Origin of the sequence: Streptomyces sp. NPDC001843, assembly GCF_042891955.1 — a bacterium.
GTDB lineage: Bacteria > Actinomycetota > Actinomycetes > Streptomycetales > Streptomycetaceae > Streptomyces.
The window spans coordinates 221,545-396,197 of sequence record NZ_JBIATQ010000008.1 but is presented as its reverse complement, the minus strand read 5'-3'; the positions used below and the strand labels follow the sequence as shown (position 1 = coordinate 396,197).

The 174,653-nt window shown below is 70.5% G+C and carries 172 protein-coding genes, 3 tRNA genes, 2 pseudogenes and 1 riboswitch (1 of these 178 running past the window's edge); of the genes and pseudogenes, 117 read left to right on the top strand and 60 right to left on the bottom strand.

Translation table 11 applies throughout. From position 1 onward, the window contains the following. From ACFYZQ_RS22525 to ACFYZQ_RS22480, 10 genes and pseudogenes are all read right to left on the bottom strand, one after another. Positions 1–605 (bottom strand): annotated as a pseudogene (locus tag ACFYZQ_RS22525) (ATP-binding protein); the annotation flags it as partial. Positions 606–607: 2 nt separating this feature from the next. Then, positions 608–1,456: a bifunctional DNA primase/polymerase gene (locus ACFYZQ_RS22520; protein ID WP_389150381.1), complete on the bottom strand. Its 849-nt coding sequence runs from the start codon at positions 1,454–1,456 to the stop codon at positions 608–610. Beyond that, positions 1,453–2,010, bottom strand: a complete 558-nt coding sequence (locus ACFYZQ_RS22515) for a DNA methylase (RefSeq protein ID WP_389150378.1) — start codon at positions 2,008–2,010, stop codon at positions 1,453–1,455. Before ACFYZQ_RS22515 ends, ACFYZQ_RS22520 begins: the two co-directional genes overlap by 4 nt. A gap of 89 nt (positions 2,011–2,099) precedes the next feature. Beyond that, positions 2,100–2,576, bottom strand: coding sequence for a hypothetical protein (locus tag ACFYZQ_RS22510; protein WP_389150375.1), 477 nt, complete (start codon positions 2,574–2,576; stop codon positions 2,100–2,102). Between the two features lie 208 nt (positions 2,577–2,784). After that, entirely contained in the window at positions 2,785–4,911 is a 2,127-nt protein-coding gene (locus ACFYZQ_RS22505) for an FtsK/SpoIIIE domain-containing protein (protein ID WP_389150372.1), read from the bottom strand. Positions 4,912–5,007: 96 nt separating this feature from the next. After that, the gene (locus ACFYZQ_RS22500) at positions 5,008–5,199 is read right to left on the bottom strand and encodes a hypothetical protein (protein ID WP_389150369.1); all 192 of its coding nucleotides are present in this window, start codon (positions 5,197–5,199) and stop codon (positions 5,008–5,010) included. A 2-nt stretch (positions 5,200–5,201) separates the two neighbouring features. After that, a complete protein-coding gene (locus ACFYZQ_RS22495; protein WP_389150366.1) occupies positions 5,202–5,372 on the bottom strand; it encodes a pRL2-8 in 171 nt (56 codons plus the stop codon). 2 nt (positions 5,373–5,374) lie between these two features. Beyond that, positions 5,375–5,692: a hypothetical protein gene (locus tag ACFYZQ_RS22490; protein WP_389150363.1), complete on the bottom strand. Its 318-nt coding sequence runs from the start codon at positions 5,690–5,692 to the stop codon at positions 5,375–5,377. A gap of 2 nt (positions 5,693–5,694) precedes the next feature. Further along, positions 5,695–6,042, bottom strand: a complete 348-nt coding sequence (locus ACFYZQ_RS22485; RefSeq protein WP_389150360.1) for an RRQRL motif-containing zinc-binding protein — start codon at positions 6,040–6,042, stop codon at positions 5,695–5,697. Further along, positions 6,042–6,392 (bottom strand): annotated as a pseudogene (locus ACFYZQ_RS22480) (protein spdB); the annotation flags it as partial. The pseudogene ACFYZQ_RS22480 and the gene ACFYZQ_RS22485, both read right to left, overlap by 1 nt. 274 nt (positions 6,393–6,666) lie before the next feature. Here ACFYZQ_RS22480 and ACFYZQ_RS22475 point away from each other — a divergent pair. Beyond that, a complete protein-coding gene (locus ACFYZQ_RS22475; RefSeq protein WP_389150357.1) occupies positions 6,667–7,134 on the top strand; it encodes a hypothetical protein in 468 nt (155 codons plus the stop codon). A 496-nt stretch (positions 7,135–7,630) separates the two neighbouring features. Then, positions 7,631–7,990, top strand: a complete 360-nt coding sequence (locus tag ACFYZQ_RS22470; RefSeq protein ID WP_389150354.1) for a hypothetical protein — start codon at positions 7,631–7,633, stop codon at positions 7,988–7,990. Between the two features lie 338 nt (positions 7,991–8,328). On the opposite strand, the gene ACFYZQ_RS22465 is transcribed toward ACFYZQ_RS22470, so the two are convergent. From ACFYZQ_RS22465 to ACFYZQ_RS22455, 3 genes are all read right to left on the bottom strand, one after another. Further along, positions 8,329–8,811 carry a hypothetical protein gene (locus ACFYZQ_RS22465; RefSeq protein ID WP_389150351.1) on the bottom strand — a complete coding sequence of 161 codons (483 nt, stop codon included), beginning with the start codon at positions 8,809–8,811 and terminating at the stop codon, positions 8,329–8,331. A 284-nt stretch (positions 8,812–9,095) separates the two neighbouring features. Then, a complete protein-coding gene (locus ACFYZQ_RS22460; RefSeq protein WP_389150348.1) occupies positions 9,096–9,653 on the bottom strand; it encodes a SigE family RNA polymerase sigma factor in 558 nt (185 codons plus the stop codon). A 31-nt stretch (positions 9,654–9,684) separates the two neighbouring features. Further along, positions 9,685–10,332, bottom strand: coding sequence for a hypothetical protein (locus ACFYZQ_RS22455; RefSeq protein WP_389150345.1), 648 nt, complete (start codon positions 10,330–10,332; stop codon positions 9,685–9,687). A 549-nt stretch (positions 10,333–10,881) separates the two neighbouring features. Between ACFYZQ_RS22455 and ACFYZQ_RS22450 the strand changes: the two genes are divergently transcribed. Then, positions 10,882–11,094 carry a hypothetical protein gene (locus ACFYZQ_RS22450; protein WP_388798412.1) on the top strand — a complete coding sequence of 71 codons (213 nt, stop codon included), beginning with the start codon at positions 10,882–10,884 and terminating at the stop codon, positions 11,092–11,094. 42 nt (positions 11,095–11,136) lie between these two features. On the opposite strand, the gene ACFYZQ_RS22445 is transcribed toward ACFYZQ_RS22450, so the two are convergent. Together ACFYZQ_RS22445 and ACFYZQ_RS22440 are read right to left on the bottom strand one after the other, a co-directional pair. After that, positions 11,137–11,793, bottom strand: a complete 657-nt coding sequence (locus ACFYZQ_RS22445; protein WP_389150342.1) for an NAD(P)H-binding protein — start codon at positions 11,791–11,793, stop codon at positions 11,137–11,139. Positions 11,794–11,915: 122 nt separating this feature from the next. Beyond that, positions 11,916–13,196 carry an amidohydrolase family protein gene (locus ACFYZQ_RS22440; protein ID WP_389150427.1) on the bottom strand — a complete coding sequence of 427 codons (1,281 nt, stop codon included), beginning with the start codon at positions 13,194–13,196 and terminating at the stop codon, positions 11,916–11,918. A gap of 252 nt (positions 13,197–13,448) precedes the next feature. Here ACFYZQ_RS22440 and ACFYZQ_RS22435 point away from each other — a divergent pair. The 5 genes from ACFYZQ_RS22435 to ACFYZQ_RS22415 all read left to right on the top strand — a co-directional run bounded on the left by ACFYZQ_RS22435 (position 13,449) and on the right by ACFYZQ_RS22415 (position 14,885). After that, positions 13,449–13,521 (top strand) — tRNA-Thr (locus ACFYZQ_RS22435). A 46-nt stretch (positions 13,522–13,567) separates the two neighbouring features. Further along, positions 13,568–13,640, top strand: a tRNA-Met gene (locus ACFYZQ_RS22430). Between the two features lie 88 nt (positions 13,641–13,728). Then, entirely contained in the window at positions 13,729–13,893 is a 165-nt protein-coding gene (gene rpmG, locus ACFYZQ_RS22425; RefSeq protein WP_003948671.1) for a 50S ribosomal protein L33, read from the top strand. Positions 13,894–13,993: 100 nt separating this feature from the next. Further along, positions 13,994–14,449 carry a MaoC family dehydratase N-terminal domain-containing protein gene (locus tag ACFYZQ_RS22420; protein ID WP_389150339.1) on the top strand — a complete coding sequence of 152 codons (456 nt, stop codon included), beginning with the start codon at positions 13,994–13,996 and terminating at the stop codon, positions 14,447–14,449. Between the two features lie 7 nt (positions 14,450–14,456). After that, positions 14,457–14,885, top strand: coding sequence for a MaoC family dehydratase (locus ACFYZQ_RS22415; protein WP_389150336.1), 429 nt, complete (start codon positions 14,457–14,459; stop codon positions 14,883–14,885). Positions 14,886–15,020: 135 nt separating this feature from the next. Here the strand turns inward: ACFYZQ_RS22415 and ACFYZQ_RS22410 are convergent, their stop codons facing one another. Further along, positions 15,021–16,505, bottom strand: a complete 1,485-nt coding sequence (locus ACFYZQ_RS22410) for an MFS transporter (RefSeq protein ID WP_389150333.1) — start codon at positions 16,503–16,505, stop codon at positions 15,021–15,023. A 38-nt stretch (positions 16,506–16,543) separates the two neighbouring features. Between ACFYZQ_RS22410 and ACFYZQ_RS22405 the strand changes: the two genes are divergently transcribed. From ACFYZQ_RS22405 to ACFYZQ_RS22390, 4 genes are all read left to right on the top strand, one after another. After that, positions 16,544–17,134: a CGNR zinc finger domain-containing protein gene (locus ACFYZQ_RS22405; RefSeq protein WP_389150331.1), complete on the top strand. Its 591-nt coding sequence runs from the start codon at positions 16,544–16,546 to the stop codon at positions 17,132–17,134. 32 nt (positions 17,135–17,166) lie between these two features. Next, a complete protein-coding gene (locus ACFYZQ_RS22400; protein ID WP_389150328.1) occupies positions 17,167–17,736 on the top strand; it encodes a TetR/AcrR family transcriptional regulator in 570 nt (189 codons plus the stop codon). A gap of 93 nt (positions 17,737–17,829) precedes the next feature. Continuing rightward, on the top strand, positions 17,830–19,323 hold the full coding sequence (locus ACFYZQ_RS22395; RefSeq protein ID WP_389150325.1) for a DHA2 family efflux MFS transporter permease subunit: 1,494 nt from the start codon (positions 17,830–17,832) through the stop codon (positions 19,321–19,323). A 141-nt stretch (positions 19,324–19,464) separates the two neighbouring features. Beyond that, positions 19,465–20,520 (top strand): UDP-N-acetylmuramate dehydrogenase, encoded by a 1,056-nt coding sequence (locus tag ACFYZQ_RS22390; protein ID WP_389150322.1) that lies wholly within the window; start codon positions 19,465–19,467, stop codon positions 20,518–20,520. A gap of 15 nt (positions 20,521–20,535) precedes the next feature. Here the strand turns inward: ACFYZQ_RS22390 and ACFYZQ_RS22385 are convergent, their stop codons facing one another. Next, positions 20,536–21,168 (bottom strand): NAD(P)-dependent oxidoreductase, encoded by a 633-nt coding sequence (locus ACFYZQ_RS22385; protein WP_389150319.1) that lies wholly within the window; start codon positions 21,166–21,168, stop codon positions 20,536–20,538. 134 nt (positions 21,169–21,302) lie between these two features. Here ACFYZQ_RS22385 and ACFYZQ_RS22380 point away from each other — a divergent pair, with 134 nt between their 5' ends. Beyond that, the gene (locus ACFYZQ_RS22380) at positions 21,303–21,899 is read left to right on the top strand and encodes a TetR/AcrR family transcriptional regulator (protein ID WP_389150425.1); all 597 of its coding nucleotides are present in this window, start codon (positions 21,303–21,305) and stop codon (positions 21,897–21,899) included. After that, positions 21,896–22,609: a hypothetical protein gene (locus tag ACFYZQ_RS22375; protein WP_389150316.1), complete on the top strand. Its 714-nt coding sequence runs from the start codon at positions 21,896–21,898 to the stop codon at positions 22,607–22,609. The genes ACFYZQ_RS22380 and ACFYZQ_RS22375 overlap by 4 nt, the downstream gene beginning before the upstream one ends. Here the strand turns inward: ACFYZQ_RS22375 and ACFYZQ_RS22370 are convergent. Together ACFYZQ_RS22370 and ACFYZQ_RS22365 are read right to left on the bottom strand one after the other, a co-directional pair. Next, complete coding sequence (locus tag ACFYZQ_RS22370) at positions 22,554–23,594, bottom strand: adenosine deaminase (RefSeq protein WP_389150315.1); 1,041 nt, start codon at positions 23,592–23,594, stop codon at positions 22,554–22,556. The two genes, ACFYZQ_RS22375 and ACFYZQ_RS22370, sit on opposite strands and share 56 nt — an antisense overlap. A gap of 129 nt (positions 23,595–23,723) precedes the next feature. After that, positions 23,724–24,950: a pyridoxal phosphate-dependent aminotransferase gene (locus ACFYZQ_RS22365; protein WP_389150313.1), complete on the bottom strand. Its 1,227-nt coding sequence runs from the start codon at positions 24,948–24,950 to the stop codon at positions 23,724–23,726. Positions 24,951–25,210: 260 nt separating this feature from the next. Here ACFYZQ_RS22365 and ACFYZQ_RS22360 point away from each other — a divergent pair. The 10 genes from ACFYZQ_RS22360 to ACFYZQ_RS22315 all read left to right on the top strand — a co-directional run bounded on the left by ACFYZQ_RS22360 (position 25,211) and on the right by ACFYZQ_RS22315 (position 38,525). Continuing rightward, positions 25,211–25,283, top strand: a tRNA-Trp gene (locus tag ACFYZQ_RS22360). Between the two features lie 107 nt (positions 25,284–25,390). Then, positions 25,391–25,675: a preprotein translocase subunit SecE gene (secE, locus tag ACFYZQ_RS22355; protein WP_388798452.1), complete on the top strand. Its 285-nt coding sequence runs from the start codon at positions 25,391–25,393 to the stop codon at positions 25,673–25,675. Between the two features lie 80 nt (positions 25,676–25,755). Further along, positions 25,756–26,607, top strand: coding sequence for a transcription termination/antitermination protein NusG (gene nusG, locus ACFYZQ_RS22350; RefSeq protein ID WP_389150311.1), 852 nt, complete (start codon positions 25,756–25,758; stop codon positions 26,605–26,607). A 168-nt stretch (positions 26,608–26,775) separates the two neighbouring features. Beyond that, positions 26,776–27,210: a 50S ribosomal protein L11 gene (rplK, locus tag ACFYZQ_RS22345; RefSeq protein ID WP_316750050.1), complete on the top strand. Its 435-nt coding sequence runs from the start codon at positions 26,776–26,778 to the stop codon at positions 27,208–27,210. 99 nt (positions 27,211–27,309) lie between these two features. Then, complete coding sequence (gene rplA / locus ACFYZQ_RS22340) at positions 27,310–28,035, top strand: 50S ribosomal protein L1 (protein WP_388798459.1); 726 nt, start codon at positions 27,310–27,312, stop codon at positions 28,033–28,035. A gap of 165 nt (positions 28,036–28,200) precedes the next feature. After that, the gene (locus tag ACFYZQ_RS22335; RefSeq protein WP_389150309.1) at positions 28,201–29,127 is read left to right on the top strand and encodes a hypothetical protein; all 927 of its coding nucleotides are present in this window, start codon (positions 28,201–28,203) and stop codon (positions 29,125–29,127) included. Between the two features lie 314 nt (positions 29,128–29,441). Further along, positions 29,442–29,972, top strand: a complete 531-nt coding sequence (gene rplJ / locus ACFYZQ_RS22330; RefSeq protein ID WP_388798465.1) for a 50S ribosomal protein L10 — start codon at positions 29,442–29,444, stop codon at positions 29,970–29,972. A 116-nt stretch (positions 29,973–30,088) separates the two neighbouring features. Further along, positions 30,089–30,472, top strand: a complete 384-nt coding sequence (gene rplL, locus ACFYZQ_RS22325; RefSeq protein ID WP_358656822.1) for a 50S ribosomal protein L7/L12 — start codon at positions 30,089–30,091, stop codon at positions 30,470–30,472. 569 nt (positions 30,473–31,041) lie between these two features. Continuing rightward, positions 31,042–34,527, top strand: coding sequence for a DNA-directed RNA polymerase subunit beta (rpoB, locus tag ACFYZQ_RS22320; protein WP_389150306.1), 3,486 nt, complete (start codon positions 31,042–31,044; stop codon positions 34,525–34,527). 98 nt (positions 34,528–34,625) lie between these two features. Continuing rightward, a complete protein-coding gene (locus tag ACFYZQ_RS22315; protein ID WP_389150304.1) occupies positions 34,626–38,525 on the top strand; it encodes a DNA-directed RNA polymerase subunit beta' in 3,900 nt (1,299 codons plus the stop codon). Between the two features lie 75 nt (positions 38,526–38,600). Here ACFYZQ_RS22315 and ACFYZQ_RS22310 read toward each other — a convergent pair whose 3' ends face one another. The 6 genes from ACFYZQ_RS22310 to ACFYZQ_RS22285 all read right to left on the bottom strand — a co-directional run bounded on the left by ACFYZQ_RS22310 (position 38,601) and on the right by ACFYZQ_RS22285 (position 46,370). Next, positions 38,601–40,103, bottom strand: coding sequence for a M48 family metalloprotease (locus ACFYZQ_RS22310; protein WP_389150301.1), 1,503 nt, complete (start codon positions 40,101–40,103; stop codon positions 38,601–38,603). 79 nt (positions 40,104–40,182) lie between these two features. Continuing rightward, the gene (locus ACFYZQ_RS22305; protein ID WP_389150298.1) at positions 40,183–40,728 is read right to left on the bottom strand and encodes a Pycsar system effector family protein; all 546 of its coding nucleotides are present in this window, start codon (positions 40,726–40,728) and stop codon (positions 40,183–40,185) included. Then, the gene (locus tag ACFYZQ_RS22300; RefSeq protein WP_389150295.1) at positions 40,725–42,149 is read right to left on the bottom strand and encodes a hypothetical protein; all 1,425 of its coding nucleotides are present in this window, start codon (positions 42,147–42,149) and stop codon (positions 40,725–40,727) included. Before ACFYZQ_RS22300 ends, ACFYZQ_RS22305 begins: the two co-directional genes overlap by 4 nt. A gap of 3 nt (positions 42,150–42,152) precedes the next feature. Next, the gene (locus tag ACFYZQ_RS22295) at positions 42,153–44,468 is read right to left on the bottom strand and encodes a hypothetical protein (RefSeq protein WP_389150292.1); all 2,316 of its coding nucleotides are present in this window, start codon (positions 44,466–44,468) and stop codon (positions 42,153–42,155) included. Then, positions 44,465–45,316 (bottom strand): hypothetical protein, encoded by an 852-nt coding sequence (locus ACFYZQ_RS22290; protein WP_389150289.1) that lies wholly within the window; start codon positions 45,314–45,316, stop codon positions 44,465–44,467. Before ACFYZQ_RS22290 ends, ACFYZQ_RS22295 begins: the two co-directional genes overlap by 4 nt. A gap of 283 nt (positions 45,317–45,599) precedes the next feature. Then, on the bottom strand, positions 45,600–46,370 hold the full coding sequence (locus ACFYZQ_RS22285) for a Crp/Fnr family transcriptional regulator (RefSeq protein ID WP_389150286.1): 771 nt from the start codon (positions 46,368–46,370) through the stop codon (positions 45,600–45,602). Positions 46,371–46,748: 378 nt separating this feature from the next. On the opposite strand from ACFYZQ_RS22285, the gene rpsL reads away from it, so the two are divergent. The 5 genes from rpsL to ACFYZQ_RS22260 all read left to right on the top strand — a co-directional run bounded on the left by rpsL (position 46,749) and on the right by ACFYZQ_RS22260 (position 54,368). Further along, on the top strand, positions 46,749–47,120 hold the full coding sequence (gene rpsL / locus ACFYZQ_RS22280) for a 30S ribosomal protein S12 (RefSeq protein WP_003948652.1): 372 nt from the start codon (positions 46,749–46,751) through the stop codon (positions 47,118–47,120). Between the two features lie 2 nt (positions 47,121–47,122). Beyond that, positions 47,123–47,593: a 30S ribosomal protein S7 gene (gene rpsG / locus ACFYZQ_RS22275; RefSeq protein WP_003992340.1), complete on the top strand. Its 471-nt coding sequence runs from the start codon at positions 47,123–47,125 to the stop codon at positions 47,591–47,593. A 39-nt stretch (positions 47,594–47,632) separates the two neighbouring features. Then, positions 47,633–49,759 (top strand): elongation factor G, encoded by a 2,127-nt coding sequence (fusA, locus tag ACFYZQ_RS22270; RefSeq protein ID WP_389150283.1) that lies wholly within the window; start codon positions 47,633–47,635, stop codon positions 49,757–49,759. Between the two features lie 156 nt (positions 49,760–49,915). Next, entirely contained in the window at positions 49,916–51,109 is a 1,194-nt protein-coding gene (gene tuf, locus ACFYZQ_RS22265; RefSeq protein ID WP_389150280.1) for an elongation factor Tu, read from the top strand. A 223-nt stretch (positions 51,110–51,332) separates the two neighbouring features. After that, positions 51,333–54,368 (top strand): glycosyl hydrolase 115 family protein, encoded by a 3,036-nt coding sequence (locus ACFYZQ_RS22260; protein WP_389150279.1) that lies wholly within the window; start codon positions 51,333–51,335, stop codon positions 54,366–54,368. Positions 54,369–54,375: 7 nt separating this feature from the next. Here the strand turns inward: ACFYZQ_RS22260 and ACFYZQ_RS22255 are convergent, their stop codons facing one another. Further along, entirely contained in the window at positions 54,376–54,969 is a 594-nt protein-coding gene (locus ACFYZQ_RS22255) for a hypothetical protein (RefSeq protein ID WP_389150276.1), read from the bottom strand. Between the two features lie 547 nt (positions 54,970–55,516). Between ACFYZQ_RS22255 and rpsJ the strand changes: the two genes are divergently transcribed. The 32 genes from rpsJ (at position 55,517) to ACFYZQ_RS22095 (ending at position 74,263) form a co-directional block, all read left to right on the top strand. Then, positions 55,517–55,825, top strand: coding sequence for a 30S ribosomal protein S10 (gene rpsJ / locus ACFYZQ_RS22250; protein WP_003948644.1), 309 nt, complete (start codon positions 55,517–55,519; stop codon positions 55,823–55,825). A gap of 16 nt (positions 55,826–55,841) precedes the next feature. Continuing rightward, on the top strand, positions 55,842–56,486 hold the full coding sequence (gene rplC, locus ACFYZQ_RS22245; RefSeq protein WP_005481233.1) for a 50S ribosomal protein L3: 645 nt from the start codon (positions 55,842–55,844) through the stop codon (positions 56,484–56,486). Positions 56,487–56,494: 8 nt separating this feature from the next. After that, positions 56,495–57,148, top strand: a complete 654-nt coding sequence (rplD, locus tag ACFYZQ_RS22240) for a 50S ribosomal protein L4 (protein WP_389150273.1) — start codon at positions 56,495–56,497, stop codon at positions 57,146–57,148. Then, positions 57,148–57,567, top strand: coding sequence for a 50S ribosomal protein L23 (rplW, locus tag ACFYZQ_RS22235; RefSeq protein WP_145886671.1), 420 nt, complete (start codon positions 57,148–57,150; stop codon positions 57,565–57,567). Before rplD ends, rplW begins: the two co-directional genes overlap by 1 nt. Positions 57,568–57,607: 40 nt before the next feature. Then, entirely contained in the window at positions 57,608–58,444 is an 837-nt protein-coding gene (rplB, locus tag ACFYZQ_RS22230; protein WP_388798514.1) for a 50S ribosomal protein L2, read from the top strand. A 12-nt stretch (positions 58,445–58,456) separates the two neighbouring features. Beyond that, on the top strand, positions 58,457–58,738 hold the full coding sequence (gene rpsS, locus ACFYZQ_RS22225) for a 30S ribosomal protein S19 (protein WP_009190133.1): 282 nt from the start codon (positions 58,457–58,459) through the stop codon (positions 58,736–58,738). Between the two features lie 43 nt (positions 58,739–58,781). Further along, positions 58,782–59,129, top strand: coding sequence for a 50S ribosomal protein L22 (gene rplV / locus ACFYZQ_RS22220; RefSeq protein ID WP_019329637.1), 348 nt, complete (start codon positions 58,782–58,784; stop codon positions 59,127–59,129). Beyond that, positions 59,129–59,953 (top strand): 30S ribosomal protein S3, encoded by an 825-nt coding sequence (gene rpsC / locus ACFYZQ_RS22215; protein WP_094215512.1) that lies wholly within the window; start codon positions 59,129–59,131, stop codon positions 59,951–59,953. The genes rplV and rpsC overlap by 1 nt, the downstream gene beginning before the upstream one ends. Positions 59,954–59,958: 5 nt before the next feature. Further along, positions 59,959–60,378: a 50S ribosomal protein L16 gene (gene rplP, locus ACFYZQ_RS22210; protein ID WP_132857211.1), complete on the top strand. Its 420-nt coding sequence runs from the start codon at positions 59,959–59,961 to the stop codon at positions 60,376–60,378. Continuing rightward, positions 60,378–60,602, top strand: a complete 225-nt coding sequence (rpmC, locus tag ACFYZQ_RS22205) for a 50S ribosomal protein L29 (RefSeq protein WP_007494763.1) — start codon at positions 60,378–60,380, stop codon at positions 60,600–60,602. Before rplP ends, rpmC begins: the two co-directional genes overlap by 1 nt. Next, the gene (gene rpsQ, locus ACFYZQ_RS22200) at positions 60,602–60,886 is read left to right on the top strand and encodes a 30S ribosomal protein S17 (RefSeq protein WP_018543912.1); all 285 of its coding nucleotides are present in this window, start codon (positions 60,602–60,604) and stop codon (positions 60,884–60,886) included. Before rpmC ends, rpsQ begins: the two co-directional genes overlap by 1 nt. Before the next feature lie 313 nt (positions 60,887–61,199). Beyond that, positions 61,200–61,568, top strand: coding sequence for a 50S ribosomal protein L14 (gene rplN / locus ACFYZQ_RS22195; RefSeq protein WP_003998823.1), 369 nt, complete (start codon positions 61,200–61,202; stop codon positions 61,566–61,568). A 2-nt stretch (positions 61,569–61,570) separates the two neighbouring features. Further along, positions 61,571–61,894 carry a 50S ribosomal protein L24 gene (rplX, locus tag ACFYZQ_RS22190; protein WP_003992365.1) on the top strand — a complete coding sequence of 108 codons (324 nt, stop codon included), beginning with the start codon at positions 61,571–61,573 and terminating at the stop codon, positions 61,892–61,894. Continuing rightward, positions 61,894–62,451, top strand: coding sequence for a 50S ribosomal protein L5 (gene rplE, locus ACFYZQ_RS22185; protein ID WP_015658460.1), 558 nt, complete (start codon positions 61,894–61,896; stop codon positions 62,449–62,451). Before rplX ends, rplE begins: the two co-directional genes overlap by 1 nt. Before the next feature lie 5 nt (positions 62,452–62,456). After that, the gene (locus ACFYZQ_RS22180) at positions 62,457–62,642 is read left to right on the top strand and encodes a type Z 30S ribosomal protein S14 (RefSeq protein ID WP_003948630.1); all 186 of its coding nucleotides are present in this window, start codon (positions 62,457–62,459) and stop codon (positions 62,640–62,642) included. A 213-nt stretch (positions 62,643–62,855) separates the two neighbouring features. Continuing rightward, positions 62,856–63,254, top strand: coding sequence for a 30S ribosomal protein S8 (rpsH, locus tag ACFYZQ_RS22175; RefSeq protein WP_007494756.1), 399 nt, complete (start codon positions 62,856–62,858; stop codon positions 63,252–63,254). Between the two features lie 24 nt (positions 63,255–63,278). Then, entirely contained in the window at positions 63,279–63,818 is a 540-nt protein-coding gene (rplF, locus tag ACFYZQ_RS22170) for a 50S ribosomal protein L6 (RefSeq protein WP_389150270.1), read from the top strand. 3 nt (positions 63,819–63,821) lie between these two features. Continuing rightward, positions 63,822–64,205: a 50S ribosomal protein L18 gene (gene rplR, locus ACFYZQ_RS22165; protein WP_030174556.1), complete on the top strand. Its 384-nt coding sequence runs from the start codon at positions 63,822–63,824 to the stop codon at positions 64,203–64,205. Positions 64,206–64,241: 36 nt separating this feature from the next. Beyond that, positions 64,242–64,847 carry a 30S ribosomal protein S5 gene (rpsE, locus tag ACFYZQ_RS22160; RefSeq protein WP_009190144.1) on the top strand — a complete coding sequence of 202 codons (606 nt, stop codon included), beginning with the start codon at positions 64,242–64,244 and terminating at the stop codon, positions 64,845–64,847. Positions 64,848–64,849: 2 nt separating this feature from the next. Further along, positions 64,850–65,032 (top strand): 50S ribosomal protein L30, encoded by a 183-nt coding sequence (gene rpmD / locus ACFYZQ_RS22155; RefSeq protein ID WP_003974250.1) that lies wholly within the window; start codon positions 64,850–64,852, stop codon positions 65,030–65,032. Positions 65,033–65,034: 2 nt separating this feature from the next. Further along, complete coding sequence (gene rplO / locus ACFYZQ_RS22150) at positions 65,035–65,490, top strand: 50S ribosomal protein L15 (RefSeq protein ID WP_030745257.1); 456 nt, start codon at positions 65,035–65,037, stop codon at positions 65,488–65,490. Between the two features lie 231 nt (positions 65,491–65,721). Further along, positions 65,722–67,035, top strand: a complete 1,314-nt coding sequence (gene secY / locus ACFYZQ_RS22145) for a preprotein translocase subunit SecY (RefSeq protein WP_389150267.1) — start codon at positions 65,722–65,724, stop codon at positions 67,033–67,035. Next, positions 67,035–67,697 carry an adenylate kinase gene (locus tag ACFYZQ_RS22140; RefSeq protein WP_389150264.1) on the top strand — a complete coding sequence of 221 codons (663 nt, stop codon included), beginning with the start codon at positions 67,035–67,037 and terminating at the stop codon, positions 67,695–67,697. The genes secY and ACFYZQ_RS22140 overlap by 1 nt, the downstream gene beginning before the upstream one ends. A gap of 121 nt (positions 67,698–67,818) precedes the next feature. Next, entirely contained in the window at positions 67,819–68,655 is an 837-nt protein-coding gene (map, locus tag ACFYZQ_RS22135; protein ID WP_389150261.1) for a type I methionyl aminopeptidase, read from the top strand. A 230-nt stretch (positions 68,656–68,885) separates the two neighbouring features. Then, the gene (gene infA / locus ACFYZQ_RS22130; RefSeq protein WP_003948620.1) at positions 68,886–69,107 is read left to right on the top strand and encodes a translation initiation factor IF-1; all 222 of its coding nucleotides are present in this window, start codon (positions 68,886–68,888) and stop codon (positions 69,105–69,107) included. 60 nt (positions 69,108–69,167) lie between these two features. After that, positions 69,168–69,281, top strand: coding sequence for a 50S ribosomal protein L36 (gene rpmJ / locus ACFYZQ_RS22125; RefSeq protein WP_003998809.1), 114 nt, complete (start codon positions 69,168–69,170; stop codon positions 69,279–69,281). Between the two features lie 190 nt (positions 69,282–69,471). Beyond that, positions 69,472–69,852 carry a 30S ribosomal protein S13 gene (gene rpsM, locus ACFYZQ_RS22120; protein ID WP_004984507.1) on the top strand — a complete coding sequence of 127 codons (381 nt, stop codon included), beginning with the start codon at positions 69,472–69,474 and terminating at the stop codon, positions 69,850–69,852. A gap of 66 nt (positions 69,853–69,918) precedes the next feature. Then, a complete protein-coding gene (rpsK, locus tag ACFYZQ_RS22115; RefSeq protein WP_003956432.1) occupies positions 69,919–70,323 on the top strand; it encodes a 30S ribosomal protein S11 in 405 nt (134 codons plus the stop codon). A gap of 255 nt (positions 70,324–70,578) precedes the next feature. After that, on the top strand, positions 70,579–71,601 hold the full coding sequence (locus ACFYZQ_RS22110; protein WP_003966937.1) for a DNA-directed RNA polymerase subunit alpha: 1,023 nt from the start codon (positions 70,579–70,581) through the stop codon (positions 71,599–71,601). A gap of 184 nt (positions 71,602–71,785) precedes the next feature. Beyond that, positions 71,786–72,280 (top strand): 50S ribosomal protein L17, encoded by a 495-nt coding sequence (gene rplQ, locus ACFYZQ_RS22105; RefSeq protein WP_388798536.1) that lies wholly within the window; start codon positions 71,786–71,788, stop codon positions 72,278–72,280. Positions 72,281–72,353: 73 nt separating this feature from the next. Next, positions 72,354–73,217: a tRNA pseudouridine(38-40) synthase TruA gene (gene truA, locus ACFYZQ_RS22100; RefSeq protein ID WP_389150258.1), complete on the top strand. Its 864-nt coding sequence runs from the start codon at positions 72,354–72,356 to the stop codon at positions 73,215–73,217. Positions 73,218–73,507: 290 nt separating this feature from the next. After that, complete coding sequence (locus ACFYZQ_RS22095) at positions 73,508–74,263, top strand: polyprenol monophosphomannose synthase (protein ID WP_389150256.1); 756 nt, start codon at positions 73,508–73,510, stop codon at positions 74,261–74,263. A 10-nt stretch (positions 74,264–74,273) separates the two neighbouring features. Here ACFYZQ_RS22095 and ACFYZQ_RS22090 read toward each other — a convergent pair whose 3' ends face one another. Further along, complete coding sequence (locus ACFYZQ_RS22090) at positions 74,274–75,152, bottom strand: hypothetical protein (protein WP_389150253.1); 879 nt, start codon at positions 75,150–75,152, stop codon at positions 74,274–74,276. Between the two features lie 482 nt (positions 75,153–75,634). On the opposite strand from ACFYZQ_RS22090, the gene rplM reads away from it, so the two are divergent. The 3 genes from rplM to glmM all read left to right on the top strand — a co-directional run bounded on the left by rplM (position 75,635) and on the right by glmM (position 78,159). Next, positions 75,635–76,078: a 50S ribosomal protein L13 gene (rplM, locus tag ACFYZQ_RS22085; protein WP_389150250.1), complete on the top strand. Its 444-nt coding sequence runs from the start codon at positions 75,635–75,637 to the stop codon at positions 76,076–76,078. Positions 76,079–76,120: 42 nt separating this feature from the next. Further along, entirely contained in the window at positions 76,121–76,633 is a 513-nt protein-coding gene (gene rpsI, locus ACFYZQ_RS22080) for a 30S ribosomal protein S9 (RefSeq protein ID WP_004927169.1), read from the top strand. Positions 76,634–76,800: 167 nt separating this feature from the next. Next, positions 76,801–78,159, top strand: a complete 1,359-nt coding sequence (glmM, locus tag ACFYZQ_RS22075) for a phosphoglucosamine mutase (protein ID WP_389150247.1) — start codon at positions 76,801–76,803, stop codon at positions 78,157–78,159. Here the strand turns inward: glmM and ACFYZQ_RS22070 are convergent. Together ACFYZQ_RS22070 and coaA are read right to left on the bottom strand one after the other, a co-directional pair. Next, positions 78,156–79,097, bottom strand: coding sequence for a DUF389 domain-containing protein (locus ACFYZQ_RS22070; RefSeq protein ID WP_389150244.1), 942 nt, complete (start codon positions 79,095–79,097; stop codon positions 78,156–78,158). The two genes, glmM and ACFYZQ_RS22070, sit on opposite strands and share 4 nt — an antisense overlap. Before the next feature lie 16 nt (positions 79,098–79,113). Beyond that, positions 79,114–80,082, bottom strand: a complete 969-nt coding sequence (coaA, locus tag ACFYZQ_RS22065; RefSeq protein ID WP_389150422.1) for a type I pantothenate kinase — start codon at positions 80,080–80,082, stop codon at positions 79,114–79,116. Between the two features lie 660 nt (positions 80,083–80,742). On the opposite strand from coaA, the gene glmS reads away from it, so the two are divergent. Further along, positions 80,743–82,590, top strand: a complete 1,848-nt coding sequence (gene glmS / locus ACFYZQ_RS22060) for a glutamine--fructose-6-phosphate transaminase (isomerizing) (protein ID WP_389150241.1) — start codon at positions 80,743–80,745, stop codon at positions 82,588–82,590. Between the two features lie 43 nt (positions 82,591–82,633). On the opposite strand, the gene ACFYZQ_RS22055 is transcribed toward glmS, so the two are convergent. Next, positions 82,634–82,987 (bottom strand): VOC family protein, encoded by a 354-nt coding sequence (locus ACFYZQ_RS22055; RefSeq protein WP_389150238.1) that lies wholly within the window; start codon positions 82,985–82,987, stop codon positions 82,634–82,636. Between the two features lie 35 nt (positions 82,988–83,022). Between ACFYZQ_RS22055 and ACFYZQ_RS22050 the strand changes: the two genes are divergently transcribed. After that, positions 83,023–83,394, top strand: coding sequence for a holo-ACP synthase (locus ACFYZQ_RS22050; protein WP_389150235.1), 372 nt, complete (start codon positions 83,023–83,025; stop codon positions 83,392–83,394). On the opposite strand, the gene ACFYZQ_RS22045 is transcribed toward ACFYZQ_RS22050, so the two are convergent. After that, the gene (locus ACFYZQ_RS22045) at positions 83,349–84,338 is read right to left on the bottom strand and encodes an LLM class flavin-dependent oxidoreductase (RefSeq protein ID WP_389150232.1); all 990 of its coding nucleotides are present in this window, start codon (positions 84,336–84,338) and stop codon (positions 83,349–83,351) included. The two genes, ACFYZQ_RS22050 and ACFYZQ_RS22045, sit on opposite strands and share 46 nt — an antisense overlap. Positions 84,339–84,426: 88 nt before the next feature. On the opposite strand from ACFYZQ_RS22045, the gene ACFYZQ_RS22040 reads away from it, so the two are divergent. After that, positions 84,427–85,185: a helix-turn-helix domain-containing protein gene (locus ACFYZQ_RS22040; protein ID WP_389150229.1), complete on the top strand. Its 759-nt coding sequence runs from the start codon at positions 84,427–84,429 to the stop codon at positions 85,183–85,185. Here ACFYZQ_RS22040 and ACFYZQ_RS22035 read toward each other — a convergent pair. After that, entirely contained in the window at positions 85,154–85,576 is a 423-nt protein-coding gene (locus ACFYZQ_RS22035; RefSeq protein ID WP_389150226.1) for a hypothetical protein, read from the bottom strand. The two genes, ACFYZQ_RS22040 and ACFYZQ_RS22035, sit on opposite strands and share 32 nt — an antisense overlap. Positions 85,577–85,713: 137 nt before the next feature. On the opposite strand from ACFYZQ_RS22035, the gene ACFYZQ_RS22030 reads away from it, so the two are divergent. The 5 genes from ACFYZQ_RS22030 (at position 85,714) to ACFYZQ_RS22010 (ending at position 91,307) form a co-directional block, all read left to right on the top strand. Then, complete coding sequence (locus ACFYZQ_RS22030) at positions 85,714–87,147, top strand: NAD(P)H-hydrate dehydratase (RefSeq protein WP_389150223.1); 1,434 nt, start codon at positions 85,714–85,716, stop codon at positions 87,145–87,147. 854 nt (positions 87,148–88,001) lie between these two features. Then, positions 88,002–89,180: an alanine racemase gene (gene alr, locus ACFYZQ_RS22025; protein WP_389150220.1), complete on the top strand. Its 1,179-nt coding sequence runs from the start codon at positions 88,002–88,004 to the stop codon at positions 89,178–89,180. 79 nt (positions 89,181–89,259) lie between these two features. Then, positions 89,260–90,531, top strand: coding sequence for an alpha/beta fold hydrolase (locus ACFYZQ_RS22020; protein WP_389150217.1), 1,272 nt, complete (start codon positions 89,260–89,262; stop codon positions 90,529–90,531). Then, a complete protein-coding gene (gene tsaE, locus ACFYZQ_RS22015) occupies positions 90,497–91,009 on the top strand; it encodes a tRNA (adenosine(37)-N6)-threonylcarbamoyltransferase complex ATPase subunit type 1 TsaE (RefSeq protein ID WP_389150214.1) in 513 nt (170 codons plus the stop codon). The genes ACFYZQ_RS22020 and tsaE overlap by 35 nt, the downstream gene beginning before the upstream one ends. Before the next feature lie 130 nt (positions 91,010–91,139). Further along, positions 91,140–91,307 carry a hypothetical protein gene (locus ACFYZQ_RS22010; RefSeq protein WP_389150211.1) on the top strand — a complete coding sequence of 56 codons (168 nt, stop codon included), beginning with the start codon at positions 91,140–91,142 and terminating at the stop codon, positions 91,305–91,307. A 298-nt stretch (positions 91,308–91,605) separates the two neighbouring features. Here the strand turns inward: ACFYZQ_RS22010 and ACFYZQ_RS22005 are convergent, their stop codons facing one another. Next, a complete protein-coding gene (locus ACFYZQ_RS22005; protein ID WP_389150208.1) occupies positions 91,606–92,154 on the bottom strand; it encodes a hypothetical protein in 549 nt (182 codons plus the stop codon). 126 nt (positions 92,155–92,280) lie between these two features. Between ACFYZQ_RS22005 and tsaB the strand changes: the two genes are divergently transcribed. The 4 genes from tsaB to ACFYZQ_RS21985 are packed head-to-tail and all read left to right on the top strand — an operon-like array spanning position 92,281 to position 94,829. Further along, the gene (gene tsaB / locus ACFYZQ_RS22000; protein ID WP_388798585.1) at positions 92,281–92,937 is read left to right on the top strand and encodes a tRNA (adenosine(37)-N6)-threonylcarbamoyltransferase complex dimerization subunit type 1 TsaB; all 657 of its coding nucleotides are present in this window, start codon (positions 92,281–92,283) and stop codon (positions 92,935–92,937) included. A 29-nt stretch (positions 92,938–92,966) separates the two neighbouring features. Continuing rightward, positions 92,967–93,488 (top strand): ribosomal protein S18-alanine N-acetyltransferase, encoded by a 522-nt coding sequence (gene rimI, locus ACFYZQ_RS21995; RefSeq protein ID WP_389150419.1) that lies wholly within the window; start codon positions 92,967–92,969, stop codon positions 93,486–93,488. Then, the gene (gene tsaD / locus ACFYZQ_RS21990) at positions 93,481–94,566 is read left to right on the top strand and encodes a tRNA (adenosine(37)-N6)-threonylcarbamoyltransferase complex transferase subunit TsaD (RefSeq protein WP_389150205.1); all 1,086 of its coding nucleotides are present in this window, start codon (positions 93,481–93,483) and stop codon (positions 94,564–94,566) included. Before rimI ends, tsaD begins: the two co-directional genes overlap by 8 nt. Further along, on the top strand, positions 94,563–94,829 hold the full coding sequence (locus ACFYZQ_RS21985; RefSeq protein ID WP_389150202.1) for a hypothetical protein: 267 nt from the start codon (positions 94,563–94,565) through the stop codon (positions 94,827–94,829). The genes tsaD and ACFYZQ_RS21985 overlap by 4 nt, the downstream gene beginning before the upstream one ends. Before the next feature lie 188 nt (positions 94,830–95,017). Here ACFYZQ_RS21985 and ACFYZQ_RS21980 read toward each other — a convergent pair whose 3' ends face one another. After that, complete coding sequence (locus ACFYZQ_RS21980; RefSeq protein WP_389150199.1) at positions 95,018–97,324, bottom strand: glycoside hydrolase family 3 N-terminal domain-containing protein; 2,307 nt, start codon at positions 97,322–97,324, stop codon at positions 95,018–95,020. Positions 97,325–97,435: 111 nt separating this feature from the next. On the opposite strand from ACFYZQ_RS21980, the gene ACFYZQ_RS21975 reads away from it, so the two are divergent. The 7 genes from ACFYZQ_RS21975 to ACFYZQ_RS21945 all read left to right on the top strand — a co-directional run bounded on the left by ACFYZQ_RS21975 (position 97,436) and on the right by ACFYZQ_RS21945 (position 106,541). After that, positions 97,436–98,467 carry a LacI family DNA-binding transcriptional regulator gene (locus ACFYZQ_RS21975; protein ID WP_389150197.1) on the top strand — a complete coding sequence of 344 codons (1,032 nt, stop codon included), beginning with the start codon at positions 97,436–97,438 and terminating at the stop codon, positions 98,465–98,467. Positions 98,468–98,568: 101 nt separating this feature from the next. Further along, positions 98,569–99,948, top strand: coding sequence for an endo-1,4-beta-xylanase (locus ACFYZQ_RS21970; protein WP_389150194.1), 1,380 nt, complete (start codon positions 98,569–98,571; stop codon positions 99,946–99,948). 74 nt (positions 99,949–100,022) lie between these two features. Then, positions 100,023–101,087, top strand: a complete 1,065-nt coding sequence (locus ACFYZQ_RS21965; RefSeq protein ID WP_389150191.1) for an LCP family protein — start codon at positions 100,023–100,025, stop codon at positions 101,085–101,087. 68 nt (positions 101,088–101,155) lie between these two features. After that, a complete protein-coding gene (locus ACFYZQ_RS21960) occupies positions 101,156–102,523 on the top strand; it encodes a VCBS repeat-containing protein (RefSeq protein WP_389150188.1) in 1,368 nt (455 codons plus the stop codon). 150 nt (positions 102,524–102,673) lie between these two features. Next, positions 102,674–103,030: a YciI family protein gene (locus ACFYZQ_RS21955; RefSeq protein WP_389150185.1), complete on the top strand. Its 357-nt coding sequence runs from the start codon at positions 102,674–102,676 to the stop codon at positions 103,028–103,030. 45 nt (positions 103,031–103,075) lie between these two features. Beyond that, positions 103,076–104,350 (top strand): RNA polymerase sigma factor, encoded by a 1,275-nt coding sequence (locus ACFYZQ_RS21950; protein WP_389150182.1) that lies wholly within the window; start codon positions 103,076–103,078, stop codon positions 104,348–104,350. Positions 104,351–104,516: 166 nt separating this feature from the next. Next, positions 104,517–106,541 (top strand): cell wall-binding repeat-containing protein, encoded by a 2,025-nt coding sequence (locus tag ACFYZQ_RS21945; protein WP_389150179.1) that lies wholly within the window; start codon positions 104,517–104,519, stop codon positions 106,539–106,541. A gap of 4 nt (positions 106,542–106,545) precedes the next feature. Here ACFYZQ_RS21945 and ACFYZQ_RS21940 read toward each other — a convergent pair whose 3' ends face one another. Further along, the gene (locus tag ACFYZQ_RS21940; RefSeq protein WP_389150176.1) at positions 106,546–107,724 is read right to left on the bottom strand and encodes a methyltransferase domain-containing protein; all 1,179 of its coding nucleotides are present in this window, start codon (positions 107,722–107,724) and stop codon (positions 106,546–106,548) included. A 90-nt stretch (positions 107,725–107,814) separates the two neighbouring features. Here ACFYZQ_RS21940 and ACFYZQ_RS21935 point away from each other — a divergent pair, with 90 nt between their 5' ends. The 5 genes from ACFYZQ_RS21935 to ACFYZQ_RS21915 all read left to right on the top strand — a co-directional run bounded on the left by ACFYZQ_RS21935 (position 107,815) and on the right by ACFYZQ_RS21915 (position 112,749). Next, complete coding sequence (locus ACFYZQ_RS21935; protein WP_389150173.1) at positions 107,815–108,819, top strand: polysaccharide deacetylase family protein; 1,005 nt, start codon at positions 107,815–107,817, stop codon at positions 108,817–108,819. Positions 108,820–109,078: 259 nt separating this feature from the next. Next, on the top strand, positions 109,079–109,387 hold the full coding sequence (gene groES / locus ACFYZQ_RS21930) for a co-chaperone GroES (RefSeq protein ID WP_029382138.1): 309 nt from the start codon (positions 109,079–109,081) through the stop codon (positions 109,385–109,387). Between the two features lie 134 nt (positions 109,388–109,521). Further along, complete coding sequence (gene groL, locus ACFYZQ_RS21925; RefSeq protein ID WP_389150171.1) at positions 109,522–111,147, top strand: chaperonin GroEL; 1,626 nt, start codon at positions 109,522–109,524, stop codon at positions 111,145–111,147. Between the two features lie 166 nt (positions 111,148–111,313). Then, positions 111,314–112,108 carry a tetratricopeptide repeat protein gene (locus ACFYZQ_RS21920; protein WP_389150168.1) on the top strand — a complete coding sequence of 265 codons (795 nt, stop codon included), beginning with the start codon at positions 111,314–111,316 and terminating at the stop codon, positions 112,106–112,108. A 71-nt stretch (positions 112,109–112,179) separates the two neighbouring features. Beyond that, on the top strand, positions 112,180–112,749 hold the full coding sequence (locus ACFYZQ_RS21915; protein WP_389150165.1) for a membrane lipoprotein: 570 nt from the start codon (positions 112,180–112,182) through the stop codon (positions 112,747–112,749). A 53-nt stretch (positions 112,750–112,802) separates the two neighbouring features. On the opposite strand, the gene ACFYZQ_RS21910 is transcribed toward ACFYZQ_RS21915, so the two are convergent. The 3 genes from ACFYZQ_RS21910 to ACFYZQ_RS21900 form a co-directional block, all read right to left on the bottom strand. Further along, entirely contained in the window at positions 112,803–113,510 is a 708-nt protein-coding gene (locus ACFYZQ_RS21910) for an ester cyclase (protein WP_389150162.1), read from the bottom strand. Positions 113,511–113,586: 76 nt separating this feature from the next. Beyond that, positions 113,587–114,360 (bottom strand): SDR family NAD(P)-dependent oxidoreductase, encoded by a 774-nt coding sequence (locus ACFYZQ_RS21905; protein ID WP_389150160.1) that lies wholly within the window; start codon positions 114,358–114,360, stop codon positions 113,587–113,589. Between the two features lie 96 nt (positions 114,361–114,456). Next, a complete protein-coding gene (locus tag ACFYZQ_RS21900; protein ID WP_389150157.1) occupies positions 114,457–115,137 on the bottom strand; it encodes an MOSC domain-containing protein in 681 nt (226 codons plus the stop codon). A gap of 80 nt (positions 115,138–115,217) precedes the next feature. On the opposite strand from ACFYZQ_RS21900, the gene ACFYZQ_RS21895 reads away from it, so the two are divergent. Continuing rightward, positions 115,218–116,114 (top strand): LysR family transcriptional regulator, encoded by an 897-nt coding sequence (locus ACFYZQ_RS21895; RefSeq protein WP_389150154.1) that lies wholly within the window; start codon positions 115,218–115,220, stop codon positions 116,112–116,114. 93 nt (positions 116,115–116,207) lie between these two features. Here the strand turns inward: ACFYZQ_RS21895 and ACFYZQ_RS21890 are convergent, their stop codons facing one another. After that, positions 116,208–116,537, bottom strand: coding sequence for a WhiB family transcriptional regulator (locus tag ACFYZQ_RS21890; protein WP_389150152.1), 330 nt, complete (start codon positions 116,535–116,537; stop codon positions 116,208–116,210). Positions 116,538–116,918: 381 nt separating this feature from the next. Here ACFYZQ_RS21890 and ACFYZQ_RS21885 point away from each other — a divergent pair, with 381 nt between their 5' ends. The 4 genes from ACFYZQ_RS21885 to ACFYZQ_RS21870 all read left to right on the top strand — a co-directional run bounded on the left by ACFYZQ_RS21885 (position 116,919) and on the right by ACFYZQ_RS21870 (position 121,306). Further along, positions 116,919–117,530: a response regulator transcription factor gene (locus ACFYZQ_RS21885; protein ID WP_003948568.1), complete on the top strand. Its 612-nt coding sequence runs from the start codon at positions 116,919–116,921 to the stop codon at positions 117,528–117,530. Positions 117,531–117,821: 291 nt separating this feature from the next. Next, positions 117,822–118,409, top strand: coding sequence for a sigma-70 family RNA polymerase sigma factor (locus tag ACFYZQ_RS21880; RefSeq protein ID WP_388791634.1), 588 nt, complete (start codon positions 117,822–117,824; stop codon positions 118,407–118,409). Positions 118,410–118,574: 165 nt separating this feature from the next. Then, positions 118,575–120,077, top strand: a complete 1,503-nt coding sequence (guaB, locus tag ACFYZQ_RS21875) for an IMP dehydrogenase (RefSeq protein ID WP_389150149.1) — start codon at positions 118,575–118,577, stop codon at positions 120,075–120,077. A gap of 104 nt (positions 120,078–120,181) precedes the next feature. Beyond that, entirely contained in the window at positions 120,182–121,306 is a 1,125-nt protein-coding gene (locus tag ACFYZQ_RS21870) for a GuaB3 family IMP dehydrogenase-related protein (protein WP_388791638.1), read from the top strand. Positions 121,307–121,467: 161 nt separating this feature from the next. Here ACFYZQ_RS21870 and ACFYZQ_RS21865 read toward each other — a convergent pair whose 3' ends face one another. Both ACFYZQ_RS21865 and ACFYZQ_RS21860 read right to left on the bottom strand, forming a co-directional pair. Further along, entirely contained in the window at positions 121,468–121,992 is a 525-nt protein-coding gene (locus tag ACFYZQ_RS21865) for a hypothetical protein (protein ID WP_389150146.1), read from the bottom strand. 107 nt (positions 121,993–122,099) lie between these two features. Next, positions 122,100–123,308 (bottom strand): nucleotide sugar dehydrogenase, encoded by a 1,209-nt coding sequence (locus tag ACFYZQ_RS21860; RefSeq protein ID WP_388791642.1) that lies wholly within the window; start codon positions 123,306–123,308, stop codon positions 122,100–122,102. Positions 123,309–123,588: 280 nt separating this feature from the next. Here ACFYZQ_RS21860 and ACFYZQ_RS21855 point away from each other — a divergent pair, with 280 nt between their 5' ends. From ACFYZQ_RS21855 to ACFYZQ_RS21835, 5 genes are all read left to right on the top strand, one after another. Beyond that, positions 123,589–125,295, top strand: a complete 1,707-nt coding sequence (locus tag ACFYZQ_RS21855; protein ID WP_389150143.1) for a glycerol-3-phosphate dehydrogenase/oxidase — start codon at positions 123,589–123,591, stop codon at positions 125,293–125,295. 198 nt (positions 125,296–125,493) lie between these two features. Continuing rightward, entirely contained in the window at positions 125,494–127,548 is a 2,055-nt protein-coding gene (locus ACFYZQ_RS21850; RefSeq protein WP_389150140.1) for a serine/threonine-protein kinase, read from the top strand. A 164-nt stretch (positions 127,549–127,712) separates the two neighbouring features. Next, complete coding sequence (locus ACFYZQ_RS21845; RefSeq protein WP_389150137.1) at positions 127,713–130,274, top strand: protein kinase; 2,562 nt, start codon at positions 127,713–127,715, stop codon at positions 130,272–130,274. A 147-nt stretch (positions 130,275–130,421) separates the two neighbouring features. Further along, positions 130,422–132,038 (top strand): serine/threonine-protein kinase, encoded by a 1,617-nt coding sequence (locus ACFYZQ_RS21840; protein WP_389150134.1) that lies wholly within the window; start codon positions 130,422–130,424, stop codon positions 132,036–132,038. 76 nt (positions 132,039–132,114) lie between these two features. After that, on the top strand, positions 132,115–133,707 hold the full coding sequence (locus ACFYZQ_RS21835) for a serine/threonine-protein kinase (RefSeq protein ID WP_389150132.1): 1,593 nt from the start codon (positions 132,115–132,117) through the stop codon (positions 133,705–133,707). Here the strand turns inward: ACFYZQ_RS21835 and ACFYZQ_RS21830 are convergent. Further along, positions 133,700–135,667, bottom strand: a complete 1,968-nt coding sequence (locus ACFYZQ_RS21830; RefSeq protein WP_389150130.1) for a glycosyltransferase — start codon at positions 135,665–135,667, stop codon at positions 133,700–133,702. The two genes, ACFYZQ_RS21835 and ACFYZQ_RS21830, sit on opposite strands and share 8 nt — an antisense overlap. A gap of 450 nt (positions 135,668–136,117) precedes the next feature. Continuing rightward, complete coding sequence (locus tag ACFYZQ_RS21825; protein ID WP_389150128.1) at positions 136,118–137,035, bottom strand: AraC family transcriptional regulator; 918 nt, start codon at positions 137,033–137,035, stop codon at positions 136,118–136,120. A 71-nt stretch (positions 137,036–137,106) separates the two neighbouring features. Here ACFYZQ_RS21825 and ACFYZQ_RS21820 point away from each other — a divergent pair, with 71 nt between their 5' ends. From ACFYZQ_RS21820 to ACFYZQ_RS21805, 4 genes are all read left to right on the top strand, one after another. Then, positions 137,107–138,009, top strand: coding sequence for an MBL fold metallo-hydrolase (locus tag ACFYZQ_RS21820; RefSeq protein WP_389150126.1), 903 nt, complete (start codon positions 137,107–137,109; stop codon positions 138,007–138,009). Between the two features lie 45 nt (positions 138,010–138,054). After that, positions 138,055–138,948 carry a serine/threonine-protein kinase gene (locus ACFYZQ_RS21815; RefSeq protein ID WP_389150124.1) on the top strand — a complete coding sequence of 298 codons (894 nt, stop codon included), beginning with the start codon at positions 138,055–138,057 and terminating at the stop codon, positions 138,946–138,948. Between the two features lie 105 nt (positions 138,949–139,053). After that, the gene (locus tag ACFYZQ_RS21810; RefSeq protein ID WP_389150121.1) at positions 139,054–140,682 is read left to right on the top strand and encodes a succinic semialdehyde dehydrogenase; all 1,629 of its coding nucleotides are present in this window, start codon (positions 139,054–139,056) and stop codon (positions 140,680–140,682) included. A 50-nt stretch (positions 140,683–140,732) separates the two neighbouring features. Continuing rightward, positions 140,733–142,535, top strand: a complete 1,803-nt coding sequence (locus tag ACFYZQ_RS21805) for a GMC family oxidoreductase N-terminal domain-containing protein (RefSeq protein ID WP_389150119.1) — start codon at positions 140,733–140,735, stop codon at positions 142,533–142,535. A gap of 77 nt (positions 142,536–142,612) precedes the next feature. Here ACFYZQ_RS21805 and ACFYZQ_RS21800 read toward each other — a convergent pair whose 3' ends face one another. After that, the gene (locus tag ACFYZQ_RS21800; RefSeq protein ID WP_389150116.1) at positions 142,613–143,659 is read right to left on the bottom strand and encodes an LPXTG cell wall anchor domain-containing protein; all 1,047 of its coding nucleotides are present in this window, start codon (positions 143,657–143,659) and stop codon (positions 142,613–142,615) included. 374 nt (positions 143,660–144,033) lie between these two features. Beyond that, positions 144,034–144,360 (bottom strand): chorismate mutase, encoded by a 327-nt coding sequence (locus ACFYZQ_RS21795; protein ID WP_389150113.1) that lies wholly within the window; start codon positions 144,358–144,360, stop codon positions 144,034–144,036. A 279-nt stretch (positions 144,361–144,639) separates the two neighbouring features. Here ACFYZQ_RS21795 and guaA point away from each other — a divergent pair, with 279 nt between their 5' ends. Continuing rightward, positions 144,640–146,217: a glutamine-hydrolyzing GMP synthase gene (gene guaA / locus ACFYZQ_RS21790; protein ID WP_389150110.1), complete on the top strand. Its 1,578-nt coding sequence runs from the start codon at positions 144,640–144,642 to the stop codon at positions 146,215–146,217. Here guaA and ACFYZQ_RS21785 read toward each other — a convergent pair whose 3' ends face one another. Both ACFYZQ_RS21785 and ACFYZQ_RS21780 read right to left on the bottom strand, forming a co-directional pair. After that, positions 146,218–146,691 carry a pyridoxamine 5'-phosphate oxidase family protein gene (locus ACFYZQ_RS21785; protein WP_389150107.1) on the bottom strand — a complete coding sequence of 158 codons (474 nt, stop codon included), beginning with the start codon at positions 146,689–146,691 and terminating at the stop codon, positions 146,218–146,220. Positions 146,692–146,768: 77 nt separating this feature from the next. Continuing rightward, positions 146,769–147,395: a hypothetical protein gene (locus ACFYZQ_RS21780; protein WP_389150105.1), complete on the bottom strand. Its 627-nt coding sequence runs from the start codon at positions 147,393–147,395 to the stop codon at positions 146,769–146,771. 179 nt (positions 147,396–147,574) lie between these two features. Here ACFYZQ_RS21780 and ACFYZQ_RS21775 point away from each other — a divergent pair, with 179 nt between their 5' ends. From ACFYZQ_RS21775 to ACFYZQ_RS21765, 3 genes are all read left to right on the top strand, one after another. After that, positions 147,575–148,369, top strand: coding sequence for a class II aldolase/adducin family protein (locus tag ACFYZQ_RS21775; protein WP_389150102.1), 795 nt, complete (start codon positions 147,575–147,577; stop codon positions 148,367–148,369). Positions 148,370–148,560: 191 nt separating this feature from the next. After that, positions 148,561–149,838 (top strand): IPT/TIG domain-containing protein, encoded by a 1,278-nt coding sequence (locus tag ACFYZQ_RS21770; protein WP_389150099.1) that lies wholly within the window; start codon positions 148,561–148,563, stop codon positions 149,836–149,838. Between the two features lie 128 nt (positions 149,839–149,966). After that, entirely contained in the window at positions 149,967–150,500 is a 534-nt protein-coding gene (locus ACFYZQ_RS21765; RefSeq protein WP_389150096.1) for a DoxX family protein, read from the top strand. On the opposite strand, the gene ACFYZQ_RS21760 is transcribed toward ACFYZQ_RS21765, so the two are convergent. Both ACFYZQ_RS21760 and ACFYZQ_RS21755 read right to left on the bottom strand, forming a co-directional pair. Continuing rightward, a complete protein-coding gene (locus tag ACFYZQ_RS21760; RefSeq protein ID WP_389150093.1) occupies positions 150,497–150,751 on the bottom strand; it encodes a hypothetical protein in 255 nt (84 codons plus the stop codon). The genes ACFYZQ_RS21765 and ACFYZQ_RS21760 overlap by 4 nt on opposite strands. Beyond that, positions 150,738–152,111 (bottom strand): PspC domain-containing protein, encoded by a 1,374-nt coding sequence (locus ACFYZQ_RS21755; RefSeq protein ID WP_389150091.1) that lies wholly within the window; start codon positions 152,109–152,111, stop codon positions 150,738–150,740. Before ACFYZQ_RS21755 ends, ACFYZQ_RS21760 begins: the two co-directional genes overlap by 14 nt. Before the next feature lie 178 nt (positions 152,112–152,289). On the opposite strand from ACFYZQ_RS21755, the gene ACFYZQ_RS21750 reads away from it, so the two are divergent. Both ACFYZQ_RS21750 and ACFYZQ_RS21745 read left to right on the top strand, forming a co-directional pair. After that, the gene (locus tag ACFYZQ_RS21750) at positions 152,290–153,582 is read left to right on the top strand and encodes a PspC domain-containing protein (RefSeq protein ID WP_389150088.1); all 1,293 of its coding nucleotides are present in this window, start codon (positions 152,290–152,292) and stop codon (positions 153,580–153,582) included. Next, a complete protein-coding gene (locus ACFYZQ_RS21745) occupies positions 153,579–154,289 on the top strand; it encodes a LuxR C-terminal-related transcriptional regulator (protein ID WP_388791684.1) in 711 nt (236 codons plus the stop codon). Before ACFYZQ_RS21750 ends, ACFYZQ_RS21745 begins: the two co-directional genes overlap by 4 nt. 45 nt (positions 154,290–154,334) lie before the next feature. Here ACFYZQ_RS21745 and ACFYZQ_RS21740 read toward each other — a convergent pair whose 3' ends face one another. Continuing rightward, positions 154,335–154,910 (bottom strand): CGNR zinc finger domain-containing protein, encoded by a 576-nt coding sequence (locus ACFYZQ_RS21740; RefSeq protein ID WP_389150086.1) that lies wholly within the window; start codon positions 154,908–154,910, stop codon positions 154,335–154,337. A 142-nt stretch (positions 154,911–155,052) separates the two neighbouring features. Here ACFYZQ_RS21740 and ACFYZQ_RS21735 point away from each other — a divergent pair, with 142 nt between their 5' ends. Then, positions 155,053–156,219, top strand: a complete 1,167-nt coding sequence (locus tag ACFYZQ_RS21735; protein ID WP_389150083.1) for an epoxide hydrolase family protein — start codon at positions 155,053–155,055, stop codon at positions 156,217–156,219. Positions 156,220–156,277: 58 nt separating this feature from the next. Here ACFYZQ_RS21735 and ACFYZQ_RS21730 read toward each other — a convergent pair whose 3' ends face one another. Continuing rightward, complete coding sequence (locus ACFYZQ_RS21730) at positions 156,278–156,625, bottom strand: hypothetical protein (RefSeq protein WP_389150080.1); 348 nt, start codon at positions 156,623–156,625, stop codon at positions 156,278–156,280. After that, positions 156,622–157,092: a hypothetical protein gene (locus ACFYZQ_RS21725; RefSeq protein ID WP_389150077.1), complete on the bottom strand. Its 471-nt coding sequence runs from the start codon at positions 157,090–157,092 to the stop codon at positions 156,622–156,624. The genes ACFYZQ_RS21730 and ACFYZQ_RS21725 overlap by 4 nt, the downstream gene beginning before the upstream one ends. A 268-nt stretch (positions 157,093–157,360) precedes the next feature. On the opposite strand from ACFYZQ_RS21725, the gene ACFYZQ_RS21720 reads away from it, so the two are divergent. Both ACFYZQ_RS21720 and ACFYZQ_RS21715 read left to right on the top strand, forming a co-directional pair. Beyond that, a complete protein-coding gene (locus ACFYZQ_RS21720) occupies positions 157,361–158,587 on the top strand; it encodes a histidine kinase (RefSeq protein WP_389150074.1) in 1,227 nt (408 codons plus the stop codon). Further along, a complete protein-coding gene (locus tag ACFYZQ_RS21715) occupies positions 158,575–159,225 on the top strand; it encodes a LuxR C-terminal-related transcriptional regulator (RefSeq protein ID WP_389150072.1) in 651 nt (216 codons plus the stop codon). The genes ACFYZQ_RS21720 and ACFYZQ_RS21715 overlap by 13 nt, the downstream gene beginning before the upstream one ends. Positions 159,226–159,229: 4 nt before the next feature. Here the strand turns inward: ACFYZQ_RS21715 and ACFYZQ_RS21710 are convergent, their stop codons facing one another. After that, entirely contained in the window at positions 159,230–159,667 is a 438-nt protein-coding gene (locus ACFYZQ_RS21710; protein WP_389150069.1) for an ATP-binding protein, read from the bottom strand. 130 nt (positions 159,668–159,797) lie between these two features. On the opposite strand from ACFYZQ_RS21710, the gene ACFYZQ_RS21705 reads away from it, so the two are divergent. Both ACFYZQ_RS21705 and ACFYZQ_RS21700 read left to right on the top strand, forming a co-directional pair. Then, positions 159,798–160,616: a helix-turn-helix domain-containing protein gene (locus tag ACFYZQ_RS21705; RefSeq protein WP_389150066.1), complete on the top strand. Its 819-nt coding sequence runs from the start codon at positions 159,798–159,800 to the stop codon at positions 160,614–160,616. Then, on the top strand, positions 160,613–160,867 hold the full coding sequence (locus tag ACFYZQ_RS21700; RefSeq protein ID WP_389150064.1) for a DUF397 domain-containing protein: 255 nt from the start codon (positions 160,613–160,615) through the stop codon (positions 160,865–160,867). Before ACFYZQ_RS21705 ends, ACFYZQ_RS21700 begins: the two co-directional genes overlap by 4 nt. On the opposite strand, the gene ACFYZQ_RS21695 is transcribed toward ACFYZQ_RS21700, so the two are convergent. Next, positions 160,851–161,870 (bottom strand): NlpC/P60 family protein, encoded by a 1,020-nt coding sequence (locus ACFYZQ_RS21695; protein ID WP_389150062.1) that lies wholly within the window; start codon positions 161,868–161,870, stop codon positions 160,851–160,853. The genes ACFYZQ_RS21700 and ACFYZQ_RS21695 overlap by 17 nt on opposite strands. Before the next feature lie 369 nt (positions 161,871–162,239). Between ACFYZQ_RS21695 and ACFYZQ_RS21690 the strand changes: the two genes are divergently transcribed. After that, positions 162,240–162,593 carry a hypothetical protein gene (locus ACFYZQ_RS21690; RefSeq protein ID WP_389150059.1) on the top strand — a complete coding sequence of 118 codons (354 nt, stop codon included), beginning with the start codon at positions 162,240–162,242 and terminating at the stop codon, positions 162,591–162,593. On the opposite strand, the gene ACFYZQ_RS21685 is transcribed toward ACFYZQ_RS21690, so the two are convergent. Both ACFYZQ_RS21685 and ACFYZQ_RS21680 read right to left on the bottom strand, forming a co-directional pair. Then, the gene (locus ACFYZQ_RS21685) at positions 162,571–163,527 is read right to left on the bottom strand and encodes a tellurite resistance/C4-dicarboxylate transporter family protein (RefSeq protein ID WP_389150057.1); all 957 of its coding nucleotides are present in this window, start codon (positions 163,525–163,527) and stop codon (positions 162,571–162,573) included. The two genes, ACFYZQ_RS21690 and ACFYZQ_RS21685, sit on opposite strands and share 23 nt — an antisense overlap. A gap of 25 nt (positions 163,528–163,552) precedes the next feature. After that, a complete protein-coding gene (locus ACFYZQ_RS21680) occupies positions 163,553–164,734 on the bottom strand; it encodes an NlpC/P60 family protein (RefSeq protein ID WP_389150054.1) in 1,182 nt (393 codons plus the stop codon). 7 nt (positions 164,735–164,741) lie between these two features. Next, a riboswitch (cyclic di-AMP (ydaO/yuaA leader) is annotated at positions 164,742–164,895 on the bottom strand. Positions 164,896–165,147: 252 nt separating this feature from the next. On the opposite strand from ACFYZQ_RS21680, the gene pcrA reads away from it, so the two are divergent. Further along, complete coding sequence (gene pcrA / locus ACFYZQ_RS21675) at positions 165,148–167,664, top strand: DNA helicase PcrA (protein ID WP_389150051.1); 2,517 nt, start codon at positions 165,148–165,150, stop codon at positions 167,662–167,664. A 36-nt stretch (positions 167,665–167,700) separates the two neighbouring features. On the opposite strand, the gene ACFYZQ_RS21670 is transcribed toward pcrA, so the two are convergent. Then, complete coding sequence (locus ACFYZQ_RS21670; protein WP_389150048.1) at positions 167,701–169,203, bottom strand: peptidoglycan DD-metalloendopeptidase family protein; 1,503 nt, start codon at positions 169,201–169,203, stop codon at positions 167,701–167,703. Between the two features lie 274 nt (positions 169,204–169,477). Next, positions 169,478–170,341 (bottom strand): esterase/lipase family protein, encoded by an 864-nt coding sequence (locus ACFYZQ_RS21665; protein WP_389150045.1) that lies wholly within the window; start codon positions 170,339–170,341, stop codon positions 169,478–169,480. 296 nt (positions 170,342–170,637) lie between these two features. Here ACFYZQ_RS21665 and ACFYZQ_RS21660 point away from each other — a divergent pair, with 296 nt between their 5' ends. Further along, the gene (locus tag ACFYZQ_RS21660; protein WP_389150042.1) at positions 170,638–171,054 is read left to right on the top strand and encodes a cobalamin B12-binding domain-containing protein; all 417 of its coding nucleotides are present in this window, start codon (positions 170,638–170,640) and stop codon (positions 171,052–171,054) included. Here the strand turns inward: ACFYZQ_RS21660 and ACFYZQ_RS21655 are convergent. Then, the gene (locus ACFYZQ_RS21655) at positions 171,036–172,667 is read right to left on the bottom strand and encodes a DUF5691 domain-containing protein (RefSeq protein WP_389150039.1); all 1,632 of its coding nucleotides are present in this window, start codon (positions 172,665–172,667) and stop codon (positions 171,036–171,038) included. The two genes, ACFYZQ_RS21660 and ACFYZQ_RS21655, sit on opposite strands and share 19 nt — an antisense overlap. A 139-nt stretch (positions 172,668–172,806) precedes the next feature. After that, the gene (locus ACFYZQ_RS21650; protein WP_389150036.1) at positions 172,807–174,174 is read right to left on the bottom strand and encodes an SWIM zinc finger family protein; all 1,368 of its coding nucleotides are present in this window, start codon (positions 174,172–174,174) and stop codon (positions 172,807–172,809) included. A gap of 132 nt (positions 174,175–174,306) precedes the next feature. Between ACFYZQ_RS21650 and ACFYZQ_RS21645 the strand changes: the two genes are divergently transcribed. Beyond that, positions 174,307–174,653, top strand: partial view of an AAA family ATPase gene (locus ACFYZQ_RS21645; RefSeq protein WP_389150033.1) — the beginning only. It continues 784 nt past the right edge of the window; only the first 347 of its 1,131 coding nucleotides appear in the window; it begins with the start codon at positions 174,307–174,309; its stop codon lies beyond the right edge, outside the window.

Sequence of the window (174,653 nt, the reverse complement as noted above, 5' to 3'; positions counted from 1 at the left end):
TTGCCGGCGCCCTGCGGGCCGGTGAGGAACGGGGCCGGGACGGGCACGTCGGGGCCCAGGCAGCCGATGAGCCAGGCGATGGCCAGGCACTCGGTTTCCGCGGTGGCGAAGTTGCACAGCCGCATCAGGAGATCGATGCCCTTGCCGTCGGTGTCCTTGACCGGCAAGGGCAGCTCCCCCGTGAGCTGGGTACGCCGCCAGCAGACGTCCTGCGGGTCCGGGGTGCGGATGTCCCATCCGGTGGGGTGGATACGCACGGACTGCCCGTCGCTGCGCCCCAAGTCCAGCCATGTGGCCCCGTCGTATCCGGGGGCGACGCGGATGTGCACGGGCTGGACGTCCTCGGTCAGCGCCAACGCTTCGATCAGGTCGAGTGCCTCCTTCATGGCGGTGCCGTTGAACACGCCGATGCCGTCCCTGAACAGTCCGACCATGAGTTCCTGCCGGTGGCTTCCCGTCGTGCCCTGAGAGCGGATCGGGCGGGCCACGGGGTGGCCATTGCGCTGCGCGTACACGGTGCCGTCTGCGGTGCGGAAGTACCGGAAGTGCGCCTGTGCGTAGTCGGTGATGATCTCGCGGGCGGGGGTCTTGTCCTCGTCGGACATGGTCACAGTCCCAACGTGGTGCGGGCGTTGGTCCACGCGTCCGCGCAGTGCCGCGGGGATTCGCCCTTGGCCTGCGCGGCGGTGAACAGTCGTGCGACGTGGGTGTCGGTGAGGCAGCCGCACCGGCCATGCGTGGACAGCACGGCCAGGAACGTCCGGTACACGGTCGCGTGGACCGCGCTACGGGCCTCGGTGATGCCCTCAACGGCCATGGCAATCCCACGGTCCAGATAGGCGGGCGTGCGGTGTCGGCACTCGCTCCCGCGGCCCCTCAGAGGCACTGAGAGCGCCTGTGGCGCCCCACGAGACGTGTACGGCTCCTTTACTGCCAGGGCGCGCACAGCGTCCGGGAGAGCGTTCGTGGCGCCAACGCCCGGACCGAGCCAACGGGCGTACGCCATAAGGGACTTGATGTCGACGCCGGGCCGGACCGCGTTCGAGGACGCCATGGTGCCCTGGTAGATCCAGTGCTCGCCCCGGGTGGTGGGCACGGTCCGAGTGGCGGGCAGGGTCTCACGGGCCCACTGGACGGCGGCGGGAGTGTCGAGGTCGACCACGGTCAGCCCGGCGCCGCCGGGGTGGTATCCGACGCACACCGCCCGTCGCCACGCGGCCGCCCATGAGGGCGAGACGATGACGGCCGGGTCGGTGGTGGCGGCGGCCCAGGCGTGGCAGACGCCGGGGCACCGGCACGGGCCCGGGGTCTTCATGTTCGACCGGCCGCCGCATGCGTTGTCCGTGCACGTCGTGCAGTTGCCGAACGGGATTTTGCCCCGGCGTAGGGGCAGCACGGGCACGCCGGACGCGGCGAGGCTCAGCGCCGTGTGTTGGGGGTAGGGGGTCTCGCTCATGCCGCCACCTCCAGGGTGGGGGCGAGGGTGGCGAGCCAGGCGTGTGCGATCCACTCGGTGTAGGCGGGCGGGAGTGCCTCCCGCAGTCGGAGGTGATCGGTCGACCAGTCGATGCCCTTGGCGTCGCGGATCTCCTGCACGGTGGCCTTGCCGCCGCCCTGGCCGTACGCGGCGACGTAGGGACCTTCGCGGTAGACGCCGTGGCGCCAGCCGCGCACGTAGCCCCGGTGGCGGGGGTGCGCCGGTTGCGGGGCCGACCAGCCGCCCAACTCGAAGTAGCGGTGCATGATGACGTCCAGGCCGAACATCTCGCCGCACAGGCGCAGGTCTTTGCGGACCTCGGAGCCGGCCACGTTCTCCATCACGTACGGCCGCCCGGTCGACTCCAGTGCGGCCCGGGTCGGCGCGATCAGTCGGGGGTAGGTCCGGCCGATGGCCGCGTTCCGGGCGCGGTTGGTGCCCTTGGTGGCGCCGCCGATGCACGAGTAGGCGTCCAGCACCCGGATGGGTCGGAAGGTGTCCGGTACTCGCCGGATGTCGATGGGTTGGGTCATGCTGGATGTCTCCAGTTCCGTCGTTGGATGCTGGCTGGCAAGGGCGATCCCAGTTCTTTGGCGAGATGCGGGGGTCGCCCTTGGCGTAGCTAGCCGTGGAAGTGGCTGCGCTTGATGACGGCTTTGCGGATGTTGACCGTGCTGCCCTTGCCGCCGCTGATCGCGCGGGCGGGGGTGCGCAGGGCGAGGACGATCACGGCGACCCACACGAGAGCCCCGCCGCTGATTCCGGCCGCGGCGCTGACGACCTCGCCCACCCCGTAGCCAATGCCGGCGGCGAGGGCGCCGCCCCCGAGCCCGGCACCCAGGAAGCGCTGGGCGAGGGGGTCCAGGAGCGGGAGCGGGGTCAGGTCGCGCGGCTCGGTGGCGGGGATCGGGGCGGGGGCGAGGTGCTTGGGCATGGGGACCATGCGCCCGTACGCGTCGGGCACCCACACCACCGGCTGACGCTCGCCGCAGGGGTCCAGTGCCATCGACGGGCCCGGGTCGTAGGGGGCGAGGGGCTGTGGCTGATGGACGGTTACGGCTCGTTCTGCGGGCAGGTAGGCGGAGTGTTCGGGGTACATGCGGAATCCCTTCCGGCGCATGGCGGGGGAGGCTGGGGCACCCCCTGTCGGGTGGGCTATGGAGGGGGTTTTCGGGGGTCTGAGCTGGGCGCCTCCCCGCCTCCCCGAGGCAGTGTTTTCGCTGATCAACGTGGGGGAGGCGGGTGTGGGGAGGGGGTTGGGGAGTTCTCCCCGCCTCCCCGGGCCGGAACGGCTTGCCTCCCCGGGGTCAGGAGGCGGAAGCGGAACCGTCCGCGTCGCGGTTGGCGAGCGCCCGCAGGACGTGATCGCGGTGGATGACCATGACCCCGTGCGACTTCTTCGGTTCCTCGCCGTGCTCCTCCAACAGGCTCTTGAGCCGGTCGTTGGTCCACTGGTCGCCGTAGACCTCCGGGGCCAGGGCGTGCAGCCGCTTGAGTACCTCGTTGGTCCGCAGGCGGGGTGCGTCGCCGATCACGTGGGCGACATCGGCGAGGGCGTCGCGCTCTTCGCCCTTGTCGACGACGTGCAGGGTGGTCACGCCGTCCCGGAGTGCGCGGGCGCGGTCGGCGATGGCTTCGGCTGGTTCGTCGTCGATGAAGTGGGTGCGGACCGTGATGGAGGACTGGCCCGTGGGCATGGTGATGCCGTCCGAGGCGACGACCAGGGTTCCCTTGTCCAGGCCCTGGCGCAGCAGGTGCGGGGCGGCCCCGTCCTCGACTGCCTTGTCCCCGAGGGCCATCTTCGCCTGTGATTCGCTGCCCAGGACGAGGGAGGCGCGGGTGTGGGCGCCCTCGCGGACCAGCTTGGGAAGGTTCTGGTCGGTGGGGTCCTGGGTGCCCTGCCACATCAGCACGTCCACGGCGCGGCCCTGGTTGTGGATCGTGCGGACGGCCATGAAGTACCGGCTGGTGGCCTTGGAGCCGCCGTAGGGGCGCCTCTGGTCGTCGACGGCCGGGCACATGAACGCCTTCTGTGCCTCGTCGACCAGCACGATCAGCGGGGGGAAGTCCGCTTTCGGGTCGGTGCGGCGTACCTCGATCCGGCGGTTCATCTCGGTCACGGCGTCCTCGACCATCTCGGTCGCCTGGATCACGTGGTTATCCGAGGGTCCCTCGATCAGCAGTGCGGCGATGCGCTGGAACATGCTCCAGTCCCCGACGCCCTTGAGGTCAGCGATCCAGAACTGCACCGACTTGTCCAGCGCCAGCCACAACGCGAGCGCACGCAGCGCGGCGGTCTTGCCCTGGTTCGAGCGGCCCGTGACGAGCATGTGCCGCTGATACACACTCAGCTCTGCCGCATCCCCACGCAGGTCCTCCCCCCAAGGGGCCTTGCCCTTCTTGTAGTCGGCGGTCATGGTCTCGTCGGTGACCAGCGGAGACGGGCCGATCGGCTCGTCCAGCGCACCCGAGTCGGCGATCCACAGCCGCACCGTCCGGGCCGCCTCAGCGATCGCGATGAACACCTCGTGCTCATGCCGCGTCAGGTTCTCCGCCAGCTTCCGCCGACGCTGCTGCACCTCGTTCGTCGCCACCCCCGAGGGCAGCGTCACGTCGACTTCCACGCCGCGTCCGGCGATCCGGATCGGCCCGAGCATGGACGCGCCGGCGTCGCCCATCTCCTTGATCGCGTTGCGCAGCGCGGGCACCCCGAGATCCCGCAGGGCCTTGACCACGATGGACGGCGTGATCGGCTCACCCTCGCCAGAGCGGACGTTGGCGGGCAGCGCCCACTGCGGTGCGGCCTGCTGCTTGCTGCCGACGGCCCACAGGGCGAGCAGGGCGAGGAACGGGCCGATAGTGATGGCCGGGCCCCATACGATCTGCACGATCCGGATGAGCGTGGCGATGAAGTCGATGGTGGCCTGAAGCGGGGTGATGACGTCCCCCACGTTCTTGGAGTTGAGGGCCATCACGACTCCGAGGGCGACCAGTACGCCGATGCTCATGCCGGTGCCGACGGCGATGCCCTTGGCCGCGTCGACCGGGGAGTGGAGCAGGTCCATGCGGCGGCGGTGGCGTGCCTCGCGGAAGCGTTGCAACCGCTCTTCCCACTCCTCCGCGATCTCGTGGTTCCCCGCGGCTTCCGCCGCGCGGAGCATGCGCTCATAGCGGGCGCCGGTGCGGCCGTCCCAGGTACGGCGGGCCACGATCCGGCCTCCGTTGAACGTGTAGAGGCCGTGCCGGGCGACCGCACGGACGGCCGTCTTGGTGGTCTCGTGCGTGACGGCGGTCTTGAGGGCGCGGCCGGAGCGCACCCACAGCGGCACCGGCTTGGCCGGTGCGGGTTCGGGGACCACGGTCAGCGTGGTCACGGGGGCCGGTTCGGGGTCGGGAGTGGGGTCTTTGTGCAGGTGAACGACGGTGCCACTCATGGTGGGTAGCTCTCCTGTCTGCCCCGTTGGGGCGGGAAGTCTGGGCATGCCCGGCCCCGCCCGGGCAGCGGCGCGGGCGGGAACGGGCAGCAAGGCTCAGCGGCGGCGGTGGCCGGCCTTGTGGGCGCGCAGTGCGGCCTTGCACGGCGGGCACGTGCGTTCCGGGCCGTTGCCGACGACCGGGGCGGGGATCACCTGGCCGCAGATGGCCCGGGTGACGCCGAAGACCAGCGGCCCGCAGTCCGGGCAGTGGAAGTGCGAGTCAAGAACGGGCGCGGTACGGAACACGCTCACCACCAGCGCGATTCGGTCTTGGGCACGATGGTGGGGTGGCCGTTGCGTATGTGGTCCACGCACTGCGGGCAGTCCTCGCGCGGGCCGAGGTGGCGGTGTGCGCGGCGGTCGTGGGCGTGCTGCCAGCACTGCGGGCACTCGCCCGCAGGCGTCTGCTGTGCGTCCATGGTCACCACCACCCCGAGGACTTCTTCGCGGCGTTGGCCTTGGCGGCCTCGCGCACGACCTGCTGCCGCTCGATCCGCAGCGCGGTGATCTCCGCGATCAGCCGCGTCTCAGCCGCGCTCCATGCCGAGTCGATGCGCTGTTCGGCACGGGTGGTGCTGCGGCCCCTGACGACCTTGTAGGAGCCGCCGGCGGCGGCCCGCAGGATCGCGCGCCGCTCGCGGCCGTCCAGCGGCCACAGCTCCCGCTTGCGGACCGCGTCCAGCCTGCGGTTCGTCTCCTGGATCGCCCGGTCGAGCCGGCGTGTGTCGGGCTTGCCCATGGTCAGGTACTCCTCGGGGATGTGGAGTGGTCGGGGTAGGTGCAGGGAACGCAGGTGCCGAGTGCGGCGGGGATGACGTATCCGGCATCGCGGTGGCACTGCGGGCAGGTGCGGCGGGCGGCGTTGGCCTTGGCCAGAGCCGCCCGACGCGCGTCCGACATGGGCCGGACCGGCTTGGCCAGGTCGACCCGGTAGAGGTAGGCGATCAGCGGCGGGCGACGGCAGCGCGGCCGTTCGAGTTGAGCGGCCACATCCTGACCGCCGGGCCGTAGACCGCGTGCCCGCAACTGTCGGCGGGTGGCGTATCCGTCCGGGGCTAGGCGCCACCGGAACACCGGCAGCGCCCCCATCAGGCCACCACGCGCTTCCATGCGGCCCGCAGGCGGACTTCAGAGGCGGAGTGGCCGGCCGTGCGGAAGCGGGTGGCCATCTCGCGGTAGGACAGGGCGGGGACCTCGCTGTGCCGGATCGCATCGACCAAGGTGTCGAGTGCCGCGTCACTGAGCGCGGGGGCCGACTCAAGCGCGGCAACCGGCTCCGAGGGGCCCCACACCGGGAGTTCCCACGAGGGCGTGACGTCGGGTGTGACGCGGCTCGTCACGCTGGTCAGCGCCCGTCCGGTGCTCTCACCCTTGCGGGCCGCTTCTAGCGTCGACCACGCCCCGGCGAGGGTCTCAGCGGTCTTGGCCTGCACGCGTGCCCTGGCTGCATAAACCCCGCTGTCACCCGATCATGCAGCAGTCCCCCATTCTTTTTCACGGGATCACTACGGAGCGCGACGCGGGCAGCCGCAAGATGACAGGTCGCTTCGGCCACGCTCACTGTCTGAAAATGCCTCACGCCCAGCGGCGACCTATGCGTAGCATTCCATCTGTCCTGATCATGGCGAAAGGGTTTCAATGAAAAACCCCAAGAGAGCGGGTGTGCACTTAGCGGGCAGGGTAAGGGGCGCCTTATTCGCCCTGCTCGCAGCAATGCTGCTCACCGTCGTAACTGCCACCAGCGCGCAGGCACACGTCGTCTACCAGCGCGACGAGGTCTGGTCTAACAATGACTCGTCAAAGTGCCTCTACACCTACGGCGAGGTCTCTCACGGCGCCCATCGGGGAGGTTACGTCAAGTCAGAGGGGTTGTCTTCCTCTGGTATCCCGTTGACCCAAGCGTGCATCGCGGTGTGGAACCGGGCTCCTGGTGAGCTGGCGACAGGGTACAGGTACTGGAAGTGGACCGGCAGGAAATGGGCCGTGTGTAGGCAATACCTGTCAGGCATCTTCAACAGCAAGAAAACTTCCCGGGTGACCGGTTCGTATGACTTCGGCTTTTATCCGCCGTGCGGTGGCGGATACTACGCGACCACGGGTTACAGCGCGGTCTACTATGCCGGCAAGTGGATCGGCAACGATATCGGTGTGTGGTCCGGCAAGCACTTCATCGAACCATAAGCGACCCCGAGCATCCTGGAGAAAAGCATGAAAAGAAGAGGTATAGCAGCGGCCGTCGTCGCTACTGCTGCTCTGCTGGTCGGTGGGGTGTCGATATCGGCGTCGGCGTCGGCCTCAGGTGCGGGTGCAGGGTCGGACGGGTCGGCACCCAGCACCTCTGAGCCGCCCAACCCTCCGTGGGTCAACGCCGATGGGACCGTCGACAACAGCAAGATGCCCGACAGCGTGCCCGTTGTAGGGCCTGACGGGGAGGTACTCAAGAACGCCCAGGGGGGAGAGGTGCAGGTCAACCCGCGCTTCTTTGAGCCGAAGGCGGATCCTTCGGCGGTGCCGACCGCTCCCGGTGAGAAGCGCTGGAGCGAGACAGACGGGGATGGCCAAACGGTTGAGCACGTAGAGGTTGAACCGACCGTGCCAGTCGGCAACTGATCCAATCGGGCGCGGGACCGGTATAACGTCGATGTCATACCGGTCCCGCGTGTGGGGAGCTTTCGCGATGTTCGTGGTGCCGTTGCTCGCTGGCGTCTGGTTTCTCTTGATAGCGGTCGGCGCGATCGTCGAAGCGGTGTCCAGCGGTCCGCTCACTGTTGCGCTGTTCCTTGTGGGGAGTGCGCTGATCGTCGCGGGAGCCCGTATGGCGGCAGGTAACGCACGAGCGGTGCAGTTGGCGCGGCGTAGCGCGGCATTCGGGCTGGTCGTTGCAATGTTCCCTTTCGTCCTGGTCGCGTTTAGCTTTGCTTTTACGCGTGATGTAGAGCGTCTGTCGCTTGCTTCCGGCGTCTTGTGGTGGAGCGCCGCTGGAACGGCCCCAGCCCTGGCCGTCTTGCTGACATGCCGGGAGAGACAAGCGAACTAGCCTTGGGCTAGCCCACAGGTCAACGGTCACCCTTCTCCGAGGCGAAGAGGCCTCTGTTCCCCCCAGGTGTCCCCCAGTAGCAGCAAGTAGAGGCAAACCCGCAGGTAGCCGGTGATGGAAGCGGCCCGCTGTAAATCTGCCGGCTCAGCCTTCCCAGGTTCGAATCCTGGCGCCGCCACACGGGAACGAGGGGCCCGTGACCTGCGAACTGCAGGTCACGGGCCCCTTGTCGTGCTCACGGGCGATCAGCGGACTGTGCCGTAGGCGGAGCCTCGGTCTTGGCGTTCGCAGGCGTGACCCCCTGGAATGCAGGGTTTCAGAACTGCAGACGGTGGCGGTCAGTGCCAGTTGGTGTCGTGGGTGAGTCGGTTGTCGTGGGTGTCGTACTGGTCGACCGCGGTGATGGTCTGTCCGTTGGGGATGGGGGCGGCCCAGGCGCGGTAGGTGGTGCCGGGGAGGGTGACGGTGGTGGCTTTGACCTGGGTTCCGTCGGTGAGGGAGATCACGCCGTAGGCGACGTCGGCTTCGGGGTTGGAGACCATGAGCCGGCTGCCGCTGAGGCCTTTGTCGTGCAGGCCCCAGAGTCCCATTTCGCCTGAGGCGTGGGGGTCCTGTGTTCCGGTGACGGGTTGGCAGTCGGCCCAGGGGCCGCCCTGGTGGTCGATGCGGACGCCGCCGATGTACATGCGCTGGCACAGCAGTGATGTGCCCTGTGTCTTTGTTCCGTCGTGGAGTGTGGGCAGGGTGTAGTCCTTGGGCAGTGTCCGGTGGAATTCCAGCGCCACCGACCAGCGGTGCCCGTCTGTCGTCCCCTCGGCCACCCTGGCACGGACCGTGCCAGGAGTCGGGGTGCGGGGTGAGCTCGCGACGGGCGAGGGCCGGCGCGCAGGGCCGACTTCACCAGGCGGTGGCTTCAGGACCGCAGCCATCAGGCCGAGGCCCAGGACGCAGGCAGCACTCACCACGGCAGTCGCGGCACGGCGGCGGTTTCTGCGGGCCCGCGCGGCCGTCAGGATCTGGTCGACGGGGGCCTGGGACGAGGGGTAGGCCTCGCGTGACCGGGCGAAGGCTGCGCGTGCCCAGTCTTCATGGCCGTGGTCTGGGATCATCGTGCCTCTGCGGGGCGGCTGTGCGGGTAGTTGCAGGCGAGGGTCGACCGGCTGCGCAGCTTGGCCAGGGCCCGGGACGCCTGGCTCTTCACGGTGCCGACCGAGCAGCCGAGCAAGTCTGCCACTTCCTCGACGGACAGATCCTCGCAGTAGCGGAGCACCACGACCGCTCGCTGTCGCTCGGGCAGGTCGGCGAGCTCGCGAGCCAGGGTGTCGTACACGTCCACGCCTCCGACACCGGCCCCCTCGTCGTGCACGGGGCCGGTGTCGGGCAGCGAGGGGAGAAGGAGGTGGGTGATCCTGCGGCGGCGGTGCCGACTGCGGTTGGTGTTGACCAGTGCTCGGCGAACGTAGTGTTCGGCGCGCTCCGGTTCCAGCCGCTGCCAGTGCGGGTACACCCTCGTCAGCGTCGTCTGCACCAGGTCTTCCGCTTCGTGGAAGTCGCCGGTGAGGAGGTACGCGGTGTGGGTCAGGGCCCGCCAACGGGAGGCTACGAACCGGGTGAACTCCGAGTCCGGTCCGCTGTCCGCGGCCTTGCGGTCACTTGGCTGCACAGCAGGAGGTGCCCGTCCTTCGTCTGGCTGGTCAGTGCCAGTTGGTGTCGTGGGTGAGTCGGTTGTCGTGGGTGTCGTACTGGTCGACCGCGGTGATGGTCTGTCCGTTGGGGATGGGGGCGGCCCAGGCGCGGTAGGTGGTGCCGGGGAGGGTGACGGTGGTGGCTTTGACCTGGGTTCCGTCGGTGAGGGAGATCACGCCGTAGGCGACGTCGGCTTCGGGGTTGGAGACCATGAGCCGGCTGCCGCTGAGGCCTTTGTCGTGCAGGCCCCAGAGTCCCATTTCGCCTGAGGCGTGGGGGTCCTGTGTTCCGGTGACGGGTTGGCAGTCGGCCCAGGGGCCGCCCTGGTGGTCGATGCGGACGCCGCCGATGTACATGCGCTGGCACAGCAGTGATGTGCCCTGTGTCTTTGTTCCGTCGTGGAGTGTGGGCAGGGTGTAGTCCTTGGGCAGTGTCCGGTGGAACTCCAGCGCCACCGACCAGCGGTGCCCGTCCACTCGGCCGCTGCCGATCTCCTGTGTGACCACCTGCGGCACCTGCCGGTGAGCGGAGGCAGACCTCTTGGCGACGCCGGAGGCCGGTGCGGACGCCGGGTGGACCGTCGGGCCCGACGCCGCCTCACTCGCGGAGGCAGCGAACGACACCCCTCCGAGCGCGGCGACTGCGACGGTCGCCATGACTGCCTTCCTGGCAAAACTGAGAGCCACGGAGCATTTCTCCTTCTACGCTGCCGCCCGGCGCCACGCCGGGCGGTCGTCGACGGCCGGCGCGCCGGGCCCGCGTGCCGACCTGCGGCGCCCACCGGGAGCGGTGGCCGCTGCTTGGACGTCCGCCCGTAGGTACTCCCAAACACTCACAGCAGGTTGCACGCCGCGGGACATCGCTTCGCGGCATCCCCACTTGCTCGGGCCCGGGAAGCGGGCGCCCGCCATGACCGTGTCCCTCAGGTCGGCCCCGATGAGGTCACCCGTCTCCTGGTGGATGCCCCTCGGATCGGCTCCTCGTGCATGCGTGCGGTGGCCGTCCGCCACGATCGCGAAGGAGGCGCCGAAGGTGATCAGAACGGAAACAGACGCTCCTTGGGATGGGCCGACGCCCGCTATGGCGAGTTCTCCCAAGTGCGCGGCTGAGGCCTCTGATCTCCCTCGTCGCCCGAACGTCGGTGATCGCACAGGGGCTGTGACTCCGGCCGGTACGCCGTTCTCGTCACGGGGGACACTGACCGCATGTCATCCCGTCGCAGAACCTGCCCTGTGTGCCGCCGCGAAATCGCCGTCGTCGCGGGACGCTTCGCGCGGCACGACCCGCCCGGCGAGCGGCGCAGCGGGGAGCTCGTGTCGTGTTCCGGGTCCCGGCGGCAGGCGGAACTCGGCGCCGTTCAGCCGTCGTTGGACGGGTACGAGGTGCCGGACTTCCCCGGGCAGCTGCCCCTGTTCTGAGCGCCGCCCGCTCGCTCGGAAACGAATGTCAAGCAGTCAACCTCAATTTCCGGCAACGGATTTCACCGCCACCGTCACCGGAGTCGACCCGCTGATCAGCTCCAGCGTCAGGCCCGCCGTCGCCCGGGTCTCCACGAGTTCCACCAGGACGGCCGCCACGTCGTCACGCGGGACAGGGCCGCGACCGGTGTGCGCCTCCAGACGGACCAGGCCGGTACCGGCGTCGTCCGTCAGCGAACCCGGGCGCAGGATCGTCCAGTCCAGGGCGTCCAGGCCACGGACGTAGGCGTCGGCCTCGCCCTTGGCGCGCAGGTACACGTCGAAGACCTCGTCGCCCTGGTGGGCCGGATCCGCGCCCATGGAGGAGACGACCACGAAACGGCGTACGCCCGCCCGCACGGCGGCGTCCGCGAACAGCACGGCGGCACCCTTGTCCACCGTCTCCTTGCGGGTCGTGCCGCTGCCCGGGCCGGCGCCCGCCGCGAAGACCGCCGCGTCCGCGCCCTGCAGATACGCCGCGACCTCCTCCACCGACGCCGACTCCAGGTCGAGCAGAACCGGTTCGGTGCCCAGCTCCCGCAGGTCGTTGCCCTGTTCCGCCTTGCGGATGATGCCCGCCACCTCGTATCCGCGCAGGGCGAGCAACCGCTCCAACCGCAGCGCGATCTGACCATGACCACCAGCGATGACAATGCGCATGTTTCCGACCGTACGCCCGAAGGGACGCATCCGCCGCACGACTTCGGCTCTGCCGCACCGGCGGTCACCGGCCCGGCCCGGCGCGATCACCGGTCCGGCCACCGGCCCGGTCCGGCCGCCGCTCAGGACAGCTCGCCCCGGCCCTGCCGCGGCAGCCCCAGTTCCGCCGCCGCGGCCGAGTTGCAGTACTCGCGCACCGCGCTGGTCCGGGCCACCACACGCCCCCGGTGCACCACGATGCGGCTGTACGCCAGGGACAGCGCCGCGGCGAGGTGGTCGCCGCGCACGGCGAGCAGCTCGGCGGGGAAACCGGCCTCGACACGCACCTCGGGCAGGCCGAGCACCGCGCGGGCGGAGGCGCTGACCGTGTCGTAGGCGTCCTCGGGGCGCAGACCGTGCCGGGAGGCCAGCAGGTAGGCCGCCTCCAGGGGGTCGCCGCGCCCCACCGGGTTGCACACGTCCCGCAGCGCGCCGCTGCCGGCCGCCACCCGGACCCCGGCCGCACGCAGCAGCCGTACCGGCGCCGTGCCGAGTCCCTCGACGCTGCCGCAGCCCCCCTGGGGCAGGCAGACGACGGTCACGCCGGCCGCCGCGAGCCGGTCCGCGATGCGTGCGGCCGCCTCGGTGGGCAGCCGGGCCAGCCCGGCGCACGGGCCGAGTGTCACGCCGGGGCGCAGGCCGCCCGCCATGGCCGCGAGCCGGGACAGACGGGCCGGGTCGGCGGCGTCCGTGTGCAGGTCGACCGGGCAGCCGTGCTCGGAGGCGATCTCCAGCACCGCCTCCACGTAGCCGGTCGGATCAGGGTCCAGATCCGGACATCCGCCCACCACGGAGGCGCCCATCTTCATCGCGTCCCGCAGTATCGCCAGCCCGTCCGTCCCCGCCACCCCGGTCAGCACGCGCGGCACGGCCACGGCCGTCAGCTCCACCAGTCCGCGCAGCGAGCGCCGTGCCCGCAGTACGGCGGTCAGTGCGCCCAGGCCCTGGACGTCGCCGACGCGCACGTGCGCCCGCAGCGCCGTCGCCCCGTGGCCGAGCTGCAGCAGGGCGGCCTCGGTGGCCCGGCGCTGGACGTCGTCGGGGGCGTACGAGACCGGGCCGTCGCTCTCGGCCGACAGGGCCGTGTCGCCGTGGGCGTGCGGCTCGGCCGGGGCCGGGAGCAGCAGATACCCGGCGAGGTCCACGCGCGCGAAGCCGGCCCGGGCCGGTCCCGGCGCGAGGCTGCCGGCCGTACCGACCGCCTCGATGCGACCGCCGCCCAGCCGTACGTCCACGGTCCGGCCGTCGGTCAGCCGTGCCCCGCACAGCAGGAGGGGCGCGGCATCGGGCTGCCCCGGCGAGCCCGGGGAGCGGGACGACGGGTCCGACGACGAGGAAGGCGGCTGCGGCTGGCTCTCGGGCATCGCGCTCCAGGGGTTCGGGGCTGCGTGGCGGGGCATGATCACGCAGAGTGAGACGAGCCTAGGGCGGCGAGTCGAGCCTGGCGGGGAGGAGCGCAATAGTCGTACCGGCGTGGTCCGTCGCGGGCGGTGCTGGTCGTAGGGCATGCGGGAGGGGCCTACGAGGCCGGGAGAGCCCTGCCGGACGGGTGCGGGTCGGTCGCCCGCAATGGATTTGGGTGAACGGCAGCCGAGCGTGTAATGTCTTCATCGCTCGCCCCAATAGCTCAGTCGGCAGAGCGTCTCCATGGTAAGGAGAAGGTCTACGGTTCGATTCCGTATTGGGGCTCTGATGGGAGAGGTTCCCGCCGTGAGGCGGGAGCTGATCGCATCGCAGCGGTGTAGCTCAGTCGGTAGAGCAAGCGGCTCATAATCGCTGTGTCACCGGTTCAAGTCCGGTCACCGCTACACACAGTAGCCGATTGCGGGGTCGGTCCTTCAATCGGCTACTCTTTCTTGCGTTGAATAACCTACCCGTTCGTCAAGGAGCACTCACGTGGCTGCCACCGACGTCCGCCCGAAGATCACGCTGGCCTGCGTGGAGTGCAAGGAGCGGAACTACATCACCAAGAAGAACCGGCGTAACAACCCGGACCGTCTTGAGATGAAGAAGCACTGCCCGCGTTGCAACGCGCACACAGCGCACCGCGAGACGCGATAAATCAGGCTCGTACGTGAGGCCGTCCCCGAGTGTCGGGGGCGGCCTCACGTCGTTGAACGACCCGTACCGGTCAGTAGAGCAAGCAGGAGGTGCCGAGCCCATGGCGCTCGACCAGTCCTTCGTGGGGCGGACCTACCCGCCCACCGAGCCCTATGAGGTGGGCCGGGAGAAGATCCGCGAGTTCGCCGAGGCGGTGGGGGACAGCAATCCGGCGTACACGGACGCGGAGACCGCCAAGGCGTTCGGCCACCCCGATGTGATCGCCCCGCCGACCTTCGTCTTCGCGATCACCTTCAAGGCCGCGGGGCAGGTCATCGAGGACCCCCAGCTCGGCCTCGACTACAGCCGGGTCGTGCACGGCGACCAGAAGTTCGCCTACACCCGCCCGGTGCGCGCAGGCGACCGGCTCACGGTCACCTCGACGATCGAGGGGATCAAGTCCCTCGCGGGCAACGACATCCTGGACATCCGCGGCGAGGTCCACGACGAGGCGGGCGAGCACGTCGTGACCGCCTGGACCAAGCTCGTGGCCCGTGCGGCGGACGCGGAGGCGTGAGGAAGCGATGACAGCGAAGATCGCATACGAGGACGTCGAGGTCGGCACCGAACTGCCGGCGCAGACCTTCCCTGTGACCCGTGCCACCCTCGTGCGGTACGCGGGTGCCTCCGGGGACTTCAACCCGATCCACTGGAACGAGAAGTTCGCCAAGGAGGTGGGCCTGCCGGACGTCATCGCGCACGGCATGTTCACCATGGCGGAGGCGGTCCGCGTGGTCACCGACTGGGTCGGGGACCCGGGCGCCGTCGTCGAGTACGGCGTCCGCTTCACCAAGCCCGTCGTCGTCCCGAACGACGACCAGGGCGCCACGATCGAGGTCAGCGCCAAGGTGGCGGCCAAGCTCGACGACAACACCGTCCGCGTCGACCTGACGGCGACCAGCGCCGGGCAGAAGGTACTCGGGATGTCCCGGGCGGTCGTACGGCTCGCCTGAGCACCCGGCCAGAAGACGGACGGCAGAGGTAAGGGGCATCCGCCTGGGCGGGTGCCCCTTACCTGTCGGGTGTCCCGTCCCTTCCCCGTCGGGTGCTCTTTCTCTGTCGGGTGTTCCTTGCGTCTTGGGTGCTCCTTACGTGCCGTATGTCCCGCACTTGCCGAACAGCGCCCCGGCGACGTGCAGACCGGCCGCCGTGAGCAGGGCACCCTGCAGCGACCAGTCGGCCATCGGGCCCGCGACCGCCGCGCCCAGGGCGAAGCCAGCGATCTTCAGGCTGGCGCCGGTGGTGAAGACCTGGCTGCGCAACCGCTCCGGCGCCTCCCGGTGCCGTACCGCGAACAGTGCCGTGAGCTGTGGTCCCTCTCCGGTGCCGGCGAGCACGACCGTGGCGGCCAGCAGTGCCGGGCGGCCGGTCGCGGCCAGGGCGAGGGCGGCGGCCTGGAGCAGCGCGCCGATGCGGACCACCGCGTCCGGGGGAAGCCGGCGGCCGGGGGAGTGGGCGAGGACGGCGTTCGCGGCGAGGGACGCGACGGCGATCCCGGAGAGCAGCAACGCGCCGCGCCCGGCTCCACCGAGGAACCGTGTCCCGAGTAACGGCGTACAGGTGATCAGCACGCCCTGCGCCGCGCAGGAAGCGACCGACGTCAGCGTGGCCCCGGCCAGGGACGGGCTGCGCCCGATGCAGCGCACACCGGCCGCGAGGTCGCCCAACACCGTGCTTCGGGGCGGTACCCGTCTCGCCGCGGTGCGTTGGTGCGGGTCGCTGTCCGTCGCGGTGTTTCGGGGCGGTACCCGTCTCGCCGCGGTGCTTTGGTGGGGGTCGCTGTCCGTCGCGGTGTTTCGGTGTGGATCGCCGCCCGCCGCGGTGCGTTGGTGCGGGTCGCTGTCCGTCGCGGTGTTTCGGTGCGGATTGCCGCCCGCCTCCGCGTAACGGCGCGGATCGCCGCCCGCCCCCGCGTTTCGGTGCGGAACCTGCTCCATCGCCCCGCTTCGATGCGGGACGCCCCCCACCGCTGTGCCCCGGTGCGGAATCCGCCCCGCCACCGTTCGCCGCCCCGGCAGTGTCCAGGCGACCGGCAGCGCCGCGGCGATGAGTGTCGCCGACAGCAGTACCGCGGCCGGGGCCCCCAGGAGCTCCGCCGTGGTGCCGGCGAGGGCGGGGCCGGTGAGGGCCGCGGCGCCGAAGGTCATGGCGTCGAGGGCGGTGGCGCGCGCCAGCCTCTCCGGCGGGGCGACGCGGGGCAGTTGGGCGGTCCAGCCGCCCGACAGGGCGGGCCCGAACAGGCCGGTGCCGACGGCGGTCACGAGCGCGAGGGCGTACGGCAGGCGCCCCAGTGCCGAGAGGACCAGCAGCAGTCCGGCCGCGTGCAGGGTCAGCGCGACCGCCAGCAGACGGCCCGGTCGCGCCGACCGGTCGAGGAACACCCCGAGTACGGGGCCGCCCACCGCCGCCGCGGCCGCCACGGCCGCGAGCAGCGACGACGCCTCTGCGGCCGGTCCGGCGGCCGCGAGAGCGGCCAGAAGCAGCGCCGGGCCGGACATCTCGTCGCCGGTGCGGGCGGCCGTCGCTCCCGCCAGGTAGACGCCCGGGTGGACACCCGTGTAACGCGTTTTCATCCGGCCGACGTTACGCAGGCAACGCAAAAGTGCTCAATATGCGTTACGTTCCCGCCATGCCGTCCCGCGCCCCCGACTGGTCCACCCGTCACTCCGTGCTGGTCAACGCCCGCCGCTCCGCCGCCCTGGTCAACGCCCTGACCGGCGACCCGGTCCCTGATGCGGACGCGGTCGCCGCCGTACTGCGCGAGTACGGCGAGACCGGCCACCCGCCCCTGACCGCCCAGGACGTCCGGCGGATGCGGGCGGCCGCCATGCTGCTCCGCGAGGTGTTCGCCGCCGACCACGTGGACGCGGCCGCCGCCACCCTCAACCGTCTTCTCCAGGAGTGCGCCGGGCCACTGCGGCTGACCTCGCAGGGGGGTGGCACGCCCTGGCATCCGCATCTCGACCGCGACGACGACGCCCCCTGGGGCGAGTGGCTCCTCGCGTCCTCCTGTCTGGCGCTCGCCGTCCTCGTATGGGACCGCCAGCGCCCACCCGGCCGGATCTGCTCCTCGCCCGCCTGCGAGAACGTCTTCATCACGCAGGGACGGGGCCCCGAGCGCCGGTACTGCTCCCGGCGCTGCGCGACTCGTGAGCGGGTCGCGGCCCACCGTCGTTCACGGCCGGACCCCCAGACCCCTTGACGTAGTTAGTGATTGAGTACTAACTTAATGCCATGGTCAGGATGAGCGCAGAAGAGAGGCGCGAGAGCGTCGTCCGTGCGGCGATGAGCGAGTTCGCGCGGGGCGGCTATCACGGGACGTCCACCGAGGCGATCGCCAGACGGGTCGGAGTCTCGCAGCCGTATCTCTTCCGGCTCTTCCCGGGCAAGAAGGCGATCTTCCTCGCGGCGGCCGAGCGCTGCATGGAGGAGACCATCCGTACCTTCGCGGAGGCTGCCGACGGACTGAAGGGCGAAGAGGCCCTGCATGCCATGGCGACCGCGTACATCCGGGTCATCGAGGAGCGGCCCGAGCGGCTGATGATGCAGATGCAGATGTACGTCGCGGTCGCGGCGGCCGAGGAGGAGGGCGACACCGCCTTCGGTGAGTCCGTGCGGGCCGGCTGGATGCGCCTGTGGGACGTCGTGCATCTGCCGCTCGGCGCCGACGTGAACGAGACGACCACCTTCATGGCGTACGGGATGCTGGTCAACTGCCTGGTGGCGATGGGGTTTCCTCCCCAGCACCGGGTATGGGAGGGGCTGTACCCGTCGGCGCGGGTGACGGGCCGGCTGGAGAAGTAGCGCGGGGCGAGGGGGCGGCGCCGTCGCCGCTTGCCCGCGAAAGTTAGTCAGTGATAACTAATCGACACATCGCGAGCACTCCCTGGGGGAGAGATGCAACAGCAGAGCGCACGTCGCGGGGGAGCCGCCTGGGCCCTCGTCATCACCAGCGTCGCCGGATTCATGGCGGCCCTGGACAACCTCGTCGTCACCACCGCACTGCCCTCGATCCGCCAGGACCTGGGCGGCGCGCTGGACGACCTGGAATGGACCGTGAGCGCCTACACGCTCACCTTCGCCGTCCTGCTGATGTTCGGAGCGGCGCTCGGTGACCGCTTCGGCCGCCGACGGCTCTTCCTCGCCGGGCTCACCGTATTCACCGGTGCCTCCGCGGCCGCCGCCATGGCGCCCGGCATCGGCTCCCTCATCGCCGCCCGTGCGGTCCAGGGCGCCGGCGCGGCCGTGATGATGCCGCTCACACTGACCCTGCTGACCGCGGCCGTGCCCGCCGCCAAGCGCGGGATGGCGTACGGCATCTGGGGCGCCGTCAACGGTCTCGCGGTCGCCTCCGGGCCGCTGATCGGCGGCAGTCTCACCGAACACATCTCCTGGCACTGGATCTTCTGGCTGAACGTGCCGCTGGGCGTCGCCCTGCTGCCGCTCGCCCGTCTGCGTCTCGCCGAGTCCTACGGCGCCGGCGCACGGCTCGACCTCCCCGGCACCCTGCTCGCCAGCGGCGGCCTCTTCGGGGTCGTCTACGGCCTGGTCCGCGGGCCCGCCGACGGCTGGACCGACTCCGTCGTCCTCACCGGGCTGCTCGCCGGCACCGCGCTGCTGGCCGGGTTCGTGGTGCACGGCTCCCGCGCCGAGAACCCGATGCTCCCCATGCGGCTCTTCCGCTCCCGCGCCTTCGCCGGCATCAACGCCGCCAGCCTGCTGATGTTCCTCGGCATGTTCGGCTCGATCTTCCTGCTCAGCCAGTACATGCAGGGCGTGCTCGGCTACTCGCCCACCGAGGCCGGCCTCCGGATGCTGCCCTGGACCGGGATGCCGATGCTCGTAGCACCGATCGCCGGCATCCTCTCCGACCGCATCGGCGGCCGCCCGGTCGTGGCCGCCGGACTGTTCCTCCAGGCAGTCGGGCTGGGCTACCTGGCCGTCGTGGACACGACCCACGTCTCCTACGCCGCACAGCTGCCCGGCCTCATCGTCAGCGGCATCGGCATGGCCCTGTTCTTCGCCCCGGCCGCCAACCTGGTGATGTCCAGCGTCCGCACGCAGGAACAGGGCATCGCCTCCGGCGCCAACAACGCGCTGCGCGAGGTCGGCGGAGCCCTCGGTGTCGCGGTCATGTCCTCGATCTTCTCGGCACAGGGCGGCTACGAGTCCGCACAGAACTTCGTCGACGGGCTGCGGCCCGCCCTCGTGACCGGCTCCGCGGTGGTCGCCCTCGCGGCGCTCGCGGCCCTGGCGATCCCCGCCCGGCGCAGCGCCTCCCGCGCCGCGGAGGCGACCGGTGACCGGACCGGCGAGCGGGTCGGCCGGCAGACCGGGGACCAGGCCGGCGAGCAGACCGGTGAGCCCGCTCTGCAGCCCGCCGCCCACTGACCCCGCCCCCCGCCACCCACTCCACGCGTGCGTACGGCCCCGTCCCGCCGACGGGGCCGTACGCGCGCGTGGAGGTTCCGCCACGGGTACGCACGGGGCGAGCGGACGGGGCTGTCGGTGCCGTCTCGTAGTCTTGAGCGCGTGCAGGAACTCCACGACGCCCCCCTCGCCCCGCTGACCACCTTCCGGCTGGGCGGCCCCGCGGCCCGGCTGGTCACCGCCACCACCGATGCCGAGGTGATCGACACCGTCCGCGAGGCCGACGCCGCCGGCACACCGCTGCTGGTCATCGGAGGCGGCTCCAACCTGGTCATCGGCGACAAGGGCTTCGACGGCACGGCCCTGCGCATCGCCACCACCGGCTTCGAACTGCGGGACGGCACACTGGAGCTGGCCGCGGGCGAGGTGTGGACCGACGCGGTCGCCCGCACCGTGGAGGCCGGGCTCGCGGGCATCGAGTGCCTGGCCGGGATCCCGGGCTCGGCGGGCGCGACACCGATCCAGAACGTCGGTGCGTACGGCCAGGAGGTCTCCTCGGTCATCACCGAGGTGATCGCCTACGACCGCCGGGCCCACGAGACGGTCACGCTGACGAACGAGGAGTGCGCCTTCTCCTACCGGCACAGCCGCTTCAAGGCCGACCCCGAGCGCTACGTGGTGCTGCGCGTCCGCTTCCGTCTGCAGGACGCGGACGGGCTGTCGGCGCCGGTCAGGTACGCCGAGGCGGCCCGCGCGCTCGGCGTCGAGCCCGGTGAGAGGGTGCCGCTCGCCGCCGCCCGCGAGACCGTCCTGAAGCTGCGCGCCGGGAAGGGCATGGTCCTGGACCCCGACGACCACGACACCTGGTCGGCCGGATCGTTCTTCACCAACCCGATCCTCGAGGACGCCCGGTTCGACGCCTTCCGCGCGCGCGTGCGGGAGCGGCTCGGCGACGGCACAGAGCCGCCGGCCTACCCCGCGGGCGAGGGCCACACCAAGACCTCGGCCGCCTGGCTGATCGACAAGGCGGGCTTCACCAAGGGGTACGGCACCGGACCCGCCCGCATCTCCACCAAGCACACCCTCGCCCTCACCAACCGGGGCGGCGCCACCACCGAGGACCTGCTGGCCCTCGCCCGCGAGGTCGTCGCCGGAGTCCGCGATGCCTTCGGCATCACGCTGGTCAACGAGCCGGTGACGGTGGGCGTGAGCCTGTAGGCCCGCCCGGGGCGGTCAGTACGCCACCCCCACTCCCTGCTTCACCGTCCCCGGGTCCTCGATCATCCGCAGCATCGCGTGGGCCACGTCCGCCCGCGCGATGAAACGGCCCCGGGGCGGGAAACCGCCGACGACCGTCCGGTACGAACCGGTGAGGGGCTTGTCCTGCAGCCGTGGCGGCCGTACGGACGTCCAGTCCGTGCCACTGCGGGCCAGCTCGTCCTCCATCTCCCGCAGGTCGGCGTAGACGTCCTTCAGCAGCGCCGACACGATCCCGCGCGCGCCCCTGTCGAGGAAGCCGTCGCCCTCCGGCTCGGGCCCGACGGGAGCCGCGCTCACCACGAGCACCCGCCGCACGCCCTCGGCCTCCATGGCCCGCAGAACCGTACGGGTCAGCCGGGCCGCCACCCCGGCGTCCTTGCGGCTCCGTGGGCCCAGGCCCGACAGGACGGCGTCCCGGCCGGTGACCGCGGGGCGTATCGCCTCGGGGTCGGCGAGGTCGGCGCGGAACACCTCCAGGGCCGCACCGGTCACATCGAGCCGGGCCGGGTCGCGCACCACCGCGGTGACCCGGTGCCCCGCGGCGAGCGCCTGACGGACGACCTCCTGCCCGATTCCTCCGGTGGCACCGAAAACGGTGAGATCCATGGCGTACCCCTACGTGTTGTCCGTCGAAGCGGCTCCGGTGGGTGAGTATTCACTCACCGTCCTGTCCCCTAGGGTGGGTAAGCACTCACCAACCGTCAAGCTCCCTGGGAGACACCATGCGATCCTTGGGCGCCATGCAGCAGAAACCGGCCCGCGTCCGCATCCTCGACGCCGCCCACGAGCTGATGCTCACCGTCGGGCTCGCGCGTGCCACCACCAAGGAGATCGCCAAGGCGGCAGGCTGCTCCGAGGCGGCGCTCTACAAGCACTTCACCGGCAAGGAGGAGCTGTTCATCGAGGTCCTCCGGGAACGACTGCCGGGGCTCACTCCGCTGCTGAGCGGGCTCACCGCCGAACCGGGCCGGAACCCCCTCGAGGACAACCTCACCGAGATCGCCCGGCAGGCCGCCCTGTTCTACGAGCAGAGCTTCCCGATCGCGGCCTCCCTCTACGCCGAGACCCAGCTCAAGAAACGGCACGACGACGCCATGCGGGAGATGGGATCGGGCCCGCACCTGCCCATCGAGGGCCTCGACGCCTATCTCCGCGCCGAACAGGCCGCCGGCCGGATCCACCCCGACGCGGACACCTTCGCGGCCGCGTCCCTCCTCCTGGGGGCCTGCGCGCAACGGGCCTTCGCCTACGACGCCACCCGCGACGTCGAGCCGCCCCAGGTGGACGACTTCGCCCGACGGCTCGCCCGCACGCTGCTGAGCGGAATCGCCGCATGAGGCTGAGACTGCGCCAGTTCCGGCCCCGCACCGGCCCGTACCTGCACCGGGTCGTCCAGCCCTGGCAGCCCCTGCGCCACACCTGGCTGCGCGCCCCGGAGCCGCTCCCGATCGGACTGCTGGAGGGCGATCACGACGGGCTCAGCCGGCTCGCCGGCCTGTTCTCCTTCGCTGCCTGCTCCCGCCGCACGATCGTCCACGTGCCCCTGCGCGACGGAGCCCCGCCCGACGAGGGCAGGGGTGAGCCGGTCGACCTCGTCCTGGCCCACCACACGCTCGGCCTGCGCCCCAGCCAGTGGCCCGAGTTACGCGGGAAACTGCGCCAGGGCACCCCGCTGACCGTCCGCACCGACGAGGCGCGCACCGCCCGCGACGCCGCGTCCCTGCGCGAGCGGTGGGAACGCGCGGACTTCCGCGAAGAACTGCGGCACACCACGCACGCCCGCACCTTCTTCCTCTTCGGCAGCCGGGACGTCTTCGCCCACACCGCCACGGAATTCGCGCAGGCGGCGGGCTGGGGGCCGCGCCAGAAAGGTGTCGCCAAGGGGTACCCGGTGCTGATGTCCGGGCTCCCGGTGCTGGCCCAGCCGCCCGGCGGCGGGCATCCCGTGGAGGTGCTGATCTGCTACAGGCGGGATCCCTACCACGTCCGGTTCAGGCGGCCGGGCCGGCGAGCCAGTCGTCCACCCCGGCCAGCAGCCGGGCCCTGACCTCCTCCGGCGCCGCCGAACCCCGGATCGACTGCCGGGCCAGTTCGGCCAGTTCGGCGTCCGTGAAGTCGTGGTGCCGGCGGGCGATCTCGTACTGGGCGGCCAGCCGGGAGCCGAAGAGCAGGGGGTCGTCGGCGCCCAGCGCCATCGGAACCCCCGCCTCGAAGAGCGTGCGCAGCGGAACGTCCTCCGGTTTCTCGTACACGCCCAGGGCCACGTTCGACGCCGGGCACACCTCGCAGGTCACGCCCCGGTCGGCGAGCCGCTTCAGCAGCCGCGGGTCCTCCGCCGCGCGCACGCCGTGACCGATCCGGCTCGCGTGCAGGTCGTCCAGGCAGTCCCGCACCGAGGAAGGGCCGGTCAGCTCCCCGCCGTGCGGGGCCGACAGCAGACCGCCGTCCCTGGCGATGGCGAACGCCCGGTCGAAGTCCCGCGCCAAGCCCCGGCGTTCGTCGTTCGACAGCCCGAAACCGACCACACCCCGGTCGGCGTACCGCACCGCCAGCCGGGCCAGGGTGCGCGCGTCCAGGGGGTGCTTCATCCGGTTCGCCGCCACCAGCACCCGCATGCCGATGCCGGTGTCCCGCGAAGCGGTCTCCACCGCGTCCAGGATGATCTCCAGCGCCGGGATCAGGCCGCCCAGCCGGGGCGCGTACGAGGTCGGGTCCACCTGGATCTCCAGCCAGCCCGAGCCGTCCCCGAGGTCCTCCTCGGCCGCCTCCCGCACCAGCCGCTGGATGTCCTCCGGATTTCTGATGCACGAGCGCGCCGCGTCGTAGAGCCGCTGGAAGCGGAACCAGCCCCGTTCGTCCGTCGCCCGCAGCCTCGGCGGCTCCCCGCTGGTCAGGGCGTCGGTGAGCGCCTCGGGCAGGCGCACGCCGTACTTGTCGGCCAGTTCCAGCAGGGTGGTGGGCCGCATCGACCCGGTGAAGTGCAGGTGCAGATGGGCTTTCGGCAGCTCAGAGACATCACGTACACGCTCCATTGGAGGATCCTGCCGTACGTCCCCGCCGTCCCGGAAGCGGATTCCCCGAACGTGGTCTTGCTCGCACAAGTGAAGGAGGGCCGAGGGGCGTAGTACGACTGCCCTCGGCCCTCCTTCGGAGCGGGAACGTCAGTCCTGCGCCTCCGCCAGCAGCTTCTGGATCCGGCTCACGCCCTCGACCAGGTCCTCGTCACCGAGCGCGTACGACAGCCGCAGGTAGCCGGGGGTGCCGAAGGCCTCGCCCGGGACGACCGCGACCTCGGCCTCCTCCAGGATCAGCGCGGCCAGCTCCACCGTGTTCTGCGGGCGCTTGCCGCGGATCTCCTTGCCGAGCAGGGCCTTCACCGACGGGTACGCGTAGAAGGCGCCCTCCGGCTCCGGGCAGAGGACGCCGTCGATCTCGTTGAGCATCCGCACGATGGTCCTGCGGCGGCGGTCGAAGGCCTCGCGCATCTTCTCGACGGCGGACAGGTCGCCGGAGACGGCGGCCAGGGCCGCGACCTGGGCCACGTTGGACACGTTCGACGTGGCGTGCGACTGCAGGTTCGTCGCGGCCTTCACGACGTCCTTCGGGCCGATGATCCAGCCCACGCGCCAGCCCGTCATGGCGTACGTCTTCGCCACACCGTTGACCACGAGGCACTTGTCGCGCAGCTCGGGCAGGACCGCCGGCAGGGAGACGGAGACCGCGTCGCCGTAGACCAGGTGCTCGTAGATCTCGTCGGTCAGCACCCACAGGCCGTGTTCCAGGGCCCAGCGGCCGATGGCCTCCGTGTCGGCCTCGGAGTAGACGGCGCCGGTCGGGTTCGACGGGGAGACGAAGAGGACGACCTTCGTCCGGTCCGTGCGGGCGGCCTCCAGCTGCTCGACCGAGACCCGGTAGCCGGTGGTCTCGTCCGCCACGACCTCGACGGGGACACCGCCGGCCAGACGGATCGACTCCGGGTACGTCGTCCAGTACGGCGCCGGCACGATGACCTCGTCGCCCGGGTCCAGGATCGCGGCGAAGGCCTCGTAGATGGCCTGCTTGCCGCCGTTGGTGACGAGGACCTCGGAGACGTCCGGCTCGTAGCCGGAGTCACGCAGCGTCTTCGCGGCGATCGCGGCCTTCAGCTCGGGAAGGCCGCCGGCCGGGGTGTACCGGTGGAACTTGGGGTTCTTGCAGGCCTCGACGGCCGCCTCGACGATGTAGTCCGGGGTCGGGAAGTCGGGCTCGCCCGCGCCGAAGCCGATCACCGGACGCCCGGCGGCCTTGAGGGCCTTGGCCTTGGCGTCCACGGCGAGGGTGGCGGACTCGGAGATCGCGCCGATTCGGGCGGAGACCCGGCGCTCGGTGGGAGGGGTTGCAGCGCTCATGGGGCCATCGTTCCAGACCCGAAACACACCAGGCACGCGGGTTTCACCCACTGAACAGCATCGGGCCGAGTCGTGAACAAGGGTCCGAATACCCCCCGCGGCCAGGACGATCTTCCGTGCGGTGGTCCCGAACGGGCACTTTCTGTTCGACGCCGCGCCCGCGACCACGTACACTCTCACCTCGTTGGCCTTCAGCAGCCGCACCGCGGCCGGTGCACACCGAGCACTCGGTCGGATGCGGTACGTTGGGGAGCACACAAAGGGTCGTAGCTCAATTGGTAGAGCACCGGTCTCCAAAACCGGCGGTTGGGGGTTCAAGTCCCTCCGGCCCTGCTACACACACCGCCAGGATGTGTGCGCATGTACGTACAGCAATGCACCGCCGTGCGGCTCAGAAACCGGGCGCGGCACGGCCACGACCCGGGATCAGGTGAGGACGAATGACGGACGCCGTGGGCTCCATCGACACGCCTGACGCGGACGAGGTGCAGGAGAGTCAGAAGAAGGCCCGCAAGGGTGGCAAGCGTGCCAAGAAGGGCCCGCTGAAGCGCCTCGCCATCTTCTACCGCCAGATCATCGCGGAACTCCGCAAGGTCGTCTGGCCGACGCGCAACCAGCTGTCCTCGTACACCACCGTGGTGATCTTCTTCGTTGCCATCATGATCGCGCTGGTGACCGTGATTGACTATGGGCTCAACCACGCGGCCAAGTACGTCTTCGGCTGAGCCAAGAGCGAAGGGCGCCGTGGTACCGGCGCCCGTTTTCGCATGTTCCACCCCTATGTATCCAGGAAGAAGCAGCCATCGTGTCTGACCCGAACCTGAACGACGACGCCACCGAGCCTCGCGGGGCTGCTGCCGAGACGGTGGACGACGAGCTCGACATCGTCGAGGGCGCGGACGACGAGGACGAGTTCGAGGCTGCGGAAGCCGCACTGGGTGAGCCTGCCGAGGAAACCGCCCTGCACGTCGAGGACGACGAGGCGGAGACCGAGCCCTCAGCCGAGGTCGAGGAGGCCGAGGCCGAGGAGGCCGAGCCCGTCGACCCCATCGAGGCCCTCCGCGAGGAACTGCGCACCCTGCCCGGCGAGTGGTACGTGATCCACACGTACGCCGGTTACGAGAACCGCGTGAAGACCAACCTCGAGCAGCGCGCCGTCTCGCTGAACGTCGAGGACTACATCTTCCAGGCCGAGGTGCCGCAGGAAGAGGTCGTCCAGATCAAGAACGGCGACCGCAAGACGATCAAGCAGAACAAGCTGCCGGGTTACGTCCTGGTCCGCATGGACCTGACCAACGAGTCCTGGGGCGTCGTCCGCAACACCCCCGGCGTCACCGGCTTCGTCGGCAACGCCTACGACCCCTACCCGCTGACCCTGGACGAGATCGTCAAGATGCTCGCCCCGGAGGCGGAGGAGAAGGCCGCCCGCGAGGCCGCCGAGGCCGAGGGCAAGCCCGCCCCGCAGCGCAAGGTCGAGGTCCAGGTCCTGGACTTCGAGGTCGGCGACTCGGTCACCGTCACCGACGGCCCGTTCGCCACGCTCCAGGCGACCATCAACGAGATCAACCCCGACTCCAAGAAGGTCAAGGGCCTGGTGGAGATCTTCGGCCGCGAGACGCCGGTCGAGCTCTCCTTCGACCAGATCCAGAAGAACTAGTTCTTTCTGGACCAACCGCTTCCGCGCAGGTCAGGCGAACGCTCGGCGGACGCCTGACCTGCGCGGTTTTAAGCCGCGCATCTATACCCGTTATCGTTGTGCGGTATGCCTGCGTCCGGGTCGCCCCCGAACGCAGGCAGGACCCGAACCGAAAGGACCCGGAGAGCTATGCCTCCCAAGAAGAAGAAGGTCACGGGGCTCATCAAGCTCCAGATCCAGGCCGGTGCCGCCAACCCGGCTCCGCCGGTCGGCCCGGCGCTGGGTCAGCACGGCGTCAACATCATGGAGTTCTGCAAGGCCTACAACGCCGCGACCGAGTCGCAGCGTGGCTGGGTCATCCCGGTGGAGATCACGGTCTACGAGGACCGCTCCTTCACCTTCGTGACCAAGACGCCGCCGGCCGCGAAGATGATCCTCAAGGCCGCGGGCATCGAGAAGGGCTCCGGCGAGCCGCACAAGACCAAGGTCGCCAAGATCACCGAGGCGCAGGTCCGCGAGATCGCCCAGACCAAGCTCCCCGACCTCAACGCCAACGACCTGGACGCCGCCGCGAAGATCATCGCCGGTACCGCGCGTTCCATGGGCGTCACGGTCGAGGGCTGAACCCTCACCTCGTAGCAGTCATGCGGCCGTAGCCGGTCGCACGTGGCAGGGCCTGCTCGGCCCGTACCACGACTCCTTTCAGAACACACAGGAGCAGTTGTGAGCAAGCGCAGCAAGGCCCTCCGCGCTGCGGACGCCAAGATCGACCGGGAGAAGCAGTACGCCCCGCTCGAGGCCGTCCGTCTCGCCAAGGAGACCTCCACGACCAAGTTCGACGGCACCGTCGAGGTCGCCTTCCGTCTGGGTGTCGACCCGCGCAAGGCCGACCAGATGGTCCGTGGCACCGTGAACCTTCCGCACGGCACCGGCAAGACCGCCCGGGTCCTGGTCTTCGCGACCGGTGACCGTGCCGAGGCCGCGCGTGCCGCGGGCGCCGACATCGTCGGTGCCGACGAGCTGATCGACGAGGTCTCGAAGGGCCGCCTGGACTTCGACGCCGTCGTCGCCACCCCGGACCTCATGGGCAAGGTCGGCCGCCTCGGCCGCGTCCTCGGCCCGCGTGGTCTGATGCCGAACCCGAAGACCGGCACCGTCACCCCCGACGTTGCCAAGGCCGTCACCGACATCAAGGGCGGCAAGATCGAGTTCCGCGTCGACAAGCACTCGAACCTGCACTTCATCATCGGCAAGACGTCGTTCGACGACACCAAGCTGGTGGAGAACTACGCCGCGGCGCTCGAGGAGATCACCCGCCTCAAGCCGTCCGCCGCGAAGGGTCGCTACATCAAGAAGGCCGCCATCAGCACCACGATGGGCCCCGGCATCCCGGTCGACCCGAACCGCACCCGCAACCTCCTCGTCGAGGAGGACCCGGCCGCCGTCTGAGCCTCGCGCTCACCCCGGTAGCCGCGTCACGGACGTGACAAAAGAGGGCGGGCCCCGCAACCTTCCGAGGTGCGGGGCCCGTCCTTTCTTTGCGCGGTCTTTCGCGTGACCGTCAGTGGCCTGGGCTACGGTGCAGGCACACAACTCGCATAGGGGTGGGACGAGATGAAGAGCACGACCGTGCGCCGGGTGACTCTTTCCATAGCGGTGGTGACCGCCTTGACGGGGCTGGCCGCTTGTGGAACCGAGAACGGGAGCTCCGGGAAGGCGGGTGGCACGAGCCTCTCGCACGTCAGCCCCGTGGCCGCCCTGCGCTCCGCCGAGAAGTCCACCGACAAGGCCCTCTCGGCCAGGGTCCGCTCCACCACGACCATCGGCAACATGATGTCGATGACGGCGAACGGCACCGTCGCATGGGGCAACGGCATGCGGGGCGACCTCACCATCACCTACACCGGCGGCAAGCTGGTCGACGCGATGCGCCAGGCCGGCTCGACGTCGACGGAAGCCCGCTATCTGCCGGACGCCTACTACACGAAGATGAGCGGGAAGGTCGCCGAGCAGATGGGCGGCAAGCACTGGCTCCGTTACGGCTTCGACGACCTCGCCAAGTTCAGCGGCGGCTCGGGCGCGTACATGAAGGACCAGATGCAGAACACCACGCCGAAGCAGTCGGTGAACATGCTGCTGGCCTCCGGTGACGTGAAGAAGGTGGGCGAGGAGAAGGTGTCCGGCGTGCGGAGCACGCACTACTCGGGCACGGTGAACGTCGCCGACCTCGTCGGCAAGAACAGCAACCTCAGCGCCGGCCAGCTCGCCGATGTGAAGAAGCAGCTCACACAGGCGGGCGTCACCACGGAGACCCTCGACATCTGGCTCAACGACCAGGATCTCCTGGTCAAGGCGGCCGTGAAGGCGGACATGGCGACCGGTCCGATGACCAGCACCGCGTACTACACCGACTACGGCGTGAAGGTCTCCGTCCAGAAGCCTCCGGCCAGTGACACCAGGGACGTCAAGGACCTGATGAAGTCACTCGGGACCCCGGGCAGCGGCAACACGGCCTCCGGGTCCGACACGAGCTCCTCCTGATCCCGGCCGCGCGGCCCCGAACGGGGCCGAACGGGCGGATTTGCACGACCGCGATCCGTTCACGTACTCTCCTACAGAAGCCAAAGACCGCTGGTCGTTGCCGCGCGCTTGAATGAGGGCGTGGTGGCCGAAGGATCCGCTGAAAATGCGGGCGACCCGCGCAGGTGACTGTGGAAGAGCTCCCGGAGCAAGCGCGAACCAGCGCGTGTGACCGGTCGAGCCCGCCCCGTGCGCCTGCGCCGGGGCGTTTCGTTTTCCCCAGTCCTCCTTCGGGTCCGCGCGGTCAGAATCACCCGGAAGGAGGCCGAGGCTCTATGGCGAGGCCCGACAAGGCTGCCGCGGTTGCCGAGCTGACGGACAAGTTCCGCAGCTCCAACGCCGCCGTGCTGACCGAGTACCGCGGTCTCACCGTGGCGCAGCTCAAGACGCTGCGCCGGTCGCTCGGTGAGAACGCCCAGTACGCCGTGGTGAAGAACACGCTGACCAAGATTGCGGCCAACGAGGCCGGGATCACGCTGGACGACCAGCTCTTCGCTGGTCCGACGGCTGTCGCCTTCGTCACCGGTGACCCGGTGGAGTCGGCGAAGGGTCTCCGTGACTTCGCCAAGGACAACCCGAATCTCGTCATCAAGGGCGGTGTCCTTGACGGCAAGGCGATGTCCGCCGACGAGATCAAGAAGCTTGCGGACCTCGAGTCCCGCGAGGTTCTGCTCTCCAAGCTGGCGGGTGCCTTCAAGGGCAAGCAGTCCCAGACTGCGCAGCTCTTCCAGGCGCTTCCCTCGAAGCTCGTCCGCACCGTGGACGCTCTTCGCGCCAAGCAGGACGAGCAGGGCGGTGCCGAGTAATTCGGCTCGCTTTCTGACCCCGGCCGCCTGACGCGGCAGAGGTCACAGCGGGCCAACGTACGCCCGCCACTCATGTACATCCGGCACCAGCCGAATTAGTGGAAGGATCGCCCATCATGGCGAAGCTCAGCCAGGAAGACCTGCTCGCGCAGTTCGAGGAGATGACCCTCATCGAGCTCTCCGAGTTCGTGAAGGCGTTCGAGGAGAAGTTCGACGTCACCGCCGCCGCCGCGGTCGCCGTTGCCGGTCCGGCCGGTCCGGCCGCCCCGGCCGAGCAGGCCGAGGAGAAGGACGAGTTCGACGTCATCCTCACCGGCGCCGGCGACAAGAAGATCCAGGTCATCAAGGTCGTGCGTGAGCTGACCTCCCTGGGTCTGAAGGAGGCCAAGGACCTCGTGGACGGCGCCCCGAAGCCCGTTCTCGAGAAGGTCGCCAAGGACGCCGCCGAGAAGGCCGCCGAGTCCCTCAAGGGCGCCGGCGCCTCCGTCGAGGTCAAGTAAGACCATTCGGGTCGACCACGACCCGAGCGACGGCCGAAACAGTCCCCTGGGGCTGTAACGGTCACGCACCGAGGAGCGATCATCCATCCGGGTGGTCGCTCTTCGGCGTTCCGGGGGTCCGGCCACGGTTGCCTTGCGCCTGTGACGGCGAGGGGTAAGGTGATCTTCGTCGTGGCCCCGGGGCATCCGCTTCGGGCTTTGGGGGGCCTTGACGAACCGCACGCAGCGCGCAATTCTCAGGACGCGTCGTCACAACGATCCGAAATCCGAGGCATGGATCGACGACGAAGAGGGCAGTATCAACGTGCGTTGAGGGCAGGATGCCAAGGGCGTTGACAAGAGCGGTGAGCACAGCGAGGGTCTCGAGAAACCCGCACTGGACATCAGTGTGCCAAGTGGCTACACTGACCCTTTGCGCTGCCTGTTAGCTGTCCCCTGCCCGTCACCAGGGGTCTGCCCTCACTCGTACATCGTCGACGAACGTTCCCCGACCTGGGACTTTTGTCGCTATGTATGAGAGAGGGGCCGGTACGCGCGTAGTGAGTCCGAGCCCTCGGAAGGACCCCCTCTTGGCCGCCTCGCGCAACGCCTCGACCGCGAATACGAACAACGGCGCCAGCACCGCCCCGCTGCGCATTTCCTTTGCAAAGATCAAGGAGCCTCTCGAGGTTCCGAACCTGCTCGCGCTGCAGACCGAGAGCTTTGACTGGCTGCTCGGCAACACCGCCTGGCAGAGTCGGGTCGAGGAGGCTCTGGAGAACGGTCAGGACGTCCCCACCAAGTCCGGCCTCGAGGAGATCTTCGAGGAGATCTCCCCGATCGAGGACTTCTCCGGGTCGATGTCGCTGACGTTCCGCGACCACCGCTTCGAGCCGCCCAAGAACTCGATCGACGAGTGCAAGGAGCGCGACTTCACGTACGCCGCGCCCCTCTTCGTGACGGCCGAGTTCACCAACAACGAGACCGGCGAGATCAAGTCCCAGACCGTCTTCATGGGTGACTTCCCGCTCATGACGAACAAGGGCACCTTCGTCATCAACGGCACCGAGCGTGTCGTGGTGTCCCAGCTGGTCCGTTCGCCGGGTGTCTACTTCGACTCCAGCATCGACAAGACGTCCGACAAGGACATCTTCTCCGCCAAGATCATCCCGTCCCGGGGCGCCTGGCTGGAGATGGAGATCGACAAGCGCGACATGGTCGGTGTCCGCATCGACCGCAAGCGCAAGCAGTCCGTGACCGTCCTGCTCAAGGCGCTCGGCTGGACGACCGAGCAGATCCTCGAGGAGTTCGGCGAGTACGAGTCCATGCGCGCCACCCTGGAGAAGGACCACACCCAGGGCCAGGACGACGCGCTGCTCGACATCTACCGCAAGCTGCGCCCGGGCGAGCCCCCCACGCGCGAGGCCGCGCAGACGCTGCTCGAGAACCTCTACTTCAACCCCAAGCGCTACGACCTCGCCAAGGTCGGCCGCTACAAGGTCAACAAGAAGCTGGGTGCGGACGCTCCGCTCGACGCGGGCATCCTGACCGTCGAGGACGTCATCTCGACGATCAAGTACCTGGTGAAGCTGCACGCCGGCGAGACCGAGACCACCGGTGACTCCGGCGAGACGATCGTCGTCGAGACCGACGACATCGACCACTTCGGCAACCGTCGTCTGCGCAGCGTCGGCGAGCTCATCCAGAACCAGGTCCGTACGGGTCTGGCCCGTATGGAGCGCGTCGTGCGCGAGCGCATGACGACCCAGGACGTCGAGGCGATCACGCCGCAGACCCTGATCAACATCCGGCCGGTCGTCGCCTCCATCAAGGAGTTCTTCGGCACCAGCCAGCTGTCCCAGTTCATGGACCAGAACAACCCGCTGTCCGGGCTGACGCACAAGCGTCGTCTGTCCGCGCTCGGCCCGGGTGGTCTCTCCCGTGAGCGGGCCGGCTTCGAGGTCCGTGACGTGCACCCCTCGCACTACGGCCGCATGTGCCCGATCGAGACGCCCGAAGGCCCGAACATCGGTCTGATCGGCTCGCTCGCCTCGTACGGCCGGGTCAACGCGTTCGGTTTCGTCGAGACCCCGTACCGCAAGGTCGTCGACGGCCAGGTCACCGACGAGGTGGACTACCTGACCGCCGACGAGGAGGACCGCTTCGTCATCGCGCAGGCCAACGCCACGCTCAACGACGACCTGCGCTTCGCCGAGGCCCGTGTGCTCGTCCGCCGCCGTGGCGGCGAGGTCGACTACGTCGGCCCCGAGGACGTGGACTACATGGACGTCTCGCCGCGCCAGATGGTGTCGGTCGCGACCGCCATGATCCCCTTCCTCGAGCACGACGACGCCAACCGTGCCCTCATGGGCGCGAACATGATGCGTCAGGCCGTTCCGCTCATCAAGTCCGAGGCCCCGCTCGTCGGCACCGGCATGGAGTACCGCTCCGCCGTCGACGCCGGTGACGTGGTCAAGGCCGAGAAGGCGGGTGTGGTCCAGGAGGTCTCCGCGGACTACATCACCACCGCCAACGACGACGGTACGTACATCACGTACCGCCTGGCCAAGTTCGCCCGCTCCAACCAGGGCACCTCGGTCAACCAGAAGGTCGTCGTCGCCGAGGGCGACCGGATCATCGAGGGCCAGGTCCTGGCCGACGGTCCGGCCACCCAGAACGGTGAGATGGCGCTCGGCAAGAACCTGCTCGTGGCGTTCATGCCGTGGGAGGGTCACAACTACGAGGACGCGATCATCCTGTCGCAGCGCCTCGTGCAGGACGACGTCCTCTCCTCGATCCACATCGAGGAGCACGAGGTCGACGCCCGTGACACCAAGCTCGGCCCCGAGGAGATCACCCGGGACATCCCGAACGTCTCCGAGGAGGTCCTCGCCGACCTCGACGAGCGCGGCATCATCCGCATCGGCGCCGAGGTCATCGCCGGCGACATCCTCGTCGGCAAGGTCACGCCCAAGGGTGAGACCGAGCTGACGCCCGAGGAGCGCCTGCTGCGCGCGATCTTCGGTGAGAAGGCCCGTGAGGTCCGCGACACCTCGCTGAAGGTGCCGCACGGCGAGACCGGCAAGGTCATCGGCGTGCGCGTCTTCGACCGCGAGGAGGGCGACGAGCTTCCCCCCGGTGTGAACCAGCTGGTGCGCGTCTACGTCGCACAGAAGCGCAAGATCACCGACGGTGACAAGCTCGCCGGCCGTCACGGCAACAAGGGTGTCATCTCGAAGATCCTGCCCATCGAGGACATGCCGTTCCTCGAGGACGGAACTCCGGTCGACATCATCCTCAACCCGCTGGGTGTGCCGTCCCGAATGAACCCGGGACAGGTCCTGGAGATCCACCTCGGCTGGCTCGCCAGCCGCGGCTGGGACGTCTCCGGTCTCGCGGACGAGTGGGCCCAGCGCCTGCAGGCCATCGGTGCCGACCAGGTCGACCCGGGCACGAACGTCGCGACCCCCGTCTTCGACGGTGCGCGCGAGGACGAGCTCGCGGGTCTGCTGCAGCACACCATCCCGAACCGCGACGGCGAGCGCATGGTGCTCCCGTCCGGCAAGGCGCGGCTGTTCGACGGCCGCAGCGGTGAGCCGTTCCCGGACCCGATCTCGGTCGGCTACATGTACATCCTGAAGCTGCACCACCTGGTCGACGACAAGCTGCACGCCCGCTCGACCGGTCCCTACTCGATGATCACCCAGCAGCCGCTGGGTGGTAAGGCCCAGTTCGGTGGCCAGCGCTTCGGCGAGATGGAGGTGTGGGCCCTCGAGGCCTACGGCGCCGCCTACGCCCTCCAGGAGCTGCTGACCATCAAGTCCGACGACGTCACCGGCCGCGTGAAGGTCTACGAGGCCATCGTCAAGGGCGAGAACATCCCCGAGCCCGGCATCCCCGAGTCCTTCAAGGTGCTCATCAAGGAGATGCAGTCGCTCTGCCTGAACGTGGAGGTGCTGTCCAGCGACGGTATGTCCATCGAGATGCGTGACACCGACGAGGATGTCTTCCGCGCTGCGGAGGAGCTCGGCATCGACCTGTCCCGGCGCGAGCCGAGCAGCGTCGAAGAGGTCTGACGGGAGTCCGGCGGGCCCCTGACCGACCAGGGACCCGCCGACCCCCAGGCCCCCGTTTCAGACCAAAGACTTACAACCCTGAGAGGGATTGACGCATAGTGCTCGACGTCAACTTCTTCGATGAGCTCCGGATCGGCCTGGCCACCGCCGACGACATCCGTCAGTGGAGCCACGGCGAGGTCAAGAAGCCCGAGACCATCAACTACCGCACCCTCAAGCCCGAGAAGGACGGACTCTTCTGCGAGAAGATCTTCGGTCCGACCCGGGACTGGGAGTGCTACTGCGGCAAGTACAAGCGCGTCCGCTTCAAGGGCATCATCTGCGAGCGCTGTGGCGTCGAGGTCACCCGCGCCAAGGTGCGCCGTGAGCGGATGGGCCACATCGAGCTGGCCGCGCCCGTCACGCACATCTGGTACTTCAAGGGTGTCCCGAGCCGGCTGGGCTACCTGCTCGACCTGGCTCCCAAGGACCTCGAGAAGGTCATCTACTTCGCGGCGTACATGATCACGTACGTCGACGAGGAGCGCCGCACCCGCGACCTGCCCTCCCTGGAGGCGCACGTCTCCGTCGAGCGGCAGCAGATCGAGAACCGCCGCGACGCCGACCTCGAGGCCCGCGCCAAGAAGCTCGAGACCGACCTGGCCGAGCTGGAGGCCGAGGGCGCCAAGGCCGACGTGCGCCGCAAGGTGCGCGAGGGTGCCGAGCGCGAGATGAAGCAGCTGCGCGACCGCGCGCAGCGCGAGATCGACCGCCTCGACGAGGTGTGGACCCGGTTCAAGAACCTCAAGGTCCAGGACCTCGAGGGCGACGAGCTGCTCTACCGCGAGCTGCGTGACCGCTTCGGCACGTACTTCGACGGTTCGATGGGTGCCGCGGCGCTGCAGAAGCGTCTGGAGTCCTTCGACCTCGACGAGGAGGCCGAGCGCCTCCGCGAGATCATCCGCACCGGCAAGGGCCAGAAGAAGACCCGTGCGCTGAAGCGGCTGAAGGTCGTGTCCGCGTTCCTGCAGACCTCCAACAGCCCCAAGGGCATGGTCCTCGACTGCGTGCCGGTCATCCCGCCGGACCTTCGTCCGATGGTGCAGCTCGACGGTGGCCGCTTCGCGACCTCCGACCTGAACGACCTGTACCGCCGTGTGATCAACCGCAACAACCGACTGAAGCGCCTTCTCGACCTCGGTGCGCCCGAGATCATCGTGAACAACGAGAAGCGCATGCTCCAGGAGGCCGTCGACGCCCTCTTCGACAACGGTCGTCGCGGCCGTCCGGTGACCGGTCCCGGTAACCGCCCGCTGAAGTCCCTCAGCGACATGCTGAAGGGTAAGCAGGGCCGCTTCCGTCAGAACCTGCTCGGTAAGCGTGTGGACTACTCCGCGCGTTCCGTGATCGTCGTCGGTCCGCAGCTCAAGCTGCACCAGTGCGGTCTGCCGAAGGCGATGGCGCTGGAGCTGTTCAAGCCGTTCGTGATGAAGCGCCTGGTCGACCTGAACCACGCGCAGAACATCAAGTCGGCGAAGCGCATGGTGGAGCGCGGCCGCACGGTCGTGTACGACGTCCTCGAAGAGGTCATCGCCGAGCACCCGGTGCTGCTGAACCGTGCTCCCACCCTGCACCGCCTCGGCATCCAGGCCTTCGAGCCGCAGCTGGTCGAGGGCAAGGCCATTCAGATCCACCCGCTCGTCTGCACCGCGTTCAACGCGGACTTCGACGGTGACCAGATGGCCGTGCACCTGCCGCTGTCCGCGGAGGCGCAGGCCGAGGCCCGCATCCTGATGCTGTCCTCGAACAACATCCTCAAGCCGGCCGACGGCCGTCCGGTGACGATGCCGACCCAGGACATGGTCCTCGGTCTGTTCTTCCTCACCACCGACGGCGAGCTGCGTGACACCAAGGGCGAGGGCCGGGCGTTCGGCTCCACGGCCGAGGCGATCATGGCGTTCGACGCCGGCGAGCTCGCGCTGCAGTCGTCGATCGACATCCGCTTCCCGGTGGGCACCATCCCGCCGCGCGGCTGGACCCCGCCGGCGCGTGAGGAGGGCGAGCCCGAGTGGCAGCAGGGTGACTCGTTCCGCCTGCGCACCACCCTGGGCCGCGCACTCTTCAACGAGCTGCTGCCCGAGGACTACCCGTTCGTCGACTACTCGGTGGGCAAGAAGCAGCTCTCCGAGATCGTCAACGACCTGGCCGAGCGCTACCCCAAGGTCATCGTGGCGGCGACGCTCGACAACCTGAAGGCGGCCGGCTTCTACTGGGCGACCCGCTCCGGTGTCACCGTGGCCATCTCCGACGTCGTCGTTCCCGAGGCGAAGAAGGAGATCGTCCGCGGTTACGAGGCGCAGGACGAGAAGGTCCAGAAGCAGTACGAGCGCGGTCTGATCACCAAGGAAGAGCGCACTCAGGAGCTCATCGCGATCTGGACCAAGGCGACCAACGAGGTCGCCGAGGCGATGAACGAGAACTTCCCCAAGACCAACCCCATCTTCATGATGGTTGACTCGGGTGCCCGAGGAAACATGATGCAGATGCGGCAGATCGCCGGTATGCGCGGTCTGGTGTCGAACGCGAAGAACGAGACCATCCCGCGTCCGATCAAGGCGTCCTTCCGTGAGGGCCTGTCCGTGCTGGAGTACTTCATCTCCACGCACGGTGCCCGTAAGGGTCTGGCGGACACCGCCCTGCGTACCGCCGACTCGGGTTACCTGACCCGTCGTCTGGTGGACGTCTCGCAGGACGTCATCATCCGCGAGGAGGACTGCGGCACCGAGCGCGGTCTGAAGCTGAAGATCGCCCACCGCGGTGCCGACGGTGTGCTGCGCAAGGCGGAAGACGTCGAGACCAGCGTCTACGCCCGCATGCTCGCCGAGGACGTCGTCATCGACGGCAAGGTGATCGCGCCGGCCAACGTCGACCTGGGCGACGTGCTCATCGACCAGCTCGTGCGTCACGGTGTCGAGGAGGTCAAGACCCGCTCGATCCTGACCTGTGAGTCGCACGTCGGCACCTGTGCCATGTGCTACGGCCGTTCGCTGGCCACCGGCAAGCTGGTCGACATCGGTGAGGCGGTCGGCATCATCGCCGCCCAGTCCATCGGTGAGCCCGGTACCCAGCTGACGATGCGAACCTTCCACACCGGTGGTGTGGCCGGTGACGACATCACCCAGGGTCTGCCGCGTGTCGTCGAGCTCTTCGAGGCCCGTACTCCGAAGGGTGTCGCCCCGATCTCCGAGGCCCAGGGCCGCGTGCGGATCGAGGAGACCGAGAAGACCAAGAAGATCGTCATCACGCCGGACGACGGCAGCGACGAGACGGCGTTCCCGATCTCGAAGCGTGCCCGACTCCTGGTCAGCGAGGGCGAGCACGTCGAGGTGGGCCAGAAGCTCACCGTGGGTGCCACCAACCCGCACGACGTGCTGCGCATCCTGGGTCAGCGTGCCGTCCAGGTCCACCTGGTCGGCGAGGTCCAGAAGGTGTACAACTCGCAGGGTGTGTCGATCCACGACAAGCACATCGAGATCATCATCCGGCAGATGCTGCGCCGTGTGACGATCATCGAGTCCGGCGACGCCGAGCTGCTGCCCGGCGAGCTGGTCGAGCGCTCGAAGTTCGAGCAGGAGAACCGTCGTGTGGTCCAGGAGGGCGGTCACCCGGCCTCCGGTCGTCCGCAGCTCATGGGTATCACCAAGGCCTCGCTGGCGACCGAGTCCTGGCTGTCGGCGGCGTCCTTCCAGGAGACGACCAGGGTTCTGACGGACGCGGCGATCAACGCCAAGTCCGACTCCCTGATCGGCCTCAAGGAGAACGTCATCATCGGTAAGCTCATCCCGGCCGGTACGGGTCTGTCCCGCTACCGCAACATCCGGGTCGAGCCGACCGAGGAGGCCAAGGCCGCGATGTACTCGGCCGTCGGCTACGACGACATCGACTACTCGCCGTTCGGCACCGGCTCCGGCCAGGCCGTTCCGCTGGAGGACTACGACTACGGTCCTTACAACCAGTAAGCGAGCGTCCGGCTGACGCACTGAAGGGCGGCCACCCCCGTGGGGTGGCCGCCCTTCGGCGTTGTCTCGGGAACGTCAGCGGGCGAGGCCCAGGTAGGGATGCAGGGCCGTCAGACGGGTCTGGTGATCGGGGTGGGTGGACAGGAGCCTGGCCAGGGTGCCGGGCTCCTGGAGCTTCTGCCCCTGCGCGGCCAGGGCCGCCTTCGCCGCTGTCTCCTCGTTCTGGAAGTGGTACAGCACCTCGGACAACTGGCGGGCGAAGCCCAGTTCGGCGGCCTGCTGGTCGGCGCGCAGCTCGCCGCGCCGGCCCGCGTAGGCCAGCAGGTACGGGGCGACCACGAGCGGGATGGTGATGTACCAGGCGGCGAAGAGCGCGGCGGCCGCGACCATCGCCATGAACAGGATCAGGAACCCGGTCGCCGCCATGGAGAAGATGCTGGCGACCGCGATCGCGAACCTGGCCAGCCCCCTGGTCGCCGCCCAGGCGATCCGGCCGGGCAGCGAGTACCAGTAGCCGAGCAGACCGGCCCAGGCGTGCCCGCCGGTGTGGTGTCCCAGCTCGTGCGCGAGCACGGCGGCCAGGTTGCTGCTCGGGATCCGGTTCAGGGAGTACGTCGTGACGCCGACGACATGGCCGGCCACGGCGACCGCGTTCAGCTCGTCGCTGTTCTCCACCATCAGCTCGTACGTGCCCGGCTCGATGCCCGCGCGGGCGGTCACCTCGTTCCAGATCGGCTGCAGGCGGGCCAGCTCCTCCGGAGTGGGGATGCGCAGCTTGAGCACGTACCGGGCGAAGGCCAGCTCCGTCGGCCGGTGGAAGACGAGCAGGCCGGACGCGACCCAGGCGAGGATCACGATCGTTCCCACGACGTCACCGAAGATGCCGAGGGCTATGGAACTGACCAACGCGAGGCTCACCAGCGCCCCCGGAAGCTGCACCGCCAGCCGCCCGATCGCCGTGGCGTCGGCCCCGCGCTGGTGCTCGGCGACGTGCAGACGGGCGCCGCGGTGGCGGTAGTCGAGGTCGTCCGGGGCCGGTTCGGGGACGGGGGGTGGGGAGGGGGAGAAGGCGGGGGAGAAGCCGGGGGCGGAGGGAGGCGCGGGTGGGGGCATTCCTGGGGCGTACGGGGCCTGGGGCGGGACCGCGGCCGTCTGCGGGGGCGGCGGGTAGGCGGCGGGGTACTGCGGGGGCGCGGCGGGTGGGGTGGCGGGTGGTGCCGGGATGCCGCCGGTGGGCGGGTGGCCGGGGCCCGCGGTGGGATGACCGGGGGGCGCCGGGTATGCGGGGGGCTGGCCCGGATATGCCTGGGCGCCGGACGCGGGGGGCTGGGCCGGGTACGCGGGTGCCTGGCCCGGGTACGTAGGGGCGGCGGCCGGGTAGGCCGGTGCGGCGGCAGGGTGGCCGGGGGCGGTGTGCGGGTACTGCGGGGCGGCTGTGGGGTAGGCGGGCTCGCCGGGGTACGACGGCGGGGCGGTCGGCGGTGCCGCCGGGTAGGCGGGCGGCTGCGGGGCCGTGGCGTCGGGGTAGGCCGGCTCGGGGTACTGGGGCGGCACGGAGGGGTCGGGCGGCTGGGACATGAGCGGAGGCTCCTTCTGGTGCGGGTCGTACGTGCGCGGGGAGGCCGGGCCGGCTGTCGGGGCGTTCGAGCGCGGGCCGTCAGCCCAGGAGTGCGGCGGTGGGCAGGAGCAGGGTGCCGACGCAGAAGGCGATCAGGCCGGTGCGGATCCACCGGTGCTTGGACGCGGCGATCCGGCTGGTCTCGGTGAGCGCGGCCAGCAGGGCGGCGGTGGGATCGCGGTCGGTGTCGGCGAGGGCCTCGGCCAGCCGCCCTTCCCGTACCGCCTCCTGGATGTCACCGAAGTAGCACAGGGGGCGCCCCTCGGCCCATGAGCCGGAGCGGTAGCGGGGGAGGACGGCGAGCAGCAGCGCGAGCAGCGACAGGGCCAGCGCGGTCGCCCCGGCCCACCACAGGACGGCCGCGGGACCGGAGAGCCGGCTGGTCGACCAGTCCCGCCCGGCCAGCAGTCCGGTGAACACCCCCGCTGTCATGCCCAGCGCCGCCACGAGCACGGAGGCCTTGGTGTCGGCCCGCGCGATCTCCCCCCGCAGCTCGGTGAGCAGGCGCTCCGCGGTGCGGTTGGCGGCGAGGGCGGGGGCGGGGCCGGTGGTGGCGGGAGGCGTGGTGGTGCCCGGGGAGGTCACGCCGACCCCGCTTCGGGGGACTGCTCCGGGGGCACGCCGGGCGGGGGCGGTACGGCCGGTGCGGGGCCGTCGGAGACGAGGGTCAGGGGAGGCGTGCCGGCTGGGGGCGGCGGCGGAGGCGTCGGGACCGTCGTCTGGTCGTAGGACGGCTGTCCGGCGGGCGACTGCTCGTGCGGCTGCCCCGGCGTCGGCTGCCCGTACTGCGGTGGTCCGTACTGCGGTGGTCCGTACTGCGGTGGTCCGTACTGGGGTTGCCCGTACTGAGGCTGTCCTGGCGTCGGTGGGCCATAAGGCGGCTGCTGTCCGTACGACCCGGCGGTCCCCTGTGCCGTCGGGTCGTACGGGGCCGGGGTGCCGGGCGGTGCGAGGTAGGGCGCCGGCGGCTGGGCGGGCGGTGGGCCCGGGGCGTAGGGCTGTGGGGGGACGTACGGCTGCTGCGGCGGAACGCCCGGGGGCAGGGCTTCGGGCGGCGCCGCCTGCTCGCGCATGAGGTCGTCGACGGAGCGCAGCACGGTCCGCGCCGACTCTGCCTTCTGGTAGTCCTCCAGGGTGTCCCCGGCGATCAGTTCGAGTTCCTTGCGGATGGCGCCGATCTGGTCCTTCTGCAGGGCGCCGATGGCCGTCCGGGTGTCCCCGGGGTGGGCCGCGAGGTGCAGGGCCCAGGCGGCGACGCCACCGTGCTGCAGCCAGTACTGGTAGAAGGCGATCTTCTGCGCCACCAGTTCCTGGGACTGCTGTCCGCGCAGCACCTCCAACTGGTGCTCGAGCTGCGCCTGCCGCATCCGGTACTCGTGCTCGGGGTCGAGCATCTCCGACTCGTAGCGCAGGGTGCGCTTGCGGCGGCGGTGGGCGATCGCGTCGTCGTCCAGACGCAACCGCACCACGCAGGTCACGTGCAGACCGGTCCCGGTGGCGAAGTGGCCCTCCTCCTCGACCACCCGCTGCACGGCCCGTTCGGCGCCGGGGCTGTCCTCGATGGGGAAGCGGCGGGTGACCGGGCGGGCCACCTGCTGGAGTTCGCGGGTGAGCCGGGTCGGCACGTCCCGCTCGCCGCTCGCCACGAAGGCGATCGGGTCCGCCACCCGCCAGGTCAGGTCGGCGGTCACCCCGAAGGCGAACGCGTCGTCGTCACTGGGCAGTTCGAGCTCCAGCTGGACCGGGTGGCTGCCCATGTCCACCTCGTACACGGAGGTGTAACGGCGGGTCGCCGCGTCCGTGCGGCTCGGCCGGTGCGGCGGCATGTAGACGTCGTACGAGCCGCCGCTGGTGACGAAGACCAGGGCGTGGTCGATCGCGCCGACCTGTTTGCGGGCGGTGTAGTCGAACCGCGAGATCGGACGCACGGTCAGCACCGGGTCGACCAGCGCGGTGTGCCGGTCGGCGTTCTGCGTCCACTCCGGCGGTCGGCGGAAGTCCGCCATGGCTCAACTCCTCGTGTCCTGGGGTGTTTCCGTGGTGCCCGGGTGCAGCACCGTGAGCAGGTGTTCGGCCAGCGGCGGTCGCCGGCTGCCGTCCTCGGCGCGCATCGTCCGCAGTTCGTGGTCGAGGCGCTTGCGGTCGTCCGCGGTGACGATCAGCGCGGGCAGCAGCAACTCCAGGGCCAGCGCGGCGTCCGTGCGGCGGGCGGCGACGTGCACCCAGGTGTGCAGGGCGTTCAGGGCGGCCCGGGTGTGGGCACGGTCGTTGAGCGCGGTGCGCCACAAGGTGGCCATGTCACGGGCCGCGTCCGCCTGGTACATGCCGGTGTCGGCGTACCAGCCGACGAGCGCGCCGTCCTCGTCGTTGTCGCAGGCGCGGGCGAAGGCGGCCAGAGCCAGGTCGCGGACCGCGGGGGTGTCCCGGTAGAGCAGCCGTACGAACTCGGCGAGCACCTCCCCGCGGCGCTGGCCCGCGGACAGCAACAGGGCGGCGGACTCGGTGAGGTTGTGCTGCTCGGCCGCGTTGCTTGCGTCGACCCGGGCGCGCGAGGCCAGCGCGTCGAGCGCCGGCCCGGCCAGGTCGGGGCGGAGCGGGGCGAGCAGGCCGAGGGCGCGTATGGCGGTCCACCGCCGGCCCCACTGGCCGTCGTTGCACCACTGGGTGAGCAGCCGCAGCACGACGGGAGCGCCCAGGAGTTGGGCCAGGACGAGCGTGTTGGCGGCGGTGACGCGCGGGCCGAAGCCGCGAGCGGTCGCCCAGTCGTCGACGAGCAGCGCCATCGTGGAGGGCAGGTCGGCGGCGGCGAGCAGCGCGGTGGCCGCGGCGGCGCGGGTACGGACCAGGGGGCGGCCGTCGCGGGCGAGCAGTTTCAGCCACTCGACCAGGGCCGGGCGGGCCGAGGGGTGGCTGGTCCACACCTCGGTGAGCAGTACCTGGGGAGTGCGCTCGTCGCGGAAGGCGGCCATGTACTGCGGGACCGGCCCCCAGTCCGTCTGCTCCTGCCGTATCTCCCCCTCGGCCCGGGCGAGCAGGAGGCGGTCCTCGGCGGTCGGCCCGAAGACCGGGATCGTCGGCGGCTTCTCCGGGTGCTGCAACCGCTCGAAGTGCACGAACAGTTTGTCGGCGAGCTCGGCGGCGAGCACATAGGGCGCCTGGTCGAAGACGGCGAGCGCGATCAGGAAGGCCTTCTCGCGCAGTCCGGTGTCCGGGTCGCCGAGCCAGTCGCGGCACTGCTTCTCCACGGCGGCCTGCCCGAAGTCCGCGAGTCGTGCCAGCGCGTCCGGGCTGCCGTCGTACGCGGCCAGCGCCTCGGCGAACGCGGCGGCCTCGGCCGGATGACGGTCGGCGTCGGCGAGGAAATCGGCCACCGGCGGGAGCGCGAGCAGGGCGTCGGCCTCGCCGGGTCTGCGCCGGTTCAGCAGGGACCGTACGACGTCCTCGGCGGGCGGCGGAGTCCACGGACAGGGGGTGACGCCGCGCAGGTGGGGGGACTTCTCCACGGTGACGACGAGGTAGCCGTCGGTCTTGGCGAGCTGGTCGCGGGCCGCGAACAGGTGGGTGTCGCGCAGCGGCCGGTTGCGGCTGAGGGGAAGGTCGCGCAGAACGTGGCCGCCGGACTGGGTGAGCTGCCCGCTCAGGGCGGCGGGCGGGGTCTCGGGGCTCAGCGCGTGGACGGCGGAGACGCCGAGGCGGTGCATGAGCATCAGGGCGGCGGCGTTGCGGCCGGTGGTGTGGGCGCCGCAGAGGACCAGTACCCGCTCCTCGCGTAACCGTTCCAGAGCGGCGGCGAAGGCGGGGCCCTCGGCGAAGACGGCCGCGAGCTCCTTGAGTTGCTCGGGCGGTATCTCACCGGAGGCGTCGGGGGCGGTGCCCGCGGGGCCGTGGTGGTGGATCTCGGTGCGGCCGCCCATGTAGACGTCACCGCGGACCTGGCCGCCGGACACGCCGTGCTGGTCCCCGCCCACCAGGCTGCCGCCGACACGGGCGTCGTCGCCGAGGAAGAACCCCGGGGTGTGGGCGACCAACTCCCGCTGTGCGGCCCGGGCTTCCTGGGCGCCCTCCGCCTCGGGCTCCAGGTCGGCGTAGGCATGCGGGTCTGCGTGGGGACCCGGGTCGTCGCCGGGCTCCGGCTGCCCCGGGTCTCCCTGTCTCGGCGGTGCCGGCTGCCGGGGCGGGGACTGCCTCTGGGACGACGGTCTGGGCGGCGACTGTCTCGGGGAGGCGTGCCCCGCGGCGGACTGACCCGGCCGGGGCTGGTGCGGGGAAGCGGCGCCGGCGGTGTGGCCGTCCGGGGTGGCCCCGGACGGCGGCGAGCCCGTCACGACTCCTCACCCGTCGTTCCGCCGAGGTGCACGTCCCCCGTGACCTGCCCACCGGACACGCCGTGCTGGTCCCCGCCCACGAGACTGCCGCCGATGCGGGGTGAGCCGCCGAGGTTGAAGACGACACCGCCGGCGGCCGGCGCCGGCTGTGCGTGCGCTCCGGGCGTGGGCGGTGCCGGTGCCTCCCTGGTCCGTGGCCCCGGTGCCGGGACGTCCCCCGACGTCGTCGGCACCGGGGCCTCCCCCGCCCCCGTGTCACCGTGGTTCTGGGTGCCGTGCGGTACCGGGCCGTGGAGCCAGGCGCGCAGTGGGCCGTTCTTGCTGGTGACGGTGACCGGATGGAAGTCGTCGGCCGGGATCCCGTGGTGGTCGTGGCGGACGATCCCCGTGTGCACGCCCTCCGACACGCACAGCGCGAAACCGTCCGTCCGCTCCCGCAGGGCGGCGCGCAGGAGCGGGGCGTCGAGCAGCCGGCAAGCGTGGTTGAGGTCGGAGCCGACCCAGCCGCCGTGCGTGTCGACGGCGACGTAGCCCGTGGCGACCACGCCCCGCAGCCGGATCTGGGCCGAGCGCGACGCCAGCCGGTTGTAGCCGTGCAGTTGGGACGGCACCTCGGTGAGCAGGGCCCGCAGCAGTGCCGTCACAGAGGCGTTGGCGTCGATCAGCTCCATGACGGAGTCGCCCCGGTCGGCCCGTAGCCGGCGGGTCTCGTCGATGCCGGCGCGTTCCAGGGCGCGGTCGGCGATGTCGTAGAGAACGCGTCGCAGGTACGCCTGCTCGACGTCGTCCCGGTCGCTGTACTTCTCGATGTCGAGCAGGAGCATCGTCCGGCTCACGGGGTCGGTCATGGTCGCCTTTCGGTGGCTGTCCTGCGGGGTCGGGCCTCGCCCGTGTCAGAAGGGTGGCGCCGGGGGCGAGAGGGACGTGAGGACGGATGACCCACTCGGACTGTGACCGTGTGCACAGAAGCGGCTGGGTGCACGGAAGCGGCTGGGGCGTTCGCACACGACGTCGCCCCGGGCGGAGGGCCTCCCGGCGGCCACGGAGGGCGACCGTCCGCGCCGGCTCCCGTCCCGCCCCGGCCGTAAGGCACTTGGGCCGCGGCGAAAGCCTTCTCGTCCGCGCCGCCCCTCACTCCGCGCCCTCCGCACGGGCGATCCGGCGCAGGACGTCCGGCCGTACGATCACCATCGCCCGGCGTCCGGTGAGGACCACGCCCCGCTCGCGCAGTTCCTTCAGCAGCCGCTGGACCGCCTCGCGCGAGGCGCCCACCGAACCGGCGAGTTCCTGTTTGCTCAGGGGTACGGAGAGTTCGATGCCGTCGTCGGTGCGGCGGCCGTGGGTGCGGGTGAGGTCGAGCAGGAGAGTCGCGAAGCGCTCCTTGACGGTCATGGAGGCGAACTCCAGGCGGCGCCGGTCGGCGGCACGGGTGCGGTCCGAGGCGAGGCCGAGCAGGGCGAAGGAGACGGCGGGGGAGCGGGCCAGGAAGTCCGTGAAACGCTCGCGCTGGACGGCCACCGTCCGTACCTCCTCCAGCGCGGTCACGGTGGCCGAGCGGGTCCGGCCGGTCAGCGCTGCCGACTCTCCGATGATGTCGCCGGGACCGCGCAGCGCGAGCAGGGCCTCGTAGCCGTTGGCGGCCGCCGCCGTGACCTTCGTCCAGCCCTGGACGACGAACAGCACGTGCGAGGACGGTTCGCTCTGATGCAACAGCACGCCCCGGGGCGCGAACTCCATCTCGTGCCCGAGCGCGAGCAGCGCGGCCCGGTCGGTCTTCTCCAGCCGGGCCAGGAACGGCACCCGGTCGTCGAGACCGTCGTCCCCGGCCGCGTCGCCGTGCGGCCGGCCCGGTGTCCCGGCTGTCGTCTGCCGTGGTGGCGCGTGCGGTATGTCCCCCGTCATCGAACCTCGTCCCCCAAGCCGATACAGCGACCGCTCAACGTACTGAAGCGGCGGGCCGTAGGAGAGCGGAACGGGCAGGATTCACGCGTAAGCGTCACGTAGCAGGGAAGGAGAACCGGGACAAGTCCGGCGTGTAGCGGCGCGCTCCATTCGTTTTGACCGAAGTCCGTGAGCTAGGTACGCTCAGACCTTGTGCCTGGGGTGTGCCCTGGCTCTCGTGCGTGCCTTCAAACCGCATAGTGAGCCGTGACCGGCCACCGTAATCTGCGCCTTCCTCACCTGGCGGTGAGAGTCTGCCGGATTCGACACACCCGACCGCGTGGGTCGGCGACGTTCCAGGTTAGCTTCACCATTCGGCACACAGAAACCGGAGAAGTAGTGCCTACGATCCAGCAGCTGGTCCGCAAGGGCCGGCAGGACAAGGTCGAGAAGAACAAGACGCCCGCACTCGAGGGTTCCCCTCAGCGTCGCGGCGTCTGCACGCGTGTGTTCACGACCACCCCGAAGAAGCCGAACTCGGCCCTGCGTAAGGTCGCGCGTGTGCGTCTGACCAGCGGGATCGAGGTCACCGCTTACATTCCGGGTGAGGGACACAACCTGCAGGAGCACTCCATCGTGCTCGTGCGCGGCGGCCGTGTGAAGGACCTGCCGGGTGTTCGCTACAAGATCATCCGCGGCTCGCTCGACACCCAGGGTGTCAAGAACCGCAAGCAGGCTCGCAGCCGTTACGGCGCCAAGAAGGAGAAGTAAGAATGCCTCGTAAGGGCCCCGCCCCGAAGCGCCCGGTCATCATCGACCCGGTCTACGGTTCTCCTCTGGTGACCTCCCTGATCAACAAGGTGCTGCTGAACGGCAAGCGCTCCACCGCCGAGCGCATCGTCTACGGCGCCATGGAGGGGCTGCGTGAGAAGACGGGCAACGACCCGATCATCACGCTGAAGCGCGCACTGGAGAACATCAAGCCGACCCTCGAGGTCAAGTCCCGCCGTGTCGGTGGTGCGACGTACCAGGTTCCGATCGAGGTCAAGCCCGGTCGTGCCAACACGCTCGCGCTGCGCTGGCTGGTCGGTTACTCCCGCGCCCGTCGCGAGAAGACCATGACCGAGCGTCTGCTCAACGAGCTTCTCGACGCCTCCAACGGCCTCGGTGCCGCTGTGAAGAAGCGCGAGGACACGCACAAGATGGCCGAGTCCAACAAGGCCTTCGCGCACTACCGCTGGTAGTCGCTACCCACATCGAGACCGAGAGAAGACTGAAGCCTTATGGCTACCACTTCACTTGACCTGGCCAAGGTCCGCAACATCGGGATCATGGCCCACATCGACGCGGGCAAGACGACCACCACCGAGCGGATCCTGTTCTACACCGGTGTGTCTTACAAGATCGGTGAGGTCCACGACGGCGCTGCCACCATGGACTGGATGGAGCAGGAGCAGGAGCGTGGCATCACGATCACCTCTGCTGCCACCACCTGTCACTGGCCGCTGGAAGACGTCGACCACACCATCAACATCATCGACACGCCGGGCCACGTCGACTTCACCGTCGAGGTGGAGCGTTCCCTGCGCGTGCTCGACGGTGCCGTGACGGTGTTCGACGGCGTCGCCGGTGTTGAGCCGCAGTCCGAGACGGTGTGGCGTCAGGCGGACCGCTACGGCGTTCCGCGTATCTGCTTCGTCAACAAGCTCGACCGCACCGGCGCCGAGTTCCACCGCTGCGTCGACATGATCAGCGACCGCCTGGGCGCGCAGCCGATCGTGATGCAGCTCCCGATCGGTGCCGAGGCCGACTTCAAGGGCGTCATCGACCTCGTGACGATGAAGGCCCTGGTCTGGTCCGCCGAGGCCACCAAGGGCGAGATGTACGACACCGTCGACATCCCGGACACGCACGCCGAGGCTGCCGAGGAGTACCGCGGCAAGCTGCTCGAGGCCGTGGCCGAGAACGACGAAGAGCTCATGGAGCTGTACCTGGAGGGCCAGGAGCCTTCCGTGGAGCAGCTGTACGCCGCGATCCGTCGTATCACCATCGCGTCCGGCAAGGGCACCGGCACCACCGTGACCCCGGTGTTCTGCGGCACCGCGTTCAAGAACAAGGGCGTTCAGCCCCTGCTCGACGCGGTCGTGCGCTACCTGCCTTCCCCGGTCGACATCGAGGCCATCGAGGGCCACGACGTCAAGGACCCGGAGACGGTCGTCAAGCGCAAGCCGTCCGACGAGGAGCCCCTCTCCGCGCTGGCGTTCAAGATCATGAGCGACCCGCACCTCGGCAAGCTCACCTTCGTCCGGGTCTACTCGGGCCGCCTGGAGTCCGGCACCTCGGTGCTGAACTCCGTCAAGGGCAAGAAGGAGCGCATCGGCAAGATCTACCGCATGCACGCGAACAAGCGTGAGGAGATCGACGCGGTGGGCGCCGGCGACATCATCGCCGTCATGGGTCTGAAGCAGACCACGACCGGTGAGACGCTGTGCGACGAGAAGAACCCGGTGATCCTGGAGTCCATGGACTTCCCGGCGCCGGTCATCGAGGTCGCGATCGAGCCCAAGTCCAAGGGTGACCAGGAGAAGCTGGGTGTCGCCATCCAGCGTCTCGCGGAGGAGGACCCCTCCTTCCAGGTGCACACCAACGAGGAGACCGGCCAGACCGTCATCGGCGGTATGGGCGAGCTGCACCTCGAGGTGCTCGTCGACCGCATGAAGCGCGAGTTCAAGGTCGAGGCGAACGTCGGCAAGCCGCAGGTGGCCTACCGCGAGACGATCCGCAAGGCCGTCGAGCGCGTCGACTACACGCACAAGAAGCAGACCGGTGGTACGGGTCAGTTCGCCAAGGTGCAGATCGGCATCGAGCCCCTCGAGGGCGGCGACGTCTCGTACGAGTTCGTGAACAAGGTGACCGGTGGTCGCATCCCGAAGGAGTACATCCCTTCGGTCGACGCCGGTGCGCAGGAGGCCATGCAGTTCGGCATCCTCGCCGGTTACGAGATGACCGGCGTGCGCGTCATCCTCCACGACGGCGCCTACCACGAGGTCGACTCCTCCGAGCTCGCCTTCAAGATCGCCGGTTCGCAGGCCTTCAAGGAGGCCGCGCGCAAGGCCAGCCCCGTGCTGCTCGAGCCGATGATGGCCGTCGAGGTCACCACGCCCGAGGACTACATGGGCGAGGTCATCGGCGACATCAACTCCCGCCGTGGCCAGATCCAGGCCATGGAGGAGCGGGCTGGTGCCCGCGTCGTGAAGGGCCTCGTGCCCCTGTCGGAGATGTTCGGCTACGTCGGCGACCTCCGCAGCAAGACGTCGGGTCGCGCAAGCTACTCGATGCAGTTCGACTCCTACGCCGAGGTTCCGCGGAACGTCGCCGAGGAGATCATCGCGAAGGCCAAGGGCGAGTAACACTCTCCGTTTACACGCCGTAGGCTTGACTCCGGAGCCTCAAGGGGCATTCAGCGGCAATCGCCGGGTGAATGCCCCGGGTTCCGGGACATCCAGCAAAGATCACCTGGCGCCGATGAAGTAAGGCGTACAGAACCACTCCACAGGAGGACCCCAGTGGCGAAGGCGAAGTTCGAGCGGACTAAGCCGCACGTCAACATCGGCACCATCGGTCACATCGACCACGGTAAGACGACCCTCACGGCCGCCATTACCAAGGTGCTGCACGACGCGTACCCGGAGCTGAACGAGGCCACCCCGTTCGACAACATCGACAAGGCTCCTGAGGAGCGCCAGCGCGGTATCACCATCTCCATCGCGCACGTCGAGTACCAGACCGAGGCGCGTCACTACGCCCACGTCGACTGCCCGGGTCACGCGGACTACATCAAGAACATGATCACGGGTGCGGCGCAGATGGACGGCGCCATCCTCGTGGTCGCCGCCACCGACGGCCCGATGCCGCAGACCAAGGAGCACGTGCTCCTGGCCCGCCAGGTCGGCGTTCCGTACATCGTCGTCGCCCTGAACAAGGCCGACATGGTGGACGACGAGGAGATCATGGAGCTCGTCGAGCTCGAGGTTCGTGAGCTCCTCTCCGAGTACGAGTTCCCGGGCGACGACCTGCCGGTCGTCCGTGTCTCCGCGCTGAAGGCGCTCGAGGGCGACGCGAAGTGGACCGAGTCGGTCCTCGAGCTGATGAACGCCGTCGACACCTCCATCCCGGAGCCCGAGCGTGACGTCGACAAGCCGTTCCTGATGCCGATCGAGGACGTCTTCACGATCACCGGTCGCGGTACGGTCGTCACCGGCCGTATCGAGCGTGGTGTCCTCAAGGTCAACGAGACCGTGGACATCATCGGTATCAAGCAGGAGAAGACCTCCACCACGGTCACCGGCATCGAGATGTTCCGCAAGCTGCTCGACGAGGGCCAGGCCGGTGAGAACGTCGGTCTGCTGCTCCGCGGCATCAAGCGCGAGGACGTCGAGCGCGGCCAGGTCATCATCAAGCCGGGCTCGGTCACCCCGCACACCGAGTTCGAGGCGCAGGCCTACATCCTCTCCAAGGACGAGGGTGGCCGCCACACGCCGTTCTTCAACAACTACCGTCCGCAGTTCTACTTCCGTACGACGGACGTGACCGGCGTCGTGACCCTCCCCGAGGGCACCGAGATGGTCATGCCGGGTGACAACACCGAGATGAAGGTGGAGCTCATCCAGCCCGTCGCCATGGAAGAGGGCCTGAAGTTCGCCATCCGTGAGGGTGGCCGGACCGTGGGCGCCGGCCAGGTCACCAAGATCAACAAGTGATCTTGAACTGACCCGGCGGGTATCTGCCTGGTAGCTCTGAAGGGGCCCGTACGACTTCGGTCGTACGGGCCTCTTCGCTTTCCCCGGCGGTTTCCCGGGACTTGCTTTCCCCGCGGATTCCCGGACTTCGAAACTATTCGCCGCGCACGACCCGTTGTCCCCCCGCGTCACACGCCCCAGCATTTGTCATGCCGCTGACCAAATTCGGGTAGAGGGGTGAGGTATGCCTGTCAGTCGCAGGGCCGTGGTCGGTGCGGGACTGGCCTCGGTGCCGGTGCTGGCCTCGGGGGTCGCGTGGGCCGGAGAGGAAAGCGGAAGCCTGCGGGTGACGGACCCGGGCGCGTACGTCTCGTTCACCGGCGGGGCGTTCTCGCTGGTCGGCGCGCCCGTCGTGGTCAGCGCCGAGGACCACCCCGGGGTCGTACGGGTGGCGGGGGACCTGCGGGACGACCTCGAGCGGGTGACGGGCGTACGGCCCGGCTCCACGATCGGACGCCACCCGGTACTGCTGGGCACCATCGGCCGCAGCCCGCTGATCGACGGCCTGGTGAAGTCCGGCAAGCTGGACGTCACGGGGGTGCGCGGCAAGTGGGAGACCTCGCTGCAGACGGTCGTGGACCACCCGATGCCGGGCGTGGAGCGCGCCCTTGTCATCGCGGGCAGCGACCCCCGCGGCACGATCTACGGCGCGTACGACGTCTCGTACGGCATCGGTGTCTCCCCGTGGCACTGGTGGGACGACGTGCCCCCGGTGCGCCGGAGCGGGGTCTGGGTGCTGCCCGGCCGGTACACGCAGGGCACTCCGGCGGTGAAGTACCGCGGCTTCTTCGTCAACGACGAGAACCCGGCCCTCGGCACCTGGGCGCCGGCGTACTTCGGCCCCGGGAAGGCGCCGGGCTACCCGGGCGGCTTCAACGCGGACTTCTACGCGAAGGTGTTCGAGGTGCTGCTGCGCCTGAAGGGGAACTACCTGTGGCCGGCGGTGTGGGGACGGGCCTTCGCCGAGGACGACCCGGAGAACCACCGGCGGGCCTCGGAGTACGGCGTTGTCATGGGCACGTCTCACGAGGCGCCGATGATGCGCGGCATCGAGGAGTGGAACCGCCATGCGAGCGGCGGCAAGGACCCCTACGGGGGCACAGGGGAGTGGTCGTACCGCCGCAACGCCGAGGCGATCAGGAAGTACTGGCGGGCCGGCATCCAGCGCATGGTGGACCAGGGCTTCGAGGGCGTCGTGACCCTGGGAATGCGCGGCAACGGCGACACCAGCCTCCCCGACGGCGACGGCATCGAACTGATGCAGGAGATCATCGCGACGCAGCGGCAGATCATCGAGGAGGTGACGGGCCGACCCGCTGCCGAGACTCCGCAGGTGTGGACGCTGTACAAGGAGGTGCAGCGGTACTGGGACCGGGGCCTGCGCGCCCCGGACGACGTCACGGTGGTCCTCACCGACGACAACTGGGGCAACATCCGCAAGCACCCGGACCCGGCGGAGGGGACGAGGACCGGGGGCTACGGCCTGTACTACCACTTCGACTACGTCGGCGCGGGCCGGAACTACAAGTGGGTCGACACGGCGAACCTGCGCAACACCTGGGACCAGCTCCACCAGGCGCACGCCTACGGCAACCACGGCCTGTGGGTGGCGAACGTCGGCGACCTGAAGGGCAACGAGCTGCCGACCGAGTTCTTCCTCACCTACGCCTGGAACCCGGACCGCTGGGACCTGGACCGGCTGGGCGAATGGGAGCGCGGGTACGCCCGCCAGAACTTCGGCGGGGGCGAGGCGGAGGCGATCGCGTCGGTACTGGCGGAGTACGGCCGGCTGCAGGCCCGCCGCAAGCCGGAACTCCTGAACCGCCGGATCACCCTGAACGACGCCGGGCAACCGGCGAACGACGACCAGCAGACCCCGTACTACTTCCGCCACCGGGAGCTGGAGCGGGTGACGGCGGAGTGGAAGGGCCTGGCGCGCAAGGCGGACCGCATCGCACGCAAGCTGCCGGCCGGGGTGCAGGACGCGTGGTTCGAGCTGGTGGGCTACGAGGTGGCGGCGACCGCGAACCTGTACGCGCTGCGGGAGGCCGAGTTCAAGAACCTCCTCTACGCCAAGCAGGGCAGGGCGGCGGCGAACGACAGGGCGGGGGAGGCGGAGGCCGGACTGGAGAAGGACCTCGCACTGGCCGACCGCTTCAACTCCCAGGTGGCCGGGGGCAAATGGAAGGGCTTCCAGACCCAGCCGCACATCGACTACGGGGACGTGGACCGATACGGCCCGAACGCGCCGTGGCAGCAGCCGGAGAAGGACAACGTGGCTCTGCCGGACGTGTTGTTCCCGGTGGTGAAGCGGGTGGAGGTGCCGGTCGCCGCGGAACTGGGCGTGTCGCCGGACGGCTCGGAGGACTCGGGGGACTGGTGGCCGGGCGGAGCGTCGGGGCGGCGGGCGGTGCTGCCGGAGTTCAGCCCGTACCAGACGCGGCCGCGGCAGTACGTGGAGCTCTTCAACCGGGGCCGTACCTCCTTCGACTACCGGGTGGAGACCTCGGCTCCGTGGCTGGTGGTGGACCGGCCGCGGGGACGGGTGGAGCGGCAGGTGCGGGTCGAGGTGAGCGTGGACTGGTCGAAGGCTCCGCGCGGCCGGACGGAGGCCACGCTGACGGTGACCGGCGCGGGGAGTTCGGTGACGGTCGCGTGCGTGACGGACAACCCTTCGCGACGGGGCCTGCGCGGCTTCGTCGAGGCGGGCGGTTACGTGGCGATCGACGCGGACCACTACGACCGCGCGGTGGGGAAGTGGCGGCGCCTGGAGGGCATCGGCCGCACCGGGGCGGGGATGACGCCGTGGCCGGTGACGGGGGCGCGGAGGGTGCCCGGGGGGTCTTCGCCGCGGCTGGAGTACGAGGTGAGCCTGCTGTCGGTGGATCCGGGGGAGGTGACGGTGTGGGCGTACCTGTCACCGCGGAACCCGGCTCTGCCGACGGGTGGGTTGCGGTACGGGGTGTCCCTGGACGACGGGGACATCCGGACCGTCGACATCAACGTCGGCGCGGACGACGGCCTGCTGAACGCCGTCTGGGCCCGCAACACCTCCGACAACGTGAACCGCACGGCCACGAGACACACGGTGGACCGTGCCGGGGCGCACCGGTTGAAGTTCTGGATGGTGGACCCGACGGTGGTGCTCCAGCGGCTGGTCATCGACACGGGCGGGCTGGAGCCGACGTACTTGGGGCCGCTGGAGAGCAGGCGGTTGTGACGTGTGATCACCGGGCATGACGCACGCAGCCCCCGTCGGCGCGCACCACGGGCTTGCCGGAGTACCAGTCCGGGCGGAAGGAGAGCTCGATGCCCTGGTCGTCGGTGGCGGTGACACCCGGCAGGCCCGCACCCGGCTCGCCCTTGCCGGGGGCCGGTACGTCCTTGACGGTCAGGCCCTGCCGCTTCCACTGCCGTCGGAGATGGCCGACGGCGGCGCGGTAGTCGTCAGTGCCCGTGAAGGTCAGTTCCCAGTGGTAGACGGGTTCGTCTCGGGTGACGCCGTCGTCGTCGACGCCCAGGTCGTCCACGCAGGACGTGCTGCCGTCGGTCTCAGCGGTTTCGTCGAGCGTCCTTCCTGGAGGTTCCGAGGCCTCCTCCGGGGCCGGGGTCAGCGCACGCACCGTCCGTTGCCCCGCCTCCTTCGTCTGCGCCACCCGCTCCCGGTACTCGGCGTCCGACCGCACCGGCCCGCCCGCCAGCGACTGACAGGAGTAGGCGCCGAAGCCGATGACCGCGGCCAGGGAGACGCTGATCAGGGTGATGGCGCGGGAGCCGTGGGGGAGGGGGCGCGTGGAGGTCGCCGGAGCATCCGTCTGCATGCGACCGATCCAAGCCGCCGACCATGGCGCTCCACAGCCGTCGGGCTACTCATCTCGCACGGGCCCCCTGAGTACCCCCACCTATGCACGTGAACATGCCACCGGACGGAGGCGGCCTCTGCCGGCACGGTTTGACCTACGTCACCCTCGGGGTATTCTCTCCGGCTCGATTGGCGGAGCCCCCGCCTCATATGGCAGACTGTCCGAGTTGCTCGGTCGAGTGTTGATGCTGCGCGCCTCCCGCCGGGGGGACCGGAAGCGAGTCCCACAGTACTCGTCGCCTTAACTGCCACACGGCAGCGCTGGGGCGGACGTACGGGAATCTTCCGGGAAGCGTTGCGCGGCACCGACCAGGCACCCGGTGGGCCTTCCGCCCCCGGCCTGCGGTTCCGGAAGGGCCGTGTGCATTCCGCAGGGATGTTCGAACAAGGGACATCTGTGTCAGTGGAAGCGCGACACGCCCGACCGCGTGGGTCGGAGAAACGAAGGCAGCAGACGGAATCCGCCGGGTTCCAGAGCGTAAGAGAGACAGGACTACTGAGTAGCCATGGCGGGACAGAAGATCCGCATCCGGCTCAAGGCCTACGACCACGAGGTCATCGACTCCTCGGCGAAGAAGATCGTCGAGACGGTGACCCGCACTGGTGCGTCGGTCGCGGGCCCGGTGCCGCTGCCCACTGAGAAGAACGTGTACTGCGTCATCAAGTCGCCGCACAAGTACAAGGACTCGCGCGAGCACTTCGAGATGCGCACGCACAAGCGCCTGATCGACATCCTCGACCCGACTCCCAAGACCGTTGACTCTCTGATGCGACTCGACCTCCCGGCCGGTGTCGACATCGAGATCAAGCTCTGAGGCCGGTGATCTGAGAATGGCTAAGCAGATCAAGGGCATCCTGGGCGAGAAGCTCGGCATGACGCAGGTGTGGGACGAGAACAACCGTGTTGTTCCGGTCACCGTCGTCAAGGCCGGCCCCAACGTCGTCACCCAGGTCCGCACGAACGACGTCGACGGCTACGAGTCCGTCCAGATCGCGTTCGGCGAGATCGACCCGCGCAAGGTGAACAAGCCCCTCAAGGGCCACTTCGCCAAGGCCGACGTCACTCCCCGCCGTCACCTCGTCGAGATCCGCACCGCGGACGCCTCCGAGTACACGCTGGGCCAGGAGATCTCCGCTGAGGTCTTCGAGGCGGGCGTCAAGGTGGACGTGACCGGCAAGAGCAAGGGCAAGGGCTTCGCCGGTGTCATGAAGCGTCACAACTTCAAGGGCCTCGGCGCCGGACACGGCACCCAGCGCAAGCACCGCTCGCCCGGTTCCATCGGTGGCTGCGCCACCCCGGGCCGCGTGTTCAAGGGCCTCCGCATGGCGGGTCGCATGGGCAACGAGCGGGTCACCACCCAGAACCTGACCGTCCACGCCGTTGACGCGGAGAAGGGTCTGCTGCTCATCAAGGGCGCGGTTCCCGGTCCGAACGGCGGCCTCGTCCTGGTCCGCACCGCGGCCAAGGGGGCCTGAGGTAACCGATGAGCACTGTTGACATCCTTTCGCCGGCTGGCGACAAGGCCGGTTCCGTCGAGCTCCCCGCGGAGATCTTCGACGCCAAGGTCAGCGTTCCGCTGATCCACCAGGTCGTCGTCGCGCAGCTGGCCGCTGCCCGCCAGGGCACCCACAAGACCAAGACGCGTGGCGAGGTCCGCGGCGGTGGCAAGAAGCCGTACCGCCAGAAGGGCACCGGTCGCGCCCGCCAGGGTTCGACCCGCGCGCCGCAGTTCGCCGGTGGTGGCGTCGTGCACGGTCCCGTGCCGCGTGACTACTCGCAGCGCACCCCGAAGAAGATGAAGGCCGCCGCCCTGCGCGGTGCCCTCACGGACCGGGCGCGTCACAACCGCATCCACGTCGTCTCCGGCGTGGTCGAGGGCGGGACCCCCAGCACCAAGGCCGCCAAGAGCCTGTTCGGCAAGATCAGCGAGCGCAAGAACCTGCTCCTGGTCGTCGACCGCGCCGACGAGGCCGCGTGGCTGTCCGCCCGCAACCTGCCCCAGGTCCACATCCTGGAGCCGGGCCAGCTGAACACGTACGACGTTCTCGTCTCGGACGACGTGGTCTTCACCCAGGCCGCTTTCGAGTCCTTCGTGTCTGGCCCCAAGGCCGCTGACACCGAAGGGAGCGAGGCCTGATGGCTACGCGTCACCCGAGCATTGCCTCGAAGGCCGCCAAGGCCGCCAAGGCCGCGCGCGTCGCCAAGGCGCGTCGCCACGCCACCGAGGGCAAGAACACCGTCGAGACCCCGCTGAGCAAGTCGTACACGGACCCCCGTGACGTCCTGCTGAAGCCGGTCGTCTCCGAGAAGAGCTACGCGCTCCTCGACGAGAACAAGTACACGTTCATCGTCGACCCGAACGCCAACAAGACCCAGATCAAGCAGGCCGTCCAGGCGGTCTTCTCGGTCAAGGTCACCGGGGTCAACACGATCAACCGCCAGGGCAAGCGCAAGCGCACGAAGACCGGCTTCGGTCAGCGTGCCGGCAGCAAGCGCGCGATCGTGACCCTCGCCGAGGGCGACCGTATCGACATCTTCGGCGGTCCGACCGCCTAAGGGCGGTCCGGATCGTCCGATATCGGACGAGGACTGAGAAATGGGAATCCGCAAGTACAAGCCGACTACGCCGGGCCGTCGTGGCGCCAGCGTCGCCGACTTCGTCGAGGTCACGCGGTCCACGCCGGAGAAGTCGCTGGTCCGCCCCCTGCACAGCAAGGGCGGCCGTAACAACGCCGGTCGTGTGACCGTTCGCCACCAGGGTGGCGGACACAAGCGCGCCTACCGCGTGATCGACTTCCGTCGTCACGACAAGGACGGCGTGCCGGCGAAGGTCGCGCACATCGAGTACGACCCCAACCGCACCGCGCGCATCGCGCTGCTGCACTACGCCGACGGCGAGAAGCGCTACATCCTCGCCCCGCGCAACCTGCAGCAGGGTGACCGCGTCGAGAACGGTCCCGGGGCCGACATCAAGCCGGGCAACAACCTGGCGCTCCGCAACATCCCGGTCGGTACCACGATCCACGCGATCGAGCTCCGTCCCGGTGGCGGTGCCAAGTTCGCCCGCTCCGCCGGTGCCTCCGTGCAGCTGCTCGCGAAGGAGGGCTCGATGGCCCACCTCCGCATGCCGTCCGGCGAGATCCGCCTGGTCGACCAGCGCTGCCGCGCCACCGTCGGCGAGGTCGGCAACGCCGAGCAGAGCAACATCAACTGGGGCAAGGCGGGCCGCAAGCGGTGGCTGGGCGTTCGCCCGACCGTCCGTGGCGTCGTGATGAACCCGGTTGACCACCCGCACGGTGGTGGTGAGGGCCGGACCTCCGGTGGTCGCCACCCTGTGTCCCCGTGGGGCAAGAAGGAAGGCCGTACTCGTTCGCCCAAGAAGGCGTCGAACAAGTACATCGTCCGCCGCCGCAAGACGAACAAGAAGCGCTAAGGACGGGTTGAGATGCCTCGTAGCTTGAAGAAGGGACCCTTCGTCGACGACCACCTGATCAAGAAGGTGGACGTCCAGAACGAAGCCGGTACCAAGAACGTCATCAAGACCTGGTCCCGTCGCTCGATGATCGTCCCGGCCATGCTCGGCCACACGATCGCGGTGCACAACGGCAAGACCCACATCCCGGTGTTCGTCACCGAGTCGATGGTCGGCCACAAGCTCGGCGAGTTCTCGCCGACCCGCACCTTCCGGGGCCACGTCAAGGAAGACCGGAAGTCGAAGCGCCGCTAGCAGCGGATCGCATTCAGACACGTAAGTAACTGAAGGGACAACCATGGAAGCCAGGGCCCAGGCGCGGTACATCCGCGTCACGCCCATGAAGGCCCGCCGCGTGGTGGACCTCATCCGTGGCATGGACGCCACGGAGGCCCAGGCTGTTCTGCGATTCGCTCCGCAGGCAGCCTCCGTGCCGGTCGGCAAGGTGCTCGACAGCGCCATCGCCAACGCCGCGCACAACTACGACCACACCGACGCCGACAGCCTCTACATCTCCGAGGCGTACGTCGACGAGGGCCCGACCCTGAAGCGGTTCCGGCCGCGCGCCCAGGGCCGTGCCTACCGGATCCGCAAGCGGACCAGCCACATCACCGTGGTCGTCAGCAGCAAGGAAGGAACCCGGTAATGGGCCAGAAGGTTAACCCGCATGGGTTCCGGCTCGGTGTCACCACGGACTTCAAGTCCCGGTGGTACGCCGACAAGCTGTACAAGGACTACGTCAAGGAAGACGTCGCCATCCGTCGGATGATGACGTCCGGCATGGAGCGCGCCGGCATCTCCAAGGTCGAGATCGAGCGCACCCGTGACCGCGTCCGCGTGGACATCCACACCGCGCGTCCGGGCATCGTCATCGGCCGCCGTGGCGCCGAGGCCGACCGCATCCGCGGCGACCTCGAGAAGCTCACGGGCAAGCAGGTCCAGCTGAACATCCTCGAGGTCAAGAACCCCGAGACCGACGCTCAGCTCGTGGCCCAGGCCGTTGCCGAGCAGCTCTCCTCCCGCGTCTCCTTCCGCCGCGCCATGCGTAAGAGCATGCAGTCGGCGATGAAGGCCGGCGCCAAGGGCATCAAGATCCAGTGCGGTGGCCGCCTCGGTGGCGCCGAGATGTCCCGCTCGGAGTTCTACCGCGAGGGCCGCGTGCCCCTGCACACGCTCCGCGCGAACGTGGACTACGGCTTCTTCGAGGCCAAGACGACCTTCGGCCGCATCGGTGTGAAGGTCTGGATCTACAAGGGCGACGTCAAGAACATCGCCGAGGTCCGCGCCGAGAACGCTGCCGCCCGTGCGGGTAACCGCCCGGCTCGCGGTGGCGGTGCCGACCGCCCGGCCCGTGGTGGCCGCGGTGGCGAGCGGCGCGGTCGCAAGCCGCAGCAGGCTGCCGGCGCCGAGGCCCCCAAGGCCGAGGCTCCCGCGTCCGCTCCGGCTGAGAGCACCGGAACGGAGGCCTGACCGAAATGCTGATCCCCCGTAGGGTCAAGCACCGCAAGCAGCACCACCCGAAGCGCCGTGGTCAGGCCAAGGGCGGTACGACGGTTGCGTTCGGCGAGTACGGCATCCAGGCCCTCACGCCGGCGTACGTGACCAACCGCCAGATCGAGGCGGCCCGTATCGCGATGACCCGCCACATCAAGCGTGGCGGCAAGGTCTGGATCAACATCTACCCGGACCGTCCGCTGACCAAGAAGCCCGCCGAGACCCGCATGGGTTCCGGTAAGGGTTCGCCGGAATGGTGGATCGCGAACGTTCACCCGGGTCGGGTGATGTTCGAGCTGTCCTACCCGAACGAGAAGATCGCCCGTGAGGCGCTCCTTCGTGCGGCCCACAAGCTGCCGATGAAGTGCCGGATCGTCAAGCGCGAGGCAGGTGAAGCGTGATGTCGGCCGGTACCAAGGCGTCCGAGCTGCGCGAGCTGGGCAACGAGGAGCTTCTGGCGAAGCTCCGCGAGGCCAAGGAAGAGCTGTTCAACCTCCGCTTCCAGGCGGCGACCGGTCAGCTCGAGAACCACGGCCGTCTCAAGGCGGTCCGCAAGGACATCGCGCGGATCTACACCCTGATGCGCGAGCGTGAGCTGGGCATCGAAACGGTGGAGAACGCCTGATGAGCGAGAAGAACGTGACTGAGAACGCAGAGGCGCGCGGCTTCCGCAAGACCCGTGAGGGTCTCGTCGTCAGCGACAAGATGGACAAGACTGTCGTCGTCGCCGTCGAGGACCGCGTCAAGCACGCGCTGTACGGCAAGGTCATCCGTCGTACGAACAAGCTCAAGGCCCACGACGAGCAGAACGCCGCGGGTGTCGGCGACCGCGTCCTCCTCATGGAGACCCGGCCGCTGTCCGCGACGAAGCGCTGGCGCGTCGTCGAGATCCTCGAGAAGGCGAAGTAATCAAGCGGGGCTCCGCCCCGCTGCCCCCGCCGGGGGATGAAGCCCCCGGGCCCCGGCCCGGCCGGGCGCTCCCGGCGAGGTTTCCGCCAGACCGAGCAAAGACCGCCGCCCGGCGCGCTCCGTGAGACGACTTACGGAGCCGCCGCCGGGAACCCCGGCCGAGATGCGTGAGGCACTCGCGCTCGTCGCGAGAGCCGCTTCGCGGCTCGGCCGGGCCGGCAAGTAATTCCTGCGGGGGTATCCCGGCAGGACAGTTCCGCCAGGCTCTCCGGCTCAACCCCGGAGGGAACCGGCAGACGATCAGGAGATAGACGTGATCCAGCAGGAGTCGCGACTGCGTGTCGCCGACAACACTGGTGCGAAGGAGATCCTTTGCATCCGTGTGCTCGGTGGCTCCGGTCGCCGCTACGCGGGCATCGGTGACGTCATCGTCGCCACCGTCAAGGACGCGATCCCCGGTGGCAACGTGAAGAAGGGTGACGTCGTCAAGGCGGTCATCGTTCGCACCGTCAAGGAGCGCCGTCGTCCGGACGGCTCGTACATCCGCTTCGACGAGAACGCCGCCGTCATTCTGAAGAACGACGGTGACCCTCGCGGCACCCGCATCTTCGGCCCGGTCGGCCGTGAGCTGCGCGAGAAGAAGTTCATGAAGATCATCTCGCTGGCTCCGGAGGTGCTGTAAGCATGAAGATCAAGAAGGGCGACCTGGTCCAGGTCATCACCGGTAAGGACAAGGGCAAGCAGGGCAAGGTCATCGCGGCCTTCCCCCGCGAGGACCGTGTCCTGGTCGAGGGTGTCAACCGGGTCAAGAAGCACACCAAGGCCGGTCCGACCGCTCGCGGTTCGCAGGCCGGCGGCATCGTGACCACCGAGGCCCCGATCCACGTGAGCAACGTTCAGCTCGTCGTGGAGAAGGACGGCAACAAGGTCGTCACGCGTGTCGGTTACCGCTTCGACGACGAAGGCAACAAGATCCGCGTTGCCAAGCGGACGGGTGAGGACATCTGATGGCTACCACCACCACTCCGCGTCTGAAGACGAAGTACCGCGAGGAGATCGCGGGCAAGCTGCGTGACGAGTTCAAGTACGAGAACGTCATGCAGGTTCCCGGCCTCGTCAAGATCGTGGTCAACATGGGTGTCGGCGACGCCGCCCGTGACTCGAAGCTGATCGAGGGCGCGATCCGCGACCTGACCACCATCACCGGTCAGAAGCCGGCCGTCACCAAGGCCCGCAAGTCCATCGCGCAGTTCAAGCTGCGTGAGGGCCAGCCGATCGGTGCCCACGTCACGCTCCGTGGCGACCGCATGTGGGAGTTCCTGGACCGCACCCTGTCGCTCGCGCTGCCGCGCATCCGCGACTTCCGCGGCCTGTCCCCCAAGCAGTTCGACGGCCGTGGCAACTACACCTTCGGTCTCACGGAGCAGGTCATGTTCCACGAGATCGACCAGGACAAGATCGACCGTACCCGGGGCATGGACATCACCGTGGTCACCACGGCGACCAACGACGCTGAGGGCCGCGCGCTCCTTCGTCACCTCGGCTTCCCGTTCAAGGAGGCGTGAGCGAGATGGCGAAGAAGGCTCTGATTGCCAAGGCTGCTCGCAAGCCCAAGTTCGGTGTGCGTGGCTACACCCGCTGCCAGCGCTGCGGCCGTCCGCACTCCGTGTACCGCAAGTTCGGCCTGTGCCGCGTGTGCCTTCGTGAGATGGCTCACCGTGGCGAGCTGCCGGGCGTGACCAAGAGCTCCTGGTAGTCCCGGTAGTTCGGGATTCCCAAGGCTCTCGGTAAGCAGACAGGGCGGTAAGACGCCCACCTCGCATGCCTTAGGCTTGTGGGGTTGGGCGTCTGTCGCCGCCCATACGACTTACTACGCCGTAGGTCCACCGCGCCGCACCCGTCCCGTCTCGGATCGGGGAGAGGGATGGCGCACCAGGAAACCCCGGCGAGAGAGGCCGAAGGCCAATTCATGACCATGACTGATCCGATCGCAGACATGCTTACGCGTCTGCGGAACGCGAACTCGGCATACCACGACTCCGTGACGATGCCGGCATCGAAGATCAAGTCGCACATCGCGGAGATCCTCCAGCAGGAGGGCTTCATCACGGGCTGGAAGATCGAGGACGCCGAGGTCGGCAAGAACCTCGTTCTCGAGCTGAAGTTCGGCCCGAACCGTGAGCGCTCCATCGCGGGCATCAAGCGGATCTCCAAGCCCGGTCTCCGGGTGTACGCGAAGTCCACCAACCTGCCGAAGGTGCTCGGCGGCCTCGGCGTGGCGATCATCTCCACGTCGCACGGGCTCCTCACCGACAAGCAGGCCGGCAAGAAGGGCGTGGGTGGGGAAGTCCTCGCCTACGTCTGGTAGCGGAAGGGAACGGAGGAAACAGCTATGTCGCGTATTGGCAAGCTCCCCATCACGGTTCCCGCCGGCGTGGACGTCACCATCGACGGCCGTACGGTCTCGGTCAAGGGCCCCAAGGGCACGCTGACCCACACCATCGTCGCGCCGATCGACATCGCCAAGGGTGAGGACGGCGTTCTCAACGTCACCCGCCCCAACGACGAGCGTCAGAACAAGGCCCTCCACGGCCTGTCCCGCACGCTGGTGGCGAACATGATCACCGGCGTGACCCAGGGTTACGTGAAGAAGCTCGAGATCAGCGGTGTCGGTTACCGCGTGACCGCCAAGGGTTCGAACCTCGAGTTCGCTCTCGGTTACAGCCACCCGATTCTGGTCGAGGCGCCCGAGGGCATCACCTTCAAGGTGGAGGCCCCCACTCGCTTCTCGGTCGAGGGCATCGACAAGCAGAAGGTCGGCGAGGTTGCGGCCAACATCCGCAAGCTGCGCAGGCCCGACCCGTACAAGGCCAAGGGCGTCAAGTACGAGGGCGAAGTCATCCGCCGCAAGGTCGGAAAGGCGGGTAAGTAAGCCATGGCATACGGGCAGAAGATCCTCAAGGGCGACGCCTACAAGCGCGCCGCGATCAAGCGCCGTCACATCCGGATCCGCAAGCGGATCGCGGGTACCGCGGAGCGTCCCCGTCTGGTCGTGACCCGCTCCAACCGTCACATCGTGGCGCAGGTGATCGACGACCTCAAGGGCCACACCCTGGCGTCGGCGTCCACCCTGGACACCTCGATCCGCGGTGGCGAGGGCGACAAGTCCGCGCAGGCCAAGCAGGTCGGCGCCCTGGTCGCCGAGCGTGCCAAGGCCGCCGGTGTCGAGGCCGTCGTGTTCGACCGTGGTGGTAACCAGTACGCCGGGCGCATCGCCGCTCTGGCGGACGCCGCCCGCGAAGCCGGGCTCAAGTTCTGAGCCGCTTGTAGCTAGCGGAAAGAGAGAGGTAATCCAATGGCTGGACCCCAGCGCCGCGGTGGCGGTGCCGGTGGCGGCGAGCGGCGGGACCGGAAGGGCCGTGACGGCGGCGCTGCTGCCGCCGAGAAGACCGCGTACGTTGAGCGCGTCGTCGCGATCAACCGCGTCGCCAAGGTTGTGAAGGGTGGTCGTCGCTTCAGCTTCACCGCGCTGGTCGTGGTGGGCGACGGTGACGGCACCGTGGGTGTCGGATACGGCAAGGCCAAGGAGGTGCCGGCCGCCATCGCCAAGGGTGTTGAGGAGGCCAAGAAGCACTTCTTCAAGGTCCCCCGGATCCAGGGCACCATCCCGCACCCCATCCAGGGTGAGAAGGCTGCCGGCGTCGTCCTGCTCAAGCCCGCGTCCCCCGGTACCGGTGTTATCGCCGGTGGTCCGGTGCGTGCCGTGCTCGAGTGCGCCGGTATCCACGACGTGCTGTCGAAGTCGCTCGGCTCCGACAACGCGATCAACATCGTGCACGCGACCGTGGAGGCCCTGAAGGGCCTGCAGCGTCCCGAGGAGATCGCGGCCCGCCGTGGTCTGCCGCTCGAGGACGTCGCCCCCGCGGCCCTGCTGCGTGCGCGTGCCGGGGCGGGTGCGTAATCATGGCGCAGCTCAAGATCACGCAGGTCAAGTCCTACATCGGCAGCAAGCAGAACCACCGTGACACCCTGCGCTCCCTTGGTCTCAAGGGGATCAACACGCAGGTCGTCAAGGAGGACCGCCCCGAGTTCCGCGGCATGGTGCACACCGTCCGCCACCTCGTGACGGTCGAGGAGGTCGACTGATCATGGCGGAGCAGAACCCGCTCAAGATCCACAACCTCCGTCCCGCCCCGGGCGCCAAGACCGCCAAGACCCGTGTCGGTCGTGGTGAGGCGTCGAAGGGTAAGACGGCCGGTCGTGGTACCAAGGGCACCAAGGCCCGCTACCAGGTTCCGGAGCGCTTCGAGGGTGGCCAGATGCCGCTCCACATGCGCCTCCCGAAGCTGAAGGGCTTCAAGAACCCGTTCAAGACCGAGTACCAGGTCGTGAACCTCGACAAGCTGGCCGCGCTCTACCCCGAGGGTGGCGAGGTCACCGTCGAGGGTCTGGTGGCCAAGGGTGCCGTTCGCAAGAACAGCCTCGTCAAGGTCCTGGGCCAGGGCGAGGTCTCCGTGGCGCTGCAGGTGACGGTCGACGCCGTCTCCGGCTCCGCCAAGGAGAAGATCACCGCCGCCGGCGGTACGGTCACCGAGCTCGTCTGACCCGATCAGGCGCCTCGATGACGTGAGCGATCCCGACCGGGGATACCCCACAAAATGGGGTATCCCCGGTTGGTCGTTCCAGAGGGGGCGGTCTCGCCGGTAAGGTGGCCTGCACTGCCCACTTTCACGGGGTGCTCACATAGGGCACTCTGAGCGGCAGTTGACCGTTACGTATTTGTCGAACCTCAGACTCACCCTTGACGCAGTTGCGCGGGGGTCGCAGGAGGCACCGTGCTCACCGCGTTCGCCCGGGCGTTCAGGACGCCCGACCTGCGCAAGAAGCTGCTCTTCACGCTGGGCATCATCGTGGTGTACCGGGTCGGTACCCACATCCCGATCCCCGGTGTCAACTACCAGGCCGTCCAGACGTGCGTGACCGAGGCGTCCGGCAACCAGGGCCTGTTCGGTCTGGTCAACATGTTCAGCGGCGGTGCGCTGCTGCAGATCACGATCTTCGCGCTCGGGATCATGCCGTACATCACGGCGAGCATCATCCTGCAGCTGCTGACCGTGGTCATCCCGCGCCTGGAGGCCCTGAAGAAGGAGGGCCAGGCGGGTACCACGAAGATCACGCAGTACACCCGCTACCTGACCGTGGCGCTCGCCATCCTCCAGGGCACCGGCCTGGTGGCCACCGCCCGCAGCGGCGCCCTGTTCGGCAACTGCTCGGCCGCCAGCCAGATCGTTCCCGACCAGGCGATCTTCACCACCATCACCATGGTGGTCTGCATGACCGCCGGCACCTGTGTCGTCATGTGGCTGGGCGAGCTGATCACCGACCGCGGCATCGGCAACGGCATGTCGATCCTGATGTTCATCTCGATCGCCGCGACCTTCCCGTCCGCGCTGTGGGCCATCAAGAAGCAGGGCACCCTGGCCGACGGCTGGATCGAGTTCGGCACCGTGATCCTCGTGGGTCTGGTCATGGTCGGCCTGGTGGTGTTCGTCGAGCAGGCCCAGCGCCGCATCCCGGTGCAGTACGCCAAGCGCATGATCGGACGCCGGTCCTACGGCGGTACGTCCACCTACATCCCGCTGAAGGTGAACCAGGCGGGTGTGATCCCGGTCATCTTCGCTTCGTCGCTGCTCTACATTCCGGCGCTGGTGGCGCAGTTCTCCGGGAGCACTTCGGGCTGGAAGACCTGGATCGAGAACAACCTGACCAAGGGCGACCATCCGATTTACATCGTTTCGTACTTCTTGCTCATCGTTTTCTTCGCGTTCTTCTACGTGGCGATCTCCTTCAACCCCGAGGAAGTCGCGGACAACATGAAGAAGTATGGTGGCTTCATCCCGGGCATCCGGGCTGGCCGACCGACCGCTGAGTACCTCAGCTACGTGCTCAACCGGATCACCTGGCCGGGTTCGCTGTATCTGGGTCTGATCGCTCTCGTACCGACAATGGCGTTGGTCGGCTTCAACGCAAGCCAGAACTTCCCGTTCGGCGGGACGAGCATCCTCATCATCGTGGGTGTCGGTCTCGAGACGGTGAAGCAGATCGAGAGCCAGCTCCAGCAGCGCAATTACGAAGGGTTCCTCCGCTGATGCGAATCGTCCTCGTCGGGCCGCCGGGTGCCGGTAAGGGAACGCAGGCAGTGCGCCTTGCCGAGAAGCTGCGCATCCCGCACATCTCCACGGGTGACCTGTTCCGCGCCAACATCAGCCAGAAGACGGAGCTCGGGAAACTCGCGAAGTCCTACATGGACGCCGGCAACCTCGTCCCGGACGAGGTCACCATCGCCATGGCCAAGGACCGCATGGAGCAGCCGGACGCCGAGGGCGGCTTCCTGCTGGACGGTTTCCCGCGCAACGTCTCCCAGGCCGAGGCGCTGGACGAGCTGCTCGAGGGCGAGGGCATCCAGCTCGACGCGGTACTCGACCTCGAGGTGCCGGAGGAAGAGGTCGTGAAGCGGATCGCCGGCCGGCGGATCTGCCGCAAGGACTCCTCCCACGTCTTCCACGTGACGTACAGCCCGGCGAAGCAGCAGGGCGTCTGCGACGTCTGCGGCGGCGAGCTCTACCAGCGCGACGACGACTCCGAGGAGACCGTCCGCAAGCGGCTGGAGGTCTACCACACGCAGACCGAGCCGATCATCGACTACTACAAGGCGCAGGGCCTGGTCGTGACGATCTCGTCCCTGGGGCCGGTGGACGAGGTCACGAAGCGTGCGCTGGACGCGCTGAAGCGCGAGGACGCCAGCAAGTAGTTCTCACGTCCGTTGCAGCCGCGGTTCCTTCCGGGGGCCGCGGCTGCGCTGTGGGGCGGGTGCGCGCCCCCGTATCTTTGGAAGCGTCCGTTCTTCCCGGTCCAGAAAGGCCCTCGCCCCCATGGTGCAGATCAAGACCCCGGAGCAGATCGCCAAGATGCGTGCGGCGGGGCTGGTCGTCGCCGCGATCCACGCGGCCACCCGGGAGGCCGCGGTCCCCGGCGCGACCACCAAGGATCTGGACCAGGTCGCGCGCAAGGTCCTGGCCGAGCACAACGCCAAGCCGAACTTCTTGGGGTACGGCGGCTTCCCCGCGACGATCTGCACCTCCGTGAACGAGGTCGTCGTGCACGGCATCCCGTCCGACGACGTCGTCCTCAAGGACGGCGACGTCATCTCCATCGACTGCGGCGCGATCGTCGACGGCTGGCACGGTGACGCGGCGTACACGGCGTTCGTCGGCTCGGGGCACTCCCCGGAGCTGATCGAGCTGTCCCGGGTGACCGAGGAATCCATGTGGGCCGGCATCGCCGCGATGAAGCAGGGCAACCGGCTCGTCGACGTCTCGCGGGCGATCGAGACGTACATCCGCCGCCAGCCCAAGCCCGGCGGCGGCCGGTACGGGATCATCGAGGACTACGGCGGCCACGGCATCGGCACCGAGATGCACATGGACCCGCACCTGCTGAACTACGTCGACCGCCGCCGCGGTAAGGGACCCAAGCTGGTCCCCGGCTTCTGCCTGGCCATCGAGCCCATGGTGTCCCTGGGCACCCCGAAGACCGAGGTCCTCTCCGACGACTGGACGGTCATCACCACCGACGGCACGTGGTCCTCCCACTGGGAGCACTCGGTGGCCCTCACCGAGGAGGGCCCCCTGGTCCTGACCGCCCCGGACGGAGGAAAGGCCAAGCTGGCCGAGTACGGCGTCACGACGGCACCGGACCCCCTGGCCTGACGAGGGCCGGCCCCCGACCCTCTCGCCTTAACGTCGGCCCAGGGCGAGACCGAGATCGCCGGTACATCCCGTGCATACCGATCTTGAGCGCCGGGCAGGCTCTCCCGATTCGTGTTTCCGGGTGCGCTGACGTAGACTGACTCGTCGGCTCTCGTGCACCCGCATGTCCGCATGCGCCCGTAAGGGACAGCTCGGGAGTCGATCAAGGTAGTCGATTCGAAGGGCGAAGCGTGGCCAAGAAGCAAGGTGCCATCGAGATCGAGGGCACTGTCGTCGAGTCTCTGCCGAACGCCATGTTCAAGGTCGAGCTCCAGAACGGCCACCAGGTCCTGGCACACATCAGCGGCAAGATGCGTATGCACTACATCCGCATCCTCCCTGACGACCGGGTCGTGGTGGAGCTGTCTCCGTACGACCTGACGCGTGGCCGGATCGTCTACCGGTACAAGTAGATCTTGCCCGAGCCCCGGGCCCGCCCGGAGCGCTGGCACTGACCCGGAGAACCTCACCCAATGAAGGTCAAGCCGAGCGTCAAGAAGATCTGCGACAAGTGCAGGGTGATCCGCCGTCACGGCCGGGTCATGGTCATCTGCGAGAACCCGCGCCACAAGCAGCGCCAGGGCTGACGCACGACCGATCCCTCTGCATCTGACGCAGAGTTTCGCGCGACGCAAGCTGAATATGTTCATACGCAGGGCCCGAGCCGATCAAGCTCGACACCCCCGGTTCGGAGGCCGGGGACCCAGTTCGTACCTAGTACGGCGACTGGGAGTCGGTCCTGTGGAAGACCTCCGAAGATCAAACTGGAGCCATTGAATGGCACGCGTTTCCGGTGTTGACATCCCGCGCGAAAAGCGCGTGGAGATCGCCCTCACCTACGTGTTCGGCATCGGCCGGACCCTTTCGCAGCAGACGCTGGCCGCCACCGGCGTCGACCCGAACACCCGCGTTCGCGACCTCTCCGAGGAGCAGCTCGTCGCGATCCGCGAGTACGTCGACAACAACATCAAGACCGAGGGTGACCTCCGTCGCGAGATCCAGGCCGACATCCGCCGCAAGGTCGAGATCGGCACGTACCAGGGTCTGCGTCACCGCCGCGGTCTGCCCGTCCGCGGTCAGCGCACCAGCACCAACGCCCGCACCCGCAAGGGCCCGCGTCGCGCCATCGCCGGCAAGAAGAAGCCGGGCAAGAAGTAGTCCGCAGCGGACCGCCTGTCCACGGTCTTCGCTGTAGGACCGACCACCTCCCGTAGGAGTTAAGAGATGCCCCCCAAGGGACGTCAGGGCGCTGCCAAGAAGGTGCGCCGCAAGGAAAAGAAGAACGTCGCTCACGGCCACGCGCACATCAAGAGCACGTTCAACAACACGATCGTGTCGATCACGGACCCGTCCGGCAATGTGATCTCCTGGGCCTCCGCCGGCCACGTCGGCTTCAAGGGCTCCCGGAAGTCCACGCCGTTCGCCGCGCAGATGGCCGCCGAGTCGGCTGCCCGCCGCGCCCAGGAGCACGGCATGCGCAAGGTCGACGTTTTCGTCAAGGGCCCGGGCTCCGGTCGTGAGACCGCGATCCGCTCCCTGCAGGCCACGGGCCTCGAGGTCGGCTCCATCCAGGACGTCACCCCGACCCCGCACAACGGCTGCCGCCCGCCGAAGCGCCGCCGCGTCTGACGCACCGGCTCACGGCGGTCGGCCTCCGGCTGGGGGTGTGGGGGTTATCCCCCACATGTCGCAGCACGGCTGCCGCCCGCCGAAGCGCCGCCGCGTCTGACGCTCGCCGCTTCACCGGCTTCGGAGTTCGGGCGGTACGGCATCCGTAAAAGGGCCGTGCCGCCCGTACCCTTGCAGTACCCGCACTTCTCACGGGTGCGGTTTCCGTCGGACGTCAAATAGCGGGCGTCCACGAAAGAAGGATCTGATCCACACATGCTGATCGCTCAGCGTCCCTCGTTGACCGAAGAGGTCGTCGACGAGTTCCGCTCCCGGTTCGTGATCGAGCCGCTGGAGCCGGGCTTCGGCTACACCCTCGGCAACTCCCTCCGCCGCACCCTCCTGTCGTCGATCCCCGGTGCCGCTGTCACCAGCATCCGCATCGACGGCGTCCTGCACGAGTTCACCACCGTGCCGGGCGTCAAGGAGGACGTCACCGACCTGATCCTCAACATCAAGCAGCTGGTCGTCTCCTCGGAGCACGACGAGCCGGTCGTGATGTACCTGCGCAAGCAGGGCCCGGGTCTGGTCACCGCCGCCGACATCGCGCCCCCGGCCGGTGTCGAGGTGCACAACCCCGACCTCGTCCTCGCCACGCTCAACGGCAAGGGCAAGCTGGAGATGGAGCTGACCGTGGAGCGCGGTCGCGGCTACGTCTCCGCGGTGCAGAACAAGCAGGTGGGTCAGGAGATCGGCCGTATCCCGGTCGACTCGATCTACTCGCCGGTGCTCAAGGTCACGTACAAGGTCGAGGCCACGCGTGTCGAGCAGCGCACCGACTTCGACAAGCTGATCGTCGACGTCGAGACCAAGCAGGCGATGCGTCCGCGTGACGCCATGGCCTCCGCCGGTAAGACCCTGGTCGAGCTGTTCGGTCTCGCCCGCGAGCTGAACATCGACGCCGAGGGCATCGACATGGGTCCGTCCCCGACGGACGCGGCGCTGGCGGCCGACCTCGCGCTTCCGATCGAGGAGCTCGAGCTGACCGTCCGCTCCTACAACTGCCTCAAGCGCGAGGGCATCCACTCCGTGGGTGAGCTCGTGGCTCGTTCCGAGGCCGACCTCCTGGACATCCGCAACTTCGGTGCGAAGTCCATCGACGAGGTCAAGGCGAAGCTGGCCGGCATGGGCCTGGCCCTCAAGGACAGCCCGCCCGGATTCGACCCGACCGCTGCGGCGGATGCCTTCGGCGCGGACGACGACGCGGACGCCGGGTTCGTCGAGACCGAGCAGTACTAAGAGCTCGGGCCATCCGGTCCGTACTCGGGTGCGGGTGCGCTGTGCTTGATCGCGCAGTTCCCCGCGCACCTTCCGGACGACGTGCGCCTGCGGCGCCGTCGTCCGGATCTCCGACAGGCGACCGCCTGCTCGGATACTGACTCCGGTACCTGATACGGCCGGGGCAGACACACAGGAGAGAACAATGCCGAAGCCCACCAAGGGTGCCCGTCTGGGCGGCAGTGCCGCGCACGAGAAGCTGCTCCTCGCGAACCTGGCGAAGAGCCTCTTCGAGCACGGCCGTATCACCACCACCGAGGCGAAGGCCCGCCGCCTGCGCCCGTACGCCGAGCGTCTGGTCACCAAGGCGAAGAAGGGCGACCTTCACAACCGCCGCCAGGTGCTGCAGGTCATCACGGACAAGAGCGTCGTCCACACGCTCTTCACCGAGATCGGCCCGCGCTACGAGAACCGCCCGGGTGGCTACACCCGTATCACCAAGATCGGTAACCGCCGTGGCGACAACGCGCCCATGGCCGTCATCGAGCTGGTCGAGGCGCTGACCGTGGCGCAGCAGGCGACCGGTGAGGCCGAGGCCGCCACCAAGCGTGCGGTCAAGGAGGCCGAGGAGGCCAAGGCGGAGGAGACCACCGAGGCTCCGGCCGAGGAGGCCGCTGCCGAGGAGTCCAAGGACGCCTGAGGCACTGCCTGACGTAGGAAGCGGGTTCGCCCTTCGGGGCGGGCCCGCTTTCGCGTACTGAAAGGATCTGTACGTGAGTGACGAAGTACAGCCCGGCCACGTCCGCGTCCGCCTCGACCTGTCCTACGACGGCACCCAGTTCTCCGGCTGGGCCAAGCAGGCCGGTGGCCGGCGGACCGTGCAGGGCGAGATCGAGGACGCCCTGCGTACCGTCACGCGGTCCAGGGAGACGTACGAGCTGACGGTGGCCGGACGGACGGACGCCGGGGTGCACGCGCGCGGCCAGGTCGCCCATGTCGATCTCCCCAGGGAGGTCTGGGTGGTGCACCACGAGAAGCTGCTCAAGCGGCTCGCGGGCCGCCTGCCCAGGGACGTACGGGTGTGGGCGCTCAGGGAGGCGCCCAGCGGCTTCAACGCCCGTTTCTCCGCGATCTGGCGCCGCTACGCCTACCGCGTCACCGACAACCCCGGCGGGGTCGACCCGCTGCTCCGCGGCCATGTCCTCTGGCACGACTGGCCGCTCGACGTGGACGCCATGAACGAGGCCGCCCGGCAGCTCCTCGGTGAGCACGACTTCGCCGCGTACTGCAAGAAGCGCGAGGGCGCGACGACGATTCGTACGCTCCAGGAGCTGCGGCTCGAAAAGGGCGCCGACGGGATCATCACCGCCACCGTCCGCGCCGACGCCTTCTGCCACAACATGGTGCGCTCGCTCATCGGGGCGCTGCTGTTCGTGGGGGACGGGCACCGCGCGCCTGACTGGCCGGGGAAGGTGCTCGCGGCCGGGGTGCGGGACTCGGCGGTACACGTCGTACGGCCGCACGGGCTGACGCTCGAGGAGGTCGGCTACCCGGCCGACGAGTTGCTGGCCGCGCGGAACAAGGAGGCGCGGAACAAGCGGTCGCTGCCTGGTACGGCAGGCTGCGCAACCTGTTAGTCACCCGGGGTTCCACGGCAGGTGCACCGGCCGTTACGGGCGGCCGGGGCGCCGTGCCCGGCGCCGCCTTCGAACCGGGTGTCGGCCGAGGACACTTTGTGCGGGGCCGATATCGTCCTGCACTGACCGAATGGCCGCAGTTCCGTGCGGCGACCCCGAGCGGGCCGCCGCGCCGGTGAACCGGCCGCTGACTGGGGAACGGCCGAGGGGTACTCGACGCGGACCGCTGGACCGCGTCGGGCCGGCTGTCGCCGGCGCCGGGCAGACCGGCGCCGTGGAGGGGAGAAGGCATGACGGGGCAGGGCAACGGCGTACCGATCACCGTGGTGATGCCGACGTACAACGAGGCGGCGAACGTGCCGCGGATGGCCGAGGCGGTGCTGGGACTGCCGCTGGACGGGCTGCATCTGAAGATCGTCGACGACTCCAGCCCGGACGGCACCGGGCGGATCGCCGAGGAACTGGCGGAGAAGTACAACGCGGACGGGACCGGCCGGACCCGGATGAGCGTGCTGCACCGCACCGAGAAGGACGGGCTGGGGCGGGCGTACACCGCGGGCATGACCGCGGCGCTCGAGGAGGGCGCCGAGTACGTCGTCCAGATGGACGCCGACGGCAGCCACCCGGTGGAGGCGGTGCCGCGCATGCTGGACGCGGCCCTCACCTCCGGCGTGGGCCTGGTGGTCGGCAGCCGGTACGTCGAGGGCGGCTCGCTGGACGAGGACTGGGGCGCGCACCGGGTCCTGCTCTCCCGGTTCGCGAACCGCTACGCGCGCACGATCCTGGGCACCGACATCCACGACATCACGGCGGGCTTCAACCTGTGGTCGGCCGCCACTCTCCGTGATGTCGACCTGTCGTCCCTGGACAGCGCGGGGTACAGCTTCCAGGTGGAGCTGAAGTACAAGGCCGTGCGGTCCGGGCACCGCGCCGTCGAGATTCCCATCCGCTTCGAGGAACGCACGGAGGGCGTCTCCAAGATGACCCTGCGTACGCAGCTCGAGTCGGCGATCGTGCCGATCAGGCTGCGCCTGAAGCGCCGCTAGCCACTCGTGGCTACTGGTTCGCCGCCGCGGATGCCTGTGCCTCGCCGCGGCGGCGGATCTGGCGGAAGGTGAACTCGGCCAGGTCGTCACCGGCGCTGAAGACCTTGGTGTCCTTGGTGGTCACGTCCTTGCCGCTGGGGAAGCCGGCGATGGTGAAGTAGGCGTAGCGGCCGACGGAGTTGGTCGTCGAGCGGCAGACCGCGGCGTCGCAGAACGCCTTGACGCCCTTGCCGGCCAGCGACTTCACGATGCTCTTCTTGTCGGCCGTGCCCTTGGCCTTGACGGCCTTGGCCTCGGTGTCGAAGACCGCCACACCGACGGTCACCGCGACACCGTCCTTGGTGTAGGTAACGCGCAGCAGCCGGGTGCAGCCGTTCGCGGTGAGCACCTTGGGGAGGGTGCCTCCGGCGGCCGAGGCGCAGTTCGTGGTGTCGGCCGTGGGGCCCTTCTTGTACACCGTCTCGCCCATGGTCAGCCGGGTGCCCGGGAAGAGCGTCTCCGCGCTGAGCGGGGCCGTGTCCTTCTTCGCGCTGGCTATGAAGTCCTTCGGGTCCAGCGGCGGCGGTGCGCTGGTGGGCGCGAAGGACGGCGCCGGCGCGGAGTCGCTGGGCAGTGAGGCGCTCGCGGGCAGGTTGGACGGCTGCTTCGAGGCGTTGTTGTCCCCGTTCGCCGACATGACGGCCATGGCGACGGCGGTACCGATCGCCACGGTGGCGACCGCGCCGCCGCCGATGAACAGCACCCTGCGCCGCTTGTGCCGCGCTTCCGAGGCGTCGGCGAGCGCGGCCCAGTCCGGGGTCTGGTCGTCACCGCCGCTGTTCCAAGGCTGCTGAGAGTTCGGTTTCCAGGGATCCCACTGGGACTGGGAGCCCCCCTGCCCATAGCTCATGGGGCGCCATCTTAGACGTGGGCGGGGGGTGCGGGGGCGGCACTACTAACCGCGGTAGGGGACCTTTCCGTGCAACCCGGGGTATCCCGCCCGGGGACGCGCTCCGCCTTTCTGCCTCGGCGCTCCAGCCCCGGTCCGCATTACTCAGCCCGTCCGGCGTTTGAGGACGAGGCCGTTCAGGCCGAAGCGGGGGTCTGGGGGCGGCAGCCCCCAGTGGGGCGCGATTACACTGGACCCGCGAAACCGGCGGAGCCCAGCGGCAGCGAGCCCGTTTTGACCCGGGTGCCGCGCCGCGGGTATCCTGCCTGTTCGTTGTGTATTGGCTTGCTCATTCTCACGGGACGGGCCCTTACACCGGTCCACCGGGCCGATGACCAGCGACCCCACGTACGCGGTATGCGTCGCCGCCGTGCGGTCCAGGCTGTCGTGATCGTTTCGGTGACCTGTTCAGGACCATTCACTCGAAGCGAAGGCTACGAACCGTGCGTACGTACAGCCCCAAGCCCGGCGATGTGACGCGCCAGTGGCACGTCATCGACGCTCAGGACGTTGTCCTGGGCCGTCTCGCCACCACCGCAGCGACCCTGCTCCGCGGCAAGCACAAGCCGATCTACGCGCCGCACGTCGACGCTGGTGACTTCGTCGTCATCATCAACGCCGACAAGGTGCACCTGTCCGGCAACAAGCGGACCCAGAAGATGGCGTACCGCCACTCCGGCTACCCGGGTGGTCTGCGCTCGGTCCGTTACGACGAGCTGCTGGACAAGAACCCGGAGAAGGCCATCGAGAAGGCCGTCAAGGGCATGCTCCCCAAGAACTCCCTGGGCCGTCAGATGCTCTCGAAGCTGAAGGTCTACAAGGGTGACCAGCACCCGCACGCCGCGCAGCAGCCGGTGCCGTTCGAGATCACCCAGGTCGCGCAGTAAGTCCGGCCACCCCCTAAGACTGAAGAGAATCTGAGGAGAATCGTGGCCGAGACCACTGCCGAGCAGCCGCTCGAAGAGCTTGACATCGACAGCTACACCACCGAGTCCGAGGTCCCCGTCGAGGGTGAGTACACCTCGGAGTCCATGGCCTCCCGCTTCGGCGAGCCCCAGCCGGCCGCCGGCCTGGGCCGCCGCAAGAACGCCATCGCCCGCGTCCGGATCGTCCCGGGCACCGGCAAGTGGAAGATCAACGGTCGCACCCTCGAGGACTACTTCCCGAACAAGGTGCACCAGCAGGAAGTCAACGAGCCCTTCAAGGTGCTCGAGCTCGAGGGCCGCTACGACGTCATCGCCCGCATCGCCGGTGGCGGTGTCTCCGGTCAGGCCGGTGCGCTCCGTCTCGGTGTCGCCCGCGCGCTGAACGAGGCCGACGTCGACAACAACCGCGGCCCGCTGAAGAAGGCCGGCTTCCTCAAGCGCGACGACCGTGCGGTCGAGCGCAAGAAGGCCGGTCTGAAGAAGGCCCGCAAGGCTCCGCAGTACAGCAAGCGCTAATCTTCGCTGCCTGCTCGTACTCCGAACGCCCCGGCGGCACGCCACTGTGCCGCCGGGGCGTTCGTTTATCCCAGTGCAAGGGCGTATAACGACACAAGACGCTCAAAGTGAAGTGTGATCGGATGTCAAAGCGCGCCTTCGAAAGTGACGCTTCCTCAGGAGGACAAGTGGGACGACTCTTCGGCACGGACGGCGTGCGCGGTGTCGCCAACGCGGATCTGACGGCCGAGATGGCGCTCGGTCTCTCCGTCGCGGCGGCGCACGTGCTGGCCGAGGCGGGCACCTTCGAGGGCCACAGGCCGACGGCGGTGGTCGGGCGGGACCCGCGCGCGTCCGGGGAGTTCCTGGAGGCCGCCGTGGTCGCGGGCCTGGCGAGCGCGGGCGTGGACGTACGATGCGTCGGCGTACTGCCGACGCCCGCGGTGGCGTACCTCACCGGGGCACTCGGCGCCGACCTCGGTGTCATGCTCTCCGCCAGCCACAACGCCATGCCCGACAACGGCATCAAGTTCTTCGCCCGCGGCGGCCACAAGCTCGCCGACGAGCTGGAGGACCGCATCGAGTCCGTGTACGAGGCGCACCGCCACGGCGAGCCCTGGGAGCGGCCGACGGGCGCCGGGGTCGGGCGCGTACGGGCGTACGACGAGGGCTTCGAGCAGTACGTCGGCCACCTGCTCGGCGTGCTGCCGAACCGCCTCGACGGGCTGAAGATCGTCCTGGACGAGGCGCACGGCGCGGCCGCCGGGGTCTCGCCCGCGACCTTCGCCCGGGCGGGCGCCGAGGTCGTCACGATCGGCGCCGAGCCGGACGGCCTCAACATCAACGACGGCTGCGGTTCCACCCACCTGGACAAACTCAAGGCCGCCGTCGTCGAGCACGGCGCCGACCTCGGCATCGCGCACGACGGTGACGCCGACCGCTGCCTGGCCGTGGACCACACCGGCGAGGAGGTCGACGGCGACCAGATCCTGGCCGTGCTCGCGCTGGCGATGCGGGAGCGTTCCGCACTGCGCTCCGACACCGTCGTCGCGACCGTGATGTCGAACCTGGGCTTCAAGCTGGCCATGGAACGCGAGGGCATCACCCTCGTGCAGACCGCCGTCGGCGACCGGTACGTCCTGGAGGAGATGAAGGAGCACGACTACGCCCTCGGCGGCGAGCAGTCCGGCCACGTCATCGTCCTGGACCACGCCACCACCGGCGACGGCACGCTGACCGGCCTGCTGCTCGCGGCCCGGGTCGCCCAGAGCGGCCGTACGCTGCGGGACCTCGCCTCCGTCATGGAGCGGCTGCCGCAGGTGCTGATCAACGTCCGCGACGTCGACAGGTCCCGGGTGAAGACCTCCGCCGAGCTCGCCGCCGCGGTGACCGAGGCCGAGCGGGAGCTGGGGTCGACCGGCCGGGTGCTGCTGCGGCCGTCCGGTACGGAGCCGCTGGTACGCGTGATGGTCGAGGCCGCCGACATCGAGCAGGCCCGCACCGTCGCCGGCCGGCTCGCCGACGCCGTGAAGTCGGCGCTCGGCTAGTCGGCCGCCCGGGTGCGCTCGCGCTGCCAGGCCCAGAACCCTCTCTGGGCGAGCAGCGTGAGCGTCCCGGCGATGACGATGCCGAGCAGGTTCAGCAGCAGCTGCTCCGAGGACCGCGCGGCCTGGTTGTCGTCGCCGTAGATCAGGGCCACGGCCGCGTTGGCGGCGGCGGGCACGGTCGTCACGGAGATGGCGACCCCGACCAGGGCACCGGACTTCGCCGAGGTCAGCGACAGCGTGCCGGCGGCTCCGGCGAGGACGGCCACCACGAACGAGAACCAGTCCGGGGCGTAGATGAACCCGGTGTTCGGCCGGTCCGCCTCCAGCTGCGCCTTGCTGAACAGCCCCACCGCGTCCATGAAGAGGCTGAACGCCGAGGTCAGCACCATGGCCGCGGCGAATCCCACCAGCAGCGCGACCAGCGAGCGCAGCGCCAGCCGCGGCGCCCGCCGCACCACCGCGGTGCAGATCCCGGCCAGCGGACCGAACTCCGGGCCCACCGCCATCGCGCCGACGATCAGGATCGCGTTGTCGAGCACCACACCGCAGGCCGCGATCATCGTGGCCAGGGTGATGAAGGCGACGTAGGTGACCGACAGCGTCGACTCCTCGTGCGTCGCCTCGGTGAGGTGCTCCCACAGCACCGCGTCCGCACCCTCGCCCGGCGCCTCCGCCTCGGCCTTGTCGGCCCGCTTGGACAGGGACAGGTCGATGTTCTCGACGGCGATGGAACCGGTGGCGTCGATGCCCAGCCGCTGCAGCCCGGTCAGGAGCTCGTCGCCCGCCTCCCGGGCCACATCGCACATCACGATGTCCCCGACCGGGTTGCGGGCGGCGCCCGGGACGACGGCGAGGTGGGTTGTGCCCACCGTCTTCTCGATCAGGCGCACCACCTCGCCCGTCTTGTCGGACGGTGTGATCAGACGCAGATGCAGCATCCCCGCAGGGTAGCGGTCAGAGTTTCCGCAGCCTCAGCCGCTGCACCTTGTGGTCCGGGCCCTTGCGCAGGACGAGGGTGGCACGCCCCCGGGTGGGGGCGATGTTCTCCTCCAGGTTGGGCCTGTTGATGGTCCGCCACAGCGTCCGCGCGTAGTCGACGGCCTCCTCCTCGGACACCTGCGTGTACTTGCGGAAGTAGGACGAGGGGTTCTGGAAGGCGGTCTGGCGGAGCTTCCTGAACCGGTTGAGGTACCAGCGTTCGATGTCCTCGCCGCTCGCGTCGACGTACACGCTGAAGTCGAAGTAGTCGGCGAGACCGACCCGGGTGCGGCCGTCCTTGCCGGGCAGCGCGGGCTGCAGGACGTTGAGGCCCTCGACGATCAGGATGTCGGGCCGCCGGACGGAGAGCCGCTGGTCGGGCACGATGTCGTAGATGAGGTGCGAGTAGACGGGCGCCGTCACCTCGTCCTTGCCGGCCTTGATGTCGGCGACGAAACGGGTGAGCGCCCGGCGGTCGTACGACTCGGGGAAGCCCTTGCGCGACATCAGCCCGCGGGCCTGGAGCTCCCGCGTCGGCAGCAGGAAACCGTCGGTGGTCACCAACTCGACCCGCGGATGCTCGGGCCAGCGGGACAGCAGGGCCTGCAGCAGGCGGGCGACGGTGGACTTCCCGACGGCCACCGAACCCGCGACCCCTATGACGAAGGGCGTGCCCGACTGGGAGCCCTGCTCGCCGAGGAACGTGTTCAGCGCCCCTCTCAGCCCGTCGGTGGCGCCGACGTAGAGATTGAGGAGCCGGGACAGCGGCAGGTAGATGTCCCGCACCTCGTCGAGGTCGATGACGTCACCGAGGCCGCGCAGCTTCTCCACCTCCTCGGCGGTCAGCGGCAGCGGCGTCTTGTCGCGCAGCGCGCTCCACTCGGAGCGGGTGAGGTCGACGTAGGGAGTCGCCTCCGGCCTGTGCCGGTGGGCGCTCCGGGGCATCGAGGAGACCGGAGAGATCACATTCCATTGTTAACGGAGTTTGAACTCGGCGGTGGGTGGGGTGCGTCACGTGTGCGCCGGGCCCTGACCGGCTCGATCGGCTCGGTGCCGGGCCGGACCGAACCCGGTGAACCTGCCCGATCTTCGTGGCACGGGCAGGCGGAACCATGGTCTGGGCTGCGAGGAGCCATCCCTTTCTGCGTTGCAGGGGGGCGGGCCGTGGGGGTGGCCGAAGAGCAGGGAGCAGTGGTGCGGCCTGAGGGTGTCTCAGGACCTCACGACCTCACGAACTCAGGACCTCGCGAAGCGCTGGGCTGATGTGCGCGGAGGCCTGGCACGACGGCATGGCGATGCAACCCCTCCCCGTGCAGGGGGTTCCTCTGGCGCGAAACCGCTGTGGCCGGAAATGTCCTGTGGCCGCGCGGTGGGCGGTGCGGCCATCGAGCCTGCTGAAACGTGGCCCCCTGTGTGGTTCCTGTGTGTGCGGGCGGAGTTCGGGGTGAGTGTCACGATTCGGCATGGCCGATTTCCGCCCGCTGTGTCGGCCGACCGGAACTGACGCGCTCCGACCGGTATCGCCCTTCGTTCCCGGGTGGGAATTTCCGATTTCGGGCACGCGGAGACGGTTTTCGGCGGGCTTCGGCCCGTAGGCTGCGGCCCATGTGCGGAATCGTGGGTTACGTGGGGTCACAGTCGGCGCTCGAGGTCGTGATGGCCGGGCTGAAGAGGCTGGAGTACCGGGGGTACGACTCGGCGGGCGTCGCCGTGCTGGCGGACGGCGGCCTGGCCGCCGCGAAGAAGGCCGGGAAACTGGTCAACCTGGAGAAGGAACTGGTCGACCGGCCGTTGCCGACGGGTTCGACGGGCATCGGCCACACCCGCTGGGCCACCCACGGGGGCCCGACGGACGCCAACGCGCACCCGCACCTGGACAACGCGGGCCGGGTCGCCGTCGTCCACAACGGGATCATCGAGAACTTCGCGGCGCTGCGGGCGGAACTGGCCGAGCGGGGCCACGAGCTGTCGTCCGAGACGGACACCGAGGTCGTCGCCCACCTGCTGGCGGAGGAGTTCTCGGCGACCGCCGACCTGGCGGAGGCGATGCGCCTGGTCTGCCGTCGTCTGGAGGGCGCGTTCACGCTGGTCGCGGTGCACGCGGACGAGCCGGACGTGGTCGTGGGGGCGCGGCGCAACTCCCCGCTCGTGGTCGGCGTCGGAGAGGGCGAGGCCTTCCTCGCCTCGGACGTCGCCGCGTTCATCGCCCACACCCGGTCGGCGATCGAGCTGGGCCAGGACCAGGTGGTGGAGCTGCGCCGGGACGGCGTGACGGTGACCGGCTTCGACGGCCGGCCCGCGGAGGTCCGCTCGTACCACATCGACTGGGACGCGTCGGCCGCGGAGAAGGGCGGTTACGACTACTTCATGCTCAAGGAGATCGCCGAGCAGCCCAAGGCGGTCGCGGACACGCTGCTGGGCCGCATCGACGCGGCCGGCTCACTGACCCTGGACGAGGTCCGGATCAGCGCCTCCGAACTGCGCGAGGTGGACAAGGTCGTCATCGTGGCCTGTGGTACGGCCTTCCACGCCGGCATGATCGCCAAGTACGCCATCGAGCACTGGACGCGCCTCCCGTGCGAGGTGGAGCTGGCCAGCGAGTTCCGCTACCGGGACCCGATCCTGGACGCGCAGACCCTGGTCATCGCCATCTCCCAGTCCGGCGAGACCATGGACACCCTGATGGCCCTGCGCCACGCCCGCGAGCAGGGCTCCAAGGTGCTGGCCATCTGCAACACCAACGGCTCGACGATCCCCCGGGAGTCGGACGCGGTGCTGTACACGCACGCCGGGCCGGAGGTCGCGGTCGCCTCGACGAAGGCGTTCCTGACCCAGCTGGTCGCCTGCTACCTGGTCGCGCTGTACCTGGGCCAGATCCGCGGCACCAAGTGGGGCGACGAGATCGGGGCCGTCATCCGCGACCTGTCGCAGATCTCCGGTGAGGTCGAGCGGGTGCTGGAGACGATGGAACCGGTACGGTCCCTGGCGCGGTCCCTCGCCGGGAAGAACACAGTGCTGTTCCTGGGCCGGCACGTGGGCTATCCGGTCGCCCTCGAAGGTGCCCTGAAGCTGAAGGAGCTCGCCTACATGCACGCCGAGGGCTTCGCGGCGGGCGAGCTGAAGCACGGGCCGATCGCGCTCATCGAGGACGACCTGCCGGTGGTCGTGGTCGTGCCCTCGCCGCGGGGCCGGTCCGTCCTCCACGACAAGATCGTCTCCAACATCCAGGAGATCAGGGCCCGGGGCGCCCGCACCATCGTGATCGCGGAGGAGGGTGACGAGGCGGTCGTGCCGTACGCGGACCACCTGATCCGTATCCCGGCGACACCGACGCTGCTTCAGCCGCTGGTGGCGACGGTGCCGTTGCAGGTGTTCGCCTGCGAGCTGGCCACAGCGCGGGGGAACGAGGTGGACCAGCCCAGGAACCTGGCGAAGTCGGTGACGGTGGAGTGATCCGTTCGGGGGCCGGCAGGCGACTGCCCGCGTGACGACACGGTCAGGCGGGCTGCCACAGCTCGATCCGATTGCCCTCCGGATCGGTGACCCAGCCGAATCGCCCGACACCCTCCATGTCCTGGGTCTCTTCGGCCACGTCCGCTCCCTTGGCACGCAACTGCGCGAGCATCGCGTCCAGGTCGCGGACCCGGAAGTTGAGCATGGTCTGCTGGGCGCGGGAGCCGAAGTAGTCGGTTCCGGACTCGAACGTCGCGAACACGGTCGCCCCGGCCTCCTGACGCCACAGGCCGTGCTCGTCGGTGTCCAGGCCCAGGCAATCGCGATACCACGCGCTAAGGGCCTCCGGGTCGGTGGCCCGCAGGAAGTATCCGCCGATCCCCAGCACACGTTCCATGCCGCCCATCCTGCCAGCCCCATAGGCTGCCCCGCATGAGCATCATCGGTGTCGGGATCGACGTGGCCGAGGTCGACCGGTTCCGGGCGTCCTTGGACCGTACGCCCAACCTGGCGACCCGGCTCTTCGTCGCGGGCGAGTTGCTGTTGCCGAGCGGGGAACGCCGGGGCATCGCCTCGCTGGCCGCACGTTTCGCGGCGAAGGAGGCGGTGGCCAAGGCGCTGGGCGCGCCACCCGGGCTGCACTGGACGGACGCGGAGGTGTACGTCGAAGAGAGTGGACAGCCACGACTGCGGGTCAAGGGGACGGTGGCGGCCCGGGCGGCCGAACTGGGCGTGCGGTCCTGGCATGTGTCCCTGAGTCACGACGCCGGGATCGCGTCGGCGGTCGTGATCGCGGAAGGCTGACGGCCGTCGTCCACCGCCGGGAGCAGGGCGGCGAGACGCTCCAGCTGCTCACGTTGGGCGCGCAGGCCCACGGCGCCCAGGCGGGCCACGATGTGCCGGGCGCCTGCGGCGACGTAGCTCCGCAGTCCCGTGACGACCTGTTCGGGGGAGCCGGTGACGACCGCCTGGATCCGCTCCAGGTCCGTCAGCGGCATGCCGTACGTGGCGTGCGCGTACCGGTCCAGCGCCCGGCGGCCGGTCTCGGTGTCCTCGTCCACGCGGACCGACACGAACAGGGCGGGAGTGATGTCCCCGGCCGCCCGGCCCGCTTCGGCCGCCGCCCGGTGAACGCCGCGCAGGCCGGTCGCGTAGTCGGCGGGATCGGGCGGGTAGGGCAGCCAGCCGTCGTACAGCCGGCCGGTGCGGTGCAGGGCGGCGGGGGTGGCGCCGCCGAGCCAGACGGGCGGGCCGCCGGGACGGAACGGCCTGGTCCCGGGCGGGATGTCGGTGAACCGGAGGATGTCGCCCCGGAAGGCGTCGGCACCCGCCCAGACGGCCCGCCACAGCGCCACCGTCTCGTCCAGGCGGGTGAAGCGGCGCTCCCAGGGGAGTTCGGACAGGGCGTAGAGGGGCCGGCCGAAACGACCCGGGAAGCCGGCGCCGACGGCCACGGTCAGGCGGCCGCCGGACAACAGGTCCACCGAGGCCAGTGACTGGGCGGCCTGCACCGGCCGGCGCAGGAAAGGCAGCAGCGCTGCCGTTCCCAGGGTCACGGACTCCGTGGCGGGGGCCAGCGCGGCCAGCATCGTCAGGGCCTCGACGCGCGGGGTGATCAGGGAGTCGTTCACGAACAGGGAGGAGAAGCCCGCGCGTTCGGCGTCGCGGCCGAAGGCGACCAGTTCGCGGGGATCGTCGCCCTGGTCCCACTGGGCGGTTCCGGTCGGAAGCAGTACACCGATGTCCATGCCGACGATGCTGGCGACGAGGGCGGGGCGGCGACAATTCCCTCGGGGGAATGGCCGGGAGCCCCGCGCCGCCGTTACAACAGGCGACGTGGACTTTCCTCGCGCGCTCCGTGAACGCCGTACCCGCTCCCGTGTCAGCCAGCTGGAGCTGGCACTGCGGGCGGGGACCACCCAGCGGCACGTCAGCTTCATCGAGTCGGGCCGGTCCGCTCCCGGCCGGAACATGGTCGTCCGGCTGGCCGAGTCGCTGGAACTGCCGCTGCGGGAACGGAACGAGTTGCTGCTGGCCGCCGGGTACGCGCCCGCCTACCCCGAGAGCTCCCTCGACGACCCGGCGCTGGCTCCCGTACGCACCGCGATCCACCACATCCTGCGCGGTCACCTGCCGTACCCCGCGCTGGTGACGGACCGCCGCGGTGGTCTGATCGCGGCGAACGACGCGTTCGGCCTGATCACGGAGGGAGCGGCCGCCGAGCTGCTGGGCCCCGGCGCCAACGTCTACCGTCTGGCGCTGCACCCCGACGGACTGGCCCCCCGGATCGTCAACCTGGCCGAATGGGCACGCCACATCCTGGTCCGCCTGGGCCACCTGCCGGAACTGCGCGCCGAGCTCGCCGCGCACGTCCCGGATCTGGAGCCGTCGGCCGGACAGCTCGGGTTCGCCGTCCCGCTGCGGCTGCGGTCCTCCCACGGCGAGCTGCACCTGACGACGACCGTGACGACCTTCGCCACCGCCGTCGACGTGACCCTCTCCGAACTGAAACTGGAGGCCTTCCTGCCCGCCGACGCGGAGACGGCCGCGATCCTCTCGGCGGTCAGTCCCCGGGGAACATGTAGTCGGTGCTGATCCGGTCCTCGCCGTCGAGGACGAGCACCACCAGACCGCGGCCGAGCACCTGACCGCTGCCGGGCTCCACCGTCTCCCAGTGGAACTTCACCACGTTGCCCATGCGTACGGCGGTTGCGACCGGCCGGAAGGTGAGTCCCCCCTTGGCGACGAACCGCTCGTGACTGCGCGCCATCCGGGTCTCGACGGCGTCGTGACCGCGTGCTTCGAGAGTCGGCTGGTCGAAGCCGAGCTCGGCGGCGATCCGCCGGATCTCCGCGGGCGGGTGCAGGACATGGGTGCCGCTCTCGGCCCAGAGCCGTTCGACGGCCTGGCGGCGCGCGGTGGCGTCCGGCTCCGTCCACGGGGCGAGGTACCGGTCGGCGAGGTCCTGTGGGTCGCTGTAGGGCATGGGTCTCTCCTTGCGGGACGGGACGGGGCCTGTCGGGTCGGGCCCCGATGCTGCGATCCGCGGGCGCGGGTGACAATTCCCCGCAGGGAATGGGTCCCGGATGTGCCTTCGGGCCCAGTCGGGGCAGACTCGACCGCATGCGTACCGCCTACAGCGTGGAAACGGTCAGGACAGCCGAGAGTGAGCTCATGGCGCGGCTCCCCGAGGGGGCCCTGATGCAGCGGGCCGCCGCCGGACTCGCCGCCGCCTGTGCGGACTTGCTCGGCCGGGTGTACGGCAGCCGGGTCGTGCTGCTCGTCGGCAGCGGGGACAACGGGGGCGACGCCCTGTACGCCGGTGCCCGGCTGGCCCGGCGCGGCGCCGGGGTCGCGGCCGTCCTGCTCAGTCCCGACCGCACTCACCCCGGCGGCCTCGCGGCCCTGCGCCGCGCGGGCGGCACCGTCGCCGGGCCGGGTGCGGCCGCGGAGGACCTTCTCGCCCGGGCCGACCTCGTGGTCGACGGCATCGTCGGGATCGGCGGGAAGGGCGGCCTGCGCGCCGACGCCGCCCCGCTCGCGGAGGCCGCCCACGCCTCCCGGGCTGCGGTCGTCGCCGTGGACCTGCCGAGCGGGGTCGAGGCGGACTCCGGGGAGGTGCGCGGGGCCGCGGTCCGGGCCGACCTCACCGTGACCTTCGGGACGCACAAGCCGGGGCTGCTGGTCGACCCCGCCCGTGAGTACGCCGGGACCGTGCGCCTCGTGGACATCGGGCTGGAGCTGCCGCCCGAGGCCGAACTAGAGGCCCTGCAACACGCGGACGTGGCCCGGCTGCTGCCCCGGCCGGCGGCCGAGAGCGACAAGTACCGGCGGGGTGTCGTCGGCATCGCGGCCGGCTCGGCGCGGTACCCGGGCGCGGCCGTCCTCGCGGTGTCGGGGGCGCTGCGCGGCGGGGCGGGTGCCGTGCGGTACGTCGGGCCCGCCGGGGACGCCGTGGTCGCCCGCTTTCCCGAGACCCTCGTCTCCGACCAGGGCCCGCACAAGGCGGGGCGGGTGCAGGCCTGGGTGGTCGGGCCGGGCGCCGGGGACGACGCCGCCACCGTCGCCGAGGTGGTGGGGACGGACGTGCCGGTGCTCGTCGACGCGGACGGGCTGCGCCTCGCCGACCGGGACGCCGTACGGGCCCGTACCGCGCCGACCCTCATGACCCCGCACGCCGGTGAGGCCGCGGCGCTGCTCGGGGTGGCCCGCGAGGAGGTCGAGGGCGCTCGGCTGGAGTCCGTGCGGAAGCTGGCGCTGCTGTACGGGGCGACCGTGCTGCTGAAGGGGTCGACCACGCTGGTCGCGGACCCGGGGGGCGGGCCCGTACGGGTGAACGCCACGGGGACGCCCTGGCTGGCCACGGCCGGCAGCGGGGACGTGCTGTCGGGGCTGGCCGGGTCGCTGCTGGCGTCGGGGCTGTCGGCGCTGGACGCGGGGAGCGCGGCGGCGTATCTGCACGGCCTGGCCGGGCGGTACGCGGCGGACGGGGCGCCGGCCGGGGCGCACGACGTGGCGGCGGCCATCCCGGAGGCCTGGCGGGACGTGATCGACTGAGCGCGAGGCCCCCTGGGTCCCCTGAGTCCCCTCGGGTGACCTCCCCGCGCGGCTGCCGGGATTCGGCGAAGCGGGCGGCTTGGCTGATGGTGTGATCAGCAGACATATCGCTTACCGGGGCATCGCCGTGCTCCTGGCCGCCGCCACCGCCCTCCCGGCAGCCGGAACCACCTCGGCCGCGCCCGCACAAGGACGGCCGCCACTCCCGCACCGCCGACCTCCGGCCCGGCGACCCCATCGGTGCCCGCGGTGGCCCCGGGGCGCGCCCAGCCCCGGCAGATCGAAACCCCCGAGCAGATGCCCTACCAGCGGCAGGTCGAGCGGTGGCTGAAGCTGAAGGTGGTCAACTGCTGGCCGCTGTGCACAAGGTTGGTTCACCTCGATCGTGTGATCGTCGGTTTCTGGGCTTCCAGCGTCAGGAGAGGCTCCGGCTAGGGTGAGTGTGCGATCTAGGACGCCGGGCATGGCGCCTGAGGGCAACCTCCCAGCGGTAGCTGGCGGAGTGCGGGGCCCCCGCTCCACCGGAGTGATGGTTCGGCCGCCTCCCCGTCGCCTCCAGCCATGCCCACCTGGCCAAGTCGTGAGGAAACCGGCCTCCCGGGATCGGACCACGGACACGATTCGTCTCGCTGCCCCGGGGCTGAGTACGCCGGAGACCAGTGCGCCCACAACCGTCCGGGGCGTGCGGCTGAGGAGCTCGATCCTGCTCAGTCCACAGGAACGGTACGCCACCAGGGCCGGCGTCTACTGGCGGCACAAGAACCACTGGCCGACGCGCGCAGGCTGTGGGGCGTGTTGCGTCGGCGGGCCTGCGCCCGGGGGCTCTCGGGGGCCTCTGAGACACTGGGGGCGCCATGACTGAAAGACCACCTGCGCCGACCGCGCCCCTGCGCGCCCGCGCCGAGATCGACCTGGCCGCACTGCGGGCCAATGTGCGGGCGCTGCGTGCCCGCGCGCCCGAGGCGGCCCTGATGGCCGTGGTGAAGTCCGACGGGTACGGGCACGGGGCGGTGCCGTGCGCCCGCGCGGCCGTCGCCGCCGGGGCGGGCTGGCTCGGCACGGCCACCCCCGAGGAGGCCCTCGAACTGCGCGCGGCCGGGCTGCCGGGGCGGATCATGTGCTGGCTGTGGACGCCGGGCGGGCCGTGGCGGGAGGCGATCGAGGCCGACCTCGACGTGTCGGTCAGCGCCATGTGGGCGCTGCGCGAGGTCGTCGCGGCGGCCCGGCAGGCCGGCCGTCCCGCGCGCGTGCAGCTCAAGGCCGACACCGGGCTCGGCCGCGGCGGCTGCCAGCCGGGTCCGGACTGGGCCGAACTCGTCGCAGAGGCCCTGCACGCCGAGCGCGAGGGGCTGCTGCGGATCACCGGGCTGTGGTCCCACTTCGCCTGCGCCGACGAGCCCGGCCACCCCTCGATCGACGCCCAGCTCGTCCGCTTCCGGGAGATGCTGGCGTACGCGGAGGGGCGCGGCGTGCGCCCCGAGGTGCGGCACATCGCCAACTCCCCGGCCACGCTCACGCTGCCCCACGCCCACTTCGACCTCGTCCGGACGGGCATCGCCGTGTACGGGATCTCACCGAGCCCCGAACTCGGCACCCCGGCCGACTTCGGGCTGCGTCCGGTGATGACCCTGTCGGCGTCGCTGGCGCTGGTGAAGCACGTACCGGGCGGGCACGGGGTCAGTTACGGGCACCACTACGTCACTCCGGGTGAGACGACCCTCGGCCTGGTGCCCGTCGGCTACGCGGACGGCATCCCCCGGCACGCCTCCGGCAGCGGCCCTGTCCTGGTCGCGGGCAAGTGGCGTACGGTCGCCGGACGGGTCGCGATGGACCAGTTCGTGGTGGACCTCGGGGGAGACGAGCCCGAGGCGGGCGCGCAGGCCGTGCTGTTCGGGCCCGGCGACCGGGGCGAGCCCACCGCGGAGGACTGGGCGCAGGCGTCCGGCACGATCGCGTACGAGATCGTCACGCGGATCGGAACGCGTGTTCCGCGCGTCTATGTGAACGGGGAACAAGACCGGCAGGACGGGTAACCCGCACCGGTGGGCACCCGGAGTGGTGTGGCCATGGTGGCACCTGTGACGCAGCAGCAGTCGTGATGAGGAGCGGTACGTGAGCGAGAGCAGCGCGGAGGTCGTGGCCGACGTGGCGGATGTCGCCGCGGCGGCCGTCGTCGCCTCCGCCGCGGGGGCGGTCGGGGGCTGGCGCAGGGCGACCGGCCTCGCCGGCGCCGCGATAGGCGTGCTCGCCGCGGGCGCGGCCGCCGGTGTCGCCATCGAGCGGATGACCGTCGGCCGGGGGATGCGCAGGAAGGCCCGGCTGGCGCTGGACTCGGCGGGTCCGTACGGGGCGCTGCGCGGCACCCCGGGCAAGGCGCACGCCGACGACGGCACCGAGTTGTACTACGAGGTCGACGACGTCGAGCCCGACACCGGCGGCCCGAACCTCTCCCCGCGCCGGCGGCGGCTGTTCGGCCGGAAGGCGCCCGCCCCGGTCACCGTGGTCTTCAGCCACGGCTACTGCCTCAGCCAGGACTCCTGGCACTTCCAGCGCGCCGCCCTGCGCGGTGTCGTACGCACCGTGCACTGGGACCAGCGCAGCCACGGCCGGTCGGCGCGGGGCGTGGACCAGGTCCAGAACGGGGTGCCGCTCACCATCGACCAACTGGGCCGCGATCTGAAGGCCGTCATCGACGCGGCCGCGCCCGAGGGCCCGATCGTGCTGGTCGGGCACTCCATGGGCGGGATGACGATGATGGCGCTGGCCGCGCAGTACCCGGAGCTGATCCGTGACCGGGTGGTCGCCACCGCCTTCGTCGGCACGTCGTCCGGGCGGCTCGGCGAGGTCAACTTCGGGCTGCCCGTCGCCGGCGTCAACGCGGTGCGCCGGGTGCTCCCCGGAGTGCTGAAGGCGCTGGGGCAGCAGGCGGCGCTGGTGGAGAAGGGGCGGCGGGCCACGGCCGACCTGTTCGCCGGGATCATCAAGCGGTACTCGTTCGCCGGGCGGGACGTGGACCCGGCGGTCGCCCGGTTTGCCGAACGCATGATCGAGTCCACCCCGATCGACGTGGTCGCCGAGTTCTACCCGGCCTTCACCGACCACGACAAGACCGAGGCCCTCGCCTGCTTCACCGACATGCCGGTGCTCGTGCTGGCCGGCGTCCAGGACCTGGTCACGCCCAGCGAGCACAGCGAGGCCATCGCCGACCTGCTGCCCGACGCCGAACTGGTCCTCGTACCGGACGCCGGGCACCTGGTCATCCTGGAACACCCGGAAGTGGTCACCGACCGCCTCGCCGACCTGCTCACCCGCGCGGGCGCCGTGCCCGCAGGGGCTACGGTAAGTGGCTATGGAAGCACCAGCAGCACCGCACAACCCCGCTGAGACCCAGCTGACCGTGACCTCCCCGGAGCAGATGCGGGAACTGGGCCGCCGCCTGGCCAAGCTGCTGCGCGCGGGCGACCTGGTGATGCTCACCGGCGAGCTCGGCGCGGGCAAGACGACGCTCACCCGCGGGCTGGGCGAGGGGCTCGGCGTGCGCGGCGCGGTCACCTCGCCGACCTTCGTGATCGCCCGGGTCCACCCGTCGCTGGGGGAGGGCCCGCCGCTCGTCCACGTCGACGCCTACCGGCTGTCCGGTGGCCTGGACGAGATGGAGGACCTCGACCTGGACGTGTCGCTGCCCGACTCGGTGATCGTCGTCGAGTGGGGCGAGGGGAAGGTCGAGGAACTGACCGAGGACCGGTTGCAGGTCGTGATCCACCGGACCCTCGGAGACACCACCGACGAAGTGCGGCGGGTGACCCTCACCGGTCTCGGCGAGCGGTGGGAGTCCGTGGACCTGGAGTCGCTGGCGGCCTGACGCCGCCGACACGTGCCGACAAGCCGTCGGCAACATATTGCGCCGGACCTGGCAGCCGTGATGACATGGTGTCCAGTCCGTAGTTAGGTCTGCCTAAGTACGCCCGCCCCCGCACCTCAGGAGGCGCCCCATGCCCGTTTCTCAGCCCACGGTGCCGTGGCGGCCGCCCGTGCCCGCCGGAGTGTCCATGCGCGACCTGCTGGCCTCTTGTGCGGCAGCGGCGGTGATCTCTCGCCCGCCGGCGGAACCCGAGCCCAAGCGGCTGGAGCCGGTGGAACCGCACCGCGACGCGGCGTGATCGCGGGGCGCGCGGACCGGGGCCGGGCCCAAGCGCCCGACGAACGGACGACGCCCGCACCCGCGTCGCACGCCCGCGCGCACCAGGCAGGAGCCCGGCGTCGCCGGAGGGCGCGGGTGCATGACGTTGCCAGGGCGCGCGGGCGCCCGGGGCGGGTGATACGGCCTCGCCGGGACGTGTGAGTTCGGCGTCGCCGGAAGGCGCAGGCGTACGGCGTCGCCGGCGCCGCGCGGGCACACGGCGCCGCGGGAAGCGACGAGCCGTCGGGGTCCCCGCGGCCCCATCCGCCCGGCAGGGCCTACCGCAGCACGATGACCGGCACCCCGATCGTCGCGAACATCCACATCGCCTCCCCGTCCGCCCGTGTCTCGCGGATCCCGCCCGTCCGCACCGTGGGGTCCGGCACCTGGGCCGCGTCCTGGTCCACCGCGGCGCTGAAGCCGATGGCGACCCCGTCCACGCTGGTGAAGCGCACGACGTGCTCGATGGGGGTGCCGTCGGTGCCGGTGACCGCGTTCGAGCGGGACGTGACGACGTACGCGCCGGGCAGCGGGTCCACGCTGCCGGGCCTCACCCCGAAGGTGCGCAGCACCCGGTTGCGGTCACTGACCAGCCAGACCCGGTCGTCGTCCATCGCGTACACGACGCGTTCACCCGATCCGGACATGGCGGGCAGCGCCAGGGGGTCCCGTCTGTCCCGGGGCGCCTTCGGCAGGGGCGACGCGCTCGCCGGGGCCTTGCCGGGCCCGGCGGGGACGGTGGCCGAGGCCTGATAGGCGAGGAAGCCGATCGCCCCGACGGCCGCCGCGGTGAGCCCGGCCACGATCGACGAGCTGGTCCCTGCCACGTGTCGCCCACCTCTGTCTCGTGTTATTTGTCCTACTTCGTACAGAACGTTGTGCAGACGGTAGCACTCGGTGACCACCTGGCCGGGACGGCCGACACGGGCCGTGCGGAGCCGTAGGCTGTTCGCGTGCTCTTGCTCGCTCTGGATACCGCCACCCCCGCCGTCACCGTCGCGCTGCACGACGGCACGGCCGTCATCGCCTCCTCGAGCCAGGTGGACGCGCGCCGGCACGGCGAGCTGCTGCTGCCGGCCGTCGACCGCGTACTCGCCGAGGCCGGGCTGAAGCTCGAGGCCGTCACCGGGATCGTCGTGGGCATCGGACCCGGCCCCTACACCGGGCTGCGCGTGGGACTGATGACCGCCGACACCTTCGGGCTCGCCCTCGGCGTGCCCGTGCACGGCCTGTGCACGCTCGACGCCCTCGCCTACGCGGCCGACATCGAGAAGGGCCCGTTCGTCGTGGCGACCGACGCCCGCCGCAAGGAGGTCTACTGGGCGACCTACGCCGACTCCCGCACCCGGCTGACCGACCCCGCCGTCGACCGGCCCGCCGACATCGCCGAGCGGGTGGCCGGACTGCCGGCCGTCGGCGCGGGCGCGCTGCTCTACCCCGCCACCTTCCCGCAGGCGCACGCACCCGAGCACGTCTCCGCCGCCGCCCTCGCCTCGCTGGCCGCCGAGAAGCTGGCCGCGGGCGAGGAGCTCCAGGCACCCAGGCCGCTGTACCTGCGCCGCCCCGACGCCCAGGTCCCCAAGAACTACAAGGTGGTCACCCCGAAGTGACCGAACCCGCGACCCCCCGACTGCGCGAGATGCGCTGGTGGGACATCGACCCCGTGCTGGAACTGGAGAAGGAACTCTTCCCCGAGGACACCTGGTCCCGGGGCATGTTCTGGTCGGAGCTGGCCCACTCCCGCGGCCCCGAGGCCAACCGGCGGTACGTCGTCGCCGAGGAGGACGACCGGATCGTCGGCTACGCGGGCCTGGCCGCGCAGGGCGCCACGCCCGACAGTGACTTCGCCGCGGTGGCCGACGTCCAGACCATCGCCGTCGCCCGGGACCGCCAGGGCACCGGCCTCGGCGGCCGGCTGCTGACCGAGCTGCTGCGCGCGGCCACCGCCTTCGAGTGCGCCGAGGTCATGCTGGAGTGCCGGGTGGACAACGTCCGCGCCCAGAAGCTCTACGAGCGCTTCGGCTTCGAGCCCATCGGTTTCCGGCGCGGCTACTACCAGCCGGGGAACGTGGACGCACTGGTGATGCGCCTGACCATGCAGTCCGGCAGCGGCTCCGCCGCGGGTTCCCCCTCCGAACAAGGAACAGAGAGCAATGGCTGACGAACCCCTGGTGCTGGGGATCGAGACCTCCTGCGACGAGACCGGCGTCGGCATCGTCCGCGGCACCACCCTGCTGGCGGACGCCGTCGCCTCCAGCGTCGACGAGCACGCCCGTTTCGGCGGGGTCGTGCCGGAGGTCGCCTCCAGGGCCCACCTGGAGGCGATGGTGCCCACCATCGACCGCGCGCTGAAGGAGGCGGGCGTCTCCGCCAGGGACCTGGACGGCATCGCGGTGACCGCCGGTCCCGGCCTCGCCGGCGCCCTGCTGGTCGGCGTCTCGGCGGCGAAGGCGTACGCCTACGCCCTCGGCAAGCCCCTGTACGGCGTGAACCACCTCGCCTCCCACATCTGCGTGGACCAGCTCGAACACGGCCCGCTGCCGGAGCCGACGATGGCGCTGCTGGTCTCCGGCGGCCACTCCTCCTTGCTGCTGTCCTCGGACATCACCTCGGACGTACGCCCGATGGGCTCGACCATCGACGACGCGGCGGGGGAGGCCTTCGACAAGATCGCCCGCGTGCTGAACCTGGGCTTCCCCGGCGGCCCGGTCATCGACCGGTACGCGCGCGAGGGCGACCCGGAGGCGATCGCCTTCCCGCGCGGCCTGACCGGCCCCCGCGACCCGGTGTACGACTTCTCCTTCTCCGGCCTGAAGACGGCGGTCGCCCGCTGGATCGAGGCCAAGCGGGCGGCCGGCGAGGAGGTCCCGGTCCGGGACGTGGCCGCCTCCTTCCAGGAGGCCGTGGTGGACGTCCTCACCCGCAAGGCGCTGCGGGCCTGCAAGGACGAGGGCGTCGACCACCTGATGATCGGCGGCGGCGTGGCCGCGAACTCCCGGCTGCGCGCCCTCGCCCAGGAACGCTGCGAGGCGGCCGGCATCCGGCTGCGCGTCCCGCGCCCCAAGCTGTGCACGGACAACGGCGCGATGGTGGCCGCACTGGGCGCCGAAATGGTGGCCCGCGGCCGGTCCGCGTCCAGCTGGGACCTGTCCGCGGACTCCTCCCTGCCTGTGACCGACCCGCACGTCCCCGGCCACGACCATGTGCACGAGGCCGGCGAGGAGAACCTCTACTCATGACGGTCGCCCTGATGTGGGAGGCCCGTGCGGCGGCGGGGCGGGGTGCCGAACTGCTCGCATGGGCCCGGGCGCAGAGGCTTGCCCAGGAGCCGCTGCGCCGCGAGACCTTCCGCGCCCCGCAGGACCGCGTCCTCGTCATCACCTGGTGGGACGCCGAGTACGACGCGGAGCTGCCGGAACTGCCCGAGCCGGACGGGGATCTGGTCACCCGGGCGGTACATCGGTGGCGGTTCGAGCCGGTCGACGGGGAGCCTGGCCGCTGAGTGGTGCGGGCACCCGTCCATAGGCTATGATCATCACATGTGAACGGCCGGAACACCGGCCCGGACACAGTGCGTTGGTGGTCCAAGGAAAGACGCCCCGCTTCCTGCGGGGAAATGCAGGTGCAAGGCCTGCCCGGCGCTCCATCTCACCCCCGCCCCCCGATTCTCGGGGGGCGGGGGTGTTTTCGTCAGCCGACCGCCGTCACGGCCGTCTCGCACCGCAGCCGCCGGTCGGTGCCGACCGGACGTACCGGCCCGGTGAGGCTCAGCCGTGCCGTGTGCCGTACGTCCGCACTGGACGCCGCCAACCGCAGCTCCAGCGCGCCCGGTTCGACCACCCTGGTGCCGGAACGGTCCGTGAAGGCCGACAGATCGGTGTGGAAGCGGAAGGTGACACGGGCCGCCTCCCCGGGCTCCAGTGACAGGCGCCGGTAGCCGATCAGACGGACGTCCGGGCGGGTCACCGAGGCCACCGGGTCGTGCAGGTACAGCTGCACCACCTCCGCGCCCGCGCGGTCGCCCGTGTTGCGGACCGTCAGCGAGATGTCGTACGACCCGTCCGTGCCGATCTCCGGGTCCGTGCCCGTGAAGTCCTCCCACGCGAACGCCGTGTACGCGTGCCCGTGCCCGAAGGGATACAGCGGCGTCGGGTCGAGGTTGCTGACCTCGTCCGCCAGGCCAAGCGGCGGCTGGAGGTACGTCCACGGCTGGCCCCCCGGGACGCGTGGGACGCTCACCGGGAGCCGGCCCGAGGGGTTCACCCGGCCCGACAGCACCCCGGCCACCGCCGGACCCCCGCCCTGTCCGGGGAAGAACGCCTGGACCACGGCGGCCAGCCGGCCGTGCCAGCGGCCGAGGGCGTACGGGCGGCCGGTCAGCAGGACCAGCACCACGGGGACCCCGGTGGCGACCAGCGCGTCCAGCAGATCGCCCTGCACGCCGGGCAGTTCGAGGTCCGTCACATCGCAGCCCTCGCCCGAGGTCCCCCGGCCGAACAGCCCCGCCCGGTCGCCCAGCACCGCCACGCACACATCCGCCTCGGATGCGCGGGCCACCGCCTCCTCGAAGCCGGAGGTGTCCGGGTCGGACACCCCGCAGCCCTCCGCGAACGCCACCTTGGCGTCGGGGAGTTCGTCGCGCAGCGCCTGAAGGACCGTCGGGATGCCGATGCCCGTCGGCACCTCGGGGTGGTGGGTGAGCACATGGGACGGGAAGGAGTAGCAGCCCAGCATCGCGAGCGCGTCGGCCGCGCGCGGGCCGACCACCGCGACACGGGTGTCCGGGGCCAGCGGCAGCACGCCGTCCGGGTTGTCCAGCAGCACCACCGACTCCTCGGCCAGGCGCCGCGCCAGCGCCCGGTTGGCCGCCGAGTCCAGGTCGACCGGACCGGACGGCTCCGGCCGCCAGTCCTCGTCGAGCAGGCCCAGCTCGCACTTCTGGACCAGCACCCGGCGGACCGCCCGGTCCACCAGCGACTCGGGGACGGTGCCTTCCCGTACCGCCGCCACCAGCGGCTTTCCGTAGCACTTCAGGGTGGGCAGCTCCACGTCGATGCCCGCCTCCAGCGCCAGGCGGGCCGCCTCAGCCTCACTGCCGGCCACCCGGTGCAGACTCTGCAGGAACCCGATGCCGAAGTAGTCGGCGACCACCGTCCCCGTGAAGTGCCACTCCTCGCGCAGGAGGCCGGTCAGCAGGCCGGGGTCCGCCGACGCGGGGACGCCGTCCGTCTCGGTGTACGCCGCCATGACCGAGCGCGCCCCGCCCTCACGCAGCGCCATCTCGAAGGGCGGGAGGGTGATGTCCGCGAACTCCCGGACCCCGGCCCGCACGGGAGCCAGGTTCCGTGCACCCGCCGAGGAGGCGTACCCGGCGAAGTGCTTCAGCGTGGCGACGACCCCGGCCGACTCCAGACCCCGTACGTACGCCGTGCCGATCGTGCCGACCAGGTACGGGTCCTCGCCGATCGTCTCCTCGACCCGTCCCCAGCGCGGGTCGCGGACGACGTCCAGGACGGGAGCCAGTCCCTGGTGCACGCCGACCGAGCGCAGGTCCTCGCCGATGCGCCGGCCCAGCTCCTCGACCAGCGGCGGGTCGAAGGACGCGCCCCAGGCCAGCGGCACCGGGTAGGCCGTCGCCCCCCAAGCCGTGAAGCCCGCCAGGCACTCCTCGTGGGCGACCGCCGGAATGCCGAAGCGGCCCGCACTTGCGATCCGGCGCTGGGCGCGGGCCAGTGCCTGCGCGCCCAGCGCCGGGTCCACGGGGGCGGTGCCGAAGGAGCGGGTCAGTTGGCCGAGGCCGAGCGTGATCAGCTCGTCCCAGTCGTAGTCGGCCGTCATCTCGCGCTGGAGCGGGGCGACACCGTCGCCGTCCGTGGCGGCACCCACCCATACGCCGTACAGCTGGGCTGCCTTCTCCTCCAGGGTCATCCTCGCGAGCAGGTCGTCGACTCGGGTGGCGGCGGGCAGGGCGGAGTCGCGCCAAGGAGCGGTTGTCATGTAACTCCCGTCTCTGCTCACGAATGTTTCGGATAAAATCTCGAATGTTCCGGGAATCTATGGCGGGGCAGGGTCTTCGTCAAGGGGTCTCGCAGGGATACGATCGCGGGCATGAAGCCTCCGAAGCCCGTAGGAACGCAGACCGCGACCCTCGCCGAAATCGCTCGTCAGGCCGGTGTGTCCGCTCCGACTGTTTCGAAGGTGCTCAACGGCCGTGCCGACGTCGCCCCCGCCACCCGCACCCGGGTCGAGGAACTGCTGCGCGCCTACGGCTACCGGCGGCGACGTGCCGAGGCCTCCCGCTCCCCGCTGATCGACCTGGTCTTCCACGAGTTGGAGAGCGCCTGGGCGATGGAGGTCATCCGGGGCGTGGAGAACGTCGCCCGGGACGCGGGGCTGAGCGTCGTGCTCAGCGAGAGCGCGGGGCGGCTCACTCCCGGCCGGACCTGGGCCGACCAGGTCGCCGCCCGCCGCCCGCACGGTGTGATCCTCGTGCTCTCCGGACTCGACGAGTCCCAGCGGGCGCTGCTGACCAGCAGGTCCATCCCGTTCGTGGTGATGGACCCGGCCGGCGACCCGGGTGCCGACGTGCCCTCGATCGGGGCCACCAACTGGCAGGGCGGTCTGGCCGCGACCCGCCATCTCGTCGAGCTCGGCCACACCCGCATCGGCGCGATCAGCGGCCCCTCCCGGATGATGTGCAGCCGCGCCCGGGTCGACGGCTACCGGGCCGCGCTGGAGACCGCCGGGCTGCCCGTCGACCCGGGGATGATCAAGGCCGGGGACTTCCACCACGAGGCCGGCTACCGGCTGGGCCTGGAACTGCTCGGCCGTCCCGACCGGCCCACCGCCGTCTTCGCCGGCAACGACCTGCAGGCGCTCGGACTGTTCGAGGCCGCCCGTGAGCTGGGGCTGCGCATCCCGGAGGACCTGAGCGTGGTCGGCTTCGACGACCTGCCGGTGGCCCGCTGGGTGGGGCCGCCGCTGACGACCGTACGGCAGCCGCTGACCGAGATGGCCGAGGCCGCGGCCAAGCTGGTCCTCGAACTGGGGCGGGCCGACGACTCCACGGCGGCGACCCGGGTGGAGCTGGCGACCAGCCTCGTCGTGCGCAGCTCCACGGCGGCCCCGGCCGCTCCGTGACACCGGTGGCCGGAAGTTGACGTGTTGACGGGTGGTGAGGGCGCGCCCACACTCCACCGAAGTCAATCGGTTGCACGACCGAAACTTTCGGAGGCACCCGCATGAGAACCTCCACGACTCCTTCGGCCAGAACCCCCTTCGCCACGCGTCTGGCCGCCCTGGCCGCCGGCGCGGCCACGACCCTCGCCCTGCTGGCCGCCGGGACGGCCCACGCCGCCGACCCCCCGTTGAGGGATCTCGGGGCGGCCAAGGGCAAGGTCATCGGCACGGCGGTCACCGGTTCCAAGCTCACCGGCACCTACGGCGACATCGCGGGGTCGCAGTTCAGCTCGCTCACCCCCGGCAACGCCATGAAGTGGGGCTCGGTCGAGCCCACCCAGGGCAGCTTCGACTGGACCGAGGCCGACCAGATCGTCGCCTTCGCTCAGGCCCACAACCAGCAGGTGCGCGGCCACACCCTGGTCTGGCACAACCAGAACCCGAACTGGCTGACCAACGGGAACTGGACCTCCGCCCAGCTCAGCACCCTGCTGCAGAACCACATCAGCACCGAGGTGGGCCGGTACAAGGGGAAGATCGCGGCCTGGGACGTGGTCAACGAGGCCTTCGACGAGGACGGCACCTACCGCCCGACCCTCTGGTACAACAGCCTGGGCTCCGGCTACATAGCGAACGCCTTCACCTGGGCCCACGCGGCCGACCCGAACGCCAAGCTGTACATCAACGACTACAACGTCGAGGGCGTCAACGCCAAGAGCAACGCCCTGTACAACCTGGTCAAGTCCCTGAAGCAGCAGGGCGTCCCGATCGACGGCGTCGGTCTGCAGGCCCACCTGGTCCTGGGACAGGTCCCGTCCACCCTCCAGCAGAACATCCAGCGCTTCGCCGACCTGGGCGTGGACGTGGCGATCACCGAGCTGGACATCCGGATGGCGCTGCCCGCCGACAGTGCGAAACTCACCCAGCAGGCCGCCGACTTCAAGTCGGTCGTCGCGGCCTGCGCGGCGGTCACCCGCTGCGTCAACGTCACCGTCTGGGGCTTCGCCGACTCCGACTCCTGGGTGCCGGGCACGTTCCCCGGCTACGGGGCGGCGACCCCGTACGACGACAACTACAGCCCCAAGCCCGCCTACCACGGCATCGCGGAGGCGCTCGGCGGCGGCTCGACCACCCCGCCGCCGACGAACGGGGCGTGCACGGCGACGTACAGCGTCACCAGCCAGTGGAACACCGGGTTCACCGGTCAGGTGAAGATCTCCTGCGCCGGTGCCTCGCTGTCCGGCTGGAGGGCGAGCTGGACCTTTGGCGCCGGCCAGCAGATCACCCAGGCCTGGAACGCCGACTGCACCCAGTCGGGCGCGACCGTGACGTGCGCGAACGCCCCGTACAACGGGACGGTCCCGGACGGGGGTTCGGTGACCTTCGGGTTCAACGGGTCGTGGAACGGGAGCAATCCGGTGCCGCTGGTGACCCTGGGATGAGAATCTGCCAAGAAAACCGCTCCGCACGGCTTCTGCTAACAGTCTCCTAATAATTCACACTTACCTTCCTGCCTGTGACGGGACACGGCGAGAACGGTGAGAACGGCGCCGGGGGCAGACGCGGAGGCCGCAGGCCGGCGGTACTGAAGGCCGTCGGCCTCACCCTCGCCGCCGCGCTGGTCCTGGGCGGCGCGGCGGCGGGTTGGGCGTACTGGCACCTCAACCACAACATCAAAAGCGTCGACATCGACAGCGCGCTCGGTGACGACCGCCCGGTGAAGGCGGTCACCGCCCCGTCCGTGTCCGCCTCGGCGTCCGCGTCCCCGCTGCCGACCGAGGCACTGAACATCCTCGTCCTCGGCTCGGACTCGCGCAGCGGCAAGGCCAACGAGGAGCTGGGCGGCGGCGACAGCTCCGGCGCCCGTTCCGACACGGCGATGGTCGTGCACATCGACGCGGGCCGCACCGGGGCCACCGTCGTCAGCATCCCGCGGGACACGCTGGTCACCCGCCCGTCCTGCCCCCTGTCCTCGGGCGGCTCCACGGCGGTGGCCCACGACACCATGTTCAACAGCGCCTACTCGGTGGGCGGGCCGGTGTGCGCGGTGAAGACGGTCGAGTCGATCACCGGCGTCCGTATGGACCATTACATCGAGATCGACTTCGCCGGCTTCGCGAAGCTGGTGGACGCCCTCGGCGGCGTCACCGTCACCACCGGCGCGGACATCGACGACGACAAGAGCCATCTCCACCTCAGGGCCGGCACCCACCACCTGGACGGCAAGCAGGCCCTGGCCCTCGCCCGCACCCGGCACGGCATAGGCGACGGCAGCGACCTCGGCCGCATAGGCCTGCAGCAGAAACTGGTGAAGGCCCTGCTGAAGCAGATCGCGTCCACCGACCTCCTCACCGACCCCACCAGGCTCTACCGGGCGGCCGACGCGATCACCGGCAGCCTCACGACGGACACCGGCCTGAACTCCCTGACAAAGCTGATGCGCCTGGGGCAGAGCCTGAAGGGACTGTCCGCCGACCGGGTGAAGACCGTCATGATGCCGGTCCTGCCGGCCCCCTCCGACCCCAACCGGGTCGTCGCGAAGGAACCGGCGGCGAGCGCGCTGTGGAAGTCGTTGCGCTGAGGGCAACCTCTGATGCCCCCGGTGGGTCTGATGCGGTGACCAAGTCACCGTAACCGGGGGGTAGTCCTGTGTTCTCCGTACGTTCGCACGCCCGTTGGGCGGTCCCGTTCGCCCTGGCCCTGACCGCCCTGGGCACCACCGCACCCATCGCTTCCGCGTCGAAGCAAGTCGCCCCCGTCCGCGACGACTTCAACGGCGACGGCTACGCCGACCTGGCCGTGGGCGCCCCGCTCGGCACCGTCGACGGGAAGAGCAAGGCCGGCTACGTCACCGTGATGTACGGCGGCCCGCACGGCATATCGACCAGCCGGCGGACCGTCATCAGCCGGGCCACGGCCGGGATCCCGGGCAGCCCGGTCAAGGGCCAGGAGTTCGGCCTCCAGCTCTCCAAGGGCGACCTGGACGGCGACGGCTACGCCGACCTGGTCGTCGGGGACGTCTCCGTGTCGGCCAAGGCGGTCGTCGTCTGGGGCGGCCCGCACGGCCTGTCCGGCGGCACGTCCGTTCCCGCCACCAACACCCAGACCGGCGACTTCGACGGCGACGGGCGCCTGGACCTCGCCCTGTTCACCGCCGCCTTCTCGCCCGGTGACGACCCGCTCGGCACCGAGGCGGTCCTGTGGAAGGGGCCGCTGAAGCGGACCGGCACCCCGGCCGCCACCTCCGGCATGGACCCCGACCTGCAGTACGTCGACGTCCACGACGGCGCCACCGGCGACGTCAACGGCGACGGCCGCGCGGACCTGGCCCTGTCGGAGTACTGCGGGGACGGCGTGCACTGCACCCAGCTCTACCTGAGCACCCCTGCCGGCCTCACCCGCGTGACCGACGCCCCCGACGGCGCCGGCACCGTGGCGTTCGGCGACCTCAACGGCGACGGATACGACGACATGGTCACCGGGGACCACGAGAACGAGCAGGTCCAGGTCGCCTACGGCTCGGCCACCGGCCTGGGCGCACGCGGCACCTGGCGGACGTACTCGCAGAACACCCCCGGCGTTCCGGGCGCCACCGAGGAGGGTGACCAGTTCGGGCGGTCGGTCGCCGTCGGTGACATCACCGGCGACGGCATCGACGACGTGGCGGTGGGCGTGCCCGGCGAGAACCAGTCCGAGGGCCTGGTCGACGTGCTGCGCGGCAGCCGCGGCGGCCTGACCGGCACGGGCGCGCAGGGCTTCACCCAGAACACCGCGGGCGTCCCCGGTTCCGCCGAGATCAACGACGTCTTCGGCGCGACCGTCCAGCTCCTCGACATCAACGGCAACGGCCACGCCGACCTGTCGGCCGCCGCCCCGAACGAGGACGGCGGCAACGGCGCCGTCTGGGAACTGCGGGGCGGCGCCACGGGCCTGACGACGGACGCGGCGCTCGTCTTCGGCCCGAAGAGCGTCGGGGCGCCGTACGCGAAGGCGGCGTTCGGGGCCGAGCTCAAGTAGTGCCAGGTCGCGGGCCCCAATAGCGTCAGGTCACGGCCCCCGGAAAAAATCTCCGAGAAATTCCGGGGGACGTGTCGATCCGGGTGTCTCCCGTTCGACGCAGGGGTGAGAAGGCGGGGAGAGCCCCCGCCGTCCGACCGAGGAGCCACCATGCCCCGTTACCTCTCGCTCATCCGGATCGACGAGAACAACACGCCCACCGAGGGCCCCAGCCCCGAGCTGATGCAGCGGATGGGCGAGCTGATCGAGGAGATCACCAAGGCCGGCGTGATGCTGGACACCGCCGGGCTCACCCCCACCGCGCAGGGCACCCGGGTCCACTGGGAGAACGGTCAGCTCTCCGTCACCGACGGGCCCTTCACCGAGTCGAAGGAGGTCATCGGCGGCTACGCCCTCATGCAGTGCAAGGACAAGGCCGAGGCCCTGGAGTGGACCAAGCGCTTCCTGAAGGTCCACGAGGAGTTCTGGACCGTGACCTGCGAGGTGCGGGAGATCGCCGAGGGCTGAGCCCTAGCTGGCGCCGGCCCGGCCGGGGGTGTTGCATGGGGGGTTGTGGAACAGCAGCCCCCCGCCGCCCCGTCCGGCGCCGCCGCACACGCCATCGAGGCCGTCTTCCGTCTGGAGTTCCCCCGGGTCGTCGCCGGCGTCGCCCGGATCGTCCGGGACGTGGGCATCGCGGAGGAACTGGCCCAGGACGCCCTGGTCGCCGCCCTGGAACGGTGGCCGCGGGACGGTGTGCCGGACAACCCCGGCGCATGGCTCATGGCCACCGCCCGCCACCGCGCCGTCGACCTGGTCCGCCGCCGGGAGAACTACGCCCGCAAGCTCGCGGAGATCGGCCGCGACCTGGAGACCACGGCCCCGCCGCCGGCACCGGCCGACCCCGACGACATCGACGACGACCTGCTCCGCCTCGTCTTCACCACCTGCCATCCGGTGCTGTCCGCCGAAGCCCGCACCGCGCTCACGCTGCGCCTGCTGGGCGGCCTGACCACGGCCGAGATCGCCCGCGCCTTCCTTGTCCCGGAGGCGACGATCGCCCAGCGGATCGTCCGCGCCAAACGCACTCTGGCCAGGAAGAACGTCGCCTTCGAGGTGCCCTGCGGGCCCGACCGCGAGGCCCGCCTCGGCTCCGTCCTCGACGTCATCTACCTGATCCACAACGAGGGCTACGCGGCCACCGCCGGCGACGACTGGCTGCGCCCCGCCCTGTGCGAGGACGCCCTCCGCCTCGGCCGTGTGCTGTCCGCCCTGATGCCCAAGGAACCGGAGGTGCACGCCCTGACCGCGCTCCTCGAGTTCCAGACCGCCCGGGCCGCCGCCCGCACCGGCCCCGACGGCGCCCCCGTCCTCCTCAGGGACCAGAACCGCCGCCGCTGGAACCGGATGCTCATCTCCCGCGGCGTCGCGGCCCTCGGCCGGGCCGAGGCCGCCGCCACCGGGGCGCCCGGGCCCTATACCCTCCAGGCGGCGATCGCGGCCTGCCACGCGCACGCGCTCTCCTACGAGGAGACCGACTGGGCGACCATCGCGACGCTCTACGACCTGCTCGCCGCCCGCGCCCCGTCCCCGGTCGTGGAACTGAACCGCGCGGTCGCCGTTTCGATGGCGCGCGGACCGGCCCCAGCCCTGGAGATCGTGGACCGGCTGGCCGCCGACCCCGCCCTGAGCGACTACCACCTGCTCCCCAGCGTCCGCGGCGACCTGCTGGCCCGCCTCGGCCGCGGGGCGGAGGCACGCGCGGAGTTCGTCCGGGCGGCGGGACTCACCCGCAACGCGCGGGAACGGGAACTGCTGGAGGCCCGGGTGGCCGAACTCGGCCCGTGATCGACCTCCGCGAGATGATCGTAAGACCACCATTCCCTTCCTGACCTGCGAGGGCTTACAGTTGCGCAGCCGCCGTGAACGGGTGCGACACCTTCTCCTCGCCCCGGCGACCCCTGATGTTCATGTGGTCCGGCGGCACCACTGTTCACTCGTGGGGGTTATCTCCTTGCCATCCGACAGATCTTCCGCGCGCCGCAGAGTCGTCGCGCTCACCGCCGTCGCGGCCCTCGCCGCCGGCACCGCGGTCGTGCTGGCCCCTGGCGCGTCCGCCGACCCCGGGGGCTGGACCGCCGCCGACGGCATTCTCACCGCCGACATGGACGGCGTGATCTCGCAGCTGTACGAAGACGGCACCGCACCCGTGGCCCGGGTCAAGAACGCCATGAAGCCCGCCTGGTCCCCCGACGGCAGCCGCATGGCCTACGTCAACCAGTCGACCGGACGCGTCGACGTCGTAGGCCATGACTTCACCGGTCCCGTGGAACTCCCGGTCAAGACGACCAACTCGATCCTCGCCGACGACCCGACCTTCTGGTGGGGCGGCGGCGAGGTCGTGTTCACGCTCAGCGGGCGGCTGCGCGTCGCCCCGTCCGACGGCACCGCTTACGAGCGGCACCTGTTCGCCACCGCGGACGAGGGCTGCGACAGCCAGCCCAGCGGCTCGGTCGACGGCAAGCTGGCGTTCATCCGCTCGGGCAGCACCTGCGGCGGCGACACCCGCTTCGGCGCCCTGTGGCTGTACGACGGCGCGAGGAGCACCTTCAAGAAGCTGGTGGACGGCAAGGCCAACGCCCCGGCGCTCTCCCCGGACGGCACCAAGGTCGCCTACACCGTGGGCGGCAAGCTGTACACGGTGAACGTGGACGGCACCGGGGTCACCCCGTGGCTCGCGGACGAGACCGGCGCCGTCGGCAAGCCCGCCTGGTCGCCCGACGGCACCCGGCTGGCGTACCAGCTCACGACGACCTCGAACGAGACGCAGAACCAGATCCTCGACCTCGCCACCGGCACCGCCAAGGTCGTCTACGACTCGCCCTCCACCGCCAAGTGGGACCTCGCCTGGCAGCCGCTGCGCAAGAACTCCGTCAGCCGGGTCTGGGGCGCCGACGTCTACGGCACCAACATCGCCGCCTCCCGCTGGACCTGGAACACGGTCGGGCAGAGCGTGCCGGGCCTGATGAACGCCTCGTCCGCGGTGCTGGTCTCCAAGGACAGCCAGTCCTACGCGCTGACCGCCCCCGCCCTCGCGGGCAAGAAGCACGGTCCGGTCCTGATGACCTCGGGCAGCTCGCTGTCGTCGTCCGTGCAGAGCGAGCTCAAGCGGATCCTCAAGCCGGGTGCGAGCGTCTACCTCGTCGGCGACAACTCGATCCTGACCAGCAATGTCTCCTCGAAGGTCTCCTCGCTCGGCTTCACCCCGAAGCGGCTGGCCGGCACCTCCCGCTACTCGACCTCGGTCGCCGTGGCCAAGGCCGTCACCAGCGCGCCGGACCACGTCTTCCTCGCCACCGGCACCGACTACCACTCGGCGCTCGCCGCCGCGTCGGCCGCGGGCGCGGACGGGACGAGCGGCAAGTCGGTGGTCGTGCTGGGCGACGGCAACACGCTGACCTCGTCCGTGAAGTCGTACCTGAACAGCCTCGACCCGCGTGAGACGGACATGATCACGGTCGGCGGCTCGGCGAAGTACGCGCTGACGCACACGTCGTTCTCCCACTGGCCGTCGACGTACTCGTACTACCCGGTCGTGGCGAGCACCGACGCGGGCAACGCGGCCGCCCTGGCGCGCTTCTGGTGGAACGGTCCCACCTACGCCGCCCTCGCCTCCGATGCCAGCTGGCGCGGCGGCGCCACGACCGCCTCGGCGATGAACCTCTTCGGTCCGCTGCTGTGGACCGATGTCGACACCCTCTCCTCCGAGACCAAGTCGTACCTGGTCAAGGGTGCCGCCGGGGTCAACGGCCTGGTCGCCTTCGGCGGCACCGGCTCGGTGTCGACCTCGGCGCTGAACTCGGCGGGCACGGCGATCAGCGCGAGCAGCGGCCAGTGGACGTACACGCCGTACTACAACGGCGTGGCTCCGACGGCGAGTTCGTACTCCTCGACGGACACGTCCGGCGCCGCGGCCCCGAAGGCCCCGACCGCCCCGGCACCGGCCCTGTCCTCCCTGCGGACCACGGCCACGCAGTAGCCGCTCAGCCGTTCGCGGGCGCCCCGAGCAGCATCGTCGGGGCACCCGCGACACGCGTCAGGAACACGGTGGCCGAGCCCGGCCCCTGCGGCTTGACCTTCCGCCGCAGCTCCTCCGGCTCCACCGCCGACCCGCGCTTCTTCACGGTCAGGACCCCGACCCCCCGCTCGCGCAGCAACGCCTTCAACTTCTTCACGTTGAAGGGCAGTTGGTCGGTGATCTCGTAGGCGGACGCATACGGTGTCGGCCGCAGCTCGTCCGCCGTCACATAGGCGATGGTCGGGTCGATCAGCCCGCCGCCCACCTCCTCGGCGACCTCCGCCACCAGGTGCGCGCGGATGACGGCGCCGTCGGGCTCGTACAGGTACCGCCCCACGGGCCGCGCTCCGGGGTCCGGCAGCCCACGGGAGAGCAGGGACCGCGGTCCCGGAAGCAGGGTCGCCCGCACGGCGCCCGCCGCTCCCGTACCGAACCACAGCACCGCCTCCTTCACGTCCCCGCCGTCGGAGATCCACTCCGCCTCGGCCTGCTCGGGAACCGTCTCGTGCGGGATGCCGGGCGCGATCTTCAGGGCGGCCACCCGGGCGGCGGACGCGACCCCCACGGCCCACGACAGGGGCGGTGAGTACGCCTCCGGATCGAAGATGCGGCCCCGCCCGCCCCGCCGTGCGGGGTCCACGAACACGGCGTCGTACGAGGACGTGTCCACCTCCGTCACGTCCGCCTCCCGCACCTCGATCAGCTCGGCCAGTCCCAGCGCCTCGGCGTTGGCGCGGGCCACCGCCGCGGTCAGCGGATCCCGGTCCACGGCGAGCACCCGGATCCCGGCGCGGGCGAGGGCGAGCGCGTCGCCGCCGATGCCGCAGCACAGGTCGGCGACGGAGGTGACGCCCAGTTCCCGCAGCCGGCGCGCCCGGTACGCGGCCACCGTCGCCCGGGTCGACTGCTCGACCCCGCCCGGGGTGAAGAACATCCGCCGCGCGTCCTCGGCGGCGAACTTCGCCGCCGCCCGCTGCCGCAGCCGGGCCTGGCCGAGGGCGGCCGACACCAGGTCGGCGGGGTGGTCGCGGCGCAGGCGGGTGGCGACGGCGAGTTCGTCGGCCGGGGCCGTGCCGCGTACCTCGTCGAGGAGGGCGTGGCCCTCGGGGGTGAGCAGGGAGCGGAAGGCGAGCAGGTCGTTCACCGGGTCATTGTGGGCCAGTCGGTGGATGGTGCGCCCGCGGCGGCGGTGTCGGGCCGGTTCGGGGCGGGGGCTCTGCCAGGATCCGGCACCATGCGACTAGTAGTACAAAATGACAAAAATGGTGCGCACTGGAGACGGAAGGCCGCGAGGCGGCTGACTGTGAATCGGCCGGCCCCGAGGCGGCTGGCCGCGCGGAGCGGCCTGGCCGCGCTCGTCGTGGCAGCCGTCGTCTCCGGTGGTGCCGTCACCGGCTGTTCGGCGCCGGGCACGGCCCCGCACTCGGCCCCGGACGTCCGGCCCGCCCCCGGTCAGCAACGCCTGCAGGGACCCGCCGAAGCCCTCGACTCCTACGCCTCCCGGCTGCGCACCTCCCACGCCGCCCTGGTCGCCGCCGCCAGGCGCTGGGGCCTCGAAGCGGCCCCGCTCACGCCCCCGGCACCCCCCGCCCACAAGCCGAGGATCACTGCCCGTGACGGATTCGAGGTCGACGGCCAGGAGGAACTGGACCTGCCGCCCGTCTTCACCACGATCCCCACCAAGCAGAAGGTCGTCTTCCTCACCATCGACGACGGCGCCGAGAAGGACCCGGCGTTCCTGCGCATGATGAGCGACCTGAAGATCCCCTACACCGCGTTCCTCAGCAACTACCTGGTCAAGGACGACTACGGCTACTTCCGCAAGATGCAGGCGAACGGCATCACCCTCAACAACCACACCCTCACCCACCCCTACCTGCCCGGCCTGTCCTACGACGAGCAGCGGGACGAGATCTGCGGCATGCAGCGGATCATGCGCGAGCAGTTCGGCCGGAGCCCGACCGTCTTCCGCCCGCCCTACGGCAACTACAACCGGGACACCCTGCTCGCCGCCAAGTCCTGCGGCATCAAGTACGCGCCCATCTGGGACGAGGAGGTCTACGTCGACCACTGGGAGTACCGGGAGGACGACCAGAGCCTGCACCCCGGCGACATCGTCCTGACCCACTTCCGGGGCCGGGACGACTGGAACGGCACGATGGTCGACGACATGCGCCGGTTCCTGAACAAGGTCACGGCCGAGGGGTACGCGGTGGCCCGTCTGGAGGACTACCTGTGAGGCGGCCGTACGGGCCTGTGAGGCGGCCGGCGCCGGGTGCGGGCCGCCGCCGAAGACGGCATTCCCGCTGACGCGACGCACGGCAATTGGCACTCCGCTTGACCGAGTGCTAATCGCAGTCATAGTCTCGGCTCTGGCACTCGACGCAGGAGAGTGCCAACACAGCGACGGGCAGGTCCGGCACCCGCGACGACGGATCGACCTGGTCGCCACCTCAGACAGTTAACCCCGTGAGATCTCCGAAGGGGGAGGTCGGATCGTGACGACCGCCAGCTCCAAGGTTGCCATCAAGCCGCTCGAGGACCGCATCGTGGTCCAGCCGCTGGACGCCGAGCAGACCACGGCCTCTGGCCTGGTCATCCCGGACACCGCCAAGGAGAAGCCCCAGGAGGGCGTCGTCCTGGCCGTGGGCCCGGGCCGCATCGAGGACGGCAAGCGCGTCGAGCTCGACGTCAAGGTCGGTGACGTCGTGCTCTACAGCAAGTACGGCGGCACCGAGGTGAAGTACAACAACGAGGAGTACCTCGTTCTCTCGGCCCGCGACGTGCTCGCGATCGTCGAGAAGTAATCGCCTCGAGCTTTTCCGCTTCGAGCTGCGCCCCCGGCCCCCGCGACCGTTAACAAGCCGGGCGCCGGGGGCGCAGTCCGTTTCACCGACCGTATTTTTCAGCACCCTAGATTTCCCGAGAGGGCTACGCTCCCATGGCGAAGATCCTGAAGTTCGACGAGGACGCCCGTCGCGCCCTCGAGCGCGGCGTCAACAAGCTCGCCGACACGGTCAAGGTGACGATCGGCCCCAAGGGCCGCAACGTCGTCATCGACAAGAAGTTCGGCGCCCCGACCATCACCAACGACGGTGTCACCATCGCCCGTGAGGTCGAGATCGAGGACCCGTACGAGAACCTCGGCGCCCAGCTGGTGAAGGAGGTGGCGACCAAGACCAACGACATCGCGGGTGACGGTACGACCACCGCCACCGTGCTGGCCCAGGCGCTCGTGCGCGAGGGCCTGAAGAACGTCGCCGCCGGCGCCTCCCCGGCCGCCCTGAAGAAGGGCATCGACGCCGCGGTCAAGGCCGTCTCGGACGACCTGCTCGCCTCGGCCCGGCCGATCGACGAGAAGTCCGACATCGCCGCCGTCGCCGCGCTGTCCGCCCAGGACCAGCAGGTCGGCGAGCTCATCGCCGAGGCGATGGACAAGGTCGGCAAGGACGGTGTCATCACCGTCGAGGAGTCCAACACCTTCGGTCTGGAGCTGGACTTCACCGAGGGCATGGCCTTCGACAAGGGCTACCTGTCGCCGTACTTCGTGACGGACCAGGAGCGCATGGAGGCCGTCCTCGACGACCCGTACATCCTGATCCACCAGGGCAAGATCTCCGCCATCGCGGACATGCTCCCGCTCCTCGAGAAGGTCATCCAGGCGGGCGCCTCGAAGCCCCTGCTGATCATCGCCGAGGACGTGGACGGCGAGGCCCTGTCGACCCTGGTCGTCAACAAGATCCGCGGCACCTTCAACGCCGTCGCCGTCAAGGCCCCCGGCTTCGGCGACCGCCGCAAGGCGATGCTGCAGGACATCGCCGTCCTCACCGGCGGCACCGTCATCTCCGAGGAGGTCGGCCTCAAGCTCGACCAGGTCGGCCTGGACGTGCTGGGCTCCGCCCGCCGCGTCACCGTCACCAAGGACGACACCACGATCGTCGACGGCGCCGGCAAGTCCGAGGACGTCGCGGGCCGCGTCGGCCAGATCAAGGCCGAGATCGAGAACACCGACTCCGACTGGGACCGCGAGAAGCTCCAGGAGCGCCTCGCGAAGCTGGCCGGCGGCGTATGCGTGATCAAGGTCGGCGCCGCCACCGAGGTGGAGCTGAAGGAGAAGAAGCACCGTCTGGAGGACGCCATCTCCGCGACCCGCGCCGCGGTCGAGGAGGGCATCGTCTCCGGTGGTGGCTCCGCGCTGGTCCACGCCGTCAAGGTCCTCGAGGGCAACCTCGACAAGTCCGGCGACGAGGCCACCGGTGTCGCGGTCGTCCGCCGTGCCGCCGTCGAGCCGCTGCGCTGGATCGCGGAGAACGCCGGCCTCGAGGGCTACGTCATCGTCTCCAAGGTCGCCGAGCTCGACAAGGGCAACGGCTACAACGCCGCCACCGGCGAGTACGGCGACCTGATCAAGGCCGGCGTCATCGACCCGGTCAAGGTCACCCGCTCCGCCCTGGAGAACGCCGCCTCCATCGCCTCCCTCCTGCTCACGACCGAGACCCTGGTCGTCGAGAAGAAGGAAGAGGAAGAGCCGGCCGCCGCGGGCCACGGCCACGGGCACGCGCACTGACGCACCGTCGGTAAGACATCAGGCCTTCGGGCCTTGAGCGAGGCCCGGCATCCCTGAAGGGGTGCCGGGCCTTCGCCGTCTATCGTTTGAGTCCAGGGGCATCACCGCCCGCGAGGCCCGAGCCAGGCTGATCTCGCTCGCCGACGATCAGTGACCAGGAGACCGGATGATGCGGGACCTCTCCAGGCCGCAGCTTCTCGAAACGGCCAACTCGGCGCTCGTGGACGGACTGCGCGGGATTCCTGAGGGCGTCGATCGAATAAACGCGATACTGCCCCTGATCCAGCAACTCGCCGACGGCGGGGATCCGGATTTCGAGCACCTGGCAGGCGCCGTGGCGCTCGAGTTCGAGAAGGACTACGAAAAGGCGTACCGGTACCTGGCCCCCGCTGCGAGGGCCCGTATCCCCTCCGCGCAGCGCCGTCTGGGATTCCTGCTGTCCCGGGGGCTGGGTGTCGAGAAAGACCTCGGGACGGCTGCGGTCCTCTACCGGCAAGCCGCAGACGCAGGCGACGGAGTCGCGAAACACAACCTCGGGTGTATGTACCTGTTCGGCGACGGAGTCGCCGCGTCCCTGGAAGAGGCTGTCAGGCTGCTGGAGGAAGCGACGGCGGACGGGGTCGACCAGTCGGCCAATTTCCTCGCGGACGCCAAACGGCACATGCAGGACTACGACGGAGCGAGGGAAATCCTCGAGCGGATCGTCCCCGAAGGTGTCGCTACCGCGACCTCGGCGAGGAATCTGGCGGTCATGTGCGGTTACGGCCTCGGAGGCCCTCGCGACAAGGTGAAGGAGCTGGGCTGTTACATGAGAATGCTCGACCTGGGCGACGGCGACGGCATGCACCAGGGGCACACGCTCGCAAGCGAGATGACCGTCCAAGAGGTCAGACAGGCCGCCGCCTGGGCACGATCGGACGCCTGGACCGACACCCTTGTCAGGCATGCGCGCGACCGCTGAACCAAGCCACGCCCCCACGGGCTGAGGGGGAAACCGGCCCCTGTGGAACACCTGTGCGGCAGGATGGGCGCATGCCCCGTACCGTGCGAGTCCTGCCGCTGTTATTCCTCCTCCCCGTGCTGCTCACCGGCTGCGGCACCGAGAAAGCGGGCACCGACAAGGCGGATGCCGGGGCCGGGAGTTCCACGTCCCCCACCCCCGACGCGTCCGAACTCGACTCCCGCGTCAAGGCAATGGGCGTAGCACCAGAACTCGTCTACGTCACCGAAGTCTCGGGCTTCATGCCCGCCCAGCAGTCCGTCGGCGTGAACGGGGACGACGGCTTCTCCGTCTCGTACTGGTCGAAGGACGGCGGCGTCCTCCACCTCTACGTCGACAGGGCCGCATGGAGCTCCGCCGCCTGCCCGAAGCAGGAGGAGTGCGTGAAGCCGGGGAAGGGCGAGGTGGTGCACATCGGCGGCGAGAAAGTCTCCCGCAAGATCCTGCGCGAGGCGGCCCATGCCGTCCACCGCCCCTCCGCCACGGAGCTCGCCGCCCTGCTGCCGACACCCGCCCCGACCCCGACCGAGCCGGTACGGCGGGGCGACCTTCCCCCGAACGGCGACGGGGCACCCGACAACAGCGTGGGGCAGGGCGGCTAGCGAGCACTCCTCGTCCGGCAACATGGCCAAGGTCTCAGGTCACCAAGCGGGCGCTACCGCTCCAGCGCGTCCAGCGCCCCCAGTTGCTGCATCAGGCCCAGCTGGTCGTGCTGCCACCAGATCTCGGCGATCTTTCCGTTGTCGCCGAAGCGGAACAGCGTCATCCCCGTCATGGTGACCCGCTTGCCGGTGGGCGCGATGCCCAGGAAATCCGCCTTGTGCGTGGCGTTCCAGGTCCAGCGCGCGCAGACCCGGTCGCCCTGGGCGATCACGTCCTCGACCGTGAACGTGAAGTCGAAGGCGCCGCGCCACATGCGGTACTCGCTGCGGGCGGAGTCGAGCCCGATCGTGTCCTGCGGGTTGATCGGGTCGTGGCTGTGGATGTCCTCGTCGAGCAGGTCGTTCAGCGGCGGCAGGTCACCCGGGGTCGCGAGCGTCTCCAGGAAGCGGCGCACCACGCCGATGGACAACTGCTCGTCCCGCACCACGTCCAGGTCGACGAACGTGGGCATCTCGTCGCACAGGGCGACCATGCCCCGGAAGATCCGGTCGGTCTCCGGGAGGTTCGAGTTCCGCATCGCCTCCTCGTACGACGGGAACTCCACCACCTCGATGATGTGCGACGCGTCCGAACGGTCCTTGCCGACCACCGCGTGCGTCGCGGTCCGCTTCCCCTTGGTCTGCTCGACCCAGTCGTCCATGAGCCGGTTCATCTCGTCCAACCGGCTGGTCCTGCAGTCGATGAGCTGTACGAAGGTCATGACGCCGCCTCCGGCCCCCCTGATCCGGTTCCGTCACGCCCATTCTCGCACCGGAACGGCGGCGCCACCCCTGGCGCTACTGGGGCCCGTACTTGCGCCCGGTCCGCGAGCTGACCCCGCCCAGCAGACCGCGCGGGGCCACCTTCGCCAGCCCCATCAGCGCCTTGTAGCGCGGGTCCGGAATGGACAGCGACTTGCCGCGGGCCAGGTCGGCCAGCGCCGCCGCGACCAGCTTGTCCGCATCCAGCCACATCCAGTTCGGGATGTTGTCCGTCCCCATCCCGGCCCGCTCGTGGAACTCCGTGCGCACGAACCCCGGGCACAGCGCCATCAGCCGGACGCCCGTACCGGCCAGGTCCTTCGCGACCCCCTGGGTGAACTGCACGACCCACGCCTTGGACGCGCCGTACGTGCCGCGCGGCACGAAGGCCGCCACCGAGGCCACGTTGACGACGCCGCCGCGCCCGCGCTCCCGCATCGCCTCGGCCGCCGCCGAGGTCAGCCGCAGCACCGCCTCGCAGTGCACCTTGAGCATCCGCAGCTCGTCGGCCATCGACACCTCGAGATAGCGGCCCTTGTTGCCGAAGCCCGCGTTGTTGACCAGCAGGTCGACGGGGTTGCGGCGGTCGCCCAGGCGGGTGGCCACCGCCTCGATGCCGTCGTCCGTGGCCAGGTCGGCGGTCAGCACCTCGACCTCGATTCCGTGCCGGTCGTGCAGCTCGGTCGCCTGCTCGCGCAGCCGTTTGGTGTCCCGTGCCACCAGGACCAGATTGTGCCCGTCCGCCGCCAGCCGCCGTGCGAACGCGGCGCCGATGCCCGCGGTCGATCCCGTAATCAGAGCCGTTGTCATGCGCCAAGCGTAGTTACCCGGACCGACGGCGTCCGCCCAGCGCACGGGCCCCGACGATCGTGAAGACGAGGTGTGCGGGCCTGCGGTGACCGGGGTTCAGGAGGCCGGACGCCCGCCGTGCTCCGCCACGTACTTCCGTGCCTCCTCCAGCGCCTCAGGATGCAGGGCGGTACCCGCGGCGAGCACGCGCGGCAGCTGTTCCCGCTCGGTCGTCTCCGCGCGGAACTGCAGGGACACCGTCACATCGTGGTCCGGCCGGTGCACGATCTCGATCGGATCGCCCGCCCGTATCTCACCCGGTTCGATCACCCGCAGGTAGGCACCCGTCACGCCCTTCCGGGTGAACCTCTTCACCCAGCCCCGTTCGCCCAGGTGGCCCTGGAACGTGCGGCACGGGATACGCCCCGAGGTCACCTCCAGGACCAGCTCGGGACCGATCCGCCAGCGCTCCCCGATCAGCGCGCCCGAGACGTCCAGACCGTCCGTCGTGAGGTTCTCGCCGAAGCAGCCGTTGGCCAGTGTCCGGCCGAGCTCCTCCTGCCACACATCGAGGTCCTCGCGCGCGTAGGCGTACACCGCCTGGTCGTTCCCGCCGTGGTGACGCAGCGAGCACACCGCGTCCCCGGCGAGCCCGCTGCCGCCCACCCCCTTGGGTCCCGGAGCCGCCACCCGCACCGGCCCGTCCACCGGGCGCTTGTCGATGCCGGTGAGGCCTTCCGGCTGGTCGGTGTACGGCACGGCACGCGCGCGGCCCAGATTGACCGAGAGAAGCTTCATGTCCGCACGGTAGAGGGCCGCTCCTCAAAGCGTCGACCCAGTATTGGGTGCCGTGCCCAAGGCGGGCTTATGCTCGAAGAGTGATCGAGGCCCGCCATCTCCGCGTCCTGCGCGCCGTCGCCACCACCGGTTCCTTCTCGGCGGCGGGGCGCGAACTGGGCTGCACCCAGCCCGCCGTCAGCCAGCAGATGAAGGCCCTGGAGTCCTCGGTCGGCACCCCCCTGCTGGTCCGCAGCGGCCGGGAGATGCGGCTGACGCAGGCCGGCGAGGCGCTGGTCCGGCACGCGTCCGGGATCCTGGCCGGGCTCACCGCCGCCGAGGAGGAGGTCGCGGCGATCGCCGGCCTGCGGGCGGGCCGGGTCCGGCTCGTCTCCTTCCCCAGCGGCAGCTCCACCCTGGTCCCCACCGCGCTCGCCGCCCTGCGCGCCGCCCATCCCGGCACCCGGGTCTCCCTGGAGGAGGCCGAGCCGCCGAAGTCCGTGGACATGCTCCGCGAGGGCGACTGCGACGTGGCGCTCGCCTTCCGGTACGAGGGGGCCGCGGGCGCCGAGGAGTGGGACGACCTCGTCGTGCGGCCGCTGCTGAAGGACCCCCTGGTCGGTCTCGTACCCGAACGGCACCCTCTCGCGCGCGCCGAGTCGGTCGCCATCGGTGAGCTGGCCGAGGAGCCGTGGATCGCGGGCTGTCCGCGCTGCCGGGGGCAGCTGGTGGAGGTGTGCGAGAGCGCGGGCTTCACACCCCGCATCGACTTCGCCACCGACGACTACCCGGCGGTGGTCGGCCTGGTGGGCGCGGGTCTGGGGGTCGCCGTGCTGCCCCGGCTCGCGATCGAGTCCGTACGGCCGAGGGGCGTGCGCGCCCTCGCGCTGGAACCGGCGGTGCGCCGGGAGATCGTCGCCCTCACCCTCCCCGACCTCGCCCAGGTGCCGGCGGTGGCGGCCACGCTGGAGCAGCTGGCCCGGGCGGCGCGGCGCTGAGGCCTCTCGCGGAAAATCAGGGGCACGCGCGTGGGTGCGTGCCCGTGGGCAGAGATGGTGCTGGAACGCGCAGAAATATGCAGAAACGTTCCTTCAGTTGTCCGGGGCGGTGTCCCCGTTGTTCGACGACGCCGACACCAGCCGGTGCCGTGCCCGCCCCATGAGCTCTTCGCGCTCGTCCTCGGTCAGGCCGCCCCACACGCCGTACGGCTCGCGCACCGCAAGGGCGTGCGCCGCGCACTGGGCGCGTACCGGGCACCTCATGCAGACCTCCTTGGCCGAGTTCTCACGAGCGCTCCGAGCCGCCCCGCGCTCGCCCTCCGGATGAAAGAAGAGCGAGCTGTCGACCCCACGGCAGGCGGCCAGGAGCTGCCAGTCCCAAAGGTCCGCGTTCGGTCCGGGAAGGCGGGAGAAATCTGCCATTGCGTGACCCCTTGTAGCCGTTCTGGGCGGATCCGGTGCCAACGACCGTACATCTCCGGTCTAAGGAGATGAAAATATGACTCATTGCGAATCTAGCCCCAGACACCGAAAAACGGTACGAAAAAGGTCTAAACGGGGCATAGGTTGTGATGAAAAGTTGAGGGTCCGCCGGGCATGTCTGCACCGTGTCGGCACCCTCACGTAGAGTGCCGAAGACGGCATGCAGCCCCGTAACTCTTTCGAGTGACCGTCGTTGAGAGTGCGGAGGCGGTTGAAAACACAAGCGCTCGGGCAGGCGTCCGAGACGGTCGACCGCACAGGTGACGATTTCGTACCAGCCTGGAGGCTCAAGGTGACGCGCATCAGCTGCGGAGGGCGGCCATGACATCCGTCCTCGTCTGCGACGACTCCCCGCTTGCCCGAGAGGCGCTGCGCCGCGCGGTCGCGACCGTGCCCGGCGTCGAGCGCGTGACGACCGCGGCCAACGGCGAGGAAGTCCTCCGCCGCTGGGGAGCGGACCGCTCGGACCTGATCCTGATGGACGTGCGCATGCCCGGACTGGGCGGCGTCGAGACCGTGCGCCGGCTGCTGTCCGCCGACCCGGGCGCGCGGATCATCATGCTGACCGTGGCCGAGGATCTCGACGGCGTGGCGCTCGCCGTGGCCGCCGGCGCCCGGGGCTACCTGCACAAGGACGCCTCCCGCGCCGAGCTGCGCGCCACGGTGACCCAGGCCCTCGCCGACCCGACCTGGCGCCTGGCGCCGCGCCGGCTGCGCTCCGCCGAGATGGGCGCCGCGCCCACGCTCACCGCGCGTGAGATCCAGGTCCTGGAGGGCATGAGCCACGGCCGCTCCAACGCCGAGATCGGCCGCGAGCTGTTCCTCTCCGAGGACACCGTCAAGACCCACGCCCGGCGCCTGTTCAAGAAGCTCGGCGCCTCGGACCGGGCGCACGCGGTGGCGCTCGGCTTCCGTTGGGGACTGGTCCGGTAGGACGGTGATCCGTAGCGGGGGTGCGGACAACCGCCGTGCCCCCCGCCCGACGCGGCGTGGGCGGGGGACGGGCGGCCTGCGAGCCGCGTTCCGAAGCGGCCCCTCGGACGGCCGCTGCTCGTTTCGTCGCGGATGCCGCATCCTTGAGGTGTGGAGTTCCTCGGGGACGAGTCGGTCGAGCGGAAGGGGAGGGCGCAGGGAATGAGTGCCGGCGCACCTGCTCATAACGCTTCGGTGCACAACCACCAGCACGATGCGACGGACCGGACGGCCGCAAGGCACCATGGACCGATGCGCGACGACGAGGCGGGCACGGCTCAAGGGACGATCGGCGGGCTCGTGCATCGCGCCGTCGACGGGGACGAGCAGGCCACGCACGACCTGCTCGCCCATGTCCACCCCCTCGCGCTGCGTTACTGCCGGACCCGGCTGTCCCGGCTCCCGGGCGACGCGCGCCACTTCGTCGAGGACCTCGCACAGGAGGTCTGCGTCGCCGTCCTGCTCGCCCTGCCGCGCTACCGGGACACCGGCCGCCCCTTCGAGGCCTTCGTCTTCGCCATCGCCTCGCACAAGGTCGCCGACCTGCAGCGCGCCGCGATGCGCCACCCCGGCTCGACGGCCGTCCCCTCCGACGAGATGCCGGAACGCCCCGATGACTCCCTCGGTCCCGAGGAGCGCGCCCTGCTCAGCAGCGACGCCGAGTGGGCGAAGAAACTGCTGGCCAACCTCCCGGAGAACCAGCGCGAGCTGCTGCTGCTGCGCATCGCGGTGGGGTTGACCGCGGAGGAGACGGGTCAGATGTTGGGAATGTCACCCGGAGCGGTACGGGTGGCGCAGCACAGGGCGCTCAGCCGGCTGCGGGCGCTCGCCGAGCAGTGAACCAGGGTGAACCACCCTGCGGAGAGCACCTTCTGTGAACGGGCGCCGTCCCGCTTCCGTACGAACATACGAAGCCGGCGGTGCTGCAGGACCGTGGAATGTGACGGCCAAGCTTCCCGTTAGCATGGACATCCGCACCGATCAAGGCCATTTGGGGAAGGTGTCATGACTGCAAACGTCGACGGAGTGCCCGGTAAATTCGCGACACTCGGGCTGACCTACGACGACGTGCTGCTGCTGCCGGGCGCATCCGAGGTGCTCCCGAACGCGGTCGACACCTCGTCCCGGATCTCCCGCAACGTGCGGGTCAACATCCCGTTGCTGTCGGCGGCGATGGACAAGGTCACCGAGTCCCGCATGGCGATCGCGATGGCCCGCCTCGGCGGCGTCGGCGTACTGCACCGCAACCTCTCCGTCGAGGACCAGGTCAACCAGGTCGACCTGGTGAAGCGCTCCGAGTCCGGCATGGTGGCCAACCCCATCACCATCCACCCGGAAGCCACCCTCGCCGAGGCCGACGCCCTGTGCGGCAAGTTCCGCATCAGCGGTGTCCCCGTCACCGACCCGGCCGGCAAGCTGCTGGGCATCGTGACCAACCGTGACATGGCCTTCGAGACGGACCGCACACGCCAGGTCCGCGAGGTCATGACGCCGATGCCGCTGGTCACCGGCAAGGTCGGTATCTCCGGCGTCGACGCCATGGAGCTGCTGCGCCGCCACAAGATCGAGAAGCTTCCGCTGGTCGACGAGGCGGGCGTCCTCAAGGGCCTCATCACCGTCAAGGACTTCGTCAAGGCCGAGAAGTACCCGAACGCCGCCAAGGACGCCGAGGGCCGGCTGCTCGTCGGTGCCGCCGTCGGCGCCAGCCCCGAGGCGCTGGAGCGCGCCCAGGCGCTCGCCGGGGCCGGGGTGGACTTCCTGGTCGTCGACACCTCGCACGGCCACAACAGCAACGCGCTGAGCTGGATGTCGAAGATCAAGTCGAGTGTGTCCGTCGACGTGATCGGCGGCAACGTCGCCACCCGCGACGGCGCGCAGGCGCTGATCGACGCCGGTGTCGACGGCATCAAGGTGGGCGTGGGCCCCGGTTCGATCTGCACGACCCGTGTCGTCGCCGGCATCGGTGTCCCGCAGGTCACCGCCATCTACGAGGCCTCCCTCGCCGCCCGCCCGGCCGGCATCCCGCTGATCGGCGACGGCGGTCTGCAGTACTCCGGCGACATCGGCAAGGCGCTGGCCGCCGGCGCCGACACGGTGATGCTGGGCTCGCTGCTCGCGGGCTGCGAGGAGTCCCCGGGCGAGCTGCTGTTCATCAACGGCAAGCAGTTCAAGTCGTACCGCGGCATGGGCTCGCTCGGCGCCATGCAGTCGCGCGGCCAGGCGAAGTCGTACTCGAAGGACCGCTACTTCCAGGCGGAGGTCTCCTCCGACGACAAGCTCGTGCCCGAGGGCGTCGAGGGCCAGGTGCCCTACCGCGGCCCGCTCTCCAACGTGCTGCACCAGCTCGTCGGCGGACTGCGCCAGACCATGGGTTACGTGGGCGCGGCCACCATCGAGGAGATGGAGTCCAAGGGCCGCTTCGTCCGCATCACCTCCGCGGGCCTCAAGGAGAGCCACCCGCACGACATCCAGATGACGGTCGAGGCGCCGAACTACAGCAACAAGTAGGCGTCAGGCGTCCGAGGGCGGCTCCGGAGCATCCGGGGCCGCCCTCGTCGTGCCCGTCGGCGATACTGGAAAGCGCTGCAACGCATCAGGGAAAGGCCACAGACGTGACTGAGATCGAGATCGGGCGCGGCAAGCGCGGCCGCCGGGCGTACGCCTTCGACGACATCGCCGTCGTCCCCAGCCGTCGTACCCGGGACCCGAAGGAGGTCTCGATCGCCTGGCAGATCGACGCCTACCGCTTCGAGCTGCCCTTCCTGGCCGCCCCCATGGACTCGGTCGTCTCCCCGGCCACCGCGATCCGCATCGGCGAGCTCGGCGGCCTGGGCGTGCTCAACCTCGAGGGCCTGTGGACGCGGTACGAGGACCCGCAGCCGCTGCTCGACGAGATCGTCGACCTCGACGCGGAGACCGCGACCCGCCGTCTGCAGGAGATCTACGCCGCTCCCATCAAGGAAGAGCTGATCGGCGCGCGCATCAAGGAGGTCCGGGACTCCGGTGTGGTCACCGCCGCGGCGCTCTCCCCGCAGCGCACGGCCCAGTTCTCCAAGGCGGTCGTGGACGCGGGCGTGGACATCTTCGTCATCCGCGGCACGACGGTGTCGGCGGAGCACGTCTCGTCCTCGCACGAGCCGCTGAACCTGAAGCAGTTCATCTACGAACTCGACGTCCCGGTGATCGTCGGCGGCTGTGCCACCTACACCGCCGCCCTGCACCTGATGCGCACCGGCGCGGCCGGTGTCCTGGTCGGCTTCGGCGGCGGCGCCGCGCACACCACACGCAACGTGCTGGGCATCCAGGTCCCCATGGCGACGGCGGTCGCGGACGTGGCGGCGGCCCGCCGCGACTACATGGACGAGTCCGGCGGCCGGTACGTGCACGTGATCGCGGACGGCGGTGTCGGCTGGTCCGGCGACCTGCCCAAGGCGATCGCCTGCGGCGCCGACTCGGTGATGATGGGCTCCCCGCTCGCCCGCGCCACGGACGGGCCCGGCAGGGGCCACCACTGGGGCATGGAGGCCGTCAACGAGGAGCTGCCGCGCGGCAAGAAGGTCGACCTCGGCACGGTCGGCACCATCGAGGAGATCCTCACCGGCCCGTCCCACTTCCCCGACGGCTCGATGAACTTCTTCGGCGCCCTGCGCCGTGCCATGGCCACGACCGGCTACAGCGAGCTCAAGGAGTTCCAGCGGGTCGAGGTGACGGTGGCGGACTCGCAGCACAAGCGGTGACGCTCCGCTGGGTTGGCGGTTGGACAGGCGGTTCGTTCGTCCGCGGGGCGGTGGGGGCTGGTCGCGCAGTTCCCCGCGCCCCTAGGTAGGTGGAGCCTGGGTGAGCAGTCAGTGGAGGGCCCGCCCGCCTTGGGTGGACGGGCCTTCCACTTGCCCTGCCCTCAGGCCGCTGCCTTCTTGGTGCCCGAGAAGGCGGCGAAGGCCGCCAGGCCGAAGAACAGGAAGGTCAGCGGGTCGGCATCCTGCTTCCAGGCTTCCTGCACGAGGCCGAAGTGCTGGAAGAAGAGCTCGGAGAAGCTCACGCCGACGTCCTTCGCGCCGATCATGGCCTCGCCCACCAGCTGGCCGATGTAGACCGCGCCCAGCGCGAGCACCGCGCCGACGACGGCGAGGGCGGGGTTGCGGCCGCCGACCTTGCCCGCCGCGAGGCCGATGACGAAGCCGACACCGACCGCCGCCCAGCCGATCTCGTGCTTGGTGAGTCCGATGACGACGCCGTAGAGCGCGGCGGCGCCGAGGGCGGCGCCGAGGGCGGCCACCAGGCCGAGGGCGACGTTGTCCTTCCGCGGCGCGGGCGGCACCGGCGGGGCGTACGCAGCGCCGACGGGCGGCTGCTGGGCGAACGGGTTGGCGTCGGCCGGCTGCGGCTGCGGCTCGGAGTGCGGCGGTGGAGCTGACTTGCTCATGACAGGAATCCCCCCGATGGTGTGATGAAGGCGTGCACAGTTGTGCGACGAGTGGGGAGATTAGCAGTCACCGGTGACAACGCCGGAGGCGTTTTAGCACCGCCCGCTCAGAGCCGGTGCGCTGTCCCCGCCGGTGTCGCGCCGCGGGTGTCCAGCAGCAGCTGGGCCTTCACCGACAGGCCCTGGAGGTCGTACGTCCGGTGCTGCTGGAGCAGGATCGTGAGGTCGGCGTCGGCGGCCGCCTCGTACAGGGCGTCCGCGCGCGGGACCGGGCGGTCCAGCACGCTCCAGGAACCCACGTAGGGGTCGTGGAAGCTGACGGAGGCGCCCAGCTCCATCAGCCGCAGGGCGATCTCCTGTGCGGGCGTCTCCTGCTGGTCGGCGAGGTCGGCCTTGTAGGTGACGCCGAGCAGCAGCACGCGCGCGCCGCGCGCCGACTTGCCGTGCTCGTTGAGGAGGGCGGCGGCGCGCTGGACGACGTACCGGGGCATCCGGCTGTTGACTTGCTGGGCCAGTTCCACCATGCGCAGGTTGCGGCCGGTGTGGCCGGTGAGGTCCTGCGCCAGGCCGTGGCCGCCGACACCCGGGCCCGGCCGGAAGGCCTGGAAGCCGAACGGCTTGGTCTCCGCGCAGCGGATCACGTCCCACAGGTCGACGCCCAGGTCGTGACAGAGCACGGCCATCTCGTTGACGAGTGCGATGTTCACATGCCGGTAGTTGGTCTCCAGCAACTGCACGGTCTCCGCCTCACGCGGTCCACGCGCGCGGACCACCTTGTCGGTGAGCCGTCCGTAGAAGGTGGCGGCCGATTCGGTGCAGGCCGGGGTGAGCCCGCCGATCACCTTCGGGGTGTTGGCCGGGGTGAAGTCACGGTTGCCGGGGTCCACACGGCTGGGGGAGTACGCGAGGTGGAAGTCGCGGCCCGCGCGCAGCCCGGAGCCCTCCTCCAGCAGGGGGCGCAGGAAGTCCTCGGTCGTGCCCGGGTGCACGGGTGACTCCAGGATCACCGTGGTGTGCGGGCGCAGCCGCCGGGCCAGGGTGCGCGCGGCCGCCTCGACCTGGCCGAGGTCGAGCCCGCCGTCCGCCCCGCGCGCGGTCGGCGCGCAGATCACGGCGGTGCGCACCCGGCCCAGCGCGGCCGGGTCGTCGGTCGGCCGGAATCCCCCCGAGAGCATCCGGCGCAGTTCGGCGGGGCTGAGGGGGCCGGGCTCGGGGCCGGTGGCGTATCCGAGGGTGGAGATGCCGGCTGCGACGGCGGTCTGGGCCAGGGGGAGGCCGTAGGGGCCGAGTCCGATGACGGCGAGGTCTGCGGGCATGGGCGTGAGCCGTCCTTCCCAGTAGCCGAGGCGGGACAGGTGCGCAAGCCCGGTGGACGGGATGGACGCGCGCAATGTCAGACTAGGAGTAAATATGACCTTGATGCGGGATTGCGGTCATGTGTCTTCCGCTGCTCACGAGTCGGTTGTCCACAGGCTGGGGGCGAGTGGTGGCTGAAGCGGGGCAAGCCGGTCAGAATTCTGGGCAGGGGGAAGGGGAACCGGGCTTCGCCCACCGGGTGCGGTCCGCGCGACCGATGACGGAGAGCGGGAGGCAGCGGTGAGGACAGCGACACTGGGGCCGGCGCAGCGCGCCGAGTCACTGGCGGCCATGGCCGAGCGTGAACTGGACGTACTGGTGGTCGGCGGCGGAGTGGTCGGCGCGGGCACCGCCCTGGACGCCGTCACCCGGGGCCTTGCGACGGGACTGGTCGAGGCCCGCGACTGGGCGTCGGGCACCTCCAGCAGGTCCAGCAAGCTCATCCACGGTGGCCTGCGCTACCTGGAGATGCTCGACTTCGCCCTCGTCCGCGAGGCACTGAAGGAACGCGGCCTGCTGCTGGAGCGCCTCGCCCCGCACCTGGTCAAGCCGGTGCCGTTCCTGTACCCGCTGCAGCACAAGGGCTGGGAGCGCTGGTACGCCGGGTCGGGCGTCGCCCTCTACGACGCCATGTCGATGGCCCGCGGTCACGGCCGGGGCCTGCCCGTGCACCGCCACCTGTCCCGCCGGCACGCGCTGCGCGTCGCCCCCGCCCTGCGCAAGGACGCGCTGGTGGGTGCCCTGCAGTACTACGACGCCCAGATGGACGACGCCCGCTTCGTGGCGACCCTCATACGCACGGCCGTGTCGTACGGCGCCCACGCCGCCAACCGCGCTCGCGTGACCGGTTTCCTGCGCGAGGGCGAACGGGTCGTCGGCGCCCGGGTGCAGGACGTGGAGGGCGGCGGCGAGTACGAGATCCGCGCCAAGCAGGTCGTCAACGCCACCGGTGTGTGGACCGACGACACCCAGGCGCTGGTGGGGGAGCGGGGACAGTTCCACGTCCGCGCCTCCAAGGGAATCCACCTGGTCGTGCCCAAGGACCGCATCCACTCCACGACTGGTCTGATCCTGCGCACGGAGAAGTCCGTCCTGTTCGTCATCCCGTGGGGCCGGCACTGGATCGTCGGGACCACCGACACCGACTGGGACCTCGACAAGGCCCACCCGGCCGCCTCCAGCGCCGACATCGACTACCTGCTGGAACACGTCAACTCCGTCCTCTCGGTGCCGCTGAGCCGCGACGACGTCCAGGGCGTGTACGCGGGGCTGCGCCCGCTGCTCGCCGGTGAGTCCGACGCCACCAGCAAGCTGTCGCGCGAGCACACCGTGGCCCATCCGGTGCCCGGCCTCGTGGTCGTCGCGGGCGGCAAGTACACGACGTACCGGGTGATGGCCAAGGACGCCGTCGACGAGGCGGTGCACGGGCTCGACATGCGGGTCGCCGAGTGCGTCACCGAGGACGTCCCGCTGTTGGGCGCGGAGGGGTACGCGGCGCTGTGGAACGCCCGCGCCCGCATCGCCGCGCGGACCGGCCTGCACGTCGTGCGCGTGGAGCACCTGCTGAACCGGTACGGCTCCATGGCCGAGGAGGTCCTGGACCTCGTCGCCGCCGATCCCACGCTCGGCGAACCGCTGCAGGCCGCCGACGACTATCTGCGCGCGGAGATCGTGTACGCCGCCTCCCACGAGGGCGCCCGGCATCTCGACGACGTACTCACCCGCCGCACCCGGATCTCCATCGAGACCTTCGACCGCGGCTCCCGCAGCGCCCGCGAGGCCGCCGAACTGATGGCGCCGGTGCTCGGCTGGGACAAGAGCCAGATCGAACGCGAGGTCGAGCACTACGAGAAGCGGGTCGAGGCCGAGCGGGAGTCGCAGCGCCAGCCGGACGACCTGACGGCGGACGCGGCCCGGCTCGGGGCACCGGACATCGTGCCGCTGTAACGGCGCCCCGGAGCGCGTCCGAACCCCCCTGCAGAGGCTCCGCTGTGGCGTCCCGTCATGCCGACACGCCGAACCCGCACCTCACCCGCTCCCCGGATCCACGGGCCCCGGACGGGGTGCGGGGCCCCCACGGCGTCGAGCACTTGTCGGGTGAGGGACAATGGAGGCTCTGTCAGGGCGGGTTGCATGAGGGGACGCATGTCGGAGGCGGAGCGGGCGGGGACTTCTCGTCAGGAGACTCGTCAGGACAAGAGCGAGCGTCTTCTCGCCGGGCGGTACCGGCTGGGGGACGTACTCGGCCGCGGTGGCATGGGCACTGTGTGGCGCGCCGAGGACGAGACCCTCGGGCGGACGGTCGCCGTGAAGGAGCTGCGGTTCCCGTCGAACATCGACGAGGACGAGAAGCGGCGTCTGATCACGCGCACCCTGCGTGAGGCCAAGGCGATCGCGCGGATCCGCAACAACAGCGCGGTGACGGTCTTCGACGTCGTCGAAGAGGACGACCGGCCGTGGATCGTGATGGAGCTGGTCGAGGGCAAGTCCCTCGCCGAGGTCATCCGCGAGGACGGCGTGCTGAAGCCCAAGCGCGCGGCGGAGGTCGGGCTGGCCATCCTCGACGTGCTGCGTTCGGCGCACCGCGAGGGCATCCTGCACCGGGACGTGAAGCCGTCCAACGTGCTCATCGCCGAGGACGGCCGGGTCGTGCTCACCGACTTCGGCATCGCACAGGTCGAGGGCGACCCGTCCATCACCTCCACCGGCATGCTCGTCGGCGCCCCCTCCTACATCTCCCCGGAGCGGGCCCGCGGCCACAAGCCGGGCCCCGCCGCCGACCTCTGGTCGCTCGGCGGCCTGCTGTACGCGGCGGTCGAGGGCACGCCGCCGTACGACAAGGGGTCGGCCATCGCCACGCTCACCGCGGTGATGACCGAGCAACTGGAGGAGCCGAAGAACGCCGGCCCGCTCAGGGACGTCATCTACGGACTGCTCACCAAGGACCCGGCCACACGGCTCGACGACGCCGGCGCCCGCGCCATGCTCAAGGCGGTCATCGACGCCCCCGAGCCGGAGGCGATGGACGCGACGCGGGTCGTGCCGCTGCCGGTGCTGCCGGGCGGGGCCGACGACAAGGGCGGGTCGGGCGATGCCGGTTCCGGCAAGGAGCCCGCGGAGAAGCTGCGCGGCAAGCTGCGCTCCGCGCGCAAGGCCGTGACGGCCGGGGCGGTCACCGCGGCGGGCACGTCCCGTACGAAGAGCGGTGACGGCGGCGACAGCGCCCCGGGCGCCCCGGGCGCCCGGGCCGCCACGGCATCCGCTGGGACGACCGCCGGGAAGCCCTCCACGGGGGCCTCGACCGGCAAGGCGTCCGGGACCCCGTCCGCGTCCCCGTCGGTGCCGGGGCAGCGGTCGGGCGAGGGGGCGAAGAAGCCGAGTTCGGGCTGGCCCGTGGTGCCGCCGCCGGACCTGGACCTGCCGCCCAGGCCCGTCCCCAGGGCGCCGCTCACCGACGTCGTGCCCATGCGGACCCTGGTGATCATCGCGGTGGTCGTGGCGCTCGCCGTGCTCGGGACCGTGCTGGCGATCACGCTCGGTGACGACGACAGCGACTCCAAGGGCGCCAAGGGCAACGGCGGCAAGCCCGTGGCGAGTTCCAGCGCGAGCCCCGGCACCAAGAAGGACACGGGCGGCGGAACCCGTACGGACAGCGGCAATTCGCCGTCCACCACGACGGACACGACCTCCGGATCGGCCACGAGCGCGAGTGCGGTCGCCAGCGAGACCGACGACGACTCGAAGGGTTCCGGTGGCGGCGGCAGCGCGCCGGCGGTGTCGGTGCACAAGGGCGGTCAGGGGTACTCGATCGGTTTGCCCAAGGGCTGGAAGTACCAGTCCAGCAGTGCCGCGGGAGACCGTTTCACCGGCCCCGACGGACAGAAGCTGCTGATCGCCTGGACGAGCACGCCCAAGAACGACCCGGTGGCGGACTGGAGGAGCCAGGAACGCTACATGGTGCGCGCGCAGTACCACCGCATCCGTATAGAGCAGGTGAACTACCGTGGCTGGAACGCCGCCGACTGGGAGTTCACCTACGTCGACGGAGGGACCACGTACCGGACGATCGACCGCGGGTTCGTCGTCAACGGCCATCAGGGGTACGCGCTCATGTACACGGCGAAGGCGGCGAAGTGGGGCGGCGAACTGCGCAAGGACACCTGGAAGACGCTGACGGCGTCCTTCCAGCCGAAGCGGTGAGCTGAGCCCGCCCGGCTTCGGGGCGTGAGAATCCCGCATCCCTCATTGCAGGTTGCCTCCGGCACGTATCGTGAGTGGTTGCGGACCGTACGCAGCAAGGTCCGTATACAGAACGGGCCGCGTGACGAGCGGATTTGACCGACCGGATGGCCGGGGGAGGCAACGTGGAGGACTATGCGGGTCGGGTACTCGCCGACCGCTACCGCCTGCCGCTGCCGCCCTCCGACGAGTACGAACTCACCGAGACCCGGGCCTTCGACACCTACAGCGGGCAGGAAGTCCTGGTCCGGCAGGTGCCGTTGCCGGAGGTCGTCGAGGCCGAGGTGCTCGACGCCGACGGATTGCCCGACGGTTTCACGGCACGGCAGCCCGGCACCCGGCGGCCCCCCGCGGCACGGACCGCCACCCGGCAGCCCGCCGACCCGGCGGTGCGGCGCGCCGTGGAGGCCGCGCAGGCCGCCGCCTCCATCCCCGACCACCCTCGGCTCGACCAGGTCTTCGACGTGTTCGCCGAGGGCGGCTCGCTGTGGATAGTGAGCGAACTCGTCGCCGCGCGTCCGCTGGCCGCGCTGCTCGCCGAGAGCCCGCTGACGCCGTACCGCGCCGCGGAGGTCGCCTCCGACGTGCTGATGGCGCTGCGGGTGCTGCACGCCCACGGCTGGGTCCACCGCAACATCACCGCCCGCACCGTCCTGATCTGCGACGACGGACGGGTGATGCTGACCGGCCTCGCGGTCGGCGCGGCGGAGGAGGCACTGTGCGGGTACGACCCGGTGCCGGTCCAGGACGGCTACCCGGTGGGAACGGCCGGCGACGCCGATGACCTCGTGGGGCCCGTGGGCGCCGGCGGTCCGGCCGGCCCCGTCGCCTACGGGCCGCCCGGCGGCGCGGCTCCCGAAGAGCGCCAGGAGACGGACCCCGAGGCCGCCCGGCGGGCCGCGATCCAGGCACGGGCGGCCGGCGGGCTCGCACCCGGCGCGGACGACACGGCCGGTGGCCCGGGGCCGGGCGTACCGGCCCGCCGGGCGCCCGAGACCGGCGAGGACGTCAGGGCCGCGCGCGCCGGCGCGATCGCCGCGTACCGCGCGGGCGCGCGAGCCGCCGCCCGGGTGCAGGAGGCCCAGCAGAACACCCCGGCCGCCCTGCCCGGCGCCCGCCCGCCCGCCGAGGACGACACCGGCGCCGTGGAGCGGGCGAACGGTTCGGCCCAGTCTCCGTACGTCCTCCCGGGCCAGGACACCGGACGGCGGACCGGCTCGACGCCCCCCGGCCAGATCGCCGACCCCTACGGCGTGCGACCCCCTTCCTGGCCCGGAGGCATGCCGCGCAGCGCCCCCGAAGCCACACCCCCCGGGGTGACCGGCGGCAGGCCGCGCCCGGCCCTGCCCGCGAGCGGGACCGCCCCCGGCGAACCGCACCAGGCCCCCGCCCCGGGCGGCGCCGCACCCGACTGGGGCCCCGCCCGCCGCACTCCCGCCACCCCCCTGGCCGCCGAGCGGGCACGGCAGGTCCGGATGACCGTGGTGGGGCCGGTGACCGAGCGGTGGGCACCGGAGCAGGCCGGCCCCGTGCACGAGAACTGGCAGCTCGCCGCGCCCATCGGGCCTGCCACCGACCTGTGGGCGCTCGGCGCGCTGCTCTTCCGGGCGGTACAGGGGCACGCCCCGTACCCGGAGGAGTCGACCGCCGAACTGGTGCAGCTCGTGTGCGCCGAGCCGCCCGCCTACGCGGAGGAGTGCGGGCCGCTCAGGCCGGTCGTGGAGTCGCTGCTGCGCCAGGACCCCACCGAGCGGCTCGACTTCGAGGAACTGGGCGGCTGGCTGCGCTCCCTGGTGCGGTCGGCGCCCGAACCGGAGGCCGGCACCCACGTCATAGCGGCCCCGCCGCCCGACCCGGGCCGGCTGCCGATCGTGCGCCGGCGTGGAGAGCTGGTGCGCAGGCGACGGGCCGGGCTGCCCGCGGCAGGTCCGCACGGCCGGCACAAGAGGGCCAGGCAGGAGGCGCGTTCACCCCGCAGCCTCGGCCGTACCCTGCTGGTACTGATACTGCTCCTGCTGGCCGGCGCGGTCGCCTACGCCGTGCTGTTCATGCCGAAGGCCAAGGACGACGGCGGCGCGGCGAGCGGCGACCGCACGGGTTCCGCCGGACAGGCGAGCCAGGCGCCCCCGCCGAGCGGTTCGCCGTCGTCGGCCGGGACCTCACCGGGTACGGACCCCAGTCCCTCCCGGTCGGCCCCTTCCACCGAGACCCAGACCACCAAGAGCCCCGACGTCGCCGACGGCTTCACACTGCGCAGGGACCCCGAGGGCTTCCAGCTCGCCGTCGCCAAGGGCTGGAGCCGCACACCCAAGAACGGCCGGGGCGAAGTGGTGTACGCACACGGCGACTTCCAGCTCATCGTCGTCCCGGGGCGCGACGGCGCCGCGCAGTACGGCAGCGACCCCATGAAGTACCAGCGGGACAAGGAGAGCGAGCTCCAGCCCTACCGTGACTCCAGCTGGGCCACGGCCACCGGCCTCAGAACCATCGAGGTGGGCGGAAAGAGCATGGCCGAGGGGCAGTTCACCTGGACCGACGGCCAGGGACGTGACCTGTTCGTCCGCAACATCGCGATCCTCCTGGCCGGCCGCTACCACATCGTGCAGGTCCGCGGCCCGGAGGCGGAACGCGACGAGGTGACGCGGCTGTACGAACAGGCGTCGGCTACTTACCAGTACACCCGCTGACGCCGGAACACCGCCCCGAGGTTGCCTCCGGCGCCGAGAAGCGAAAACCGTCACAGTGATGTCTCCATGGCACCCCGCTTGTTCCCTGACGGCAGGCGGGTCCTTAGTCTGACCCTGTCAAGACCATTGCGGGGCAACGTGAATCAGATGCAGGGCCTGCTCATCGCGGGCCGCTACCGGCTCGCCGACTCGATCGGCAGCGGCGGCATGGGCCGGGTGTGGCGCGCCCACGACGAGGTGCTGCACCGGGCAGTCGCCATCAAGGAGTTGACCGCCGCGCTCTACGTGTCCGAGAGCGACCAGGCCGTCCTGCTCGCCCGCACCCGGGCCGAGGCCCGCGCCGCCGCGCGCATCAACCACTCCGCCGTCGTCACGGTGCACGACGTACTGGAGCACGACGGCCGCCCGTGGATCGTGATGGAGCTGGTCGAGGGCTCCTCACTGGCCGACACGGTCAAGGAACAGGGGCGCGTCGAACCGCGGGAGGCGGCCCGCATAGGCATGTGGGTGCTGCGCGCGCTGCGCGCCGCACACACCGCCGGCGTGCTGCACCGCGACGTCAAACCCGGCAACGTCCTGCTCGGCAAGGACGGCCGTGTCCTGCTCACCGACTTCGGCATCGCGCAGATCGAGGGCGACACCACCATCACCCGCACCGGAGAGGTCGTCGGCTCGGTCGACTACCTCGCCCCCGAGCGGGTGCGCGGCCACGACCCGGGCCCGTCCTCCGACCTGTGGGCGCTCGGCGCCACGCTGTACACGGCGGTCGAGGGCCGCTCGCCGTTCCGCCGCACCTCACCGCTGAGCACGATGCAGGCGGTCGTCGAGGAGGACGTCGCCGAGCCGGAGCACGCCGGCCCGCTCGGCCCCGTCATCTCCGCCCTGCTGCAGAAGGACCCGGCGCAGCGGCCCGGCGCGGAGGAGACGGAGCAGATGCTCGCCGAGGCCGCGGAGGGGCGGCGGTCGAACGCGGCTCAGGCGTTCGTACCGACGCAAGCCGACGGCTCGTTCGCCCGTACGGGCCCGCAGTACCCTGCCTCGCACTCTCCGAGCCACGGTCACACGGACGGGCAGGGCCGTGTGACGGCGCCGACCGCGGTGGCCCCTCCGGTCGTCATCACACCCCCGCCGCCCGCCCGCCCCCGGCGCCGCCGTCTGCGTACGCTCGCCCTCGTCGTCGCCTTCGCCGCCGTCGTCGGCGGTGCGGGCGCGGCGGCGTGGCAGAAGTACGGTGCCGGGCGGCCGCGGAACGAGGCCGCACCGGCCCCTGGTGACAAGGTCACCACCGACGCCTGGCCCACCAAGACCGACCCGCTGGGCTTCAGCATCTCGGTGCCCACGAAAAGCTGGAAGCGCAAGGTGTACAGCACCGACGCCGGCATCCAGCAGATCGACTACACCCCCGACGGCGGCAAGCACTTCGTGCGCATCGCCATCGACACGTCACCGGACTTCCCCAACGCCTACTTGCACCAGAAGGACCTTGAGGACCAGGTTCGGCAGCACCTGATCGGCTACCGGCAGGTCGCCATGAAGCCCAACATCTACCGCGACTGCCAGGGCTCCCGGTGGGAGTACACCTGGGACGCGCTGGCGAAGGACCCGCCGTACGTGGCCGGTCGGCGGCACGCCGTCGAGGAGACGTACTACTCCCGGGAGGGCACCGAGTACGCGATCTACATGTCCACGCCCGACAAGGATTGGCCGAGGACGAGCAGGCAGTTCACGCGGGTGCTGCAGAGCTGGCAGCCGCCCTCCTCCTGACCTTTCGGGCGTCGGTTGTCGGCCACCCGGGGGTACGGTCCGGAGCGCTCGCGTCCGTGTGGGGCATGATGGGCCCATGGGGACCGAGGGGGACGACTGCCGTGTGATCGCGGGCCGTTACCGCCTGGAGGCGCGGATCGGGCGCGGCGGGATGGGCGTCGTGTGGCGGGCGACCGACCAGTTGCTGGGCCGCCGGGTCGCCGTCAAGGAACTCGCGCTGGAAGCCTCCCGCTCCGGCGAGGACGCCCGGCTGCGGAGCGACCGCACCCTGCGCGAGGCCCGCGCGGTCGCCCAGTTGCGCCATCCGCACATCATCGTCGTGCACGATGTCGTGGAGGACGGCGAACGCCCCTACATCGTCATGGAGTTGATCGACGGCGGCTCGCTCGCCGACCGGATCGCGGAGCGCGGCCCGGTCGACGCGGCCGAGGCCGCCCGGATCGGCATCGACCTGCTGAGCGCGCTGCGCACCGCGCACGAGGCCGGGGTCCTGCACCGGGACATCAAGCCCGCGAACGTGCTCGTCGAGTCCGGCACCGAGCGTGTCGTCCTGACCGACTTCGGCATCGCGCGGGTCGCCGGGGCCACGACGCTCACCGAAACCGGATCCTTCGTGGGCTCGCCCGAGTACACGGCGCCCGAGCGGATGTCCGAAGCGCGCACCGGCCCCGAGTCCGACCTGTGGTCGGTGGGCGCGCTGCTGTGCGCCGTGCTGAGCGGCGAGTCACCGTTCCGCCGGGACTCGATCGGCGGCATCCTGCACGCCGTCGTCGCCGCCGAGATCCGACCGCCCGCGCAGGCCGAGCCGCTGTTGCCGGTCGTGCGCGGACTGCTGGAGCGCGACCCGGACCGGCGTCTGAACGCGGCGGAGGCGGAAGGGATGCTCCGGACGTTTCTGGAGACGGGTCGCACCCCGCAGCCGCCGGCGACGCCGTACACGCCGACGCAGCGGGACATCCCCCGCCAGACGCCGCCACCGCCGTCCGCGCCGGCTCCGGTCGGCCGCTCCGTCCGGGGCGTGCTGATCGCCGCGCTGCTCGTCGCCGCGGTGGCCGGGGCAGGCGTGTCGGCGGCGGCGCTGCTGATCCACGGCGGCAGCGGGGACGGTGGCGGTACGCCGACCAGCCCGGCGCCGGGAACCTCGGCGAGCACGTCCGCCTCACCCGCCCCCACGGTCACCGTGACCCGGGGCGCCGCCACCAGCCCGGCCGCCGCCGACTCCCACACCGCGCCCTCCGGTTACCGTCTCGCCCGGGACCCGGCCGGCTTCTCCCTGGCCGTACCGGAGGGCTTCACCCGGGACCCGCAGGGCGAGCGCGTCTTCTACATGTCGCCCGGTCAGACCGTCCGCCTCGGCATCAGGGCGACCGTCCCCCAGACCGGCGGTCCGCTGGGCGTGATGCGCCGGGCGGACGTCAAGGGCCCCGACACGAACCCCGGTTACCACGACGGCCGGGTCACACGCACCACGCATCACGGACACCCGGCCGCGCTCTGGGAGTTCACCTGGAAGGGCTTCAGCACGGCGGAGGGTCCCCGGCACACCTACGACATGTGCTGGGAGGAGGACGGCCGGATGTACGACGTGTGGGTGTCGGCGCCCGTGGGGAAGGTGCGGGAGGCGCGGGAGTACTTCGACGTGGCCGTCGACACGTTCCTGCCTACCTGAGCGGAAGCCGCCCCAACAGCGCCTTCACCATCTCGGTCCTCGCCACCCGCAGCGCGAACCGCCCACCGCTGTCCGGGACGGGTTTGGCGTACCAGGGCAGGCCGCGTCGGCGCCACTTGGCGGGAGCCAGGCGCGGGTCGAGCGGAGGAAGCGGCAACGACCACTGACCGAGGCGCAGTTCGGCGCCCCAGACCCCGGCGGGCAGGGCGGGCACCGGCAGTCGCACCACGAACTCACCGTCAGGTGCGGCCGGGACCCGTTGAGCGGGGAAGGCGACGGCGGTGTCACCCGTACCGTCCGTCAACTCCACCACCAGGGCACCGTCCGGATACCCGGCGAGCGTGCACCGCCCGCTGACCTCCAGCTCGGTGGGCGTGTCGGCGGCCCAGCGGATGTCGCGGACGCCGAGGTGAGGCAGCACCTCGTGCTTGCGCTCACCGAGGTCGAGGGTGAAGTTGCCGTACGGCTTGGTGGTGTAGAGGGTGACGGCGCGCGAGGTCCCGCCGACCTCGATGACCTGCGTACTCGCCGCACCGGAGACGTCCGCGGCCCGCTTGCTGCCGATGCGGACCTCCTTGGTCAGCCCCTGCGCCCAGACGGCGAGGGAGACGTCCCACAGCCCGTCGGGGAGCGGCTTGCCGTCCGCTGCGGTGGCGATGTCGACGGCGGCCTCGAAACCTGCGAGCTCGTAGGCGAACCGCCCCTCGTCCTCCGCCGCCCCGAGCCCGGGCGTCGCGGTGTGCGTGACGGGCAGCCGGTACTCGGCCTTGCTGTCCCGCTCGCGCAGGACCAGCTCGGTGGTGACGTCGTGGGTCTCGACGCGGTGGATGTAGGCGTGGCCGGCCAGGCGGAGGGTGCCCGTGCCGTGCAGTTCCGCGCGGGCGACGTGGTGGCGGGGGCGGAGCTGGGCGGTGACGTCGTAGCAGGGGTCGGGGACGGGGTGCGCGGGGTCGCGGAGGAAGGGGTAGCGGGCGTAGGCGCGGCCGGCTTCGACGAGCAGCGGGGTGGCTGCCTTGCTCCGGGCGAGGTCCTTCTCGAACTCGACGAGCTCCAGCAGCTCGTCGAGCATGCGGTTGCGGACCAGGTGCAGCCGTAGCCGGGCCATCGCCGAGAGCCGGTCGTTCATTCCGTCGTGCCACAAGGGCTCGATGGCCTCGGCCAGTTGGGCGAGCATCTTCTCCTGGGTCTGGCGCGGCTCGAAGACGAGCTGGTCGGCGAGGACCTGCTGGACCTCCACCGTCAGATGACGGTGCGCCAGGTGGTCCCGGCCGGGCCCCGGCGGCACGTTCTCCAGGATCAGATCGACCATGCGCGGCAGGAACCGCAGCCGGAGTTCGGACCCCTTCAGCCGACGGGTGATGTTGCCCTCGTCCTCCCGCAGCACCCAGAACAGGCAGTCGTAGTCGGCCACCACGGAGATGCCGGAGGCGTGCAGGTAGGCCGCACCGACGAAGAGCTGGTCCTCGCCGATGGCCAGATCGGTGGGGAAGCGCAGCCGGTGCCGCTCCAGCAGCTCCCGGCGGAAGAGCTTCATGGGGTTGAGCGTCCAGTAGACGCGGGACGAGAAGACGTCGGTGCGGGGCTGGTTGCGCTTGAACATCGACGTGGGTGCGCCGCGTCCGCCCACGCCCACCATCTTGCCGAGCACGACGTCTGTGCCGTTGTCCTCGGCCATGCGGACCATGCGCTCCAGGGCCTCGGGACCGAGGTGGTCGTCGGCGTCCAGGAAGAAGACGAACTCCCCGCGCGCGTGCTCCAGCCCCACGTTCCGCGGGGCCGAGGGCCCACCGGAGTTCTCCTGGTGGATGACCCGCAACAGCCCCGGATACACACCGCTCAGCCGCTCCAGCTCGGCCGCCGTGCCGTCGGTCGAGCCGTCGTTCACGACGATGACCTCGAGCCGGTCCCGGCCGATGGTCTGCTCGGCGACGGAGGTGATGCAACGCGTGAGATAGGGCATTGCATTGTACGCGGCGATAATCACCGAAACGGCGGTAGCAGTCACCTGACGCCCTCAGTAGCAGACTTGATGGCCTGTGAACGTATCATGCGCTGTCGGTGCGTGCAGGGTGATGGGGCGGTGAAGTGCCTGTTCAGGCCATTTACCTGACCATGCGACCCAATGGCGCGTTTGTCCCTTGCGGTCAAAGGTTTTGTTGTGTTGACCCCAGGACCTCCATTACATCGAGGCGCGATCCGGCTGTCCGTCAATGGACGGGAAATGCAGGCTCTGAAGAATGGGATCAGGTTGACCGACTCCGGTGCGGGAGGCCATGGCCGAGAGCGGTACGAGGCATAAGCCCCCACGTTTCTGTCATGCGCAGCCGAGGTGGCTCGGTTCTGGACCTCGACGACGCTGCCGACGTGCCGGAAGGCCGACGTGCGCGGCACCTGGGGGGTACATCCGCATTCATCCGGCCCGGGCCTTGTCCCGATACCTTCCCGGAGTGATCCCGAACTCCCGGCTGAACGCATGCGACAGGGCGTACGGGCTGGCGTAGCCGGACTCGCGGGCGACCGTTGCCAAGGGGGCGTCCGTGTCGCGGAGGCGGGTTGCCGCCAGGGTGAGGCGCCACCAGGTGAGGTAGGCCATGGGCGGGCGGCCCACCAGGGAGGTGAAGCGACGGGCGAGGGTCGCGCGGGAGACGCCCGCCTCGGTGGCGAGGCCGGCATTGGTCCAGGGGGCGGACGGGTCGGCGTGCAGGGCGCGCAGGGCCGCCGTCGTCACCGGGTCGGTCAGGGCCGCCGGCCATGCGCCCGCCCGTGACTCGGTCATCCAGGCCCGGAGCATGTAGACCAGGAGGAGGTCGAGCAGGCCCGGCAGAGCGAGGGCTCCACCCGGGCGGTTTTCGGTCAGCTCGCGGGCCAACAGGTCCACCGCCGCGTGGAGTTCGCGGTGAACGCCGGCCCGGTCGCGCAGGTGCACCACCTCCGGCAGCTCCGCCATCAGGGGATGCATCCGGGCCCGGTCCAGGCGGTACTTGCCGCACAGCAGCTCCACCTCCGGGGCCTCGGCAGCCCTGGCGCACATGTCCGCGTCCCGCACCTCCTCGAACGGCACCGCCCGCCGCACGTCCCCGGACGGCACCGGGCCGTCGGCCAGCACATGCCCCGCGCCGTGCGGCAGCAGCACCACGTCACCCGGGCCCAGCTCCACCGGTTCGGCGCCCCCGTCAGGCAGCAGCACGCAACTGCCGCGGAGGGCCACATGGAAGCCGGCGCCCTCGTAAGGGGACAACCGCACGCACCATCGTCCGCCCACCCGCAGGCGCTTGGAGGACGGTCGCCCGGTGCGGACGACCGCGATCGCGTCGCTCACCACATCCATGAGACGCAAGCGTATTCATATGACGCACGTGCGCATTGGAATGCTCATTTCCGGCTCCTAGCCTCGGGAGCATGGCTGAAGACAACGTGCAGAGTTTCCTGATCGGTGACGTCGAGGTCCTCCGGGTCGTCGAATGGCAGGGGGCCTTCGCGCCCGCGTCCGACCTCGTCCCCGGTGTCCGACCCGAGTCGTGGAAGCAGTACGAGGAGCAGCTCGCCCCCGACCACGTGGAGCCCGGCAGCGGTCTGGCGGTGGCCGCGATGCAGACCTGGGTGCTGCGCAGCGGCGGGCGGACCGTGCTGGTGGACACCGGGATCGGACGTGGGCGGGAACGACCCGGCAATCCGCTGTTCCACCAGCGGGAGGGCGACCTGCCGGGGCGGCTGGCGCGGGCCGGGGTGAACACGGACGATGTCGACGTCGTCGTCAGCACCCACATCCACGCCGACCACGTCGGCTGGAACACCCATGACGCCGGCGGCGAGTGGGTGCCCACCTTTCCCAACGCCCAGTACCTCCTGCCGGCCGCCGACGACTTCCACTTCGGGCCTGACGGTGGGTACGGAGGCGGCGTGCGGTTGGACGACCGGCTCGTGTACGAGGACAGCATCGCTCCCGTGCACCGGGCCGGGCTAGCCGTCCGCTGGGCGGGGGAGCACCGTGTCGACGAGCACCTCACCCTGGAGGCCGCCCCGGGCCACACCCCGGGTTCGTCGGTGCTCCGGGTCGCCTCGCGAGGCGAACGCGCCGTCTTCGTGGGCGACCTGCTCCACAACCCGGTGCAGATCCTCCGCCCGGAGTGCAGCAGCTGCTTCTGCCTCGATCCGGGGCAGGCGGCCAGGAGCAGGCGGCGCGTGCTCGAACGAGCCGCCGACGAGAAGGAGTTGGTGGTGCCCGCTCACTTCGGTGGGCGCGGTGCCGTCGAAGTGCGGCGCGAGGATGGCGGTTTCCGTCTCCATCGGTGGGCCGCCTGAACGTCCGCTTCGACAAGGACGCGGTGCGCAAGGTACTCATGAGGCATGAGTGAAGACGGCGAACGTACGCCCGACGGACGCGTGCCCGACGAACGTCTCCTCGTCGGACGTTATCGGCTGATCGAGCGCATCGGCCCCGGGGGCCCCGGCACCGGCCCCGGAGACCCCGGCACGGCACCGGCCGCCGTCTGGCGGGCGCTCGACGAGTCGACGCAGCGGTACGTCGCCGTCAAGCGGCCCCTGCCGCCCGGCGACCCGGACGACGAGGAGCACCAGCGGACCGCCCACCGGCTGCACCGCGAGGCCCGCGCCGCCGCCCGCGTCGAACACCCCGCCGCCGTCCGCATCCACGACGTCGTCTTCGAGGACGGACTCCCCTGGATCGTCATGGAGTTCGTCCCCGGGGAGTCCCTCCGCACGCTCCTGACGCGCGGCCCCCTCCCCGCCCCGGAGGCCGCCCGCGTCGGCCTCGCCGTCCTCGGTGCCCTGCGCGCCGCGCACTCGGTCGGCATCGTCCACCGGGACGTCAAACCCGCCAACGTCCTCCTCGAAGCCGGCACCGGCCGGGTCGTCCTCACCGACTTCGGCACCGGGCACGTACACGGCGGCGCCGACTCCTCCGGGGACACCGGTTTCGTCGCACCCGAGCGGGGAGCGGAGCCCGGTGCGGGTCCCGCCGCCGACCTGTGGTCCCTCGGCGCACTGCTGCACGCCGCCGTCGAGGAGGGCCCGGGGGCACACTCCAGCGGTCTCCGCGCGCTGATCACCCGCCTGCTGGCGCCGGAACCCGCCGACCGGCCGGAAGCCGAGGAGGTGGCGGCGGCCCTGGCCGCGATCGCCGAGGCGGTCGAGAGCTCCAGAGGCTCCAAGGGCTCCGCGGGCTCCGAGGGCTCCGGGAACGCCCGGCCCGCGCTGACCGCCACCCCCACAACGCCCTGATCAGCGCATTCACTGCCAGTGGACACTGGCGCCGTGTGCGTACTCGGTGAATCCTCGTTACCGACGGGTACCCAAAGGGCGCCGCCGCGGAATACCCTGCGCGTCATGACGGACTCGCAGGCCACGAACCAGGCCACGAACCAGGCGATCGGCACCAACCCGCTCGCACCGGCTCCGCAGGGCGCCCGTACCGCCGCCGATGTGGTCACGCCGGAGCTGGTCGCCCAGCTCACCAAGGGCGTCGTGGGCTCCGGCAAGACCGAGAGCCACACCCCGTTCACCGGCGACAAGCTGGCCGACCTGCCCGAGTCCACCCCCGAGGACGTCGCCGAGGCCTTCGACCGCGCCCGCGCCGCCCAGACCGTCTGGGCCCAGACCCCGGTACGGCAGCGCGCCGCCGTGCTGCTCCGGTTCCACGACCTGGTGCTGGAACGCCAGGCCGAGGTCCTCGACCTCATCCAGCTGGAGACCGGCAAGGCCCGCCTGCACGCCCACGAGGAGGTCCAGGCCGTCGCCGTCGCGGCCCGGCACTACGGCCGCAAGGCCCCCGCGTACCTGAAGCCGAAGGGGCACACCGGCGCCGTACCGACCCTCACCAAGGTCACCGAACTGCGCCACCCGCGCGGCGTCGTCGGCCAGATCGCCCCCTGGAACTACCCGCTGGAGCTGTCGGTCGGCGACGCGCTCCCCGCGTTCGTCGCGGGCAACGCGGTGGTGATGAAGCCGGACACCGAGACCTGCCTGACCGCCCTGTGGGCCCGCGACCTGCTCATCGAGGCAGGCCTGCCCGCCGACGTCTTCCAGGTCGTCCTCGGCGAGGGCCCCGTCATCGGCCCGGAGGTCGTCAAGCGCGCCGACTACGTCTCCTTCACCGGCTCCACCCGGACCGGCCGGGAGGTCGCCCAGGGTGCCGCCGCCCGCCTGGTCGGCGTCTCCCTCGAACTCGGCGGCAAGAACGCCATGCTGGTCCTCGAGGACGCCGACATCGAGAAGGCCGCGGCGGGCGCCGTCCGAGCCTGCTTCTCCTCGGCCGGCCAACTGTGCATCTCCATCGAGCGGCTGTACGTCCACGAGTCGATCGCCGACGCCTTCCTGGAGCGCTTCGCCGCCCGCACCAGGGCCATGCGGCTGGGCAAGTCCCTCGCCTACGGCGCCGACATGGGCTCGCTGGTCGGCGACCGGCAACTGGACGCCGTCACCCGGCACGTCGAGGACGCCGTGGGCAAGGGCGCCAAGGTGGTCGCCGGCGGGGTCGCCCGCCCGGACATAGGCCCGTACTTCTACGAGCCGACGATCCTCGACGGCGTGACCGAGCCGATGTCGGTGTGCACGGAGGAGACCTTCGGCCCGGTCGTCTCCATCTACCGCTTCAGGACGGAGGACGAGGCGGTGGAACTCGCCAACGCCACCCCGTACGGCCTCAACTCGTCGGTGTGGACGAAGGACGGCCGCCGCGGCCGCGAGGTCGCCGCCCGGCTGCGCACCGGCACCGTCAACGTCAACGAGGGCTACGCCCCCGCCTACGGCAGCGTCCAGTCCCCGATGGGCGGCATGAAGGACTCCGGCCTCGGCCGCCGCCACGGCTCCGAGGGCATCCTCAAGTACACCGAGGCCCAGACGATCGCCCAGCAGCGGCTGCTGCCCATGGCGCCTTCGCTGGGCATGGACGACGAGAAGTACGCGGCGTTCATGAGCACCAGCCTCAAGCTGATGAAGGCGTTCCGCTTCCGCTAGACGGCGGCCGTCAGCCGGCCGCCGGCACCCGTTCTCAACGAGGAGAGCACGTGTCGCAGGAGAAGTCTGTCCAGACCCGGGACGAGGACGGGTACGACTACGACGTCATCGTCGTCGGATCGGGGTTCGGCGGGTCCGTGACCGCCCTCCGCCTCACCGAGAAGGGCTACCGCGTCGGTGTCCTGGAGGCAGGCCGCCGCTTCACCCGGGAGTCCCTCCCGAGGAACTCCTGGGACCTGAAGAACTACCTCTGGGCACCCAAGCTGGGCATGTACGGCATCCAGCGCATCCATCTGCTGGGCAACGTCATGGTGCTGGCGGGCGCGGGCGTCGGCGGCGGCTCCCTCAACTACGCCAACACCCTCTACGTACCGCCGAAGGCCTTCTTCGACGACCCCCAGTGGCGGGACATCACCGACTGGCAGGAGGAGCTGAAGCCGTACTACGACCAGGCGCGGCGCATGCTCGGCGTGCGGCTCAACCCGACGATGACCCCGTCCGACGTGCATCTGAAGGCGGCGGCGCAGCGGATGGGCGTCGGCGACACCTTCCATCCGGCGCCGGTCGGGGTGTTCTTCGGGGACGGCGAGGACGCCGACGGGACGGCGAAGGCCAAGCCGGGGGAGCGGGTCGCCGACCCCTACTTCGGCGGTGCCGGGCCGGACCGCAAGGCCTGCACCGAGTGCGGCGAGTGCATGACGGGCTGCCGGCACGGCGCGAAGAACACCCTCAACGAGAACTACCTCCACCTCGCCGAGAAGGCGGGCGCGGTCGTGCACCCCATGACCACGGTCATGTCCGTCACGGACGACTCGCGCGGTGGGTACGCGGTCGCCACGCTGCCGACGGACCAGAAGAAGAAGGGCAGGGGCCGTACCTTCACGGCCCGGCGGGTCGTCATCGCGGCCGGAACCTACGGCACGCAGACGCTGCTGCACCGTATGAAGGCCCACGGCCAACTGCCGTACCTCTCCGACCGGCTGGGCGAGCTGACCCGCACCAACTCCGAGGCGCTGGTCGGCGCGCAGACCGACGACCGGCGCTACCGCAGGGCGCACGGCAGGCCCAAGGCCGACTTCACCCGGGGCGTGGCGATCACCTCCTCCGTCCACCCGGACGAGAACACGCACATCGAGCCGGTCCGCTACGGCAAGGGCTCCAACGCGATGGGCGGCCTGTCCATCCTCCAGGTGCCCTACGCGGAGGGCACCTCCCGCGTCCTGGCCTGGCTGTCGAACGCGGCCCGGCATCCGCTGCTGGTCGTCCGCTCCCTCTCCAACCGCCGCTGGTCGGAGCGGACCATCATCGGCCTGGTGATGCAGTCGCTGGACAACTCACTGACGACGTACCTGAAGCCGGACGGCGTCGGCAAGGGCCTGCTGACCGCCCGCCAGGGACACGGCGCACCCAACCCCAAGCAGATCAAGGCCGCGTCGGAGGCCGCCTCGGCCCTCGCCGCCGAGATCAACGGCTTCGCGGGCAGCAACGTCGGCGAGCTGATGGGCACCCCGCTCACCGCGCACTTCCTCGGCGGCTGCCCGATCGGCGACTCCCGCGAGACCGGCGTGATCGACCCGTACCACCGGCTGTACGGCCACCCCGGCATCTCGGTCGTCGACGGCGCGGCCGTCTCCGCCAACCTGGGCGTGAACCCCTCGCTCACCATCACCGCGCAGGCCGAGCGGGCGATGTCGTACTGGCCCAACAAGGGCGAGGCGGACCCGCGTCCCGCGCAGGGCGAGCCGTACGAGCGCCTGAAGCCGGTCGAGCCGGCCAGCCCCGTGGTCCCGGCCGACGCGTTCGGGGCCCTGCGGCTGCCGTTCCTGGGCATCCCGGCGGTGCCGAAGAAGTAGCCCGCGACCGAAGAGAGGGACCCGCGCTCCCCTCCGAGCGCGGGTCCCTCTCTCCTCACCGGGCTCGCCGGTCGTCCTTACTGGGCGCCGGCCGAGGCCTTGCGACGCCGCACCGCGAACACGACCCCCGCACCGGCGACCACGGCGACACCGCCGACGACACCGATGACCGGGAGCGCGGAGCTGGAGCCGGTGGAAGCGAGGCTGCCGGTGGGCGGCAGCTCCTTGGCGCCGCCCTGCGGCTCCTTGCCGCCGGCGGGCTTGTCGTCCTTGCCCGGCTTGGGCTTGGCCTTGCCGGGGTCGTTGTTGTCGCTGCCGGGGGCGAGGACGGTGAACTCGTAGTAGGCGAAGGAGCTGTGGACGCACTCCTTCTCCGCGTCCACATAGCCGCCGAGGCCGAGCGCGTAGCCGTCACCGGCAGGTGCCTTCGAGCTGATGTTGACGCGCAGCTTGATGGCGACCGTCTCCTTGGCACCGAGGTCGGTCTGGCCGAAGAAGAAGCCGTTGCCGACCTCGTCCGCCAGCGACTCCCACGCCTTGGTCGCGGGGTCGAAGTACTCGAGCTGCGCGTAGGTGCTCAGCCAGTCCTTCTCGTTGTCGCTCTCGGAGTCGTTGTCGACCGCGGCGAGCCACTGGACCTCGCCGAGCGCCACATCGCTGTGGTTGGCGGCGGTGAGGGTGAAGTCGTGCCAGCCGCTGCCCGCGACGATCTTGCCGGGAAGCCCGGAGACGTCCAGCGACAGCTGCGAGTCGGGGTCCACACCGTCGTCCCCGAGGGGGCACTCGCTGGGCCACTCCGAGGGCGAGCCGGTCGCGTCGGTCGGTGCCGCCGCCACGGTGGGTGTGGTGGTGTCGGTCGGCGTCACCGTGTCCGTCGGGCTGGTCGTGTCGGTCGGGGTCACCGTGTCCGTCGGGGTGACGGTGTCGGACGGAGTGTCGGACGGCGTGTCGGTCGGGGACGCGGTGTCGGAGGGCGTGTCGGTCGGCGTGTCGGTCGTCGTCACGCTCTCGGTGGGGGCCGACGACGTCGACTCCTCCGCGTACGCGGTCGGCGCGGACAGCAGCGCGATCGGCGCTATGGCAGCCGTCGCGGCCGCTGCGGCCATGGCACGGCGAAGCTTCATGAAGACCTCAAGAGGTGCTGCGTACTGCGGCACCGCAGTACGACGTCGGGTGAGGCCTCCGCGTGTGGGGCACGGATGTGGCCGTTGTTTCTGCAGGTGTGACATGTGAAAGCTGTGAATGGTTGCTTCCAACTCACAGAAGTTTTATGTGGCGCGCGTCACATGTCATGCGCGGTTGGGCGTGCGGGGATGGTTCGGCGGGAGCCGTGGGTGCACCGCGGGTCACGGGCCACGCCGGCCGGCCCCGAGTGCCCCCGGGGCCGGCCGACCTCCTGGGTGACCGGGCTGCTGTCCCCTGCCGTCCGGTCCTTGCCCGGACCAACGAAGTCGCGGGCCGGCCCGTCACGCGCCGGACGGGTGAGGAGCGACCGGACTCAGACGCGGCCCCGGCACAGTTCGAGCAGCGTCATGGCCAGGGGCGTCCCGGGCTTGCCCAGGGCGTCCCGGTAGCGGCCGAGGATCTCCATCTCCCGGGAGAGGTGCACGCGCCGTCCGCCGGAGGCGATGCGGGTCTGCTGCACGACGGCGGACACGGCCATCCGCTCCTGGATGAGGCCGATGATCCGGTCGTCGAGCGCGTCGATGCGCTCCCGGGCGTCGGCGATGGTGTGCTCTGCGGTCGGGGCGCTCGGAGCGCTCGGGGTGGTGGTGGCACCGGGGGTGGTGGCGCTCGTCGCGCTGGTGGCGGTCGTGGCCGTCATGGCGGGGCTCCTGGTGGGGTGCGGTGCCCCGAGGCGACAGGACCGGGAAGACACAGGCGCCCCGGACCTGTCGGCCCGGGGCGCCTGGGAAGTCGCTTGTCAGTGGCTCAAGCAGCACGACCATGGCAGCCGGTGGGCCGGTTGCCATAGGTAAAGAGGAAGGTCGGGTGCGCGAGCATGGGGCCAGTATGCCACGGGGGGCGAGATGGCGAGGCCGCCCGCAGCGGCCCCGGTAGACTCGGCAAACACAGACCCCGCCCAACCGCCGGAAGGCACCCCGTGTCATCAGCGAACCCCGCCGCCGCTCCCGACACCGTCCTGGTCGTCGACTTCGGCGCGCAGTACGCCCAGCTCATCGCCCGTCGCGTCCGCGAGGCGCGGGTCTACAGCGAGATCGTGCCGAGCACCATGCCGGTCCAGGAGATCCTCGCCAAGAACCCCGCGGCGATCATCCTCTCCGGCGGGCCCTCGTCGGTGTACGAGGAGGGCGCTCCCCGTCTCGACCGTGAGCTGTTCGAGGCCGGCGTCCCCGTCTTCGGCATGTGCTACGGCTTCCAGCTGATGGCGCAGACCCTCGGCGGCACGGTCGACAACACCGGCGCCCGCGAGTACGGCCGTACGGACCTGCACGTCTCCAAGGCTGCCTCCACCCTCTTCGAGGGCACCCCGGCCGAGCAGGCCGTGTGGATGTCGCACGGCGACGCCTGCTCCGCCGCCCCGGAGGGCTTCTCCGTCACGGCGTCCACGGACGTCGTCCCGGTCGCCGCCTTCGAGAACGACGAGAAGAAGCTGTACGGCGTCCAGTACCACCCCGAGGTCATGCACTCCACGCACGGCCAGCAGGTGCTGGAGCACTTCCTCTACCGGGGCGCGGGCCTGAAGCCGGACTGGACCACGGGCAACGTCATCGAGGAGCAGGTCGCCGCGATCCGCGAGCAGGTCGGCGACCGGCGCGCGATCTGCGGCCTGTCCGGCGGCGTCGACTCCGCGGTGGCCGCCGCCCTCGTGCAGAAGGCCATCGGCTCCCAGCTGACCTGCGTGTACGTCGACCACGGCCTGATGCGCAAGGGCGAGACCGAGCAGGTCGAGAAGGACTTCGTCGCGGCCACCGGCGTCCAGCTGAAGGTCGTCGACGCCGAGGAGCGCTTCCTCACCGCGCTCAAGGGCGTCTCCGACCCCGAGGAGAAGCGGAAGATCATCGGCCGCGAGTTCATCCGGGTCTTCGAGCAGGCCCAGGCCGAGATCATCGCGGACCAGGGCCCGGCGGTCGAGTTCCTCGTGCAGGGCACCCTCTACCCCGACGTCGTCGAGTCCGGCGGCGGCACCGGCACCGCAAACATCAAGTCCCACCACAACGTCGGCGGCCTCCCCGAGGACCTCGAGTTCAAGCTCATCGAGCCGCTGCGCAAGCTCTTCAAGGACGAGGTCCGGATGGTCGGCCAGGAGCTCGGCCTGCCGGAGGAGATCGTCCAGCGGCAGCCCTTCCCCGGCCCGGGCCTCGGCATCCGCATCGTCGGCGAGGTCACCAAGGAGCGCCTGGACCTGCTCCGCGAGGCCGACGCCATCGCCCGTGAGGAACTGACCGCGGCCGGCCTCGACCGGGACATCTGGCAGTGCCCGGTCGTCCTGCTCGCGGACGTCCGCAGCGTCGGCGTCCAGGGCGACGGCCGCACCTACGGCCACCCGATCGTGCTGCGTCCGGTCTCCTCCGAGGACGCCATGACCGCCGACTGGTCCCGGCTGCCGTACGACGTACTGGCCCGGATCTCCACCCGGATCACCAACGAGGTCCGGGACGTCAACCGCGTCGTCCTCGACGTGACCTCGAAGCCGCCGGGCACCATCGAGTGGGAGTGATCACTTGCGCTTGACGACGCGCAAGGGCTCACCGGGCTTCCAGACCTGCACGACCAGGTACGTGTCGTCCTCGACGTAGGTCCGCACGACCTCCGTCAGCTCGGTGCGGAAGAGGTGGAACGGCTGCGGCGGTTCCACCTCTTCGATGTACGCACCCTTCGTCCGCGGGTCGTCCACCTCGACCGCCCGCCCACTGACCCGCACGTCACCCGGACCCGGATCCGCGCCCGGCCCCGGGTTCGACTGCAGTGCGAAACGCGGATCGCGGCGCAGATCGAGCGCCTTCAGCGAGTCCGGCATCATGCCGAGCCACAGCTCGCCGTGCAGAAACCGCACCTCCAGGCCGCTGGTGCGGGGCGAGCCGTCCCGGCGCAGGGTGACCAGAACGTGGTGGGTGAAGGCGCCGAAGCGCTCCTCGACGAGCCCGGCGAGCTCGGGTTCAGCGGTGGCGAAGGCCGCCCAGTTCACTGTCATAGGGCGAGTGTGGCGCTGATACCCGACATCTTTTGTCGGGTATCAGCGGGGGCGATGGCGGCAGTGGTCTCGTAGTCTCACACCCCGTACGGCACCGGCCGCACGAACCGTTCACGCCCCGCCTCGTCCCGTTGCGGCGTGCACCCGGCCGCCGTCAGTCGCTCGGCCAGCTTCGCGCGCCGCATCGCGTTGAGGCGCAGGGCACCCAGCAGGAACGCCGGTATCAGGACCGCGAGCGGGAGCAGAACGGCGTACTTGCCGGTCAGTACCGCCATCAGCAGGAACAGCAGGGGGAACGCCCAGGCCATGGTCACCAGCTGCTTGCGGTTGGCGGCCGCGCCGAGGGCGTCGTACCGGATGAGCGTGGTGATCAGATCGACGTCCGCCTGCGCCTCCGGTACCGGAGTCAGCGAGCCCAGGTACATGCCGGGAACCGGGCGGCCCGGACCCGGGTCGGGGAAGGCCGCCCGGTTCGCCGCCGCGCGCTGCTGGGCCCAGGGACTCGGATCGCGGACCAGGCTCACGTGTACGATTTTGTGCTTGCCGACCACTCGGACGTCCGCGTACCGGAAGCCGTAGCACTCGGCGATGTACGCGAGCGCGCCGAACGTCTGCCACTCCGCGAAGGGGTGGATCAGCTCGACGGTGTCCTGCGACGCGATCTGTCGCATGAGAGCGGTGATGTGCCGGTCGGCGACGGCCATGGGAGCCTCCGGATGGCTCGAAGGTGATGCTGAACTTCAGATTCCGCACACCAGACCCGTGAACCACCGCGAGGGTTGCATTCCCCTTGAGTGCGTCATCTTTACAGAACGCCCCTGCCCTTTTGACCTGACCGACGGTAACTTCCGCCCCGTAAAGCAAACCCAGTGCTGGAGGACCAATGCACGGGCCCACCCCACCTCTGCCGCTGCCCACCGACCAGCTGCGGTTCGCGATGCCGCCCATGCACGACTCGGTCGAGGACGAACGCCGGCACCGCAAGGAACGGCTCGCGGGCGCGCTGCGCGTCTTCGGACGGTCCGGATTCGAGGACGGGGTCTCCGGACACATCACCGCACGCGACCCGGAGTTCACCAACTGCTTCTGGGTGAACCCGTTCGGGCTGCCGTTCAAGCACGTCACCGTCAGCGACCTGGTACTGGCCAACCAGGACGGGCAGGTCATAGAGGGCCGCTACCACGTCAACCAGGCCGCCTTCACCGTCCACGCCCAGGTGCACGCCGCCCGCCCGGACGTCGTCGCGGTCGCCCACTGCCACTCGGTGCACGGCCGGGCCCTGTCCGCCCTCGGCGACCTGCTCGACCCGATCACCCAGGAGAGCTGCGCCTTCTACGAGGACCACGCCCTGTACAACGCGTACACGGGCGTCGCCGTCGACGCCGAGGAGGGCCGGCGTATCGCGACCGCCCTCGGCAGCCGCAAGGCGCTGGTACTGCGCAACCACGGACTGCTGACCGTCGGCGACTCGGTGGACGCGGCGGCCTGGTGGTTCCTCTCCATGGAGCGGTCCTGCCAGGTGCAGCTGATGGCGAAGGCGGCGGGCCGTCCGCTTCTCATCGACCACAAGCTCGCGGTGGCCACCCGTGAGCAACTCGGCGGCGACCTCGTCGCCTGGATCAACTACCAGCCCCTGTGGCAGGACATCTGCCGCAGCGAACCCGATCTCCTCGGTTAGGACCCGTCAGCCGGGCGGCAGGGTCAACACCGCGGGACCGGCTTCACCCGGCATGACCACGCAAGCCGGTCGCGGACGGCGTCGATTAGGGCACAATTCGCTTTTGTCACCGGGGAGTTCCACGGCGACGGCCGGGCCCGCGAAGGGCTTGCCGGCCGTGCCGAGGGTCGTGGGGAAGGCGGACGTCGGGCGTGGCGGTGCAGCAGGCTGGGCAGGGCACGGACACGGGCGTGCACGCGGGCGGCTGCGCCTGCGGGGACTGTCCGCACGGGGCGCGTGAAGGGCACCGGCGGGCCGTCGCCGCCTTCCTGCTGAAACGCGACGAGTTCGCGGCCGGGCAGGGACTGCCGCCGGCGGTGGCCCACTCCGCCTCGGCGTCCCGGCAATGGGTCTCCGAGGAACTGACGCAGTCCGCCGAGGCGGTCGCCGAGCGCGGCCGGGCGGAGGGCGGGATCTGGCTGGCCCGGCTCTGGGTGCGCACCGCCTGGGCGGTGTGGACGGCCGTCGTGCTGTTGTTGCTGACCCAGTCGCTGACCGCGATCGGCGCGGGCTGGACCAGCTCCCGTACCGCCGGACTGCTCGCCGCGCTGGTGACGGCCGGCGCGCTGACCGCCGCCGCCTGGTTCCACCGGGCCCGCGGCGGGGTGCTGGCCCCGGTCATCGGCGAGGACCACCGAATGTCCACCTCCCGTACCGTGGCGGCCGTCTGGGTGCTGTTCCTGACCTACGCCGTACTGGTCCTGGCCGGCCGGCTGGCCGCCGCCTCGGGGCACGCCGAACGCGACATGCTGGTCTCCGGCCTCGCCCTCGCACGGGGAGCGGGCGTGGTGACCGTGCTCGCCGTGGTGTGCGTGATCGCGATGCTGGTCCGGCGGGTGGTCGGGACGCGGGTCGCGGCGCAGCGGCTGCAGAAGGTACGCGCCCACCGGCCGCGCGCGGCCGACCTGCTCACCGACGACGCCGGGCGAGGCAACTTCGCCGACATCCAGTACGTCGTCATCAACGCCGTCGCCCTGCTGTTCACCGCCGTACGGCTCGCCCGCCGCCCCGACCAGCTGCCCGACCTGCCGTGGGGACTGGCGGTGGTGGTGCTGGTGTCGGCGGCGACCTACCTGGCCGGCAAATACGCGGAGGGCGGCCGTCCGGTCATCCACTCCGTGGTCCGCGCCCGTGAGGTCGGCGACCTGGACGGCCCCATCCGCACCGGCGACGACATCGAGATCCGCGGCACCGGCTTCGTCCCGCCCGGCGCCCAGACCGCCGACCGCCTCTCCCGGATGGTGGTCCGCATCGGCGCGGTCAACGTTCACGTCCCCCTGGTCCCGGTCTCCGGCGGCTTCAGCAATCCCACGGACACCGTGCTGACCGTCCCCGTTCCGGCCGAGGTCGAGCCCGGCTCGGTGGAGGTCCAGATCGTGACGGCCGCCGGGGTGGCGACCAACCGGTGCGTGGTCGAGGTGACCGAATGACGGGGGCCCGGCCGCTCCGACTCCTCTGAGAAATCGGCAAAACGTGAGAGGCGGGATGAACTGCGTCGACCTGTCGTACGTATCGTCTAGTGAGGGCTCGGCACGGCGGGCGAGAGGCGGCTAGGGCGATGACTCACGGCATGCGAATGGACACGCGGAGCTCCTATCGTGAGAGCGGTGGCCGGGACTGGCGGGACGCCGCCACCCACTACGCGCTCCTTCCGCTGCGCGTCTTCCTCGGCGTCACTTTCATCTACGCCGGCCTCGACAAACTCACCAACAGCGCCTTCATGAAGTCCGGCGGCGCCGGCTCCATCGGCGACACCATGCGCTCCGTCCGCGACTCCTCGGCCATCCCGGCCCTGGTCGACCTGGCCCTGAAGAATCCCGTCGGCTTCGGCTACGGCATCGCCCTCGGCGAGCTGGCCGTCGGCATCGGCACCCTGATCGGCCTGCTCACCCGCCTCGCCGCACTCGGCGGCGCGCTGATCTCGCTCAGCCTGTGGCTGACGGTGAGCTGGGCCTCCGACCCGTACTACTACGGCAACGACCTCGCCTACCTGATGGCCTGGCTGCCACTCGTCCTCGCCGGTGCCCCGTACCTCTCCCTGGACGCCGCCTTGCGAGCGAGGCGACGACAGCGCACCGAAGACTTCCGCTAGACGATTCCGCTCCCGGGGATCTCCGCCGTGTCCGGAGTGCCGCCGCGGCCGCGTCGGCCGCGGCGGCTGCGTATCGCCCGCGTCAGGGCGGACACCGCGCCCGCCAGGAACAGCCCGACCACGACGACGGGTATGCCCGCGAACCACGGGGTGTCCCAGGCGCCGCCCGCGTCACCGGCGTACATCACGCCCACGACGGTGAGGACGAATCCCGCGACCAGCTTCCCCGGCTCGAACTCATGACGCAGCACGGGTGACCTCCACCTGTCCCACGCCCACCTGGACGTCGATGTCGAGTGTGCCGGTGCTCTTGCCGCCTGCCTTCGGCGGCAGCGTCACTTCCTTGTGCCTGCCCGGCTTCACGTCCACGTCCTTCCTGTAGTCCCCCGGCAACCGGATGTCGCCCACACCGACGTCGATGCTCATCCTCACGGTCACGTCCGCGGGGGCGATCACCTTCAGTTGTCCTGCGCCGACATCGGCCTCCGTCTTCACCGTCTCCCCCTTTCCCGGGTGCACCCGGCGCAGGTCCAGGGTTCCCATGCCCGTACCGAGGTCGTAGCCGGAGCGCACGTCGCTCGCGGTGGCCGGCGTCCACGACGTGCGTATCCAGTGCGTGGTGATGTTCTTGGGCAGTGCCGCCGCACCGACCAGCAGAGCCGCCGTCACGATCGCCAGGAACACCGAGCCGGCTCCCGTGCGCCCCAGGAAGGCGCTGACCGCGATACCGAGACCGGTGACGGCCAGCGCGCAGGCCAGTCCGGTCTGCAGGCTGATGGCGAGCGGGTGGTCCTCCCATGTGGCGCCGGTGCCCAGGCCCCCGGCCAGCAGCGCCAGAAGGAAGACCCAGCCGCCGACCCAGCGGGGGCCGCGTGGCCTGGCGGGCGCGGTGCGCCCGTCACGTATGCCTTCATAGGCGCTCCAGGTGTTGCCGCGGCCGATGTTGACCGCTGCCGCGACATCCCGGTCGCGCGCGTCACCGGGCCCCCACAGATAGCCGGTGCCGCCGACGTGCGTGCCGTCCTTGACGATCGGGTCGCGCCACCACGACGGATAGGAGGCGGCGACGGGCGGGGCCTGGGCCTCCGGAGGGGCGTCGGCGACGGCCTGCGCGGCCAGCGGATCGGGGTCGGTGGCGTCGCGTCGCTGTGACCAGTACCCGGCGCCTGCGAGAAGGAGGGAGAGGACCGCCGCGAAGGTGAGCACCCCGCCGTTCTTCAGCATGGTCAGAAAGACTCCGCATCCGACCAGCGCGAACAGCACGGCCGCCAGTGCCTGCCCGTCCACGCGGCCGGTCAGGAGCTTGCGGACCTCGTTCTCCCCGTCGTCCTCGTAGGGCACGAAGAGCCAGGCGAAACCGTAGAAAATGAGTCCGATCCCGCCGGACGCGGCCAGCACCGCCAGCGTGATCCGGAAGATCACGGGGTCCATGCCGGTGTGCCGCCCGAGTCCCGCGCACACGCCCGCGATCATCTTGTGCCGCCGGTCCCGGCGGAACCGGCCGGGGGCCTCGGCCGCGGCGGGCGCGGCATCCGTCGGCCCGGTGCCCCGGCTGGGGCGCGGGCCGGGGCCGGGTCCCGGACCCGTCGCGGCGTGGTGGTGATCCGTCATGTGTCCATGGTGACGGCCGGGGCACCGCGACGGCAGTCGGTACGACCCTGGACGAACCCTGAGATCGGCCCTGAGACGACGCCCGGGACCTGTTCGACGTCCGCTTTTCCGAAGATCAGGGCTCTCTCGGGGCTGGACCCTGATGCCTGGCTGCTCCGGCCGTGTGACCATCGTTGGCATGCCGGAAGCCGCAGCAGTGCCACTCGACGACCCGCGGCCCCTGCGCAAGCTCTACCGCAGCAGCGACGGCCGCTGGCTCGGTGGTGTGGCGCGGGGCCTCGCCGGGCACCTCGGGCTGCCCGTGATCTGGGTGCGGCTCGTCTTCGCGGGCCTGTTCCTGGCCGACGGCCTCGGCGCGCTGCTGTACGCGGCGTTCTGGTTCTTCGTCCCGCTCGGCGTCGGCGGTGTCGGCGGCCAGAAGCCGCCGTCCCTGGTCGGTACAGAGACGGCGCCGGACGGCCGCCGCAGGCTCGTCACCCGCAGACCGGACCGGGGGCAGATCGTCGCCCTGCTGCTCATGGTCGTCGTGGCCGTGGTCTTCGTCGGCAGCGTCGATCTCGGCAGCGCCGCCCAGGCGTATCTCATCCCCGCGGTCCTCGTCGGCGCGGGCGTCGCCCTCGTCTGGCGCCAGGCGGACAACGCCCGCCGGGCCCGCTGGGTCGAGGTCGGCAGACGGCGCCGCACCCTCACTCTCCTGCGCGCGGTCGCAGGCGTGCTGCTCGTCACCGCCGGCGTCTCCGGCATGTTCGTGCTGCAGGGCTCCGCCGCCCACCTCGGCTCCGTACTGCAGGCCGCCCTCGCGGTCCTCGTCGGCATAACCCTGCTCGCCGGCCCCTACCTCGTCCGCATGACCCAGGACCTCTCCGAGGAACGGCTGATGCGCATCCGCGCGCAGGAGCGAGCCGAGGTCGCCGCGCACGTCCACGACTCCGTGCTGCACACCCTGACCCTGATCCAGCGCAACGCGGAGAACGTGGGCGAGGTGCGCCGCCTGGCCCGCGCCCAGGAGCGCGACCTGCGCGCCTGGCTGTACAAGCCCGAGGGCAACGGCAAGGACGAGGCCGACGAACCGGCGACCCTCGCCGAGGCGGTGAAGCGCAACGCCGCCGAGGTGGAGGACAAGCACGGCGTCCCCATCGAGGTCGTCGTGGTCGGCGACTGCCCGCTCGACGAACGGATCGGCGCCCAAATGCAGGCCGGGCGTGAAGCGATGGTGAACGCCGCCAAGTACGGTGGCGAGGGTGGCGCCGTGCAGGTCTACGCGGAAGTCGAGGGCAGGACGGTGTTCGTGTCCGTCCGTGACCGCGGCCCGGGCTTCGACCTCGATTCGATACCCGCCGACCGCATGGGTGTCAGAGAATCGATCATCGGCCGCATGGAGCGCAACGGCGGCACGGCCCGGCTGCGGGCGGTGCCGGACGGCGGCACGGAGGTCGAGTTGGAGATGGAGAGGGCGGAGAACACGTCATGAGCGACGCGACCGAGGCGAACGACACGGCGGGGGCGGCGGCGGGGGAGCGCCGGGTGCGCGTGGTCCTCGTCGACGACCACCGTATGTTCCGTACGGGTGTGCAGGCCGAGATCGGCCGGACCGAGGAGACCGGCGTCGAGGTCGTCGGCGAGGCCGCCGACGTCGACCAGGCGGTCACGGTGATCACGGCGACCCGGCCCGAGGTGGTCCTCCTCGACGTCCACCTCCCCGGCGGAGGCGGGGTCGAAGTGCTGCGCCGCTGCGCCCCCTTGATGGCCGACGCCGAGCGGCCGGTCCGCTTCCTCGCCCTGTCCGTCTCGGACGCGGCGGAGGACGTGATCGGCGTGATCCGCGGCGGCGCCCGCGGGTACGTCACCAAGACGATCACCGGCACGGACCTCGTCGACTCCGTCTTCCGGGTCCAGGACGGCGACGCGGTCTTCTCCCCGCGGCTGGCCGGCTTCGTCCTCGACGCCTTCGCCTCCACCGACGCCCCGCCGGTCGACGAGGACCTCGACCGCCTCACCCAGCGCGAACGGGAGGTCCTGCGCCTCATCGCCCGCGGCTACGCCTACAAGGAGATCGCCAAGCAGCTGTTCATCTCCGTCAAGACGGTCGAGTCCCATGTGTCGGCGGTCCTGAGGAAGCTGCAGCTGTCCAATCGGCACGAGCTGACGCGTTGGGCGACGGCACGTCGGCTGGTGTGACGAAGCCCTGACCGTACGGACAGAGTGACCGGTGATCAAGCCCGGCTACTCTGCTGATCTGGCGTTCCTGCGATTGTTGGCATTGAAGCGCGCCTTCTTCTGACGGTTCCCGCACGTGTTCATGTCGCACCATCTGCGGGTGCGGCTCTGACTGGTGTCGAAGAAGGCGGCTTGGCAGGTCGGCGATGCGCAGAGGGCCAGTTTTCCGTCTCGTTCGCCCGCGAGGATGCTGATCGCGTCGGCGGCGATGACGCCCAGGGCATCCTCCACGGCGGAAGCCGAGCTGAGCCGCCATTGACGAGTGCCCTCGGGCGTCAAGATGGCCGCGGCCCGACCCTGAGCGCTGCAGTCATTGATGACCTGGACAGCAGGCCCAGGGAGAGGGTCTTGGCGCGCGGCCGCTGTCGCGGCGGCGTGAATCGATTCCCTCAGCTCCCAAGCGCGTTCGAGCTGGGCGGTGGTGCAGGACTCCACGGCGAGGCCGCTCACCGCCAGCCAGTCGACGAGTCGGTTCGGCGTGGGGATGCGCTCCACGGCGTCGCCATGACGCTCTGACCGGGTCCCCGTGAAGCTGGTCGCCAGCACCTTGCCGAGACGGAAGTCAGGAAACCGAGCACTCATGGAACCACCTTAGCCGGTTGTACGCCGATAGCGGTACGTGTTAGAACCGTCTTAGCCGGTTCCATCGACGACCGGGAGGTCTCATGTCCATGCACTGGTGCGTCACCGACGCTGCGGCCGCTCACCCCGACGGGGGCATTTCATGAACCGTCAGCCCAGCGACGTGCAGGCTTTTGAAGCGCACGCAACCGATACCGAGCTCGACGACCTGCGGGCGCGACTGGCCGCAGCACGGCTGCCGGAAGCCGAGACGGTCCACCGCGCCGCGCCTGACCCTCGCCGATGGGAACAGGGCGTTCCTCTTGCCGACCTCGAGGACGTCGTGCACTACTGGCGCACCGGGTACGACTGGCGGTCGTTCGAAGCGCGCCTCAACCAGATCGGCCAGTACCGCACGACCATTGACGGTCTGGGAATCCACTTCCTGCACCGCCGATCCGCGCGTGCGGATGCCACTCCTCTGATCTTGACGCACGGCTGGCCGGGCAGCATCGCCGAGTTCGTCGACGTAGTGGACGAGCTGGCGGATCCGAAGGATGCGAACGCGCCGGCGTTCCACGTCGTGGTCCCGTCGCTGCCAGGCTTCGGCTTCAGCGACAAGCCGGTCACCACCGGGTGGGGAATCGAGAAGATCGCGGCCGCCTGGGTGGAGCTGATGGGGAGGCTCGGCTACGGCAAGTTCGTGGCACACGGCGGCGACTGGGGCGGTGTGATCACCACGGTCCTCGGCGGCAGGTTCCCGGACCACGTTCTCGGCATCCACACAACGACCGCGCAGGCACCGCCCGGGTTGACAACGGACGGGCTGACGGCGGCCGAGCGCAAATGGACCGAGGAGACCCGCGACTTCTGGCGCCACCACGCGGCGTACGCGAAGCAGCAGGCGACCCGGCCGCAGACCATCGGATACTCGCTCGTCGACTCACCGGTCGGGCTTCTCGCCTGGATCCTCGACAAGTTCGCGGAGTGGACGGATACCGAGGACAGCCCGTTCGAGACGATTTCCATGGACCGCGTTCTCGACGACGTCACCCTGTACTGGCTGACGCGGACCGGCGCATCGTCAGCCCGCATCTACTACGAAAGCCACAACTCGCTCGACCCCGAACTCCGGGTCGACGTCCCGTCGGCGATCAGTGTGTACCCGCGCGACATCGAGAAGTGTCCGCGCGCCTGGGCACAGGAGCGGTTCCGGCAGATCGTCCGATGGAGGGCACCTGAGGCCGGGGGACATTTCCCGTCGCTGGAGGTCCCGGGGTATTTCGTCAAGGATCTGCAAGAGGGCCTCGCGGCAGTGCTGGCCGGCTGACTGGTGGGCGACGGCGCGTCGGCTGGTGTGAGCGTCCGGGGACGGACCGAGCCGGGTGTCAGCGTGGGCGGAAGAGGTAGGCGAGGTTGAGGACCACCAGTCCGGCCCAGGAGATGAGCAGTGCGGTGGTCCCGCCGGGAGTGAAGGCTGTTGCGACGGTGCCGAGGATCAGCGAGAGCAACAGGACCCTCAGCTCCGCCCTTCGGCCGCGGGCCATGGCACGCTGAAGAGGGCCGGGCTCCGCCAGCCGCTCGGCGAACAGCTCGTCGAACGACTCGGCGACGCGATCGTCGATCCGGTCCCCGAACCGTTCGACGAACAGGTCCACGATGGCGTTCTCGCTGTCGCCTTGCGGGCGCTCGACGGGCTTGGGCTGCTCCGCCGGTGCCGGGGGTTGCTCGGTCATCGTGGACTCCTCGGGAGGTGTGGGCGGGGGCGTGCGGCCGCACCCGCAGTGACATCGGGGCGGGGATGGTGGGGCGGATGATCGAAACGGCTGGGGAAGCCGGGGCGGCAGGAAGCGGTGGCCAGCACGACGCACAAGGCCGCCATCGGTAGTTCCGCGCCGGCGGCCATCGCGATCGCGCCGGCGAGTTCAGCTCCGGGGGCGGAGGTGACGATGTCGAACCAGGCGTCGACGATCAGCAGTGCGGCGGTTGCCGCCGCGGCGAGCGGGTGCCGAGGATCCCGGCGCAGCAGCAGTACTCCGGTGACGGTGAGGCCCAGGGCCTCCAGGGCATCCAACCCCACCCATGCGGCCGACCAGTGCGGGACGCTGGGCGTGGCGGGCAGCGCGGCCGCCAGCACCAGCAGCCAGGGCAGCATCGCGAGGCCGCACCCGATCAACGCGATGCCGGGCCACCGCGTGGCCACTCCCCGCCGGCTTGTTTCGGAAGGGCGCGTCCGCGATGGGGAGCCGTCGGCGCGTCCGTGGCGCCACGGACCGCCGAATTCGACGAGGGCCATGGGATCGCGTCTCCTCTCAGATGCGGGCTTGTGTGTCTTACATGGCCAAGCCTTCCGGTGATGGGCGCGCGCGTCGGTAACGCGAAGGTCCGACTTGGGGGTGGCACTGGCTTCACCATCGATCCGGATGCTCGGTGCATGGCAAGTCCGTCACCTGGTGATCTACCGTCGAGCCATGAGGAGCTCCCAGCCGCTGCGACGCGCTTTTCTTCGAGCGCGACGGGACACCGGCTTCGTGGCAGCCGGGATTCCGCTGCACCTTGCCCTGACTTCGCTGTGGGTCTGGGGTGTGACGATCGTCGTGAAGGCGAACGCGTGGGCTCTTGTCCCGGTACCGTTCGCGCTGTTCCTCGTCGGCGTTCCGACGCTCACCGTTGTTCAACGACACCGTTATCGAGCGTTACTCGGTGTGGACATCCCCCGGCTGACGCTGACGCCGACGCCGGAACGATGGTGGCCGAGGCATGCCCTGCGGTGGCTGTCCTCCACCCAGACTTGGCGGCAGGTCGGCTACCACCTGCTGCTCGGGCCGTTGCTGGCTGCTCTGGAACTGCTGGTGCTCGCGGCGTGGGCCGTGGCGGTGGCGGGTGTCACCGACTTCGGGTGGGCCTGGGCGCTGCCGGGGGACGAAATGACCCAGGCGATGGTCTTCACCCCCTGCGGCGTCGTGCTGCTGTGCAGCGCGCCCTGGCTGGCCGGGGTGACGGCCCGCGCCGAGACCCGACTCGCGCTCCCGCTGCTCGGGCCGAGCCGGAACCAGCAGCTTCAGCAGCGTGTCGAGCACCTGGCCGAGAGCCGCACCGACCTGATCGAAGCCGTCGACACCGAGCGCCGCCGCATCGAACGCGATCTCCACGACGGGACCCAGCAACGCCTGGTCTCCCTCGCGGTCAATCTTGGACTGGCCAGGGCCACCCTCACCGACCTGCCGGACGACGCCCGCACCGTGATCGACGAGGCGCACCGCGAGGCGAAGGAGGCCATCGCCGAACTCAACGACCTCGTCCGCGGGTTGCATCCCGCCGTCCTCGAAGACCGCGGGCTGGACGCGGCGCTGTCCGGTCTGACCGCCCGGGTACCGTTGCCGGTACGCCTACGCGTCGACATCGGAGAGCGAGCAGCGCCCGTCGTGGAGTCCGTCGCCTATTTCGTGGTCTCCGAGGCGCTGACCAACGTAACCAAGCACGCCCGTGCCACTCGCGCGGGGGTGACCGTCGAACGGATCGGGAAGGTGCTGCGCGTGAACGTCACCGACGACGGGATCGGTGGCGCCGACGCCGCAGCCGGCAGCGGGCTCGGCGGACTGGCGAAACGCGTCGGCTCCGTCGATGGATCGTTCCGCGTCAGCAGCCCCGTCGGGGGCCCGACCATCATCACCGCGGAGCTGCCGTGCGCGCTGTGATCGCCGAGGACTCGGTGCTGCTGCGCGTGGGGCTCGTCAAGGTGCTCGAGATGGCCGGCTTCGAGATCGCAGCCGACGTGGGTGACGCGGACGCCCTGTTGACCGCGGTCGAGCAGCACCGGCCCCGACTCGCCCTGGTCGACGTCCGCATGCCACCGGGCTTCACCGACGAGGGAGTGCGCGCCGCGCTGGTGATCCGCCGCCAGTGGCCCCGGACGGCGGTGGTCCTTCTCTCCCAGTACGTGGAGGAGCGGTACGCGGCCGATCTGCTGACCGCCCACACCAGCGGGGTCGGCTATCTGCTCAAGCAACGCGTCGCCGACGTGGAGGAGTTCATCGCCGCGGTACGGCGGGTCGCGGACGGCGGCACGGCGCTGGATCCCGAGGTCATCGCCCAGTTGCTGCTGCGCCGCCACAGCGACCCGTTGGAGCGGCTGACACCGCGTGAACGGGAGGTGCTGGCGCTGATGGCGGAGGGACGCTCCAACGCGGGGATCGCCGAGGCGCTGGTGGTCAGCGACAGCGCGGTCGCCAAGCACATCAACAACATCTTCGCCAAACTCGACCTGCCCGCCGCCGACGCCGACCACCGGCGCGTCCTCGCCGTGCTGAGATTCCTCGGGATCTCCCCGAACTGACCGGCTACGGGCGAGGGGTGATGGCAAGTACGAACCACACCTCCTTGCCGATGCCTTGCTCCCTGATGGCCGCGCCCCAGTCGTCCGCCAGCGCCGCCACCAGGGCGAGGCCGCGGCCCGACTCGTCGTCCGGGGATGCCTTGCCGGGCGTCGGGAGCGTGTCGCTCGCGTCCGTCACCGTGACGCGGAGGCGGTCCTCCACGACCGCGCAGCGGGCCCAGATCTCGCGGTGGGCCGGGGCCTTCGCGTGGCGGTACGCGTTCGTCATCAGCTCGCTCAGGAGGAGTTCCGCCGTGTCCGTCACTTCCTGGGGCAGCCCCCAGGACGCCGCCTGTTCGCGGAGCAGTGCGCGCGCCCTGCCCACGCTTCGTGCGTGACGCGGCAGGCGCCACTCGATGTCCTTCGGGGCGGCCGTCGTGGACGGCAGGGGCCACGTCTGCATGCGCTGTTCATCCCTTGCGTGGAAGTTCTGACGTTCTGCCAGATCACGGTCCCGGGGCGTGCGTAGCCTCGCGAGTAACGGCATGGGTACGGTGAGTGGTGTACCCGGCGTGGATCCCGCGGAGGTATGCGTGTCGACCGAGGTCAACTCCCAGCCGCCGACCGCCTGGCGGTACTGCGGCAGCCAGATCAAACTGTGGCGTGCGGACGCCGGCGTCGGGCGGGAGGCACTGGCCAAGGAGGCCGGTTACGACTACGAGTACGTCAAGTCCATGGAGAACGGCCGCCGTCGGCCCACCTTGCGGCTACTGCAGATCGCCGACCAGGTGTGCGGGGCGGGCGGGAAGCTGGTTGCGGCGCAGGAGTATTTGAAGCCGGAGCCGTTCCCGGCGCGGTCGCAGGAGTTCATGGCCATCGAGGCCGAGGCCATCAGCTTCTCCTGTTACGAGCCGCTGCTGATTCCGGGCTTGTTGCAGACGGAGGCGTATGCACAAGCTCTGATCGGGGGCAGCTGTCCGCCGCTTGACGATGAGACCGTGGCTGAACGCGTCGCTGCCCGGCTACGCAGGGCTGAAGCGTTGAGGCGCAGGACGGGCGTGATGTACGGCTTCCTCATCTACGAGGCAGCGCTTCATACTGGGGTTGGCGGGCCGGAGGTCATGCAAGCTCAGTTGCGGCACCTGCTGGAGATCGGCGGCCTCCGCAATGTGTCGATCCAGATCTTGCCATTCGGGCGCTGCGGCGGAGTTGCGCTTAACGGCCCGGTCGTGTTGCTGGAGACTGAAGAGCACGAGCTCTACGCGTTCGCGGAGGGGCAGGGGACGAGTGCCCTGTATGTGAACCCGAGCAAGGTAAGTCAGCTGACACGTAGGCATGACATGATCCGCATGCATGCGCTCAGCGTTGAGGAGTCTGCCGAATTCATCAGAGGGGTGGCGGAGAAGCAGTGAGCGACCGGCTCGCATGGTTTAAGTCCAGCTACAGCGACAGTGAGGGGAGTAACTGCCTCGAAGCCGCCTTTGACTGGCGTAAGTCCAGCTACAGCGGCACTGAAGGCGGCAACTGCCTCGAAATCGCCTCTTGCCCCCACACCATCCACGTCCGGGACTCGAAGCTCGGCCCCGACAGCCCCCGCTTCACGGTCACCGGCCCCGCCTGGACCGCGTTCATCGCGTCAGCGACCGTCACGCCACCCGCGTAGCCCCCGCGAACGGCATCTCGTCGACAGACGCCAGCCGCACCGGCGCGGACGGGTTCGGGGCGTGGATCATCTGGCCGTTGCCCACGTAGATGCCGACATGGCTGATGCCGGAGTAGAAGAACACCAAATCACCCGGGGCGAGTTCGGACCGTGAGACACGGCGGCCCGCGTTGATCTGGGCGTACGTCGTGCGGGGCAGGGAGATGCCGGCGGAGCGGTAGGCGGCCTGGGCCAGGCCCGAGCAGTCGAAGGCGTTCGGGCCGGTCGCGCCCCATACGTAGGGGCTGCCGAGTTTCTGGTAGGCGTACGCGACGGCCGCCGCGGCACGTGAGTTGGAGGCCCGGGTGTGCGGGGCCGGCCGCGAGGCGTGCTCGGCAGGGGGCGGCACACGGTCCTGCGGGGACAGACGTGACAGCAGCCGCCTCGCCTCGGCCAGTTTCGCCGTCACCGTCTCCTTCCGCCGCTTCAGCTCCGCCTGGCTGGATCTGAGGGACGCCAGCTCGACGTGGGCGGCGCCGCGCAGTTGTTCGATCTCCCGTAGGTGCTTGCGTACCCGTGTCACCGCCTGGGCCTGCCGGTCGCCGGCGCGTTCGGCGAACTCGGCGCCCTCCAGGTACTGGTCGGGATCATCGGACAATGCCAACTGCAGAGCGGGGTCGATCCCACCGGCGCGGTACTGCGCCGTGGCGATCGAACCGAGCGCATCGCGGGCCGTGTTCAGCTTCTGCTGCTTGCGGGCGGCCTCGTCCCGCAAGGTGTTCAGCCGCTGCTGGGCCGTGTCGGCCTTCTCCTTCACGCCGTTGTACTTCTCGGTGGCGGCCTCCGCCTGCTGGTACAGCCTGTCCACCCTGGCCCTGACCTGGGCCGGTGTCAGCCGCGGCGCCGCGTGCCCGGTTCCGTCGAAGCCCGCCGCGGTCGCCGCGCCCGCCAGGGCGATGGTGGCCGCCGTCCGGGCGGTGTTGCTGCTGAGCGGGCGCTGTCTGGGCTTGCGGTGCGCTGACACCTGGACCGTTCACGTCCTCTCGTACGACCGTCGACCCGCCCGTGGGGAGCGGTTCACGCGTCCGGCGACGACCCGCGCGGGGCCGCCGCCGGACCTTCTCGGCGGTGGTGCCCGACTGCCGCCCCTGGCCCGGGCGGCGGTGGGGAGCCGGTCACCTGGTGGAGGACGCTAAACCGGTCTGTGACGGCTTGGTAACGCATTGTGCGTAACTGACCCGACAGGACCGCCCGGTGTGCGCCGATGACCGCGCTCCCGGCGCACAGCTGCCGACTTGGGGCGGTGCACTGACCGATGTGGCGGTTTCCGGGGCAGGCGGGAGCCGTGGGGTGCTATGAGGCGCATTTGTGCGGGCGGTTAGGCTCCGGCCTCATGGACGTACTCATCCATCTCTTCGTCGGCCTGCACATCATCGGCATCGCCGCGCTCCTCGGCGGCTTCCTGACCCAGATGAAGGCGATGGGCCGGGGCGAGGCCCGCTTCGTTCCCGCCATGCTGCACGGCGCGCTCACCATGCTGGTCACCGGTGTGATCCTGGTCGGGCTCAACCAGGCCGACGACCACCACGTCAACAACATCAAGATCGGCGTGAAGCTGGCCCTGCTGATCGTGATCCTCGGGCTCGTCTACGTGAAGCGGGACGAGGAGCGGGTGGACAAGGGCCTCTTCGGTCTGGTGGGCCTGCTCACCATGGCGAACATCTTCATCGCCGTGCTGTGGACGTGATCGCGCCGACGACGGCCGCGAGCCACGCGGCGACCGAGATCCACACCAGCACCACGCCCGGGCCCCGCAGCCAGGGGATGCCCACGGTGGCGCCGACGGACAGCGTGGCGGCCGCCGTCATCCCCATCGGGAACACCGTCGACCAGCGGCGCACGTCGTAGCCCGGCCGAGGGCGGGCCGCCTCCGCGAACAGCAGGACGGCGTAACAGGCCAGATCCAGTACGAGCAGCGCGACGGTCACGGTGCGCAGGACGTCCCGGTCGTCGTCGCTCCACAGATACAGGTGCGGACTGTCGGCGGCGATCAGCCGCGCCCCGGCCAGCGCCGAGATGGCGAGCGCGCCGCCCGCGATCCATTGGTCCCCGGCGCCCTCGACGACCTGCCGCGGATCGAACCGGGCCAGGGCCAGCGCGTAGAACAGCAGTCCCAGCCAGAAGAGCACCAGCGCCGTGTGCGCGAGCCACGCCGTCGACGTCGCGTCGGCCAGCACGGCCGCGGACACGGCGAGCGCCTGTGTGGCCACGCAGCCCATGAACGCCGTCCCCGGCATGCGCCGCCCCCAGTGCCGTACGACGGGGGCGAGCAGTACGGGCCAGAGCACGGCCGCCAGCGCGAGCAGCGCCTCGGCCAGGACCTGTCGGCCGAGCAGCGAGAACCGGGTCCCCAGTACCGCGGTGCCGGCGACGGCGGTGAGCGCACCCGGCGTCTCCGCCTCCGCCGCCCACCGCTCCCGTTCGAACACCAGTCGGGCGGCGAAGGCCGCCGCGAATCCCAGCCAGGCGGCACACGCCACCCCGAGGGCGATCCGTGACAGCACCGCGTGGCCCGCGAGCAGCAACCCCACCGACACGATCCCCGTCGCCATCACGGCGGCACCACCCGCCGGTGAACGCCGGGCCCACCAGACGTGCAGGGGTGAGGAGGAGCCGGGCATGGGCCGATGCTAGGGGCCCGGTGGCTCAGGCCGGTCGCACCACGCTGTGGATGATCGATTCGCCGTCGTAGTAGATCGACTCCTCGCGGACGTATGCGCCGGGCTTGGGGGCGTGGATCATCATGCCGTTGCCGATGTAGATGCCGACGTGGCTGATGTCGTCGTAGAAGAAGATCAGATCACCGGGCTGGGAGTCGGCGAGCGAGACCGTCGTGCCGGCGTCGACCTGGTCGTAGGTGGTGCGCGGCAGACTGACGCCGGCGGCCCTCCAGGTGGCCTGGGTCAGGCCGGAGCAGTCGTAGGAGCCCGGACCGGTGGCGCCCCAGACGTACGGCTTGCCTATCTGCGCACGGGCGAACTCGATCGCCTTCGCGGCCTTGGTGGCGTACGAGGACGACGAGCCCGTGGACGTCGAAGGGGGGGTGGAAGGGGCCGTGGAGGGAGGCGTCGAGGGGGACGCGGTGGCGCCGGTGTCCTGCTCGGCCGCACGTTCGGCCGCCTGCTGCTTCGCGAGCTCCGCCGCCTTGCGCGCGGCCTCCTCCCGCTTCTGCTTCTCGATCGCCGCCAGCCGGGCCTTCTCCTGGGCCGTCAGCGTGGACAGCAGCTCGCGCGCGGTGGCGAGCTTCTTCTGGACGGTGGCCTTGGCGGTGTGCAGCTCGTTCTGCGACTCGGTCAGCGTCTCGAGGCTCGCCGTGGCCTCCTGTCGCTTCCTCGTCGTCGCGGACTGCTCGGTGACGTAGTCGTCGACCGCGCCCTTCTCCCGGGAGGTCAGCCGGTTCATCAGCTGGGTCTGGTCGAAGTAGTCCTGCGGGGTGTCCGCGAGCAGGAAGGTGGCGGTGTCGGGGGCGGCGGCCCCGGTCCGGTACTGGGCCGCGGCGAACGAGCCCAGCTTCTCACGTGCCTTGTTGAGCTTCTCCGTGCGCTTGGCGACCTCGTCGAGGAGGGTGTCGACCCGTCTGCGCTGCTTGCCGGTGTTCTCCTTGGCCGCGTTGTACTTGTCGGTCGCCGACTCCGCCTGGCGGTAGAGGGAGTCGACCTTCTTCTCGACCTCCTCCAGGCTCGGCCTGCCGTCGGCGGCTGGGGCGGCGGGGGCGGCGTCGGCCGGCTGGGAGAGCAGGGCCACGGAGGTGAGAGCGGCGGTGGCGAGGGCGGGCTTGCGGATTCCCGCGACTCCCGTACCCGAGGAACGCTTGCGGTGCGACGCCAACGGAGGCGACTCCTTCCAGTGTTCCGCCTACCGGGTTAGCTGTCGGGTTCGGGCGGGTGGTTCGGAAGGGTTGCCCTACGGTCCTCGTCCTTGCGGGAGAACGGACCGATTCACCCCAGGTCTCGGTGTGGGTCCCCGGCTCCGGCTGGCGTGGGGGCGCGCGCCGGACTCGACGGAGGCCGCGCGGCCCGGCGACGTTCGCCGGTGGGGGTCGTGCGGCCTGCCAGGCACGGTAGCCAACTCGTGTGGCTCATGTGAAGGTTGATGCACGTTATGCCCGATAGATCTTATGATTTACGTAAGGGTTTCCGTCCGCGTGACGGTGTCGCTCCGGACCGTGAGTGAAGGGCGGACCGGTCATCTTTCCGGGGCGGCGGCCGGTTGTCGGTGGCGCGCCCTAGACTCGGAGAGCGATGAGCAGCCTCTTTGACGACAGCTTCCTGGCGGACCTCCAGGCCCCTCGCGGGCACGCGGAGGAGCCCCCGCCGCCGCCCGAGGACGATCACGCTCCGGAACCGGTTCCGGACGATCTGTTCGGCGGGAAGTTCGACGTGCCGCCGGACCGATGGGGGTCCCCCCGCTCGAGCGAAGCCGAGAGTGGGGGAGAGTACTACCGGAACGGCGCCCCCCGCCCGGCCGTCGACGCGGCCGCGCTCCTGGAGGGGCTGAACGAGAACCAGCGCGCCGCCGTCGTCCACTCCGGCTCCCCACTGCTCATCGTGGCCGGCGCCGGGTCCGGCAAGACCCGTGTGCTCACCCACCGCATCGCCCACCTGCTCGGCGAGCGGGGCGTCCACCCCGGTCAGATCCTGGCGATCACCTTCACCAACAAGGCCGCCGGCGAGATGAAGGAGCGCGTCGAGCAGCTCGTCGGCCCGCGCGCGAACGCGATGTGGGTGATGACCTTCCACAGCGCGTGCGTGCGCATCCTGCGCCGGGAGAGCAAGAAGCTCGGCTTCACTTCGTCGTTCTCGATCTACGACGCCGCCGACTCCAAACGCCTGATGGCCCTGGTCTGCCGCGACCTGGACCTCGACCCGAAGCGCTTCCCGCCGAAGTCCTTCAGCGCCAAGATCTCCAACCTGAAGAACGAGCTGATCGACGAGGAGGACTTCGCCGCCCAGGCGGCCGACGGCTTCGAGAAGACCCTCGCCCAGGCCTACGCCCTCTACCAGTCGCGGCTGCGCGAGGCCAACGCCCTCGACTTCGACGACCTGATCATGACGACGGTCAACCTGCTCCGCGCCTTCCCGGACGTCGCCGAGCACTACCGCCGCCGCTTCCGCCACGTCCTCGTCGACGAGTACCAGGACACCAACCACGCCCAGTACGCCCTCGTGCGCGAGCTCGTCGGCACCGCCGAGCACCCGGTGGACGTGCCGCCCGGCCCGGACGACCTCCAGCCCGCCGAGCTGTGCGTGGTGGGTGACGCCGACCAGTCGATCTACGCCTTCCGCGGCGCGACGATCCGCAACATCCTCCAGTTCGAGGAGGACTACCCGGACGCGACGACGATCCTGCTGGAGCAGAACTACCGCTCCACCCAGACGATCCTCTCCGCGGCCAACGCGGTCATCGAGCGCAACGAGTCCCGCCGCCCCAAGAACCTGTGGACCAACGCCGGCACGGGCGCCCGCATCACGGGGTACGTGGCCGACACCGAGCACGACGAGGCGCAGTTCGTCGCCGAAGAGATAGACCGCCTCACGGACGCCGGCGAGGCCAAGGCGGGGGACGTCGCCGTCTTCTACCGCACCAACGCCCAGTCCCGTGTCTTCGAAGAGGTCTTCATCCGCGTCGGCCTGCCCTACAAGGTCGTCGGCGGTGTCCGCTTCTACGAGCGCAAGGAGGTCCGGGACGTCCTGGCCTACCTGCGGGTCCTCGCCAACCCGGAGGACTCGGTGCCGCTGCGTCGCATCCTCAACGTGCCCAAGCGCGGCATCGGCGAGCGCGCGGAGGCGATGATCGACGCCCTCTCCCAGCGGGAGAAGATCAGCTTTCCGCAGGCGCTGAAGCGGGTCGACGAGGCGTACGGCATGGCGGCGCGGTCGACGAACGCGGTGAAGCGGTTCAACGTGCTGATGGAGGAACTCCGTACGATCGTCGAGTCCGGCGCGGGCCCGGCGACCGTCCTGGAAGCCGTCCTCGAACGCACCGGGTACCTGGCCGAGTTGCAGGCCTCCACCGACCCGCAGGACGAGACCCGCATCGAGAACCTCCAGGAACTCGCGGCCGTGGCGCTCGAATTCGAGCAGGAGCGCGGCGAGGGCGAGTCGGTGGGCCTGTCCGACTTCCTGGAGCAGGTCGCCCTGGTCGCCGACTCCGACCAGATCCCGGACGAGGAGGACGGTGACGGCGTCATCACGCTGATGACGCTGCACACCGCCAAGGGCCTGGAATTCCCGGTGGTGTTCCTGACCGGTATGGAGGACGGCGTCTTCCCGCACATGCGTGCCCTCGGCCAGACCAAGGAGCTGGAGGAGGAGCGGCGCCTGGCGTACGTCGGCATCACGCGCGCGCGGGAACGGCTGTATCTGACCCGCTCGGCGATGCGCAGCGCGTGGGGCCAGCCGTCGTACAACCCGCCCTCCCGCTTCCTGGAGGAGATCCCGCCCGCCCATGTGGAGTGGAAGCGGAAGGGAGCGGCGGCCCCGATGTCCTCCGGGCCGGCCTCCGGCGTGGCGGCCTCGCTGTCGTCGTCCCGCTCGCGCTCCTCGGCGGCGGGCGCTTCCGGCTTCGCCACACGCCGGACCTCGGAGAAGCCGGTGGTCGCCCTGTCCGTCGGGGACCGGGTGACGCACGACCAGTTCGGGCTCGGCACGGTGGTGGCGGTGAAGGGCGCGGGCGCCAACGCCGAGGCGTCGATCGACTTCGGAGACACCAAGCCGAAGCGGCTGCTGCTGCGCTACGCGCCGGTGGAGAAGCTGTAGGAGCGTCAGGGTCCCGGGGGCCGGGCCCCCGGGAGCCTACGTCGGGTCAAGCCCGTGGCTGCGCAGCCACGGCAGCGGGTCTATGGGCGCTCCGCCGGCCGGCCGGACCTCGAAGTGCAGGTGCGGGCCGGTGGAGTTGCCGGAGTTCCCGGAGTACGCGATCTGCTGCCCGGCTTTGACGATCGTCCCGGAGGGAACCTGGTACCTGGAGAGGTGGCAGTACCAGGTCTGCGTGCCGTCCTTCGCCGTCAGGATCAGCATGTTGCCGTAGGCACTGTTCCACTTCGTCGTCACGGTGCCGTCGGTCGCCGCCATCACCGGCGTCCCGTACGAGACAGGGAAGTCGATGCCCGTGTGCACCGACATCCAGTTCACTCCCGCCTGGCCGAAATAGGCGCTGAGCCCTTTCTGCGTGACCGGGAGGACGTACTTGGGGCGCAGCCGCTCCTTGCGGGCGGCCTCCGCGATCGCCTTCTTCTTCTGGGCTTCCTGCTGGGCCTTGAGGTCGATGCGTTCCTGGGTCCGGCTGGCCCGGTCCGCGAAGTCGTCGGCGCCCGCGGAGAGGGTCCTGAGCTGGCTGTCCAGCTTGCTGTTGGCGACGGACGGTTTCACCGCATGGGCGTCCGAAGCGGTGGCCGTGGTGTCCTTGCCCCCGTCGTCGGTCAGGCTACCGACGGAGGCGGCGGCGATCCCCGCCACTCCCATCACGCACACCGAGGGCACGGCGACGGTCAGCAGCGCGGAGCGCTTGGGAGGACTCTTGCGGCGGGAACGGGCCGCGCTGCGGGAACCCGGCCGGGGCGAGGCCGGGACGATCTCCTCCTGGCCGTCGAGCAGCGGGGCGACGGTGGGCAGTTCGCCGGTGGCGGCCGGATCGCCGTCCTCGGCGACGGGCTCCTCGGCGGCCTCCTGGTACGGGAGCTGCTCGAAGGTGGCGGTCGCCTGCTGGTCGAAGGGCTGCTCGAAGGACTCGGGCCGCTGCTCGGGATCGGTGGCCGCGGCGGTGCCGTCGGAGTTCCACTGCGTGGCGTCGTACGCGCCGGTGTCGAAGGCCTGTGTGCCCCACTCCCACTGCTGGGTGAGGTCGGCGCCGGCCGCGGACTGGTCGGGCTGGAGCCAGGCGCCCGCGTCCCACTGGCCGCTGACGTCGGGGGACGTGGCCTGGTGCGGGATGCCGACCAGCGGCTGGTGGCCGGTGGTCCAGGCGGTGGCGTCGTAGGCACCGGAGTCGTAAGTGGCGTGGCTCTGGCCGGTGTACGGGTCGTAGTGCCCGCTCTGGTGGCCACCGGTCGTCCACTGCGTCGTCTCGTACGCGCCGGTGGTGTGGTCCTGGCCAGGGAGGCTGCCGAAGAGCGGGTCGGACTCGAAGGCCGCGGTGGTGTGGGTGCCGGTCTGCAAACCGGTGGCGCCGTACCCGTCGTACGTGGTGAAGTCGCCGTACTGGGTTTCCTGGCCGCCGTGGGTCGCGTAGTGCCCAGAGGCGGCGTCGGAAGCCGGAGCCGGGGTGGTCATCGCCCCCGACGGGTCACGGTCGTTCACCAACTTCTCTTTCGCCTCGACAACAGGGGCTGGCAGAGCAGTGCGGCGACTGTACCCGGCGGTACGCGGGCGCGACAATCTTCGGCCGGTTTCAGGCTCGCAGGAAACGGGCATTCGGCCGTGTTTCGGCGGACGATGGACGCGGGTTTGGCTTTGTGTTCGAAGAATGTTCGACGTTGAGTGGCTCTTTCCCTGGGCAAACGAGCCGTCCGGAAGGGTAAATGGGCCCTCCGGACGGCTGTCGGACCGCTCGGCATCCTGGGTCAGGACGAGATCAAGAAGCGACCGTGAGGCCGTTCCGGCGTTTCTCGGCCCCCGCCACCGGCTGTTCGCTGTCGAGGGCCTGCCGTATCCCTGCCGCGACGGCCGGGTGCACCGGCAGGGCGAGATGTCCGATCCCGGTCACCGGCACGTTCATCGCCATCAGGTCGGGGTGATCGATGCGGGCGGTCTCCAGCGGGTCCATCAAGGAGTCGAGGTCGCTCCAGAAGCTCACGAAATACGTGCGGCAGCCGGGTGCCGGGCGCGTGAGTTCCTCGATCAGCTCCGAGTCCGGGCGCATCTGGCGCACGATCGGGTGCGCGTTCGCCAGCGGGGCGACCCGGGTGCCGCCGTGCGGGCTGCCCAGCGTCACGAGCGTACGGACCCGGTGGTCACCGCCGAGCCGCTGCACGTAGTAACGCGCGATGAGTCCGCCGAGGCTGTGGCCCACCACATCGACCCGGGGGCTGCCGGTCCGTTCGCAGACCTCCTCTATGTGCCGGCCCAGCAGCTCCGCCGCGACACGGATGTCCCGGGTCAACGGCGAGTAGTTGAGCGACAGGACCCGCTGCCTGCCGTGCCGGAGGAGACTGCGGCGCAGCAGTACGAAGACCGAGCGGTTGTCGACGAAGCCGTGCAGCAGGACGACCGGGGGCCGCTCCTGGACGGGCAGCTTGGCGCCGCCGCCCTGCGCCGGCACGACCGGGGAGCGGCGCTCCTGGACCACGCCGGTCGGGTACAGCAGGAGGTGCCCCGCGAGGATCGCGGCCTCCAGGGCGGTCGCCTTCAGGAGGGCCAGGGACAGTCCCGCCACTCTGTCCGGCACGAGACGGCGGCAGAGCGGGAGTACGGGGTCCAGTGCCCTGGTGACCTTCATGGCCGGCCTCCTGTCGGCACGCCGGAGGACGGCGTCGCCCCCCGTGTGCCCTCATGGGATGCCGCGGGGAACGTGGCCGACGGCGCGGAAGAGGCCGACGTGGGACGCGTGAGGCGTGCGGCGCCCGCGGCGTCCTGCCCTACGTGCCCGACGTGTCCTTCCTGACGCCGTGGACCACGCCGCGGCTCCCGAACGTGTCCCACCGTGTGATTTCCCCCTCGGTCGGTGCCGTGAAACTGGCGGTTGCGGGATGCTGTGGATAACGTTCGTTCACTTCTCGCTTCATGGAGGCAGCGATGGGTGTGGCAGCCGGTCCGATCCGCGTGGTGGTGGCCAAGCCGGGGCTCGACGGCCACGACCGCGGCGCCAAGGTGATCGCGCGGGCCCTGCGCGACGCCGGCATGGAGGTCATCTACACGGGCCTCCACCAGACGCCGGAACAGATCGTCGACACGGCGATCCAGGAGGACGCCGACGCGATCGGCCTGTCCATCCTCTCCGGGGCCCACAACACCCTCTTCACGGCGGTCATCGACCTCCTCAAGGAGCGCGAGGCCGACGACATCCTGGTCTTCGGCGGCGGCATCATCCCCGAGGCGGACATCGCGCCCCTGAAGGAGAAGGGCGTCGCGGAGATCTTCACGCCCGGGGCGACCACGGCCTCGATCGTGGAGTGGGTACGGGAGAACGCGCGTCAGTCCGCGGAGGCGTAGCGCAGCTCGTCTGCCATCGCCGCGCGCAGCCGCAACGTCGTGACGAGCCGCTGGAACGCCTCCGCCCAGTACCCTCCGGCCCCCGGCGACGCGTCCTCCGGCTCGTCCGGCACGGCCAGCAGCCCGTCGAGCCGTGAGGCCTCCGCCGGATCCAGGCACCGCTCGGCCAGGCCCATCACGCCACTGAAGCTCCATGGATAACTCCCCGCGTCCCGCGCGATCTCCAAGGCGTCCACCACGGACCGCCCGAGCGGCGCGGCCCACGGCACCGCGCACACCCCGAGCAGCTGGAACGCCTCGGACAGTCCGTGCGTCGCGATGAACCCGGCCACCCAGGCGGCCCGTTCCTCCGCGCCCAGCGTGCCCAGCAGTTTCGCCCGCTCCGCCAGGGAGACCGCTCCGGGCCCACCCGCCTCGGGCGCCGACGGCGGGCCGAGCAGCGCGCGGGACCACTCCGCGTCCCGCTGGCGCACCGCCGCGCGGCACCAGGCCGCGTGCAGTTCGCCCTGCCAGTCGTCCGCGACCGGCAGCGCCACGATCTCCTGGGGCGTGCGCCCGCCGAGCCGTGCCGGCCAGACGCCGAGCGGTGCCGCCTCCACCAGCTGACCCAGCCACCACGATCGCTCTCCTCTGCCCATAGGAGGTCTGGACACGACACCGTCCCGTTCCATACTCGTGTCGCACTCAAGGGGCGCTTCCACCACGAGCGTTGCCGTGTCCCGGGTGTGATCGACGGCCACACACGCCCCGGCCCGCACCGCCATCCGCGCGGCGAGCGCCGAACCGGGCAGTGCCGACAGCAACTCGGCGGCGGTCGCCCGCACATTGCGGCTGCGGTCGGCCAGGGCCTGTTCCAGGAAGGGCTCGTCCTCGGCGGTGAGCCCCGTGCGCAGCGAGTCGAGGAACATCAGCCGGTCCTCCGCGCGCTCCGTGGCCCAGGTCGCCGCCAGCAGTTCGCGCGCGACCGCCGGCCTGCGCGCCCGTATCGCCGCGAGCAGCGCGATCCGCTCGGCGAACAGTCCCTCCTCCCAGAGCCGTCCCACCTCGCCGGCGTCGTCTAGGTCCGGCAGGGCCGCGCCGCCGCCGGGTGCCGCGCGCAGGGCGAACCGCCAGTCCGGGTTGAGCCGGGCCAGCCACAGCGCCCGCGAGCCCCCGAACGCCAGCACCGCGGGACGCAGGTCCGTACGCCCCCGGGCCGCGTCCAGCAGCGCGGGCAGCGCCTGCGGGGGCGGTGCGTACCCGTGTGTGTTCGCCGCCGCGAGCCACTGGGGCAGCAGCTCCATCAGGTCCGGCAAGGTGCCACGGCGGCCGCCTCCGCCGGTGCCGGGGCGGTCGGCCAGCAGCATCGCCAGCCTGCGGACCGCCGGGGCGGGCAGCGCCGGGCGAGGGTCCTCGGGAGCGGGTTCCGGCCGCCGGGCCGCCGTGGCCGGACGGAGCCCGGCCCGTCGTCGTACGGTCTCCACGGCCGCCGCGTCCAGCAGCGCCACCGGAGCCTCCCGCCCGGGCCCGCCACCGGTCGGCGGGCGCCGGTCGGTACCGAGCAGGGCCGTGGTGACGAGCTCCTCCCAGGCGCCCGCGGCGGACGCGTCCGCCGCAGCGGGGGTGCCGTTCATGACGTGCCTCTCGATCGGTGGGCGGTGGGGTGAAGTGACCGGCGGCCCCGGGGGCCGGGGCGGTTTGTTCGCGGACTGGTTGAACGGTGGCCCATATCGGATGTCCCCCGAGTCGTGCTGTATGCGCGCTTTCCTGCGGTCAGCACAGCGTCACCGCCTCCCCGGCTCCCGTGGGCCAGGCCGCCAGCGGAGTGAAACCCCGGTGTCCGCACTCGCCGAAGACCTTGACGGGGGCGCCGCCGGACAGCGCGACCAGGCGCCACAGCCCCGGGCGGGAGCGGGCGGCGGGAGTGAGGGGAAGAGCCGAGTCGGTGTCGGCGTCCGCCAGTTGCCAGGAGTCACCGGCCGGGCTCGGGACGACCCGGTCCAGCGTGACGGGGACCGCGTCCAGCCAGGGATCGTCCCGCAGCGCCTCGCCGTACCGGGCGACCGCCTCGGCCGTGGTGAGACCCGGCGGCCGGATCGCGGCGGGCGCGGGCGGGGCGAACCGCTCGCCCAGGGCCGCCCGAAGCTGCCCGGCGCCGGGATACGCGGACACCTCGGCGTCCAGGGTCAGCCCGACCGGCAGCGCCAGCTCGGGGGCCCGTCCGGCCGCACCGTACGACAGCAGCAGAGCCGTACGGCCGGACTCGGCGCCGTACAGCCATATCCGGCGCGTGGTCAGCTTGGCGTCGGACGTGTCGTACTGGGCGAGGACGAGCCAGTGGTCGCGCACCGGCGGGCCGTCCGCCGAGGCCGGCAGGCCGACCCGGGAACGGACCGTCGCCGCGAGGGCGTCCGGGAGCCGCTCGTGGCGCAGCCAGCCCTGGTCGAGGAGGTGCAGCAGCGCGCACTCCTCCAGCAGCCGCACCGGCCACCCCGGCCCGGACGCCGGTATCGCCCCCAACCCCCGCACCCGGGCGGCCAGGCCGGGCGCCTGGGCGTCGACCATGCGGGCCGCCGTCTCCTCCCACAGCCCGTACCCCGCCTGCTCCGCCGAGGCGAGACCGCCGCGCAGCAGATCCGCCAGCCGCTGCTCCAGCTCCGTCGCGCCCGAGGTGACCCGCTCGGCCCGGCGCTCCGCCCGGCGCCGGGCGGCCTCCGGGTCAGCGGCCCCGGAAGCGGAACTCCCAGCGCCCCCCGTCTGCCCGTCCGCCGAGCGTCTGCGTCTGCCCGAGATCCACTGCTCCGCCCAGTCCGGCGCCCGGTCGGCGACCGGCACCGCACCGTCCCCGCCGGCCCACAGCAACAGCAGGCCGAGCGCGTGCTTGCACGGGAACTTGCGGCTCGGGCAACTGCACTTGTACGCCGGCCCCGCCGCGTCCGCGATGTTCGCGATGTCGACGATTGTCTGATACGGCCTGCTGCCGCTTCCCTTGCACAGCCCCCACACCGTCCCCTCGTCGGAACTGCCCGTCTCGGACCACGGCCCCGCCGCGCCGAGTTTGCTCCCCGCTTTGCGTGACGCGGCGTCAGGCGCCAGAGCCAGCACCTGCTCCGCGGTCCAGCGCACCCCCTGCTCAGTCATGCCACCGACGGTAGGTCCCGCCACTGACAATCGACCCGGAGAGCGCGTCTGTGCAGGTCAGAGTGATTGTCAGTGGTGTGGTGCAGGGTTGGTGACAGATCCGAACCGGCCGAGCTGGAGGGGGCCTCAGCCATGTCTGTGTCCGTGGAACCGACGTCCGTGCAGACGGACGGGAAGCAGCCGTCCGCCGCGTTGCGACCGCACGCCGAGGACGCCTTCGCCGCCGAACTCGCCGCGCTGGCCGCGCAGGACGACCGCCCGCGCCCGGCCCGCTGGAAGCTGTCGCCGTGGGCGGTCGCCACGTACCTGCTCGGCGGCACACTGCCGGACGGCACCGTGATCACACCGAAGTACGTGGGACCGCGCCGCATCGTCGAGGTCGCCGTCACCACGCTCGCCACCGACCGGGCGCTGCTGCTGCTCGGCGTGCCCGGGACCGCGAAGACCTGGGTGTCCGAGCACCTGGCGGCGGCCGTCAG

What these genes read in the sequence shown, in the direction of transcription:
- ACFYZQ_RS22520 (WP_389150381.1), bottom strand. Translation starts at nt 1,456, where the DNA reads ATGAGCGAGACCCCCTACCCCCAACACACGGCGCTGAGCCTCGCCGCG.
- ACFYZQ_RS22515 (WP_389150378.1), bottom strand. Translation starts at nt 2,010, where the DNA reads ATGACCCAACCCATCGACATCCGGCGAGTACCGGACACCTTCCGACCC.
- ACFYZQ_RS22510 (WP_389150375.1), bottom strand. Translation starts at nt 2,576, where the DNA reads ATGTACCCCGAACACTCCGCCTACCTGCCCGCAGAACGAGCCGTAACC.
- ACFYZQ_RS22505 (WP_389150372.1), bottom strand. Translation starts at nt 4,911, where the DNA reads ATGAGTGGCACCGTCGTTCACCTGCACAAAGACCCCACTCCCGACCCC.
- ACFYZQ_RS22495 (WP_389150366.1), bottom strand. Translation starts at nt 5,372, where the DNA reads ATGGACGCACAGCAGACGCCTGCGGGCGAGTGCCCGCAGTGCTGGCAG.
- ACFYZQ_RS22490 (WP_389150363.1), bottom strand. Translation starts at nt 5,692, where the DNA reads ATGGGCAAGCCCGACACACGCCGGCTCGACCGGGCGATCCAGGAGACG.
- ACFYZQ_RS22485 (WP_389150360.1), bottom strand. Translation starts at nt 6,042, where the DNA reads ATGGGGGCGCTGCCGGTGTTCCGGTGGCGCCTAGCCCCGGACGGATAC.
- ACFYZQ_RS22475 (WP_389150357.1), top strand. Translation starts at nt 6,667, where the DNA reads ATGCTGCTCACCGTCGTAACTGCCACCAGCGCGCAGGCACACGTCGTC.
- ACFYZQ_RS22470 (WP_389150354.1), top strand. Translation starts at nt 7,631, where the DNA reads ATGTTCGTGGTGCCGTTGCTCGCTGGCGTCTGGTTTCTCTTGATAGCG.
- ACFYZQ_RS22455 (WP_389150345.1), bottom strand. Translation starts at nt 10,332, where the DNA reads ATGGCGACCGTCGCAGTCGCCGCGCTCGGAGGGGTGTCGTTCGCTGCC.
- ACFYZQ_RS22450 (WP_388798412.1), top strand. Translation starts at nt 10,882, where the DNA reads ATGTCATCCCGTCGCAGAACCTGCCCTGTGTGCCGCCGCGAAATCGCC.
- ACFYZQ_RS22445 (WP_389150342.1), bottom strand. Translation starts at nt 11,793, where the DNA reads ATGCGCATTGTCATCGCTGGTGGTCATGGTCAGATCGCGCTGCGGTTG.
- ACFYZQ_RS22440 (WP_389150427.1), bottom strand. Translation starts at nt 13,196, where the DNA reads ATGCCCGAGAGCCAGCCGCAGCCGCCTTCCTCGTCGTCGGACCCGTCG.
- ACFYZQ_RS22420 (WP_389150339.1), top strand. Translation starts at nt 13,994, where the DNA reads ATGGCGCTCGACCAGTCCTTCGTGGGGCGGACCTACCCGCCCACCGAG.
- ACFYZQ_RS22415 (WP_389150336.1), top strand. Translation starts at nt 14,457, where the DNA reads ATGACAGCGAAGATCGCATACGAGGACGTCGAGGTCGGCACCGAACTG.
- ACFYZQ_RS22410 (WP_389150333.1), bottom strand. Translation starts at nt 16,505, where the DNA reads ATGAAAACGCGTTACACGGGTGTCCACCCGGGCGTCTACCTGGCGGGA.
- ACFYZQ_RS22405 (WP_389150331.1), top strand. Translation starts at nt 16,544, where the DNA reads ATGCGTTACGTTCCCGCCATGCCGTCCCGCGCCCCCGACTGGTCCACC.
- ACFYZQ_RS22400 (WP_389150328.1), top strand. Translation starts at nt 17,167, where the DNA reads ATGGTCAGGATGAGCGCAGAAGAGAGGCGCGAGAGCGTCGTCCGTGCG.
- ACFYZQ_RS22395 (WP_389150325.1), top strand. Translation starts at nt 17,830, where the DNA reads ATGCAACAGCAGAGCGCACGTCGCGGGGGAGCCGCCTGGGCCCTCGTC.
- ACFYZQ_RS22385 (WP_389150319.1), bottom strand. Translation starts at nt 21,168, where the DNA reads ATGGATCTCACCGTTTTCGGTGCCACCGGAGGAATCGGGCAGGAGGTC.
- ACFYZQ_RS22380 (WP_389150425.1), top strand. Translation starts at nt 21,303, where the DNA reads ATGCAGCAGAAACCGGCCCGCGTCCGCATCCTCGACGCCGCCCACGAG.
- ACFYZQ_RS22375 (WP_389150316.1), top strand. Translation starts at nt 21,896, where the DNA reads ATGAGGCTGAGACTGCGCCAGTTCCGGCCCCGCACCGGCCCGTACCTG.
- ACFYZQ_RS22370 (WP_389150315.1), bottom strand. Translation starts at nt 23,594, where the DNA reads ATGGAGCGTGTACGTGATGTCTCTGAGCTGCCGAAAGCCCATCTGCAC.
- ACFYZQ_RS22365 (WP_389150313.1), bottom strand. Translation starts at nt 24,950, where the DNA reads ATGAGCGCTGCAACCCCTCCCACCGAGCGCCGGGTCTCCGCCCGAATC.
- secE (WP_388798452.1), top strand. Translation starts at nt 25,391, where the DNA reads ATGACGGACGCCGTGGGCTCCATCGACACGCCTGACGCGGACGAGGTG.
- rplK (WP_316750050.1), top strand. Translation starts at nt 26,776, where the DNA reads ATGCCTCCCAAGAAGAAGAAGGTCACGGGGCTCATCAAGCTCCAGATC.
- ACFYZQ_RS22335 (WP_389150309.1), top strand. Translation starts at nt 28,201, where the DNA reads ATGAAGAGCACGACCGTGCGCCGGGTGACTCTTTCCATAGCGGTGGTG.
- rplJ (WP_388798465.1), top strand. Translation starts at nt 29,442, where the DNA reads ATGGCGAGGCCCGACAAGGCTGCCGCGGTTGCCGAGCTGACGGACAAG.
- rplL (WP_358656822.1), top strand. Translation starts at nt 30,089, where the DNA reads ATGGCGAAGCTCAGCCAGGAAGACCTGCTCGCGCAGTTCGAGGAGATG.
- ACFYZQ_RS22310 (WP_389150301.1), bottom strand. Translation starts at nt 40,103, where the DNA reads ATGTCCCAGCCGCCCGACCCCTCCGTGCCGCCCCAGTACCCCGAGCCG.
- ACFYZQ_RS22300 (WP_389150295.1), bottom strand. Translation starts at nt 42,149, where the DNA reads ATGGCGGACTTCCGCCGACCGCCGGAGTGGACGCAGAACGCCGACCGG.
- ACFYZQ_RS22290 (WP_389150289.1), bottom strand. Translation starts at nt 45,316, where the DNA reads ATGACCGACCCCGTGAGCCGGACGATGCTCCTGCTCGACATCGAGAAG.
- ACFYZQ_RS22285 (WP_389150286.1), bottom strand. Translation starts at nt 46,370, where the DNA reads ATGACGGGGGACATACCGCACGCGCCACCACGGCAGACGACAGCCGGG.
- rpsG (WP_003992340.1), top strand. Translation starts at nt 47,123, where the DNA reads ATGCCTCGTAAGGGCCCCGCCCCGAAGCGCCCGGTCATCATCGACCCG.
- fusA (WP_389150283.1), top strand. Translation starts at nt 47,633, where the DNA reads ATGGCTACCACTTCACTTGACCTGGCCAAGGTCCGCAACATCGGGATC.
- ACFYZQ_RS22260 (WP_389150279.1), top strand. Translation starts at nt 51,333, where the DNA reads ATGCCTGTCAGTCGCAGGGCCGTGGTCGGTGCGGGACTGGCCTCGGTG.
- ACFYZQ_RS22255 (WP_389150276.1), bottom strand. Translation starts at nt 54,969, where the DNA reads ATGCAGACGGATGCTCCGGCGACCTCCACGCGCCCCCTCCCCCACGGC.
- rpsJ (WP_003948644.1), top strand. Translation starts at nt 55,517, where the DNA reads ATGGCGGGACAGAAGATCCGCATCCGGCTCAAGGCCTACGACCACGAG.
- rplC (WP_005481233.1), top strand. Translation starts at nt 55,842, where the DNA reads ATGGCTAAGCAGATCAAGGGCATCCTGGGCGAGAAGCTCGGCATGACG.
- rplD (WP_389150273.1), top strand. Translation starts at nt 56,495, where the DNA reads ATGAGCACTGTTGACATCCTTTCGCCGGCTGGCGACAAGGCCGGTTCC.
- rplW (WP_145886671.1), top strand. Translation starts at nt 57,148, where the DNA reads ATGGCTACGCGTCACCCGAGCATTGCCTCGAAGGCCGCCAAGGCCGCC.
- rplB (WP_388798514.1), top strand. Translation starts at nt 57,608, where the DNA reads ATGGGAATCCGCAAGTACAAGCCGACTACGCCGGGCCGTCGTGGCGCC.
- rpsS (WP_009190133.1), top strand. Translation starts at nt 58,457, where the DNA reads ATGCCTCGTAGCTTGAAGAAGGGACCCTTCGTCGACGACCACCTGATC.
- rplV (WP_019329637.1), top strand. Translation starts at nt 58,782, where the DNA reads ATGGAAGCCAGGGCCCAGGCGCGGTACATCCGCGTCACGCCCATGAAG.
- rpsC (WP_094215512.1), top strand. Translation starts at nt 59,129, where the DNA reads ATGGGCCAGAAGGTTAACCCGCATGGGTTCCGGCTCGGTGTCACCACG.
- rplP (WP_132857211.1), top strand. Translation starts at nt 59,959, where the DNA reads ATGCTGATCCCCCGTAGGGTCAAGCACCGCAAGCAGCACCACCCGAAG.
- rpmC (WP_007494763.1), top strand. Translation starts at nt 60,378, where the DNA reads ATGTCGGCCGGTACCAAGGCGTCCGAGCTGCGCGAGCTGGGCAACGAG.
- rpsQ (WP_018543912.1), top strand. Translation starts at nt 60,602, where the DNA reads ATGAGCGAGAAGAACGTGACTGAGAACGCAGAGGCGCGCGGCTTCCGC.
- rplX (WP_003992365.1), top strand. Translation starts at nt 61,571, where the DNA reads ATGAAGATCAAGAAGGGCGACCTGGTCCAGGTCATCACCGGTAAGGAC.
- rplE (WP_015658460.1), top strand. Translation starts at nt 61,894, where the DNA reads ATGGCTACCACCACCACTCCGCGTCTGAAGACGAAGTACCGCGAGGAG.
- ACFYZQ_RS22180 (WP_003948630.1), top strand. Translation starts at nt 62,457, where the DNA reads ATGGCGAAGAAGGCTCTGATTGCCAAGGCTGCTCGCAAGCCCAAGTTC.
- rpsH (WP_007494756.1), top strand. Translation starts at nt 62,856, where the DNA reads ATGACCATGACTGATCCGATCGCAGACATGCTTACGCGTCTGCGGAAC.
- rplF (WP_389150270.1), top strand. Translation starts at nt 63,279, where the DNA reads ATGTCGCGTATTGGCAAGCTCCCCATCACGGTTCCCGCCGGCGTGGAC.
- rplR (WP_030174556.1), top strand. Translation starts at nt 63,822, where the DNA reads ATGGCATACGGGCAGAAGATCCTCAAGGGCGACGCCTACAAGCGCGCC.
- rpsE (WP_009190144.1), top strand. Translation starts at nt 64,242, where the DNA reads ATGGCTGGACCCCAGCGCCGCGGTGGCGGTGCCGGTGGCGGCGAGCGG.
- rpmD (WP_003974250.1), top strand. Translation starts at nt 64,850, where the DNA reads ATGGCGCAGCTCAAGATCACGCAGGTCAAGTCCTACATCGGCAGCAAG.
- rplO (WP_030745257.1), top strand. Translation starts at nt 65,035, where the DNA reads ATGGCGGAGCAGAACCCGCTCAAGATCCACAACCTCCGTCCCGCCCCG.
- ACFYZQ_RS22140 (WP_389150264.1), top strand. Translation starts at nt 67,035, where the DNA reads ATGCGAATCGTCCTCGTCGGGCCGCCGGGTGCCGGTAAGGGAACGCAG.
- map (WP_389150261.1), top strand. Translation starts at nt 67,819, where the DNA reads ATGGTGCAGATCAAGACCCCGGAGCAGATCGCCAAGATGCGTGCGGCG.
- rpmJ (WP_003998809.1), top strand. Translation starts at nt 69,168, where the DNA reads ATGAAGGTCAAGCCGAGCGTCAAGAAGATCTGCGACAAGTGCAGGGTG.
- rpsM (WP_004984507.1), top strand. Translation starts at nt 69,472, where the DNA reads ATGGCACGCGTTTCCGGTGTTGACATCCCGCGCGAAAAGCGCGTGGAG.
- rpsK (WP_003956432.1), top strand. Translation starts at nt 69,919, where the DNA reads ATGCCCCCCAAGGGACGTCAGGGCGCTGCCAAGAAGGTGCGCCGCAAG.
- ACFYZQ_RS22110 (WP_003966937.1), top strand. Translation starts at nt 70,579, where the DNA reads ATGCTGATCGCTCAGCGTCCCTCGTTGACCGAAGAGGTCGTCGACGAG.
- rplQ (WP_388798536.1), top strand. Translation starts at nt 71,786, where the DNA reads ATGCCGAAGCCCACCAAGGGTGCCCGTCTGGGCGGCAGTGCCGCGCAC.
- ACFYZQ_RS22095 (WP_389150256.1), top strand. Translation starts at nt 73,508, where the DNA reads ATGACGGGGCAGGGCAACGGCGTACCGATCACCGTGGTGATGCCGACG.
- ACFYZQ_RS22090 (WP_389150253.1), bottom strand. Translation starts at nt 75,152, where the DNA reads ATGAGCTATGGGCAGGGGGGCTCCCAGTCCCAGTGGGATCCCTGGAAA.
- ACFYZQ_RS22070 (WP_389150244.1), bottom strand. Translation starts at nt 79,097, where the DNA reads ATGCTGCATCTGCGTCTGATCACACCGTCCGACAAGACGGGCGAGGTG.
- coaA (WP_389150422.1), bottom strand. Translation starts at nt 80,082, where the DNA reads ATGCCCCGGAGCGCCCACCGGCACAGGCCGGAGGCGACTCCCTACGTC.
- glmS (WP_389150241.1), top strand. Translation starts at nt 80,743, where the DNA reads ATGTGCGGAATCGTGGGTTACGTGGGGTCACAGTCGGCGCTCGAGGTC.
- ACFYZQ_RS22055 (WP_389150238.1), bottom strand. Translation starts at nt 82,987, where the DNA reads ATGGAACGTGTGCTGGGGATCGGCGGATACTTCCTGCGGGCCACCGAC.
- ACFYZQ_RS22050 (WP_389150235.1), top strand. Translation starts at nt 83,023, where the DNA reads ATGAGCATCATCGGTGTCGGGATCGACGTGGCCGAGGTCGACCGGTTC.
- ACFYZQ_RS22045 (WP_389150232.1), bottom strand. Translation starts at nt 84,338, where the DNA reads ATGGACATCGGTGTACTGCTTCCGACCGGAACCGCCCAGTGGGACCAG.
- ACFYZQ_RS22035 (WP_389150226.1), bottom strand. Translation starts at nt 85,576, where the DNA reads ATGCCCTACAGCGACCCACAGGACCTCGCCGACCGGTACCTCGCCCCG.
- ACFYZQ_RS22030 (WP_389150223.1), top strand. Translation starts at nt 85,714, where the DNA reads ATGCGTACCGCCTACAGCGTGGAAACGGTCAGGACAGCCGAGAGTGAG.
- alr (WP_389150220.1), top strand. Translation starts at nt 88,002, where the DNA reads ATGACTGAAAGACCACCTGCGCCGACCGCGCCCCTGCGCGCCCGCGCC.
- tsaE (WP_389150214.1), top strand. Translation starts at nt 90,497, where the DNA reads ATGGAAGCACCAGCAGCACCGCACAACCCCGCTGAGACCCAGCTGACC.
- ACFYZQ_RS22010 (WP_389150211.1), top strand. Translation starts at nt 91,140, where the DNA reads ATGCCCGTTTCTCAGCCCACGGTGCCGTGGCGGCCGCCCGTGCCCGCC.
- rimI (WP_389150419.1), top strand. Translation starts at nt 92,967, where the DNA reads ATGCGCTGGTGGGACATCGACCCCGTGCTGGAACTGGAGAAGGAACTC.
- tsaD (WP_389150205.1), top strand. Translation starts at nt 93,481, where the DNA reads ATGGCTGACGAACCCCTGGTGCTGGGGATCGAGACCTCCTGCGACGAG.
- ACFYZQ_RS21985 (WP_389150202.1), top strand. Translation starts at nt 94,563, where the DNA reads ATGACGGTCGCCCTGATGTGGGAGGCCCGTGCGGCGGCGGGGCGGGGT.
- ACFYZQ_RS21980 (WP_389150199.1), bottom strand. Translation starts at nt 97,324, where the DNA reads ATGACAACCGCTCCTTGGCGCGACTCCGCCCTGCCCGCCGCCACCCGA.
- ACFYZQ_RS21975 (WP_389150197.1), top strand. Translation starts at nt 97,436, where the DNA reads ATGAAGCCTCCGAAGCCCGTAGGAACGCAGACCGCGACCCTCGCCGAA.
- ACFYZQ_RS21970 (WP_389150194.1), top strand. Translation starts at nt 98,569, where the DNA reads ATGAGAACCTCCACGACTCCTTCGGCCAGAACCCCCTTCGCCACGCGT.
- ACFYZQ_RS21955 (WP_389150185.1), top strand. Translation starts at nt 102,674, where the DNA reads ATGCCCCGTTACCTCTCGCTCATCCGGATCGACGAGAACAACACGCCC.
- ACFYZQ_RS21935 (WP_389150173.1), top strand. Translation starts at nt 107,815, where the DNA reads ATGCGACTAGTAGTACAAAATGACAAAAATGGTGCGCACTGGAGACGG.
- groL (WP_389150171.1), top strand. Translation starts at nt 109,522, where the DNA reads ATGGCGAAGATCCTGAAGTTCGACGAGGACGCCCGTCGCGCCCTCGAG.
- ACFYZQ_RS21920 (WP_389150168.1), top strand. Translation starts at nt 111,314, where the DNA reads ATGATGCGGGACCTCTCCAGGCCGCAGCTTCTCGAAACGGCCAACTCG.
- ACFYZQ_RS21915 (WP_389150165.1), top strand. Translation starts at nt 112,180, where the DNA reads ATGCCCCGTACCGTGCGAGTCCTGCCGCTGTTATTCCTCCTCCCCGTG.
- ACFYZQ_RS21910 (WP_389150162.1), bottom strand. Translation starts at nt 113,510, where the DNA reads ATGACCTTCGTACAGCTCATCGACTGCAGGACCAGCCGGTTGGACGAG.
- ACFYZQ_RS21905 (WP_389150160.1), bottom strand. Translation starts at nt 114,360, where the DNA reads ATGACAACGGCTCTGATTACGGGATCGACCGCGGGCATCGGCGCCGCG.
- ACFYZQ_RS21900 (WP_389150157.1), bottom strand. Translation starts at nt 115,137, where the DNA reads ATGAAGCTTCTCTCGGTCAATCTGGGCCGCGCGCGTGCCGTGCCGTAC.
- ACFYZQ_RS21890 (WP_389150152.1), bottom strand. Translation starts at nt 116,537, where the DNA reads ATGGCAGATTTCTCCCGCCTTCCCGGACCGAACGCGGACCTTTGGGAC.
- ACFYZQ_RS21885 (WP_003948568.1), top strand. Translation starts at nt 116,919, where the DNA reads ATGACATCCGTCCTCGTCTGCGACGACTCCCCGCTTGCCCGAGAGGCG.
- ACFYZQ_RS21880 (WP_388791634.1), top strand. Translation starts at nt 117,822, where the DNA reads ATGCGCGACGACGAGGCGGGCACGGCTCAAGGGACGATCGGCGGGCTC.
- guaB (WP_389150149.1), top strand. Translation starts at nt 118,575, where the DNA reads ATGACTGCAAACGTCGACGGAGTGCCCGGTAAATTCGCGACACTCGGG.
- ACFYZQ_RS21865 (WP_389150146.1), bottom strand. Translation starts at nt 121,992, where the DNA reads ATGAGCAAGTCAGCTCCACCGCCGCACTCCGAGCCGCAGCCGCAGCCG.
- ACFYZQ_RS21860 (WP_388791642.1), bottom strand. Translation starts at nt 123,308, where the DNA reads ATGCCCGCAGACCTCGCCGTCATCGGACTCGGCCCCTACGGCCTCCCC.
- ACFYZQ_RS21850 (WP_389150140.1), top strand. Translation starts at nt 125,494, where the DNA reads ATGTCGGAGGCGGAGCGGGCGGGGACTTCTCGTCAGGAGACTCGTCAG.
- ACFYZQ_RS21840 (WP_389150134.1), top strand. Translation starts at nt 130,422, where the DNA reads ATGCAGGGCCTGCTCATCGCGGGCCGCTACCGGCTCGCCGACTCGATC.
- ACFYZQ_RS21835 (WP_389150132.1), top strand. Translation starts at nt 132,115, where the DNA reads ATGGGGACCGAGGGGGACGACTGCCGTGTGATCGCGGGCCGTTACCGC.
- ACFYZQ_RS21830 (WP_389150130.1), bottom strand. Translation starts at nt 135,667, where the DNA reads ATGCCCTATCTCACGCGTTGCATCACCTCCGTCGCCGAGCAGACCATC.
- ACFYZQ_RS21825 (WP_389150128.1), bottom strand. Translation starts at nt 137,035, where the DNA reads ATGGATGTGGTGAGCGACGCGATCGCGGTCGTCCGCACCGGGCGACCG.
- ACFYZQ_RS21820 (WP_389150126.1), top strand. Translation starts at nt 137,107, where the DNA reads ATGGCTGAAGACAACGTGCAGAGTTTCCTGATCGGTGACGTCGAGGTC.
- ACFYZQ_RS21815 (WP_389150124.1), top strand. Translation starts at nt 138,055, where the DNA reads ATGAGTGAAGACGGCGAACGTACGCCCGACGGACGCGTGCCCGACGAA.
- ACFYZQ_RS21810 (WP_389150121.1), top strand. Translation starts at nt 139,054, where the DNA reads ATGACGGACTCGCAGGCCACGAACCAGGCCACGAACCAGGCGATCGGC.
- ACFYZQ_RS21800 (WP_389150116.1), bottom strand. Translation starts at nt 143,659, where the DNA reads ATGAAGCTTCGCCGTGCCATGGCCGCAGCGGCCGCGACGGCTGCCATA.
- ACFYZQ_RS21795 (WP_389150113.1), bottom strand. Translation starts at nt 144,360, where the DNA reads ATGACGGCCACGACCGCCACCAGCGCGACGAGCGCCACCACCCCCGGT.
- ACFYZQ_RS21785 (WP_389150107.1), bottom strand. Translation starts at nt 146,691, where the DNA reads ATGACAGTGAACTGGGCGGCCTTCGCCACCGCTGAACCCGAGCTCGCC.
- ACFYZQ_RS21780 (WP_389150105.1), bottom strand. Translation starts at nt 147,395, where the DNA reads ATGGCCGTCGCCGACCGGCACATCACCGCTCTCATGCGACAGATCGCG.
- ACFYZQ_RS21775 (WP_389150102.1), top strand. Translation starts at nt 147,575, where the DNA reads ATGCACGGGCCCACCCCACCTCTGCCGCTGCCCACCGACCAGCTGCGG.
- ACFYZQ_RS21765 (WP_389150096.1), top strand. Translation starts at nt 149,967, where the DNA reads ATGACTCACGGCATGCGAATGGACACGCGGAGCTCCTATCGTGAGAGC.
- ACFYZQ_RS21755 (WP_389150091.1), bottom strand. Translation starts at nt 152,111, where the DNA reads ATGACGGATCACCACCACGCCGCGACGGGTCCGGGACCCGGCCCCGGC.
- ACFYZQ_RS21750 (WP_389150088.1), top strand. Translation starts at nt 152,290, where the DNA reads ATGCCGGAAGCCGCAGCAGTGCCACTCGACGACCCGCGGCCCCTGCGC.
- ACFYZQ_RS21745 (WP_388791684.1), top strand. Translation starts at nt 153,579, where the DNA reads ATGAGCGACGCGACCGAGGCGAACGACACGGCGGGGGCGGCGGCGGGG.
- ACFYZQ_RS21740 (WP_389150086.1), bottom strand. Translation starts at nt 154,910, where the DNA reads ATGAGTGCTCGGTTTCCTGACTTCCGTCTCGGCAAGGTGCTGGCGACC.
- ACFYZQ_RS21735 (WP_389150083.1), top strand. Translation starts at nt 155,053, where the DNA reads ATGAACCGTCAGCCCAGCGACGTGCAGGCTTTTGAAGCGCACGCAACC.
- ACFYZQ_RS21730 (WP_389150080.1), bottom strand. Translation starts at nt 156,625, where the DNA reads ATGACCGAGCAACCCCCGGCACCGGCGGAGCAGCCCAAGCCCGTCGAG.
- ACFYZQ_RS21720 (WP_389150074.1), top strand. Translation starts at nt 157,361, where the DNA reads ATGAGGAGCTCCCAGCCGCTGCGACGCGCTTTTCTTCGAGCGCGACGG.
- ACFYZQ_RS21710 (WP_389150069.1), bottom strand. Translation starts at nt 159,667, where the DNA reads ATGCAGACGTGGCCCCTGCCGTCCACGACGGCCGCCCCGAAGGACATC.
- ACFYZQ_RS21690 (WP_389150059.1), top strand. Translation starts at nt 162,240, where the DNA reads ATGGACGTACTCATCCATCTCTTCGTCGGCCTGCACATCATCGGCATC.
- ACFYZQ_RS21685 (WP_389150057.1), bottom strand. Translation starts at nt 163,527, where the DNA reads ATGCCCGGCTCCTCCTCACCCCTGCACGTCTGGTGGGCCCGGCGTTCA.
- pcrA (WP_389150051.1), top strand. Translation starts at nt 165,148, where the DNA reads ATGAGCAGCCTCTTTGACGACAGCTTCCTGGCGGACCTCCAGGCCCCT.
- ACFYZQ_RS21665 (WP_389150045.1), bottom strand. Translation starts at nt 170,341, where the DNA reads ATGAAGGTCACCAGGGCACTGGACCCCGTACTCCCGCTCTGCCGCCGT.
- ACFYZQ_RS21660 (WP_389150042.1), top strand. Translation starts at nt 170,638, where the DNA reads ATGGGTGTGGCAGCCGGTCCGATCCGCGTGGTGGTGGCCAAGCCGGGG.
- ACFYZQ_RS21655 (WP_389150039.1), bottom strand. Translation starts at nt 172,667, where the DNA reads ATGAACGGCACCCCCGCTGCGGCGGACGCGTCCGCCGCGGGCGCCTGG.
- ACFYZQ_RS21650 (WP_389150036.1), bottom strand. Translation starts at nt 174,174, where the DNA reads ATGACTGAGCAGGGGGTGCGCTGGACCGCGGAGCAGGTGCTGGCTCTG.